The sequence below is a fragment of the Methanoregula sp. genome (assembly GCA_041645435.1).
GTDB lineage: Archaea > Halobacteriota > Methanomicrobia > Methanomicrobiales > Methanospirillaceae > Methanoregula.
Genome location: JBAZQB010000002.1, coordinates 461,372 through 648,055 on the forward strand (window position 1 = coordinate 461,372; position 186,684 = coordinate 648,055).

Consider the following 186,684-nt stretch of genomic DNA (forward strand, 5'->3'; position numbering starts at 1 on the left):
GACTTCTCAGGATATTACCGAACGTAAAATCACGGAAAATGCACTGCGGCTTGCAAACAATAAACTGACTATGCTCTCATCCATCACCCGGCACGATATCTTAAACAAACTCACCGGGCTGAGAATGTACCTTGAACTCTCGAAAGAGAGCGTGAAAGACCCGGTCTTCCTTGAATATATCACAAAGGAGATTGATGCTGCAGGAGCGATTGAGCGGCAGATCGAATTCACGCGATTTTACGAGAGTATTGGGGTGAATGCCCCGCAATGGCAGGATGTAGCCGAGCGGATACGTTCCGCTGCATCGCAACTCCCTCTGGAGGAGATCACATTTGATATCCTGCTGCCTCCTGTCCAGGTATATGCCGATGCGCTCATCGAAAAAGTGTTCTATAACCTGATTGAAAATTCACTTCGCCATGGAGGCGGTGTTACTTGTATATCGTTCTCTTTTGAAGAGATGCAAAATGGTGCAGTGATCACGTACCGGGATGACGGTGCTGGCATCTCACGTACGGATAAGGACAAACTGTTCCGGCGCGGTTTTGGCAAACATACCGGTCTTGGTCTTTTCCTGTCACGGGAAATTCTCTCCATCACCGGAATCACGATAACAGAAAACGGTGAGCAAGGAAAAGGCGTTTGTTTTGAGATACATGTACCAAAAGTAAGTTACCGGGTTACTTTAACCTGATCGGTACTGCGATACGGTCAGTCCTTAATATCAATATATGAGCGGTGATTCTGGCACGAACCCCGGCCCTTTTTTAGGCATGTGCCCGTTTCCCGGATAACAAATACTATTGCCAATAACCCGCAATCATCTGATAACGATCGTAATGCAGTAATTTTATAAAAGATCGGGAAAATAGAACCCGTTTAAGATCTGCCCCTCCATTGACAAAGAAGCAGCAGCCTGATAGTTATGGTGCCCGGAATATCTCCTTTCAAAAGTATGAGTGTCCGTGAGAAAATTCTCATCATTTTTTTATCCCTCTCGCTTATCTCTCTGATCATTACCGGTCTGGTGGCATTTGTCACCATCAGCGATATCGGGCATTATGCGGAACAGAGCAGTTCGGCACTCGGTATGGAAGCGATAAAAGACAGCACGGTCGCTCTCCAGCAGGAGGCAGAGAGTAACCTGATGAGGATCGCAGAGGATCAGGCCGGGATCACCCAACTATCATTCGATGACACTGCCGCCGAAATAGAGATCCTTGCGGCGCAGGCAGTATCCCTGCAGAATAATCCCCCGTTCCAACCGGTCATTCCCTCATTTACAAGTAACTCTCCGCCAAACGATCCGATGAACGCCACCATTGTCATCCTTGCACCCGGATCCTCGGCAACTCCTCAGTCTGATGAATACCGCACTCTCGCGGGAATGGACGATCAGCTCAAAGCGATGTATGTCGCTGATGCGGAGCTCAGCAGTACCTATGTTGCCACCGATTCCGGCATCATGCGCATCTATCCCTGGAATAATCAAAACCCCGTGGATTATGATCCCCGGGTCCGGGACTGGTTTATCAATGCAAAAAAATCGCCAGGGAACGTCTGGTCCGGGCCGTATGTGGATTCATCCGGTGGTGGCCTGGTCGTTACCTGCTCGCATGCCGTTCCCACAAAGTATGGTACATGGGTGATCGCGTCAGATGTTACCACCAATACCATCAACCAGAATATCCTCAACCTGACATTAGATGGCAGTGGTTATGCAATACTGGTGGACAGTAACGGAAAAATGATCAGCCGCCCGGGTCTTTCTGCGGGGGACACGACCTGGAACGAGGCATTTACCACAGAGAATGTGTTTGACAACCCAAATCCTGCATTGGTCAAAATCGGGCAGAAAATGGTGGCCGGGGAGTCCGGAGTCGACCATGTATGGTTTGACAACAATGAGATCTATGTCGCGTATGCCCCGGTAAAATCCTTAAACTGGAGTTTTGCCATCTCGATGCCGGCCTCTCGTATCGTTGCACCGGTTAAAATCACAGAAGGCAAAATCATAAATTCTACCCGGATTTCAAGTGAACATATCGACGCCCAGACTACCCGGGTCCTGCAAATATTCGCCGGGCTGTTTTTCATTCTTCTCATCATCGTTATCCTGCTCTCATTCCTGCTCGCGAGGATCATCACCCGGCCCGTGGAGTTGCTCAGGCAGGGTACGGTAGCGCTCGGTAAAGGGGATCTCGACTATCATCTCACTATTGAAACCGGAGATGAATTCGAAGAACTTGCCCATTCATTTAACTCGATGGCAAAAGATCTTAAAAAGAATATTGAAGATCTCCGTCGCACCACCGCAGAGAAAGAACGCTATGCCAAAGAGATGGAGATTGCAAAAGAGATCCAGGATAACTTCCTGCCGGAATTTACTCCTGCAATTCCCGGCATCGAAGTTGCTGCCACCACGCTTCCGGCCATGGAGATCGGTGGCGATCTCTATGACTTCCTGCCAGTACCGAAAGAACGCTGGGGGCTTGCGATTGCAGATGTTTCGGGTAAAGGAGTCAGTGCTGCCCTGTTCATGGCTCTCTGCAGTACGTTGATTCGTGTGAGTGGCAGTACTGAAACAGATCCGTCTGTTGTCCTGGAGCATGCGAACCAGATGATATACGCAGATGGGCGATCGAGCATGTTTATCACCATCTTTTACGGTGTGCTGGATCCTGCAAACCGGAAATTTACGTATGTAAATGCCGGGCATAATCCCCCCGTACTTGTACGGGGCGATCCTCCAAATGTCCGGACACTTGAAGAAGGCAGGTGTATTGCTCTCGGTGTGGTTCCTGAAGTGAATCTGACTTGTGCTGAACTGGTGCTGGAACCCGGCGATCTTATAGTCATGTATACTGATGGTGTAACCGAGGCGTTCAATCCGCAGGATGAAGAATTCGGTGAAGAGCGGCTGATGGAGTATCTGCAAAAACATCGGAATTATCCGGTTCAGGAGATCATTGACGGGCTTATCGATGAGGTCAGAAGGTTCTGTGGCATCAGACCCCAGTCCGATGACATCACGCTGGTTGTAGTGAGAGTTCTGTGAAGAGTAAATGGGTCTTTTAAAAACCTTTTATTCTGCCCGTTTTCTCGTGCATGAAATTAAAACCCGTATCCTGATGATATTAAAAATCGGGCGGGAAAAAATCCCGCGGCATATCAGACCTGTCGTGTCTGTCCGCTTTCCCCGCAGATAAAAAAATGTTCATTCCCGTCAGTGAGATGTGTATACCCACTACTTTTTGATACCTGCGGCTTTTTTGAGCATGATTCATCAGTGCATTTTCTCAAATGCAAAAATAATTCGTCAAGCCATGTTACCAGGTTTTCAATTTCTTCGGTATCATAGTCCTTGTGTAACTCAGCAAGTAACGCCCGGATTGCTTCCCTGTTGAAAAGATCATGATCGGATTCGATTGAGATCATGTTCAGGTCAGCGTAACAGAGGGCCGAGTGATATGCAGCAACATAATTATTAAGATCTTGATGGAGTAACCCCCGGTAGACTGGATCTTTAAACGTATCGGATGTATGGAGTTTTCCCGTGATCCGATCGTATTCCTTCCAGAATATTTCGCAAATATCCCCGTCAGATTTTAGCGCATCAATAAGATGTGGAATATTGAATTTTTCTAAATAGGGAGCACAGGCAGGACAATTCCCAAAACTCTCCAGTTCACTGAAATGTGCCTCTGTCTTAAAAATACTCTCTTCATATCTCTGCAAACGATGCCTGATGTAGTTGATCTGGTCGCTGTCCATGGGTATGCCTTGTTTGTTAATTCGGTTGAGAAGTCTGCATCCGGTACCCGTAAAAAAAATGCTCATTTTTATTGCCGTGATATCTTTAAATTTTTTTCTTAATTTGTCATCTTAAAAAACCTTGTACCAGGTTGAGACCCGCGAGGTTTCCTCCCTATCCTTTTTTCTATCGTTTTCTGACAAATTCGCCTGTTTTTGTAACAGTGACTTCAAAGAAAAAACCGGTATCTCCTTTTAAGGAACAAAAATACTTTTTCCGGGGGACTAAAATCCTACGATTTTTTTAGCCGGAACACCCAACATTACAGAGTAACCTATGTCGCATGCAGTATCATTAGAGGATGGGGATGGACCGGGTTTCTATGCCAAGAAACAGCGGACTGTCCTGATCAGCCTGATTATTGATTTTATACTTTGGATCCCGGACATTATCGCTGCCATCCTCTCCGGATCGATTGTTCTTTTTGCCGATGCGGTGAAATGCGGTAACGAGATCATTGCCACATTTTTGGCCTATCTCACGATACGCAAGATGGCAAAAGGTGGTGCCGGGGTATACGATTACGGTATGGGTAAGATGGAGACGATAACCTCTATCATCACGGGCGGCGTGATGCTGATCTCGCTCCTGATCGTTTTTATGGTTGCCCTGTACCGCATTGCTGTCCCGGGAGAGCTGGTCCATGAGGGAGTAATGCTGGGTATCGTTCTCATGGTAATCGGGGTGAGCATGAACTCCTATCTCTGGCTGAAGAATTACCGGTTCAACCAGAGGGAGCCTTCACCTATCATGGATTCGCAGTGGAAGTTGTTCCGCACAAAGGCATTTTCTGATTTCACGGTTCTGGTTTCCCTGATTGCAACCCTTGAGCTCTCCGCTTACAGCTGGTCTTTGTATATCGATCCTCTCGCCTCCTTTGTGATCGCCGGTTTCCTCCTGTTCTCGGGATACCGGGTGATCACCACATCCCTGCCGGACCTGCTCGACAAGACCCTTGATGAAGAACTCCAGATGGTGATTGTCCGGCACCTTGCAGTCTTCTTTAATGATTATACTGCCCTGCATGGTGTACGTTCACGCCGTTCCGGAAACAATGTGTATATCGAGATCTTCTTAGAGTTTGACGGGGAGATGAAGATGTGTGAGGTGCAGAACATTATCAACCGGATCAAGGTGTCGCTTGAAGCCCATATCGCAAAAAGTTCGGTGAGTGTGGTACCGACTAGTTTGGCGGTATGTGAAGAAATTATACCCCCGCCTCCTGAATGATTGCATCGTTTTAGATATTTTTGCATTTCTCTTTTTTTTTACGGATCCAACCCACCTACATTAAATCTCGTGAAAAAACCTTGTTCCTGTACCAAAAACCGAACTTTATTGCCCTCAACCGCCAATTACCGGATAGATTTATTAAAAAAACAGAGGAAACCAGCAATGAAATCCATTATCTATTATTTTACCGGAACCGGAAACTCGCTCGTTGCAGCAAAGGCCATTTGTGCCCGTCTTGGTGATTGTGAGCTTATACCGATAGCTACTCTCGGGGGGTCACTTTCAGAGATTGTGCCGGTTGCTGACCGGGTTGGTATAGTCTGCCCGGTCTACGATTTTGGCCTCCCGTCCATTGTTGCAGCGTTTGCAGAACGACTTAACCTTTCCGGCACCGGCTATTGCTTTGCGGTACTCACCATGGGTGGCATGGGGGGTTCTGCCCTCCACCAGATGGATGGGATAATCCAGAAACATGGTGACAGGCAGCTTGACGCAGCTTTTACAGTCAGGATGCCGGGAAACTTTGTCCCGATGTATGCACCTCCGCAGGGAAAAAAGCGGGAGGAGATACTTGTAAAAGCCGATAAACGCATTGGCGAAATCTCTGAAATGATTGACAGAGGGCTGATTGTCAGGCCGGCAATATCGCCATTGACATCACTGCTCAAACGGCTTATGTATGCCGGCTTTATTGAACAAATACATGGCGCAGACAAGAATTTTACAGCCGATGAAAAATGCACATCCTGCGGAACCTGTGCCCGGGTCTGCCCTGTGCAGAATATTGTGATGGAGAACGAAAAACCGTCATGGATGCACCACTGCGAACTCTGCCTTGCCTGCCTGCACTTCTGCCCGGTTGCCGCGATCCAGTGGGGACCAAAGACCGCAAAGCGTGGACGATTTAAAAATCCATCTGTGACCCTCGCGGATATGAAAAAACAGCGCGGTGAATAACCGGATAATTACCTTTTTTTTATCAGCTCTGTTGAAACGGGCATGAACCGGCGTTCATAGCAGGAGCATGAAAATGCATGGTATTGCGAGGGTTCCCCGTATCAGGGCCTCTTTTCAGGCACGGCGGGGCAAGGAGGTTTTGATATTTTCAGTTACAAAATCGCCGCGGGGGCATCCCTTTTTGGTGTGGCGACGTTCATCGCATTTGGGGTATGGGGGCATCAGCCCCCATCTTTGTAATCCTCTCACTACATGCGTCATTCACATAAAACAGCGAAGGGCCCTTTTCTCCCAGCGTATCTGCCTGTAGTTCACAACCGTGGCTGCTGCTGGGTTCCGCAGTGGAAGGTACCAAATCCTTCGATCATAGCTTCGGCATTGATCCCGATCACTTTCCGATCGGGAAAGAGCTCCTGGATGGTCTGGAGTGCTTCGGTATCATGCGGATCTTTAAACACCGGGACAATTACCACTGAATTCCCGATATAGAAATTGGTATAACTTGCCGGGTAACGTTCATCTCCCTCAATCACAGGAGCGGGCATAGGCAGTTTCACTACCGTGAGGGGTTTACCGCTCTGGTCACTGGACTGACGGAGAATTTCGTAATTGTCATGCAGGGCCGGGTAATTTGCATCGGTAATATCCGTTTCATAAGCGCATACGACCGTTGACGGGCCGACAAACCGGGCAATATCATCGATATGCCCATCGGTATCGTCGCCAACAACCCCCTCATTGAGCCATATCACTTTCTCGATACCAAGGTATCCTTTAAGCCGCTCTTCGATCTCATCTGCTGACAAGCTTGGGTTACGGTTGGGATTAAGGAGACATGCCCGGGTTGTCAGCACCGTTCCCTTGCCATTTACGTCGATAGATCCACCCTCCAGCACCATTCCCGGAGTAAAGAGCGGGAGGCAGAGCCTGCGATTGATAGCGAGCGGAATCCTGCCATCCCGGATCTGGTCTTCGTATTTTCCGCCCCATGCATTAAAGTCCCAGTGAACTATAGCGATCTTCTGCAGGGTTCGGTTTACCAAGAATGTCGGGCCGTAATCCCGGATCCAGACATCGGAATATTCGCTGGTATGGATAGTGATTCGGGAGAGATCCGTTCCTGATTCCCTGAGCCGTGCCCTGACTTTCCGATGGATGACAGCAGTGGGGACAAAGAGTTCAACCCGCTCAGACATATGGACTGCCTGGATGAACTCATAGTATGCCTCCTCAACTGCACTGAGGTGGGGAAAGGAATTCGTGTTGTGCGGCCATGAGAGCCAGACTGCATCATGGGGTTCCCATTCTGCCGGCATGTGGAATCCCCGGTTACGGGGAGTATCTCCTTCCCTGAGTGCGGGAAAAGCACCACTCTCTCCCGCGAAAGCAACGCCTATCCGTCCGTAGGTATCCGGACGACGGTTCCGGAAAAATCCCCATGAGTCCTGGACTGTTTGATTCATTGAGAGATCGAGAGATACGATCACGGTCTCTTCACCATCACCCGCCTTTGCCAGTATCTTACCGAACGCATCGCAGACAAATGATCCGCCGAAGAAACGGCACTTCTCCTCCTGTCCAGACCTGTTCACTGCGGCGATATGGATACTGTTTGCCACGGCATGACTCCGCTGGATCAGTTCCCATGCTTCCTGCCAGTTTCCTTCAACCGGCTCATCGCCACCGGGATGCCCAATCGCAGTCGGGTAGAAGATGATCTCCGCTCCGTCCAGTGCAACAGATCGTGCTGCCTCCGGGAACCACTGGTCAAAACATATAAGAACCGCGATACGCCCGTACCGTGTATCAAACACCCGGTAACCGTCGCCCGGATAGAAATATCCTTTCTCAAAGAATCCGGGATCCTGGGGAATGTGTACCTTGTGATAAGGGGCATGGAGCGTGCCATCGGCATCGATTACTACAGCAGTGTTATAGAACCGGCCATCGGGCGTTTTCTCGTAGAGCGGGACGATGATAACGACATTGTGTGCCCGGGCAATCTCTGAAAACATGTTGGTTGATGCACCGGGAACAGTCTCTGCAAGTGCTGACGCATCGACACCGATATGCTGCGGGAAATAACGGGATTTGAACAGTTCGGGAAGGCAGATGATGTTTGCACCTGCTTGTGCTGCCAGCTCTACCTTCTGCTGCGCCTTTTTCAGCATCAATTCCGGGTCGTTTCCTACGGCCATCTGGATGAGCCCGATAATTACTGTTCCCTGCTGCATACTCTTCGTGCTATACGGGTTTTTTTTACTGGGATATCATGCTATCCAAAGATCGCGTGCTGACTCTGGTCTCCCATGGGGCTTTTGATATCCGGACCAAGGAGCGTTCTAATTGCAATCCTATCTTGAATTAGTAAAATATATATTCCAAAAAGTTAAAGATACTTTTTAAAATGTAAAGGATAGTTTACATTCACTATCCTTACGTGGAGTTGCACATGTATGATTAAACGAACCTGTTCATCATCAGTTTCCACGTTCTCCCCGGAACGTGAAAATGAAGAACCGGGTATCGGTCATAGTCTTGGAGACGGGAGAATCCGTTTTGCCCTCACGGCAGGGGCCTGTCTTGTAGCACTGGTGATCGTGTTAAAAAATATTATCCATATTCCTGAAAGCAGGCTTTTACCGGATATTGTCGTCTACATAGGAATCTACACGGGTTTTTCTCTGGTGTATCCTGTCGCAATCCATGAGCGACATTCACGGAAGATAAATAATCCGGCCTTGTGGAGTGCATTGATTGTGGTCATGACCCTTGCGATTATTATCTTCTATACCCTCTGAAGGAACGGGAATATGGTCGACGTGGACCCTGCCAAGATCGTTTCGAGGCAGTGCTTGTAAAAAAACGCAACTCCATGATGATTCTAGCCTCAATAATAAAAAACAACGCGAGGTATCGGGCAGGATGAAGAACCGGATCAAGGTCTACCGGGCACTCCACGATCTTACCCAGGAAGCCCTGGCTGACAAACTGGCAGTGACCCGGCAGACTATCCTTGCTATAGAGAAAGGAAAATACGATCCCTCCTTGGATCTTGCCTTCCGTATCTCGGAGTTGTTTGGTGTACCTGTTGAGAAAATATTTATCCGCAATTATGAGGGAGAGGATAAGCCGCAGTTCGAGGATTAACTGTAAGAATCCGGAAATCATACCCGCTTGTTTTACCCGGTTAACTGGGCCTTTCTGGTATGTTTTTCAGACAATAAATTCCCTTTTCCGGACCTTTTTGTGGTGAATAAAATAGGGTCTAAATATCAATGTGGTGCGCAAACTCTCAATATTGTGTCAAATGTGGTGCGAATTGTTTAAATGTGTTCACCCCAACCGTACATAGTAGTACACGTTTCACCGGATGTGTGCACCACATTGGCTGCTGTATCACCTCTTTTCGATGGTGCACAGGGATCCATTGTTGCCGGATATTGCATTGCTGGCGACCAGATCCGGTGTGCAATCAGAAATGGGATATGCACCAGAGAATTCAAAGAGATGATAAAATGGAACATATCGAAGAAAAAAACAGGAACAACCTGTTCCTGATGGATAATTCAGCTAACCCGGCACCGCTGGGACTGTGTGCATTTGGTCTGACCACGATCTTACTCAGTCTCCACAATGCCGGATTCACCCCCCTTGGTAGCCCCATTCTTGCAATGGCGATCTTCTATGGCGGACTTGCACAGGTGATTGTCGGACTGATGGAGTGGAAGAAGAACAACTCGTTTGGCATGCTCACGTTTGGCAGTTTCGGATTTTTCTGGATCTCGTTTGCCGCGATGATGATGCTTCCCGCACTGGGTCTTGCAAAAGCGCCCGGCCCGGTTGACCTCGCCGCATTCCTTGGCGTCTGGACGCTTCTCATCTTCGGTCTGTTTATCTGCACCTTGAAGATGCACAGGTTACTGGCATTCACCCTCTTTATGGTCCTGCTCCTTGCGGTGTTGCTTGTTGCAGCGCAACTCACGGGAAGCCCCCTTATCCTCAACCTCGGTGGATTCGCCGGGCTTGCTGCCGGTCTGCTCGCGCTTTACATGGGACTTGGGCAGGTTATCAACGAGATTTATGGCAGCCGGGTTCTACCGGTATAATCTTTTTTTAACTCACGAAACTGCAATCGTATCTGTTCCGGGTATTTCCTCTGACGGATAACAGGTGTTAAATTATCCCCCGGCAAAAGATCCGTACTATGAGTCTTATGGAAATTCTCTGGGCGCTTGTATTTCCGTTGCTGGGGGCAATAGTTGCCCTGGTACACATAAACAAAGAGAAAAAAACCGCGGACACCCACCGGAAACTGGAGATCATACTGATGTGGCAGCTCGTCTGCGGACTCGGATTATCCCTGCTCTGGGGGGGAATTGCCCACCTGCTCTTTGCTGATCAGGTAGCTCAATCCATCGGCTGGGCAACCGGCAGCCCCTTCCAGCGGGAAGTAGGCATATGGGATGCATCGATCGGTATTGTTGGTATCCTCTGCCTGAAATACCGGGATCATTTCTGGCTTGCAACGATCATCGGGGGAGGATTGTTCCTTTTCGGTGCCGGTCTCGGCCACGTGTACGAGTTTATTGCACACGGGGATGTGTCTCCCAATAATATCGGCGGGGTGTTATGGGTTGATCTCCTGTTCCCAATCCTCCTTGCGGCACTTTACCTGCTCTACCATAAAGAGAAGGCTGACATTCACACATTACGATAAAAAGCCCGTTATTTCTGATGATGAACCTTCAAAATCCCTTTTAAAAAGATGTGAAAGATGATATGGTGTATAATGGAGGACACTGGTTCCGGCAAAGGTGATGTTTGTCGTATGGTGGAGCCATGATGGTCCAACCGCGACCTTTTTTTTACCGCGTCATAACCAGTTCTATCTTTGTTGAACCATTGTTGCCGATTATAACCCATAACAATCATTATTTTTGTCAGTTACGATAAACAAACAGACAAACGAATCGGAAAAGTGGTAGTGATCCATGCTCTTTCTTTCACTTCAGGAAAAAACAAAGTGGGCTCAGTATGCCAAAGAGATCGTACAGAATGGCGCAAAACCTGAGATATATGAATTGAAAATTCGTAAAAACCTGTTCTCTGCATTCTGTTTTTACATAGGCACCCTGCTCGCGGCACAGGGACATGATCGTCGCTGTGTCGAATGGCTCGAAGCGGGTACGATGTGCGAGGAGGATGGTCTGTTCTCTTCTACGTTCCTTATGGGTTTTTTACAGCGGCATAAGGGAAAAATGATCAAACCCGCGGTTGCGTTTGAAGATCCACGGCCGTTTGTACATTTCTCGAATGTGCCGATCATGAAGGCCGCACGAAAACAGCTGGTGCGCCAGTGCGCCCATACCCTGCCCAGTATTGATAAACCCGTGCGTTTTATGGACATCGGGTGCGGGGACGGGGCTCTGACCGTGATGCTCCTTACTCAGCTGATGGAGTCCGGAAAAGTAAGCGACCTTTCAGAAATCCATCTCGTGGACTCATCTCCAGCCATGATTGGGCTTGCAAAAAAGACTGTCGGAGATGCATTTCCGGGCACCACCATCACTACGGAAAATGCACGCATTCAGGATTGCTCAGCAGGAATACAGCACCATTATGACATCGCGTTTTCTTCGCTTGCCTACCACCACATGCCTGTTGAAGACAAACGTGTTCATCTCGCCCGGCTCAAACCATGGATCGATCACTTCGTGCTCTTCGAGATGGATGCAAATAATGACACGCCAGAAGTGTTCTCCCCGGATCTGGCATTCTCAGTGTACCAGTCCTACGGGCGGATCATCGACTTTGTCTTTGCCCACGACGCACCGCTTGACGTGGTAACGGATTGCGTGGATTCCTTTCTCATGACCGAACTGGTATCCATCCTGACGCAGCCGAGAGGCGAGAGGACTGATTATCATATGCTCCGCTCCCAGTGGAATGACCTTTTCAGGACCGTGCTGGGACCGGAATTTTTGCTTCAGTGCGACTCTGCCTGTTATGCGGATGAGTATATAGCCCTGTTTACCATGCACTACGGGCGGGGCGAATAAACCAGGTCGAACACCCAGCGGCTCACGCCGGGTGCAACATTACCGCAGGTGTTGTAATAGGTGATATCAAACCCTTTCTGTACATACTCTTCGATCAGGACAGGAATCTCGTTCCGGGTTTTGAATGTGTAGAAATGAATCATCCCCCCATGCACGGCGAGCGGTGAGAGGATGTCAAGGATCCTGTCCATACCATAGGGTGCCGGGATGATAATCCGGTCGAACTGCCGGTGCGGGAGCATACCGATATCGAAAGCATCCCCGTGGATGGTGGTGATATTTTTTCGTACCTTGTTAAGACTGACATTTTCCTCAAGCCAGAGATATGCATCAGGATTCTGCTCAACCGCTACGACCTGTGCCCCTTTTGCTGCTGCAGGAATGGCAAACGGTCCTACCCCGCAGAACGGTACAAAAACCCGTTCACCACTCTCCACCTGATCGATGACCCGCATCCGCTCGTACGCAAGACGGGTATTAAAAAAAACCGTTCTCACATCAAGCCGGTAAGCAAAGCCAAACTCACCGTGAAGGGTAACGGTTGTATCCCCCGCAAGGATCTCATAACCCGCCGCCCTCGTATCTCCCGCTACTTTTGCAATCTTGTTGAGTACGGTATAGATGTTTTTACGGTGGGAGATGATCTCCCGGGCAATGAGCGGTTTATAGTCCGAAAGCTCATCGGGGATTGAAATGATGGCGACATCACCTACGACATCGAAATGATTGGTGATGTGACAAAGGTCTTTATCAGGAATGATCCCGGCCAACTGTTCTTTCAACCCCATGCTTACCGTTATGTAAGCGTGCAGTTCCCATAAACGCGATCCATGTTGATCCTTTGTTTCTCTGACCCATACCTTAATTAGTCATTACTTCCAGTTCCTCTCTTATGACACGGGTGCGGATGGTTGAAAGAATCCTTTCAGCGTATGCAACGGTGGAAGGAGCCGGTGTCCGGCTGCATCGGGCGTTCGGGTATTACGAGGTTCCCCAGTTTGATCCGTTCCTGATGCTGGATGATTTCCGTTCAACCCGCCCGAAAGATTACCTTGCCGGGTTCCCCACCCACCCGCACCGGGGTATCGAAACGGTCACGTACATGCTCAACGGAAGCATTGAACATGCTGACAGTATGGGAAATGCCGGCAGTGTCAATGCCGGGGATGTCCAGTGGATGACTGCGGGATCGGGCATTATCCATTCAGAGATGCCAAAACCGGTAAACGGCCGTATGGGCGGGTTCCAGCTCTGGGTTAACCTGCCCCGGGCGCATAAGATGATGACTCCCCGGTACCAGGAAATAAAGAGTGCGGATATCCCCATGACAACACCCCATCCGGATGTCAATATAAAAGTGATCTGCGGACAGGTCAACGGTGCAAAAGGGCCGGTGAAAGATATCGTGGCCGATCCCTTGTATCTCGATATAACCCTGGGCCCGGACACCTTTTTTACTCATCCGGTTAAGGAGGGTTACACGGCCCTTGCCTACGTGATCAGCGGTGAAGGTACCTTTGATGCCGAAGAAGGATACCGGATCGGCATCCGTGACCTGATCCTGTTTACTGACGGGAGTTCAATCTGGGCGCGATCGTATGGCAAAGGCTTCCGTTTCCTCCTCATTGCAGGAAAACCGATCCGCGAGCCGGTTGCATGGCGCGGACCGATCGTGATGAATACGCACGAGGAGCTCCGTCAGGCTTTCAGGGAATTTGATGAGGGGACCTTTATCAAAAAGAATGCGTAATATACGGGATACAAAGGCGCAGCTGTTATGTATCCCTCCCCTTTTCTGCCTGAAGATGAACCGGTAACATTTCTGTCACGGGATGCACCCTTTCGCCAGATCACCGAAGTCAACGAGTACCGGTTCAATGATATCAGCCCCGAAGATATCGTTGTGGATATCGGAGCAAATGTCGGTGCGTTCTGTATCAGGGCTGCCCGCAGATCCCGTACGGTGACTGCCATTGAGCCGGTGACTGCCGCATTGCTCAACAATAATATCCGGGCAAACAGCGTTTCCGTTCAGGTGATAAATGGTGCGTTGGGAGACGGGAAACCCGCTGAAGTTTGTTGGGATGAACGCCGGGTTATTACCCCCACATACACACTCAGTATGATCCTTGAACTGGCTGGTGGCTGTGATTTTTTAAAATGTGATTGTGAGGGCGCAGAGTGGCTGATCAATCCCAAGGAACTCGCAGGTGTAAGAAGGATTGAGATGGAACTGCACCAGCCACCGATCGGAGGACGCCCGAACCCGGCGCTCCTCGACTATATCAGCCGGTATTATGATTTTGAGATCGAGAGAAAACCCGTTCATGCGGCACTCGGTGTGATGGGTGTTCTGCATGCCGTGCGGAACTAAAAACGCTATGATCGGGCTGTTTTACTGGTCGTATACCTGATCCACTTGGATATCATTTCCGGTAACAGGGCGTTAACCGGTGCCATTGCACCATAACTGCTGCACCCGCTAATGCCAGGATGCCGGCCATACCTGTTGTCACTGCAGAGTAGGTTGGAGCAAAAAAGGTATTGTGTGCACCAAAAATGCCTGCGCCAGTCATCAGAATGCCCATACCGGCGAGCAGGACGATAGTCCCCATCCAGAGGGGATGCGTGTTATCCGGTATATCTTGTCCGGTTGAGAAAAGCCTGTACATTATCACTACGGTGACGAGTAAAAAGATCCATTCTGATGGTGTTGTTAGTTCAATCCAGAGATAAACGCCTGCATAATCCGGCGGAGTGACCAGAGGGAACGGGCCGAACAACGGATACGCCCATGTGGAGGGAAGCAGCCACATGGTATCGAGTAACTGGTGGACAAAAATGCAGCATGCGACCGCTATGCCATATACCCGGTACCGGTTTCGTACCATAACGAGCGCGATAATTGCAAGGATGAGAATTATAAACAGGGCATGAAAGATCGTTCTCCCACTACTTAGTGCAGGGCTGATGAGCGTTAACGGTTTATCAATAAGATCCGGGATTAGGGACGCTACGATACAGAGGGAAATTATCCGCCGATCATGGGTCAGGCAGCAGAAACCTAATCCAAGCAGGAGACCGCTGACCAGATGGGCGAACAAAAACATATACGAAAAATGCGACGCACCGGCATATAAACTGGTGGAGTAATATGCTTCACGTAAGATTTCTCTATGAGGGTATCCGGCACAGGTTGATGCAGGTACCCGGTACAATTCCCGATCGGCAACATTCAAGAGCCTGCCCTGCAAACACCCTTGACAGGAAATTTGTATGTGCGACGATATTTTCGAACAGAAAAATATGCACCTCGACCAGATTCTCGCAGACCGCCGCTCCTACCGGATGTTCAGGCCTGAGTATCCCGAAGAGGACGCGATACGCCGTATCATCCATGCCGGGCTGCTTGCCCCGTATGCTGCGGCAGCCGTAGGAGGATCGAAGGATTATTTCCGGCGTTTCTTTGTCATGAAGAAGGGAGCGCAGAGCCTGAACGCGGCAATCCCCCTGGTTATGAATCAGGTAAATGTCATGTCGGACCAACTGGAGAAGGATATGGAAACGAACCCGGTGCTCCGCCAGAGGGCAGTCACTTTTGTCCAGCGTCTTGGCATGATACGGAAGATGGAACGGGTCCCCGGTGTGGGCAATGCCCCGTATTACATCGTGGTTGCCGAGCGCAAAGGGTTTCCACCGGTGGAACAACAGTCGCTTGCGCACTGCCTGGAGAATATGTGGCTGAAAGCAACAGCCCTTGAACTGGGATTCCAGCTGGTTTCCATTACGTCACAGATGTCGGAAAATTCAGAGTTCTGTAAAATACTGGGAATTCCTGTGGGTGAATGGGAACTGATGGGTTGTGCTGTCGGATACCCGGCAGATGAGCTCTCCCCCTCGATCCGTCCCCCCGTTGAAGATGTAACCCGGTGGCTGGAATAATCCATTGGCCTTTAAAAAAAATTCTTGTTTTTTTGTCCGATGAGTGGGGCTCATCGTCATTTGGTGGGGGTATAGGGGCATCAGCCCCCATCAACAAATTATTGATGCATTCTGACAACCCGCTCATTTATTGATAACTTCCCTGAAAGAAGCGATAGGACTTATTTTAACCATTGGCCGGGTTCACGCGAACATATACCACGCCAGTCCCGCAATGCACACCGCAGAAAAAAAGAGAACGAGTGCGATATTGATGCTTTTTTCTTTTCGGGTCATGGCAGACCACTCACTTCCCTGTTGTTTTCCCACAAACCCGATAAACAGGCCAATTCCCGTCCCGGCAATGGCGCCAAGTGCAACTGCCATCAGGATCTCAAACATACTCGCACTCATACAGATTCTCCCTTTCCGGTTGCCCATTCTTTGATATAAACTACCATGCGTTCAACAGACTCCGGTTTCACGCCATTCTATCCGGTTAAGATAAGCACTTTCCTTATTTTCTGCGAATATACTGGATGAGAAGCAATATAGCCACAAATCCTGCGATCTGGGGTGCTGCGGCAGTACCTGCTGCATGTGTTGTCTCGGTTTTTTGCAGGGGAACGGGGAATAGCCCGATAGTGACCGGCTGGATCTGTCCCGGGATGACTTCCACGGTCTGTTGTACTGATGTGTAGCCATCCAGGGATACTGCGACCGTGTGATTCCCCAAAGTGAGATTCCCGGCGGTGACTGGTGCCACACCGGTATTCTTTCCATCCACCAGTACCGTTGCACCCACAGGGACAGAGGTGATCGCAATCGCACCTGTATCTGGCACCAGTGTTGCGGTCACTTCAGTGATCCTGCCCGCTTCTACCGGCACCCGCGTCGAAAACTTCTGGTACCCGAACTGCGAGAAGACGACATCATAGGTCCCGGGCGCGAGATCCGAAATGGTTAGGGGTGTCTTTCCCTGGTATTTTTCACCCATCATTACGGATGCCCCATCAGGGACTGAGCGAAGATCCATGGAACCGGATTGCCGGGGTGTATCGATAGAGATCGAGGGTTTTCCCAGGGTGACCGCGATCGTGCTGTAATCGGCTTGGCTTAAATGAGACCGGTCATTGGGGCCATTTACTACCCAGATCGTGTAGGTACCTTCATCGAGCCGCCCCCCGATGTTAGCCGTTCCCCATTTGTAGCTCCAGTGGTCATTGCCATCAACCTGCACGACGGTAAATCCTCCCTGGTCAGCACGTTTCGAGATATCATTCAGCGCAACCCCGTTGACCGGGAGATTAGGCCCGGTCAGGAAAAGATACACGTTCTGGCTCCCGTAGGAATAGCCTGAGAGCGGGATGATATCCCCAACGGATGCCTGTATTACCGGTGCAGCCGATGCCCCGGAGATAAGCAGGATACATGTAAGTGTTAGTATACAGGACATGAAAGCCGGGTGATGACTCTGCATATGTACTGCCGTTTATGTTCCAGAACCTCCTTTAGTCTTTGGGTTGTGAGGAATTACCGATCCCCACAGTTTATACCCTGCGGGGTTCAAGCGCTGATAAGGAACCGGGAACATGAACGAACAAGAGCCAGAAGATTTCCACTTCTTAGGAAAGAACCGGATCGAAGCCCTCACCGATGGGGTCTTTGCGTTTGCAATGACCCTGCTTGTCACCAGCATGATCCTGCCCCATACCGCTGATGCACCTGCTCTTACCGCGGCAGGAGCCCTGACCCTGCTGATACCGGATTTCATCCATTATGTGATCGCGTTCTTTATTCTCGCTGCGTTCTGGACCGCTCACCATATCCAGTTCAACCAGATCCGGTTCATTACCCGTCCTTTCCTTACGTTAAATATTATCGGCCTGTTTTTTGTTACGCTCGTTCCGTTCACTACAAGTTTTGTGGGGGATTATCCGGATACCCTTGCATCCATTGTCTTTGAACTCAATCTCATGGTGCTTGGCCTGATGATGTTTGTGCAATGGTATTATGTAGCCCATAACCGCAAGCTCATCTCCCCAAAGTATCCCGAATCAAAGGTACAGGAAGGACTTTTACAGAACCTCAAAATCCCGTTTTTATCATTGGTTGGCGTGATCCTGGCACTTTCAGGATGGCAGGAAAGCACGATGATCTACCTCCTGTCCCCGTTCGTTTCTATCGCGGTATCCCGGTATATTGCCAGAAACCGCAGGATACGGGAAGGAGTGGTATGAAAATACCCGTTGAATAGAGGATCTTTGTCACCAGTAGTACTAGAGCGCCTGCTCCCACGTGTGCTTACAGTCATTGCAGACACAGACAACTATCGTCTTGTTGTTGACTGTCTTACAGTCGGTCCATTCGGTATTTTTTGATCCACACTTCGGGCAGTTAGACATAAAAAATCGAGTCTGTGTTAAAAGACTGGTGAGATACTGTTCTATGTAAGGTTAAAAAATTATCAGCGTTTTTCTTACTTGTCGTGCAGGAACAAAAATCAGGCAGTGACATTAAGATTATCTCCGGGTTTTAACACCAGTACTTTAATATCGGTTGTCCGCTCGATCGCCTTCTTGAAGGGTAGAGGGTCAGCAGCGATCCTGTCCCAGGTATTGTAATGGATCGGGATGACCGTTTTAGCGCCGATGAAATTCGCTGCGATCATCGCTTCTGCCGTGCCCATGGTGAAGCGTCCGCCAATCGGGAGGAGTGCGATGTCCGGGTGATACAAATCCCCGATGAGTTTCATATCTGAAAAGAGCGCGGTGTCCCCCGCATGGTAGATCTTTATGCCATCCATGCCGATAACAAATCCTGCGGCAGCCCCGGCAGAAAAACCCGGTCCTGCCTCTTCGATTGCGGTCGAGTGCACCGCGGCAGTCATGGTAAAAGACACCCCGTCAACGATAATAGTGCCCCCGATATTCATACTCTCAACCGGAATTCCCTTTGTTTTGAGGTATTTTCCTATCTCGGTTATTGCAACGGTCTTGCGGTTGAGGGCAACGGTCTCTCCCAGGTGATCTGCATGGCCATGCGTGACTGCGACAATATCCGGATTCGTGCTAAGGACGCTGCTGCCTTCAGTAAAGGGATCGATGAGCACTTTTTTTGAACCGGTAAGCAGCACGCACGAATGCCCGAGCCAGGTGAGTTGCATATATGCAGATCTGCTGCTCATCGGATGAAATTTGCCATTTGTAAAAGGCAGGAACAAAGAGAGCGCACCATGGCTAAAAAAAGGATTGATGATGGTAAAGGATGTGTCCTTTACGTCACATCTATCAGTTCAGCTTCGGTGATATCGATAGAGTCTCCAAGACTGTCCGCAGTTGCGCTCCGGGTCATCTGTTCGGAAAGATCGCGGTCTTCCATAACATCCCGGATGCGATCGATATACGGATCAATCGTCGGGTCTTCCTGCTCTTCGATCACATGGCGGTATTCGCGGAGCGTTGAAGGGCTTACTCCAAGGTCCTCTGATACCTCCTTCATGGTCTTGCCGGACGTGATCAGTTCTTCCATCTTCACTTTGTCAAAGGGCATCTTGAAGTCAAGCTCGCGGAAGAGCTTGAGCCGAACCCTTGCTCGTGCAACTGTCTTTGACAGCTTCTCGTCACCCAGTTCTCTGGCGATTTCTGTATCATTTTTGCCAGCATAGAATAACGTGACGAGTTTTGCAAGTTGGATCGGTTTTAATGAGGTCTTGAAGATTCCCTGTTCCGTGATCTCTCTCATCACGAGAGCGACCTCGCGTTCGATCGCGTCGCTGTCTCTCAAGGTACCATGGATATTTTTCATCGGCTCGACGATCTTGGTCTTGCCCGACATGGAGCTGAAGAGTTTTAAGAGCTGTGCCTTGCGTTTGTCTTCGGTCATTGCATACCCCGTATTGGGATTAGGATATACAATACTTCGTGAACTATTTAATGCTATCTTTATGCGTTGTTTGACCAAAAGACCTTTAAATTGGTGTTTGAATGTGCACTATCAGTGGCGCTGGTTCGCGTGCAAATCGCTTAATATGACGTGCAATTTTTATTGATATTTTCATATAAATCCAGAATACCCGGTTCCCGGATGATGCATGGAACATTCATCGGTTAACCTACCCGCAGCACGTGGGCATGTTTCTGAAAATGATGAAAACGGGAAGAGGGATGGAAGAGAGTCTTTTTGTCGTCATTCGTTCAATGTTAGTAGGAATTTGATCAGGGAATACCATGAGCGATGTATTTGAAAATGTGATGGAGCTTGCCAAACGCCGCGGGTTCATCTGGCCCACGTCCGAATGTTACGGCGCAGTGGCGGGTTTCATCGATTATGGCCCGCTGGGCGCAATGATGAAGCGGCGGGTCGAGGATATCTGGCGGGATTTTTACGTCATCCAGGAAGGCTATTACGAGATCGAGTGCCCGACGATTGCCCAGGAATCAGTTTTTATCGCTTCCGGGCACGTGAAGGGATTTTCCGACAAGATGTGCCAGTGCCCGCACTGCAAGGAGTTCCTCCGTGCCGACCACGTGGCGGAAGGCGGCGGCGTCAAAAACCCGTCCATTATGAAGAACGAGGAACTCGCAGCAGCGATTGCGACCTGCAAATGCATGGCCTGCGAAGAAGTGCTCGGCACTGTTGAGGTCTTCAATTTCAACCTCATGTTCCAGACCACGATCGGGCCGGGGTCACAGCGGATCGGGTACCTCCGTCCCGAGACGGCTCAGGGAATGTTTGTGGATTTCTCCCGGCTGTTAAGGTTCTACCGGGACAAGCTGCCCTTCGGTGCCATCCAGATCGGCAAGTCCTACCGGAACGAGATCTCCCCCCGGCAGGGCATGATCCGGCTCCGCGAGTTCACGCAGGCGGAAGCCGAGATCTTTGTCCACCCGGACCAGAAGAATCACCACCCGTCGTTCAAGCGCTATGCGGACTATACCATGCCGCTGCTCACCTACGTCCAGCAGGAGAAATGCGACGCTGCGGTCTCGATGTCCATGCGGGAGGCCGTGGACAAGGGCGTGATCGCCAACGAATACCTCGCCTACTACGTAGCCCTTACGCACAAACTCCTTGTTACGATAGGTATCAAGCCCGACCGGCTCCGCTTCCGGCAGCACCTGCCCGATGAGCGTGCGCATTATGCCACCGACTGCTGGGATGCCGAGATCCGGTCCGACCGGTTCGGCTGGGTGGAGACGGTTGGTCTTGCCGACCGCACGGATTATGACCTGAACGCCCATGCCAAGGAAAGCGGCACGCCGATGACGGTCTTCATCCAGTACGATGAGCCAAAGAAAGTGGCACGCCGGAGGATCATCCCGAACATGAGCGTGCTGGGCAAGCAGTACCGCACGAAGGCAAAGGCGGTCTTCGAAGCGCTGGCGATTGCCACACCAACCGCTGATGGCGCCGATGTGGAAGTCGATGGCGAGAAGATCCACATTCCCGCCAACCTGTTCGAAGTCCGCGATGAGATTATTGATGTCCGGGGCGAGGATGTCGTGCCGCACGTGATCGAACCCTCGTACGGTATCGACCGCATGTGTTACGCGGTGCTCGAAGGGGCCTATGATGAGGATGTCGCGGATGGTGAAGCCCGCACGGTGATGCGCTTCTCCCCCAACGTGGCCCCTATCCAGGTCGCCGTCTTTCCGCTCATGACCCGGGACGGTCTTGATACGATTGCTCATGAGATCGCCCGCACGCTTCAAAAGTCCGGTATACTTGCCGAATATGATGACAGCGGGGCGATTGGCAGGCGCTACCGGCGGCAGGACGAGATCGGGACGCCGTTTGCGATTACGGTTGATTACGATACGAAAGAGGATCGTACCGTCACTCTCCGGGACCGGGACAGCATGAAGCAGGTGCGGGTGGCGATTGATAAGTTACCTTCAACGGTTGCAGCGCTGGTTAAGGGGACGACCAAGTTTGGGGATATAGGGCGTCAATCCCCGTTTTTTATAGCTCACCCCGTACAGCAATCTCTTCCTAAATGAGTTGATGGGGGTTGCCACCCCCATCGCAAATGAGTGTATGCCGCCGCCCCGAAGGGCGCCCCGCGGCGGCCTCAACGACTTTTCATTAAAACTTCCTTGCCCCTCCGTGCCTCGGAGAGTATTCATGACCATCGGGCCACAGGGACCTATGGATATAAGATATCCATAGCAGGCCCTGATGCGGGGAGCCCTCATAATCATCATCTCTCACAAATTAAATTTAAACTGCAACTTTCTCCGATCACAATTTCCTATATTACCTAAGCAACCAAACCTCTCTCCAATCACATGAGTTGCATCAGCCACCCCTTGATCAAACCGGACAGCATCGAATCGCGTGAGTACCAGCTCTCGATTGCGATGAAGGCGCTGGATGCCAACACCATGGTCATCCTCCCCACGGGACTGGGGAAGACAGCTGTTGCCCTGCTCGTTGCCGCATCCCGGCTCTATAATGAGGGGGGCAGGATCCTGATGCTTGCCCCAACCAAACCGCTCGTGGAGCAGCACCTTCGCTATTTTGAAAAATACCTGCTGGCAAAGCCGCCGGAAGGCAGTTTGGCATCCCCGTTTGTGATGTTCACCGGAGAAGCCCCGCCCGCCGAACGGACAGCGGACTGGAACCGGGCTACCGTGATCCTTGCCACCCCGCAGGTTGTCAAGAACGATCTCCTTGCCGGCCGCTATACCCTTGCGGATGTCACGCTGCTGATCGTGGATGAGTGCCACCGGGCAGTCGGCAACTACGCGTATGTCTTCTTGGCCCAGCGGTACATGGGTACCGCTGCCAAACCGCTCCTCCTTGCGATGACCGCTTCACCCGGCGGGGTGCAGGAGAAGGTGCAGGATGTCTGCTCGAATCTGGGCATTTCCCACATCGAGAACCGGACCGAGAACGATCCGGATGTCCGCCCGTATGTGTTTGAGCGGGAGTTGGAGTACCTCTCCGTTGATCTCCCTCCCGACATCAAAGCGGCGATCAACTCGCTCAATGGGCTCATCGAAGACCGGCTCGCCCTGCTCTCCTCGCTGCACTTCACCGTGCCCAAGCGCGAGAAGCTCTCGATGAAGGAGCTCAACGCGATCAATGCCCAGATCCAGCAGCGGATCCAGAACCAGGACCCGACCGCATACTCTGCGGCATCGGTGTATGCCGAACTGATGAAACTGCGGCATGCGATTACCCTTGCAGAATCGCAGGGCAGCGAAGTGCTCAAGGGGTATATCGCAAAGCTGGTGGCCGAAGGTACGGGTTCCGGGGGCAGCAAGGCCAGCCAGCGGCTGGTAAAAGACCCGGTCTTCCAGGAACTCTTTGAACGAACGCTCGGGTGGACCCGGGAACTGCACCCGAAACCCGAAATTGCGCTCAGGCTCGTGCAGGACCAGCTGGTGTCCCATCCCGACAGCCGGATCATCCTCTTTGCCACGTACCGCGACACGGTGCAGCTCCTCGTGGATCACTTCACGAAGCATGGCATTTCCTGCGAGCGGTTCGTGGGGCAGGCAACCAAGGACGCCGAGAAAGGGCTCTCGCAGAAGAAGCAGATCGCCGCCCTGACCCGGTTCCGCGAAGGCGAGTTCAAGGTCCTCATCGCAACTTCGGTGGGCGAAGAAGGCCTCGATGTACCGGCGACCGACATGGTGATCTTCTACGAGGCCGTGCCCTCCGAGATCCGTTCCATCCAGCGCCGGGGGCGGACCGGGAGGTCCGGGGCAGGCAAAATCGTGGTCATGGTGACCAAGGGGACCTCCGATGAGGTCTTCCGCCATGTCAGTGCATCGAAAGAGAAACAGATGCACAAGAGCATGCGCACAATGGGCGGCTTTACTTCAGCCGCCGCACCGCAGCAGCCGCTTGTCGTGGAACAGGAGACCATCGATGCGTTCACCCCGCAGGGACCGAAGATCATCATCGACGACCGCGAGACCTCGTCAAAAGTGGTAGAAGTTCTCTCCAACATGGGAGCCGTAATCCGGATCGAGCGCCTCCCCCACGGGGATTACGCGATAGGCGATCGTATTCTTGTCGAGCGCAAGACCGCGAGGGACTTTGTCGATACACTGATCAACCGCGACCTGCTCGGGCAGGTGAAGGCGATGGCGGAATCGATCACCCGCCCGGTGATGATCATCGAAGGCGGGGACCTCTATGCCCAGCGCGACATCCACCCGAACGCGATCAAAGGCGTGCTCGCGGCTCTCACGGTGGATATGGGCGTCTCGATCCTGTTCACCCGCGACGAACAGGACACCGCCCAGATGCTCTTTGTCCTCTCGAAGCGCGAGGACGGGGAACGGGGCGAGCGCAAGGTGCACCCGCACAAGTCCCATCACTCACTGAAAGAGGAGCAGGAGTATATTATATCGGCGTTTCCGGAGATTGGTCTTAAAAATGCCCGGTTGTTGTTGGCTCACTTCGGCTCGATTCAGGGGGTTGTGAATGCTTCTTCCGAAGAGCTGGCTGCGGTGAAGGGGATTGGGGAGAAAACGGCTCAGAAGGTGTTTGATTTGTGCCGGAGGGTGTACGGGTAGGGATTATCTTCACTTATTATGCGACAATGAGCAAAAAAAATACAAATAGGAACTATTTTGGTATTAGGAATTTTAAGATGTCTGTTAATGAAAATTTGTTATCGCTGCGATCATGAAAATTTTGTTAGAGATGATTTTTGCGAACGTTGTAATAATTCGATAAGTGATGTTAGACCGGAATCTTTCGATATTGCCGGGTTTATACGAAGGAACTATCAACTTTATGGAACTTTTGGAATATTGATAGCCATTTTTGAATATATGTTAAAAGAATTGCCCGACGATAGAAAATACATCAGTATTTTTCCTCTTATTATTGCTTTATATTTAATTTTACATTTGATTGCTAAAGGGTCGCAAATAATAAGATCAAGAAATTGGCAACACGATGATGAACTTTTACGAAGACAAAGTGGATTCAATTTTTTCGTTTTTTGTATAATTCATTCGTTGTTATTTTTTGCTTTGATACTAAGTTTGATTAGTTTATCAGAAAGTGCCAAAAATTTTGTGGGGTTTGTACTTGGTGTCTTTATTTTCTTAGTTTTTTTCTCTTCAAATTTTTCAAACGAACAAAATCGAAAATCATTTGGCATATTGATTTTCAGTGTTTTTTGTATAGAGGTTTTTTTGACATTGATTTTACTGCTACCATTTGTTGCAGTGGCAGTCGATAACCAAAATATGACAAAAGATGTTGTTGAAAAAATCGCTTTTTACTATACTTGGTTCACGCAATTATTCATTTATCTAGGAATTGGGGGTATTATCGCGTATTTTATCACGATATTTGGTTTTAGCGAAGATACAATCCCATTTTTTTCAGTATTTAAGCAGGGGAATGAACCTGATTATCTAAAACTTTTCTTAGGAATTGTCGTGCTATATGGGATTATCCTCGGTACCTTCTTATTATCGTTAAAATCTCTTTATGCTGGATTTTATTAACATAATCTCTCTTTCTTATTTCTGGCAATGCTTATGCCAAAAGATTAGAACGCACAAAAAAGCGCATCACTACTCAAACAACTTTTTAGAACAGTATAATATCATCTTTGAGGGGTTCAAAATTTACAAGATTCCAATTACCCAATATAAACGTGCGACCATAGGGATTCAAACCTCGCTCACGAGCATATTGATTGGCTAAAAGATAGATGTAGTATGCCATAAAATGTGCGAAAAAATAGAGCTTTCTATTTTTTTACAAAGATTGCGATGAACGCCGCCGCCCCCGTGGGACGCCCCCGCGGCGGTTTCAACGACTAAAAATAAAACCTCCCTGCCCCGCCGTGCCCCGGAGGGGCCCTGAGGCGGGGAACCCTCCTTAGTATTCCAGCATGTCAACGATCCTCTTTGATCAGACCATTGATCATATGCGGTTCATTGCAAGGCTACCCCCCATCTATCTAAGGGTGGCACCCCCCTCTCCAAACCAAGAGAGGGGGACCCCCACCCCCCTGTCTCGTCCAAGACTGGCTCCCACCCCCCATGCCGGCATCCGCCCGACCCTTGCTTCCCGTGAAGTCCCCGTCTGAAAACCCGGTTACCGGTCCGTCCCGGGAAAGGGGGGTACCCCCCTGTCCAAAATATGAGGGGGGGTATACCCACCCCCTCTCCAAAAAGCGAGGGGGGGACCCCCTCCCCCCCTGTCTTGCGCAAGACAGGGTACCACCCCCCCATACCGGCATCAACGGGACCAGCGGTTCGCATAGAGTCTCCGTCTGAAGACCCGGTTATCCGTCCGTGCCGGGAAGGGGAGGGGGGTGCCTCTCTTTCCCATGACAGGGGGGTACCCCCTCCCCCCCTCCAAAAAATGAGAGGGGGATACCCACCCCACCTACCCCCCCTCTTGTCCAAGACAGGGTACCACCCCCCATAATGCACTATCGACACGGATGCGGGTCATGTTTGTCTGCGATCACGTAAAGAGAAAAACCGTCGTTTACCGGAATAAAAATCCCGAAACTAAAAAAAAAATGTGATAAAAAGAGATTATAGGAAGGTTACAGCCTGCACAGGATCTCAAGCGATTCCGTGCCGGCTTTCACGGCATTCATCAGGAGAAGCACGTTCTCCGGGTCCTTCTCGTTCTGGATGCGCTCGCAGAGGGAAAAGACGGTCATTGCGAGTTCATCGGCAAGACCCCCGTCGCAGGGTTCATCGTGGTCTTCGCCGCAGGTGCAGGAGTGGCCATGTTCGTGATGGGCCGGGGTAACCGGGGCAGCCTGTTCCGCGCTCGCAGGAGCAGCAGCCGGCTTCTCCGCACAGACGACACAGAAGGTCTTTCCCTTGACCTCGAAGAGCGGGCATCCGCATGTTTTACAGGTCTTTTCGAGCATTTTACCCCCTTTGAGGAGGTATTCAGCCATTATTTCATCATCTTTGCGCACTGGCATGTGTTCACCGTCGGTTTGATATTTAATCTATATATGCCAGTTACGCATATTAACTACAGGTACACAGGTAGGTGTTCCCATGCCAAACCCTGAAAAATCAATGGAAAACTGTATCCTGATGTTGCAGCACATCCAGGAGGACAGCTCGATCCCCAGAAATATCCGGCGCGTAGCAGACGAGACCCGGACGCTGCTTATGAACAATTCCAAGGCGATGGGCCTGCGCGCAGCCGAAGCCATATCAAAAGTTGATGAAATCTCCAATGATCCCAACATGCCGATCCATGCAAGGACCCGTATCTGGGAGCTGGTGTCGCAGCTCGAACAAATCCCGCTGGATTAAAAACCCCTTCTATCGTCCTCTCATTTTTACCGTCATCTGAATTCCTGCCCGCTCGTTTCAGCTCATCATAGTAAAACCGATATACGGGACGGACCGTACATCGATAGGGGTGTTGATGATGGCGATTGAATGGGATCCGATTCTCTTTGTGAACCTGGTATTGTGCATCATCATTGTCCTTCTCGGCCTGCTCTGCTACCGGAGAAATCCCGAACCCCTTCCCTTGTTTATCGCTGCCGCGTTCGGCCTTTTTGGCATTTCGCATGCCGTAACCCTGCTCGGGTTCAAGGTACCGCTTACCCTCCCGCTCATCGTGATCAGGACCCTTGCGTATATCCTGGTGATCTACGCACTCTGGACGCACCTCCAGACCAGTCTCATTATCAAAGAGGGACAGCAGGCATGGATCGATTACTTCAAAGACGAGCTCCGCCAGCCTTCCGATGACGGGAACGTTCCGGAACAGAAGAAGTAATTTTCAGGATCTGGCTACCAGCTTTTCTTAAACATCCCTTCGCAGGTCCAGGTCCGCCGCCACGACCGGGTGCAGCCGGCATGGATCTCCCGGAGCCCGGCATCCTGCATCAGTGCACGGATCTCAGAAAGGGGCATGCCGTGCTCAGGCTTTGCCGGTTCGCGGATAAAGACCGTACCTTCCGGCCGAAGGCATTTTGCGAGAGCACTCACTACATCGATCCTGGCAGCCGGCTCGACATCATGAAGCACGAAGTGGATGATGACGGCGTCGAAATGGTTTTCGGGAATGGGCATCCGCGTGATATCGCCCTGCAGGTACTCGATATTAGTACAATCCTTCAGCCTGCGTTTTGCTTTTTCCACCCAGTACGGGGAGATTTCCACGCAGGATAACGCTCCCTCCGGATTGAGCGTGCGGGCGAGGGCACGGGAGAGGCATCCCCCGCCGCTCCCGAATTCGAGCACCCGTTCAGAGCCGTAAAGTCCCAGCCTTTTTACATAGTCCGGATGGTAAAACCGGGAGCGGATCCGGTAATCGATCAGTTCTTCTTCAATAATCCGTGCAAGGGGAGGAGGGGGATTTTCCATAACAGTGCCTTCGTATGCGTGATAATGCTTGGATTCCACCGGTTAAAAACCTGATTAACGGGTATAGTGATAAAAAAAGAGGCGTTATTATGCCGGGTGGGGGTACTGCACCGGTGTCACGAGCGACGCGGGAGTCTGGTATATCAGGACATCGCCGGTTGTCGCAGTGATCGAGAGCTGGTTGCCATCCACATTATACGCCATTGCTTTACCCAGGATATTCAGGTACATGGTCTCCTGATCTGCGAGTGTGGCACAATACTTTTTGGAGGATGCAATGTTGCTGATGGTCATCCCGTTCCCTTTCGGGGTTGTCATTCCGGTCAGGGTGCATGTTCCATAGTAGTTGTTGCAACCATCATACCCTGTGAGAGATCCATCCGGGTTGATAGTTAAGGAGATCTCAGTTGTGGGATAGGTGACGCCGGTTCCTCCCTGTATTCCCATCGTTGTAAGAACCCAGTTCCCTGCCAGTTGAACAGGAACGGCGGGAGTTGCCGGGGTAGTTACAACGACGGTCGGGGGCAGCGTGGCAACGGTCGTAGGTTGTTGTACTGCGGGCGGGGGGGTACTTGTGCAACCGGTGATCATGACTGCGGCAATCACAAAGATGAGGAAAAGAATCGTGGTCTTTTTCATAGCGGGATTTTTTCTTTAATCCTATATAAATAAACCGGATATGAAAATTGGACTGTCTCCAGAAACGGGAGTGTTATCTCCCCCCATAGGATCTCACATGGTTCCATGCCGCATGATAGATATCGAACTCCTTTTTATCCTCATCGTATATGCCCATGTCCACCCGGTGGAACCGTGTACGATCCTCTCCCACGGGGCAGACTCTGATGCAGAGTCCGCAGGGTGAAATAAACCGTTTGAGCAGCGCTTCGGATCGCGTGGCACACGCAAGCTTGTCGGTAATCCCGGCAGGATAATCCGTATCCGGGATTGCTCTGACCGGGCAGACCTCAACACACCGCATGCATTGTATGCACAGGTCTTCTTCCATGACGCGATCTGGATCGATCTCTGCGGTGGTGAAGATGGAGGTGAACCGGACCCGTGGCCCGTACTGCGGGGTCAGCAGCATATTGTTTATGCCAAACGTTCCCAGCCCGGCGAGACAGGCTGCATGGCGATGGGAAAAAAAGGCAACCGGTTTTTCCTTGAGCACACCAATCGACCCGTAACCATCCCGGGGGAGACTGATCGCAGGAAATCCCTGTGCATTCAGGAATGTGGCAATCCGGAACGCACTGGTGTCTAACAGGGTATTGACGGTCCGGTACAGTTCGTGGTACCAGATGGAAGGAGCAGTCTCGATAACCGGGAGGCTGACGGGTATGCCGATGACGATGACTGTTTTTACTTCCGGCCAGATTGCCTGCGGCCGGAACCGGGGAGGAACCCATGGTTCGAACAGGGGTTCATCCCAGCTTTTCGCAGATGCAAATCCTGCAAGGGGGATATCCAGTTCAGCGCATTTGCCGGTGACCTGCTCCCGGATTGTGTCACTCATTGTTTTACTCTGGCATGCGAGGGGGATAAAAACTTGTGTTTTTCAGTAAATCCGTATTCATTCTCCCGTTACCGTACACACAATGGTCCTTTCCCGCCCGGCATTCACATCCAGCTCCAGCAGCACGATCTGCTGCCATGTGCCGCACAGCAGGGTGCTGTCCTCTACCGGGATGGTGAGTGAAGGTCCCACGAGTGCCGCCTTCACATGCGAGCGCCCGTTGCCATCCCCCCACCGGGAATTATGGGCATAGTCCGCATTGTCCGGTGCGAGTACGGACAGGGCACGTTTGAGATCCTGGAGTACGCCCGGTTCGAACTCGATCGTGGTCAGCGCTGCCGTCGAGTGCTGCACAAAGAGATGGACAAGCCCGGCACCGATCCCGCTCTCCCTCACAATCTGTTTCACTTTTTCCGAAAGATCGATAACATCGCCTTCGTGTTGCGTTCTTACCCGGATGGTTTTTGTGAACATGGATACATCCCACCAGATCCTCTTCCCTCATCTGCCAAAATTATTCCCCCTGTCCGGAAAGATCCTGTTCTTTATTTGGCAGGTGCCAACCGTTAAACCGCCGGCACTCAAATATGAATCCAGAGCGTGCAATGAACCCCAACAATCCGTCGGACGGAGAAAAAGTCCGTGCCGCATCACCCTTTCGTCACCGGTATGCGGTCCTGTTCATTGTTCTGGCATCCGTCCTGATGGCCGTCATTGATGGCACGGTTGTCAACATCGCGCTGCCTTCCATGACCCGGTTTTTTTCCGTTGACCTTTCCGACTCCCAGTGGACGATCACCGCGTATCTCATCACGATGACAAGCCTGCTCCTTGTCTTTGGTAAGGTGTCGGAATATGTGGGGCGTGCCCGGCTCTTCTTTGTCGGCATTATTGTGTTTACTGCCAGTTCTCTTGCCTGCGGGCTCTCAGCCGGTTTGCCTGAACTCATCCTGTTCCGGGTCATTCAGGGTGCCGGTGCCGCGATGCTCTTTTCCATATCATCAGCGCTCATTTTTGCCACAACGCCCCCGGCGGAACGCGGGCGGGCGATGGGGTACCTTGGTGCAACGGTTGCCATCGGCAGTATCGCGGGACCTATTGTCGGGGGCTTTGTCGTGGACTCGCTGGGCTGGCAGTACATCTTCTTTATCAATATCCCCATCGGCATCCTCCTCATTGCCTCGGCGGCAGCGTACTTCCGGATCGATGAGAAGCGGACAACATCACTCTCCCTTGATTGGCAAGGATCCGCTGCAATGGTTGCGATGTTTGTTGCCCTGATCATGGCGCTGGGGAGCCTCGCCGATACGGGAATTATTACCCCTGCTGCCATCATATCCGGTGCCATATTCCTCGGTGCACTCGCCCTGTTCATCTGGCATGAGCGCCGTTGCCCGGCACCCCTGCTTGACCTTTCGGTATTTTCCCACCGTGCGTTTTTATTCCCGGTCATTGCGGTTGTCCTGGTCTTTGTTGCGAATTTCATGATGGCCGTGGTCGGCCCGTTCTATTTTGAAGGTGTACTGGGTTATCGCCCGTCGCAGGTGGGACTGGTGTTCTTAGTCACCCCAGCCGTTATGGTGATCGTAGCACCTGTCGCCGGATCGCTCTATGACCGCCACCCGACACGGAATTATGCTGCGCTTGGGATGAGTATCACTGCTATCTCGTTTCTTATCCTTTCGTATTGCGCCATCACCCGGAATGTGCCTGGCATCATCGTCGCATTTGTGCTCTTTGGTACCGGTGTCGGGCTCTTCCAGTCCCCCAACAACACCGCGATTTTAAGTGCACTTCCCAAAGAGCAGCTCTCAACGGCATCGAGTGTTATTGCCACGAGCAGGAACTTAGGCATGGCCCTCGGTGTTTCGCTGGGCAGTATCCTGCTCTCGTTCCAGCTCATGGCCGCAGGATATGGCGGGGATGTAATTACTGCGGACCCGGCACTCCTGGCAGTCTCAATCAGCCGGATTATGGCAGTATGTGCCTGCCTGTGCGGGATCGTGGTGCTGTTATCCTTGCTGGACCGGTAAGCCGTTGTCAGCGGCAGGGAAAATACCTCATCGTTTTTCCATGGGTTCCGTAAGAATTGATTGCATTACCAGGACGAGAGCGGATGCCCTCATTCCCGGAAAAATGATGAACGCCGTCGCACCCGATGGAACGATTGATAACAAATTTTGCCCTCAATGAAACAGCAGTAAACAAAAAAAAATTAAAATTATTCAGACTTTTCCGATCCGTTTGTTTCCGGGCCGGTCGGTTCTGCAGCTGCATCCGTGCCATTCCCATTATCCAGGTCCGCAGGAACGACCGCGATACCTACGATCTTGTCGTTCTCGTCGAGACGCATGATCTTGACCCCCTTGGTACCGCGTCCGATGATACGGATCTCGCTGACCGGAGTCCGGATGACGACGCCCGACGCGGTCATGACGAAGATCTCGTCAGTCTCGGAGACCGCCCGGGACTCGATGATCACGGCATTGCGTTCGAGCACCATGGTGCGGACTCCCTTCGTCCCCCGGCCATGCCCGCGGAAGTCATCGAACTCGGTCCGCTTGCCGAACCCGACATCGGAGATGGTGAGGAGGGTATGCTCGTTATCGACGAGTGTGATGGCACAGACCGTGTCCTCCTTGATATGGAACCGCATGCCAATCACACCTGAGGCATTCCTTCCCACTATACGGACGGTCTCTTCATGGAACCGCAGGCCGTACCCGAACCGGGTCGAGAGGACGACTTCACGCGTGTTGTCGGTCGTGATGACGTCTACGAGCTGGTCGCCTTCTTTGAGCCGGATGGCGTTCGTCCCGTTCGAGCGGGGGTTCGAGAACTGGTCCTGCGGGATCTTGATGACCTGCCCGAGTTTAGTCGCGAACATGAGGTACTTGTCCGGGCGGAACTCACGGATGGGGATAACAGTCGTGATGACCTCGTCTTTTAAGTTGAGGAGGTTGATGATCGGCTTGCCCTTCGCAACCCTCGAGCTCTCGGGGATCTGGTAGACCTTGAGCCAGTACACCCGGCCGATGCTCGTGAAGCAGAGGAGGTAGTCCTTCATATCGGCAGAGAAAACCGAGCTGACGACATCATCCTCCTTCGTAGTCATGCCTGTGATACCGTGGCCTCCACGGCGCTGCTTGCGGTAGGTGTCGAGGTCCATCCGTTTGATATAGTTCGTCTTCGTGATCGAAACAAGCACCGTCTTGTCCTCGATCAGATCCTCGTTCGAGAGATCGCTCGTGTCGAGGGCAATCTCCGTCCTGCGGGTGTCACCGAATTTCAGTGCGACCTCGGAGGTCTCGCGTCGGATCTCGTCCTTGATGTTCGCCTCGGACGACAGGATAGTTTCGAGCCTGCGGATCTCTGTTTCGAGCTCGTTCTTCTCATCCATGATCTTCCGCTGCTCAAGGGCCGCGAGCCTGCGGAGCTGCATCTGGAGGATTGCGTTTGCCTGAGGTTCATCGAGGTTGAACCCGGTGATAAGCGCAATACGTGCGTTGTCCACGGTATCCGATCCCCTAATGGCCGCGATGATCCGGTCGATTGCGGCAAGTGCAGTGAGCAGGCCGTTGAGGATATGGACCCGCTCCTGACACTTGTTGAGATCGAACTCCGACCTGCGCCTGATGACTTCTATCCGGTGGTGGACGAAGTTCCCGAGGAGGGCCGGGAGGTTGAGGATCTTTGGGGCCCCGTCCACGATCGCGAGGTTCGAGGCCGAGAAACTGGACTCGAGCGCCGTGTGTTTGTACAGGTTGTTGAGAATGACCGCAGAGATCATGCCCTTCTTCAGCTCGAAGACTACCCGGATCCCATCCTTGTCCGACTCATCGCGGATGTCGCTGATGCCGTCTAGTTTCTTGTCTTTGACCATCTCGGCAATGTTGGTGATCCATTGCGCCTTGTTGACCTGGTACGGAAGTTCGGTGACGATGATCCGGTCGCCCCGGTTTCCGCCATCAGACTCTTCTATCTCGGCGACCCCGCGGACCACGACCCGGCCCTGGCCGGTAGCATAGTAATTCCTGACACCTTCGACGCCCATAAGGATACCGCCGGTCGGGAAGTCCGGACCCTTCATGATCTGGATGAGTTCGTCAACAGAAACATTCGGTTCGTCAAGGAACCGGTTGACAGCCGCACAGACCTCGCGGAGGTTGTGCGGGGGCATCTTTGTGGCCATCCCGACCGCAATACCGTCGGTTCCGTTGACGAGGAGGTTCGGGATCTTCGAGGGAAGGACAGTCGGTTCTTTCAGTGACTCATCGTAGTTGGGGACGAACGCTACCGTCTCCTTGTCGAGGTCCTGCAGGATTGCCTCGGCATACGGGAAGAGCCGGACTTCCGTGTACCTGCTCGCTGCAGCAGAATCGCCGTCTACGGAACCGAAGTTACCCTGCCCCTGTACAAGCATGTGGCGGTACGAGAAGGGCTGGGCCATCTTGACGATCGTATCGTAGATGGAAGCATCGCCGTGCGGGTGGTACTTACCCATCACGTCACCGACCACCCTCGCGCTCTTCTTCGTGGGCTTTTCGCTTGTATTGCCCATGTCCCACATGGCATAGAGCGAGCGGCGATGAACCGGCTTGAGACCGTCGCGGACATCGGGGATGGCACGGCCGATGATAACCGACATCGCATAGTTGATGTAGGAGGTTTTCATCTCCTGTTCGATGCTGATAGGCTCGGTCCTGTGAGTTTCAGCTACTTCGACAGGGATATTCTCCTCAGATGTCAAGGTTCGTCACCTCCTTCGCGTGACGGTAGATAAAATTCTTCCTCTCCTCCACATCCTTGCCCATAAGTGTCTTGAATGTGAATTCTGCGTCTGTCGCATCTTCAACATTGACCTGTCGGAAGATTCGCTGCTCCGGGTCCATGGTCGTATCCCAGAGCTGCTGGGCGTTCATCTCGCCGAGACCCTTGTATCGCTGGATATTCACTCCCTTCTCGCCCATGGCGGCCGAGACCTTCTGCATCTCCTCTTCCTTGTACACGTATTTCTCTTCCTTCCCCTTCGAGATCTTGAAGAGAGGCGGCTGGGCAATGTAGACGTACCCGAGCTCGATAAGTTTTGGCATGTACCGGTAGAAGAACGTCAGGAGGAGCGTCCGGATATGCGCCCCGTCCACATCGGCATCGGTCATGATCACGATATGGTGGTAGCGTGCCCGCTCGGCGTCGAATTTTTCGAGAATGCCGGTACCGATGGCATTGATCAGCGTCTGGATCTCGGCGTTCTTGAGGATCTGGTGTTCGCCGGCTTTTTCCACGTTGAGGATCTTTCCCCTGAGGGGGAGGATTGCCTGGAATTTCCGGTCCCGGCCCTGCTTGGCGCTGCCGCCGGCAGAGTCACCTTCCACGATATATATCTCACTCTTTTTGGGATCGCGTTCCGAACAGTCCGAAAGCTTCCCGGGCAGACCGCCCGATTCGAGCGAGCTCTTGCGCCGGGCCAGCTCCCGGGCATTCCGGGCGGCCTCGCGGGCCTTTGCGGCCATGAGCGCCTTTTCAACTATGGTCTTGAGAATGCCCGGGTTCTCGTCAAAGTACTCGGTGAGCGCCGCGTACACGAGGGAGTCAACGATGCCCTTGACACTGCTGTTCCCGAGGCGCATCTTGGTCTGGCCCTCGAACTGGGGGTTTGCCATCTTGACCGAGACTACCGAGGTCAGGCCCTCCCTGACATCTTCGCCCCGGAGGGTGATGGTGGAGTTCTCCTTGATCAGCCCGTTTCGCTTCGCAACAACGTTGATGCCCCGGGTGATGGCGCTCCGGTAGCCTTCGAGATGGGTGCCGCCTTCACGGGTGTTGACCGAGTTGACGTACGTATAGAGTTTCTCATCGTACTGGGTCGTGTACTGCAGGCCGACTTCGAGTTCGAGCTTGTTCTCCACGTCTTTTTTCGTGATATAGATAGGGTTCGGGTGGATGACCTCAATACCCTCGTTTAAGTATTTCACGAACTCGGCAAGCCCGCCCGCGTAACAGTATGTGGCGATCGTGGGCGCGAGCGTGACCGAATCGACCGTGCGTTCATCGGTGATGATAATAGCGAGACCTGCGTTCAGGAACGCGAGTTCACGGAGCCGGTGGGAGAGGGTATCGTAATCGAACGTCGTTGTCTCGAATATCGTTGCATCCGGGACAAAATGGATCCGGGTGCCGGTCAGCTTGTTCCCAAGAGCCGCGAGGAGCGAGGCCCGGTCCTGCTGCTCGTTCCCTGTGGGGTACTGGGCAGCAGCCGTGAGATCGATTTGGCCGGAACCGGCCGTGAGCGCCGGCGATGCCCGACCGAAAGGGGCCGGCTCACCATACCACTGCTGGTAACGGGCGAGGAGTTCAGCGAGGCTCTCCTCCCGGGTCGTGAGCGCTGAGGTGGGCTTGCCTTTCGAGAACCGCATCTCATAGATGTTCCCGTCCCGGTAGACCCGGGCCGAGAGCCAGTTCGAGAGAGCGTTCACCACCGAGACACCGACCCCATGGAGACCGCCCGAGACCTGGTAGGTCTCCTTGTCGAACTTGCCGCCAGCATGGAGGACGGTCAGTACGACTTCGAGCGCACTCTTGTGGTTCTTCTCCATTGTATCGACGGGGATCCCCCGGCCGTTATCCTCGACCATGAGTGACCCGTCCTTGTTGATGACGACTGCGATCCGGGTGCAGAACCCGGCGAGCGCTTCGTCGATGGAGTTGTCGACGACCTCATAGACAAGGTGGTGCAGGCCACGGGTATCGGTGCTGCCGATGTACATCGCCGGCCGCTCCCTGACCGGGGCTAGGCCTTCGAGCACCGTAATATGGGATGCATCGTACGTCTCGGTCACGCGGAATCACCCCGCGAAAAAGCGAAAAAAACCTGTACGGAAATCACACTAATTATTGGTTGGTTAGCGTATAAACGGTTGCGGTTGTTTAGATTGAGGGGATATTATAATTGTAACGCTCCGACGGGGGGTTTTGTCGCAATTCCTATGGTTTTCCGGGTTTATGATTTGGATAACCGGGGTAGACGAGCGGGGAAAGGTTCCTCTCCCGAACGTTGTTGTGAGATTCAAAATTTTTGTTAATATACAGTTCCGCTTTAATCATTATCATAGAAAATGTTGATATGAGGAATTATTATTGTCTCCTTGTCGTAACAGCAATCCTTGAAGGAAATTCCACTGCCACAAGGACATGGCCAACTTTCAGGTTCATGGGCAAAATCTGAACGTAAAACTTCCCTTGTTGTATTTTCAATTTTTAAACTTGTTAACGGTCTTCCCGAATGTTTGATAAACGCATGTACATTTCTGAAAGGGCTATCTTCGGGATGGTTTTTATCGTATTCAAATTTATGCAAGACGAGTCTTTTATCTGCGGGATTCGGAACTAACGCGATATGATTAAAACCTCCAATTTTTTCGACTATGTTAGACGCCACTTTCCCCCAATACAGATTTCCAGGAATGTGGTTGCACTCAGGATCAAACGGTGATTTATTACATAGTGAACATTTCACTTCCAGTTGATCCATTGCACTACTAACAAAAACATGAAAAGGGAATAATTTTTCAATTAATGAAAGGTATTCATAGCTTTTTACCATAGATTCGTGTTTTTCAAGATCTAAATGCTTTAGTAAAATTCGATTTTGATCCAAAGCATCCTGCAAATATACCCAGGAATCATGATATTCATATATCTCGCATAATTCCCAGAATTTCGCGATACTCTGTATTAATGCAAAATTGATTTTTAATAGAAATGATATATTTGCACAATCTTCATCGTTTTTGCGGATAGCAACACGTTTGAGATTTTCACATTTTCCTTTGCAACGATCATAATTTGAGAAAATTTTATCGAATTTTTTCTGAATTAAGTATGAATCAAAACTGATCAAATCATTTTTTATGTTCAAGAAAAGAGGATATTTCTTCGGATCAATTTCTAATATTGAGTAAGAACGAGTCATTATTGTTTTTTCTTTTCCTCTGCGGAATTTCTTAGTTTTTCTATTTTATTAATTCCTGAAATTGGTCCTTCATATCGAATGAGTTTGATTTTAAATGATCCGATACTTCCTTGAAGGAGTTCTAATTTTACATCTTTTTTACCTAAATCCGGTGCTCCTTTGAATTTGTCGTAAAGATATGCACTAATTATTCCAATAATGATCTCAACCGAATAGTCTTGAATTAAAAAGAAGATTGGTGGTAAAATTATATCTGCGTGGTGTAACGCTTGAATTCTTTCTTCGCCACTATTTTCAAAGATATTGACATCGACTTCGGGATGCTTTATTCGTATGTATTTCAGAAAATTAGGGGTTTCTGAAGGGAAATCCCCTCGAATTTGATATGTCGAAAATGAGGCAGGAAGTAAAATAATTTTAGATTTTGACAGTTTATTCTTAGTATCCGACGATAAATCATTATGGTCGATTATGGTTTGAAAATTGATTTCAAGGTCTCCGGTTTCGATAATCATAATTTAAAAACACCTCCAATGATAAAATATCGGTTATTTCATCAAATCGCTCAATTTTTTTCTCTCTCCAGTGCTTTGCCCTTTCATGATCAGGATATTGTCGGGATAATTAGCGAACCAGATAAAAGAACCCCAGGCAATTTTCTCCAGATTCTTTTTACTGTATGCCCGGCTCGCCCTGTCGAGAAATGCAGTGATGAAGGCAACTTTCGATATATCATACCCTCTTTCTCCGAGTAAGGCGAGGATCGTATCTTTTCTCTGCTGAGTCATCGAACCACTCGTAGCGACAACCTCGATAAAAATGAGGAGTGTCGTATCCTCTTCATTCCTTTTGTAAATATCGAGCAAAACAAGGTCGGGGAATATTTTTGATATTTCCTCCTTCGAAAAATTGAGACCGTGGATTACTCTTGGATTTGGATTGACATATTTTTCTTCCGATGTACTATAAGATACGACATGGGGATCTGTCAGGAAATTTTTTGAGAATGATTCGATGAGATTCTTCAGGATAATAGAACTTTCATCATTTGGTAATGTTCTCCGTGTTCCATCCGAAAATTCTACCGTTATCCTGTCCGTTGCATTCAACGTTTTCCGGATACCTACGGCAAGTTGCGTCTCCTTGTTAAGATTTCGTTTTTGCCATTCTGAGATTAGTTCTGATAACTCATCGCCGGTTATCCCTTCATGGAACAGAGCTGCAAAAGAATCCGAAAGGTAATACCGAGGTTTGTTCGCTTGACCTGAAACCCCTGGTTTAATTTTCACCGCTGTTCTGTCCCTTAACCCATCCTTTATCACATCATCACGGATTGATTCTCGACTCCCTTCTCCTGGATACCAAGGGTTTGCAATGTGATCTCTCGCCCATTTGGATTTTCCTGCCCATGAAATTCTCGAGTTATCATCATGAGACGCCAGCTGACGATCCGACATGTAATAGATGTGTCCTGGCTGCAACAGAAGGTCGAACCCTTCAACCGCACCAATATAAAAGAAAACAGATACCGTATTGACCGCCATGTCGCCGATTAGATACACCCTGCCCTCAATTCCCTCGGGAAATATTTGTTGCAGTCTGTGGCGAATTGTTTCACGTGATGGTATCGGAGGTAAAAGTTGGGCAGTCATTCGTTATCTCTCGTACATTTTCTTGATCGATCTTTCAATTTCATCCCTTGATGCTTTGTTGGAAATAAGTTTTTCAAGAATCTTTACATCGTTTACTTTCGGTAATGGCAACGCATTCAACTCATATGCCGATACAGCGACACTCCCGCTAATCAGACGGAAAATTTTATCTATCATATTCGAATTTAACAGAACTGTCAAGGCTTCGAGGGAAATAAGCGGAGAGGTATTCGTTTTTCTGATAATGTTGACGTGATTTTCAATTACCACACCTCCATGTTCCGAGATGAATTCCTTGGGTAACACCGCCGAAAAAATCCGTTTCTTTTGTTCCTTCGCGGTTGTCCTTTGGACTAAAATACACGGCTTTTTAGTAATCAGAAAATCCTGTTTTTTTCCGAGTAAGAAAAACGGTGAGTGGTTTGCCCGCTTCGAATTGAATTGGAATTGGCCGTCGTTTAAAATCGATTCTGCCCAGATTAATGGGTAACTTCCGGTCTTATTTTCATTGATTAATTGTTTTTTGTGCCGGTTCCAGACTAATTGTCCGGTATTCACTTCATATCCCAAATGGCTAATTCGGTTTCTCATCTTCAGGAGATTCTCGATTAATTTCACCTGTTCGGGTTCTTTGGGAATGAACCAAGGATCTTCAGCACCTTCGGGGAGCAAAAAGGATCCGATGCTCTCACTGACAACCGGTTTTTCGGGACCATTCGATTTGAGGCAATGAACTTTGACTCTAGGATCATCAGCTTCTGCCCTCTCTGAACCGGAGCGTTTATAGACGACGAGCATTGTCTCCTGAAGTACTTCTTCAAACACTCCTTTTCTTTCTGAAATAAAATCCATCGTAACCGGGGGGGCATGCTGAGATAACATAGATCGAAGGGACTTGAAATATTGGCCTCCCAAAAATGAAGTCGGGGTTACGTAGGCGATGTATCCTTCTGGTTTCGTCCACCGAATTCCGATATCGGTAAAAATGCCATAGAGATTTGCATGACCAAACAGGGATCGGGAATATAAGGCTCTCTGATGTTCAGGGAGTGTAATTTTTCTGTAGGGTGGATTTCCGATAACGAGATCAACTTCCTCACCTTTGTCAGGAAGTGTATCGAGAGTATCGCAAATTTTGACGATAGTTGGAAGTCTTGTTTTCGCGTCGATACACGTCTCTATGAGTGCGATCTCTACAAGAACCTGTGACATCCAGGCCGCGAACGGATCGATCTCAAAGCCTTTCAATCTCCGTGAGATCCGTTCGATTGTTTTTTTCGGGTTTTTCACATCTTTTTTTGGCACTGAATCTGCCATTCGGATAGCCACGGGGGAAAGGAACGCTCCCCCACCACAGGACAAATCCATAACATTGCTGTTTCGCCAGTCAAAGCCTTCATCGGTAACCATCTCAATAAGACGATCGACCAAGGCAGGGGGTGTATAATATGCGCCAAAGTCGGACCGGGTGTCATGGGGCAACAGCGCCGTGTAGATTGTACCGATGAGATAACTGCTCTCAGGGAAGGGAAGTTTTGAGAGAATTGATCCGAGAATCGATGCATCCGAGTTTAAGTCCGGTTCTAATGGGTCAAATTTTAAGAACGGATCAGTTATCTTCCAGGAACATTTGTTTATCTTGCATGTTTCTGACCAGAATGCATCTAATGTAATTCCACAGAAGGACCTTGCGAATCCAACCCTTAATTCTGGCTTGTCAATTTCTTCAGCGTACGCTTTCGCTTCTAGTTTTTTTGATTCAAATTCTGAAACTAATCGATCCGTTTCCATTGATCGTTCCACACAGTTGGATCACTCAAATTACGATAATTGATAATCAATATGTTTCGATATTAATCTGTAGTGGATTTGTTCGCATTATAAAGACCGATGGGGGCGGGGGGTGAAAATGCTTCTGGCGTTATAAGATTAAAATGTCCTGCACATTTTCATATGGAGCTCCCCACCCGCTACTACAAAGCGTATATAATTTTACGAAAAACAATTCCGGAATCATTCAGACCGGCCCCCATAAAAAATTCGTGCTGCCGGTGCCCAAAAAAAATCCATTAGGAGATGACACCATACAAACGATAAAAAATCCCCCACGAAAATTTTCCGGAGCCGCCTCATGAGCCGCCATCCGGTCAAGGCACTCGAAAAGGCAGACCCGATCGCCCGGCAGCGCGGCGACGTACAGTACTACGAGCGCGGTGCCGGGATGAATGCCGACTTCACCATCACCACCCCGGAAATTTTTGCACCGGTAAAGATCAAACGGATGCGGTACCTTCGCTGCACGATCCCGTGGCTGGAGCGCGAGGCAGTGGAAGAGATCGCCGGCCTCCGGCTGTTCCCATCTTCTCGCGAGATCTCCCGGGAGCTCTGGTTCTGCTCGTCAGAGTATGCGTTCCGGTTCTTTCGTGTCTGCGATACCGGCCTCGTGGAGCTCGGGCGGGACGGGCAGCCGCTGCCGGAGAAATTACCGGTGCCGAAGCCCGGAGCGGGAGCAGCACCTGTTGCCCTGAAGAGGATTGTACCTCCAAGTCCTGGCGATTCCCCGTAAAATCCCCTCCCCCCGGATACCCCGTAACCGGTCCTCCGACGGAGAACATGATTTAGGGGAATGCCTCCCCCTGCCGGGGTACTCATCTTTAAATTGGGCTCCGTTTGGCAAACGGGGGTGTTTACGGTCGTTTTAAGAAACCCTGCCGGTTTCTATAACCCGAAAAATTGCCGAATTCACAGGATTACCCTGCTTTCCACTCCAGAAAACGCCCGTTCCTGCCCCCAATCGGCAGGTTCACGACGAAAGCCAAAAATGCGTTAACCGGACCTAATACGCTTGGAAAACAGGATTGTTATCGGGTATCAGGGAATGTATACGGGGGCGTTTCTTAGTGTTCGATTCTCATTTTTATGAGTATCCGGAGAGATCTGAGAGCCACCCAGGTTTCGACAAATCAGTGATGAAGGAGAAATAACCCGCGATTCTTCATCTGAACTCCCCGATCGTGGCATCCGCAATTCCCAGTTCACGGTCGATTGCAACCACGAGCCGGTTGAGCGTGCGGATCACTTCTTTGGCATCTTCCTTGTCCATGCTGCCCGGCTGGTGCCAGATCACTTTCTTCCTGAGCAGGGTGGTGAGTTCTTCAATCTCGGTTCCCCGGAACTTCTCCGGAAGCGTGAGCCCCTCGACATGATCGCCAGCCCCGAACCATGCCTGTTCAGGGGGCAGGGCGAAATGCCCTGCGATCAGCATGATGCTGGTGACGAACCCGTGCCCGAACTGGTTTATCATGCAATGATGATGGCAGGGGGAATTAAAAAAGGTGACTTAGAAAAAGCGGATTGCAGTCAGCCAGATGGTGAGCGGGACTGCGATGATGAAGAGGAGCGAGAAGGTCAAAAAGGCCCATTCAAATCTCCGAAGGGGTTTTTTTGCGATGAACAGGTGGCTCTCCCTGCCATACCCCCGGCAGAGCATGCTCGTATATACCCGCTCCCCCTGCTCGTAAGAACGGATGAACATTGTTCCGATAGTATAGCCCAGCTGCCGGAGCCGGTAACGGTACGGCAGGTGGCGATCAAAGGCATCGAAACATTTGGTCTTTAAGGTCTCGTTGACTTTACGGAAGATATAACCAAAGACGAACAGGTACCGGATCATCATACCGAGCGCAAGGGCAATCTCTGCGGGGAGCCCGAGCCGGCTTGCTCCCTGTAAGAGATCCTGCATCTTTGTTGTGGATGAGAGCAGGATGATGAACGAGATGCTGATGAGGAATTTTACTGCGAGGATGGATGCAAATTCAACGGATTCTGCATAGATGCTGATGCCCAGTGGCAGTGACCAGAGGACATGGTAGTCCGTGTAATATTTGTTCTTGAAAAAGATCTGGAAGAGGATGATGATGCCCCAGATAGGAACGATCGCAAGCAGGCGCTTGCCATACACGCTCAGCGGGAGCTTTGAAACTGCCCAGAGGATTATGAAGAACAAAAAGAAGATGGCCCCGACCGTGTAGACCATGATGGAATAGGGGACTGCGACAATCGCGATGATCACCGCAAATGCGAGGATGATCTTTACCCGGGCATCGAGCCGGTGCATAAAACTGTCCCGGTACGCCTGCTTTTCAATGAAGAAAAGATCTTCGATCATGACTTGCCCTTGTACGCCTGCACGAGTGCATTCTCCGCATCTTCGTACGTATAGGCCATCGAGACCGGTACGCCATTTTTCTGGAGGGACCTGAGCAGTTTTGGGAGTACCGGCACATCGAGCCGCATGGACCTGAGCATGTCAGGCTGCATGAAGATCTGCTCCACGTTGCCTTCTGCCACAAACTTTCCCTTGTTCATCACATAGATGTAATCCGCAACTTCAGCAACAAGGGAGACATCATGGGTGGAGAAGACAACTGTCATGCCGTATTGTTTTGAGAGGGAATTGATGAAACCGATCAGGTCATGGACCCCCTGGGGATCGAGTCCCGCGGTTGGTTCATCGAGCACCAGCACCTCAGGCTCCATTGCGATCACACCGGCAATTGCGACGCGTTTCTTTTCTCCGCCGCTCAGGTGGTGGGGAACCCTTTCTGCAAGGTCTTCGATGCCGACAATTTTTAAGGCTTCATGCACCCGGTGATGGATCGTCTCTTCGTCCAGCCCGAGATTCGTAGGGCCGAATGCCACGTCCTGTTCAACGGTCGGGGAAAAGATCTGGTCGTCAGCATTCTGGAAGACGATCCCCACAAATTTCCGCACCTCCCGGATATTTGCCTTGGTGATCGGTTCACCCCGGATCAGGATCGATCCCGATGTGGGCTTGAAGATGCCGTTGAAATGTTTAAAAAGTGTACTCTTTCCTGCACCGTTCGAGCCGATAACCGCAATCCTCGCATTGCGCGGGGCGATGAAATTGATGCCTTCCAGTGCCCTGACACTGTGGGGGTAAGAATAACAGAGATCCCTTGTTTCAATGAGGTGCATGTGTCTGGTACAATAGGTGGAAAAAATTAAAGGTCTATTGGTTTGGGTTTGGCTGTTGTGACTTTTTCCGGTTCGCGAGCAGTTTTGAAATTCCCATAATAAGGCCGAATGCTAGAAGTGTGCCGGCAACTATGGCGATGACACTCCCCAATGGTCCGAATTTTTCGCCCAGCGAGTAATCCGGCATCGGTGATTCGTACGAGAATTTGCCGGTCGTGTCTTCATGGATTTCTGCATCTGCGGGAGTGTCTCCCGTGAGTGTTTTCTGGCCCTGCACCATCAGGGCCGTGCTCTCCAGTCCGTCCGGATCACCGGATGCAAAGAAGACTGCGACAACACCGATGAGGAGGGCAACAATAATTCCGGCAATAAGGAATGTTTTGTTGTCCATTACACATTCACTCCTTTCACTGCGGGAACTTCAATCTTAAAGTCCACAATATCCGGCCGGGCTGCCACAATGAGGCGGATGGCAACCACCGTAACAAATCCTTCTATGATTCCGATAAGGGCATGGTACAGTCCCATGGCGACCAATCCCTCGTTAAGCGGGAACGTGCCGGCAAAGAACATCTCGACTGCACAGGCAAGTGCGGGAATCACACACGCAAGCCAGGCAGCAATGAACGCAGCGATGTTGACGTTTTTGGTCGCAGCCATCAGTCCCTTGAATGTATAGAATCCGACAAATCCCCCGATAACGCCCATGTTGAGGATATTGGCACCCATTGTAGTAATGCCGCCATCACCGAACAAGACACCCTGCACGATCAGGACAAGGGTGAGTATGAAGACTGCGGCAAACGGTGAACCGAGGATGATCGCTGCGAGTGCTCCTCCAACAAGGTGTCCGCTCGTTCCCATGGAGACCGGGAGGTTGAAGGACTGGAGCGCAAAGATACCGGCAGCCAGTACCGCGATCAACGGAATCTTCTCTTCGCTCATCTCGTTTCGTGCCCATCGGAGGGCGAGTGCAATGAACACAAGGGCGATGATCCAGTAGATTGCGCCCTGCCAGATTGGTATGAATGCGTCGGGAATATGCATGGGGTCACCAGGTTTGGTATTACGTTTACAAATTATTGTAACACCCAGTAGTTAAAAAGTATTGTTATTTGATATTTTTTCGAACCCATTGCATCCTTTATCTGAATTTCCAGGTTGGAATTTTTTTCAACCCCTTCAATGAAAAGGGAACGTATTTCCCTTTAACTGTCAGGATTCGTGGCAGGCGATCAGGTACCCGATAATTTTGGATACGGGAAGTATGAATGCTTCATACTTTCCTGAATCATTTATAAAAACCTTAAAAAACAATCCGCAATCATATACACATAACGAGGCTTTTTATGACCATGGACTCCGATCTCTCCCGCATAGGCATCTCGCTTCCCAGCAACCTGCTCGACAAGTTTGATGATATTATCAACCAGCGCGGGTACTCGTCCCGTTCAGAAGGCATCCGGGATGCGATCCGCACGTACATAACGTATTACAAGTGGATGTCCGATGTCAAGGGTGAACGTGAAGGGGTCATCACTATGGTCTATGATCATGACCAGCGGGGACTTCTGGTCACGCTTACCGATATCCAGCACGAGTACCATAAACTGATCAAGGCATCGCTGCACTCGCATGTGACCCACAACCGGTGTCTTGAAGTGATCCTTGTGCACGGTGACGGGGCCGAGCTCAAGTTGTTTGCCGAGCGGCTCATGTCCCAGAAGGGTGTCGAGTCGGTGAAGCTTACCACGATAACGGTGGATGAGTAAGAATCACCCATCAATACCGGGAAAATCCGTTACATCCACCTGTGTTTTTTTTTGATTTTTCAGTTGTGTTTTTGCGATCCTTTCATATCAGCGTTCTGGCAGCAGTTACCCGCGTGCATGACTTGTAACAGGGGGCAAAATTATCCGCAGAAAGAAATGGCATTAACAGCGGTTATCTGGCATCGTTTCCGCACCCGTTTTTGAAAACCGGCCCCGATTCTGGCAGTTTTAGGATCTCAATCCAATCCGGTCGATTTCCTGGCAGATTTGGACATACACATTACTGAACGGAACCCGATTTGGGCGTATTTTACCTCAGGTCTTGTCCGGTTCTTCACCATCGACGTTATTTCTGGTTTGGTATAGGTATTAAGATAAACCCGTCTTTCAGGCAGATCAAAACCGGATTGGCGTTTCTTCATTGGGGGGATCAAAAAGGAACTGGCGAACAATGAAAACAGGATTTGTTGTAAAAACGCAACTATTGAACCCGGATAGGCATTTTTGCCGGTAGAAGGAGAGTTGGTCCAAAAAGAGGATCGTGTCCCCATTCCATTTTTTTAAAAACTGACCGCGAATTTCCTATCCAAATGCTCGACTTCAATCCAGACAAAATAAGGATGGCAGATTCATAACCCATTATAAAATTTTTACACTTTCGTAACTCTTGATGTTAAATCAAAATTATTTTATAAGATTTAGTGCTACTTAGATTGAAATTCGTATGAAAAACATTATTGTAAGCACCCTGATTATTGCGACGATTCTCATCGCTCTTCTCGTGTCTGCGGGATGCACTGCCCAGACTAATCCGCAGAGTTCTGCACAAATGAATACGCAAACCATTCAGCAAGCCGATACCGGAAAAATTTCAATCACTGATATGGCCAACCGGACCGTGGACGTGAAAAAAGATCCCCAGCGGATCATCGGTGTAGGAGCCGGTGCCCTGCGGATGATTTCGTATCTCCAGGCCGCTGATCGGGTGGTCGGTGTCGATGATCGCGAACAGAAAAAGTACAACCCCTCCGGGTTCGGCATGCCGTCTGGTATCGACAAGCCCTACAACCTGGCAAATCCGACCCTCTCAACACTGCCCTTCATTGGCGGAAAGACCGGTGACCCGGAACTGATCGCAGCGCAGAACCCGGATGTGGTTTTCTTTACGTTCACTACCGGTAAAGATGCACAGACGTTACAGGAAAAAAGTGGCCGTACTGTGGTGGCCCTTACAACCGGTGATCTCGGCAAAAACAAGGATGTTTTCTACCAGTCATTGAGGCTGATGGCAAAGATCCTTGGAAAAGAGCAGCGGGCAGAATCGATCACCACGTACATTGACGGGACAATAAAAGATCTCAACGATCGGACAAAATACATCCCGGCAGACAAACGTCCGCGAGTATATGTCGGGGGTATCGCATACAACGGGGCACATGGCTTCCTCTCCACCGATCCCGCATATTCACCGCTTCTCATGGTGAACGGCAACAATGTTGCAGCCTCCGCAAGTGTCGGGGGCCAGATGATGATCGACAAGGAAAAACTGCTGGACTGGAAACCCGATGTGATCTTTGTGGACGAAGCGAGTTACGCACTCGTCAAAGAGGATCTCAAGGACCCGGTCTACCAGTCGCTCCCGGCCGTGAAGAACGGCCGTGTTTACGCAGTCATGCCCTACAACTGGTACGCCAACAATTACGACACTGTTCTCGCTGACGCATACTATATCGGAAAGACCCTCTACCCCGAACAGTTTGCCGATGTGGACCCCGCACGAAAAGCGGATGAGATCTACACGATGCTTGACGGAAAACCGGTGTACAGCGATATGAAGACACTCTTCGGTGGCTTCGTGCCGTTCTCAACGCTGGAGAAATGAGGATGCGGCGATGTGCGACAATACGTCCCCGGTTCCTGATCTTTCTACGGTTCCGGAAATTTCCGGGACTAATCCCCTCACATTTCTCGATACGGCGCTGACGGGAGTACGCCAGTACCATGCGGTGATGACGGCTCTCAATCTCGGGTTATTTGACAATCTCCGTGAGCCAAAAACCGGGCCGGAATGTGCCCTGGCACTGGGATGCAGGCCGGAGATCGTCACCCTCCTGTGCGAGGGACTGGTCACGCTTGGCCTGCTGGAAAAAACAGGGGAACACTATCGCGACAGCGGGATCACGCTGACCTGTCTGGTCAGGGATGCCCCGTTCCCGCAGCACCGGGCAATCGCATTCCAGCGGAAACTTGCGGGGTTCTGGGCGGACCTTCCCCGGATTGCAAAAGACGGTCCGGTCACCTGTGACCGTGCGCAGATGTTCAGGGATGTGATCATCCCCACCATGGCAGAGAACTGCCGGTGCGGGCTCCTCCAGCAGGTGACCGCAAGCGTGGCAACTATTCCGGAATTCTCTGCTGCCCGCCGGTTGCTTGATCTGGGTGGGGGGCACGGTCTGTACTCGATTGCATTCTGCCAGAAAAATCCCGGGCTGAATGCAGTAGTATTTGATCTGCCCCCGGTAATGGGTGCCACGCGGGACTTCATCAGCAGGTATCGTGCCGACAGGGTGAGTGTTATGCCCGGGGATTTCTTCAAAGACCCCATAGGCAGCGGGTACGATATCGTCTTCTCATCGTCGAATCCCGGGGGAAAAGTGCCGGAACTGATCCCAAAGATCGCCAACGCGCTCAATCCGGGCGGCCTGTTCATCAACAAACAGGCCATCGACGATGCACCGTACGATCCGTGGCTCAACCTCGAATGGAATCTCTGGACCTTCGAAGGAGTACAGAAACAGGCAGCCCGGTATGTCTTTGCCAACAGTGTACCGTTTGCGGAATACAACCGGCTGCTGGTGGACCATGGTTTTGTTGTACGGGATGTTGTGCCGATCGATGCACAATCGGCCATGACCATCGCCGAGAAGGTAACGTCATGACCCTTCAGCTTCACGGGCGGACCTGAAACATGCATCTTGACATCAGTGCAGTCAAAGAACCCGGGGCCTACACCGGCTACATCCGGAAAAAAGTTCTCTTTCTCTGTGCATGTACGGTAGCCCTGGTTCTTCTGGCATTCGTATCTGTGGGTGTGGGAAGTGTCATGATTCCCTTTGCCGATGTGATCCAGACGCTGGTATATCACTCGTCAGGAAATGCTGAGATGATCATCTGGAACATCCGGCTTCCCCGGGTACTTGCTGCGGTAGTCTGCGGGATTGGTCTCGCGGCAGCTGGTGTCGTGATGCAGTCCGTTTTGCGCAACCCGCTCAGTTCCCCCTACACGCTGGGTGTCTCGCAGGCAGCGGCCTTTGGTGCAGCAGTTGCTATCACCATGTTTGGTGCAGGCACACTCGGCCGTCTTATCTCGGATGCAATTGTGGTGAACAACCCGTACCTTGTCACCATCTGTGCATTCCTGTCATCGCTGGTTGCTACCTCCGTTATCCTTCTCGTGGCAAAATACCGGAGCACGTCACCGGAGGTGATGATCCTTGTGGGTGTTGCGCTTGCAGCCCTGTTCACCGCAGGGACAACGTTCCTCCAGTACTTCTCCAGCGCCGAACAGATCGCCGCGATTGTTTTCTGGACGTTCGGGGATGTGGGACGGGCAACATGGAGTGATCTCGCGATCATCGTTGCCGTAATCACTCCCTGCCTCGTGTATTTCATGGTCAAACGCTGGGACTACAATGCACTCGACAGCGGCGATGAGACAGCAAAGAGTCTCGGGGTCAATGCGGAACGCGTGCGGACCGTGGCGATGTTCCTCTCATCATTAATCGCGGCCGTCGTAGTTTCGTTCCTCGGTATTATCGGGTTCATCGGTCTGGTCAGCCCGCACATGGTGCGGCGAATCATTGGTGACGACCAGCGGTATCTCCTTCCCGGCTCCTGCATTGTGGGGGGTATCATTCTTCTCGGCGCTGATACCGTGGCTCGGATTATCATTGCACCTGCGGTCCTCCCGGCAGGAGTGCTCACCGCATTTCTCGGAGCCCCGCTCTTCCTCTACCTGCTGATCCGGGGGAACCCCTCATGATTCTGAACGTAGAGAACCTTTCGTTCCGGTACAACAGCCATCCTGTTCTTCAGGATATTTGTTGCGATGCCCGGCCTGACGAGATCGTTGCGATTCTCGGGCCGAACGGAGCCGGTAAAACCACCCTGCTGCGCTGTATGAATGCCATGCTCCGGCCAAAAACCGGCACGGTTATGCTCGGAGAGCAGGACATTCTCTTATCTTCCCGCAGGGAGATTGCGCAGTCGATTGCCCATGTTCCCCAGCATATTGAACCGCCACGGGTGACCGCGTTCGATGCGATCCTGCTCGGGCGGCGCCCGTGGATCGGCATGAACGTTCGACAGGACGATATCTTAAAAGTCCAGGCAATCATCGAACAACTCAACCTGTCGGGTCTTGCGCTCCGACACGTGGACGCGATGAGCGGCGGTGAACTCCAGAAGATCGTCATCGCCCGTGCGCTGGTCCAGGAGCCCCGGGTCCTGCTGCTCGATGAACCGACCAGCAGCCTTGACTTAAAAAACCAGCACGAGATCATGCGGTTCATCCGCTCCGTTGTCCATACTCACCATCTGACCGCCCTGATGACCCTGCATGATCTCAATCTCGCGCTTCATTATGCCGATCGCTTTGTCCTGCTCAAAGAGGGCATGGTCTTTGCAGCGGGGGGGGAAGAGGTGATCACGCCGGAACTGATCGAAGAGGTCTATGGGGTACCGGTTGCGATCCAGCGCTGGGGCGGGAGGAGTGTGGTTGTACCACATGCCGATGCGGATGATTCCCTGCGATTACCAGGGGATTTCCCCGGGACGGTGATGAGTATGTGACACCAGGGAATTATCCTACGAAGTTTCGACAAAAATCGCCTCAAATATCCATTAATTTTTTTTGCACGTCTTTTCCTGATGGTAAAAGAAAAACAAAGTAATTCGCTCTGAAAACAAAGAACAAACTACACACGTGATCCTATGACCCAATCCATAAAAACCTACAACGAAGCGGTAGCCTTCCACGGCCATGCCTGCCCTGGACTTGCACTCGGCTACCGGGCGGCAGCGTACGCAATGGACGCCCTCAGGGCCGGCCGCCCGGATGATGAAGACCTTGTCTGTATTGTAGAGAACGACGCCTGCGGGGTTGACGCGATCCAGCTGGTTGCCGGCTGCTCGGTGGGAAAAGGCAACCTGATCCTCCACGACATCGGGAAGCATGCCTATACCTTCATCGATCGGAAATACAATCGTGCGATCCGCCTTGTCCAGAGGCCGGAACCAGTCGTACAGCGCATTGACCCGGTGGCATCAGCACTCCGGGAAAAAGTGATGGGCGGGACAGCAACGCCCGCTGAGCATAAAGAGTTCCACGAGCGGCAGGCTGGAGTCATTGAGAATATTCTCAAAATGCCAATCGATGAACTTTTTATTACGAAAGAAGTCAAGCCGGAAATCCCGGTGAGGGCAAAGATCTTCGCATCTGTTCAGTGCACCCGCTGTGGCGAGATGGTTGCCGAGCACCGGGCACGTGTCCGTGACGGGAAGTTCGTCTGCATGCCCTGTGCCGGCGAGTACGGCAGAGGGTGGTGAAAGAAAACGGAACGGGCCGGGGACTTACTCACCGGCCGGGATGTCGAAAACGGAATTGTGGCGGATCATAAAAGAACTGCCACGTCCCATTTTGTATGAATGAGTCATGAGGCTGGCTTCCTGCGTGCCTGCCCGGCCCAGAACCCAAATACGCCCCCGACAAGGATACCACCCACGGCTGCCTGCAACGCAAAGAGGCATGCTTCAATTTCCCCGCTGGGGGGTTCCCACTGGGCGATCAGGGGCTGAAAATTTTCAACCGGGGTACCGGAAAGTTGTGCGATAAGTCCTGAACCTACATTATCCGAACCGGCAAATTCCGCCCCGCTCATGGTCGCGCTCGTGTACAGGAACAGTGCGCAGAATGCCACAATGGCAATCCCGGCAAGGAGTTCGAGCGTATACCGGTAAGCCATCAGCACTCACTCCGGGCCGCATTGATCTTTTCTTCTGAGAATACTTTCAGCCGGATCAGGATATCCGGTTTGAGTGCCACGATATACTTGAATACCAGTGCAAGGACAATGCCTTCGACAATCGCAAGGGGAACCTGCGTAACGGCAAATATGCCCAGGAACAGGATGAATGAACTCGCAAAACCGCCGGTCTCTGCCGGGTATGCGAGTGCCAGTTCAAGCGAGGTCGTTACATACGTGAACATATCCGCAAGAGCGGTTACCAGGAATACTGTTATGTAAATATTTACGGAAGTGTCCCGGAGTAACCGGTATACTCCATACCCCACCAAGGGTCCGACGATTCCCATGGAGACGATGTTGGCTCCAAGAACCGAAAGTCCCCCGTGGGCAAGGAACAGGCTCTGGAACAGGAGAACAATCGCACAGACTACTGCGGTGATCCACGGTCCGAATGCGATTGTTGAGAGCCCGGTTCCGGTAGGATGGGAACAACTGCCCGTGACTGAAGGGAGTTTTAAGGAAGACAGGATAAATACAAATCCTCCCGTCACTCCCAGCAGGGGAAGTGCTTCCCGATCAAGGGCCAGTACTTTTTTCAGCTGGTATATTCCGAGCATGAGGCAGGGCAGTGCAACGATCCACCAGATCAGGCACCATTGCCATGGTAAGAATCCTTCCATTATGTGCATGATAATACAACACAATTGTACTTGTTTTAACTAAATAAAATTTGCTTATAGTTTTTATAGAGTTTTTATGACAGAGCCAGATAAAAACAGGGGCATGAGCAGAGGCAATACCGGAAAAATAGTTACTACCTTTTTCCGATACGCCTGTTTTTCCCATCCCCGGAAAAAAGACCCTCATATTCGCATTCCTGCAGGGTTTCCCGGGTCCGGATGGGCTAAACTAAGCGATGAAAAATGATGCTGCCAGAAGGCCATTATCACCCGAAAACTGATGCCGTTTCCGCTGCCGGTTAGGAAAACCGGGTGAAATTTGGGCTGTTTTTTGATAGTGATCCAATCCGGGCGTTTTATGGGCTTTTCCGGATCGGGAAACATGAATCGGAGCCCGTATCGGGCGTTTTTGAGTAGCTGTATCTGGGCATCAAGGAAGATACTGGTGTAGGGTGTACTCCTTGATATTTTTCAAACCGTATATCACCCTGCCCTAGAAGGAGGTATTGCCCTGGAGTCCTCCACATTTTCATTTCCTACCCCCATCTCTTACGATTCTGGCTTTTTTCTTATCCCCTTCTCGTCTCCGGATCCTTGCCCGCACCCATAAGGTTATTCCCCTCCAAAAAGACAACTCCGGTAAGAATCCTGCCTGGAGATATCGGAGAATCCGAAGTTAATGCCATCAAACTCTCCGGAGAATGAACATGACCGCGATCGAGACGCATGACCTTACCAAATATTACGGGGATCTCTGTGCCGTGGATCACCTTTCCCTGTCCGTGGACAACGAGATCTTCGCTCTCCTTGGTCCCAATGGTTCGGGCAAGACAACAACGGTGCTCATGCTCACCACGCTGCTCCGTCCGACCGAAGGCACTGCAACGGTCTGCGGCTTCGATTGTGCCACCGAAGGGGACAAGGTCCGGAAAAAACTGAGCTATGTTCCGCAGGATATGGCTGTCGACATCCGGCTGACCGGGCGGGAAAATGTTGTGTTCTTTGCAAAACTTTACGGTGTGCCAGACCCCCGGGGGCAGGCAGACGAGGCCCTTGCAATTATGGAACTTTCTGATAGGGCTGACGATCTGGTGAAGACGTACTCGGGTGGTATGCGGCGCAGGCTCGAACTTGCCCAGGCGCTTGTGCATGAACCGGCCGTGCTCTTTCTGGATGAACCGACGCTTGGGCTCGATGTTGCTGCCCGGAAAAAGATCTGGGAGCATATCAGGGAACTCCGGAGCCGGGGCATGACGGTTTTTGTCACCACGCATTACATGGATGAGGCTGACAAGTTCTGTGACCGGGTGGCGATCATCAGCCGGGGGAGCATCAAAGCCATTGGTGAGCCCAAAGACCTTAAGGCCCGTCTGATGAAAGACGTGATCACGGCAAAGATTTCCGGGGAGTATATCCCCTTTGAACTGAGCGGCATCCGCTATGTGGGGAGGAAAGAAGACGAAGTCTCGTTCACCGCAGAGAACGGCCGTGAGGCACTGCCGCTCATAGCAGAATCCCTTGCCGCCCGGGGTATGAAAGTCCACTCGCTCTCCCTGCACGAGCCCACGCTGGACGATGTATTTCTCAATGTCGTGGGGAGCAGTGATGAGCCCCGCTCGTTCAACGACCAGCAGTTCAGGGTCATGCTCCGGAGGCGGAAATGAAGGGCATCTGGCATTACATGGAACGCGACCTGGTGAAGTGGGCCCGGGGCCGGGTGGCCGTCATCACCCTGCTGGTGATGCCTGCCGCATGGCTCATTTTCGTGGGTCTCGCCCTTCCGGTACAGTTCACCGGCAATTACCTGGACTTCATCACGCCCGGTATACTTGTCATGACCATGCTCGCCTCGTCCCTGCAGGGCGGGTCGCTTCTGATGTTTGACAAGATCCTGGGTTTTTTAAACAAGTTCCTCGCCCTTCCCTCCCCCAGAGAGGATATCCTGTTCGGAAAGATCCTGTTCATCACCATCCGGGGTATGATACAGGCGACTGTCATCCTGCTCATCGCGATCCTTATCGGGGCAACCATCCTTTCTCCCGTCCAGTACGGGATGATTTTTATTATCCTGATTCTCTTTGGTATCCTCTTCTCGGGACTCGCCACAACGATTGCACTCTATATCGATGACCACGACTCCTATGCAGCGGTCAATACCCTGATCTCGATGCCGCTCTTCTTCATGTCCAGCGCCCTCATGCCCTACAGTGTCATGCCGTCATGGATGCGGTCCATCGCAATGGTCAACCCGCTCAGTTTTGCCATCGATGCGATCCGATCGGTGGGTCTTGGTGAGATACCCCTGATGCAGATGGGGCTGCTGTTTGTTGCGGGAGGAGGGGTCCTTGTCATCTGTGTGCGGGTGTTCCGGAACATGACGGTGTGACCTGAATTTTGGATAACGGTTATGGATTATAAAAAAAGTGATTTAAGCCATGGATATAACCGATTTATTCATAATTTCGTTCATACTCTGTGAAGAGAATGAGTGTGACCCCCTCTCTCCCCCAGAGGGGGCGGCAGCCCAAGGGGAGCACCCCTTGACCCCTCCCCTTTTTTCCAGTGGTTTTTCCCTGCTTGCAACGACGCTTTAACGGGTGGTCGCTTGGCTGGGGGATATATTGTGCTTTGTAGAAATCATTTAAAAACTCTGACGCTCCTGGGGGCTTCGCCCCCGCCACTGGGGCACCCCCCATTGCGATGACAACGTATTACCTGTAACCTTACTCTGGCAATCGCACTGCGCCCGTCCCCCAACGGGGGACTGGTGGCGCAAGAGGGGGGCAATATATTACGTGAAAAAAAGTTTTCTACAATGCAAATAATTGAGACTGAGAAAACGGAATTGCAAAATTGTTTATACACTAACCCGATTGAACCGCCGCGGGGGCGCCCCTTCGGGGGCGGCGGGGTTCATCGTATCTGGGGTAGATGGGTATAAGCCCCCGTATAAAGCAGAGAAAAAAATTAACCAGATTTCCGGCCAGCCACTATTCCAGCACCCACCGCAATGATACACACCCAAATTTCCACCGGCACGCGTTGAGTGGGGATCGCTGTTGGTGATGGTATTGGAACCGTAGTAGTCGGAAGTTGTGTGGGTGTTTCTGTTATGGTCACGATAACTGGTGTCCGTTCCGGCGTGCGAACCGGTAGCGTGGCAATCGTATCGAATCCCACCGTTCCACGTTTCACTCCCACATCTCCCCGCTGTACAAGGATGTTGTCCTTTGCTGCGGACTGGGTATTTTCTACTTTGACCGAGAATGTCCGCGTCGCGGTATTCGATGAAGTCTGGAACGCGACAATGGCTTGCCCGTCCTTATCGGTTGTCACCAGTCCGTAATACTGCGTGTTGGACATTGACGCAGTTGAGGGAGCTACATCATCGAGAATCGTGCGGCCGCCCCCGTTATTGTACTGGTACGAACCGATCACATACGGGCCACCGGTTGGATCTTTTTCAATATTTGCCTGGTTGGCGAGAAGAACGGGGGGCTGGTCGCCGGGCTCCCCGCTCATGGTATACGTCCGGGTCAGCCAGACATAGTAGGCTGTGTTGGGCGTGCCTGTCACCGTGATGGTAAACCGTGAACCGCGGGTAAGGCCGGCCTCATCCGCAGAAACAAGCGGAAAGAGCAGAATGGATACAAAGATTATGGAAACAAGGAAGAAAGCGATGCGGTGCCTTCTGTTCTCTGGATGCTCTTCACGGTACATGGTAGCTCGTGAGAGTGATTGGCCGATTCTCCCAAATATGTTTGGGTTTAATCAAAACGCAGTAATTTTTCCGGATGCCGGTGAACAATGGGGCACAGCACGTTACACTCATGGAGACAAATGCAACCATGAAGGCCGAATACTAACAGAATCGTATTAAAAAAAAGAGAAATAATTAACCGCACAACACTTAGAAGCGGGGCTTCCGGTGTTTCGGGAGGCAGTCCCTGCAATAGACGGGCCTTCCCTCAGTTGGCTTGAACGGTACTTCGCATTCCTTTCCACAGTCTGAACAGACTACTTTTGTCATTTCACGGGGACCGAAGTCACGGGGACCGCGGTTGCCACCAAAATTTGATGATCCATACATAATGATTACTCAAACAGTCTTTTTTATAAACTGTACCATAATATTGGCATCCGGAGTATAAGAGTTTCTGCATTGCCGGATTACAGAAAGTATTGTTTTGTCAGATTACTGTAACTCTTCTCTTCGCCGGAACATATCCCTTGGGACTAGTATCTCGAACCGCGCACCTTTCCCCGGTTCCCCGGTCTCCCGTATCGTAATACCGGTAATTGAGAGGATCTCACGGATTAAAAAGAGTCCGAGACCGGAATCTATGCCAAAACCCTTCCTGAATATATGTTCCTTATTCTGCTGCGCAATGCCAATCCCGTTGTCCTCGCAGGAAATAATCAGGTCATCGCCTTTCCTGGAACAGGAAATGGTTATCCGTGTTACATGCTCTCCGTGCCGGAGTGCATTGTTGATCAGGTTATAGAACACTTTGCCTATCATGGCATCGGTAAAGATCTCCACAGCGTTACAATCCACCTGAACAGTAACGTCAGGCGAATCAAGCTGGTCTGCAGCGCTCCGGGCAATCGCCCCGACCTCATACCATGCCGGTGCCTGGGAACCAATCTCCTGGTAATCCCTGGTAAACTCGATCTGGTCCTGAATTGCCATGGATGTCCGTTCCAGGTGCTCAAGGGATTCCCTGAGTCGTGGTTCATTCGAGAGATCCTTTGCAAGATCGATCTCTGCCAGCAGGGCAAAGATCCGGTTTGAGATATCATGTCTTGTGATCTGCGAGAGGAGGGACAGTTTATTATTCGCACTGCCAAGCGCCAGTTCCACCCTGCGGCGTTTCTCTATGTCTTCAGTCATGTGCAGGTTGGCTTCAGAGAGCTCGCGGGTTCTTTTTGCGATCCGCTCCTCCAGGCCGATAGTGAGTTCTTCAAGGTTCTTCTGAGCTTTACGCCGCTCGATCACTTCGGCTTCCAGAAGTACGTAATTGCAGCGGATCTCCCAGACAAGAAGCGAGACAATTGCGATCATCAGGATAAAGATCGCACGGTTCGAAGGGTCAGAAGGATCCTGTCGATACATGCCTGAGATCAGGCTGCTTCCCAGGATGGCTCCCGTGATCAGAAACGCAACGACAAACGGGGCATAGCGCCAGGAGAGCCACACCGACATCAGAAGTGGCACGAAATAGAGAATCCAGATGACAAAACCAAGGGGAAGGAAAATATCGGTAGTGAGGATTACGATCCCGAGACAGATCATCGCGATCTGTATGAATTGTTCCCCCACCTCCGGTATTTTTCCCAGATCTTTCATAAACAATCCCGGTGTTTTTTAATTACGATATGTCATGATGGTACTCCATACAATAAGTTCTTTCGCCGTGATATCAGGTATTGAATCAGTTATTCGCCCGGCACCTGATTAAAAAATGCCCCCTCCATTTGTCAGGGTTTACGTCAGTCTGCCTGTATGAGGTTTGGGGTAATACCAAACTTTATTTTGTGATGCATCCTTACAATCCCCTATGAAACCCGAGAGTGGTCTTGTTCTCTCTGCCCGGAAAGTGGAGTATCTGAAATACCTATTTTCCCGTGGCGGAACTGTCAGGACCAGCGAGATCGCGTCAGCATTCCATGTTGATCCTTCGACCATCACAAAGACCCTCGCTGAACTCACCGCGGGGGGTTATATCTCACATGTCCCCTATCACGGGGTCTGCCTGACGAACTCAGGAAGGCAACATGCGGAATTTCTTATAAAACGGCACAGGATTCTCAGCCTGGTCTTTGTCCGCAACGGGCTTTCCCATGAACTGGCCTGCCGGGAAGTCTCGCGATTCGAGAGTCTCGTGACTAAAGAAGCGATCGACACCATCTGCTGCGCAATGGGACATCCCCGGCTGGGTGTTTGCGGCGAGATCACGCATGATGACGGGTGTATGGGTGCCACGGGATCAGGAAACCGGGGCGTGAACTGATGAACAGCGGGAGAAAAAAACCATGAGTTCAACAATGATCTCGTCACATATCCCGGATCTTGACCTGATCACGGTTTATGCCCAGCGACAGGACACCTTCTTCTCCCGGGTGAGCCCGTGGACCTCGTTTGCCGGGCTCCTGCTCGTGATCCTGCTTATCACCCTCACCCGCAACCTGGTGATCTGTGGTGCATTGTATCTTGTAATCCTCGGGATGTATGCTGCTGCCGGCCTTCCGGTAAGAAAACTGTTCGCGTGGTATACCCTGCCGGTACTTTTTGTTCTCTCACTGGTCGGGATAATGGCGTGGACCGAACCGGGCACTCCCCTGTTCTCCTTGAATACCGGCCTCTGTACCCTCACTCTTACGGACAATGGTCTCATACTGGTAGTCACGCTGCTTCTCAAGGCGCTCATATCGGTCACGTACTCGCTCTTCTTTCTCATGACAACCCGGTACCAGCACTTCTCTGCCATGATCTACCGCCTTTTCCCTACGCCCCTTGACCAGATCTTTCTCATGGCCTACCGGTTCTTATTCCTCACGCTCTCGATGACCGGTTCGATCTTCAAGGCAGTGCGTTCGCGGGGGGGAGGGATCATCCACAGCATCAGGGTCCAGGGCCGGATATTTGCCGAAGTATTTGCCTTAGTCTTCATCCGGTCATTCGACCGTGCGGAGCGGGTGCACCAGGCCATGATCGCACGGGGCTATAACGGTAAGTACGAGGCGGGAACGGAGATTCCCCGGCCCGGCCTTTCCGGGTATTGTGTTATCGGAGCATTCACCGGTGTGATTGCCCTTGTTGTCCTTTTCGTGCCGAATACCGGGGGACTGCTGTAATGACCCTCGTTTATCGTGATCCCCATGCGCCTCACTGTCCTCCCATAGACAAGCAGCGTGAACTCATCCATGTCGACTGCGCAAGCCACACGTATCCTGACGGGAGTGTCGGTATCCACGACATGTGCTTTTACGTGCTCAGAGATGAGATTGTGGCACTTTGCGGTCCGAATGGTTCGGGAAAGTCCACCCTCCTTGAGCATCTGAACGGGCTTCTCACTCCCTCGGAAGGTGATGTCTGGGTAAATGGCAGGTCGATAACGCATGGAGAACGTTCCGATCTCTGGAAGGATGTCGGGGTCGTCTTCCAGCGTTCCGATGACCAGCTCTTTGCACCAACGGTACTTGACGACGTGATGTTTGGCCCGCTGAACCTTGGCATGTCTCATGCTGATGCGGAGGCGGCAGCGATGAGTGCCCTTGAAGGGGTGGGAGCTGCAGACCTTGTCCAGAAACTCCCCAATTACTTAAGCGGCGGGCAGAAGCGGCTGGTCTCCATTGCCGGTGTTCTTGCCATGAAACCGAAGATCATGGTCCTTGATGAACCTACCTCGGATCTGGATCCATTACACAGCGAACAGGTTGAGGCGCTGATTCTCCGGTTCAAACGGGATTACGGTATCAGTGTTGTCATTGCCACCCACGATCTCGACCTGGCTGCACGGATCGCCGACCGGGTCTGCCTGGTGAAAAACGGTTCGGTCTTTGCCGAGGGCACTCCTGATGAGGTGTTCTATAACCCTTCACTCATAAAAGAGGCCGGTCTCACCCTGCCGCACACGGTCAGGATATACCTCGAGTACTGTAAAGCCCGGGGAATAAAACCGGAACAACGACCCATACACCGGCACGAACTCATCCTTGCGTTGCAATCTTTACAGTCATGACATCGCATTACAAAATTTGGAGAGCACCCAAAATTTCCCTAATCTTTTTAAGGGCTTCCATCAATTATTTTCTCAACAGCCGGCGGGTATTCTCGACAGACCGGAAGGAGCTGACTAACCTTTAATGGCACACATTCATCTCGAAGACGGATCGTTTTCCCTGCTTTGGGTTGCAGTCTGGTGGACTGCTGCAATCATCCTGGCAGGTATGGCGATCTACCTGATGCGGTCCGAAAAGAAACCCGACCGGAGAAAGATCACCCTTGCGGCATTCTGCACGGCAGCGGCTTTTGCCATATTCCAGGTGAGCTTACCGATATTCGGTGGAGTCCATCTTAACCTGACACCCCTCATAGGCATTCTCGCCGGCCCGGCAGCGGGATCCCTCGTGGTGCTCATCATCAACATTCTTTCATCCGCGATCGGTCATGGCGGCTGGGGGCTTATAGGTGCAAATACCCTGGTCAACATTGTTGAAGTTTTTGTGGGGTACGCCTGTTTCCGCCTGCTGAAATCCACGATTCCCGATCTCTTCTCGCGGGCAGGTATTGCCACGATAGCCGGGTTGTTCTGCGGTAATATCGTGATGATCCTTATCGTTATCATTTCCGGTGTTCAGGGCGTGAACCAGGGCACCGGTCAGATCCTGACCGGGCTCTCACTGATTGCTGCGGTAAATATGGGCGTTGCGGTAATCGAAGCATTCATCACCGGTCTCATTGTCGCCTATATAGGTAAAATCCGGCCGGATCTGCTGATCGGTGAGCATCCATGATCGCATCGGGAGATACAAAAGGACGGCTTGTCTTTCTTATACTTCTCGTGCTTGTTGCAATAGTAGCGTTTGCCGCATACCAGCTCTCCGGGAATATGGGCATCGAAGAACGGTTCAACCATGCGGTAGGTCTGGAAAATCCCGGCAACGCAGATAGTGATGGGTGGTTCGGATTTGTACTTGAAGGCAGTCCCTTGCTCTATGCTATCGTGCTGGGTATCCTCGCTCTCGGGATTCTTTTCACCTATCGTTATTTTTGGTGTAAACCGTGATAGGGAACGTATCAGCGAAAATCTGTTGATCGGAGTTCTCTTTCCTTTTGGATAGAAAAAGAAAACTATTTCATTGATTAAAAAAAAACACCCAATATTAATGTTCTCCCTCCTGTATGTTGATGATGAAGAAGAACTGCTGGATCTTGGCAGGATCTACCTTGAACGGGGGGGAGAGTTTTCTGTTATTACCGCTGGTTCAGCGGTTAAGGGACTGGCTCATCTGACCTCACATCCAGTCGATCTTATCATTTCTGATTACCAGATGCCGGATGTTGATGGTCTTGCATTTCTCAAGATCGTGCGGGAAAAATATCCCGAGATCCCGTTCATTCTCTTTACCGGCAGGGGTCGTGAGGAAGTTGTCATTGAGGCAATCAATAACGGGGCGGATTTCTATCTCCAGAAAGGTGGCGATCCCAAATCCCAGTTTGCCGAGCTCAAACACAAGATACTCACCGCAATTGAACGCAGGAGCGCCATCAATGCGCTCAGGGAATCCCAGCAGCGTCTTTCCGATATCATCGACTTCCTCCCTGATGCCACGTTTGCGATTGACACAAGGGGCCATGTCATTGCCTGGAACAAGGCTATTGAAGAGATGACCGGTGTGCTGGCACCGGAGATTCTTGGCAAAGGTGACTATGCATATGCTCTGCCTTTTTATGAGACCCGGAGACCCCTGTTAATCGATCTGATCGTAAAACCTCCCGAAGAGATCGATCAGTTCAAGTACACTCTCATAAGCCAGGAAGGGGGTGTCCTGATCGCGGAGACCTCAGCAACACGGCCGAGGGGAAAATTCTGTACTGTTCTTGCGAAAGCTTCCCTTCTCTATGATAAAAACGGCAAAATTGCCGGCGCTATTGAGTCCATCCGGGATATCACTGAGAGTAAACATCTTGAACAAGCCCTGCGCAAGCGTGAAGCCGAACTCAACGGGATATTCTGGGCCACGCCTGCGGGGATTAGTACAATGGACGGCCGTATCTTCCGCAATGTCAATTCGTATCTTTGTACGATAATTGGCTATTCCCACAAAGAACTGATCGGTCAGAGTGCCCGGATACTGTACCCTTCGGATGCGGATTATGAGTACGTTTTTACTGAAATTGACCGGCAGCTCTCTCTCAATGGCGTCGGCACGATCGAAACCCGGTGGATACACAAAAACGGATCAATAAAAAATATCCTGCTGAGTTCAGCACCACTTGTTGCCGGGGATCTTTCAAATGGCGTGATCTTTTCTGCCATTGATATTACCGAACGTAAAATGGCCGAGTCTGAGCTTCTGGCAGCGTATGAAAAGAACAAGGGCCTGATGGATTCTGCAAACGATGCAATTTTTATTGCTGATATCGAGACGGGGATGCTCATTGATGCAAACAACAAGGCACAACAGCTGATTGGGCGGACACGACTGGAAATCCAGATGATGCATATAACTGCGCTCTATGCTGAAAAAGATAGGGAAATGTATCGTAATTTCTTCGATCAGCACGCCCACGAAGGATCCGGAGTTCACGAAGAGGTCGTTGTTGACCGGGATAGTCGCGAGATACCGGTCATTGTGAGCGCCACACGACTGGATATTGGTGGTCGGTCATGCCTGATGGGGATCTATCACGATGTTTCGGAAATGAAAAATGCACAGGATGCCCTCAGGTTAGCCAATAAAAAACTCAACATGCTGGCCGAGATTACAAGGCACGATATCAGGGATAAACTCTCTGTTATGGCAGGGTACCTTGATCTCCTGAGGGACCCCCCGCAAAAGATGCAGTATGCGATGTATATCTCCAAACTCAAACAGACCGTCAATACGATCAGTGAAAACATCGACTTTACCCAGTTATATGAAAATCTTGGCATCGCACCCCCGGTATGGCAGAATGTCCACGATCTTTTCTTTTCTACCTGTGCGCAGATCGATATAAAAAGAATCAGGGTCCAGTCCGATCTGGGCGGTCTTGAGATCTATGCAGATCCCCTGCTGGAACAGGTCTTTTTTGCCATGGTGGAAAACAGCCTGTTATACGGGGCCGGTGTATCCGTTATCCGCTTGTCTTTTAAAGAAACGCCGGAAGGCATCGTGCTCAGTATTGAGGATAACGGGATTGGGATTCCACCCCAGGATAAAGAGAGAATCTTTACCAAAGGGTTTGGTAAAAACTCCGGACTTGGCCTTTTTCTGGCACAGGAGATCCTCTCTATTACTTCAATTACCTTAAAAGAGACCGGGGAATACCACCACGGTGCACGGTTTGAATTTAAGGTCCCGCGGGGCAAGTTCCGGTACTCCCCCCATGCAAAGACCGATCGGTGCCATATCTTTACCAATGATCAGGCACCCCCCACCTCACTCCGGGATAAGATTTACAGTGGCCTGAATATTAAGAAACCCTGAGTGTATTTTTTCTGTCAGAAAAACGATCGAATACCCGACATGATCAGGGGTTTGAGCACGTTGATCATCGAGGGATTGAAGAGGAGTCTATTTACCAGCATTCCTGGCCGGTCCATATCCCCGTGCTCAATAATTGCAGAGAGAATGGATGGATCTTTGAGTGCCTGGACAAGCTGATCCATTTCATTATTGCTTATCTTCTGGCGCAGACCAAAGAGCCGGAACCCAAGCTCAAGTTCACGCCCGAAATCCGCCTGCCACCGCCGCTCGTATTCTGCAAGTGCGTTATCATCAAATATCCCCCGCTCACAACACCCGATGGCCACTGCCGCTGCGTGCCGGGCTGAACGGATGCCGGTATAGACTCCCCCCCCGCTCGTGGGCTTTGCAAATCCGGCTGCATCTCCTGTAAACAGGGTTTTTTGCCCGTAGGTTCTGGGCATCAGACCAAGCGGCAGGGTGCCGGTGACCAGATGGGTCGTGGCTGTGCCAAACTTTTTCATGAGGGCAGCAAACCGTTCCCTGACCTGCGTCTGCCCGCAGAGGCCCACCCGGATGCGCCCGGGGGCGGTGGGAATTGACCATGCGAAAAATTCCGGGGATGCATCCGGATAGATCTCCACAAACCGGGGATCGCAGTCATGCAGCACATCAGCCTGGATGCCGGAAAGGTACACCTTTGCCCTCTCCATACCATAATGCCGGGCTATCGTGCTTCTCGGGCCGTCGGCTGCGATAAGAATTTTAAATGAATGTTCCTCGTGCCCGTAAGCTCCCCGGGTGAGCACCGAATTTGCCCTTACGCCACAGACCCCGGTTTTTAACCGGAACTCTGCCCCTGCATCAGCCGCAGCTTCGGCCATCTCCCGGTCAACAGCAGCCCGGTCCACGACAACTGCCTTCTGGACTTTTGCATCGATAAGGAGCTCGCTGCCCTTACCGGAAATTATCCGGGCACCCGAGACACGGTTCATAACCGACCTGTCTGTGATCCTGCATTCGGCAAAGGCTGCATTCGAAAGAAGCCCCGCACACTGAACCGGGTGACCTATGGTGCCATGTTCTTCAATACAGAGGGTTGAGAGCCCTTGTGCTGCGCAGGTCTGGGCCGCAGCACTTCCTGCCGGACCGGCTCCGACAACGATAACATCGTAAGGCATAGGGGATCTTTCCTGGGTACAAAAAAAGAAGAAATACCTGTGGGGTGGTTATCTGTCCCCTGGTTTTTTAAGGGAGCATTCTTTCAGGTCCTGTCCGGGGGAATTATAGACTTCATCCTGGTAATACAATCCCAGCAGGATTGAAAAAAGACCAAAGACCAGTGCAAATGTACCAAGCACAGTCAGGAAGAGGTTTTTCATCACATCCGGGAAATACCAGATTAACACTCCCAGAAGCACCCCGCCGGCAATAAACATTCCCGGAATAAGGATATATTTTGTTTTTGGGTGGGTGAGTGCAAGGGTGATGTCAAAGAAACCCGAGTAAGCAGCGACACCAGCAATGAGCAGGAGGAAGATGATGGCAACAATGGCTGGTGCGAAAAAAGAGACCGCACCAACGACAAGAAGCACTGCAGAGAGGGTGAACCAGAACATCGAATCATCACTTTTCGATGTGATTGCAAGAAGCAGGAAACCTGCAATTCCTACAGCGAGCAATACCCAGAACAGGGCATAAAACGATGCGAGCGTGATATCCGGTACGATAATAGCCAAAATCCCAAAGATCATACCGATTATACCCTGGATAAGGCATGACAATTTCGTATCCATAATTTATCACCAGGTCAAAGGGACAGATGTCCCGAAGTCATTACCCTATATTAGGGTTCTGACTACAAAATCTATTCCACTCCAGCGCCGTTTTTTTTAAAAGGGTTTTACTCTCTCCCTATTCTGGTATTCCCATGCGAGAAATTATTCTCCGTTATTCGAAATCCTCTATTAATAAAGTGAAAAAAAATCATTCCTGACTCTGACCGAAATCAAAAAACCTGATGCCAAAGGCTTTTTCAATTACATACAGGATCCCAAAGAACAGGACTGCATACAGGACAAAACTGGCAATGAGTTTTACCCATCCGCTCAACCCGCTCGCTGTGATAATGATATTTGACAGGGAATCTGCAATGAGGATTGCACAGAGAATCCCGATAAAAAAAACCGCCCATTTCCTGACCGATGACATATTCATAATCAATATAGGATTCCGGAGTATTAAATATAAAATCCCCGTTTGTTTTTTTACGGGAATAAAATGAAATGGTTCCCCGGCTTGGCGCAGGGCATCCGTTCCGGTTTATCCCCTCGGTTTAACCCTGTCAAAAACACCATCCGATATCCTTGAAAGTCAGGTTATTCCGGTTTACGGGTTCGTATAATTTCGCCTGCTTTATCAGCATAACCGTATAATCCAAAAGACATGCCCGTGCATACACGTACCCTGATTTGCACCCTGCTCATTGCTGCATTCCTGTTCGCTGCGGGATGTACGCAGGAGGCATCGGACAGCCATGCGATATCCACCCCCTCACTTGCCGCACCCGTTCCCCCACTATCCGGCATCCCGGTTACTCCGGAAGAGGTCAAAGCGTTTGTTGACAGCGCCGCAACGTATGCCCGTCAAAGTGGAAAAACAGCGGCACTCGCGACATTCAATGATCCCAAAGGACCGTTTGTAAAAGGAAGTGTGTATGTCTATGCGCTGGATTATAACGGCATCACTCTCGCGCTTCCGTTCCAGCGGGATCTGGTGGGGCAGGATTTTTCCGCGTTGAGCGATGCGACCGGGCAGAAATTTGTACAAACCGAGATTAATCTTGCCAAAAATAACGGGGGCTTCCTGCTCTTCCAGTACCCAAACCCGGCGCACAACAATACGATTGAATCCAAGCTGAGCTATGTGAGGCCGGTGGATGATACCTACTGGATAGGAGCAGGAACCTACCTTGCCGGCAGCAGTGTGGAAGATGCCCGGGTAAAAACCTTTGTTGAAGGAGCAAAGGTATATGCACAGAAGCAGGGAAAAGAGCAGGCCCTTGCAGCATTCAACTGGCAGGATGGTGATTTCATCGATGATGATCTCTATATCTTTGCCTATGATTACTCGGGAACTGTCCTTGCCTGGCCGTACCGTCCCGACCAGATCGGAATAAACCGGATCAATGAGACGGATCTGCTGGGTAAAGAGCATATCAGAGAGATGGTGTCGACGGCAAAACGGGGCAACGGTACCGTGCTGTACTTCAGCGAAAACCCGTTTCACCACAATGCAACCGAGTTAAAAACCAGTTATGTGTTAGACATTGACGGGACCTGGTTTATCGGTGCGGGAACGTATCATGCACCGGGGGCTGTTACGCCGACACCTGCTCCCTCCCCCTCTCAATCATCCATCCGCACCCGTGACGATCTTGTTAAGTTTGTGCAGGACGCAAAGACGTACGCCCTGCTCCATGGCAGGGATCCGGCGCTGGTAGAGTTCAACAACAAAACCGGGCAATTCATTCACGGCGAATCGTATATCTTTGCCTATACTTACAATGGCACAACCCTTGCACTGCCGTTCCAGCCGGAACTGATCGGGACCAGCCGCTGGAGCAATACCGATCCTGATGGTGTCCGGTACATCCAGGAAATTGCCCGGACTGCACAGGGGGGGAGCGGTTTTGTCCAGTATAAGTATCCTGATCCCGCTGAAAATTTTTCAATGAAATCAAAGACCAGCTATGTCGTTGATGTCGATGGCAGCTGGTTTGTGGGTTCCGGGATGTATACCTGAGACGCATCTTTTTTTGAATAATCTGTCACTTTTCTTTTATTAGAATGACCGGATATTCATCAAAGGGCAGGAAACCTGAATTTTTTTCCACAAGATGTAATGTCTCAAAATGCTGAATATTCCGGTATGAAACGGATGATTTTTATCAGCATCCTCCTGGTTTTTTCCATCTGTATCAGCGGGTGTATCTCCCAAACCGCAATCCCGGTGCCCATGACTGGCCCGCCACCTCTTTCTCCCGGCGAATTGTCGGTTAATTCCGGTGGATCGGCACTGGCAATCGCATTTACAAGCGATGAGATCTCAACTGCCTCTCCCGAAGCAAAGGAACGGTTCATCAAAGGACTGACTTCCATGACACAATATGGCCGGTACAACGAGTCACTCCGGTATTTTGATGATGCACTCGCACTCGATCAGAATTTTACCGAAGCCTGGCTGGCGAAGGGAGTCGCCTTTCACAACATGAAACGCTATGATGATGCAATCCGGTGTTATGACAATGCACTGGCGATCAATCCCCTGGATGCAGGTATCTGGCACATGAAAGGAGTGACCCTCAATGATATGGGGAAACGTGTGGAATCTGCGGAATGCAACCGGAGAGCTGCTGAACTTGATCCCCGGTACGGTAACCGGTAGTATTTGTTAAGAGGCTGTTTTTCCCTCAGTTATCGAGAAGACCTGATCCTGCTGCTATTATCAGGACCCCGGTATCTGGACTGACAGGTGGGGGGGTACACCTGCCCTCACCATTATCCTATCCGAACATGCATCCCCTCATATTTTTTTTAGGTGAGTCTTCGTTTATTTCTCTGCACAAAAAATGAGCGGGATGTGATACCGGGTATCCAGGTTGCTTGCATCCGGCTTGTTGTCCGGTCTCACGAATTCATCTTTAGAATATGTTGCGCCGGGGTTGGGGGATCTCCGTAAAAACCATATTCGAGGTCATGAAGTAGGCTGCAAGGAATATGAGGAGAATGAGCGGGATTATGATGGCAATCGCAACAGCAAGAATCGCTTTTGAGGTACTGATCTCCTGGAGCTCGCGGATTCCCAGTATGCCAAGGACCAGTGACCAGAGGGTAAAGATGAACCCGATGAACGGAATCCACCCGAGAAGGAGTCGGGGTGTGTGACCATAGATCATCGCTTTAAAAGTCTGCATGATTCCCTTGCGCCCGCCTAAAAGATACACCCACAGGTGAACCCATGCGGCAAAGAGGAGTGTAACGATAAACCCGCCCGCCAGCACCATGAAAAAGACCATGACCGGAACTGCAATCCCAAATGGCATTCCGGCATACATCGGCATTTTCTCGATGCCAACTGCGGCGATAAATGCGGAGAAAATGGCATTGAGCAGGAGAAGTGCGGCAAAGTACGTGAACACAACCCCCGGTTCATCGTTGCGGGACTGCTGGAATGTTTCCACAGGACTTAAGAGAAATCCTTTCACCTTGTCAACAATCGTGTTAATCATACACCACAATGTTGTCATACGTGGCATATAAATAGACGAGCCCGTCCAACAAACCTTGAGAATACCCGGGCTGCCCGACAGCAAAATACGGTGGGATAATTGCGTTCCATCCCCGGCAGGATTGACGAAAGAGTGTTCTGATCGAAGAGGGGAAGTTTTCCCTCCTTTTTTGGCTCTGTTGAAATCCTTTTTTTCTCATTGCTTGTCTATTCTCTGCGGCTGATATGAGGATGACCCCCTCTCTCCCTCAGAGGGGGATGCAGCCCAAGGGGAGCATCCCCGCACCCTTGCACGGTTGAAGAACAGTCCTATGACTTCTTCTCCAAAGTCCGGGTTTGACCCGGACCCGCCAGAGACCTGAAAAGTTCTGTCAGGGAAACCTCCCCGCCCTCTGAAAAAACGTGAACCGTTCCGTAATAGTCCCTTCTTGAGCGGAAACGTTCATCCCATATCAATTCACATACCCATAAGAGTGTGATCCAAATTCCCCTCGCTGTCCCATGCTCCAGGCTCATTGTCTTTATCCGACCGACCCGGCCGGAAAACAGGATTCCCCTCACCGGAAGGATGCCCCTTGACCGGTGAAATGGATCTCAAACTGGAGGCGCTCTCGCAGTATATCGTCACGAGCCCGTCATGGGCCCGGTCGCTTACCCTAATCCTTATCCTATCAGGCTGCGTCGAGATCATGGCGATGCTGGGGAGCGGAAATTCTTTCACCCACCTCACTCTCTTCCCGATTACCTCCTATCTCATCCCGGCACTCGTTGCCCTTGCACTGACGCCCCGGCTGGCCCGGTGGTTCGGTGGAAAACTTACGTACGGCTGGTCAGGGCTCACTGCGGCCATCGGCCTTGTCATCTCGCTCTTCATCTCCCTCTCACCAATCCTGCTGGTCAGCTCCTCATTTCCTGTCTTCTTTGCGATATCGCTCGCTCTCGTCTTCACGTTCCGGATGCTTCTGTTAGCAGCAGTTGTCGATTTCCACCTGAGGCGGGTCGTGGTCCCGGCGCTCCTTCACTCCGGTATCGCTGTTGCGGGGGCGGCGCCGTTTCTCGGCCTGGAGTTCGTACAGCTCTCCATTCTCCTCCACATCAGCTTCGCACTCGGCGTCTTTGTCTTCATCAATGTGATTGAACGTCCGATGAAGGCCAATTTCCGGGTCGGCCCTCTCGAACTGGCCAATGCGTTCCTCGCCCACCTCTCCGAGGGCAGCCACAAGCTTGATGACTTCTTCCGGAGCATCGGCGAGAGCGTGGTCGTGCCCCAGGTCTCGCTTGTTATGCAGCGGGATGGAAAGGAAGAGATCTTCGTAACGGTCCCCAACGTACATCCCGGACCGCTTGGCGAGATAGGCGGGAGCAACCTGCCGAAGATCCTCCACGGTATGCTCGGCAGGGGATCCATGGTCTTCCACGGCTCGGCCTCACACGACTTTAACCCGGTTGATGAGGACGAGGTAAGAAAAGTGGGTGATGCGGTCCTGCAGGCCCGGCCGCTCTCGTGCACCAACGCCGGCTGCACAAAGTCGGGGAGGTACCGGTGCGGGTCGGTGGATGTGTTCGCCCAGGCATTCGGGGATACCGTCATCGCTGCTGCGACCCGTTCGCCGCTTGTCACCGAAGATCTCGACTTCGCTCTCGGGTTTGCGATCATGAAATCGGGAGAAAAATTTTTCCGCCACGTTGCCTTTGTCGATGCCCACAACTGCATGGATGCATTGGAGGACGGGGTTTATCCGGCAACGAAACTCGGAATGGAGTATATCGGTGCCGCAGAATCTGCGTTTGCTGCAACAGCACAGCAGGAACAGTTCCGGTTCTCTGCCGGCTACGCTGCACGGGCACTCCCGTTCTCACGGCAGGAAGGATTCGGCGACCTAGGCGTTCAGGTCCTTGTCGTGGACGCGGGCGGGCAGAAGACTGCGTACGTCCTTTTTGACGGCAATAACATGCAGACCGGTGCCCGGGACGAGATCCGGAGGAGGCTGCTTGCCCGCGTTGACGAATGCGAGGTTATGACAACCGATACCCACGTCGTCAACACGGTCTCCGGCAGGAACCAGGTGGGGCTCAGGATCAACGTGGATGCCTTTTACCCGGTTGTCGACGAGGCGGTCATGGAAGCCCTTGCCGATGCCGCTCCCGCCCGCACTGCAGGTGCAACCGCATGGTGCCATGGGATCGTGGTCTTTGGATCGCAGCGTATCTCCCAGATTGCGTCCACGGTCAACGGCATGATGGGGTTCATGCTTCCTGTTGCCGTCATCATCCTTCTGGGAGCATTCCTGACAACCGCGATGGCTTATTACCTGCTGGTGTATTAGGTTGGGATCTCCTAAAAAAACCTAAACGGCAGCAGGGCCGGGTGGCTGCTGTATTTCGGGGCAGGGGGATTGTGAAAAAATGACAGGAGTTTCAGGATCTGGTTATTTTGTGGATTGGCAATAAAAAATACTCTACACGGAAGTCTGTTTGACCATGACAGAACAAGAAAATCCTTACCCGGTATCTGATACTGCAGCACTCGTCATGCTCTGGGCCAGTGGTTACTACGAGACAATACCCCTGATCAGTACCTATCTGCGGAGGCTTGACCTGTCTCACGGCCGGCAGTTGCTGGAGCACTATAACAGCATATGCCCGTGGTACTCGGAAGTGATCATCAACCGGAAGCATTTCATCAAAAACATGGTCGAAGAACTGATCACAAACGATGAGAAACGGACGGTCATCGTCAACCTGGGTGCCGGGTTCTCCCCTCTCGCCCTTGAACTCGCGCCGCGACTTTGCGACCATGTCCGTTTTATTGAGATCGACCGGAGTAATATGAGTCACAAACGCCGGTTGTATTCCCGGCTGGTCCCGGACCGGTGCAGGTTTATTTCCTCCATTGAATCCGACATTGCCGATACTGCCTTCCTGACTGAAACCCTCAGGAAAGAGATAGGTGAGCCGTCACGCACGAGGCTCATCGTCGTGATGGAAGGGCTCACCTACTATATCGAACAATCCGTGATGGAGCGTGTGCTTGCCTCCCTGTCTGGTCTTGCTCCGGACCTGGCTATCGTTTTTGAGCATCTCAAACCGTGCAGGCTGATCAGCGATGAAAGGCGTTTCATCCCCTACAGGATCTTCTCCCATGTCCGGGACTACACGGCACTTGACAGGATGACAACCTATTCCAAAGATGAGATCCCTGCACTCCTTGATCCGGATTTTTCCTGCATTTATTATGATATGGACACGATGGAAAAAAGGAGAATGGGATCCTGTAAGTACTTCCCTGCTCCCGATACCGGCTGGCTCTCGTGTGCTGTCGCGGTACGCAGGCCGGTTAGGGAATAACCGGATCCTTTTTTTGTTTCGGATAATAACGGGAGGGGATCTCTCATATCGAACATCTATGGTCAATGATTAGACGGAAGTAAAGGGAGTCTTTGCCTCATCCCTCTTTCTCCCCAACAATAAAAAACTAGCAGCATGATAGTATTCATCAGGAGAAGCGTATGGAAGCACGGAGCGAGAGGAAGGACGGGGTAGTGATCTTTTTTGTATCGGGACGGCTCGATGCATTCGGGGCACAGCAGCTGGAAACCTGGACCCGCGAGGCACTCCACGATGATGACAGGGAACTGGTACTTGACCTGGCAGGAACCGGTTACCTCAGCAGCGGGGGATTACGGGTTTTTAACAGCCTCAAAAAGGAGATGAAGCGGAGGAACGGGCGGTTTGCGCTTGCCGCGGTCGGGGAGTACCCGAAAAAAGTGCTGGACATGGCCGGGTTCTCGTCAGTCTTTGATATCTTTCCCACAACGGATCTCGCGGTTGCCGATATTGTCCCTAAGCGCAGGAACCCGAACCTCTTCAATGAAATTTTTTACAAAAAGATCATGGGCGATGGTGTACAGCTGACTGTTGAACCGGGCTGGATGACTACACCGCCGGTCCTGCGGGTGCTCGGGGATCTGCACAAGGTGTTGTATTCGCAGATCATGGAATCTGATGTCAGGGCAAAAAAGTTCTCGGAGATCACTTACTCTCTGGGCCTTGGCGCGCTCGGCGCGAATGTCAGGGAAGCGATGCCCCTGATGGGCGAGATGATCACTCTCTACGGTTCTATGGTCTGGCTCCCGACCGATGGCAACAACACGCCGGATTTCTTAACCCCTCTGGATCATGACAGTGATGTTGTGGTCTATACCGGGTTCAATGTCACCCTCGACGGCCCGTTCAACGAGTACTTCACGCTCGAAACAAGCCGGCCTGACGGCATCAGCATCTCGGATATCTACAAAACCATATTCTCGTCTTCGCAGGAGCGGGTGAAGAGTTATCACGGGGTTGTTGCGGTCACCATCTGGGGCGTGCTGGCCGGGCTCTCCAGTTCCGGCCTGAAAAAATCCCCGGTAGCCACTGCAGCACCTCCCGGCGGAGCATCGATCATGGATCCCTCGCAGATCCACGAATGGGTTGCTTCCGACAGCGGTAATTCGCACAAGGGAGAGACGCTTGTCAGCTTTGGCATCGGTGTTGATCTCAACGCTGATCTCTCCCATTTCCCCGCAGATAAACTCTCCTCGCTCTATTATGCCAATCCCTTAAACAAAGGTGCGGCAAAAACAATGTACCTGCATAACCATGGCGTAGTCTTCAAAAATATCCCCTATGATGCCTCGCTTGACTTGAACTCGCAGGTAAAAAAGATAGTCACTGAAGGAGAGTTTTCCGATATGCGCCACCTGCTGGACACCACCCGGCTGACCAAGGCCAAGATCGGTATTGCCTATATTCAGGACATTGTCAGGGAAGTCTGACGTGGATTAACCCGTCTTCTTTTTAGCTTCACGGAAATTATCCGGTATTGTTTTCACTTTTTTCAGATAGTTACCCTTGTTTTGAACAGATTACACGATGGGGGCTGATGCCCCCATGCCCCCGGATGGGATGAACCCCGCTGCCCCCGACGGGGCGCCCCCGCAGCGGTCCAGTCGGTTTGAGTGAGCAATTCTCCCGATCAATATGATCTTCCTTAGTCTATGTTGAATTAACCAGTAAATCAAGAACCTAAAAAATGAGTGGTTAACCTCCCTGCCCAGCGAGGCCCCGCCAAGGCGGCCGAGCAACCCCCGAAGGGGGTGGGGAGAATCCCAAGTTCTGTAAAAATGAAATTATTGTCGGGAAATCCGTAAAAAAACCGAATAATCGCTGGTGTTCTCCCCCTTGTTACAGCGATTTTCTCAAAAAACGCAATAACCCCCACACAATCAATACGGGCTTATCGTATTGACAGGACCGTGGGACAAGCCCTGTCCCCTCCATGCCGATTATGTAAAATCACTCAACCCATCTTCTTCTTTCTCAGCACAAGGATATTTTTCCCGTCTTCATACCGGTAGATGATATCATCCATCACCTGACGGATCAGGAACACACCCAGTCCACCGATCTTCCGGTCTTCAATATCTTCGGTAATATCCGGTTCCGGAATGGATAAGGGATTGAACGGTGGGGCGGTATCTTCGATCTGTATCTCGGCAAGCCCCCCGGTTGTGCTGCAAATGATGAGAATTTTCCCGGTAGTCCCTTCATACCCGTGCACGATCACGTTGGTGATTGCCTCTTCAACCGCAAGCTGGGTATCGAGGATCTCTTCATCTGAAAATCCGTGGGCACCCATGGCCTGGTCAAGTGCAAGGGATACCTTGGGGATTTCCTGGATATCGGCTTTAATTGTGCAGGAAAGAGATTCTTCCATCATGTCACCTTTATAACCATCAGGGTAATATCATCCGACTGCGGGTAGCCCCCGCTGAATGTGTGGACCGAATCAAGAATCGCGGTCAGGATCCCTGTCGCAGGGTGTTTCCGGGATGCACGGATCACCGTATGCAGGTGCTCTTCTCCAAACATTTCCTGCTGTGCATTTTCCGCTTCCGTGATACCATCCGTGTACAACACAACGATATCGCCATCATTCAGTGCGATTGTCCGGGCGGTATACCCGGCATCCGGCATTGCCCCGATCGCAATGCCCGTTGCCGGAAGTTCAGTGAGATGACCGTCCTCCGCATGGCAGATGATCGGCGGGTTGTGGCCGGCGTTCACATACGTGAGCGTATGGTTGTCCGCATCAAGGATCCCGTAAAAGAGGGTGACAAACATACCGCTCCCTTTGGAATCATTTGCGATGATGTTGTTTGCACTGCGGATGGCCAATGCGGGGCGGTCCATGTACCACGTGGCATTCACCCGCACAACGATCCGCGAGAGTGCCATGAAGAGTGCGGCGGGGATGCCCTTTCCCGAGACATCGGCGATCATGACTCCCATGGTCCCTTTTTTGAGCGGGATCACTTCAAACGGGATCACATCAAAAAAGTCGCCCCCCACTGCCTTTGCCATCACGCTCTTTGCAGCAACTTCGAATCCCTCGATCTGTGTGATCGTATCGGGCAGGAAACTCTGTTGGATCTCGGCTGCGATCGCAAGTTCTGTATCTTTTCGTTCCATCTCCCGCAGCAGGGTATCGCGCTCTGCTGTCATCCTGCGTTCATTCTGGAGATTTTCGATGATGAACGCAAAGATAAACATCCCCGCAGCATTGGCAAGGATCATCGGCAGGGCCACCATGGATACAACCGCCAGTGCCTGGTCGAACGGGCGGCAGAGGGCCAGCGTGAGCAGCATGTGCAGCCCTTCCATGAGGATGGCAAAGAGCACGGCAATTTTTATGCCGCAGAATTTCCGTTTGCATGCCAGCCAGATAAGGCCGCCAAACAGCCCGGCAAGGATGGTTGCCGTAGAGCAGGGGACGACGGTGAACCCTCCCAGGCTCCAGCGGTATGCAGCGCCGATCAGGCCGGCCCCCAGTCCGACAAGTGGCCCCCCAATCAGGCCGGCAACCATCGGGCCGAGGTCCCGCACATTGATAATCGCGCCCAGCACCTCTACACCGCTGATAGTACCGAAGACCGAGAGGGCCCCGAAAACAAGGATGAGGATAATCTGTGTTTTTATTGTGGGATGTCCGTCAAGCACTTCGATGAAAAGTTTCCTCCGTGTCAGGAGGTAGGCAACAACAACAATTACACAACTCAGCTGGAACAGGACCAGCAGTGACGTAAATATTGTTGCAGCCATGAAGTCTCAAATATGTTATTGCACACCGGCTCTTTTAATGGTCGCGTCCTGACAGGAATTATAAAATCTACCGGTGGTTTTGGCGTATATCCCCCGGCTTCTGGCATTCTGCGGGCTTATTACTCGTAGTGTGTCTGAAGTGACGGGAGAATTGCAGGGATAGCATTATCTTTGAAAAACACCAAAAACTCCATTACAATTCTCTGGAACCATATCACCAGAAGCGAGGGAATAACGTGGAGATTACAACTGCAACCCGAGACGGGGCAACCATCCTTTCGATCGCCGGAAGAATCGATACCGCTACAGCACCGGCACTCGAACAGGCTATCAACAAGGAGATCGAGAACGGCAACCGGATGATCCTGCTCAACTTCTCCGCAGTCACCTATATCAGCAGCGGTGGCCTGCGTGTGCTGCTTGCAACCGCAAAGAAACTCAAGAATCCCGGTGACAAATACGCCCTGTGCAGTCTTGCTGCCGAAGTGCACAAGATCCTCAAGCTAGCCGGGTTCACCTCCATATTCTCCATCTATCCTTCTGAGGGCGAAGCGCTTGCCGGGTGGTAACAACTCTCCCGTTTCCCAGGTCTGGCAGCCGGTACCGGGTGCTCCCGGGGCACAGCACTACCCCCTTATCCGGAAGATCGACACTATCTCTTCTAACTCCTACCTGATCCAGACCGGCGATGTAATCCTGCTCATCGATCCGGGCGGACTTTCGGAGCAGTCAGCACAGCTTGCACAGGTGATCGAAGAGTGCCGCGAGGCACAGGATCGCCCGGTCTTTGTCTTTTTAACCCATGCGCATCTCGATCATTTCCAGGGTGCGCAGAACACACCCGCATTCGCCCACGCTGAAGCAGCAGTCTTTGCCGTGCAGGAGGCGGGAGCGGCCGCGCTTGAACGCGGCGATGCAAAGATGACGCAGGCAGCACTGCTGGGCCAGACGATCTCGCCCGTCCGGGTAGGACTACCTCTCTTAACGGACGACCGGGCCGGTTCCTGTGGTGTCCCGGTATCCATGGCCTTTTCCAACGGGGCCACGGTTACCATCACCCGGCAGCAGACCGGTGGCGGCCTTGCAGGGGAAAAAATAGGTTTTGGTAATGGTCCTGCCCTTGACGTGTATCATACACCTGGTCACAGCCCGGACAGCATCTGCCTCCTCGTGGGTGGGCTGTTATTCATTGGCGATGTACTCTTTGCAGCAAATCCGGGTATTGCCGGCATTTGTGGATGGGACCAGGCAGCGCTCATCCGTTCACTCGATGGTATTAAGTCACTCCTCGATAGGGGTGGCATTGATTTTGTCCTGCCGGGTCACGGGCGGGCGATTGCCGCTGCCGATGCAGGTCGGATGATTGCTGCCATCCGCTCCGATGCACTGGCGCTTGAAAATATTGCCGAGCTGAACCAGGAGCGTGCAATCGAGACTGCCGCATTTGCCGAGGAGTGCATGGAGCAGGTCAACGAGCTTTTTACCATCATGGCTGGACGGCTTTACTATGTCTCGTATGTGATGGAGGAACTCGGGGAGGAAGATGTGGCTGAAGAAGTCAGCCGCCTTATCAAGGGGGATGTGATCGATGAACTGCTCGAAGCGTTCCGTTCCTTTGCCGAAGAGCACCATAAGGGAGGTAGAGTTTCTATCCACCTGGCCCTCAAGGCCGGTCAGGTAATCGCCAAGCTCGAACGATCGTTTGACGGGGCCGAGCTTGCACACATCATCGATCCGGCCCTTGCCCGGCGGGCTGCACGGCTGCTCTCGGACTATACCACCATGCTCCGCGGGTTCTGTCCTCCCAGAGAACTCGTCGAATGTGATCTGGTACGGCACCTTGAAGCACTGGTGACCGGGCTCTCGGTTCCCGCCTGCTCGGATGACGATCTTCTCTCATCGGATGATGATGATTCGACCTTCACCCGCCTGCTGCTCACCCGTATCGGCATGCAGCCGCTCCTTGCGGATATTGCATTTACGTTCTCGGCGGCTGAGAAACAACTTAAGGTTGCTGTCGATCACGATGATCTGACGGATCTGGTTACTTATATTCTCGAAGACCTTGTCGGTACCGGCGCTGATGCGATCACGCTCCAGGTACAGCGTGACGACAAGGATGCCATCATCACTCTTACCGGAACCGGGTGCACTGCTTCTGATGCCATGAAAACCAGCAGGGGCTTCCTCGCACGACTCTGTGACCGGGCGGGCGGAGCACTCTCCTGTTCTACTGATGAGAGAAAGCGGGAATATACGATCAGGATCGACAGGATCATCTGAAATTTTTAGTAATGCCGTGTCTTTGTCCTTGTCCCCTCCTTCCACAAACCCTCCCGCCTCATCACAACGCAACAGGAACGATCTCCCATGACTGAAAAGCACTCCTTAAAAAAAACCAGCCGTCCGCCGCTTCTTGAATTTGAAAATGTCACCGTTATAAAAGGCGACAAGAATGTTCTGAAATCCCTTTCGGTTACCATCCAGGAAGGCGAACACATTGCGATTCTCGGCCCCAACGGCGCCGGGAAATCCTCGTTCATCAAAGCGGTGAACCGGGAATACTACCCCCAGCCCCACGATGACGTGGTTTTCCGGATACGCGGTGAGGAATTCTGGGATGTCTTTGCCATGCGATCGTTTATCGGGATTGTCTCCAACGACTTACAATACGCGTATACCCGGGAGGTATCCGGGAGGGAGGTGATCCTGTCCGGGTTCTTTTCCAGCATCGGGCTTTTCAACCACACGGTGACACCGGCTATGGAAGAGAGGACGGATGAGATCCTGAAATTTCTGGAGATCGAACACCTGCAGGACCGCCCGATGACGATGATGTCGTCCGGAGAAGCCCGCCGGTTCCTGATCGGCAGGGCGCTCGTGCACCGCCCGGCAGCCCTCGTTCTCGATGAGCCCACCACCAGCCTTGACCTGCACGCCCTTCACACGTTCCGGAACCTGATGCGAAAGATCGCACAATCCGGCACCGGTATCATCCTCGTGACACACAACCTGCACGATATCATTCCGGAGATCACCCGCATCATTCTTATGGACGACGGGAGGTTTGTCGGCGATGGAGAAAAAGAGAAAATGCTGACCGATACAAAGATCGGCGGCCTCTTCAATATCCCCGTCAAGGTCCGGGAAGAGAGCGGGTGGTATTATGCAACGGGATACTGACGGTACCTGCTAAAAAGCATATTGCCCCGGACAGCACATAGTAAACGTACCTATTTGAGGAATCATGGGCGACCCGTACCTATCCAGCGACGAATCCCTTATCCTGTCCACGCACAATATCCGCATCGATGGCGTGTCTCTGGACCTGATGCTTACCAGCCGGCGTCTCATCCTTATCGATAATTCAGTCATCCCCTTCCAGCTCCGGACAATCCCGCTCGAAATGATCATCACCGTTGTATCCGGTATGGATGTGAATGGGGATCCTATCATCACCCTGTCTCGCATGGATCCCTCCGGAATTGGCGCTCCGCACCCGATGGATTTCATCTTCACCCGGCAAAACGGTGAAAAGAGAGTAACGGAATGCAATGAGTGGGCAGCCACACTCAATAACCATGCCGCAGAAGCCCGAAATGATGCATCTTCTGCAGGCACCCTCCCGTATGATCCGTTAAAAGTTATCCAGCCGCGGATGTCCGCCACGTACCGGATCGAGACGTTCAGCCCCCGCAAATCTGTCACGGAAGCATATCCGGTGAAGGCAGAACCGGTCACTTCTCCTGTGCTTCCCGAATCCCTCGCAGATGATGGAACACCCCCAGCGATCGATGAACCCCCTCTTGGGGTCAATGCTGAAATGGTAAAACCCTCTGGCGAGCCCCCGCTTCCACCCCGGGATACGGATAAAATGGAGACGCCCGGTGATAAAGAAACGGTCAACTCCCCTCAGGAAATCGCAATCGAGACAGATGAAACGCTGGTAATTTCCGATACCAAAGAACCGGTCACTCCCCCTCAGGAAATAACAATCGAGGCAGATGAAACCCCGGAAATTCCCGCAACCGAAGAACCGGTTCCTCCGCTTCCGGAGAAAGCACTCGGGACAAATGAAACTCCGGTGATTTCCGATAACGAAGAACCGGTCACTCCTCCCCAGGCAATCGCAATCGGGACAGATGAAATCCCGATAATTCCCGATAAAGAAGAATCGATATCATATCCCCCAATCCCGGCAATCGCCCCAGATGAAACGCCGGTAATTTCCGATGCAGCACGGATATGGGCAGATGCTGCCCGCACGGTAACAATAACACCCATCCCCCTATCGATTGCGATTTCCGAGGCAACGCCTGCCCGTGAAACGATCGATGACGAACCAAAGGCAGACACAGATCCTATCAGGGTGGTGCCAGAAGAACCGGTGGCAGAAATACCTGATGACATCCACTCCATCGACACAATAATCCCGGAATGTTTAGTGGATGACAAACCCATTGAACACCCTGCACATAAAGCAGCACCGGTTCCTGCGGCTCTCTCTCCACCTGCCCCAAAAACACCGAAGAGCACATCCCCTTCTTTCATGGTCGCTGCGATTATCGGCATCATCCTTGTGGTGCTTGCAGGAGCGGTTATTATCTCATACTACCCATGGGACACCGGTGAGACAACCCTGCCCGCCGTTGTTACGGTTATCACGGTTCAGCCGACTCCCACTCTGCTCCCGGCACCTGTACCTGCTGACGGGGTGTGGGTGCGCATCGAATATCCCGGAACCTTTATTGGTGAGGTGGGCAATCCCGAACTCATGCATCCGGTTTCCGGCACCGGTGTTGGGATCTACAAAGTTCTCTGGAGTGATCGCATCGTCCAGGTGTCAGCCCAGAAGCAGGAAAATTCGGGAGATACGCTCCTGGTTGAAGTCTACAACAACGGGACCCTGATCAAACGCGGTTCAACCCGTGTCCCGATGGGGAATGTAAAAATTCTTATTGATCCCATCACGGGCAGACCTCCGGGCATCGGGTACGGGGATATCCCTTAACGATCATGGTCCATTCCGCGAAATTATCAACCGGTAACCTGGTCTTTCGGTTTCCGGTGCCTGAAACAATCCCGTTAAGCGGAGCCCTCTGGGTGATGGTGAGCAGCAGCGGTGTTGCCGTTACTTCAGCAAAACCTCTATCAGTTCTTTTAAAAACAGCTCCGGCACTGATGCCGTTCCCTGTGGGTCGGGTGCAGTACCTTGGACACCTTGATGCAACTCCCTGTTATGCGGCTGAGATCCCCCCTGGCACCGAACTTCCTGAAGGCTGGGAATATTCCGGTGTCCGGGAACTGTTCGGGCGGGTGCCGGATGATGAACTGGCTCTCGCAGCTCTCGCGGTCCAGATCATTGACTTTGACCTCACCACGCAGTTCTGCGGGCGGTGCGGTGCAAAAACCCGGCAGTTACGGACAGAACGGGCGAAATTCTGTTCGGACTGTAACCTGATCACCTATCCCCGGCTTTCCCCGGCTGTCATTGTCCTGGTGCAAAAAGAAGACCAGGTCCTTCTCGCCCGCTCACCCCGGTTCCCGCCCGGCCTTCACAGCACGATTGCCGGATTTGTAGAACCCGGCGAGGACCTTGAACATGCGGTCTGCCGGGAAGTTTTTGAAGAAGTGGGAATTGCCGTAAAAAATATCCGCTATTTTGGCAGTGAACCCTGGCCGTTTCCCCACTCGTTCATGATCGGGTTTGTGGCAGACTATGCTGGAGGAGAGATCACGATTGACAACAAAGAGATCGTATCTGTGGGATGGTTTGACCGCAATAACCTCCCCCCCATCCCGTCTTCCTTAAGTATCTCCCGGGCACTCATTGACTGGTGGGTAAAAAAAGAGTAAAAACACCCGTCTCTTATTCAACCAATTTTTTACCCGAACCGGAAACACTGCCGATCCGGATTGCACCATTTCCCGATTCCTTCTTATTTCTCAAACCCTGCCCTGCGGCAGACTGCGGCATCCTATATCGTTTTAAAGAACAGAGATCTGTGTAACAATGGCAATCGACCAGATCCCGATCGGCAGGTTCTCGCTCATCACCCGGCTCAGCCAGAAAGCGCTCCGGCTCTATGATGAACGAGGCCTGCTTGTACCGCAGGAAAAAGATGCGTTCACCCGGTACCGGTATTACACCGGTTCCCAGATCGCACGCGGTGTGTCGATCAAGACGTTATGCGAACTCGGGTTTCCCCTTACCGAGATCGAAACGCTCCTTTCTGCAAAGGAGAAAAACGATACCACAACGATCCGGGCACTTTTTTTAAAGCGCAGAACGGATATCCGGTCGGAAGTCAACCGGTTACAGGAGATCGAGGCAATTCTGGAAAACCGGGATGCCTCGTTAGAGTTGATCTACATGTCACTGAATGAACCTGTTGTAAAGGATATAGCGCCCGTGCGTATTGTGGGAAAGCGGGGATCGGGTGCGTACAAGGAGACGATTACCCGGCTCATGACCGGGCTCTGCACCCAGCTCTTTTCAGAGGAAAACGTAAGAAACGGGCTGAAGATTGCCGGACCATTTATGACGCTGTATCATGATGGTGAGTATAAGGAAAAGGATGCGGATATGGAGTGTGCAGTGCCTATCACCGGCAGGATCACTCTCAGTGACCCGTCCATGGAGTGCCGGACCCTGCCCGGGGGAAAATGCTTAACGCTCATCTACAAAGGGCCGTACACCGGCCTCCACGAGGCCTGGACCCGGATCGGTGCCTATGCAGAGGAACGGGAGTTTTTAATTAACGGCCCCCATCGCGAGTTGTATCTGAATGATCCCTGCACGGTTGCAGAAAACGAACTGCTGACTGAACTCCAGATACCCATTGATCCGGCCCTGCACAATCCGGGTACCTGAAACCCCCCATTTTTGAGGATTTCTTCTTATTTTTGCCACAGTAAGGCCCCGGCCAGCTCTTTTCGACCAGAAGTGCTATAATACAGTATATAAAATCATATATTCAGGCATAGAGTACCGTGAGAGTTTAACCGTGCGAGAGATGGCGATGAATAATCCTCAATCAGATGGAAACGAAAGTGTCATAGATATTTTCGTTCTGGGTCAGAGTGAAACAGGGACACAGGAGCTCATAGAGCAGCTTGAAAACCAGGATTACCAGGTAACCCTCTTTTCCGATGGGCCACAGCTCATCGATACCCTTCGCTCTGGAAAACCCAATCTTATTATCTGTGACTCAACCTCCTTTGGTCAGGAGGCCTATGAGTACTGCCGGCAGATCAAGTCCGATGACAACCTCTGGATGATTCCGGTCATGATCCTGACACGCGCATCAACCCTGGGAGATCTGCTGCATGTCCTTGATTGCAATGCAGACAATTTCATTGCCGAGCCCTATGATTCTCCTTACCTTCTCTCGCTGATCGAAGGAATACTCCTGACACCTGTTCAGCAGCAGACCCTGGACCAGATTAAGACGCAGTTCAAGATCCAGCACGAAGACCAGGTCTTTGTTGTCACTGCTGATCGCAGGAAACTGCTAGAATTCCTCATGTCCGCATTTGAGATCGCTGTTAAAAACTCTGAAGACCTCGCCTCTGCCAACGCCGAACTGCAGAAACTCTCCTCCCGGTTAACAACACTCGAAGATGCAGGTATCGAGAATTCACGGATAATCGAAACGCTCAGTGCAATGGTTAAGAAAAAAGAGCAGGATGAGCGCACGCTCAAAGGAGATCTCGAGGAAACCGAACAGGCACTCGATGAAAAAACCGTAAAAGCCGGACAACTCTCGCGGGATCTGGGTGATGCCCGGACACTCCTTGCCACTGCTGAAGAACATATCCGCATACACTTAGCAGAAAAAGAAAAATCCGATCTCTCTTCCCAGTCAGAAATTTCCCGTTTGACCGGACAGGTATCATCCCTTTCGCAGGATATCCGCGCAAAAACAACGGAGCTGGATGCAGCACAGCAGGCACTCGCAGATGAAGCCGCCCGTTCTGCCCGGCTCGTTCTCGCAGTAAAAGAGTCAGAGGCGCAGTCTGGGCAACTTAAAACATCGCTTCAGACCCTTACGCTCGAGCACGAACAACAGGCAGCCGCATTCGCTTCAGAGAAGGACCGGGCAGGTGCTGCAGAACAGGAGGTCAAATCCGTTTTGCAGGCAAAAGCACAGTCCGAGCAGGATCTGACACACCAAATTGATGAGCTGAAGAATTCTGTCCGCCAGTTGAACGATGAGATCCTCCGGTTAAAATCCGTGCTTGAAGCCGAGACCGGCCGGTGCACTGCAGCAGACATGCGATTAGAAACCCTCCGGCACGAAATGGAGCAATCAGAAGCAACCCACGAGTTGCATGAGGAATCCCAAAAACGGCAACTCGATGAACTGCAGGGCAGGGTTGATACCGCGGTTGCTACGATTTTTTCCCAGGAACGGGAATTAAAGATCCTCAAAGATGAGCTTGTTATCGCTCACGCAGAAGAAAGAAAAACTGCGGCAGCAGTAGCAGCGGTTACTGCATCGTTCAATGAGACCCGGGTTGAGGTCGAAGAGCGTGAATGGAAGATCCAGTCCCTTGAAAAGCAGATCGCTGATGCCGGGATCCTCAGGGAAGCCAGCGATGAAAAAGTCCGTGCCCTTACAGCCTCGTTAGAAAGTGTACAGTCCGCACTGAACGCGGAAAAAGAACAGCATGCTGCACTACAAACCCGGTTGAATGCAGCGATCCGCGAGCGGGATGAAACCCTGCAATCGGTTCGCGGTGCGCACGACCAGGTAAAAACCGATCTCGATGTGCACAAAAATGATCTCTTGCGCCTGAACCGCGATCTCGAGGCTGCAGCACTGCTCCGGCAAACGCTCCAGGGCGATATTGCCTCTGCCTCGTCCCGGATCAAAGATCTGGAGCATGAGCTGAAATCCGCAGTGCAGGCAAAGGACCAGACCGGTCAGCAGGCCCGTTCGCTCTCTGAAGAACTGGAAGGGATAAAAGCCGCGCTGAAAGAAGCGCGTGTGGCACTTGCCGATGAGAAAAAACAGCGTGATGTTGTTGAAGCCCGGTTGAATGCAGCGATTCGCGAGCGGGATGAAACCCTGCAATCGGTTCGCGGTGCGCACAGCCAGACCAGGACCGATCTCGAAGTTCACCGGAATGATCTCCTCCGGTTGAACCGGGACCTTGAAGCAGCCACCCAGCTCAATTCGACCCTTCTTGCAGATTTTAACGCTGCATCAGCCCGGATCGACGGACTGGAACACGAGCTGCATTCAGTAGTCCAGGGAAAGGAACAGACCGGCCAGCAGGCCCGTTCGCTCTCTGAAGATCTGGAAGGGACTAAAGCGGAACTTGAGACCGAACGGAGGATTCGCCGCACTGCTGAAGTGAACCTGCAAAAATCTGCACAGGTCGCCAGCAGACTCGAAGGAGACATAGCCCGGGCAATCGCCGAGCGGGAACAGTTAAAATCTTCCCTTGAACAGGAAAGAAATCTGCACGCGGCGGCTGAAGAAAAGGTCCGTGCAGTTACTCTTGCAAAAGAGCAGGTGGAGCACGAGCTGGATTCAGTTAAAGTGGATCATGAACAGATCGAGGACCAGCGTGCAGCAAAGATCCAGGAACTCAAAATGGATTTTGAGCAGGTGCTGGCCCGGCAGCGGGATCTCGAACAGAAGGTAAGGACACTGGAGTCCCAGAAAGCAGAAGCAGATGCACGAGTTGAAGCCCTGTCCGATGAGATCCAACAGGCACGAACTGCTCTTGCCGATGAGTGGGAAAACCACATGAATGACGAGGAGCGACTTGCAGTTTCTCAAAAGAAGAGCGTTCAGGTAGAGCAGTCCCTGTCACGCACCAGTATGGCCGCACCGGAGCCGGAACGCAAATGGGCCGTTGTTGTCAGCCAGACCCGTCTTCCCACCGAGATCAGACCGGTCCCAAAGGCAGTGGCTGTCACCGCTCCGCCCGCAACGCATGAAGGGCAGGTACCCACAAGAACCCTGAATACCCCCCCGGAAGTATCCCCATCGTTTGGCATCGAGGACCTGTTTGAAGACGAAGCTCCCGGTCCGGCAGTGGCAGATCGAATATCAGGGGTTTCCGGGCAGACTGTTCCAGCGCCGGAAGCAGATACTCATGACATCATTATGGATGATACACCTGCACAAGAGCCTGAAGCGGCTGACGTGCAGGAAACCGATGAGGATGAGGATGCCGGGGAAGAAACGGACGGGGAATTAAAAACATCTGACGATTTTGGAACTTCCCCGTCAGGTTACGGCATCTCATTCAACCGCCAGCAGTGGCTCGACCTTCTCAAATGGTCGCACCACTCGGGAGCCCTCTCCCAGGAGCAGCGCATGCAGATCATCCGGATGGGACGATTGGTGCAGCGGGGTCGCAAGCTGACCCGGAAACAGGATGAGCAGGTCAGGGAAATGATCGTGCTCGTCCAGACACTCGGGTACAAGTTCCACTAATCTCTTTTTTCGTAGATACGGTATACTTATTCGCTGGCAAATCCTATTCCCTTTTAAAAATCAATGTCGGAGAGATAGTGTTTTTGTGGTGAGAGGATCAGATCCATCCTCTCGAAAAAAGATAGTAACCTGCACCGGTATAAGCACATCCTGCGATCATAATTGCAAGAAGACTCATAAGGATGCTGCTGTAATTCCCTGCACTGGCAGCGCTCCAGAGCCAGGACAGAAAAAAGAGCACTGCAAGAAGACCGGCAATGATGATGGCAAAGAATGCGACGAGTGCCAGGGTCCCGGTCAGCACCAGATCATCCATGGATCAAAGATGTGCTGTCGATCTATTTGAACCGTGCCGGAATTATTCAAGATAGCCGGCCAGAAGGTCGTTATAGAGCCTGCTGACATTTTCTTTCGTTGACGGCATATCAGGAAACCCGGAATATGCCTGTGCAGCCGGAAGATCAACGGCAAGATCGAGACGGTACTGGCTCTGGGAATGGAACCAGCCCTGTTTCTGGTAATACCACGACAGGTATTCCTGTTCGGTCTGCCCGGGGGTAGGGATAAACAGGCCGTGTTTCTTTTTGAGTTCTGCAAGTTCCATCATCGTGGTATACCCGGAACGGCAGATGACGAACTTTGCCCGGTTCATGAGATCCACTTTCTCTTCATTGGAGACGTATCCTTTCACTGTGCAGGTATCCGTGCCCGTAATCTCGGTCTTCCTCTTCGGGCTCCCGAGAAGCACGACGTTTTTCCCGTCAAGTTCATGGATTGACGGGAGCAGTATCTCTTCGAGTTTGGTCCGCTGGGGTTCAGGTCCCGATATCAGGACAAGGTAATCAAGATCCTCGGCACAGTCCCGTTTTTGTATGCTGGTGAGGATGCCGGAGAAAAATGCCTTCGATCTCGTCTCATCAGATCCTGGAAGGGAGAGTTTTCCCGCAAGGGACAGGGGGCCCGGAGGGTTATCCGGCACAATGATCCGGTCATATTTCTGGTGGAGGTACGTGTTGACGCGGAGTGCGAAGAGTTCCACCGGCCAGAGGGCCAGGGGCATGTGGTAGTGCAGCTGGTGGGAGATGAAGACCGAGGGCACATTGGATGAATAAGCTCCCAGCCGGTTGTCGCTGATGATGAGGTCATAGCGATCCCGGGATAGGATTTTTGCAAGGTTTTGTCGTTCGTTTGAGACTGCCCTGAGCAGGATGGGAAGATACAGGAAAAATTTCGGGAGAAAAAGGCTGCCCGAACTGTACGGCGAGGGGTAATCCTCAAATTCGATGAACCGGCACTGGGGAAATTCCTGTTTAAGCGCTGAAAGGGCATTGCCGCACGCGGCGATTGTGACGTCGTGGTCGTGTGCAATGAGGGTTCGTATGATGGGGATATCCCTCATCGCATGACCGAGTCCCCAGCTCAGTGGTGAGAGCAGTACCTGTGCCATTTTTATTTGTCCCTTATATCCGTGTATAGGAGTTCTTTTTCGAGATGTATTGAATTGTTCGGAGATGTTGTATGCAACTTCTTTAAACCGGACATTTTCTTCATGGAAAATATAAAAAAAGGATCTGGAGATCCGGATATGAACAATTCAGATTCACGCCGTGTCCATGAAACCTTAATTGTCACATCCGTGAGGATTTCCCCGCACCAGGGTCTCACCGGGGAATGACACGGCTGGGATGTTTCAACATTTCCGTCACAAAACCGCTCTTCGTCCAGAGGGATATGTCATAACCGGGGGATGCAGGTATCCGTAATTATTTGCAGAGTTGTTGTTCCGGTATTATTTCCGTTATCACCTGGCCGTAGGGTTTTTTTATAGATCGCTGGTATATTCCTGCTTTCATCTTCACATAATCAATAAATTCTTTTACGGCTATGTGTGTATGCATCTGACAGATTTCAGGAGAGATTCACATTTATCACCCTTTGAAACGGCTCATACGGTTTGAGGCTTATGGTATCCTCTTTGTAATCGCGGGGATCTTCGGGGCGCTTCTTGCAGCGGGCCGGTTCGATCTTTCCCTCCCGCTCCTTCTGATCTTTGTTGCAGCATCGTCTGCATTCGGGTTTGTCATTAACGATATCTCGGATATGGCACTGGATGCCCGCTCCGCAAAACCCCGGAATCCGCTTGCCGATGGTTCATTGACATGCCGGACCGCAAAACTGGTCAGTGCCGTTTTGCTTGCAGTCTCGCTTATCTGCATGGCACTCCTGCCCTCATCCCTTCTCATGGTGGAACTGACAGTCCTTTTCGTATTTATCACCTATTCATTCTGGATCGAAGTAAAAAATATTGCCGGCCTTGATCTTGTCTATCATGCCCTGTTTCCGGCGCTCTATGGTCTGCTCGGGTACGTGCTGTACCATCCGCTGGATCTTACCGGTATAGTCTATGTAGTCCTGCTCGGGATATTCGGGGCAGTCGGGGAGCTGGGCAATGAGATACGGGATCTCGAAAAAGACCGGACCGAGCGAAAAAATACCGTTGTTATTATCGGGGAGCGGGCTGCATTTTTCTTAACCATTGCGTTTATGGTCTGCGCCTTTGGCATCATTGCGGTCTTTGCAGTTCTTGAACCGGGCTTTTTCTGGCTTCTGCCGTTCGTCCCGTTCGGGGTGTTCCTCGTCCACCCGATCATAAAGGCCATGAAGGATTCGGCATACAAGATGCAGTTTGTGGATGCGATCAACAACCGGGCAATCCTGCTTGCCGCAGCGATGCTTGTCGTGTATGGCATTATACGGCTTTCAGCCGTTATCTGATGGGAACCCCCCGTAAAATCAATATTATTATAAAAAATAATTCGCTTATAGTTTTATGATCCATCCTCCCCCAGAGGAGGTAGTTCTGTCTCAGTGCCGGGGCCACACGGGGCAGGGATACAAATTGTTAGATCTTCCCGCAATTCCTGCTCCGGAAAAAGGATCAGTTATTCATGATGAAATTATGAATAATTCTTAAGGTATTGCTTTGACGAACGATAATAATCCGGAAACACATGTCCATAATACGGGCAGTCCGAATGCAGGAAATGCACAAGAGCACACTCTCTTCAGTAAAAGCACCCTTGTCGCCATTATCGGCATTGCCGTGGTGATTGTGATCCTGGTTGCTGCCGGGGTTATGCAAAATATACCGGGTCAGGGTACTGTTGTCCCCGCACAGGCATGCGCTGAAAAAACCCTTATCTATGTCAATAATAACCTTGTATCTCCCGGTACATCTGCATCGCTCATATCAGTTGCAGAAAACCATGGTATCTATGAGATGAAAATCGTCTACCTGGGTCAGGAGATGCCGCTTTATACAACGCTGGACTGTTCTTCCCTGTTTACCCATAGCATTACTATGAACGCGGCAGTGGGAGGAACCGGTACCGCACAAGCTGCTGCGCCTCCCACAAAAACCGAGCGCCCGGTAGTAGATCTCTATGTTATGGCCTTCTGTCCGGGTGGCACCTATGCCGAAAATGTGATGAAGCCGGTAGCTGCACTGCTCGGTTCAAAAGCAGATATCCGTGTGAGGTATCTTACAACCATAACCGGCACAACGGTTGCGTCCGTTCAGTCATTGCATGGAACATCTGAAGTAAAAGAAGACCTGCGCCAGATCTGCATTCTCGAAAAGAACCCGGATCACTACTGGGAATACCTGGGCCGGTTCAATGAAGCGTGTTATCCCCAATACCTGAATGCGAGCCGGCTTGATGCCTGCTGGAGAAATGTTACTGCTGCCATCGGTATTGATGCAAAGAGTATCGAAACCTGTGCCAGCGGGGAGGAAGGTCTTGCCCTGCTCAAAGCAGATGAGTCACTTGCAAACCAGAACCGGGCAAGTTCATCTCCCACGCTCCTCATCAACGGGCAGGAGTACCGTGGCACGCGGACACCGGATGCCTATAAGCAGGCTATCTGCGATCGTTTTGTAACTGCACCCGGTGAGTGCTCCACCACACTTCCCCCATATGCGGGAACTACTGTGAGTGGCGGGTGCGGATAATTTTTTTGGTTAAATTTGCATTGTAGAAACAGGCATGAACGGGAGTTCACACCCGAACCATGAAAATCATGTTTGTGATATTCCCCCGCCTCAGGGCCTATCTTCAGGCACGGCGGGGCAAGGAGGTTTTAGAATATTTAGTCCTCAAACGCCGCGGGGGCGCCCCGTCGGGGGCGGCGACGTTCATCATTACCGGGGATATGGGGGTCTCAACCCCCATTATCATATCTTGAGAACACGATTTTCATAGGAAAACCTTTTTTTTCACGTAATATATTGCCCCCCTCTTGCGCCACCAGTCCCCCGTTGGGGGACGGGCGCAGTGCGATAGTCCGAGTAAGATTACAGGTAATACGTCGTCATCGCAATGGGGGGATGCCCCAGTGGCGGGGGCGAAGCCCCCGGGAGCGTCAGAGTTTTCTCAATGATTTCTACTGAGCAAAATTTATTAATCAATTACTTTTTTGATTTTATTGTTGTGATTAGTGGATTATTCGGTTTCCATCCTTAGTAGCATTGATGGGGGCTCATGCCCCCATCCCCCCGAATACGATGAACCCGCCGCTCCCGACGGGGCGCCCCCGCGGCGGATCTATAAGTTCAGACAAATCTTCGAAATTAAATAAAAATTTCTTTCATGCCCGACGGTTACCTGATGAAGCGTTGTTGCAAACTCTCCTCAGTTTTTTTAGATCCTGCTATACCTATTTGACGTTCCGCAACCCATTGTAGATTAATGGCAGTTGAGCCCGAGTTCCGGTATAAGCAGTGTCTCATCATCAGGAATGATGTCAAGATGAGTTGTGGCAAGCGGTGCGCCCAAGCGGCGCATGCATCTATTGGCGCATACAACAATGCTGACAAGACACTGGCAAAAGCGTGGATCTCCGAAGGGCAGAAGAAAGTGGTGCTCAAGGCCAATGACGAGAGGACCCTGCATGAGCTCCGGGTTATCGCGGAACGGTCCGGTATCTCCCACTCCCTCATCCAGGACGCCGGCATGACCGAGATCCCGCCCGGCACGATCACGGCGCTCGGGCTTGGGCCGGCCAAAAGCGAAGACCTCGATAAGATCACCGGCGCGCTCACCCTGTTATGAAACCGAGCACATATCCTCTTGAACGCGAGCTCGGCATGCGCTATTACGCGAGCGATGCTGCAGGGATCGGTGGCAGGCTGAGAGCCTCTCCGGAAGATTTCCTTGTCGAAGAGATCCCGCTTCCGGAAAAAGGCGGCGCTGCCGGTCCGTATCTCATCTGCCTGCTCACAAAAAAGAACTGGGAACTCCAGCATGCCGTCAAGGAGATCGCAAAACGGCTCGGTATCAGCCACCGCCGTATCGGCTGGTCGGGTACAAAAGACCGCAATGCGATAACCCGCCAGTGGATCTCGATCTATAATGTCACTGCCGAGCAGGTAGCAGCAATCCATCTCAAGGATATCACCTTAGAGCCGGTCCGGCAATCGAATGAGGCTTTGTCGCTGGGCCAGCTGCTGGGCAACCGGTTTGACCTGGTCATCCGGGATACCCAATCCACCGATCTCGCAGAGCAGGTGCAGGCTCTCACGGTCACCGCATCCGAAGGCGTTCCCAACTATTTCGGGCTCCAGCGGTTCGGAGCGATCCGTCCGGTTACTCACCGCGTCGGAGAATGGATCCTCCGGGGAGATTTTGAACAGGCAGTTGTTACCTATATCGGACTGGAATTCCCCGGTGAAGTGGATCCGGTCAAGACCATACGATCGGACTTTTTTACCTCCCGCGACCCTGAACCCGCCCTGCGTAACCTTCCGGTTCATATGGCATTTGAACGGGCGATGCTTCACCACCTCTATACTCATCCGGGCGACTACCCGGGTGCCCTTAAGGAGCTGCCGCCAAAACTGCTCTCCCTGTTTGTATCAGCCTTCCAGTCATACCTGTTCAATTGTGCACTCAGCCAGCGGTTCGATGACGGGGGGACCCTTAACGGCCCGGTACCCGGTGACCGGCTGATCTTTGCAAACGGGCGCACGGATACGGTGACGGCAGCGAACGTCAATGCAGTCTCGATCCACATAAAGCGCGGTCGCTGCACGATAGCCCTGTTCATGCCCGGTAAGGTAAAAACAGAGGCAGCAACGCTTGGGGAGCGGATCATGGAATCGCTTCTTTCTGATCATCATATCACCGCGGAAGATTTTGAACGGGCAGCCGCGTTTGTCAGCACAAAATTCGAGGGTGCCTGGAGACCTATCACCTTAAAAACAGAGATTGAATCCACGATAGAAAATACCGATGTGCGGCTGAAGTTCACCCTGCCGCCCGGCCATTACGCAACAACCGTTTGCCGTGAATTTATGAAAGCGGATCCATTACAGATGATATAATTGACACGGGTTTGGATTTTTGAGTAGATTATAAAGATGGGGGCTGATGCCCCATACCCCCAACAACGATAAACCCTGCCGCCCCCGACGGGGCACCCCCGCGGCGGTTCAGGTGCCGGTCATTTTAATAAACCGATCTGCCCAGCGAGGCCCCGACGAGGCGCCTTATCGGAGCGGCGGGATAATCCTCTCTTCAGAAACGCCTCTTCGATTTGCGATCGTGTCGTAAAACCTGTTCTGGTGTTATCGCATTTGGGGGGAGCCCCAGTGGCAGGGGGGTAAAACCTCCCATGAGCGATAGAAATTTTTGAATATATTGACAGAGCTCAATCAATTCACATAAAAAGCAAGAAAAAAGTATCAATCCCTTGACTGTGCCATCTTTTTTGCACCGTCAATCGCGTCGTTTAAATTGCCCAGTTCATCGATAACATTTATTTTTACTGCATCGGCGCCCCGGATTACCCTGCCATCTTCGATGTCAGACCGCGAGATCATGCGCTGGGATATCACATCGGAAATAAAAGTGTCAAAACTATCATCCACGATCTTCTGGGCATACGTCTCTTCATCGAAGCTGAGAGGACGGGCAGTAGAACCCATATCCTTCTTGCTGCCGGATTTGACAACGCTCAGATTGTAGCCTTCCCTTTCCATCCAGCGGCTGATATCGGAGAATTTCCATATCACGCCAACCCCCCCGGTGAACGTATCCGGGTTTGCATAGATCCTGTCTGCATGGGCGCTCACGTAATAGGCAGCCGAAGTTCCCATGTCTCCCATGGATACGACGACCGGCTTTTTCGATTTTGCATATTCGAGGTCGCCGATAATTTCCTGTGCGGCGGCAGGTGTACCGCCGGGACTGTTCACCCGCAGGACAATTGCTTCTACCATCGGGTCATCAGCAGCCTGCCGTAACTCTTCACCCACAATTTCACTGCCGATATTTTCTCCATCAGAGATCTCCCCGGTCACCATGGTGCCTTCCATACGGATCACCGTAACGCCAATCTGATCCGCATGGGTGAAGTAGAAAGCGGCGATCATGCTTCCGATCACCACAATGAGCCCGAAGATAATGAGTAGAAACCATTTCAGTCCCGCATGGGACGGGGGTTTTGCAGAACCGGAAGGAACGAGGGTGTAGGTACCATCCATATATTACTCCTTTGTGTAGAGGACATCGAACTCGGAAACGAGGTTGCTGCCGCACATATAATATTTCTTCAGATTGAGCCGGATCATCTCGTCTTCAGTATTGATATGCATACCCCCTACCAGTGACGGGGTATCAGCACCCCCGACAATGAACGGCAGGTGTATCAGGCGGATCTCGTCAACGAGCCGATCATGGAGCATATGCCAGTTGAGTGTAGGTCCGCCTTCGATCATCAGCTTGTTTATGCCAAATTTTTCTTTGAGGATCTTTAAGAGCAGCGGGAGTTCGACATGGGTTTTGCCGGCAACAATCACGTGCGCTCCTTTCTTTTTTATCGCATCAATGCGGTCTTTAGGTGCCGCTTCACAGACGGCAATCGCGGTAGGGGCGTCTGTTCCCAGCACGTTTGCATCGAGCGGGATATCTCCCATGCTGCACGGGATCACCCGGAGCGGGCTCTTGCCCTGCACATAGCGGACCGTAAGAAATGAGTTATCGATACGGATGGTGTTGGCACCCACCATGATCGCATCATATTCCGCCCGGGTGGTATGGAGCAGCAGCTCGGTTTCATGGGCCATATATTTCATCAGTATCTTTGAAGATGCGCCCTTTTTTAGTGTGAGCTTACCGTCAGCGGTGATCTCCGACATCATCAATACATGCGGTCGATCGGCAGGTGAGATCATTTTTTACTCAGCTCTCCGGTTACATTGGACGCGTGATATAAATAAAGTGATGATAGGGCTATACAGGGTCTCCGACGATATAGAGTAATTATTAAACGTTTACGTTCCTATGATTTGAGCTATGAATATTACTGCACTCCGTCCAAGGTTTACCCGGTACCTTGAGCCGGTCGCAGAGGTCTTTGTCAGGATTGGTATTACACCTAACCAGATCTCTCTGCTTGCCTTACTTGCCGGCATAGCGTGTGCGGTTTTGTTTTTTCAGCGGCAGTTCTTCTTAGGAGCTCTTTTCCTTTTACTCTCCGCGATCTTTGACCTCGTGGATGGAAGTGTAGCGAGAAAGACCAATGCCCACACGAATTTCGGGGCTGTCTTTGACTGGATCGTAGACAAGTACGTCGATGCCCTTGTGCTCCTTGGGGTGGGACTGAGCGGGATTACCATTGTCAGCCAGTTCTTTGCCGTTCCCCCGCTTGCGGATTTTGCCGTTGTCGCGTTTGCCATCATAGGTTCCCTGATGAATACGTTCATCAAACCCGTGGTGTACGCGGAGATCGGTTACCAGGAAAAAGTGGAAGGAAAGATCGATGATCCTCTGGAAGGGGTGGGATTTTTTGGCCGGCCTGAGACCATTCTTGTATTGATTCTTGGCGGTGTATCCGGTTTTATCTGGGCAGCGGTGATCATCATTGCAGTCTGTACAAACCTTTCTGCAATCCAGCGGATCATCTATCTTTACAAAACGCTTTCCTGATTTTGCGGTGGCAGATTTGACCGAGTCATAACAAAAAGTAGGTAATTCATCATTTGGTGCCACCAACCTTTAATGTCAGATATCAAATCAACAAATAGTTAACATTTTGTTGTCTGTAGTAAGCCTATTTTGATAATCCCATACCCCCTCTTGCGCCACCAGTCCCCCGAGGGGGACGGGGCGCATTGTGATTGGACGAGGTGGGTTACAGGTAATACGTCGTTATCGCAATCCGGGGGATGCCACAGTGGCGGGGGCGGAGGTGGAACCAAAGCCCCCAAGAACGTCTGATAAGTTTTCTCTTGGAGATGGCTTCTTAAAAAAACCGAAACAAAATCTTAATTGGTGGCTCTAATTAACGAATCACCAAAAGTAAAGTTGCCGGGTTCTGGAATGATTATCTGGCGTTGAATGCGATCATGACCCGGCAGATAGAAGAGTTCTTTTTTTACGGCAGGAAATTTCGTACCTGTTATTATTTGTGATGAATCCCCCCATATTGGGTTGCTCCGCCGCCCCGGCGGGGCTTTGCCGGGCAGGGCAGTTGATCCTGCTCGCTTTGATACGAAGCACGGGACTGATTCACCCGTACGGTAAACCGGTTGAACCGCTGCGGGGGTGCCCCTTAGGGGGCGGCGGGTTTTATCGCATCCGGGTGTATTGGGATCTCAACCCTCATCAAAGAAAATGTAAAAAAATTCTGATTACCCTGGGGTGTTTTATACAATTCCGTTCATGAGAAAAATGCATCCCCCACGGCAGACAAAGCCAGTTCCCGCACAGCATATGCCGGGAGTGCGTCTGCAACTGGCCCCAGTTCCTGATTCAGATCAATTCCTCCCAGTTCCCCGGCAAACACTGGAGCCCCGATACCGGCAACAATAATCTGCCGGGCTCCGGTGTTCACAGCGACTTTTTTTACCTGGGCACAGATGAGGTTTCGCTGCGTCTCCCAGAATTGTTCTGCAACCTGCATGGCTCCTGGCTCTCCAATCTCTTCGAGATCAGCGCAAACAACCCGGGCTAATCTTCTTAAGGATGCAGCTTTTGTTTTTTCATTTTTATCGGGAGCATCACAGGTATACTGGTCAGCGCTGATATGGCCCAGGACAAGATGTGCATCGGCACTTGCAGCGAAAAATTCTGAGCTGACCGGAGTTGGTATACCCTCAAGAAGAACCGAGGAGAGTAGTGTGGCAATATTTCCCCTTAACATCCCGGTATAGAGGAGATACCCGTTCTGAAGACGCTTGAGATCGGTCAGATCCAGCAGGGATGCAAAACGGTTGAGCGGGATGATGTCAGCAGTGGTGCTTCCGATATCCAGAAGAACAGCGTCGGGATATTTCTCCCGCAGGTATGCTGCTGAAGCAAGCCAGTTGGCAGCAGCCAGCTGGGGCACCGCATGAGTATGGAATGTTCCGTCCATGCCATAAAAACAGGCGCGGGGAAATGCAGCCTTTACTGCATCCACAATGAACGAGATTCCCTGCATCTTATTCGAAAAACTGTCCGCCAGCTCGCCGCTCATGACAACAGCCGCCGGATTATCTGGATTACCGACATACGGGATGAGCAACGATGTGATAGGCGCATGTTCCCAGAGCGGGCAGTAATGGATGTGGGCACCGGTCTCATTGACAATTTTGAGATTTGCCCCTCCCACATCGATGCCGATCATAACGGAGTGACCTTCCCGTGGGTGTCAAAGCGAACGCTTCTTTTCAGGTGAACCTCTTTTGGGCCACCTCCTTTTGATGCGTCAACAAGGATCTCTGCAATCTCTTCGTTCATGCATGCCGCAATCCCGACAAGGCTTGTGGTGATCCGTGGATTTACGTCCACGATATACACCTTATCGGCAACAACCACATCCACGCCACAATATCCCTGGCCCCCAAGAACAATGATCGCCTTTTTGGCAACTTCAATGATCTCAGCTTCCCGTGCCGGATGAACCGGCGTCTCTCCCCCGAGATAGTGAATTGCACCATCCACCGTCTCACTGATATGCTGACGGTTTACGGCCAGGACAAGCGGGGGATTGCCGGTAAAATACAGGCACGCATCGCCAATGACCCGGCTTGCGACGATACTTACCGAGAAATGTTCGCCATCAATATACTGCTGGGAAAATTCCCCGTCATCCGGGGTTTTGTTCGAAACGCGAACCCCCTGTGCACCGCAGCCTTTGACGGGTTTTATCACCCGCTTGCCAGCAGACGTTTCAGCAGGTACCGGTATACCATGCGCACGCAGGATTTTTTCGGTCTGCACCTTGTTGGCACAGAGTGCTGCGGTCATGAAACCGCACCCGAGATTATGAGTGTGCTGCTCCAGGATCTGTGTATAGCGTGCCAGCAGGTGATCCGGTGCGATCACCAGCCCCATATCACAGGTTGGTGCGAGGCGGGCTATCTCGGTACCAAAATCGCCGGAGCCCGGCAGTACAATGTCATACCCGCAGTGCTCAAAGCTCTTTTTTAAGGTCTCTAACATTGCTGCGCCCTCGTGGGCGAGGGAGGGGTCATGACTGGTGGCATACTCAGCGAGCAGGACTTTCATCCTTTTCCTGTACGCGCTGAAAGAAAATTACCCTATCCGATCGGTGAACTATTTGTGGAGCGGCATCAATAGAAGATGAACATGAGACCTTCGATCCTGCTCACGAATGATGATGGCGTAAGTTCAGTCGGGCTCTGGGCTGCGTATGAAGCGCTCATCCCCATTGCCGATGTCACGGTTGTTGCACCGGCAACCCAGCAGAGTGCAGTTGGCAGATCGATCTCGATCTTTGAACCGCTGCGGGTAAACCAGATTACTATGAACGGGATTCCGGCGTGGTCGGTTGCCGGTAAACCCACGGATGCGGTGATCATCGGCCTGTATGCGCTCAAACTCGCCCCGACCATGATTGTCAGCGGGATTAATATCGGGGAAAATCTCTCAACAGAGTCGATCATGACTTCTGGCACGGTGGGCGCGGCACTGGAAGGTTCCAACCAGGGCACGAAGGGGATCGCGTTCTCCCTCCAGGTAGAGGATCAGGGGGATAAGTTCGATGACCCCCGCAACTTAGGACACAGCTTCGATGCAGCAAAAACAGTGGTGCGCGACGTGGTCTCCCGGGTGCTCGAGCACGGGTTCTCGCCGCATACCGATGTGATCAATGTGAATATTCCGTCGGTGGTAAAAGGCGGGTATGAAGTGACGCGGCTTGGCCCCAAACTGTTTCACACCGGCGTGGAAAAACGGCTGGATCCCCGCGGTCGCCCGTATTTCTGGATTAATGGCCCGCTCTTTGATGATGCCGAAGAGGGTACGGATGTGCATGCTGTCCGGAAGGGAAATGTGTCAATTACACCTATTACCCTTGACTGCACTTCCTATGCAGCTGGGGAAGATACGAGAAAAGTGTTTAAGAATTGATTTTTTTAGGATGGCTTGAAAGTTCGATACAAAATTTTCTTTAAAAATTATCCTGCATCCTTAAAATAATCTAATCGTCATTTTCTCTGATGTAAATAATCATTCAGTTTTGTTTGCGATGCTTCCCACCCCTTCGGGGTCGCTCGGCTGCCTCGTTTTGGTCCTCGCTGGGCAGGGAGGTTAATCCATCTCTCAATGCGAAGGCAAGGGCGCTAATTTTCCGTACGTTAAACCAATCGAACCGCCGCGGAGGCGCCCCTTCGGGGGCGGCGGGGTTCATCGTAACCGGGGGTATGGGGGCATCAGCCCCCATCAATGAAAAGCAAAAGTACCTGAACAATTTTTGTTCTGAAGACATCTCATTCAACCAATGTCAATTTCCCACCACCACATCACCAGTTTTAATAATTCCTGTACCGATATGTATCACTTTAATGGACTCAACGACACGTGATCCCGCAATCGCCAAACGTGCAGCAGGCTACAAGGCAGCAGACATGGTAAAAGACGGTATGATCATCGGCCTTGGCACGGGTTCCACGGTCATGTATACCATGGAACGGCTCTCCCGGCGCATGCAGGAAGGGCTCACGATTTCTGGTATCCCGACATCCTTCCAGACGGCAATCAGGGCCCGTGAATATCGCATACCGTTAACAACCCTCGATGATCATCCGGTAATCGACCTGGCTGTTGACGGGGCGGATGAAGTTGACCCGCAGCTGCGACTGATCAAAGGCCGGGGAGCAGCCCATACACGGGAGAAATGCGTAGCTGCTGCTGCACGCCGGTTTATTGTCGTTGTCGATGAGCAGAAGATGGTCCCCCGTCTGGATGGTCTGGTACCGGTAGAAGTTGTCCCGTTTGCCATCCGGCCCGTGATGGATCAGCTCAGGGCAATGGGATGTACGCCGGTGCTGCGGGAAGGTGTGAAAAAAGACGGCCCGGTGATCACCGACAACATGAATTTCATTCTCGATGCGAAATTCAAAACCATTACCGAACCCGAAAAACTTGAGGCATCCATTGGCCTTATCCCCGGCGTCGTGGAGAGCGGGCTATTCTGTAATTTTACAGCAAAAACCACCGTTATTGTCGGTGGTGAAAAAAAATGCAGGATTATCCCTTAGTTGAGATAATCGCGTAATTTGTGGACCAGGGCGAGCTGGTTGTTCGCTTCTTTCTTCTTCTCTTTCTCGATGCTGTCCATAATCTGGTGGATTGGCTTTGCCAGCTCGTAGATCTTAACCGGGCGACCCTTGCTCTCTGCCTTGCTCTCGCGGCTGGAGATCCAGTCCTGTTCGAGCAGGTAGCGCATCGCAATGCTGACTTCCGGCTGGCGGAGATCGGTGCCCCGCTCAATAGCCCGGGATGTGGCTTCCGGGGTGTTTGCAAGAAATACGAGCACCTTTGCTACATTTCTTTTGGTTCCAATCTCAATGAGGAGGTTTGCAAACTCCTCTTCCTTTTCGGTGAAATACATTACATTTTCCGTTCTCATACAACACATCCACACTATTTTTCTTTAGATTTCTACAATAATTTATCTAATTCCTGATATATAGGTGCTCGTATTGCAGCACAATGACAGCAGACTTTATTTATTATAAAAAATTCCAAGGCCAGAATCCGGGAAAAGAGCGGTTGGAATTCAATCTTTGCGAAAAATTCGTAAACACCGGTATAAAAAAAATGTTTACATCAGACCAAGGCTGCGCAGGTCTGAAAGGATCTTGATCACTGCTTTCTTTGCATCTTCCGGTTCCTTGCCACCGGTTATGATCAACTTACCGGATCCGAACAAAAGGACAACAACTTTGGGAACTTCAAGACGGTAGACCAGTCCGGGGAACTGTTCAGGTTCATACTCAATCCGGTCGAGGTTGAAACCAACTGCGATCTTGTTTAAGTTAATTGGCGTGGCAAGATCTGCGGACGTGACAATGTTCTGGATCTTGTAATCCAGTTTCTTGGGGATAGCAATACCCAGGTCGCGCAGGAGGCCGCCAAGGATATTGAGTCCTTTGCTCAGGCTGTCAACACTCTTTGCACCGGTTAACACTACTTTTCCCGAACCAAAGACGAGCGCTGCGATCTTGGGATCCTGCATCCGGAGAACAACGCCGGGGAAACGCTTCTTGTTATATTCTGCGCCCGGAATCTTGGATGCAATATCGGGTAGATCCAGATAATCGGTCACCTTTGCTGAGGCAACAATGTTTTCAATCTTGAGGGAATCTTCTGGTCTGACCTTCATATTTATAAATGATATAAAACAGTATTTAAAAAGTTGGGTCTGTTTTTTGTAAATCAGTCTTCAAGCGTTGAAATATCGCCCGGGTCCATTCCCATCTCTTTTGCTTTTAAGACCCGTCGCATGATCTTCCCGCTCCGGGTTTTTGGCAGTGACGTTACGAACTCAATCTCTGATGGCATGGCAATCGGTCCCAGCGTGATACGGACATGGTAGAGGAGCTCGTTTTTCAACCGGTCGGAGGGTTCATGCCCCATGCGCAGGATCACAAAAGCCTTGATCACGTTGCCCTTCACTTCGTCGGGTTTCCCGATGACTGCAGCCTCTGCAACGGCCTTGTGCGAAACCAGCGCGCTCTCGACTTCCGCAGTCCCGATATTATGCCCGGCCACTACGATCAGATCATCGGATCTGCCGAGCACCATGATGTAACCCTGTTCGTTTTTCACGGCAAGGTCCCCGACCGTGTAACAGCCGGGAATCGTTTCCCAGTATTTCCGGTACCGGTCAGGATCGTTAAATACTGCGCGGAACATAGAAGGCCAGGGTTCTTTTAAGACCAGAAAACCACCGGTACCGGGAGGTACGGGTTTGCCATCCTTATCAACCACATCTGCTACAACACCGGGGATGGACTTGCCGGCAAAACCCGGGTACATGGGCTCACCGAGTACCGTGGTGATCATATGCATGCCGGTCTCGGTCTGCCACCAGGTATCAACGACCGGGCAGCGGTTTTTCCCGATAACGCGGTAATACCATTCAAAGGCTTCGGGATTGAGCGGTTCTCCGACAGAACCTAAAATGCGCAGGGAGTTTAAGTTACTCTTATTGGGCCACTCCTCGCCCATCTTCATGAACATCCGGATAGCTGTCGGGGCGGTGTACAGGATTGTTATACCGAAATCCTCGATCATCCGCCAGTAAGCCCCGGCATCGGGATAATCCGGAGTATTTTCGGTGATAAAAATGGTCGTGCCATTAGAAAGAGGCCCATAGACCACGTAGGAGTGACCGGTGATCCAACCGGGATCGGCGGTACACCAGTATACGTCATTATCTTTTATGTCAAAGATATGTTTCGTCGTATAATAGGCACCAACCATATACCCGCCACAGGTGTGGACTATCCCTTTGGGGGACCCCGTTGATCCGCTGGTATACAGGATGAAGAGTGGATCTTCGGTGTCCATCACTTCAGCCTCGCAGTCAGGACTGACATCCTTGATTAAATCGTAAAAGTCTACTTCCATTTCGTGGTGAATCTCAACCGGCTGATGGAGTTCGCGCCGGAGTACGATCACATGTTCCACGCTGGGCGCATCGATAATCGCCTCTTCAATGACATGCTTGAGCGGTATGGACTTTCCGCGCCGGAAAGTGACATCGGCAGTGATGACAACCTTGGCTTCTGCGCCGGCGATACGGCTGTGTAGTGCGGCAGCCCCGAAACCGCCAAAAACCACGCTGTGGACTGCCCCAATCCGTGCACAGGCAAGCATCGAGATGATCTGCTCAGGTACCATCGGCATGTAGATGCAGACGCGGTCACCTTTCACCACGCCGAGTTTTTTTAAACCGTTCGAAAGCCGCATCACTTCGCGATAGAGCTGGCGGTACGTGTAGATTCTCTCACAGTCATCCTCACCTTTCCAGATGAGTGCTACCTTGTTCCGCCGGGCATTGATGACATGGCGATCAAGGCAGTTATAGGTAATATTTGTCTTACCGTCAAGAAACCACCGGGCGTGAGGATAGTTCCACTCTTTTACCTTGGTATAGGGTGAGAACCAGTGGAGTTCTGATGCGATCTTGTCCCAGAAGCCATCGGGATCTTGTAAGAATGCATTGTACGCTTTCTGGTAATCCCCAATCCAGCTGTTCTTTTTTACTGAAGGATCAGGCAGATACTGTTTGTCGGTGAATTTGACGTTAAAATCTTCAGCCATAAAAAAACCCCGATTCTATAGTATTAATGATGGGTATATTCAATAAAAGGTTGTTATTTGCGGGGGCAAAGCACGAATAAAGGGGGCATAATAATTTAAAAGAAACGAAAAAACAAAGGTAATCCGCTGAAAGATTTGTGAGGCGGGATGAGGGAAAAACAGATTGGAAGGTTAGGTAATGTGTTAATCGTACTGTCGCCACGTGTGGCCGCATTCCGTGCACCGGAAGAACCGCACCTCGCTTTCATCTGCTGCCCGTAACTGCCGGAGCCACCAGAAAGCAAGATTGTGCTCGCATTTCGGGCATTTTATCGCAATGGTGGGCATGGTTTTGATTTTATCTTCTTCATCATCCACAATCGTGATCTCATTTTCCGTGCGATTCTTCTTGGACTTCATCTGGTCAGCGGCTTCTATCATCCGTATATACCCGCATTTCCGGCACTTAAGCTGACCACCGCTTGAGATCATCATCGTCTTACATTCAGGACAGAACATCGGTATTCTATGCGTGAGCAAAGAAGATTAACCCTCTTGTCAGGGACCCTGGTTTTCACCGGGTTTTAACACAGGGTAATTCCCATGGCAGGCAAAGACACGATTTTTACGGTTTACGGTTTAAGAAAACGATGTACCTTCAGAATCCTTTTTTTGGTAAGGAGTGAATAATTGTATAATGATCGAGTATCTGGTGCTGATCTCCTGTATTGGATTTCTTGCGTTCCTCCTGCCCGGTCGGCACCGGAAATATACAGCCATCATAGGCTGGACATTTATTGTTCTTGCACTATTTACCCAGTTACCGGTGTATTTTTCTGAAAATAATTTCCTGTACCCGATTATTGCTGCCCTCTCCGTGCCTTTCCTGGTGATCACAGCCAAATACCTGCTTGCAGAGGATGAGCGGGTGATGCACCTTTCGCGGGCGGCAGCCGTTGCTTTTATCATCTACGCCCCGTTTGAGTACATACCTGCTTTCGGTGACTGGCTGATTGACATTGTGGTGGGGCAGATAATCTGGATACTCGACCTGCTCCAGTTCAATGTCACCAATACTGACTGGAATATCATCGCCCGGAACGGTTTCCGGGTAGAGATCATTCTCGGTTGCACCGGCATCCAGAGCATTGCGATCATGCTGGGTGTGGCTGCTGCTGTTCCGACAACGATCAGGCAGAAATGTTATGCCTTTCTTATCATTGCCCCGACGATCTACTTCTTAAATCTTTTAAGAAATGTATTTGTCATCATCGCGTATACCGACCAGTTGTTTCCCTATTACCCGGAGATCGCCAGTAATGGAGAACAGGGATACGAGAGTTTCTTCTGGGCGCATAATGTGATCGCAGAACTGCTGGCTCTTGTCTGCCTGGTCCTGATCGCATATGGGCTTTTTACGATCATTCCAAAACTCGGCAGCTTTGCCGATGACCTCTATCAGCTCTACTATGGCGAAGTTAAGAAAGCTTTTTTTAAGGACAGATGAATCCTGCCGGACATAACTGTGGCAATCGCCACATACTTGTTATCATCACGCAGATCGGTCAGATGATTAATGATCACAAAAATATCAGATTTTATCAAGGATATTTTTCTAAGTTCGATAGATCAGTCATGCATTGATCAGATTACAAAGAGGGAGGCTGATCCCCCCTATGCCATTTAATAATGAATTCTGCCGCTCCCGAAAGGACACCCCCGCGGCTGTTCAACCGGTTTACCGTACGGGTGAATCAGTCCCCGTGCTTCATATCGAAGCGGGCAGGATCAACCGCCCTGCCCGGCGAAGCCTCGCCAGGGTGGCCAAGTGACCCTATGAGGTGTGGGATGGCTTTTTAAAGCCTATGAAAAACGTGTGATGATCTTCATTATCGGGATGTAAAAATATAGATTCTTCCCCGGTTCTATGGATTTCTTTTACTGTGCAAATCTCCCGGCATTCCTTAATCATGGAATATTCACTATTGTTGTATTCCAAAAACCGGGGTAAAGTGACAGTCAGATACTATGAATACTGAACCCGAATTATTTCATCCATCCATTATTAATCACCGCAGTGTCACGGGTCCCCGTTCTCCGTCTCCTTTTTTTCGTCTTCCTGCCGCCGCTTTATTCCTTCTTCTGTCCGGGTATGGTGAAAAACCTCCCGGCGTGCGGATGGGAAACCACATGCGGCGAGTGCTTCAGTCACATCGATGTTACTGCCCTCACCAAGGGTGGCTGCGAGCGAAGAGAGCGATATGATGGAAAAGGGAAGTCGCATATTGAAGATATCAGCAATTGGTATTTCCCCGAAATCTTTCCTGGCATAATTGCGGACGCTGCCCCGATCGATTACGATCCCGAGCTGGGCGAGGTGGGTGGCTGTGCGGCAGAAGGGTATCGTAGCTGCAAACGTTTTGCAGAGATCAATTACCGGTGATCCCATGCGGGTATCCGGGTAAAACGGTTCATCTGCGTAACAGAGTATCTTGCAGGATTTGCAGTAAAACCGCTTGACCCTGACCTGGATAACGCGCTCTTTTTCGTTTTCGAGAATCACGGCAAACTGTTTTTTCCGGGTATCATATCCCTGGACTGCCCCGCCGCATGACGGGCAGGCTGACCGATTGGAAAATTCCATCCCCTCAAAGGATACGAGTGCGGTCTGGATTAGATCTACAACCATGGGGGGGAAACGGGGTTTTCTCATACGGGATACATTCCTGTGCGTACTACCTGTGCTATGCAGTGACGCTGCACCTTGCTACAATGCTTTTACTGAGATGTTTTCTATCATCCTATTAATGCCCACTGTTAATCATCGAATTGCTGGCAATCTTTTTTGTGAGGCATGATTATTCATGGCAAATGTTTATGTCGGGTTTTCCATATTTGTTCATGCTATGAAAAGGGGTTGAGCATCCTCGCGTTCTAACGTTGAACCAGGTATCCGAAGAAAAAATCCCTGTATTTTGCTGTTATCCGCTGCTGTCAGCGTATTTTTGTCTCACATCAACATCACCGGTCAACAAAAAAGCGGAAAAATCGTTATCGCCCATAAAATTTTTTTTAAAAATTACTTAAAAAGGAAATTGGATTGCAGTATCATTCATTTCCATTTGAACATCGGAATCATTGGTTTGAAGGGTTCATACTCATTTCCTAAAGCTGATAATTTGAAGGATTTGGAAAAGACAACCTTTTCTTCATTTTCAAATGTTACTATGACCTTGACATCCTGGACCATCGAACCGAGCGGGTGGGTATGGGTTTGATCAACGACAAGTGAGGGGACATCGTACTCGGTGTTCATGGGGACCAGCGCCACATGGATATGCAGTGCGGGGGCATTCCCGGAATTTTTCAGGAAAATGGATTTGGCATCTTCTGTCAGGCTGGCATCCACATCGGGATGTGACACGCTGTCCTGCATAATTATCAGTGACATAAATAGCGTGATGACCAGAATAAAGACAATTCCTGCCAGGTAGATATTGATAAAAAAGAGAATCATGGTGATGGCAAGACCCAGCACCAGAACGATCTGAGATTTTTTATCCATACTGATGGTTGTGCATTCCCCCTTTTTTGTTTAACGGTTTATGTTTTAAGAAAAAACCTGTTCCTTACGGTCACTGCCAATCAGTCATTGGTAGTAAGAAAAACGTTCTTCAAAGTAAAATGGTTCACTTCACGGAAAAACTGCGGGAAAAACCGCCCCGTCTTTTTGTTCCGGCTTTACCCATTTTCCTATGACTACTACCCGGATTGTCCAGATGACACCTCCCCGGAATGATCCAGCACCTTTTTTTCTCTGACTGCGCGTAGTAAAAAAAAAACTGTTTTTTTTTTTGCAGTTCCGTTTTTTGTTACGTTCCCTTTCCATGACATTCAAAAAGTTTATTAATAATACTACTGGGTATAGCATATTCCATTAACTCCCCAGGGACTATTTTTTTCTAATCATTGCTGTACACGTGTCTGATTGACAAACAATTCGAAAATTATTAATATCCACACAAAAGACTGTAAATTGACCTATACGGAAAAGTGATTTAATACGTTGCTGGTATAGGTGGACATTTAGAGGTGTGTTAAAAAATGGTGTTTCATCCTCCGGTAGCAATTACTGCAAAGGCAGGAGATGCCGGTAAGTACAAAGTCGGCTTGCCGGCCTGGAACATGGTCCTCCGTGGATTCATGTCGGGCGCATACATCGCTATGGGTGCCGCTCTTGCAACGGTTTGTTCAACGGGAATAATGGCAACCGATGCCGCAATGCGCTACGGTACAGCCAGTGCAGGTTTTTCACAGCTGATTCTGGGATGCGTATTCCCGGTCGGGCTTATCATCACCGTTCTTACGGGTGCTGAGCTCTTCACCGGTGATGCAATGCTCGCCCCCATGGCTGCATTCATCCACAAGATCAGCTGGGCACAGGTCCTGAACCTGTGGGTCTTTGTCTATATCGGGAACTTCATCGGGTCCGTCGTATTTGCATATATCTGTGCAAACGGTCCGTTTGTCTCATTCGACGCTGCAGGTGTAGGAACCGTGACTGCGTTCGGTTCGCGGGCGATTGCCATTGCCGGGGCCAAGTGTGGTTACGTGGGAATCATGGGATTCTATTCTGCATTCCTCAAAGCCATTGCCTGCAACTGGCTTGTCAACCTCGCCATCCTGCTCGGTATCTGTGCAGATGATGCAGTAGGCAAGTTCTTTGGTATCTGGTTCCCGATCATGGCCTTCGTTTCCAGCGGATTCGAACACTCGATCGCAAACATGTACTTTATCCCCGCCGGTATCTTTACCCAGGGATTCGTTACGGACCCAACCAAGATCGTTGCCAGTGTCAACTGGGTTACCATGTGGACGGCAAACATTATACCGGTAACACTCGGTAATATCGTCGGAGGTATTTTCTTCGTCGGTGTCATCTACTGGGTTGCGTTCCGCAAAGAGATCGCAGCACTGAAGTAGATTAACATCCAATAATTTTTCCGATGAAGATCGGAAATGTCGAAGTGAAGGTTTCAAACATCTCAATCGCGGTGTTTGTGTTCTTCACAATTTCTCTTATTCTTGCTTCCCAGTTCAGTCCTGAGGTTCGATCCAATCTTATCTGGATGATCCCGGCCCTGTTCATGCTTCTTGTCATTCCCGTTGCACTCAACTACATGAGCCGCAGCCAGTATGCGGATCTTGAACCTGAGTATGAGCGCGAAGCCAGGACCGTGCGGGTCAAGCTGATCAATGAAAATATGATGGGAAAAGTCGTGCGGATCGAGGGCGTAGTTGAACGCGTCCATTTTCAGTTCTTAAACCGCCCCCAGTTTATTGTTGCAGACCGTTCCGGTGCGATTTCGGTCAAGATGTTTACCAGCCCGGATGATAACATCAAAGTGAACGATGTGGTTGTGGTGCTCGGCCAGGTAATCCGCCGGTTTATTGTTACGGGTGAACCGGTCATCAACTGCGTTTCGATCCGGAAAAAAAATGCACCGGCTGCGAGTGAAAAATAATACTCTCATCATCCTTTGCAGATATACGAAAACAAATACCATGATACACAGGATCGGGCAGGTATGAGCAGTTCAGAAGTAACGATTCCATCAGACCGCAACAGGCAGCGATTATTAGAGTTTGCCATTCCCCTTTTCTCTTTTGGCGCAACGCTTGCCGGGGTTCTCTTATGGCAGATGGGCTTTGAGATCAATTTCCAGTTTTTTGCAATCGGGTGCGTGATTGGGTCCTGTCTTCTGGCCTACCTCGCCTGGATCCGGCCCAAAAAGGATATTGTGGCATTATCAACGCCAATCTATGCCTTCATTTTCTTTGTTGTGCCGACTGACTATATATCCGGTCTGACCCTTCAGCTGTTGTATGCGGCAAGTCTCACCCTGCTGCTCGTACGCCTGAAATACCGGTTCGGGTTGTCCCACACGGCGGTTTCGTTGGGAAAAGAACTGGCCGCTCCCATCAAATCCTACGTTGAACAAACCCGTGATGCCGTGACCGGGATTTCCCCTGAAACTGCACACAGGGTAGCTGTCGTGATCAGCCAGTTTTCCACCGGTGAATACGGCGAGGCCGCCCGGGCTGCGAGTACTGTTCCCGGACGATCCGAAGAACTCACGGGAGATCCTATGCTGGTCCGTGCACTTGAGATCGTGCACGAGCATGCAATCCTCCTCGAACAATCCCTGTCCCGGCCGGAAACATACCGGACTTTTTTACCGGAAGATGAAAGCCTTCTGGCAAAGCCCCTGCTCCCGACATACAGCGAAGACCGGAAATTTGATGCCATGCTTGACAATGCCCTGCTCTATCTCTTCAGTGCTGCCTGGCATGGGGCAGAAACCGATCGCCCCCACCTGCTGGCATGCCAGGGATTCCTGCTAAAATTGCTGGGCGAGTGAGATTTCTCTCACGAAAAAAAAAAGATTTTTACCCAATATCAGGTATAATAACTCAAATCGTATTTTGTATTGAGTGCCTGCCATGTCTGGTATTCCGAAGGTGACAGGTTTTTTACCTTTGCTTCAAGCACCGCCCACTCCCGGGCATCGTTGTAATCGTTCACTATGCTCTGGAGTGCCTGCCCGGTCCCGACCGGAGTTAATTCCAGGGTGCCGGTAAATTTCCATTGGGCGAGGTTGTCGGTTGTTGAATCCGTGATGATGTAGGGTTCCGTTGCCTCGATGAATGCATACCCGGAATTCCTGAAGTCATACGGTGAAGATGCTTTGATCCCCGCGGTCATGTGATCTTCGGGAAGGAGGTAAAAGACACTGGAACCAAACCCGAGATCTTTTAACAGCAGGGCAAGCAGCATTGATTTCTCTCCGCAGACACCCTGGTTCTTGTACAGTACCTCATACGGGTAACGGTATTGCTTGCCTCCGACCTTGTAGGGGATGTGCTGGACGAGCGAAACGGCGATCCGCGCCTGATCATCCTTATTTGGGGTTTTTTCCTGGATTGCCTGTGCGAGTTTTTCGATGTAGGGTTGTTGATCGGAATCTGTTATGTAGCCCCGGTAATAGGAAGAATTACTGTTGGCATCATACGGGGATTTGTACGCTGGATCCGGCTTTTTTGCATAGTCCGCATAGACTGAATCTGAAAGCGGGACGGACACGGTGCCCTTCACCCCGTTAAGAACATACTCAAACGTGTGTTCCTTTGTACCTGCGGGCAGCACTGCGGGTGCAATTTCCGTGGGCCGGATTGTCGGGTGTGTTGTGCGGATCTCAGTGGCTGAATGGACTGTTGCCGGGGTTTTTTCACTGGCCGGTATTACAGGTTTTTCCTGTGCGGGACCGGATGTACATCCGGAGAACAGAGTGAGCAGGATAAGGGTGGTGATCACCATGCAGGAAACTATTCTTATGTGCATACAGTACATTTGAGATCCTGATACCATATATTGCGAATGGCACCATGCTTCTCCCTTATATGAACCAGATGGCAGAGTCGGCATTTTCCCGGCAACAGCATTCATCCATACGATGACCGTATCCCGGCCGATCGTTCTTAATACAATTTTGTTCCTTTCCAGTCTCCGGACCAACTCCCGGAAGATCCGTACCGCCATTCCCCGGTGAGTGACTGTTTGTCATCGGAAAGTTTTAAGATCACGTCGCCTGCCTGTTGCGGGGCCTGATAGGTGGGGCTTTCACTCCATGTGCCGGTGAGGGTGTTTCCTGACACGACGCCGCTGATAAGACCATTGCGGTAGACATAGGTGCCGGTCACCTGATTGCCGGACTGTGACAGGGTCATCACCCCCCAGTTCGAATCCCAGGTTCCCGACCATGGTCCTCCAGATGTCGGTATTATCAGCGTATCCGTCGGCAGGGTCCCGATGAGATAAAAAATTCCCAATAAAATGACCCCAAAAACGAAGAGGCCAACGCCAATACCGATCCCGCTTTTCTTTGTTCTTTCAGCTATCGGGGCGGGCGGTGTAACGGGAGGCTGGTACAGGGGTAATACTCCCCCGCAGTGTTCACAGAATTTTCCGTCCGGCGTGCTTTTTCCACAATTTGGACAGATGGACATATTCTCTAAACACCCCACGTTCAATGATAGAGCGATGGGGCATAAAAATATATTGAACGCAGAATTTCTTGTTTTTGTCAATAAAAAAGATACCGGCTGTCGTGGCTGAGAACAATCTGGTTTTAATTTCAGGAACAGCCGGTATCGAGTCCTGTATGGATACAGCTCTTTTTTAAGCCTGGGGATATTGTGTCGCGATAGTGGATGCAGGTGCTGACAGGAAACGGGATGCCGGGGATAACGATGATCATCTTCCTGCCTCCTTCTTACGTGACCGGTACCCGCTTCATCGGGCAGACATTTGCGCCCTTCATGTTGCCCATCGCCCACGAATACCGCTCCCGGACTGTCAGGGGCAGCTCCTTTTCCGGGATAGGTACAAACCCGAGGGATGCGTAGAAATCCACGAGCGGCAGCACCGCGTACATGTACAGGACATTACTGCCACATCCGCTGATCAATGCATCGAGTACTTTTCTGCCATACCCGGTTCCCCGGAACTTCTTCCACGTGAAGATCCCGTCCACCTCGTATCCATCCGGGTGCTGCTTGCACCGTGCAATGCTGACCGGCGTGTCCTCGACAAAAACGGCGAAGATCCGGTCGTGCTCCGGGTCGGATTTTGTCTGGTGGTAGTCAAACCAGATCTTCTCGGCAAGATAAAACTCGCTTCTGTCGAGCTCCCGTGACTGCACCACCAGCTGTATCCCGGTGAACATGACCAGCACGGGTTTTTTTATCTGTGCCGCAACCTTCGATGTTGTAGTACCGAGGGGAACTTTTCTCAGGCAGTCCATCTTCCCGTACCGGGACATCATGACCAGCGAGACCTGTTCTTCGGTTGCAACCGCACAGATCTGGCCGGTCGGATCACCGAACCGCACCATCATTTTCACCCTGATGCCGGGACGGTCACGTTTGATCTTTTCCCTTGCGTCCGAGAGGCGTTTTTCCACCTCCCGTACGACAAGGTTCATCCGGTCCTTCTTCTCGATCTTCCTTATGACATGGAGGAGGATGATCTCGGCAACTTCTTCGATCGTTTCGATGCATGCCAGCGCGTCGTTTGCAGGCCGGGAAAAATCAAGCGGGAAGAGGATCTTTGCAAACAGTGCACACTCCGTCTCGTCGGGAACCGGCGCTGCAAAGAGGCCCTGCCCGGGGAACTGCATGATGAGGACATGGGTCCTGCTCCGGGTAAGGATCTCGTTGCCTCCCCGGCCGAGAAGACTTTTGCTGAGGAGCCCTTTTCTGGCTCCCATGATGATGAGCGAAGGTTTCTCGGTCTCTGCAGTTTTTAAGATTGCCGCGGGAATGTTGCCACCGGTATCTTTTACGATGATACATCTCACCGCAATATCTGTATTCGTGATGAGCGCCTGCTGCCGCCACACCACTGCCTGCTCCCGCTCCATGGAATCGCCGGTGCAGCTGATATGGAGCAGGACGATCTCTTTGACGTTCCGGATCCTGGCCGTGCATGCTACGAGTTTATCCGATGTTTCCGACAGATCGGTGGGGATGAGAATCTTGTTAAACATCTTAAGGGTCTTTCCATATTTTTTTACAGGATAGTGTTGTCCAGTTCGTTCTTATGTGTGTGGTGGTTGGGATAATGGCGGGATATCGTTGATTACGATAGTGACGAAAAAGAAACGATTGGTTTAAAACCGGTGTCGAGCTCTTCCCGGATATTCCGCTTAGGTTCCTTGTTGAGGCCTGCGATATAGTCCTCGAACTTGTGGATCCGGGTGCTGACGGGGAACGGGATGCCGATGGTGGAGATGATCGCCTCGCCCTGGTTCAGGGTCTGGATCTCGATATCCATCCTGGACAAATCCTGCTTGGCGCTGCCCATGATGACGTCGCGGTCGCCCCGGTCGCCAAGACCCATGACAACGAACGTGTTGATCCGGGCGAGCACTTTCTGGTTGATGCTCCTGGGCTGCCGGGTGAAAACGCAGAGACCAACGCCAAACTTCCGGCCTTCCATCGCACAGTCGCAGAAGATCCGGGTTGAGGAGCAGGCGGTTGTGGTAGATGAGATAGAGGAAACGCTGATGCCTGGAGTACCAGAATATTGCCGGGATGATGAATGTGATGAAGTAGTGCGGGAGGTCAGTCATGAACGGATCAGGATCTCTTAAAAACCGTCCGGGCGAGGGTGTTTACCTTATTTATTTCCGCCTTCCGGTCATTCTATCAGAAACCGTTATTATATATGAATAAATACAAAGGCACGCGATTTTATCTCATGCACAAACGAACTGTATTCTGTCTCTTCACGCTATTGCTCGTCATGGCTATAGCGTTTTGTGGCTGCACATCCCCGCAGGCTTCACCGTCGACCCTTCCTGCAACACCCGTCACGGTCCTTTCGACAATCCCCACAACTGCCACTCCCGCTGCTGTACTCCCTGAAAAAACGGCAGAGGTAACCAAACATGAGACCCGTGCGGATGTTGAAAAGGTCATCCTCACTACCAGGGGTTTGATCTCGCCGACAGAGTTCAAGACGTTTGACTTCAAGTCAATGGGTGACGAGTTCTCGCAGATAGGTGTGAAATACCGGATCATGCTCAAGGCAGACAAACCCGTAATCGGCTATGCGGTTACCAACACCCAGGCTGCCGAACTCCAGGGTAATACACTGACACCCCAGTACGAATCCTATTCTGACAGGATCCAGTGGGGACTCATCACGCCCTACATGAATCTCGGAAGGGTCACTGATTCCACAAAGACTTTCACGGTCACCACTATTGCCCCGTATGTGTTCGTGGTTGATGCCCGGTGGATGGCGTCCGATAACGATTACAAGACAACCAAGCCCTTCAATTACGAACTTACTATCACGAAGATAACCTCTCCTTCCTGACCCGATTGGGCTCACGGCCCACACATAATTTTTCAGGAAATTCGTCATCCGATGCCTCATGAACTTTTTTTACGTGGGTAAATGAGGAAAATCCAAGGCATCCCCCCGGGACAACGGTAAAAAAAAGTGCTGTTTTATTTTCAGGAGAACCCGGTGTCGAGCCCTTCCCGTATGTCTTTTTTCTTCTCCTTGTTGAGCCCGGCGATGTAGTCCTCGTAGTAGTGGATACGGGTGCTGACGGGAAACGGGATGCCGATGGTGGAGATGATCGCCTCGCCCTGGTCAAGAGTCTGGATCTCGATCTCCATCTTGGATAAATCCTGTTTTGCACTGCCCATGATGATGTCCCGGTCGCCCCGGTCGCCAAGGCCCATGACAACAAACGTGTTGATCTGGGCGAGCACTTTCTGGTCGATGTTCCTGGGCTGCTGGGTCACGACGCAGAGACCTACGCCGAACTTCCGGCCTTCCATGGCACACTCGCGGAAGATCTGGGTGCTCGAACCTCCGGCCCCGAGCACCCGTTGGGCTTCCTCAATCGTGATGAGCACTTTTTTCTGCTCGGTTGGTTCGGTTTCGCACCCGAACTCCTCTGCTGATTTGCGGTGGGCCTGCATGATCCTTCTTGTGATCATCGAGAGAACGAAGAGTTCGCTGCGTTCGCCCATGCGGGGAATGTCGATGAGGACGACCTTGTTCTTGTGGAGGTGGCTGAGGATCTCCGGAACACAGGAGCCGGATTCGCGGAAGAATTTCCGGTTGCCCTGCACGATATTTTTGAGCCGGCGCTGGATCACCTGCAGGGTGCCCGGGTGGAATGACCCGAGCTTGTCGGCAATATGCGGGTACGGGCCGGTATACCGGTCCTGTTTCACTTCATCCTGGAGGGTATCGACATTGACCTGCAGGAAAAACGGGATGATCTCGTTTCCCGAAAAATCATCGAGCGACTCGACCACATCCCGCTGGGCCTGCGAGAGATCGTAGAGCAGGGAAAGGTCAGTCATCTTAAAATCGTCGTAATCGAGCCAGAGGCTGTTGAGCGAATACTTTTTCCGGTCGGTCTCGCTGATCGTAAAGACCACCAGCCCGTCCATGCCGGCGCTGTAATGGACAAGGCCGAGCGTCCGCTCCCCGGTGCTGGACTGGCCGCCCCGCACGTACTCGCCGTGGGGGTCAACGACCAGGAGGCCGAACTTCTGCATCTTCATGCATGACGCACAGAAGGTCTTCATGAAGTTGCTCTTGCCCATGCCGGTGGTGGCAAAGACGCCCATGTGCTGCGGGAGCACCTTGCTCGGGATTTTTACCTGGATATCCTTAAGCACACCCTGGCCGGTCCGCATGACGCCGACTTCGATATCCCCCATCACTTTCGTGAGAAACGCAAAGTCCTCCGTCTCGGGGATCTTTACTTCCGAGAACTTGGTGGGAAGCGTGCGGGGTTTTTTAAACGTTCCGTGCTCATCGACAAAGCCGAGCGGGACAGCCTCGACCCCGATAAACACATCCTCGCCCAGCCCGTAGAAGTGCTCGGCAAACGGGCGGGTGTCCCAGCGTTCATCGGCAAAGTTGCTCTCGTGGACCAGGTCGTTTACCTTTGCATAGAACGAATATCCCTTGGCGGTATCGGTGATCTTGAGGATATCGCCTACGAACAGTTTTGCCGCATGGGGGATAATAAACCGGTACGAGAGCACGCTCCTGCCGATCAGCCGGAATTTTGTTGCATCCACATTTTCAATATCGTTCAAAGTCACCATGTAAATCACCAAAGAGATCTTCAAAGGTCCTGTTCCGGAATCCCTGTTTTGAGAGACCGGCTTTTATGTCCTGCTGTACCTGCAGCACGAGCGCTTCATCGATCGTGACCGTGCGGTGAGCATCGAGGAGCGGGTAGGGATACCCGGGGATTCTCCCGTCATCAGCACACGCGGCGAGCGCCTGCATGGTTTTTTCCGCAGTATCGATACTCGTCCCTTTCGGCAGCTCCATCTTTAACGGCCGGCTGAACTGATGGTGGAGCGAGGCGACGTAGATCTCCCCGTGCCGTCCCTGCCGGTACTCAGCGTGGTCGAGAAGATGGGTATCGATCTTTGCCCACCAAGGGCCGGTGATGCCAAGCTGTGTGACAAAGCCGCTGAGCGCGGGAAGGAGCGGGTGCCCGCCGCCCCACGTGGCCCGGGTCCGCTTTGTCACCGCTGCAACAAGCAGGTTTCGTTCTCCTGCCGTTTTTACAATGTCGGCCAGCACCGGTTCGTGGTTCTGGTTAGAGACCCTGAGCGCCCCATCGATAAGCAGGAGGGCTCCTGCCGGCAGGGTTTTTGCGGTCTGGAGGGTCACCCAGTACTCCAGTGTGTCGCGGAGGATGGCCGACGCCCGCTCGGCATCGGCATTGTCGAGGCCCTTGTGCGGCGGCATGCCGAAGCACTCCTCGTAAAGTTCGTCAAAATCCGTGTTCCGGTGGCCGGGCCCGATGGTGACGAGTGTCAAGGGGGTCGTGGAGCGGTTATGGCGGACGTTCCCGGCAAACGTTGTCCGGGCAGCCCGGATTGCGGCCAGAGTGATACTCCCCCCTTCTGCGATCATCGCGTTGCTCCCGTCAACTGCACTCACAATACCGGAAGGGCCCGGGGTGATGGGGTGAATGTCATCTTTTGTGATCCCGCTCTTGTCAGTGAACTGCTGAACAAGGTCTTCCGGAATATGGTCGGCGATGCGTCTGAGTGCTGCGCTGACGGATTTTTCGTAGGAAGTGCGGATGTCCATTACGTTATCTCCCATATCCTGCCTGCGGTTTCCCTGATCGCACCGTGATACATGTGGTCGAACATTTCCGTTGATTTTTATTTGGCATGTAATGGGATATAAGGGGGTGGGGGCGTGGGATGAAAATGAGGGGGGCATATGGTTCTCATCATGATGGAAATTCATCGGTAACAATCGTACCGGGGTTACGGTGTGTCAGAAATCACCAGGCATGCCGGAAAATCATTTGCCCGAATCTGATCTCTCTCGCAATGCAAGCAGGTGGTGGTACTGCCAATCCCGTTCTCTGGCTATGGCAACATCAGCATCAGAAGAGTCTGTGGTTCTATTGATAGCCTGTAAGGCGTACTTTGCAGCACCAAGGGAATGCGTAGGAACATGTGCCGTTGCAACTGCCTGGCCTGCGGCACGGGCTGCCGAGCGGGCGGCAGTATCTTCACCCACTTCACGGGCAGCGGCATGGGCTGCGAGTGAAGCCCCGCGAATGTCAGCCATTCGAAATTCCCCGGTATGTATCCATGCCCGGCATGCAACGAGCGCGTTCCGGGGGCGGGGGTCATCCGGATATTTTCCCTCAAAGCAGGGCAGGACGCGCTCCACACAGTCAACTGCCCAGACGGCTAATGTTTTCTTGTCGGTCCTTCTCACCAGCTCTTCCATTGACTCGTCCTTACGGGCAAGGGAGAATTTTGGTTTTTTCTTTTGTGGTTTTGGTTTCATGGCAGATCCGGTCTTTTTCCTTAAAAGAAATGCGCGGCCCCCGGTCAGATTGTCCGAACGATTCCCCAGAGCGGGAGTGAGACTGGCAGCAGAGGTACGAAGCTGTATACGTTATTCTCTCCCGATAAACCTCCACGCCCCTTCCGGCACGGCAATCTCAAACCGGGCTCCCTTCCCGGGTTCACCGGTTTCCGTGATCGCGATACCGGTGATCGCCAGGATTTCACGGGAGAGGTACATGCCAAGCCCTGTATGCTGGAAATATTTTCGCTGGAAAATGTTCTCCTTCTCTCCGGCAGGAATCCCAACCCCGTCATCTTCGCAGACAATGATCCCGCCCTTGTCTGAACGGATGGTTGAGAACCGTATCCATGTTAAGGTCCTTCCGTACTTGAGAGCGTTCTCCATCAGGTTGTAAAAGACCCGTTCCAGCAGGGGATCTGCATAGATCCTGACGTGTTCCACCTCCACATGCAGCCGGACCGCGCCCGGGTTTATGTTCCGGGTTGCCCGGACGATCGTCATCTCAAGATCCTGCCAGGCCGGGGAGTTGATACCGATCTCCTGGTAATCCCTGGCGAAGCTGATCAGGTCCGTGATATTATCCGTCACTTCAGACTCCTTCCGGATATACTCAAGAAGCCGGGGCTCGTCTGTCTGTGCTTTTGAAAGTTCAAGGTAGCCGCTCAGCACGGTCAGCTGGTTGAGGATATCGTGGCGGGAAAGGTTGGCGAGGATGCCCAGCTTGGTATGGGCGAGCCGTAGCGCATCCTCGGCATGTTTCCGTTCCGTGATATCAATTATCGATACGATGCTCTGGAGTGTACCGGGAAAGATCTGGACGTAGATATCAATATCGAGCATCCTGCCATCCTTCCTGACAACCTGTGTCTCGTAATGGTGGGGAACGGTCTCGTTGCCATGCCTGCGTGCCTGATGATACGAGATGATCCTCTCCCGTTCCGCAGGAGCAATGAATGAGAAGATCGATCGGATATGTTCTATCTCTCCCCGGGAACAGCCTGATATCTGCTCGAAGACGGAATTGACCAGGGAGATGGTGCCATCATCCTCGATGACGGCCAACCCGGTACCGGAGTTCTCAAAGATGGTCTGGTAGCGGTGGATAAGATCTTCGGAAGTCTTCTTGAGCAGGGCATGGATGGATGAGCGTTCGCGGAGCAGGAGGGTGTTACCCGATTCGAGCCGGCGGATACTGCCGGCGGTCCTGCGGATCTGTGCTTCATACCGCGCCCGCTCTTCCGGCGGAAGTGTCTCGAGGAGGGCAGACAGGGCTTTTTCAAGATCGTCAAACTGCTTCATAAAAGGATCATTTCCGCAGGCTGATGAGGACGAGCGAGAGCGTCTCGTTGTAGAAATCGCAGGTACCGAGCCGGTTGTGCCCGATCTCCCCGTAGGTGAAGAACCCGGCAAGCGGGGCGTTCCAGAGCCGGGATGCCGTGAGAACCTCATCCGCTGTCATCGATCCGGCAACCCGGTACCGGGCTATGCAGGAGAAGAGGAGGAGCAGGGAAGCATGGGGATGATCTGCATGATACCCTTCCAGTTCCCGGACCGCCTGCTCGATAGTCTGGTATCCAAACGAGCTGGAGAACCGGACAAGCGACCCCTGGGGAACCGAGCCGGCGAAGGTGAGGGAACCTGATGAAAAATCAACAGAGAGAAATGCACGCAAAACCTCGGTCCCGTCCGGGCGACGGATCAGGAGCGGGAAGTTGATCCCGATCTGCTGGAGCTCGGAATCTTCTACGTCCAGGTACTCCTTGAACACTTCTGTTGCCGGCCTGCCGTTGATGGTGTTGACCGTATTTCCGTCCGATGAGGTTATCATCATCTCTGCCCCGATCCCGACCCAGCCGCTCGATGCGATGCCATGGACATCAACCTTATCCGCATCGAAAACCAGGACAACGGCCCCGTCATGGGAGATCTGGTTACCGCAAAACACAAGAGTATCTTCAAGGAGGCCGTCATCGCCGGCCATCCCGCCAAAGAGCGGGACCGATCTGCCTGCTGCCTGCTGGATGCCCCGGACAATCGCCTCGCCATCGTTTTTCAGGCCGGCAATGGCAATGATAAAGGCCGGTCGGGAGAACTGCCCGCACCCCCATGCGCCGATCTGCTGTCCCAGAAAAAACGATGTGGCCTCGCCCCGTTCAAAGAGGGATATGCGGAACAGGGCAGGGTCAAAGTCCAGAAAACAGCAGACTGCGGACTGGTCATGGAACGGATCTGCTTTTCCTTCGACCAGAATTTCCCCTGCCGTAGAACTGCCAAAGAGCGGGATACTTTCAGTGCGGAGAGCTGCAACAAGATCCGGAATTCCCAGGGCAATAGAGGAGAAGATGATCCCGATGGTTGGCCGGAACGATTGGATCTGCCGGTATTTCTCCATCAGTTCGTCGCCGGAGTATGCAGAGAAGCAGGAGGAATGCGGCATAGAAGATTTCTGATTGAATGATACTTCTGTGGAATAATAAAGTATCGGGTAGGGCTGTCAGACACCCGCGATCAATCGTTCAGCATACCCCTGGCGGAATTGATGGCCTTCCTGGCGGAAAAAAATGTCAGAGAATCGATGCAAACGACCACGGGGGAATCCATTTCCCCTTGTTTTTCACTCCTCTTCCTGGATCCGGCTCGCGTTGTACAGAGCCCACCCCGGCCACGAGCGTGTTGGTATACTATGCCTGTATCTCTGCGATGCGGGAGATAGTACGGGACATTACTCTGACCTGCTATCGTGCGATTTAAATACAAGGTAGCTATCGTTATTGCTAAGGTTATTTTGCCTGGATTGCGCTCAGGCATCCGACAGATCGGAAGAGATGGACAGATGGCCGGACCGGATGAAAAACAAAGCCATGGCCTGATACAGCCCCGTGTTCCTACGTCTGGAGAAGCCGGCAGGATTCCGGAATGGATATCTTCTGAGCGTGGCTGGCTGGCTCTTATTGTTACGAGCACCGCCGCAGTCCTGCTCTTCTCCGTCTACTGCCTCTCGCACGGCATCACGATCATCTTCATGCACCTGTATTATTTCCCGATCGTGCTCCTTACTTATCGCTACCGTTATCGCGGGTTCCTTGCTGCAATGCTCCTCTCGCTTACGTATGTCGGGCTTGTCTATTTCTTTGATTCCGTACAGCCCGATATAATTACCGGTGCATGGTATCGTTTCGCCGTGTTTGTCGGGATTGCTGCAGTTGTTGCTTACCTGTCCGAGCAGCTGATGACCCGCCAGAAAGCCCTGGAGGAGAGTGAACGGAAGCTGAAGCTGCATGCAGATTTCACCACAGATTGTGAATTCTGGACCGACCCCGATGGAAATTACATGTATATCACCCCGTCCTGCAAGCCTGTTACCGGCTATAACCCGGACGAATTTTATGCAGACTCCGGCACCATGATCCGGATTATCCATCACGATGATCGCGCAGCGTTTCAGGAACACCTGGAAACCTACCGGACGAGAACCGATCCATCTCTCCTCCAGTTCCGCATGATCCGCAGGGACGGGCAGACCCGCTGGATCGAACATGTCTGCCAGGCAATGTATGACCCGCAGGGTATCCTGATCGGGCGGCGGGGGAGCAACAGGGATATCACCGAACGCATGGGACTTGAGGAGAGACTCCGTATCCAGAACAAGATCTTCGAAACCATTGCAGAAGGGATTAACTTTGTCCGGACCAGCGATGGGGTGATCGTGTACACCAATTCCAAATTCGACCGGATGTTCGGGTATGAAAAAGGCGAGCTTGTCGGCAAACCCGTTTCCGTTCTGAATGCACCCGACGAGGAGATGAGCCCCGGGGAGACTGCCCGGGAGATCATAAGAGTACTCCGTGATCGGGGAGAGTGGAAGGGAGAACTCAAGAACATCAGAAAGGACGGGACAACCTTCTGGTGCCTTGCGGTGATATCCACGTTTGAACATCCTGAATTCGGGAACGTCTGGATATCCGCTCATACCGATATCACTGCCCGCAAGCTTGCGGAAGAATCTGTCAGGAAATCGTTTGCCATCCTCAAGGGTGTTGTGGAGAGCCCGAAAGAGGTCGTGATCTTTGCTCTTGACCGGCAATACCGGTACACAGCCTTCAATGAGAACCACCGCAGGACGATGAAACAGATCTGGGGGGCAGACATCGTTTTAGGGAACAGCATGCCCGATTATATCCGGAGTCCTGAAGATCGAAAAAAAGCGGTCATCAATTTCGACCGTGCCTTTGCCGGGGAATCGTTCAGCGTGATCGAGGCCTATGGCGATACGGCGTTAGAACGCCGGTGGTATGAGGATATCTACAACCCTGTTACGGATGAAAACGGGAATGTCATCGGGCTCACGCTCTTCCTGACCGATATCACCGAACGGAAGATTGTCGAAGAGGGACTCAAAGAGAGTGAGGAGAAGTTCCGGGAGATCTTCAATAATATCAATGATGCGATTGAACTTCACGAAGTGAGGGATGACGGCCTCCCCGGGAAGTTCCTGGAAGTCAACGAGGTTACCTGCCGGATGCTGGGATACACCCGGGAGGAACTGCTCCAGCACAGCCCGCTCGATTTTGCCACGGATTACCACAATCGCCCGATTGAGGATATTGGTAAGGAGATCATCACCAGGGGGCATTCACGGTTTGAGACCGGACACCGGAACAGGGATGGGATAGTCATTCCGGTTGAGATCAACGCCCATGTTCTCAGACACGATGATAAAACACTGGTGCTCTCTGTTGTCCGGGATATCACCGAGCGCAAGCGGGTCGAGGAGGCGCTCCGGGCCAGCGAAGGCCACCTGCGCACGCTGGTGCAGACCCTCCCCGACCTGATCTGGCTGAAGGATTCAGAGGGTATCTACCTCTCCTGCAACACCATGTTCGAGCGGTTCTTTGGTGCAAAAGAAGCCGATATTGTCGGCAAGACGGATCATGATTTTGTTAAAAAGGACCTGGCCGACTTCTTCCGAGAGCGGGATCGTATCGCCATGGAAGCGAAAAGGCCGGTGATCAACGAGGAATGGATCACTTTTGCCGATGATGGCCACCGTGCCCTTTTAGAAACCATCAAGACGCCGATGTATGATACCTATGGAAAACTCATCGGGGTCCTGGGCATCGGGCGCGATATCACCGGGCGCAAGAAGGCCGAAGAAGCAATACTGAAAAGCGAGCGGGAGTGGCAGACAACGTTCAATGCCATTACTGATGCGGTCTTCCTGCTCGATGACAAAGGACGGATTATCCGGCACAACCGTGCCTTTGAAACATTTACCGGAAAACCTGCCGATGAGATTGATGGCAGGTATTGTTTCGAGATCATGCATAGTACCGCCAACCCAATCGAAGGCTGCCCGATGGAGAAAGCAAAAAAGAGCCGGCAGCGCGAGAGCCTTGAACTGAAGATCGGTAACCGGTGGTTTGTTGCCGCAGTTGACCCGGTTTTTTCCGGAAATGGTGAAATTTCCGGAGGTGTTCACCTCCTGATTGATATTACAGAACGGAGACTGGCAGAAGACGCCCTGCGCCAGAGCGAAGAGCGGTTCCGTACCTTAAGCGAAGCATCCCTGACGGGGATTTATATTTTCCTGGATGGTGTCATCCGGTATGCCAACCCCACGTTTGCGGGAATGTACGGGTATGCTCCTGAGGAAATGATCGGAATGGACCCCATGACCCTGGTCCATCCCGACGATCGGGCACTAGTCAGGGAAAAGATGCAGGGCCGTCTTGACCACAAGGAGAAGATCAGCGTGTATGAATGCAGGATGGTGACCCGGGACAGACGGACCATCCATGTCAGTATCATGGGGGCACTGATCCCGTACCAGGGCCGGCCTGCGATCTCCGGTAACCTGCTGGATATCACGGAACGGAAAGTGGCAGAAGAAGCGCTCCGCGAGAGTGAGGAACGGTACCGCATCCTGTTTGACGAGTCCCCGGTCTCTCTCTGGGAAGAGGACTTATCCGATATCAGGTTCTGGATGGACACAAAAAGAGAAGAAGGGGTCAGGGATTTCAAAACCTACTTTGAGACGCACCCGGAAGATGTCCGGTCCTGTGTCAGGATGGTGAATGTAACACGGATCAACCGCACAAGCATGACCCTCTTCGGTGCGCATTCCCTGCAGGAATTTTCCGACAGCCTGTCATCAGTTTTTACCCCCGAATCATACGATTCATTCCGGGAAGAACTCGTAGCAATAAGCATGGGAAAGACCTGGTTTGAGTGCGAGGTCCCCCTCCAGACCGTGTCGGCTGAAAGGAAGATCGCGTTACTGAAAATGATCGTGGTCCCCGGCTTTGAACAGACGCTTAATAAAGTGGTCATTTCGCTTCTCGATATCACGGAACGCAAAAAGATGGAGGATGCGCTCCGGCAGGCGAACAGGAAGATCACCATGCTCTCCTCCATCACGCGCCATGATATCAAAAACCAGCTCCTGACATTACGTGGCTTCCTTGGACTCTCCCAGATGAACACAAACGATCCTGAACTTCTCAATTTTATGAATAAAGAAGAGCGTGCTGCAGAAGCGATCAGCAACCAGATCGAGTTCACGAAATTTTATGAGGACCTCGGGGTCAAAGCCCCGGAATGGCTGGATATCCTGGAGATTATCCAGACGACGCGATCCCACTTGCCGATTCCTGATACCATTGAGGTCACTATTGATCTGCCTCCCGTGAAGGTGTTTGCTGACAGCCTTATTGAGAAAGTATTCTACAATCTCATGGAGAACACGCTCCGCCACGGTGAGACAGTCAGCCGGATCCGGTTCTCGTTTTATGAAACAGCCCGCGGGGCGGAGGTCGTGTACGAGGACAACGGGGTCGGTATATCCCAGGAAGACAAGCAGCATCTCTTCCAGAAAGGTTTTGGCAAAAATACCGGTCTTGGCCTCTTCCTCTCGCAGGAAATCCTTGCCATTACCGGCCTGACGATCCAGGAGACCGGTGAGCCAGGGAAGGGAGTGCGGTTCGTGATCGCTGTGCCAAAAGATGGATACCGGCTCTCCGGAACTACCTGACACGCGGTCCAGGATCTTTCTTTTGGGGAATTTTGTTTTCCCACGTTTTTCACTCCACCTCCTTGACCCGGCTTGACTGGTCGGTGCCCATTTCTATCACGAATGTGTTCGCAAACTCGCCCTGCATCTCGGCGATATGGGAGATGAGGAGGATCTGGGGGAAGCGGGACTCCTGCGTGCGCAGGGTGGTTAAGAGGTTGTTCCCTCCACGCTGTCCCTCCGAAGGTTCTGTTGGTTATTCCATCTTAGGGGAAAACCGATACACTCCTTTCGGCACAAAAATCTCGAACCGTGCACCCCTTCCGGCTTCACCGGTTTCCCTGATGGAGATGCCGGTAATGGAAAGGATCTCCCGAACGAGGAACAGGCCCAGACCTTTCTTCTCTTCATAGTGCCTGTCAAAAATATTTTCTTTCATGCCGGACGGAATCCCCACACCGTTATCCTCAAAAATAATGGTGAGTCCTTCCGGGGATTCCTGATACCTGAACGTAATCTCTGTTGCAGTTTTCCCATGCAGGGCAACATTTTCAGCGAGCGTGAAAAAAACATTCTCAAGGAGTGGATCGGCGTAGATCTCCAATCCTCTGATATTGAGTTGACGGCAGAATTGAGAAATATCCAGGTGTGATATACCATGGAGGAAGGATTGTTCAACGTTTTGCCATGCAGGAGATTTTATCCCAAGACTCTGGAATAAATTTGCAAACTTCAGTGATTCTGTGATCTTCTGGACAATTCCGATCTGTTTACCAAGATATTGTTGCGTTTTTTCGTCCCGAGTGACCCGTTTTTCCAGCTCGAAATATCCTGATAGGGAAAATATTGCGTTCTGGATATCGGTAAAGGTGATAGAATTCAACAGGTTTAGTTTCTTTGTTGCCTGGTTCAGCGCTTCATCGGCCCTTTTACGCTCGGTAATGTCCCTGCCTTCCGGGATGAGCAGGATTACTCTCCCCGATTCATCCTTCACCGGTTTTATCGAGAAATCGATGTAATGGAGGCTTCCGTCAACACCGGGGTGTGTTGCTTCAAAGCGGACAAATTCTCCCCGGGCTGCATCCTGAACAGCGACACGGAGTTTTGCCTGCAGTTCTTCAGAATGGACCCACCACGGGGTATCCCAGAACAGTTTACCTGCAACATCTGATTCCTGCAGCCCGATGAATTCCAGGGAGGAACGGTTTGCTTCGAGAATCCTCCCTTCCGGAGTCAGCAGTCCGGTGAACTGGTACGTCTGGTCGAAGATTGCCCGGTATTTACGTTCGCTCTCCCGCAATGCATCCTCTGCCCTCTTGCGGGCAGAGATGTCACGGAGGATGCCCTCCACACCGGCAGGTGTTCCGCCGGGCCCGTAATTGATATGGCTGGATGTCGAGACTGTGATCGGGGTCCCGTCTTTTTGTTTCAGGGTCACTTCATAGTCCCGGACAATACCTTCCCTGCCAAGCGCAGCAAGGAACGTCTTCCGGTCATCAGGGTTCAGGTAGATCTGTCCGGCAATGTCCCTGCCGATCAGTTCATCTGTGGTATTGTAACCGAACAGTTCTGCACCGAAAGGAGACATCATGACAAGCTTGCCATCCTGGTCGGTCCGGTAGAAAACGTCCTGGATGCTGTCAAGGATGGTACGGTATTTCCTTTCGCTTTCGACGAGAGCCTCTTCAGCTTTTTTCCGTTTCCGTATGTTGAACATGAGAACGAGAACACAGATTATGAGGATGAGGATGGCAAGGACCGCGACCACAACCTCAAAAAGGTACAGGTCGAGGATGCCCGGCACTCGGTTGATGACCATGGAGCCTGCCGGGAGCCGGTCAACAGGAATCGAGAACCGATCGAGCTGGTCCTGGTCAAACATATAGATGGTTGTGTCACCTGTATTGACGGGAACTGCCGTTACAGGTTCGCCCTTGAGAACCCGGACTGCCATTGTACCTGCAACCTCGCCTTCGTGCCGGCCGGAGAGGATGCTCCCCCCGATTGCCCCGTGTCCCATGGCCATATCATACATGGAAAAGACCGGCACGGGAGCGTTGGCTTTCAGGAGCGCCATTACCCGGTCATGGTCCATGACCATCCCTGCCCGATCACGGGTAAACGCACTGATGATCACCGAACCTGCGGGAAACGAGCGGACAGTCGTGGCCATCTCATCGAAGGTGATGTTGGTGATATAGATGAATTCCGCACGATCCCTGTACGGGGATTCTGCGTTCCTGATCCGATCTGCTATCCCTCTGCCAGTTTCGGTATCCTCATACAGGATATAGATCCTGCTGGTTGACGGGAAGAGGATGAAAACCGAGGAAAGGGTTTTTTCCGGGGAAATCTCTTCGATCTTACCGGTGATATTGGCGCGCTGGGCAGGGGTCAGGAGCGCGTAATTGTTCACCCCGGAAAAGACCACGGGTGCATCACCGAAGATATCACCGCGGTGTCCGATTACATAATTGAGAGCTGCATCGTCCGTGGTAAGGATCACATCGAACGGGCGGGAGCCATATTTATTGAGGTACACCCCGGTTACGTTGTCAATAGTCTTTTTGTCAGGGTAGTTCTTCCAGTCAAGGTATTCAACCGATACCGAGAGGTTCAGGCCGGATTTTCCGAGTGCATCGATGATCCCGTCCGACTGGCTGGCAGTCCAGACAAACGTGGGGTGGTACGAGTTCAGGACAAGGACGTTACGGACATGGCCGGGCTGATCCGGAAGGGCAAAAACAGGCGATGTAATGAGGCAGAGGAGAAAAAGCACGAGAAGGAATAATCTTTGAAACCTGCCCGAGGATCGCATACCTGGCATCTCACGGCTCACATTCATAATATCCTCATGGAATCACCAAGGAATATTGCCGACAATGTTCACGGAATTTCCCTGCCGTTGGATGTCTTTATATTCTCATTTGATTTAAACGCTGTGACTGCTTCCGCGTGCGGGAAAAAAAATTTATTTGCGGATCCGTTCCGCCATTGCCTTGCCGGCTGCGAATGCTTTGTCCAGCTCGGGAGCGTCCGGGACATAGAGGACTTCTTGCGATCCGACAACCGTGAACCCGGCTGTCTTCAGCTCATCAGCTACGATCCTGACGGCGCCGCCCTTGCCGCCCATAGACCCGAAGGTGAGGGCAAACCGCTCACCGGTCCGGTTGAAGTGTAAGCCCTTGAGATAGTACAGCAGGTCCCCGATGCTCGGGTAGGGCATGTCGTTGAGGGTCGGGACGCCAACCATGATCGCCTTTGAGTCCAGGATGTGCTTGACGATCTCGGAACGCTCGTCATCGTGGAGGTTGAAGACCTTCACGTCGCATCCTCCCGCGATGACCCCTTCTGCTAGCCCGTGGGCGAGCATCTTCGTCGACCCGTGCATGGTGTCGTAGATGATCGTCACCTTGTTCTTCATGGATGAGCCTGATGCCCAGCCCACGTACGCCCCGATGACTTTACCGGGGTCTGTCCAGATCTGTCCGTGCGAGGGGGCGATCATCTTTACCTTCTCGATCAGGCCAAGGCCGGTCAGTTCCTCGGCTTTCTTCAAAAAGAGCGGTGTCAAGGGAACGATCAGGTTGGCGTAAAACTTCTGCGTGGCATCCATCAGGACGTGCTCGGGAATCTCAGTGTCCAGCCGTTTCGCGCAGCAGATGTGCTGGCCGAATGCATCGTTCGGGAAGAGAATCCCCTTCTCCGCGTACAGCGTGAACATCGAGTCCGGCCAGTGGAGGAGCGGTGCCTGGACAAAGGCAAGCGTCTTGTCGCCAAGGTCAAGCGTCTCACCGGTCTTCACATGGTGGAAGTCAGCTCCGGCAAGGGCCGGGAAGTGCTTGAGTAGTCCTTTCTCTGCAATTTCAGTACAGTAGATCGGTGCTTTCGGGAACTTCTTGTGGATCTCGACAAGAGCACCGGAATGGTCCTTCTCCACATGGTTCTGGACGATGATATCGATCTGTTCCTTCTTCCCCTCCTTTACAAATGCGTCGGCAATGCGGGCCCACATCTGGGCAGAGTGGCCCGGGTACACGTTGTCGATCAGCGCGGTCTTTTTACCAAAGACCAGGTAGCAGTTATAGGACGTTCCGTCAAGGGTGTAACCGTGGTAGGTCCGCAGGTCCCAGTCCAGCGACCCGACCCAGTACACGCCATCAGCGATCTTGTAGGATTCGGCTTTCATGGTTCTCACTTTGTTCGTAATAATACGAATGTTCTATTGTATGCGAACAAATTATATATGAATGTTGCGAAACTTAATAGCAGGATATGAAAACGCAACCGCTTACAAAGAAACGATCGCCCTTATCCCGACCGGATGACCCGTCGGCTATCGGGCTCTTTTCCACTCCTGCCGGCATACGGACGGTCCAGTCCCCGGTTCGCGTGAAGATCCTCTCGGTGATCAGCACCCGCGATCTTACGTTCGAGGAGATCGTCTTACTCTCCGGCCGGGCCAAGTCCACCGTCTCGGTCCACCTCAAGGGACTGGAGCATGACGGGATTATCGGTTCAAGGATCGATCCAAAGGATGAACGGAAAAAGATCTTCTTTTTCCGGTCACACTCCCTGGGAAACCTCACGGGTGGTATTATGGTTGATGATGGAGCGGACCGGGCAGGCCAGCTGATTGCCGGTGATGATCCGTTTGGTTTTTACCGGTACATGTTCCGCACGATCCGGGTCTCGCTCCTTTCTGAAGGGATCAATATTGACCCGGTGCTGCGCGAATCCGGGAACCGGGTAGGCCGCACGATAGCGGCAAACCTCGCGGACAAGGAACTTTCCGTGCTGCTGGAAAAACTCGGGAACTTCTGGCGGAAACATAACCTCGGGACGCTGGAAGTCGAGTCGCTTGCACCACTGACCCTGCGGGCGTTTGACTGTTTTGAGTGCGGGAATCTCCCGCAGCTCGGCCGGCCGGCCTGTGCCTTTGACTCCGGGATCCTCGAGGAGGTATTTTCAGAACATTTCAGAAAACGTCAGCAGGTCGATGAAACGGCCTGTTTTGCCATGGGCGATGATCACTGCCGGTTCGTCATCACACCCCGGTAAGGCTCTTCATATTTTTTTTTAAAGCGGTTCCCTGTTTTCGCCGCTCCCGGTACCTGCTATTTTCTCACTCCACTTCCTTGACCCGGCTCGCCCCGTCTGCGCTCATTTCTATCACGAGCGTGTTTGCAAACTCGCCCTGCATCAATAGCGCGACACCGGAACCTAAGGGATTGCATAGTGCTTGAGAATCCATCAGGTAATGGGGAAAGCCTCATTTTCACCCATCGCCCAGTATGTTAATAAGGAGTGTACTCCAAGAACTCCTCAATTGCTCCAGAGAATAATTCCATATAGGTGTAATCCATGGACGCTCCCCCTTTCGAACATCTCCGCAGGTTTTTTGAACGAATAAAGAATGTCGGCTTTTTCGAACGTCTTTTTTCATGGAATGGCATTGTATCTTCCGGGTACGATGCGTTCGGGGAATACCAGCGTCTCCAGAATCTTGTGCAGGAAAAGGATGCTGAAATAGCCGGACTTGTTTCAAAAAACCGGGATCTCTCCCAGAGTCTGGAGTACCAGCAGCAGCAGGCAACGCGTCTCCAGCAGGATCTTTCATCAGAACAACTTCGCACCCGGTCCCTGAACGAAAAGATCATTGAAAAAGAACGAGAGCGGGCAACATTTGCAGAAGCACAGGCTAACAGCGAGGATCACATTCTCCGGTTGAAGAGCGATATGGTCACGCTTGCAGCAAAGAACGAGGATCTGCAAGGAAAGATCAATGAACGGGAAAATGAAGCCGGCGGACTGGTGGCAGCGGATAAGAAAAACCGCGAAACGATCCAAAAACTCAATGAGGATATCACCACTCTCACCGTAAAAAGTGAAAACCTGAATGCCCAGCTTACAGCCGTCAAGCAGGAATTATCCCAGTATCACCAGATCGAAGAGGACCGCCTGCGGGAGCATGACCAGCGTGTCACCGCACTCAATTCACTCCGTCAGCAGCTCGAAGATGACCGCCTCCGGTTGCAGGCCGAGCGGAATGAAGAGATCCGTTCAGAGTATGCCAAGATGGAGCAGACCTGGAAGAAGCACGAGGAAGTTGTCGAGCAATCTCTGCGATCGATCTGCCAGCGGCACACCATTGAGTACTGCGATAAGGAAAAATTCCCTGTATCCGGGAAAAAGCCTGATAATTCACTCATCATAGCAGACCAGTACGTCATCTTCGATGCCAAGAGCCCGAAGAATTCCGATGAACTCGGGAATTTCCCGCTGTATATCAAGACCCAGGCAGAGGCAGCGAAAAAGTATGCCAAAGAAGAGAATGTCAAGAAGGATATTTTCCTTGTTGTCCCGGCCAACACGGTCGGGTTTCTGGATGATTTCCATCTCGACATGGCTGATTACCAGGTGTATATTGTCACTCACGAATGCCTTGAACCGGTTGTCCTTGCTCTCCGGAAGATCGAGGATTACCAGTTTGTCGATCAGCTGAGCCCGGAAGACCGGGAGAAGATCTGCCATGTCATCGGCAAGTTTGCGCATGCAACAAAGCGCCGGATGCAGGTTGACACGTACTTCTTCAATGAATTCCTGGGTCTTCTCAAGAGCTGCGAATCCCTCCCGGATGAGATCCTCAAGAAGGTCGTGGATTACGAGAAAGCGGAGAAGATGAATCCCCCGATGGAGAAGCGCAAGAAACTTATCCCAATTAAGGAACTTGAGCACGGTGTCAAAGCGATAACCAAAGAAGCGGAAGCCCGTGAGATCGATGTCACGGCAGTGACGAAAGAAAAGATCGAAACGATCCCGCTCGACAAGTTCTTAGAATAAATCCCGCCATTTTTTCTCCCGGCAGGTAGACCACATATCATGCCAGCGCAATCTTCCCTGGATTCCTTTGATAGGAATGTCTCTATTGATTACGGACTTCCCGGGGAACAGCTGGATTCCGTCATCAGTCGTTTTGTGACAGCGGCAAAAGAAGATCCTTTCATGAGCTGGTTGCTTCTTCCCACAAAAAGACTCGTCCTGTATGTCGCCGGGCAACTGACGGAGAGAAATATTCCCTTCATCTCTTCCCGCATCTGCACTCCTGAAGGATTTTGCAGGATACTGTTTGAAGAGAACCGGACGACCGAGCAGGTCCTGTCAAGGAGTGAATCGAAACTCCTGCTCAGCGATCTTCTTGAGGAAAATGCAGAAGAGGTCCCACTTTTCATCACCCACGATCATCCGAATCCGGGAACGCTCAATGATCTCATGCAGTTCATGCATGTCACGCTGATGAGGAAGGTTGCGTTTCCTGAATGCCTTCTGAATCTCCAGAGTGAAAAAAGTGATCAGCTAGACACGATTATCATTCAATACCGGAACCGGTTGAGGGAACTGGATCTTTTCGATGATGATACGATCTTTGAATGGACGATCGATTACCTGGACCGCTGCGAATCATCCCCTCTCGGCACCGTATTTTTCTATGGCTTTCACGAGCCTGATCCGCTTGAACAGGATTTATTGGACACCATAGAGGAGCATGCAGGGAACGTTTCCATTTTTATTCCTGAGGGTATTGATCAAAATATTTTCAGGAACCATGCTGCGATGGGAAACCCGGCCGGCACTCAACCGGTACCTGATCTATCTTCACTCCCGGCTAAGATCTCCGGTATCTTCTCGGAAACCGGTGAGCTCAAAGCCGGGGATCTTTTCCGGGTGCAGACATTTCCCTCGCGGTATGCCGAAGTATATGGTATCGCAGCGGAGATCGGCCGGCTCAATGCTGCCGGTACACCCCTTTCCGATATTGCCGTAGTTTTTCCGGATCTCCATGGAGGAGATTACGGTCTCATCGATGAGGTATTCAAGGAGTTTGCTATTCCCTGGAACTCTGCCGTCAGCCCGAAATTATCCCGGGCCCCGGTCATCCAGTTTCTGTCCGGTATTGCCGGTCTCGTTGCACGCGGGTACGCCCGCGAGGATCTTGTCCGGCTGATCGGCAGCTCGTTTTTTACCAAAGAAACTGTTCCGGGCGGAACGTTCCCGTTGCGGTCTGCTGAGGTTGACCTGGTATCCCGGTATGCCCGGATAGATGGCCCTCACCCTGACTGGATACGACAACTGGCATGGCTCCATACAGAATTACAGGACCTGGAACGGGCAAAGAACTACCCGGGTATTTCGGTTCATACCGTAGAACGCGTGCTGGATGGGATCCGGCACCTCATCAGCGATCTGGATGCTCTTTCGGGAAAGAAACTGCTCCGGGATCATATCAGCGGGTTTAAAAATTTCATAAAATCCCGTAACCTCCCCCATCTCTATGCCGCACCGGAAGAACGCATCAAAGACCGGGAAATACAGGCATGTAAAAAGTTCTCTTCCCTTCTTGAGGCTCTCGCTCATGCTGCGTGGATTCCAGCCGATGAATCCATCGATGCACAGGAATTCTCCCGGTTAATTTCCTCCCTTGGTGAAGAGGGGGATGAGAGTGGGTTGCAGGATTCCAATGGTGTTGCTGTTCTCGGTCCCCACGAATGCCAGCACCTCCGGTTCCCGGTTGTCTTTATCGGTGGGCTGGTTGAGGGCACGTTCCCCCGGCTGACGACCCGTCTCCCGTTCACCAACTCTTTAGAAAATACCCGGATGGGGACCCGTTCGCTTGCCGAAATTCTCCGGGAAGAACAATATTATTTCATTGCAGCCCTGCTCTCGGCCCAGAAGACAGTGTACCTGAGTGCCCCGCTGGCCGATGGGGAGAAGCCGCTGCTCACCTCCGCATTCTTCGAACGGGTCCGGATGAGAACCGGTGATCGGCCGTGGCCGGATGCTGCCGGAGTTATACCCGCATCCCGTCGCACTGCTGCGGTCCGGGCCGGTGAAAGAATATGTGATGATGAGACTTGCGCGGCTCTCGGTCTGATTCCGGGTTCACTGGGTATCAGCGATCTTGTCTCACGGATCAATATGGAGCGGTACTATCGCCGGGGCACCTGCGATTCTCCCTTTGATGGCATTCTTTCCGATGCATCGATCCGTGAAATTCTTGCCACACGGTACGGTCCGGACCATGTGTATTCCCCGACGAGTCTTGAGACCTATGCCAGCTGCCCGTTTGAATATTTCTTAAACCGGGTGATCAATCTCAAGGCCCTGCCGGAAGTGGAACCGAACCTCTCGGCCAGCGATCGCGGTACGGCTATCCACGACATCCTGAGTAATTTTTACCGGCAATGGCGTTCTGCCGGCCAGACCCGGGTTAATCCAGCCTCCCTGGTTGATGCCACCGAAATGATCCTCAGGATTGCCACGGAAGAACTGGACACGTACTCCTTCCAGAGCCCGCTCTGGGATGCAACCCGGATCCTGATGCTCGGGGACCGGCATACCGGCCCCGGGTATTTCGAACGATTCCTGGTTCATGAAACGGATGAATCTGCATCACCGCTCGTCCCGTCCCTGTTTGAATATTCCTTTGGCATGGGAACAACGGCATCGGACGATCCTGCATCATCTCCTGAGCCGGTTGAACTTGCTTCACCGGATGGTGAACGGAAGGTATTCATCCGGGGCAGGATCGACCGGATCGATCTCACACCGGACGGATACTTTTTGATCTATGATTACAAGTCCGGCTCGCAACATCCTAAAACCAAAGATATCGAGGCGGGAACTGCCCTGCAGCTGCCCCTTTACCTTCTTGCGTTTGAGAAGATCACCGGCAACCACGGAATCGGCGGGGGCTATTACACGATCCGGCGCGAGGTGGACCGGAGCATTGTGCTCGCGGATTCGGCTGCAAAGGACCTGATGATCTCCCGGCCCCGTGTTTCCAAAGATTTTGCCGGCATGATGCAGCACTCGCGGGACTGTGCGTTTGCGTATATCGACGGGATCCGGAACGGCAGTTTCCCGCTCCCCCGCGAAGAGAAATGCCCGAACACCTATTGCGAATTCAAACGGATCTGTCGCTTCGATCCCTACCGGGTCTTTGAAGTACTGGAGGAGACCTGATATGGCAGCTACTGAGCGACAGGGCGAAGCGATCACCAAACATGACCGGAGCATGGTGGTCACGGCCGGGGCCGGCACCGGCAAGACCTACGTGCTGGTCCAGAAATATATCGACCTCCTCCGGACCCGGGGCGTGACGGTGCCGCAGATTCTTGCCCTGACGTTTACTGACAAGGCCGCAGCCGAGATGAAGGAGCGGATACGGACCGAGATCCTCAGGCAGGAAGGCCCGCAATGGGAGAAGGCGGCCGAGGATTTCATGATCGCACCGGTCCAGACCTTCCATTCGTTCTGTGCACAAGTGCTCCGGGAGTTCCCGATCGAAGCCGGGCTGGAACCCGGCTTTGCCGTGCTGGATGAGCAGCAGGTCTCCCGCATCCACAGCACCGCGTACGAAGAACTGATCCATACCCGGCAGGAAGGCCCGGCCAACGAGGCGCTGGTCCATGTCCTTTCCATCACGGACCAGTACAGCTTAAAGACAATCCTCTCCGCACTCTACGGCAAGCGGGAGCAGTATGCCCGGTTCTTTGCTGCGCTTGCCGCTGATGAAAAAAAAGTGCTCGATGTGTGGAAGCGGGAAGTGGATGCATTCCGCGATGCGGAGATCGCTGCCCTGCGGAGCGATCCCTCGTTCTCATCCTGTCTCCGTACGCTGCTCGGGTTTGCATCTGCGTACGAGGGAGTAGATGACAAGGCGGCAGTGTTTCTGCAGGAGATCCGCCCGCTCCTGTGCCGGCTTGCTGAGCCTGCGGATTCTGTAGAGTACTGTTCTGCCGCGCTCGAACTGGCGTGCAGGAAACCCGGCAATATCGGGAGCAAAAAAGCCTGGAAGGATGCAGATCTCGATGACTTCAAGAAAGCCCGGAAGAACCTGGCAGAAATCCTGGAGCGGAAGAACTCCCTGTTCCGGATGACGGTCGATACTGCTGATCCGGTGATCACCGGGTCGGTCCGGTTCCTGCGGGATCTCTCTGTGGTATTCTCCCGGTATGCGGAGCTGGCCGGTAACGGGAAAGGTTCGGTCGGGGGTCTCGACTTCTCGGACCTGATCCTCCATGCCCGGCAGCTCTTCGTGGAGCAGCGGGAACTGGTGGCAACGCATTTCATGCCCCGGTTCCGGTACATCCTTGTCGACGAGTTCCAGGACACGGACCTTTCCCAGTTTGATATCATCCTCTCGATCATCGGGACGCCTTCGCCCACAACGGACTGCCTCTTCATTGTCGGCGATCCCAAGCAGTCGATCTATCTCTTCCGCGATGCGGATGTGACCCGGTTCAAGGAGGCGCAGGAGATCATCTCTGCGGCCTGCAAGGGCCGGGTGGTGAACCTTGACACCAGCTTCCGGAGCACGAAGGAAGTGATCGGTCTTTCGAACCTCATCTTCTCCCGGCTGCTTGCCTCTGCGGAGAAGCCGTGGGAGTTCGGGTACGAGCCGGTAAAAATTTCCGAAAGCCGCGCCGGTCATGACGGTTCGGTGGAACTGCTGCTTCCGCCGAAAGGAAGCGATGCGGCCGGGACCAAGCGGAACGAGGCCGGGATGCTGGCCCGGCGGATCCACAGCATCGTAAATGCACAGCCGCTTTTAGTGTACTCCGAGGAGCAGGATCATTCGTTCGTCCAGCGCCCGGCCCGGTACGGCGATATCGCGATCCTGCTTGAGGCAAGGACCAACCTCTCGTATTATCTTTCAGCGCTGGGCGAGTACGGGATCCCCTTCTATGTCCACGGGGGGACCGGGTTCTATCACCGGCAGGAAGTGTACGATCTCTGCAATATCCTCGCGTTCCTCGAACACCGGCACGACAACATCAGCCTTGCGGGCATCCTGCGGTCCCCATACTTTGGTGTAGCGGATACGGAACTCTTCAGCATTGCGCAGGAGAATGGCCGGACCCTCTGGGAGAAACTGGTTACGTACGCAGACCGGACCGGTCCCGGGCCGGCAACCCGGGCCCGCGAGCTGCTCACGTCATGGCAGCAGTACGCCGGCCGGTCCGGCCTGGTCTCGCTGCTGCGCCAGATTTTATCGGAGTCCGGGGTCTACACGGTGTATGCCGCTCTCCCGGCCGGGGAACAGATCCTTGCCAATATCGAGAAGCTCGTTAGCATGGCCCGGAACCGCGAGGAGGCGGGGAACTATGCGCTTTCTGACTTCACCGCCGATCTCCGCCAGGCGATGGACGAGGACGAGCGGGAGGGCGAGGCGCCTCTCGATGCCCTTGCAGAGAATGCCGTCAACATCATGACGGTCCATGCGGCCAAGGGCCTGGAGTTCCCCATTGTGTTTGTCCCGGACATGGGCTCTGGGTTCCGGGACCGCCCCGGCCCCATCATGATTGGGGACAACCCGCTGATGGTGGGAGTCAGGGTCCCCAACCCCGCTGACAATTACGAGATGACGGAAAGTGCCGTCATGGTGATGCTGCGGGAGTTGCAGCGCCAGAAGGAGCGGGCCGAGAGGAAGCGTTTGTTGTATGTGGCACTGACCCGGGCCCGGGATCATCTGTTCATGAGCGGGACTGCGCCGGAGGATTCGGGTTTGTCTTTTGATCTGGGCCGGTCCCGGATTGAGTGGGTATTTACTGCTTTATCGGTGACCGGGGATGCGATTGCTGCGGGGGGACTGGTGTTGCCTTCTGACGGTCTCCGTCTTTCGATTGTTTCGGATCCATTGGCGATTCCTGCTGAGACGGGGCGGGTCTCACCTGCGCTGCTTGTTGTTCCTGAGGAATGTGCGGGGAAGGTTGGGACGTGGATTGCGCCTGTGTATTCTGCCGGACCGGAGCGGGTGAATGTTGTTTCGGTTTCGGAGCTGGAGAAGGGACCGGTTCACGCCCGGGAGCCGGGGGTTTCGAAATATTTACCGGGCGTTCCCGGGGCTGTCAAGGGCACGATCATTCATGAGGTGTTGCGGGGCCGGGATGCTGCGACGGTGCTGAAGGAATATGGGGAATATTCGGAGGAGCATGTCCGGCAGTGTGAGGAAATTGTTTCTGCTTTTTTCTCTTCGGACCTGATGAAGCGAGTGAAACGATCGTTTTGTGAAGTGCCGTTTGTTATTACTCTTGAGGGGAAGCCGGTGACGGGAAAGATCGACCGGTTGTGTGAACTTGATGATGGGACTTGGGTTGTGATCGATTACAAGAGTGAGGCGTCAGTAGATTACACTATACTTGCTGAGGAGTATGCTCTCTCGTTATCGATTTATGTTGAGGTGGCCCAGCAGATCGTGAAGAATGTTGTTGCAGCGTGGGTGTATTTTACAGAGATTGGGGAGTATCGCAAAATAGAGATCAATACCGAGCAACTTCTCGAAAAAATCAGAGGTATCCCCACAAAAAGCAAAAATCTTCCCTCATAATGAATTTATTTATTAAAAATTTGAAAAAATAATAACGGTATATTGATACTTCAAAACAATCAGGTACCTTTACAGTTATCCGGTCCTTTTGGAATTATTTCAAAATTTGAGGAATTTATGAACACAAAGGTCGAATACCCAAAGTTCGAATACTTAAAACTCGATAAACGAACGCGGGACTTAATGTGTGAAGAAATTTTACGTGCGAAAGAATCTGACAATATTTACTTCAGCACACGGTTTAATGAAATTGGCCAAAAGAATTGGATTCGATTATTGCGAACTGCAGCAGAACAATTTGATGAACATTGGCTTGCGTTTCAATTAGAAATGGCAGGTGCGATGAAACATCTCAAACCTCAAAAAAAACCGTGGGATTACACACTCGAATATGAGCCTGATTCTAGTATTGGGATCTTAGCTACCGGCCAATTCAATCGGTTCTATATGATAGCGATTTGTCGTCGTGCTTTGGAGGATAATGAACAATTCGTTATAGTTTATCGAGCCAAACAAAGACGAGAACCTCGTGAGGAATCTCAAATATTGGAAGGTACATCTAGGGATGCAAATGATCTCCTTCAGGAACTTAGAAATAAAGAACTTTGTCTCAAATGTGAAATTTCGCGAATAAATTCCGGACTTTCACTAGACTATGAATCGTTATCGTGAATTGACTGAATATTATTGACTGCTAAATTAAAATCTTCAACGGAGAAAAATGGACGTTCTTCAAGAAATCTTGGCTTGGAGTAAAGATTTACCCCATTGGCAAAATGATGCTATTGTGCGTTTGTTCGAGAATCACACTCCTTCAGCTGATGATATTGAAGATCTCTATGCCCTTCTCAAATCTGAACATGGAATTCCTGATCCAAAAAAACGCAAACCTCAAAAATTAAAATCAGATCAAATAGCCATTCCAGTAAACCCTAGAGTCCACATCGAATTATTGGGTATTAAAAACCTTGTGAATGTTAATGCAATCGCTGATAAGCAAAAACTATTACTTGGCCCAACCGGATTAACCGTGATTTATGGAGATAATGGTTCGGGGAAATCTGGTTATTCCCGGGTTCTGAAACGGGCTTGTCGTGCCAGAGATCAAACTGAGCAGATCCTTCCAAATGCATATCTTCATCCGTCTAAAACTGGAAAAGCGGAAGCCATCTTTGAACTAAGAGTTAATGATGTTGATCAAGAAGTAGTGTGGATTGATGGAAAGCCCGCCCCAGAATTACTTTCAACAATTGCTATATTTGATCATTATTGTGCCCGTGCATATCTTGACAAAGAAGGAGATTTCTCGTATATCCCTTATGGGTTTGATATTTTTGATGGTTTAGTGAAAATTTGTGATACACTTAAATTAAAAATTTCGAATGAAATTGACCAAAATGTTCCTGATGTGGAATCTCTATCTGAGTTATCCGGATCAACATCTGTTGGTTGTCTCGTTGAGAATTTGTCGAGCGCAACCGAAAATAAACAGGTAGAAAAATTAGCGACCCTCGCACCCGAAGAAATTGCTCAACACGGTCGGTTATTTAAAAATATTCACGAAATTGACCCCAAAGGCAAAGCAAATCAATTGCGAATTAAATGCCGCCGGATAAATCGCCTCCTTGAGATTATTAATGAGAAAACCATTGCAGTTAATGATACAAACTTGGCCCATCTCGAAAAATTCGATAAGGATTATCTGGCCGCTCATTTAGCAGCGGAAATTGCTGCCAACAACTTCAAAATAACCGGGGATTACCTTCCAGGAACTGGTGGAGAAGCGTGGAGAGAGTTATTCGATGCTGCCCGAAAGTTTTCGAAAGAAGCATACCCCGATAAACTATTTCCACATATCGAAGACGGAGCCAAATGTCCTTTATGCCAACAGCTTCTCGAAAGGGGGGCTAAACACTTTCAACTGTTTGAGGATTATATCCATCAGGAAACAGAGAAAAATTCTCGGGAACATTTCAATTCCCTTTCTGAAGCGAAACGAAATTTTAGTCTCCTTGATGTATCGGTTGGTCTTGATGATGAAATTCTTGAAGAGATCTCTCAATCTGATAAAAATCTTGCAAAAAAATGCCAAAGATACCAAAAATCTTTAATTGACCGCTATTCAGAAATTCTGTCGGCGTTTACATCTCATATTTGGACAAATATTGCACCACTCTCAAATTGCCCCGTTGAAGAGCTCTCCGTATTAATGGTTAATCTCGATAACGAGGCTGATATATTAGAACGGATGGTGGATAACTCTGCACGAAAATCTTTGGAGACTCAATTCTATGAATATGACTCCAGAATGAAGTTATCAAAAAGTAAAGGTGCCGTTCTCGCAGTAATTGAAAAAATGCGTCGGCAGTCCCAACTTAAAGAATGTTTATCAGAACTGGATACTACAGGAATCACAAAAAAAAGACATGATCTATCGCAAAATGTGATCACACCAAGTTTGTTGGGGGCGCTCAAACAAGAACTCAAAAAACTTGATGTTCTCGATCTTAATCTGAATTGGAAAAGTATAGGCAACAAGGGTAAAACAAATTATAAATTGATATTAGATCTCCCGGGTGTGAAAAATCCGAGAAATATACTTAGTGAAGGCGAACAACGGGCAATTGCCATCGCCTCATTCCTCGCAGAAGTTGATCTGAAGGGTGGATCTGCTGGTATTATTTTTGACGATCCAATCTCGTCTTTGGATCATAGGCGAAGGGAGCTTGTAGCTCAACGTTTAGTTCAAGAATCAAATAAACGTCAGGTAATTATCTTCACGCACGACCTCTATTTTTTGTTCGTATTAATTGATGAAGCAGAAAAAACAGGAATTCCTTTTGAGACTCAAAGCCTTATTAAGAAGGGACGTAACTATGGCATTCCTGAATCTGGGAATCCATTTGAAGGAATGAATACTTCAGCACGTGTCAAATTCTTAAGAGCAAAACACCAGGTAATCGCCAAAATTCACCGAGATGGTGATGAGGTAGAATTTCGAAAACAAACGAAAGAAGCTTATAGTCTCTTACGTAGTGCGTGGGAAAGGGGCGTTGAAGAAGTACTTTTGCGACAAGTTGTGTTGCGCTTCCGACAATCAATAGAAACGCAGAGACTTCGAGATGTATTTGTTGATGATTCTGACCATATACAAATAAAACAAGCCATCAATAAATGTTCAAAAATTACCGAAGCTCATGATACAGCAATGGCGATTGGAATTAGAGTTCCCCCTCCGGACGAATTATTGGAAGATATTAATACATTAGAAAAATGGCGTTTATCTGTTGAGAAGAGAAGTAATGATGTGAGGGAACGACGAAAATAACTCCATAAATTTTGATGGTGTTACTTTCACTTTCGTTTTTTAGAACTCCACAAACCTTTGATTTCTCCCGCATTTCCATAATCCGTTGTTCGTTGCCGCAACTCATAGTATTTACCTGTCACAGGATTATGAATGCGTTTTACCTTAACCGGGGGCATACTCCTCACCTTCTTGATTTAATGATAATTGTTTGATTATGTAATTAACAATTCTGGTCTTTCTCTAAGTTCAATGCTTATTTATATTTGAGTCCAAATGTTATAATGCAGATGTAAACGAGGAAGATGAAAAAAGATATGTTGTTTTTCAAAAATCTTGGTTGATGAAATGATTGTCACTAAAAATTTTCGTCATGATCTTCTTTATCGTGTCATTGATGAGTCCATTGAAATGCAAGTAATAGAAAATATTGTAAAACCGTCATTCGAACGATTAAAGAAAATTAATAGTTTGGGGTTATTACCAGAAATTATTGAGATGGCAAAATATTCAAAATATGAACATGCCATTGGAGCAATTTATCAAATAAATTGTTTAATTGATATTAACGAAAAAGAGGGAATAAAAAAGATCGAACCCAAATATTATCGTCCATTAAAAATTTCTGCTGAATTTCTTCATCTAGGTCATTTCCCTTTCACTTATTCGACCGAACGAGCCTTATTGATCTCTTTCATTGTAAGTGATCTCGAAAAAAGTCAAAAAGACAAAGAAAAAGTAAGGAAAAAAATTGAAAATTCGTTACAATATTTAGATCTCGAAGACATCAAAAAGAGTGAATTTATCGAACGAATTTTTTCATTGGAAGATTTTAAGTATCTCTACAGATTTTTTTCAGTAAATTTATTGTTAGAAAATTGGAATAAATTTTCTTCAAAATTTAGAGATGGAAAATTAACTGACGAAGACAAAAAAATAATAATCGGTAATTTAATCGATTTTGAATCTCATGGATATCAATATTTGTCTTTAGCAGATAGGGCTGATTACGTTCAAAGGGATTCTTTATATTTTGGTACGATAAAAATTGACATCTCACCTCGACAACTTTATCCAAAAGCATTGGAAGATATTAGAATTGTTACTGTAGAAGAACAATTTTTAATACATAATTTAGAATACCTAAATGAAGTCTTTTACACAACACCTCAAGTTATTTCATTTACCCGTTTATACGAGAAAATTGTCGCTGCATTAATTTTATCGGAAAATTTTGATTTCCGCTGGTTATCAGATTATGATGATGATTCATTTAGATGGTTGATCTGTGAAAGTAAAAATAAGAATAATAAAAAAATCGATCTCCCTGAACAATGGATAGACAGAGCAGATAAATTATTTAAAAAACATCTTTCATTCGATCGTGTTTTTAGCATTATTGGGGTCCAATTCTCTAAACCTAATACGATTGTTGAAATTGAACATGTTCTAATTGGAGATGATAAACCTAAGATTGATCTATTATCGTATCCTTTTGATAGAGGAATTCTTGTATCAATTGATTATTCACAAGTTGAATTATTTGATGACACAGAGTATTTACCTTCGCCAGATGATGGTGAATCTCCATCTCCCGAAAACAACACACAATATTTCGATATCCTTGTTTTTCAGAATAAAAAACAAAAAGATCTGAGTGAGCTATTAAAAATAATAGCAAATTTAAGTAGATTTCTTTCTCCAAATGATTACACAAAAGTCAGAGAGGGAATTGGTAACTTATTATCGAAAACTCGACTTCATACAGTCAAAAATTCTGCGGTCCTTAGATCAATAGCGGAATCAATAATAAAAATTGATGAGATTGACCCTCAAAATGATCTATTTCTTATTCGATATATCGATGTGTTATCCAAGGATCCAGAATTTGATGATTTATGGAAGAAATCTGATCTGACAATATGGAAAGAAATGATTTTATCTAAACTTAAATCATATGTCGAAAATTCTCATTTTGATAAAAACGAAGCATACATAAGAATATTCAGAGATATTTTGAATCTTCCCATTAAGTTACTTCAAAGTGAGACCTCAAACGTTTTCCAAAATAAAATATGCGAAGTGTTAATCCAGAAACTTAACGATCAAAGTGAAAAAGAAAAATGGGGCGACATTTTTGAAGCTCTTTGTTTAATTGAAAAAATCAAACAACCTGAAGGAATTTTTCAAATGTTTATCAGCGGCCACACAGTCGTTGATCCGGCTAATAAATCTAAAACAGATAAAAACGAATATGATATCCTTGAATTGAGATTAACTGAAACTGATAACGCCGAACTATGGATTTATTGTTGCTCAATATCTAAGGGAATTGAAGGAAATAATAAGAAGCAATTGACTACTCTATATGATGCAATTCGAAAGGATTATCCAGAATTAACTATTCGAACGAAATTTTTTATTCCAGAAAACCGATCGAAGAAGAAATGGACCCCTAAGATGATTGAATCTGGTATGAACTCAAACTAATCAATATCTCACTATCTTCGATCACATCTAATCATCTTGATAATCGTCGTCAAAATCCCTAAAATGCTCGGCTCTGTCATCAAGTATTTGTTTTCTTTCTTCGTCAATCCCAACACTGATACTTTCTAAATTATCGGATAACCATGTCATCATTTCATTAAGTTTATGAACATTCAAAGTTTGGACACCTGTGTCATTTAATAAAATACGTCCGTCGCTAGCGACAGGATATCTGAATGCCTCAGAATTTCCATCGTATTTCGATAACTCATTTATGCAATATTCAATTGTACGATAAATTTTACTTCCATCAGGACCTAAATCATCATAATTTTCCCAGTGTTCGCTTTTTTTAAATCGAATTAAACATTTTTTCCATAGTTCAAGAATATTATGGCTTTTCATTTCTTCATCCCAAATTGTACAAGTGAATATTCCATCAATTTTTCTGTGACTTGGGATCTCATCTGACAAAATCATAGAACTTAACAAAATTTCTTTTAACCTAAGTTCGACATAATGCCTAAAAAGAAAAAATATAGGGTAGCCAAACGTGGAGTATAACGCTCCATCATCTTTTATTTTTCGGGCGTAAGATAATCCGGCTTCTTTATACGCTAATGCATAGCCATTCCATGGATTACTTACAATATCTGAGTTGCATACATTTGACCAGAGGTTGGGGTTTCCTCCAATATCAAAAATCTTAATATTCATTTTAGGGCGTTTTGCGAAATTATCGGGACCGATCATTTTTGTCACCTTATATCCAATGATTTTTACAATAAAGTCAGATTGAGACCTATTTTGTTTGCTAAACTTCACAAGAACGATTCTTGTTTATTTGTAATTGGATGTTCAGAAAAATATCTCATTTTTTTAGTAGCGAAACCCCCGTATCAATATACCTCCTCGCATACTCCGCGATCTGCAAATTCTCCGGTACGAACTGATCGTACTTCTCGCTCGTCCGGGCCTTGAACTTCTCCGCAATCTCCTCCGGAGACGGACATGATGCAAGCATCTCTTTGTACTTTTCCATAATCTGTGATGGCGAGACACCCTTGAATTTTAAAGCGATCTCCTCATCTTCTACATGAAGTCCGGCGAACTCTTTGCCTAATGTAAAAAGTGTCCGGTGTTTTGCCGAGCCGGTCCAGGTAAACCAGTACGTGTGAGCACCGTCGATCACGAACGGATTCTCCGCAAGCCCGGCTTCCCGGGCAGCATGCTGTGCTTCCCTGAGCATGGCCTGTGCCTTAAGATCGAGATATGCGGGAACGTAATCAGAGGTTACGATCTCGCGCATCTTCCCCCGGATGCGGGTGTGGATATCTGCCCCGCCACCTCCGAAATATTTCGGCACCTTTCCCCCTTTCGAGGGCTCGACAAAAATCTCGTTTCGTTTGAAATCAATCTCAAGGATCTCCCAGCGACGCCCTGCAAGGATCAGGAACCTGCGTGTCTCAAGATCGGGAGCCGACTGGATGCTGCCGATCTTTCCTCCCTTGTGGATGACACTGAATTCCTTTGGCGTGGTGAAGGCAGAGTAGAATTCAAAATTGTTGACAATTCTTTCTCCCTCAAGGCCAAGGATCAGTACGTCCCTCTCATCCTGTTCGATAAGATCTGCGACTCCCATGCTCCGTAAGATCTGGATGAAATCCTCCTGCCGGACATTCTGGAAAGCCCCATCTTTTACAAGGGTATCGAAAAGATCCTTTGCTGTCGATCCACCGTGTTCTTTGATGACACTGAGGATCTGCTGTATCAATGTTGAAAAATGGTAAAAGTCGATCTGCGGGGGCTCATTCCATTTTTCGATCATCAGCTCCGACATCGCAACCGCCCGGAGAAGTTCGGGGTGAAGACGTTCCACAATGGAATCCTCTTCAGATCCCTTCTCGATGATGAACATGATCAGGATAGACGGTTCACCCTCTTTGCGCCCGCTCCTGCCAAGACGCTGTGCGAGTGAATTCACCGACCAAGGGGCTCCGATTTGCCCGATTCGCGAAACGTTTCCGACATCGATTCCCATCTCCAGTGTGCTCGAACAGAATGTGGCCGTGGGCCGGTTCGACTTCAGGGCATCTTCCGTATCTTCGCGTTCGCTTTTCGAGAGTGAGCCATGATGAATCCGGAAACAATCCGGTAAGCCCTTTCTTTCAAGGTAGTTTCTCGTACTGTCTGTATAGTATTCCAGGAGTCCGCGGCTGTTCACGAAAATCAGAGCAGTTTTCCCATAGAAATACCGGACAATATCATCGACGACCTGAGATGCCGTCAGGTTCTTCTGGTCCTCTTTCGTTTGTTTGTCTTTGGATGTTTGCTCAAGGACATAACCACGGACAAGATATTTGATCTCTTTTTCCTCGCTTGGATCGGAAATGATTGTTATCGAATCCGGGTTCCGGGGGATGAGCCACTTTTTTGCCAGCTCTGGATCACCAAAGGTTGCAGAGAGGCCGACAAGCCGGACACCTTTCGGGCTCTTGTGCAGTACCCGGGACAGCAGGCTCTTTAGGTGTGCTCCCCGCTCGGATCCGATGAACGAGTGCATCTCGTCAATGACGATAAACGAGAGCGAGCCGAAAAGCCGGGAGAGATCGTCTGAATGATTGATGAAAAGAGACTCGATTGATTCGGGCGTGATGAGGAGAACGCCGGATGGATTTTTAAGAAATTTTGCCTTCCCGCTGCTTCCGACATCCCCGTGCCATTTGAAGACCGGGATTTCTGCGAGCTCGCACAGTTTTTCGAGACGCTGGAATTGATCGTTGATAAGCGCTTTCAGGGGACCAACATAGATCGCCGAAACTCCGACTCCTTTCTTCTCGATAATTTGGGAAAGGATCGGGAGGAATGCAGCCTCGGTTTTACCGGACGCAGTTTTTGCAGAAATGATCAGGTTATGATCGGTAGTGTATAATTCCAGGATTGCATCCTTCTGGATCGGCCTGAGCTCTTCCCATTGCATCTTGTAGAGTTTTTCCTGAATTTTCGGATGCAGGTATGAAAAAGCGGTTTTTTCCATTCGGGTGTTCCTGAAAAATTACAATTTGAATGATACGAGATCATCAACGGGTTTGGGTTGGACGGGTTTTTCCGGAATTTTCTCTTCTGGTTTTTCACAGATTTCAGGATCTTGAGATTTTTCGACCGGCGTGTTGTTCAGCAGAATTTCCCAGGATGTTCCGGGATTTTGTTCAAGGATGGAAAGCATTCGGACAAAACTCCGGATAATATCCCTGGGTGTAAGGAAGAATTCTGCCCCCAGTGTCTTCTGGCAGTGTTGAAGGAACCCTTCAATACCACTGTCGGGAAGAAGATATTTTGCGGGATCATCATACGCAAAAACATTCCTGATATTGTAGAGAAGAACGTAGGTATCTTCTTTTGACAGGTTCTCCAGTTCGATGACCGGGCTACTGAAATCTTTCAGCCCTGCGACATTGAAATTATCTTTAAGAGCGAGACGACTGGCAAGAGCTCCATAACTGACGAGACCTCTCCGCTGGTCCTTGAGGCATTCGTCAGTACCGGCAAAAATAAAACCGATTCCCGATACGTTTCCCTGGAGACAATCGTTCACGATATGCAGAATAGTTTCATAATTCGAATTACGGGCCTGGGTATTATTTAGCCGATGAGACAGTACTCCGAGTTCGTCAAGGTTGACAAGAAGCCCGGAATAACCGGCCATCTTCACAAAACGACCCCATAATTTCAGATAGTCGTAAATGGTTTTGTCTTCGATGATTGTCCGGACGCCAAGATCCTGCCGTGCCTCAGTCTTGGTGGAATACTCCCCCGAGAGCCAGCGGATCGCTGAAGCCATGAGTACATCGTCGCCCTTCTGGTATCCTTCAAAATACTTGCAGAGGACGGTGGCAAAATCATATCCGCTGACAAATTCCTGGAGGCATTTCAGTTCCTGGGGAATCTGTTCAAGGATCTCTTCAGTGCTCTTGCCCTCTTTCCGGAGACGCTGATCAAGATCGGAAATCCATCGTTCGATAAGTCCTGACAGAGCACCGCCCTCTGGTTTTGCCCTAACTGCAAAATTGTGGACTAATTCAGTATAGAGTGCCCGGGCATCATTATCTGACGAATACAAGCGTCTCTCAAGACTGATGTCTGCTTGGGCTACGACAAATTTCTTTTCAAGGGCAACAATCCGGCAGAGGTTTAAGAAAAAACTTTTGCCCGAACCATAGCGTCCTATGATGAAGCGGATCGTGGCCCCATCATTCTGAATCCGGTTCAGATCAGATAATATTGCGCTGACTTCATTTTTTCTGCCGACCTGGATATGTTCAAGGCCGATCCTTGGAACAACCCCCGCACTCAGCGACTGGATAATCGCATCCCGTTCTCTTTGTTTCAGTTTCCCCATAATCCGCTCCACTCGCCGTCAATTGATCATTTCTGGTAATTGATTACGATACGGCTTTCGCTTTCTTCCAGAAGAAAATCTCCCAGTTCCTCATCGGCCCAAGTATTAATGTCATCGAACGCGGCCCTCGGCATCAGGTTATGTTTTCTGGCAAGACCGGTGAAGTCATCCTGGCTCATCTCATCTGTTTTCATTATATCATGTAACATCGAGAGATATTTTGTGTCAAGTGAAGGAATGGTTTCAGGGGCAAATGGGAGATCGAATTCACCGGGTCGTGTATAAGTTTTAACCGGTGTTTCCGGAATTTTTACTTCCGGCTCAATGTCGATTTCCATCTCTTTTTCTTCCTGTTCGAAAACAGAAGCGAGGATATCCTGAACCGCCCGGGTATCCTCCATTGTCTGTTTCAGTTTCTCTCTGTTGATACTGAATTCCGGTTTAATTACCGGTGGGGGGATTGCCTCTCCTTTCCGGGTTTTTCCGGATTTTAATACGGTTATCGGTTCATCAGGAACGTGCCCGACAAGGAATTTCTTAATGAGTTCGTCAGAAACAGTGGGATCAATCTCCAATGCTTTGAAAACTGTTTTTATTGCCTTCTGTTCTTCTTTCACGAATTTATTATCAAGTAAGACGATCTCTCCGAGAAAATTTGCAAGGGCAATTTTTTGTTCGGGATTCAGGTGCTTACTCAATCGTTTGCCGATCCTTGACAAAGATGGTGGCTGAATTGCAAGGACCTGTTGAAGCCCTTTGAGGCAGTTGATTTCTGAAGGCTTTAGGGTAAATCTTTCGGTAAAAAACTGATAGAGTAAGTCTTCTTCCTCCGGAGATACGTTTTCATCTGATGCAGCAATACCATGTGCCATCTCAAAGATTAATGCCGCTCTCTGGAAATTTTCTGTAATTATGTTTTCTTTATCGTCAATAGGAATGATCGCAACAGCATCGTTCCACTTATACGAAGTGCCGGCTATCGCAGGATCCGGGACAATGACATATCCCATCTCTTCAGCAGTTGTTGAGATCGTCCTACTTTGCGTGGCAGTTAATGAAGCCCTTTCTTCAATGCCTAAAAAACCAGCAAACTCAGATATCTTAGCAATAGTCAGACCATTAACCGGGGTTTTAGAGGAGAGATATTGCTGCCATAATTCCAAGTCCGGGTGAATCATTCCCTCTTTCAATTCATCCGGGATCAGACTGTACACTTCTCTGGTCACTTTTCCCCCGGTCTTTTCGAGCTTATTTGTCAGGGGTTTGAGTTCCTCTAAACATTCAGACCAGATTTTGGAAAGTCTCTGGAAATGCTCCGTGCCTTGTGATGGAATGCATAAGCTCACAGATTCAATGCGTTTTGTTGCTGGTGAATAACCAACGTATCCAAGCAATGATGGGCTTGCTGGTCGATAATCCATTTGAAAAAGGTTGTAATCTGGATCAATGGGAATTCCTTGTGGGAAATGAATCTGAAATTTTTCTTTAAAGAGTCGTTTCAGAAGTTCTGGATTTTTTTTCACAATATTACTTTTAGGTGAACTTCGGGAATTTTTTGACAGCGAATATCCTAACTCCCATGAAACGGATTTGTTATTTCTCCAACACCAGGACAAAATTACATTTGCAGAGATTTCATCAAGGTTATCAAATGCGGGAAAAAATCTGAAAATTGCAGATTCATCCATCTCATTAAGCCGGGAGCCCACAAGGTAAGCGATAAAATGATTCACGTAAGAATTGAAAGAATTGGAATTTGGATAGCGGGTAAGGAGCCGACGTGCTTCCACCAATAATTTTTCCGTGTCCTCTTTTTCGATTATTCCCCGGCGTTCGAGTCCGTAAAAATATATGAATGCATACCCAATTTCATCCAGGTCATCATTTCGCCCTCGGGAAAGCCACGATAAATATTTTCCCCGTTGTCCCGGAGTCAGGTTTGAATATTGGGGATAATAGGAGAGTGTTTGTGAATCAGTTACGGTCTTTCCTATCGACAGTTTCCGATCAATGCATGATGCCTCTTGCGGCAAGCTGGCTCCATCCGACCAGTATGTTAGAGGATTTACTATCGTATATCCATGGACCGTTATTGAATTGCCAAAACCAACCCAGTTCAAATTATGTCCGGATCTTGTTTGAGAAAATTCATCGTTTGAGTTTGATCGTGCAATTTTAATTTCAATAGTTCCGGATTGCGTATTGGCTTTTCTTATTGCCTCTACTCGAATGGGTTGTTTTGACGGAAGTTTGGATGAAGGTGTTTTACTATTAGGTGTGCTAACCAATTTCAAAAAAACAATTAAGCCGCCGATTATTAAACACAGGATAAAAAGAATACCGACGAAAGAATCGATTAAGCCCATTTTATACCCTTAATAGTCCATTTATTCTTGACAAGAATATAGTATATTCTATTTAATCCCGCCTCCGGATAATCCGCCACAAACTTAAACTCAAACACTCCCGCTGCGAAAGCCGGGCCGGAAAATCCCCGTACTCATACGAAGCATTCATCATCGCAAACTCCCGGGGGATCATTTCCTGCACATCGCGTAACTGCTCCTCGTAGAACGCATAGGGCTTCGTTGCGCCGGTTTTCAGGAACACGAGTTCGGTGCTGATCTCATCGGCACTTTTCCGGTAATACTCCTTTGCCCAGAGTACATACGCCGCCATCTGGAGTTCCGTCTCATACTCGTCATCGTCCCTGTGGTAGTTATAAATCGCCGTATATCTGTCTCCCGTTCTGCCGGTCAAGTCAGAAGTATCGAATAAAGAATGAAAAAACAATTTTATAAAATCATTTTCACACCGCCCGGCACAAGGTTAATACTCCTGGTTCCGAAGGTGAACTAAGAAGAAATATGACTCTCTCGTTCACAAGGTCAGATGGTGTTAACGTCGATCTCATCCGGGAGTCCCATTGTAAAGTATGCAGCAAACCCATCCCTTTGAACTACAGGGACTACGGGTATTGTATGGACTGCAAGGATCAGAAAGACCGTGAGCAGGAACTCATCATGTACGGGGTCACGGAATATATCCTGAAAGATCCTGTGGAAAGATTATCGGCAATCAACCGGGAGATCCGGGAATTCAAACACGACCGGACTCTTGCCGGAAAGCTGGGCGAATGCATGGTGCATGTCATCACGCACCGGTATCCGCATCTCCGTGATGTGGACCTGATCGTTCCTGTCCCTTCCTCAAACAGTACCCGTAGATATAACCCGGCAACACTCCTGGCGGAATATGTTTCCCTTGCAATTGGTATTCCCTGCGAAAATATTCTGGCCAAGGATCCCGGCAGCCCCTTACAGCATGAACAACCGGCCGACAGGAAATGCGTGGATATCGTGGGAAAGATCCGACCAAAGAGATTAATTGATGGGGAGTCCGTACTACTGATTGACGATACGGTAATCAGTGGTTGTACTATGCGCGAATGTGCCCGGGTCCTGAAGGAAAATGGCGCTGGCAGGATATACGGGCTTGTTGTGGGACGCGGTATCGATCGCAAACGACTTGAATTTCTGGAGCGGGAGGATGCACATCATGTATGACCGGATATCCCTGCTTGCCTGTGTCAACGATAAGGAAACTTCCCGGAATACCGGCTTTGCCAATGAATATTTCAGGAATGCAAAAGTACAGGATTTTCTTGCAGGACTGATCCCCGGTTCCCCGGATTCGCTCTATGCCGAACAGAATCCGCAATTATTCAAAGCATACCAGAAGATCAGGGAATCCCTCTCAACTTCGGATCTTTCATTGTATGCCGGGGAGATCGCACGGATCCGGGCGTCCGGGACGCAGCTCATCCCCTATGACTCCGATAGGTATCCCGGTCAACTCAGGGATCTGTCGGACCCCCCGTTATTGCTGTATCATAAGGGAAACCTGGTGGATTTCAGTAATTGTATTGCAATTATCGGTACACGCACCCCTTCAGAATACGGGAAACAAATTACCCGGCAGTTGAGCAGTTCCTTTGTTAAAGTAGGGTACACCATAGTCAGCGGGCTTGCATCGGGAATCGATACCGAGGCGCATCGCGGAGCTCTTGATGCCGGAGGAAAAACCATTGCCATTCTTGCCGGTCACATCGACGATATTTATCCAAGATCGAATTATTCCCTTGCCCGGGAAATCATGCAATCGGGTGCAATAATCTCTGAAGTATCAGCGTTCGTCAAAACGCATAAAGGCAGGTTCATCTCCCGGAACCGGCTTACGAGCGGAATATCCCAATGCGTTATTGCGGTTGAATCTCATGGCGGTGGCGGGACATTACGTCAGGTGACAACAGCCCAGTCCCAGGGGAAGCCCGTGTTTGTGTGCAGGCCTGACGATCGTGATCAGGAATCAGCGAAAGGCTTTGCCGAATTATGTAACCGGGGTGCAATTCCCATCGATTCTGCGGATGAGGCGATCCACTATCTCAAACAGGTACCATCTTCCCCGGCATCTGCCCGAGGTGGCGGGAAAAAACAATCGACTCTGGTAAGTCTGAATCAATTTTAACCTTGCCCGGAATTTTTTCTTCGCGATACGGATCCCGATTGAAAATCATTTCCGGATCAATCAGACTTTACCTGAAAATTTTCAACCACACGTTGATTGAAAACTTTTGAGCAGACCCTGACTGAAAAAAAATAGTCAGACCTTGATTGAAACATGAATCCGCATCTGCCTCTCCGACGAGCGGGCGTGCGGGAAAAATGCATCAGACCCTGCTTGAAAATTTGTAATCGGATCTTGATTGAAAAATTCCGGGCAGACCTTGATTGAAAAAAATCTGCCGGACCTTGCCCGGAAAATTTCAATCGACCCTCCGGGCCCTGCCTGAAAGTCGCGTACCGATCAACCAGACTTGCCGGAAAATTTTCAGCCACACATCGATTGAAAACTTTTGAGCAGAATGTGTGTGAAAAAATTTCAAGTGAACCCTGAAATAAAAATCTCACCCTCGCTCGCTCCTTACTCACACCCCCAGAATCCCCTTTTTCTAGGCACTTAACAACGTCACCAATCCGGGCACGCCACGCCCTCCGTTTCCTTAAAATTCCTAAACAAAGCCCAAAATGAGCCCCGTTTCAGGTCAGATCACCCCCTGTTCGATCGAAAACTCCTGGATATTTTGCATAACTGGGGGTCCGTTACCAAGCGGGTAAAATTCACGTCGGTACACGCCGGAAGATTTTCGGATCGAAGCCCCAAAACAGCCCTTCTTTTCATTTTCCACCCACTACCCCCCATCCGGAAGGAGATCGGCCATCCAAAGCGCAATAAAGAGGAAACTTTTAAAACTCGAATAGGTCGTTTTTTGACATTTACGGCCCAAAATAGGAGCCAAAAAAATGCAGTGAACAAAAATCGGGCAATCTGCTCAAATAATGCAGGAAAATGTTACCCTGTTCATCCCCCTGCACACCCTGTCTCCGTCGGAGAAGCGGGTCTGCGAAAAGAGCATCTCTTACATAGTCCCGGGCCGGAATAATCGATCTTGAAAAAGGGGGTTCTTTTCCCTTTGACCCTCCTACCCCCCAGCGAAAAAAAGGGGCTGCTGGAAGCCCGCTAAATTGCACGGCCAAAATCCCTGCAAATCGGCCCGAAGGAGAAAATACCCCGTTTAATCGGTATTCTTTATGAGCGTGGACACCATTTCCCTCCCTCAAAAAACAGCCTTCGTCCGATTGGCAAAAGGAGCATTTTACGGGCTTATTTGGGATGAGGTGGTGCCCCATCCCTGTACATGGGTCCAAGTGTGGGGTCTTACCTGAATTTTCCCGGCCTCCTCTCACTACTTCGCTCCCTGGGCCGCCAGTCGTTCCCGTGCAGCCTGCATCGCAGACTTTTAGTTTCTGCTCCAGCACTTCGCGGGGCGGAAGATCGCAAAGATATTCAGAGACATGAATCCCGGATTTATCGAGTTGCAGGAGGCGGATCTGTTCCTGGTCTCCGAGGGGACACCGGGAACGTGAAAATGTGATGCAACAGGGTTTTATTAAAAATGTTAAGCTGAAATTTGCCACAAAAAAATAATCGGGCTGCCTCTCCACCTCATGATCTCCGTTGAGTGCCAAACCCCCCTCGCTTACCGGTTCACGGCTGCATCACTCTACTTGTGAAGGCCAGCCCCCGGACTTCAGCGGGACAGGTGAAATACGGTTGGGAATTATCACTCCTCTCAATGAAAAAAGTGGCAATCTAAAAGAAATTATTTCTGCAATCCCATTTCGTCGAATGCACGTTCAATCCTTTCAAGAAAATTCCGTGCATCCGCGATGATGATCCCCGCTTCATCCGGTGTCATTGTTGCATCGATATTGTAATCAACAGTTTCCCGGCGCTCTTTGGCATAGGAGAGAGCCCTGCCATAGGTTTCTTCGATGAATCCCTTCTTGACAAACTCCAGCCCGAACTGGATGATGAGACCTTTGTGTCCCTTCGGGTGAAGATCGCGGCTCGCAAGCAATGCCCGGGCTGCATAAAACATTGCATAATATGCACGGCTTACCGCATCGTTATAGTATCCGCCTTTCAGAAGATATTCAGCGGCCCCGAGTGTTTCTGCCGCAAGCGTGAGATCCCGTTCAGGCAACCGTGATCCCCTCTCTCAAGACATTCTGCCCGAACGGGGATGTACCGCTGAATGTTTTTGCGTTCATGACCTTGACCGACAAATAATCGCCGGTATCAACCATGATATCGAAAGCAAGGCCGGTCATTGCCCGCCAGCCTTCGTGTTCATCCCCATTCCAGAGCACCAGGAGATCGATATCCGAATCTGCGTTCGCATCACCCCTTGCTACTGACCCGTAGAGAATAATCTTGTCGATATGGGTAGTGTACCGCTCCTGTGCCTGCCGGACAAATTGCCGGATAACGGTTTCATACCGCTTCTGGATGGACATGTAGTTACGTATATGATCCTTCCCCAATTCACAATAAATACTTGCCGGTAACTTTTGTTCCGGTTTATCCTGATTATGGGGGATGAATTGGATTGTTATTCCGTGTTGTCTTTTTTCATGGTGCCGGCACAAACACTTGTAACCTCCTCAACCGGACTAAACGGGGCGCTCCCGCGAGCGCACCGCCATGCGGGAACCGGCCAGTAACCTACTGTGCACAAACCCTATAATAATCCCCGACCTATATCCCAGTACACAAAAGAGGTGAACTGATGGGCAAGGCAATTGAATGCATCTATGAGGATAATGTTCTCAAACCGGTTGGCAAGATCCAGCTTCGGGAGGGAGAGCGAATCCGGGTGACCATCGAGAAGAAGCTCAGCTTCGAGCCCATACAGTTAAAGAAGAAACTTACCTCGGAACGCATCAGCGCTCTTCGAGATGATTCATAGACCTCTTCTTAGATACCTCTTTTATTATCCCGCTGATCATTGAAACTGATACAACCCGGAGAGCACGGGATTTTTTCTCGTCATTCTCCGGTACCTGTGCAGTGAGCATGTCGGTCTATGAAGAGTCCTTTTTTGTAGGGCTCCGGATCATTGCGGAAGATGAATTCGGGATTACCGGTACAGCGAAACTAAAAGAGCACATTCTCAATAAAGGCTATGGGTTTGCTGACGAATTCACCCGCAATCTGAATGATGTATTCTCCGAACTCGCGATCGTTTCCGACTCATCGAATCTTTCCGCTATCACAGAAATTGCCCGCACCCACGCACTTTCTCAACGATGCGCTGATTGTCGCCACATGCAGGGAACATTCAATTCCGAAGATTGCAACATTCGATCGGGATTTTTCAAAGATTAAAGATCCGGTTCGCGTGAAAATCTAAACGCCTTCAGGTTTGAATTGATTAAAATCCTGAAAAAATCAGTTTTTTTTACATTTTTCTTTCCGGACAAACCTCCGCAAACTTACAACTCAGACACTCCCGTTGCGAAGGCCGGGCCGGAAAATCCCCATATTCATAGGAAGCATTCATCGCCGCGAATTCCCGGGGGATCATCTCCTGCACCTCGCTCAACTGATCTTCGAAGAAGGCATAGGGTTTCGTTGCACCGGTTTTCAAGAACACGAGTTCGGTGCCGATGTGATCGACATTCATCGTGTAATACTCCTTTGCCCAGAGCACATACGCCGCCATCTGGAGTTCTGACTCGTAATCGTCATCGTCCCGGCCGGTCTTCCAGTCCGTGATGATGAGCGTGCGATCCGGCATCCTCCCGGCAAAATCCACCTTGACCGTTACTCCCACATCCCCGATGTTGAAATGATCGAACGTCTCGTGCCGCAGGCATTCACGGTTCAAATAGTCTGGCCACTTCCCAAAGAATGTATGCAGGCAGGTCTTCCCGTTCTCATCGATGAACGTATAGAATGAACCCGGGATCTTCTCGCCATTGTGATATTCGGTGAATGTTTCGCCGCCAATATTTTTGTAGCGTAAAACTTTTTTTGTAAACTCATTCATTGCCCCGGCCTGATCCATCGGCTTGTTCTCGCAATGGCGTTGGATCTGCTGATCGATGATATCGTGAATGAGCTGGCCCTGGACAACGAATTTGGAGGTGAAGTTCTTGAGCCACCGGATCTTTTCGGGATCAACGACCGGGGCGGATTTGACGTAGGGAGCGATGTATTCAAAATAGTACTGGCGCTGGCACCGGTTCCAGACCCGGTGTTTGGTGAAGGACCAGGAATTTATTTTGAAGAAGAAGGGGTCCAGGTCGGCCATATATTTCTGTTGAGGACTGGTGCGAAATATCTTCCTCTTTTTACTCTGCTAAAAAAATTATGGAAATTCACCGTTCGCCCGCTGAAGAATTCCTCATGGGTTTTGAGCCCGTCGTATACCGGTGATTACCAAACGCCCCCTTTCCCCGCCCAACGACTGCACATCCCGGCTTCAGGATCCCTGCTTCATTACCTAACCGGAGCGATCACGATCCAACCTCCGCATAATCTCTTTTTCCCGCTCGATTTCTGCAACAAGTTCCTGCTCGCTGGGAAGATACAGTTTATACCAGGATGCAAAGAGCTGGTGACTATCCTTGAGAACCGAGTACCTGACGATAGTCTCGTCTTTTTCTGTACAGAGGATGATACCAATCGTTGGATTGTCCCCTTCGGTTTTAATCCGGTCCTCAAACAGCCGCACATACATGTCCATCTGTCCGATATCCTGGTGTGTCAGCTTTCCGGTCTTCAAGTCAATGAGGATGAAACATTTCAGGATATAATGATAGAAGACGAGGTCGATGTAAAACTCGGAAGTTTCCGTACAGATCCGGTACTGGCGCCCGACAAAGGAGAACCCCTTTCCCAGTTCCAGGAGGAAGTGCCGGAGTTTATCGATAAGGGCCTGCTCAAGCTCGTGTTCAAGGAAAGAATCTGAAGAAGGGATATGCAGGAATTCAAGGACATACGGATCCCTGATGAATTCCTCGGGGCTTTGACTATCCGGTATTTTCTTTTTCTGAACTGCGGGTTTTACGATCTTCCCGTCCCGGGTTTTCAACAACCGTTCATAAGAGAGTGAATCAATCTGCCGCTCAAGAGTCCGTACACTCCAGTTCTGGCTGATTCCTTCCCGGATATAATGTCGGCGGGCATCGGAATTTTCCACCCGCATCAGGAGCCGGTAATGAGACCAGCTCAATCCGCTACACACAGTGTAGCCAATCTCATCATCAGGGATGTTTCCTTGAGAATACCCTTTGGAAAATACAAGGTAGAACTGGCGGAAGTTCTTGAGGTTTACTATGGAAAAACCACGACCGAATTCACCGGTCAACCGCAGCGCAAGATCTTAAAAGGAGATGTGTCCCGGGCAGGAATCTCCGGTTGAGATCCTCTCTGGGGGTAGTTTCTTATCTCCCGGGAATTTTTGCTATAACCATACCGACAGGGAAATACGGGGGCGCAATCCGGAAAAAAGATCGACTTTTAGCAAAAAAAAGTTCAGCAGATCAGGTCACATTCTTGGAGACAATACCAGATATCCGTCTTACCAACGCAGTTGGCTTTACAGATATCGCATTTATAGCCCCACGTTGCGCCATTGTCGGGAGGTGTCACCTTTTGCTGCGGCAGGTCAACGGTATAATAGTGGGCTCCGGCTATACAACTCCCGGCAATTGCCAGGCAGACCATGAAGAGTACGAGCCGGGCAAGCGGTGACTGTGTGGATTGTGACAATGACATGGGGGATACCATCCTCTTTTTAACACGTTGTTATATCCTGTTTGGATGAAGGAGATATAAATATCACGAACCTGAAATTTTCCCATTGGTTTTTCCTAAAGGTAATCCTCCGGCGGCTTCACCCGCCCGGCAATCCGTATTATGAAGAGCAAATTAAAATACAGCAAACTTTAGGGGGTGCATCTCTCCCGTCCAGGACTGTTCAAAGGAGTTTTGCTTAAATAATATCACGCACATTTTCACATCATAAACAAATGCTGGAAGGATCTCTCATGCATTCGCCATCCTCGCGTACGATCTGGTTTTACACCGCAGTACTGGCAATGATTGCTTTTGCCCTGTTTGCGGTTGCTCCGGTATCGGCAGATGTCATACAACCGATCACCCCGACGAAAGTATACTTTGAGAATAACGGGACTCCGGTCAATGAACCGGTCACGTTCACCGTAAACTGTTACGGAAATCACCCTTCCGGGAGTTATCCCTCCCCGTCAAAGCCATCGGAACGGGAAAACGTCTTCTGGTTCTCTGCAACATGCCCGACATACGGGTGCACAATTTATCAGTATTACTCTGGCATTGAGGATCTGCATATCAATTCCTGCGATCTCGACGGGGAACTGAACGGTGAGCACTTCATCATCAGGAATTTTGCCAATACTCCCGGACCAGACTGCACCAGCCTGCACCAGGGTGACGCCTGCACCCTGCGGTTCGCCATTCCTCCCGAACGCTACGAGCCGGTCCCGACACCCCCCCGCACGCCAATGATAACTCCCCACAGCTACAGCTACCTTCCCCTGCCTGCGTATGTTGTTCTCGTTTCCCTTGTCCTTGCCGGAGGGCTGGCGGTGATGATCAGAAAGAAGAGAAACAGCTGATGCGATATTGCAGAGTATTTTTTCATTCCATTTATGGAAAAGGACACAACTACACAGAGTATTTTTCCTTATACGGTTTTTACCCCGGAATAAAAAATAGGGAAAAGTATATGCCGTGATTTCCTCTATTCAGATACGTGGACAATACAGTCCCGTCATACCAATCCATAGCCTGTGTTGTTCCCATGGTATCATGAACCTGTGTGAGGAGGACAAGAATGGAAAAACAGTTTAAGGTTATATGCCTGGTTGCGCTGGTGCTGCTTGTAGTTATCTTGCCCGTGGCTGCAATCCCGAGCGTCATTAAATCAGGTACCAGTACTTACGTGACTGGTGGTAACATGTTACAACCGAAGACAACATGGACAACATCAGATACGGGAAGTGATGGGAATATTGATGCATGGATACAAATCTCTCCCGGTACTTCCATGGCAGATGGTTCCCGGCCCCAGTTTACCTACCGGGTTTTCACGCCCGATGGGAAGGATTGGTTTAAAGATATCAATCCGACGCTGTGGAACGTTAATGTCGACGGCCAGATGGCCTATGTAGATCAGCCCGTTGATTTTTCGGATGTAAATTTTGGTTCGGGCAACAATCTCGAGTACGGACAGGCCAGGATGACGGTATACCGGTTTCAACCGGAGCACAATGCCGGCAAACCCTCTTACCAGTTTAACGGCCCATGGAAGGTTGATATGATTATCACCACTCCCATTCCCAATTCCGGTGGCGAGCGGGCGTATACCAAAGTTGCAACCCTGACATTCAATCTCAATGACGGGGGTGGAACGACCCTGCTGCCAACCACGACAACCCCGACACCCGTCCCGTCAAATCAGAAAATAATCATTGACGGTGAGAAATATGTTGACGCAAATGTCCAGAAGACCGGCGCACAATGGGACAGCACCGAGGAGAAGTGCCCGACCTGGCGGGGCAGTGACTGGTCGGGAACCGGTGACTACTATCTCTCCCATGGCGGGGACACGCTCACCTACCTGATAAATGCGCCTGCTACAGGAACGTACGTCATGTGGATGAGGGACTGGTCTGACACCAACCATGCGGCCGGAGACCGCCAGGTCACGGTTACTATTGACGGGGCAACGATCGGTACATTCGATGCAGCCTCCTCCTTCACTAAGGGGACCACGGGCTATGGCTGGGATAAATTCACCACGGTCAACCTCGGGGCCGGTTCGCACACCCTGAAAATAACCAAGAAAGATACCACCAGTTCGGCAGCAATTATTGATGACCTCTGGTTCTCATCCAATGTAAACGAGATCCCTGCGAGCTATACAACCCACAGCGTAGCGCTCTGTGCCGGTACAACACCCATAACCCCCACGCCCACCCAGAAAATAATCGTGGAGGGAGAGGACTATGTCGACGCAAATGTCCAGAAGACCGGTGCACAATGGGACAGCTCCGAAGAAAAATGCCCGACCTGGCGGGGCAGCGACTGGTCGGGAACCGGTGACTACTATCTCTCCCACGGCGGGGATACGCTCACCTATACAATCAATGCCCCTTCAGCGGGAACCTACGTCATGTGGATGAGGGACTGGTCTGACACCAACCATGCGACAGGAGACCGCCAGGTCACGGTCACGATTGACGGGGCAACGATCGGTACGTTCGATGCAGCGAACGCATTCAACCGGGGTACCACGGGCTATGGCTGGGACAAACTCTCTACGGTTAATCTCGGTGCGGGATCCCACACGATGAAAATAACCAAGAAAGATACCACCAGTTCAGCAGCAATCATTGACGAACTCTGGTTCTCATCCAATGTCAACGAGATCCCGGCAAGTTATACAACCCACAGTGAAGCGCTCTGTACTGTTACACGACCCATCGTCTATTGTACAGCTCCCCCATGTCCATCCGGAAAATTGGCCTGCCTGCTGAAAGACGGCTGCCCCGGAGGGTGTGGCTATTCGTGCGAGACCCCGGTAACTTCGGTTCCCCCGACGACATCCGGTATCGAAACCGCAGTTATCCTCCTTGCCCTCGGTATCGCTGTGGCTGTCATTGCAAAGAGAAAGGACTGATCCATTTTTTTCTTTTTTCATATACGGTAAATCGTGATGGATAGCCGGATAGGGGCTCTTGGTTGCGAGCATCATAGCGTCGCCTGAACCACACGAACAGCAGGCACTTGCCGGTCTCGTGCAGGCAGCCGGGGCGGATGCGATCGAGCTGAATGTCTCCAGTCTCCACGGGATGCCGGCACCGGGGGTACCATGCGATCTCGCTTCTGGACCGGCAGGTCATGATGGATGCGGGCCGGTGCGATGGGTGCAGCCTGTGCTCCTCTGTTTGTCCGGAAGGCGTGATTGTGATGCAGTGCTGTTCGTTAACCGGTATACTCCCCGCGATACTGCGATCCCGGAGCGGGTACAGGTACTACCGTTTAAAGTTGAGCGGGAAAACCCGGTGAGGAACAGGGCAATTCTGTGTCTTTTAAAAGACTAGGGATTTGAGGATATCCCTGGTTCCAGGATTCCGGTTCACCAGAACCCGCGACGAATTAAAAATCCTAATCGTGATTAGTACTAATCATGATTAGGAATTCATCGACCGCGAGGAAGAGTGTTGCTCGGGACGATGGTTATCTTGTTTTTGACAGCGCTGACCTGCAAGAGTCCTGACGGGCTCTTCCCCTCACTCTTCGCATTTCTTCCGGCACTCGTTAAGTTTCTGCGCAACGATACCCGTTGCGATGCCGGGCGTGACCCCGTATCCCGGCCCGATGCTGCCCGGCTCGTGGACCGGGTCGCAGATCATCGGGGTCGTGGCAGTGGGCTGGACGGTGGCAATCACGGTCGGTGCCGGGGTGGTATCCGGGATGTGGACCGGATCGCAGATGATGCCGCCGGGATCATGGACCGGGTCGCAGATCACCGTCATGCTCCGGACAATGAGATACCCGAGCCCGAGGGTGATTAAGGCGGCAATGGACGCAATGGCGATCTTGACGTTCCGGTTGTCGACCAGCGAGTCGATGAGGCAGGCCGCAAGGTAACTGACCACGAGTGTGATGACGACAAGGATGAGGATGTCGATGTCGGTAAGCATGAAGAGGAGCACGACAACAACGAAGAGCGGGAGGAGGAGCGTTACCGCTAAGATCAGTTTCAGCCCGTTGGGTTGCAGGAGACTGTCTGAAGCGGTCATTAGTTCATACTCGGTGTTGGGGATAATGAATTTTATCGTGGGGTCTAGACCCGGAAGATGCCCCGGAGCAGGGGCGAGTGCTGGAGAGCGCCGGGCACACCGGCGTGCCGGAACTTCTTTTCTGCGACCTGCAACCGGTTCATCCGCTGCGTGAGCGATGCGGCTTTGGCATTGAGCTCACTGCACCCGTTGCGGATGGAGCCTGCCAGCAGATCGATTTCTTCCCCGGGGTCCGGTTGTGCGGCGAGCGCGTACATCCGGAAGATGTGGTCGAGAACAAACGCGTTGCTCTCTGCGATCAGGGCATGGGTATCGGTGAGCACGCTCTCTGCTGCCGGGCCGGGCCAGAGGCGGTGCACGGTGTAGGCCCCGTACGCGAGTGCGATCATGCTGTGGGCAAGCATTGAATATCCGGCATCCGGGCGGCGGAATGTGGCAAGACTGATGCGGAAGAGCCGGTCAACGTCCGGGTCCCGTATCCGGTAGTCCCAGTTCGGCCAGCTCCCCTGCAGGAGACCCCCCTCCAGAACCTGCCGTTCCAGGGGCGAGCCTGCCACCACCTCGGCCCGCCCGAAATCGAACGGGTACTCCGGGTGCTTCTTCATGAAGAGGATGTTTGCGTTGATCTCGTCGAACGTTGCGTCCGGGTGGAAGATCAAGAGGTTGTAGGTCACGACCATGTTGTAGCGGCGGAGCAGCGTAAACGACCGGTCAATGTGGTCAACCTTTGAGCCCCGGATGAGGGCACGAAGGCCGGTCGCGCTTGCGTTCTCGACGCCTAAAAAAACCCCCGCAACGCCGAGCCGGTCGAGCCGGGCCGCGACTGCTTCGGTGATCGAGTCCGGCCGGGCCTTGATGAGAAAGGCAGTCTTTTCCAGATCGACCCCCTCTTTTCCGAGCACTGCCACCAGCTCGTCGAGCCTCGCGATGTTGTCTTCTTCCCGTGCCTGCAGGAAGTTGTCGTCATGGAACTGGAAGAGCCGCACGCCCTGCTTATGGTAGAGCCACGCGATCTCCTGTGCGATATTTCCTGTGCTCCGCAGGGCATGCCGCTTCCCGGTCTTTCCCGCATGGAACGCCCCGATGCAGCAGTAGGCGCACGACGCGTGCCAGCACCCCCGGCTCGCGACCAGCGTGGCGAAGTTCTCCCCGAGGCGCACCTGCGGGCGGTCGTTCCGGACCGGAAACGGCAGGGCATCGAGGTCCGGGAAGCGATCGATGCACGGGTTCTCGCGGAGTGCATCCCCGTCCCGGTACACGAGGTTTGCAACCGCCGCGATCTCCCGCATCCCCCCGAGGTGCTCCACAAGTTCGACCAGTGCCTGCTCCCCCTCGAACCGCACCACGCTGTCGATGCCGGGCTGGGTTTCCAGGATCTTCGCAAACTCAAACGTGGGGAAGTGCCCGCCGGTGGAGAGATGGCCGGTGTAGCCGCTCTCCCGGATTGTCCGGATGAGCTCGAAGAAGGCCGGCGCCCGGCTCTGGAATGCCATCGAGACGGCGATCAGGTCCGGCCTGAACTTTTGTATCCGTGCGAGGACCCCCGGTGTGTCTGCCGGGGCGGAGAAGGAGGCGATCCCGATCGCATGGCCGGCCTGCACGAGCGAGGCTGCCGGGTAGCGCACCGAGAGGTTCTCCTCGTCTTCGGAGGCGATGAAGAGGATTTTTTGGTGGGCTTCCGGCATGATGATCCGGGTTTTGGAAGGGGGGAGGGATTAATGTAGCGGTGGGGGGTGCATCTGTTTTTCTCTTAGATCCCATTTGGTCTCTCTATTGAGACGGCTGGGGTGGCGAGGTCCGGATGTCGAGGCACTCAGGGGCCGTGCCGTTCCGCGTATCGGCACGCATACCTCTCTCTCCCGGAGCGAGTCCCGTTTCGCCACCACAGGTTTTCCCGAACGGTGCACATCCTGCGGCCGCTGTGTGGTGGCGTGCCGGGACGGGGGATACCATGCGATCTCGTTGCGGGAACAGGAAGTGGTGATTGATCGCAACCGGTGCGATGGGTGCAGTTTGTGCTCGCATCTTTGTCCGGAAGGCGTGATCGTTATGCAGGTCCGGGGGTGAGGGGGTTGTACCGGGGGTAGCCGGGTTTTTCCCGGTATTTCTATTTTCTATCGTTTTGACGAAATTATTGGTTGGCTGCTTTTCTCGTTTCTGCTTTTTTGTGCTCGGTTGGATCGTGGCCCGGTGGTGGCGAGGCTTTGATGCCGGAGAGGGGGATGAGGGGTTTTGCAACCCCCGTTTTACCATTGACTGGGTTCAGTCTTCCGGCCACGTATAAAAAAATGAAACTGCCGTTGTGAATTCAAGGACTTTCATTTTCAAGCAGCCACTTCCAGAGCGGGATGCAGGAAATATTTCCCTCCTCCGCCTCGTAATCTTTGGTAAGTATCAGGAGCTCGTTTACCTTCCCGTCAAATTCCCCGGCAAATTCCCGCAGGCCTTCATATTCACGTTCTGGAATCTCATCACTGTAGCAGACATTGATTGCAGTCAGGGTGTTGTCGCTGGACCTGATGACAAAATCCACTTCACGGACTCCCTTCCAGTAATACGGGGTCTGGCCGGACCGCATGAGTTCTACAAAGACAAGATTCTCGGCAAGTTTTCCCTCGTCTTGTGAGAACCGGAACGAGACTGCATTCCTGAGTCCGTTATCGATGCAGTAGATCTTTTTATTCTGCCGTGCCTGTGCCGGCAGCGAGTACGAAAAAGCCTGTACCTCAAAGAGGATCTTTGCCATGCCGGCAAAGTGGATATAATCCCGGACCGTGTCAATATCGATCCCAAGCATCTCTTTTATGCGGCGGTATGAATACGGGGAGGAGATGTTGGTGAAGAGATAATGGAGGAGAGCTGCCAGGGCTTTCTGGTTCCGGACCACGTTTGTACGGATGATGTCCCGGTACACGATGCTGTCGTAGTAGGCCCTGAGGTAATCCTGTTTCGTTCGTTCATCCTGCTGGAGCACGACAATGGGAAAACCGCCTTCATGGAGGTACTGCCGGAGGCGGGTGGTGACTTCGTACTTTTGCGCTGCCCGTGTTGTGGCATCTTTGGGCACGACAATGCCATGAAACCGGAGGTATTCTGAAAAATCCAGTGGAAAGACGGGAATAGAAAAGTACCTGCCCGAGAGCAGAGTGGAGACCTGCGAGTCCAGCAGGTACGAAGACGAGCCCGAGAGAATGATCCTGCACTGTTTGCGGTCGTAGAGGGTTTTTATCTCCCGCTCCCAGTTTTCTACGGCCTGGATCTCATCAAAGACAAGCCAGATGGTGCCTTTTGCCGCGACTTCCCTGCGGTACGTGTCGACGGCTTCGAGCAGTGCGTTTTTCCGGTCCGCCATTTCCGGCTCATCGCAGTTGACAAAGAGAATATTTTTTGCCGGTACCTTGTTGGTCGTGATGAGCAGCCGGATGGTCTGGTACAGCAGGGTGGTCTTTCCCGAGCGCCGGACTCCGCTGAGGACAATGATCTCGCCCGTCCTGAGATAGCGTCGGATCGTTGCGAGATACTTCTGCCGTTCCCTGCCGGTATCGAACGGCAGGCCGCTCCACCACGGGTTCTGGCTTGCGAGCAGTTCGAAGAGTGTTGTCACACTAGTGTGTAGGGTTATACCCCTCCATAAAGGTTTGGTTGTGATGGGTTATAACCCGACATGTTCTGGCTATTGTGATGGGTTGTACCCTGACCTGGTTGAGAGGCGGGGGTGCCAATGCCACCGGAGAACCAGGAAATGGTTCTCGTATGAATACAAAATGTATCCGGTTGAGTAAAAATTGTATTCATTTTCTTGTCGCGACCCGGTGCTTATGAGGAATTTAGTGGGAACCTGGCGTACCCGATACATCCGGCCGGGTACTAACTACCATAAGGAATCCCGGCGCAATTTTGAGATAAGGAAAAAATCCCATGCCCGCACCCGTTGTAGGAGTGGACGAACGTCCGCCGCTTGCCATCTTCGCGCCGCTCTCGCTGCAGCACCTGCTCGCGATGTTCGGTGCAACGGTTCTCGTGCCGGTGCTGCTGGGCGTTGACCCGTCCACGGTTCTCCTCTTCAACGGGATCGGCACGCTGATCTTTCTGGTCGTGTGCCAGTGGAAGGTCCCGGCGTACCTTGGTTCGAGTTTTGCGTTCCTTCCCCCGGCGCTTATCATCATCCCGCTGTACGGGTATGGCGCAGCTCTCGGGGGTTTTATCGCATCGGGAATCCTGTTCATCCTGCTGGCGGGCGTGATCAAGAAGACCGGGATCGGCTGGGTTAACACCGTGTTTCCCGATGCAGCCATGGGAGCGATCGTTGCGGTCATCGGCCTTGAACTCGCACCGACGGCGGCGGCGATGGCCGGGCTCACGACCGGACCGGTGGACCTGACAAACCTCGGCATTGTCCTGGTGACGCTTGGCGTCATGATCACCGGCATGACGGCATGCCGGGGATTCCTGCGGCTCATTCCGATTCTTCTCGGGCTTGTCACGGGATATGTTGTTTCGCTCCTGCTGGGCCGTGCGGTCTTTGACCCGATTCTTTTGGCCCCCTGGTTCTCCTTTCCCACCATCTATACGCCGGTCCTGTCGGCGCCGGCGATCATCCTCATCATCCCGGCATCGCTGGTGGTCTTTGTCGAACTGATCAGCCATCTCAAAGTCACGGGGACCATTGTCGGCCGCGACCTGATGGCGGACCCGGGGATCGAACGGACGCTGCTCGGCAAGGGGATCTCCACGGTCCTCTCGGGAATGTTCGGCTCCACGCCCAACACCACGTACGCGGAGAATATCGGCGTGCTGGCGATAACGCGGGTCTACAGTACGGCGGTCCTTGCGGGGGCTGCCGTGATCGCGATTGCGATCTCGTTCTGCGGCAAGATCCCCGTCGCCATCCAGTCGGTCCCGGGCCCCGTCATGGGGACGGTCTCGCTGCTGCTGTTTGGGGTCATTACGGCATCGGGTATCCGGATGCTCATTGATGCGAAGACCGACCTGTCGCTGCCCCGGAATCTTCTTTTGGTTTCGCTTATTCTGGTTATCGGGGTTTCGGGGGCGTCGGTTGATATGGGGCTTGTGCAGTTGAAGGGGATGGCGCTGTCGACCGTAATAGCGGTGGTGCTGGGGGTATTTTTTTATGGGATTGACTGGTGGGGCGGGAGGAGATGCTGATGGGGATTATCGAGTTTTTCTTTTTTTGCTTTTTTTGCTATGAGGGAATTATCGGGCGGGTCAGGGCCCGGTGGTGGCGAGGCCGGGATGATGGGGAGGGGGATGAGGGTTGTGCCGGATTTTATTTATGGTGTGGGAGATGGAAATGGTGGGAGGTGGACGGTGAAATTGCTCAAGACTAAATTAAAACCAATCTTCCAATTTGAGTTGCCCTTGATTAGTTGAGCCTTCGTTTATGCCCAAAGAACCAGCAGGGACGAATCCATAATTCTTAAGTTGGTCAATTTTGGATGGATCTTCATAATCTTTTTCAGAAATTGCCCATGCTAATAAGAATTTTGGACGTGAACTTGCGACATAAGCAAAACGTGCTGATTCGCCATTAGCATTATCAATGTCTAACCAATGTTGCCAATATCCACTACCAGTATCTCTTTCGCCAGATGATTGATATGAGGACACGAGTAAAATTGAATCAAATGTTTTTCCTTTAGCTGAATGAATCGTTGATAATTCAATTGTTTTATCAATTTGGTGTTTAATGTCATTTATTGTCTCAATAACCGGAGAATTTTTATTTCCTGGTGGTGAGGTTTTTATCATATTATTTTCAGTAATTGTTTCTGATGCAAGCCATTCATATTGAGATCGAATATCCTCAAATATTACAGGGAAACTCTCGTTAAATTTTACCCTCCAGTCTGTCCAAATTTGAGTAAAATCGGCTAATGATCCTTGTTGGCTGCAACGGTTAAGCAGATTCGCAAGAAATAATCTCCATTGATGATTTGGAACATCAATTGGGCCATAAAAATTTCTGTAGTTTCGCTTTTCATTAGGAAATAAAAATTTTGATAAGAAAAATCCAAAATAAGTTAGCGATTCTTTTTTGAATTCTATGTCTTCGAATGACCACAGATATATCGCAGTCGGTGCTAGTTTGGAAAAAATAATTTTTTGTGTTATTGTCCTTCCCATCAATGAATTCTTGTTAGACTTATTTCTTATCAGGATGGCTGATTTTTCTACATCATATTCGTTTACAACTAGGTAATCAGAAAATTTTTTAGGTATCTCATGTATCTTTTCTTTTTGATAACTAAAAATGAGACAGTGATTCTTATTTGGAATATTATCAGATCCAAGTATTGTTTCCTCGTTTTTCACAAGTTTACAACAGGTATTCACAATCGATTGAACGCTTCTAAAGTTTTTTGTTAATGGGATAATAGTAAATTTTTCCTCTTCAGAAAATTGAATAATTTTTGTGAAATCCGCATTGTTATAGGAAAAAATAGATTGATGAAGGTCGCCGACTAAGTGAAATGTTGAACCCCTATTTTTTAATAAACGAAAGATATCAAGTTTAATAGAGGATAAATCTTGACACTCATCAATAATGATGATGGTAAATCGATTTGATATTAATTTACATATTTCGGGATTATCATTCAGAATTTTATAGCAAATAATATCCACATCTTGGTGTGTAACAAAACCCGATTTCCAAAATTCTGTCTTGATCTGTTGTAATTCGGTTTTCAGAGATCTATTAACAATACTTTTTTTTCTTTTAGCATCGACTTGAAAATTTCCTGAAGAAAAAACTATTTCATCACATTTTTTGTCTAAAAAATAAAATTCATTTGCTTGGATGCATCCTGTATCAAAACAGGAGCATTGTGTTGAAAATTTTTTATTTTTCAAGAATCCTGCAGCACTGGATTTGTCAATCAAATGAATGCTTTGATCATCCTCATTTCCAGAATAATTGGTCACTATATGGGCAAATGGATTAAGAATGAATCTGTGCATCCAACTATCTATTGTACCAATGAAATGTGGGTGTGAAATTCCCGATGACCCTGCGAATTGTTGAACTCTGTCAGTAATTACATCAGTGGCTTTGTTTGTGTATGTTAGAACAGCAATCCCGTTTGTTTTTTTGGTCCACTTTTTAAATTCATAGGCTGATTTTAGACCTACGACTTCGGTTTTACCGCTCCCAGGACACGCTTTTAAAAAACTATTTTTTTCCAAATCATATTCGACATATTGTAATTGTTCAAGAGTTTTGTCCCATATCCGACATTTTCCATAATCATTACACGGAGAATTTGTCGAAAGATGCAATGAATAGCATTCTTCGGATGATTTTTTCTGATTATTGTCGCATAAGACATCAGAAATTTTAAAAAATAGGTCCTGCTTCGTATCAGACATTTTCCATCTCACATACCCAATAAATTGCGTTTTGGATGTATTCTGGAACTTCAAATTTTACATTCTCATCTGACGATAGATATTCCGCAAGTACTTGAGCAAATATCCCTTTGTTATCCTTAACTCTATTAAGTAAATCAAATGCGGCATCAGTTCTTATTGCCTCGCTCGCAATAGTCCAATCAGTACGGACATATGTCTCAAAGGTTTTTCGAACAGAACCATCGGTATCTAAAATTTTTAAAAAACATTCACACATGGGTTCCAAATTTTTTCCCTCAATCGCTAAATCATATTCAAATGTTTTTAAATTGCGATAAAGACGACAATTCGCCGAACGATCAATAGGTTCAATCAATTTCAACGCAGAATTTTCTCCTTTGGCGGGAGAAGTCTTTGTGGGTTTTAATGCAGAATCTGGATCATTGTCAGTAATACCTGCACACTTTAGAGGGATTGATACCGGTGGCGGAGTTTGATTGTTTAGATCACAAAATAATTGCATAAAATGATTGAAAAAAATCCCATTCATATTGATGACAGATATCCCTTGTTCTTCGAGTGTTTTTGGAAAATTTTGGTGTTTCCTTTGATTGTAATCTCTAATTACAATTTTTGCAATTTCTGGTATGACCATCGCTTCAGCAATCCCTTCAACTAAAATCACTCCCTTTGAAAAAAGTAATGTTGATTTAGTTACATCCAGCCACCGTGTAAGAAATGCCTTATTGGAAATTGATAATCCACAATCTTTCAGATGTGTTGGAATTGTAATTCGGTTTTCTCCTAAAGCAAGATGAATAACGGAATCAATTGATGCCGCAGACGCAAGAACTGCTGAATGAGTTGTAACAATTATTTGGATGGTTGAATTTTGGGTTTCGTTCTGAAGATATTTTAGAAGTTTTATCTGAAGTTGTGGGTGTAGATGAGCTTCCGGTTCTTCGATAAGTAATATTTTCAAAAAATCTTGTTGATCAGCACCGATTTCTTTTATATATTTTAATTCTGCAAGTACTGTCGCGAGATAAATTAGGTTATTGTATCCTAAACTATTTTCTTCAAGACTTCGATAAGTCTCTTCTTGGCCTTCTGGAATAATTTTGGGAAAGAAAAACAATCTTAAATTTTCAACAATTCTGTTAAAGTTTGTTTCTGAAAATTGTATTCGTGTATCCTGCCCAAATACCGATCCGATTGCCTCTTCAAGACTCTTTTTAATTAATTCATTTGCTTTGTATATCGTCTCGTTTTTATCGCCAGCAATATCACTATAAAATGCATTCACTTTTTTTTCTAATCCTACTTTGCTAGTTTCATCTTTATTTAGGTTTAAAATTAAACGTGCTAACCGTGAACCTCGACCTTCACGTAGTTTTGCCTCAGCATCTCGTAATGGTGGTAGGTAAATGCAATTAATCAAATCAACTAATTCTTTTTCATAAGGAGTACTCTGGGAAACTCCGCCCCACATCTTTCGATTATATCGTCCACGGTTGTTTTGAGTGTCTTCAATTATCAGAGAAAGCCGAGCTTTCTTTTCATCATCTCTCCATGGTAAAAATGCAATTTGCTCATGTTCTGATAAATCTTCAAAATGGGCCACAATTTTTATTTTTTTTGAGGCTATTGCATCTTTGGCAAATGGTCTATGAAAATCTCTTTCAGAAATTCCATAGCGACCATATTCATCTTCAGTTAATAATAATCGAATGGAATCGATAATCGAACTTTTTCCAACTCCGTTCTCTCCAACAAGAACGTTTAGACCGGAAGAAAAAGAGATCTCAAAATTTTCATTAAAATTTTTATAACCAGAGATTGAGATTTTTTTTAGAAACATAAAATTCCCATATTGATAATTACAAATATAATTTATTGAACTTACGATTTGATTGTTCAAAAACGATGCAATTCATTCACCTTTCTTCAAATTACTTGCTTTTGTGAAACCTTCTGAAGCAAACTCCTGTTTATGTGGAATATATGTTCGAATGAGCGACTTATTATCAGATTTTCTCCGCTCTATGGCCTTTTCAACCAACGGAGATTTTTCAATACAACTCATTATTTTTTCGACATGAATGTCGATATATTGATTGTAATCGTTAAATGCGGAATCTAACTTTTGAAGATCTTTTAAGAGATTTTTATTGGGTTCTGCACTTAATGCAGCATTTTGAATGAGGTCAGAGATTCCTTGCTGGATTTTTTGCCTGCGATAACAATTCTCTGATATCGCTTCCAAGTGACTAGCAATATCCGCATCAACTTTCTGACCCCCCATGTATGAAAATATCGCGTGAACTATGATAAAGTCTGTCCAATGAATTTCTTTCCGTAAGCCGGTTTTTGGTCTGTGAATTAGATCTTTCTTCAATTCATGAGGCAATTCGTTTGAAATTACTCTTGCATCATTCATGAAATTCAATCTTCATCACGACGTAAGTGATCGGCTACCCCTTCACCATTCAGCTCATCAACCTCAGGATCAAGAGAAATCACTTTTTGAAATAACTCAGAAATATTGCTTTTTTGAATATCACAATATCCGCTTTCAGCATCAACCTTTAGAAGCATTTTAAAAAATTCTTCATAAAAATAATTTGGCCTCCGTAAAATCTCTTGTTGATACCTAGCATTTAGTTCATGGAGTTCAATAATGGCATCTGAATGGAAGTTTACTACGCTTTTTTCACCATCCCATTTTCTTTTTCGATTTAATGACGTAGCAAAGTTCTTGAAATTGCCATGGTCAACAGAATTAGAAATTATCAGATAATGATCAACTTTTTTATTAAAATTCTTTAACTCTTCGGATTCGAGTGCTGCACGGATATACCCCCAAGCTTTGTTAATTTCAGCTCGATCTAGATCATAGGTCGCTTGTATCGCCAGTTTGCAGTCCCATGCAAAAACTCGCTTATGGCTCTGACGGGTTTTGAACTCCAGACCGACGAATCCTTCGGGGACAAAGGGTCCACCCGCTTTGTAGGCACTAGGAAAAATCTGTTTAAATATATTGAATACATCCGTTTCGAATTCTTTCGGAGAATAATCTGTGAGTAAGGAAATTTTAGCCTTGATATTAATATATGAGCTACGAGCCGCGTTGGAAATTCTATCTGAAGAGTATAACAGCAGTTTTTCGATTTTCTCCTCAATTTTTTGTAAACCCTTTTCTTCATCGACAAGGATTTCGCTGAGTTCAATTTGTTCGAACAATTTTTCTTGCATTTCTGTCGAATTCGCAACACGTGCGATATTGATAAACAGGATTGGTAAACCGGATCGAACTAGATAATCTAAAGATGTTTTTGATAGTCGTTTAAAATTCAAATAAACAAAAATCGGTTTGTTGTTTATCTGAATCTCAAATAGGGTAAATTTTGTATTTTTAATCTGAATTTTCCGTTGTCTCTGAAATAAAAATTTGTTGCTTCGACGAATAAGATCCAAAAAGTAATTCTGGATTCCTCTCTCGGATAATTCAAGTTTATATGAATCATGAACCTTGTGGGTCTCAGCTTCACAATCACGGCATCGTTGTAACTCATTGGGGGAATATGCTGTGTGACCACAATTTCCGTTTAAACAACGCAATCTAAATTCCTTTATTGCGGTTATTATATTTGATTGTTTTAATTTATCGATTGAGACGATCTGGAAAGATTTCGGATTAATGACGCGTTTTTCTGAAAGTAAATAGTTGTAAATTGCTTGCTGATTTGGTGCTAAGTTGGTTGGATCTAATGGAATGTTCAATCGGATGCCAAACCTTTCCAAAAAAATCCTTGAAAACTCTTGACGATCTACGTCTTTGAGTTCTTTATTATTCACTTCAAGTTCCAAAGCTCCATTCTCTAGTTCTTTAACTAAGACGTACTTTCTTTTTCCATTCTTTCGGGTTTTTGAATAACTAATTGCGAATTTGTCAATGTCGGAAAGATTCTCAATAGATATTACATCTTTATCAACTAATTCGGAAATTGCAATTGAAATATCATTACTTACGCTAAAATTGCCGATTTCAATTGGGGTACCTTGATCAAGTTTTGATCTTTTTGTTTTCAGCAATATTATCTCAAACTCGTCGTGACTGTCAGGATTTCGTAGCCGTCCTAAAAATGTTTCGAGATTTCCATTCGAAGTTGTTTCTGCTTCATCAATTAGTTCCGTAGAAAATTGATTTTCAAGAATTTTTTTAATGCTTTCTGCGATGTATTTGCTTCGACCCCCCCGTATCTCCCGAATTTCCACCCCGTTCGGCTGAACTTTGATAAGCACGTATTTTGATGGTTTTAAACGTTTGTGTCCGGATGTTGTCTGAACTAATTTATCACCAATCTGCTTATCAAAAATGAAAATCGAATCTGAAGCTCCAATATATCGGACTTTTTTTGGCCCATCATACCAATTTTTTGTTGTAAGTTTTTTTGCAAAATTATTTGCCCCGTTAAGGAATTGGGAAGATATGTTGATTGGAAAAGGATTTGCAGTTATTAATGGATTGAAAATTGTTCCCGTAGATGCAGCATTCCAATTATGATAAACAAAGATATTCAATAAATGATCTTGAGAATCATCGATTAATAACTTGAACAAAAGAAAGAATTCTCTGTCTTCGATGTTTATAGTCGAATAATTTTTTTTCAGATAATCGATTACGCTTTTTCTAAATCTTCTCAAAAAATCTTCTAGAAATAATAGTTGTACCGCTTGCGGAGAAGTAAGAATAGAATCAATGTAATTTGTTTGATCATCAAAAGGTGGTGTTGATAATTGTAAATATTGATGAATTTGCTTAAGATCGTTTAACGAGGTAGCTTCAAGATAATATTTTAGTTGTGATTTACCCCTAGATTTCCACCGATCAGTGAAGTATCCAAAATTTACTTCTTTCGCATTCCAAAATTTTTCATTATTTTTTTCGAACATTTTTCACTCATTCTTGGCGAGAAATATCAATACAGACTCTTTAGAGAAATAAATCTTTATGAAATCGTATGAAAGAATATCATCAAAATTTAATTATATGTCTTGTGGTTTTATTTTTCACAGCCCATCGTCACAATTGAATATTGCACTATAGCATTGTCTCCACAAGTTTAGAAACGATTTTCGCTTTCACTTCCCCAAAACGACCTGTGGCTTTTTGTTCACATGCAGCTCCTCTAACACAAATAACATCAACCCCAGTAGCCCAGAGCTCTGGAAGTTCCTTAAGAGTAATAGAACCTGCAATCCAAACCTCTTTTTTCGAATTGTGAAAAGTAGAGACTAAATCTGCGATTTCCTGGAGAGTACAGGAGTCCAATAATCCCCTGCCCATCGATTTATTATAAGTATCTAAAAGAATCCCATCCGCTTTTATTTCGGTAACAAGTTCATGGCTTTCTTTAAAAGGCTCAAAGAATCGTTTCAAATCTTTGTCTACAAAAACCGCAGGGATCACTTTCTTCTTAGGATAAAAAAATTTCACCGTGCGAACCAACGATTGTCCCTGATATATTGCAGCTTGTAATGGCAACTCTGCCAAGCCGCATTTGATAATATCTGCTCCTGCTGTCGCTACCCCAAGTGCTGCCTGGCAGGTTGAAGCACGATCATGTTGTTTCTCGCCGATATTCGTTGAAATAAGAACTTTATTGTAACCGTCCTTGTTTAGCCTATTGCGAACGGCAACAATATTTAGTGGGTATGGTGTTCCAAGAGCGGATATTGGATATTCGACATCAGCAATATGAGCACCACCCTTTGCAGCTTCGATGGCTTCTTTTGGACCTCGAACACTAATCAGCAATTTTTGCATATTTTCTCTCTCAACTTGATTACTTTTAAATTCTCGGGAATATATTTTCAAGAACATCAGATAGAAAAATAAAATATTCTACGAATACTACACAATGATAAATAAAAATTTTAGATCCATCGGGGCTCAGGGATTTATGTCAAAGATGAGCTAAAACAAGGATTGTAATTACGTCAAAGAATGGAGAGAATATGTCTGAAAAAAAATGCAATTTGAATGATGAGTCACTCCAAATGAAATTAGCCAACCGTTCTGATTTTTTAAATAAGAAAGAGCACATCTTGGCTGGTGCAACGGTATACTTATCGGGACCGATGGATTTTGTTGCATCCCGAGCTGAAGAGAAGAAAACCGGATGGCGTACACGGGTCGCTCAGTTTGTGAAGTCACTTGGTACCAAGGTTTACGATCCCTGGAATAAACCCGAAGTAATTGGTATGCATCATTATGGCAAAGAGGATGAATTCTCAGCAGAAAAGCGGAATACCTGGTCTTTTGAAGATTCTGTTGATGGAGATTGCCTCCGTGCTTCACTGAATGTGGAGTTCTGGCCCACCATGCACATAGATCTGCGAATGGTGGATACTAGTGATTTTCTCATCGCATTTGCTCCCACAAACATTTACAGTGTCGGTACTGTGCATGAGATTGTGATGGCTAGCCTGCAAAAAAAGCCGGTTCTCTTTGTCAGCCCGCCAGTCATTTTTCCTTCTTTGGAGAAATTACAGAATCACTTTGAGAAAAAAAATGATTGTGACGGGAAAAAAATTCTTGATAAACTTTGTGAGGAAATTCCTCTTCGACCCAATACTGGAGGAATCCCCAGCATGTGGTATATGACATTACTGGATGGTCATTACTTCTTCGATGGTTTTGGCTTTAAGCCCTATATGAAAAAATTTGGCTGGGAACATAGTGCCTTAGATGAACGGGAAGATAAATATCCTCCAAAACGGCCGCTTTTACCCTATTTGGAGGGATTAAATTGTAAAATTCCTCTTAAGTATAATTTGGAACAAAAAAAATATATTGAAAATGAGGACTGGCTGATTTTTAATATGCCGCGGGAATGAAAAATTATTCTCCCCCTTGTATATTAGTGGATATAATTCGAAATGATCAGTTCAAGTCAGGAATTCTCAAATTATAAAGGACTTCATGCAACTTCACCATCGCCAGTGTATCCATCTTGCAATATTCCAGTGAGGCACCACGGTTTCTTTCCATTCCGGATACCCCATCTAATGCATGCAAAATATCGTTTTGATGAAAATATTCTTGTTAATGAATGGTTGCATTCCCTTCTCGTTATCGGTAAGATAATTTATTACGATGTCTCTTAGATTCATCGCCCAGTTCGTTTTTATTTTCCAAATTCACTGTTGGATATAGGGATTCTTCACATATTTCAGCAAGTCGTGTTACGCTACCCTCTCTCACTCCCGATTACAGTTCCCTGATATATGAGTTTATTTTTTATCTAAAGCTAAGGCAACAATGGGTATCTGTATATCGGGCCAATAAGGTCAAGTTTACCTCGAATGAGATCCTGAAAAAGAATTACAGATATTTTCTTCTTGTCTATTTTACACATAGGAAGCATAAAAAATTAAGGCACTTAAACAAGATTTCAATTTTTGAGAAACCTATGCTAGACAGCTCAGAAATATATTTGTCAGGTGGCAAAGTCCACATCACATCAATAAGACTTTCTTTTTTTCGAATGATTTCTTCATCAGTAAATCCATTTTTTGTTTTTATGTCGTAATGTAATTTAATAAAATTCGACTCAATGTCTTTATACGGACTGCATACTTTTTCACTAAGGAAAAAAAGGCCTCCTGGGGGGAGTGCAGAATATATCTTTTCTAAGCAATGTTTTCTCAAAGGTATTGGAATAAATTGTAGTGTAAATACCGCTAAGACGATGTCAGAATGTGGTAACTCTATATCAATAAGATCGCCAAAAATGTAGTGGATGTTATCTATCCCACAACATTCACGCTTAGCTTGTATAAGCATATCTTCGGAACTATCAATATAATAATATGTGGGATGGTAAAACCCTATTTTCGCATTAATTTCACGAATACAATATCCAGTTGCTCCACCGATATCAGTAATAATAATCTTTTCTTTAGGATGAAGTTTGATATAATCGCTAATTATATCATGCATATCAATATAATATGGTACTGAACGTGAAATATGATCATTGAATATTGGTGCGATAGTTAAATCAAATTTCCACTTGGAGTTCATTTTTTGACTCGTAATACTAAGGAAAGACCATTCACTTGTTTTTTTTGATTGAATGACCAGAATTTTTTATGTTCGGATCGAAGTATAACAAAATCAGAGAACAATGAAAATATATCTTCATCATTATAATGATGGAACATTATTCCACTATTTCCAAGAATTATCCCATTTTCACCGTAAATCTCTTCACTTAAATTATATTTCTCTAATGATAACGTGTCGCTGTTTTTAGAATACATATTTACAAAAAGATATCCGTCTGATTTTAAACTCAACCTAATATTATGAATCACATTTTTTATATCTTCCATAAAGAGAATACAGTCTAAAACTCCTAATGCGATGATTACATTATATTCATTTTGGGGATAATCTAATAATCTAATATCACAATTGATTAATTCTGTTTTGGAGAGTATTTTTTTTGCTCTATTTAATTGAACTATTGAAGAGTCAATACCTGTCAGATTAAAATATCCTTCGTTTTCAAGAAGAGATAGTATACGACCATAGCCACACCCTAATTCAAGTATCTTAAAACTCTTAGGTATTAGTTGTTTAAAATATAATATATCAAATGGTGTTGTTGCCTTGAATTCCGGATAATCATCCCAAGTATTTAGCATCCAACATAACCTTTTTATTATATTTTTTCAATAGATCATTAAATCTGTTTAATTTTAAAGAACCACAACCATCACACATCATTAATTGAGAAACGTTTTTCGACGTAACAAATTCTACAAACTGATTTGGTGTTAGGTGTCTGATTGTATCTTCATATTTTTCATGCCTTTTTTTAAGAGCAGGAAAGTAAAAATAATTCATTTCAGACCCTACATTGTTGTCTATCTCAGTGTTATTGTAGTTAAAACCAGTGGGAAAAATAAAATTAGACTTAAATTGATTCAAGTAACATTTAAGGATTAGATCTAATGCACCACATCTATTATTATCATTTACATTTCTTTTCTTTAATTCAGATTCTACATTCTCCCATACAAATCTTATACCTCTTCCCAGTATGGCATCAATAAATTCGTCATTGATGAGGTCTGGCACTTTATACGATTCATTCACCATTTTAACCCAAGAGTTTGCGAAGTCTCGTTCATTTTTTTTATCTTTTCCAATTATTGCTATAGTTTTTTTATTCAACAATTCGTTAACAGTGCTCTGGACTTCGCGATCAAAATATCTATTGTATGGGAAATTTTTTTTTAATTCATTTAATTCAATTCCAGACATTTTATTCTGGAAATACCTGGAAAGATTCATTTTACATGAAATAATCCCCAAAAAATTTGAGTCAGCATACCGTTTAAATAAAGTTAATGTCTCGGGTGATTGGACAAATGACGTTATTGAGACACAGATTTTATCTGTAGGGCGTTTATAAATACATAATAACCGAAAACAATACTCTATCTCATCGAGAAAATCGATATTAAGCATTGCAGAATTTAAACCAAAGTATCGATATTGAACTTCAGAATCACAAAAAGGCATGTAAAAACCTTTACAATTTTCGGGATACGTTATTTTGTCTATTTCATCAATTTTGTTAGATATAAGTTCATTATTAACAACCGGAGTTTTACTATTTATTGATCTCTGTTGAGCGATCAAGTTATGCCAGTTATCACGATATAACTTAATTTGATCTGAATCTAATTTTCTAGCAAAACCGCCATGAATTTGAGTTTTATTATGACATTCAAGACAAAGAACTGCAAGATTTTTTATTTCATGATTATCTGGATTTTCATCTATATGATGAATTTGAACTGGTTTGCTTTTATCCCTACAAACACAACATGTTCTATCTGATTTAAACAAGATTTCTGCAGAACTATTTTGAGGAATTTGAGTTCTCGATTTTTTTATCATTCAAATAAATATTCAAGAGTTATTAATAGAATATATTTTTGGTTTTCATTTTTTTTAATGTTTGATTTTTTTAGGTAACCAACCATCCGAATTTTCTATTGTTTGAGTTGTATCGGGTATTACCGTTTATTCACTTATCAGTCCTGGCCATATATTGTTTCAATATTTTTGCGAACATGTTCGGTCATTAGATAAACAAATTAATTATTTGCCTTTTAAAAATACAAAATCTAAAATAGACAATTATAATAAATGTTATATCAAAAATAAATATATGGCGGATAAGGATCTCGAAAACATCGATTATTGGGATGACGATAACATTAAAAAAACAGAGACTTTTTTTAAAAAAGCTCAGGATTATTCCACAGTTCTTCTAATCATTTTGGCGGCAATTTTTGGAATAATCAGTATTTTCACTTTAGGATTCAAAATAATCGGTGTTTTAATTTTTTCAAAAGCGATTTCCACTATTTACAGTGATGTTGTCTTGGGAATTTTAGCCATTTATTATGCTGCTTGGTTTTGGGGTGTGAAACGAGATATCGAATCACAAAAAAATACATTCGTTATGCCCCCAAATTCAGGAAAAATTCCAATTCTTGGTTTTTCAATCTGTTTGGTTCTGATAATTATTTTCGGGTTTGCTTTGTTTTATCATAGGGATTATCAAATATTATTATCTGCCTTAACGGTTTTCTTGATTTTAAATTATGTTGGATGGAGATATTTAAAAAAACTATACCATAATTCGATTTGCGAGAGTTTTCAAAAATATAAAAATGATAATGATTTCATAAATTATGAAAAATTAAAAATTTCTTCGAGCTGGTTATATGGTAAGTGGCAAAATAAAAGATTTCAAACTGCTGCTGGGAGTATTCTTTTCATTTTCTTCTATTCAATTTTTTTTAATAACAATATTTCCCAAATTGCTCAGATAGATTCACCAAATGTTATGCCGGTAGTTTTGCTCGGCGGTTACGTTGTAGGAATCGAATTTTGGATCTGGTGGCATAGAGGCGTACGAGACAATCTATTGAATCAATTGTCTCAGTTTGAAAAAAAGTATAATTTTTCAAAAAAGTTTTAACCAGAGTCCTCTTAATTTACGAATCTGATAGAAATTTATACTAAAAGATTTGAGATTACATTTTGATTTTTCGATTTTCGGATCAATGAATCCCGCTTTCATAATCCCTCACAACCAACCTCGTTCTCAATTCATCTCATCCCGCCCTTCCCTCAGCTACACTCCGGGGTCTGCAACGCTCCGCTGTGCACCATTACCCAAGTTCTGGAAAGGGCGGAAGCCTAATGATTCCCAAATCTCCGGAGAAAATCATTCCCCTTTCCCCTCAATAATCGCAAGAACTTTCTTCCCAGTCTCTGTGATTCGGTAATAACGTCCCATCCGCTCATTCGGGGTCAGGCACTCAACGAGTCCCTTTTCGGTAAGTTCAATCATGACTCTGCTGATAGTTGAACGGTCGTTATCTAGCTGTTTGGCAAGATCCGTTGGTGAGCTGGGTTTGGTAAGGGCTTTGAGTACCTGTCTTCTGGTCCGTCCTCTCCCGACAAAACTCACCAAGTCAAACATCTGAAGAAAAATGGGGAAATTAATGTGATGAATTTACGTAGTAAATGCACATTTCATACGTAGCAAATTTTATCCCCTCCCCCGCCCAATACTCACTCCGGTGCCTGGTGAAAAAAATCGAATAAAAGTGGATGTGAAAAATCCCGGAGTGGCCACCCCCGGCTTTAAACTCTTGTTCCGATGTGGAACAACGTCGCTCAAAAAGGGACTTCACCAGACACCGCATCGGGGAGATTCATTCGTCGGGATCTCCCCCATTTTTAATGGCAGGAATCAAGAATGGATTTACAAAAAATTAATTCCCCGCACATCCGAATATCACCTGTGAGGTTGTTACCGGTTCTCTCAATATTCTTATTCGTCCTCGTCACGTCCGGGTGTGTCACAAATAATCCCGCGACAGCAGGACTAGACCGTGTGCAAGCCGCAGACCGCACGAATGCCAGCCAGGAATATTTCGATCGGATGGTTGTGGCAGATCCCGGAAATGCAACGGCCTGGTGTATCCGCGGCATGTATTACAACAATGCGTTCAGCCAGTACGAAACAGCACTTGAAAGTTATAACCGTGGCCTGGAACTGGACTCCCGGAATGGGATCTGCTGGTATGGAAAAGGAACTACGCTCCGGAATATGAAACAGTTCAATGAATCAGCGATCAGCTTTGAGAATGCAAAGAAGATCGATCCAACACTGGTATAGCACAGCAGGGCCTGGATGGGGAGTCCCTGCTATCCTGAAAAATTGATTGCCCGTTATTTTACCATAACATTCAGGTAGAATACTTCGGTAACTCCCGAGAGAATGGCGGGGTGTCTGGTTGCGGAGTTTCTTAAAAAAATTTCGAACGCGAGCTGGAGAGTTAATCAAATTTTTTTTGTCCAGCAGACCCTGAACACAATCATTGAGGAGTGCAGTTATAATTCCCCCGCTCGCAGCCGGGAAGACTATGGGATCCGATTTCGTTGAAAGATATCGTATAATATTGCCCGTGGTATTCGTAGATGGGCGTACAGGGATAACACTCTGCAATTGTCTGATTCTTCCACGCGGTATTATGAAATCTGATAAAGTCACTCTGATTTCCATCGAACCATGCCGCAACACGATGATCGTTCTGCCAGGCATTCGGATCTGGATTTACACCATGCATGGCTTTCTCAAGATCCGGAAAATCTTTTAATTCATTATTTGTCAGGTGAACGAGTACCATCCAGCGTGGATAATTAAAGTTCCACTCCTGTATCTCGAAATTTGCATCAATCACTTTTTGATCCTGCACGAGGCTGGTTTCTTTCGAAGAAGAATTTCCTGATGTTTGATTGGAACTTTGAAAGAAGATCCCGTAAGCAATGAAACAACCAGTAATTCCCAAGATAATGAGGATACACAGAACGGCAATTTCTTTTTGATTTAATACCGGAATTTTCATTTTTATCAAAACAATTCTCCTAATCCAGTGAATCAGGACATTTTCTCAATCAAGTTCTCTGGTTTTTTCCTTTAACTCCTGTTTTACCATTTCCCTTTCCATGACAATTAATAATCCTTTCATGAAAAAATGTTTGATTATTTTCACGGATACGCCGCGTGGGACGTGGTTGTGTACCGTCCGTAATTCGTATCAGCGATTACACTTACAAATTGATCTATTTCCGGGGAAACCTGCGTCCATACATTTACTGCATACTGGAAATATGGATCACCTGTTATGCGTGCCCATTCATCAGTTGCTACGGTTGTCGCTTCAAATGTATTTGTCGTGGGGACTGATACCCGCTTGTACTCACTGGATCCCCATAAATCGGTAAATGAAGATGTGCCCGGGGCAGATGTCACGCTGTACGGCCCAATCCAGGTGAATGTGTCCATATTTTCAAAATTAATCGTGTAATACCCGGAAGCAAATCCTACATGGTATCCATAGGAAAAGGGCAGATTGTTTTCTTCAATAGAAATGGATCCTGGATACGAGGCGTAATCATATGTTGGGATTTGGAATTGTGCACCGCTCCTCCATGTTGTCGGGAATAATTCCAACTTTCCACTGCCGGCTCTGTCCCAATGTTTTACAACAATTTCAATAGATTCACCGGAGTTGAATTTATACTCCCGCTCCTGGAAAATTGTAAAAAGATCATTTCCCGCACCGAGGAGTGTCCAGCTGACGGGCTTGATCTGACCAATACAATAGTCGTAATTATAATCAGTATGGATCCGTTCGGCATGTTCCCTTGCAATGTAAAAGTGGGGCAATATTTCATCCAATGCAGAATTTCTTCCGGTTATGGATTGTGTTTCGGTAGTTCCTGTCAGGGCACTGAATGAAGATTTTTTCATTGGTTCATTCGATTTCGCAAGTGAATTTTCTACTGGATATGTATCACTGGGTAGAATTTCCAGGATATCATCCTCAAGTTTCATGCGAGATTTCAGATCATCGAGATTTTCATAATACCGGTAAAAATAGTTCGCCGGCAATGCGATCTTCCCATCTTGTGCGTTTTTTGTAAACTGCTGGTACATTTCCTGAGGCATTCGGACGAGGATAATATTCTCATCCGACGCAAGGTTGTTCTCTATAAAAAAGCTCGGAGCTTCTTTGGTGCTTGAAAATGTAGATTTGGAATCCAGATATTCTATGGGAAGATTGATGATATTTGGTTTAGGCTTTTGATCGACTTTTGCAACTGTTTTTGTAGAGAGAACAAAAGTAATCATCTTCGATTCTGGCAACCATTGAGCAGGTTTCATATCCTTAAGATAATCGTCTGAAATTTCATGATGTGGTGTTATAACTGTACCCAATTCACCAGAATTGGTTGTGTTTTCTCCCGCACTCACCATCGGTACAAGCGCCATCGCCGCCAGCAATAATGCCAGCATGACGATGCTTAGTTTTCGTAGTTGCATTTTTTCAATCCTCCTTTTTGTCGATAGCCTGCGTTCGAAGGTATGGTGAAAACCTTCAAAATGATCGGAAGATAACACTCACATGCCTGCGGGCAGGACCGGGTTCAACAGAGTTTCGTCGCCCGGTGAACCCGTCCTTTTCGGGACAACCCCCGGCTGTCCACGGTTAGCGATTTAAAAAGGGTGCATTTATTCCTTCTAACGCGTTTTTCTACCGATCAGGGAACCGGTAACAGGGGAGTTTTTCTATCCGGCAGCCTACCTGACGGTCAGTAAGGGTACCCCCAAATAACGCCTGTACGGGCTCCGATTCCCTGTTTTTCCGGAATCAGAGGGAATAATTCGGGAAAATGCGGTAATAATTCAGTTTTTTCAGGTCATTTTCACGTCTGAAAACATGAGGCAGTAATTAGCAGTATTTGGATGGCGAAAAAGAGGAGTAACGGGTTTTACCTTGTCTTGGTAATTTTAATGAACCGGAGGGCCTCTGTGACGGTTCCCATTTTTCTGATCCGAATAAATGTTACACATCAGGGACCTCAATGGATACCGGCCTTTTGTCAGTGATCCCTTATTTCAGAGTACTTCCAAAATACGTCCTGTACTGGCTCCGATTCCCTGTTTTTCCGGAAACAGAAGGAATAATTCGGGAAAATTAGGGAATAATTCAGGGTTTTCGGGTCATTTTCACGTCTGAAAACATGAGGCAGTAATTAGCAGTATTTAGATAGCGAAAAAGAGGGGTAACGGGTTTTACCTTAGGTATGCGTTTTTTCTGAAAGGAAATGGGCTTCCTGACGGTTTTGAAGAAAATATTGTTTTTACATCCGAGAAAATGATATTACCGATAACGCCTGGGTATTCCAATCAATGAGCTGTGATAAAAAAGTGAGAATTAGTCCTCATCGTCCCCCTCATACTTGTCGTTGTTGGGGTTCAACTGGTCCGCATGATTATCCATCGTCGAATCATATGCGTCGTTGTTCAGGTTCATCGAATTGGACCGGTCATCGTTTGAGCTGTGACCGTGGCCTCAACCTTTTCCCATTGTGTGATCACCTCCTTTGTGGTTTGTGAATGAAGATGGGAGTGATGGAGAATATCTTACTGATTCGAAATAGTTTCCCCATTTGTCAGGTATTCATTTTTCCGGCTGTATCCTTTTTTGCATCTGAAAGAATTTCAGGGCAAATTTTCCATCTTCGGTAATAAAATAGGTTTTTTCCTGTCGCGGGATAAAGGATTGGAATTGGTCTCCCCGCGCCGGCCCCCGGCACACCGGGCTGCATCCCCTGACAGGCCATGAGGTCACATTCACTGTTGCATGCGAATTTATCAGGTACGAACAGGCAGTTGGCCTTCTCAGATATCGCACTGCGACCCGTATTTTATCCCGCTATTCCGGGGTGGGCTGGCTTTTATGTTCCGGCCCAAAGAGGGGTTTTTGGGATATGAAATTCCCCGGTGTTTTTTTGAACAGTTCAACAATCGGGCCGGTTCAAAAAAAATAGTCTGATCTCCGGGATCATCCGGAGCCGGTGGTATGGATCGTGATAATAAATTCAGGATTTGAGTTTTGATTGCGCTCTGTCTCGTTCCTTTTTGGCATCGTCATTCGTTGGATCGATTTTCAATGCCTGGTCACAGGCTGCAATAGCATCGGAATACTTTCCCTGATTGTTGAGGACACTTCCCTTCGTGGCCCATGCATCGGCATAGTCCGGGTCAATTTTCAATGCCTGGTCACAGGCTGCGATGGCCTCGAAATACTTTCCCTGATTGTTGAGGACACTTCCCTTCGTGGCCCATGCATTGGCATTGTCCGGGTCAATTTTCAATGCCTGGTCACAGGCTGCGATGGCCTCGGAATACTTTCCCTGATCGTTGAGGAT

Annotated in this window: 165 protein-coding genes (1 of these 165 running past the window's edge); 78 read left to right on the top strand and 87 right to left on the bottom strand. The window is 49.6% G+C overall.

Annotated features, from left to right (window positions below):
• Positions 1-694 carry the end of a PAS domain S-box protein gene (locus WC593_05865; protein ID MFA4824667.1) on the top strand. It extends 1,430 nt beyond the left edge of the window, so the window shows 694 of its 2,124 coding nt (coding positions 1,431-2,124); its start codon lies off the left edge, out of view; the stop codon is at positions 692-694.
• Between the two features lie 261 nt (positions 695-955).
• The gene (locus WC593_05870) at positions 956-3,058 is read left to right on the top strand and encodes a SpoIIE family protein phosphatase (GenBank protein ID MFA4824668.1); all 2,103 of its coding nucleotides are present in this window, start codon (positions 956-958) and stop codon (positions 3,056-3,058) included.
• A gap of 113 nt (positions 3,059-3,171) precedes the next feature.
• Here the strand turns inward: WC593_05870 and WC593_05875 are convergent, their stop codons facing one another.
• Positions 3,172-3,774 carry a hypothetical protein gene (locus WC593_05875; protein MFA4824669.1) on the bottom strand — a complete coding sequence of 201 codons (603 nt, stop codon included), beginning with the start codon at positions 3,772-3,774 and terminating at the stop codon, positions 3,172-3,174.
• A 316-nt stretch (positions 3,775-4,090) separates the two neighbouring features.
• On the opposite strand from WC593_05875, the gene WC593_05880 reads away from it, so the two are divergent.
• On the top strand, positions 4,091-5,044 hold the full coding sequence (locus WC593_05880; protein ID MFA4824670.1) for a cation diffusion facilitator family transporter: 954 nt from the start codon (positions 4,091-4,093) through the stop codon (positions 5,042-5,044).
• A 165-nt stretch (positions 5,045-5,209) separates the two neighbouring features.
• Positions 5,210-6,004: an EFR1 family ferrodoxin gene (locus WC593_05885; GenBank protein MFA4824671.1), complete on the top strand. Its 795-nt coding sequence runs from the start codon at positions 5,210-5,212 to the stop codon at positions 6,002-6,004.
• Between the two features lie 311 nt (positions 6,005-6,315).
• On the opposite strand, the gene WC593_05890 is transcribed toward WC593_05885, so the two are convergent.
• Positions 6,316-8,238: an agmatine deiminase family protein gene (locus WC593_05890; GenBank protein ID MFA4824672.1), complete on the bottom strand. Its 1,923-nt coding sequence runs from the start codon at positions 8,236-8,238 to the stop codon at positions 6,316-6,318.
• 222 nt (positions 8,239-8,460) lie between these two features.
• On the opposite strand from WC593_05890, the gene WC593_05895 reads away from it, so the two are divergent.
• From WC593_05895 to WC593_05915, 5 genes are all read left to right on the top strand, one after another.
• Positions 8,461-8,805: a hypothetical protein gene (locus WC593_05895; GenBank protein ID MFA4824673.1), complete on the top strand. Its 345-nt coding sequence runs from the start codon at positions 8,461-8,463 to the stop codon at positions 8,803-8,805.
• Between the two features lie 124 nt (positions 8,806-8,929).
• The gene (locus WC593_05900) at positions 8,930-9,154 is read left to right on the top strand and encodes a helix-turn-helix transcriptional regulator (protein MFA4824674.1); all 225 of its coding nucleotides are present in this window, start codon (positions 8,930-8,932) and stop codon (positions 9,152-9,154) included.
• A 368-nt stretch (positions 9,155-9,522) separates the two neighbouring features.
• Complete coding sequence (locus WC593_05905) at positions 9,523-10,113, top strand: acetate uptake transporter (protein ID MFA4824675.1); 591 nt, start codon at positions 9,523-9,525, stop codon at positions 10,111-10,113.
• A gap of 98 nt (positions 10,114-10,211) precedes the next feature.
• Entirely contained in the window at positions 10,212-10,724 is a 513-nt protein-coding gene (locus tag WC593_05910) for a DUF6790 family protein (GenBank protein ID MFA4824676.1), read from the top strand.
• 274 nt (positions 10,725-10,998) lie between these two features.
• Positions 10,999-12,066, top strand: coding sequence for a class I SAM-dependent methyltransferase (locus WC593_05915; GenBank protein ID MFA4824677.1), 1,068 nt, complete (start codon positions 10,999-11,001; stop codon positions 12,064-12,066).
• On the opposite strand, the gene WC593_05920 is transcribed toward WC593_05915, so the two are convergent.
• Positions 12,048-12,854, bottom strand: coding sequence for an RsmD family RNA methyltransferase (locus tag WC593_05920; GenBank protein ID MFA4824678.1), 807 nt, complete (start codon positions 12,852-12,854; stop codon positions 12,048-12,050). The two genes, WC593_05915 and WC593_05920, sit on opposite strands and share 19 nt — an antisense overlap.
• 119 nt (positions 12,855-12,973) lie before the next feature.
• Here WC593_05920 and WC593_05925 point away from each other — a divergent pair, with 119 nt between their 5' ends.
• A complete protein-coding gene (locus tag WC593_05925) occupies positions 12,974-13,816 on the top strand; it encodes a pirin family protein (GenBank protein MFA4824679.1) in 843 nt (280 codons plus the stop codon).
• A 27-nt stretch (positions 13,817-13,843) separates the two neighbouring features.
• Complete coding sequence (locus tag WC593_05930) at positions 13,844-14,440, top strand: FkbM family methyltransferase (protein ID MFA4824680.1); 597 nt, start codon at positions 13,844-13,846, stop codon at positions 14,438-14,440.
• 52 nt (positions 14,441-14,492) lie between these two features.
• On the opposite strand, the gene WC593_05935 is transcribed toward WC593_05930, so the two are convergent.
• Entirely contained in the window at positions 14,493-15,176 is a 684-nt protein-coding gene (locus WC593_05935; GenBank protein MFA4824681.1) for a metal-dependent hydrolase, read from the bottom strand.
• A gap of 166 nt (positions 15,177-15,342) precedes the next feature.
• Between WC593_05935 and WC593_05940 the strand changes: the two genes are divergently transcribed.
• A complete protein-coding gene (locus tag WC593_05940; GenBank protein ID MFA4824682.1) occupies positions 15,343-16,008 on the top strand; it encodes a nitroreductase family protein in 666 nt (221 codons plus the stop codon).
• A gap of 183 nt (positions 16,009-16,191) precedes the next feature.
• On the opposite strand, the gene WC593_05945 is transcribed toward WC593_05940, so the two are convergent.
• Positions 16,192-16,401, bottom strand: coding sequence for a hypothetical protein (locus WC593_05945; GenBank protein ID MFA4824683.1), 210 nt, complete (start codon positions 16,399-16,401; stop codon positions 16,192-16,194).
• Positions 16,402-16,504: 103 nt separating this feature from the next.
• Positions 16,505-17,467 (bottom strand): PEGA domain-containing protein, encoded by a 963-nt coding sequence (locus tag WC593_05950; GenBank protein MFA4824684.1) that lies wholly within the window; start codon positions 17,465-17,467, stop codon positions 16,505-16,507.
• A 112-nt stretch (positions 17,468-17,579) separates the two neighbouring features.
• On the opposite strand from WC593_05950, the gene WC593_05955 reads away from it, so the two are divergent.
• Positions 17,580-18,227, top strand: a complete 648-nt coding sequence (locus WC593_05955) for a TMEM175 family protein (GenBank protein ID MFA4824685.1) — start codon at positions 17,580-17,582, stop codon at positions 18,225-18,227.
• Between the two features lie 39 nt (positions 18,228-18,266).
• On the opposite strand, the gene WC593_05960 is transcribed toward WC593_05955, so the two are convergent.
• The 3 genes from WC593_05960 to WC593_05970 form a co-directional block, all read right to left on the bottom strand.
• The gene (locus WC593_05960) at positions 18,267-18,392 is read right to left on the bottom strand and encodes a hypothetical protein (protein MFA4824686.1); all 126 of its coding nucleotides are present in this window, start codon (positions 18,390-18,392) and stop codon (positions 18,267-18,269) included.
• A 98-nt stretch (positions 18,393-18,490) separates the two neighbouring features.
• The gene (locus WC593_05965; GenBank protein ID MFA4824687.1) at positions 18,491-19,153 is read right to left on the bottom strand and encodes a metal-dependent hydrolase; all 663 of its coding nucleotides are present in this window, start codon (positions 19,151-19,153) and stop codon (positions 18,491-18,493) included.
• Between the two features lie 110 nt (positions 19,154-19,263).
• Positions 19,264-19,872 (bottom strand): response regulator receiver protein, encoded by a 609-nt coding sequence (locus tag WC593_05970; protein MFA4824688.1) that lies wholly within the window; start codon positions 19,870-19,872, stop codon positions 19,264-19,266.
• 344 nt (positions 19,873-20,216) lie between these two features.
• Between WC593_05970 and glyS the strand changes: the two genes are divergently transcribed.
• From glyS to WC593_05985, 3 genes are all read left to right on the top strand, one after another.
• Positions 20,217-21,989 carry a glycine--tRNA ligase gene (glyS, locus tag WC593_05975; GenBank protein MFA4824689.1) on the top strand — a complete coding sequence of 591 codons (1,773 nt, stop codon included), beginning with the start codon at positions 20,217-20,219 and terminating at the stop codon, positions 21,987-21,989.
• A 288-nt stretch (positions 21,990-22,277) separates the two neighbouring features.
• Positions 22,278-24,521 (top strand): DEAD/DEAH box helicase, encoded by a 2,244-nt coding sequence (locus WC593_05980; protein MFA4824690.1) that lies wholly within the window; start codon positions 22,278-22,280, stop codon positions 24,519-24,521.
• An 87-nt stretch (positions 24,522-24,608) separates the two neighbouring features.
• Complete coding sequence (locus WC593_05985) at positions 24,609-25,469, top strand: hypothetical protein (protein MFA4824691.1); 861 nt, start codon at positions 24,609-24,611, stop codon at positions 25,467-25,469.
• 1,058 nt (positions 25,470-26,527) lie between these two features.
• On the opposite strand, the gene WC593_05990 is transcribed toward WC593_05985, so the two are convergent.
• A complete protein-coding gene (locus tag WC593_05990) occupies positions 26,528-26,920 on the bottom strand; it encodes an Sjogren's syndrome/scleroderma autoantigen 1 family protein (GenBank protein MFA4824692.1) in 393 nt (130 codons plus the stop codon).
• A gap of 79 nt (positions 26,921-26,999) precedes the next feature.
• On the opposite strand from WC593_05990, the gene WC593_05995 reads away from it, so the two are divergent.
• Positions 27,000-27,263, top strand: coding sequence for a UPF0147 family protein (locus tag WC593_05995; GenBank protein ID MFA4824693.1), 264 nt, complete (start codon positions 27,000-27,002; stop codon positions 27,261-27,263).
• Between the two features lie 118 nt (positions 27,264-27,381).
• A complete protein-coding gene (locus WC593_06000; protein MFA4824694.1) occupies positions 27,382-27,738 on the top strand; it encodes a hypothetical protein in 357 nt (118 codons plus the stop codon).
• A gap of 14 nt (positions 27,739-27,752) precedes the next feature.
• On the opposite strand, the gene WC593_06005 is transcribed toward WC593_06000, so the two are convergent.
• From WC593_06005 to WC593_06020, 4 genes are all read right to left on the bottom strand, one after another.
• Positions 27,753-28,328: a class I SAM-dependent methyltransferase gene (locus WC593_06005; GenBank protein ID MFA4824695.1), complete on the bottom strand. Its 576-nt coding sequence runs from the start codon at positions 28,326-28,328 to the stop codon at positions 27,753-27,755.
• Positions 28,329-28,415: 87 nt separating this feature from the next.
• On the bottom strand, positions 28,416-28,967 hold the full coding sequence (locus tag WC593_06010; GenBank protein MFA4824696.1) for an META domain-containing protein: 552 nt from the start codon (positions 28,965-28,967) through the stop codon (positions 28,416-28,418).
• 73 nt (positions 28,968-29,040) lie between these two features.
• Entirely contained in the window at positions 29,041-29,847 is an 807-nt protein-coding gene (locus WC593_06015) for a 4Fe-4S binding protein (GenBank protein MFA4824697.1), read from the bottom strand.
• Positions 29,848-29,904: 57 nt separating this feature from the next.
• Positions 29,905-30,321, bottom strand: coding sequence for a secondary thiamine-phosphate synthase enzyme YjbQ (locus tag WC593_06020; protein MFA4824698.1), 417 nt, complete (start codon positions 30,319-30,321; stop codon positions 29,905-29,907).
• A 113-nt stretch (positions 30,322-30,434) separates the two neighbouring features.
• Between WC593_06020 and WC593_06025 the strand changes: the two genes are divergently transcribed.
• Positions 30,435-31,880 carry an MFS transporter gene (locus WC593_06025; protein ID MFA4824699.1) on the top strand — a complete coding sequence of 482 codons (1,446 nt, stop codon included), beginning with the start codon at positions 30,435-30,437 and terminating at the stop codon, positions 31,878-31,880.
• Between the two features lie 188 nt (positions 31,881-32,068).
• On the opposite strand, the gene gyrA is transcribed toward WC593_06025, so the two are convergent.
• The 6 genes from gyrA to WC593_06055 form a co-directional block, all read right to left on the bottom strand.
• Positions 32,069-34,597, bottom strand: a complete 2,529-nt coding sequence (gene gyrA, locus WC593_06030; protein ID MFA4824700.1) for a DNA gyrase subunit A — start codon at positions 34,595-34,597, stop codon at positions 32,069-32,071.
• On the bottom strand, positions 34,587-36,686 hold the full coding sequence (locus WC593_06035) for a DNA topoisomerase subunit B (GenBank protein ID MFA4824701.1): 2,100 nt from the start codon (positions 36,684-36,686) through the stop codon (positions 34,587-34,589). Before WC593_06035 ends, gyrA begins: the two co-directional genes overlap by 11 nt.
• Positions 36,687-36,943: 257 nt before the next feature.
• Positions 36,944-37,819, bottom strand: a complete 876-nt coding sequence (locus WC593_06040; protein ID MFA4824702.1) for an SEC-C metal-binding domain-containing protein — start codon at positions 37,817-37,819, stop codon at positions 36,944-36,946.
• On the bottom strand, positions 37,819-38,334 hold the full coding sequence (locus tag WC593_06045; protein MFA4824703.1) for a hypothetical protein: 516 nt from the start codon (positions 38,332-38,334) through the stop codon (positions 37,819-37,821). The genes WC593_06040 and WC593_06045 overlap by 1 nt, the downstream gene beginning before the upstream one ends.
• A 33-nt stretch (positions 38,335-38,367) precedes the next feature.
• Positions 38,368-39,471, bottom strand: coding sequence for a BsuBI/PstI family type II restriction endonuclease (locus WC593_06050; protein ID MFA4824704.1), 1,104 nt, complete (start codon positions 39,469-39,471; stop codon positions 38,368-38,370).
• Between the two features lie 3 nt (positions 39,472-39,474).
• Complete coding sequence (locus WC593_06055; protein ID MFA4824705.1) at positions 39,475-41,262, bottom strand: Eco57I restriction-modification methylase domain-containing protein; 1,788 nt, start codon at positions 41,260-41,262, stop codon at positions 39,475-39,477.
• 340 nt (positions 41,263-41,602) lie between these two features.
• Here WC593_06055 and WC593_06060 point away from each other — a divergent pair, with 340 nt between their 5' ends.
• On the top strand, positions 41,603-42,037 hold the full coding sequence (locus WC593_06060) for a hypothetical protein (protein MFA4824706.1): 435 nt from the start codon (positions 41,603-41,605) through the stop codon (positions 42,035-42,037).
• Between the two features lie 429 nt (positions 42,038-42,466).
• Here the strand turns inward: WC593_06060 and WC593_06065 are convergent, their stop codons facing one another.
• The 5 genes from WC593_06065 to cbiM are packed head-to-tail and all read right to left on the bottom strand — an operon-like array spanning position 42,467 to position 45,516.
• Positions 42,467-42,775: a hypothetical protein gene (locus WC593_06065; protein ID MFA4824707.1), complete on the bottom strand. Its 309-nt coding sequence runs from the start codon at positions 42,773-42,775 to the stop codon at positions 42,467-42,469.
• 36 nt (positions 42,776-42,811) lie between these two features.
• Positions 42,812-43,639 (bottom strand): cobalt ECF transporter T component CbiQ, encoded by an 828-nt coding sequence (gene cbiQ / locus WC593_06070; protein MFA4824708.1) that lies wholly within the window; start codon positions 43,637-43,639, stop codon positions 42,812-42,814.
• The gene (locus WC593_06075; GenBank protein MFA4824709.1) at positions 43,636-44,469 is read right to left on the bottom strand and encodes an ATP-binding cassette domain-containing protein; all 834 of its coding nucleotides are present in this window, start codon (positions 44,467-44,469) and stop codon (positions 43,636-43,638) included. The genes cbiQ and WC593_06075 overlap by 4 nt, the downstream gene beginning before the upstream one ends.
• A 34-nt stretch (positions 44,470-44,503) precedes the next feature.
• Positions 44,504-44,860 carry a PDGLE domain-containing protein gene (locus WC593_06080; protein ID MFA4824710.1) on the bottom strand — a complete coding sequence of 119 codons (357 nt, stop codon included), beginning with the start codon at positions 44,858-44,860 and terminating at the stop codon, positions 44,504-44,506.
• Positions 44,860-45,516: a cobalt transporter CbiM gene (gene cbiM / locus WC593_06085; GenBank protein MFA4824711.1), complete on the bottom strand. Its 657-nt coding sequence runs from the start codon at positions 45,514-45,516 to the stop codon at positions 44,860-44,862. Before cbiM ends, WC593_06080 begins: the two co-directional genes overlap by 1 nt.
• Before the next feature lie 302 nt (positions 45,517-45,818).
• Between cbiM and nikR the strand changes: the two genes are divergently transcribed.
• From nikR to WC593_06115, 6 genes are all read left to right on the top strand, one after another.
• The gene (nikR, locus tag WC593_06090; protein MFA4824712.1) at positions 45,819-46,241 is read left to right on the top strand and encodes a nickel-responsive transcriptional regulator NikR; all 423 of its coding nucleotides are present in this window, start codon (positions 45,819-45,821) and stop codon (positions 46,239-46,241) included.
• A 724-nt stretch (positions 46,242-46,965) separates the two neighbouring features.
• Positions 46,966-48,123, top strand: a complete 1,158-nt coding sequence (locus WC593_06095; protein ID MFA4824713.1) for an iron ABC transporter substrate-binding protein — start codon at positions 46,966-46,968, stop codon at positions 48,121-48,123.
• Between the two features lie 10 nt (positions 48,124-48,133).
• On the top strand, positions 48,134-49,180 hold the full coding sequence (locus WC593_06100) for a methyltransferase (protein ID MFA4824714.1): 1,047 nt from the start codon (positions 48,134-48,136) through the stop codon (positions 49,178-49,180).
• Positions 49,181-49,209: 29 nt separating this feature from the next.
• Positions 49,210-50,283, top strand: coding sequence for an iron ABC transporter permease (locus tag WC593_06105; protein MFA4824715.1), 1,074 nt, complete (start codon positions 49,210-49,212; stop codon positions 50,281-50,283).
• A complete protein-coding gene (locus WC593_06110; GenBank protein MFA4824716.1) occupies positions 50,280-51,092 on the top strand; it encodes an ABC transporter ATP-binding protein in 813 nt (270 codons plus the stop codon). The genes WC593_06105 and WC593_06110 overlap by 4 nt, the downstream gene beginning before the upstream one ends.
• A gap of 141 nt (positions 51,093-51,233) precedes the next feature.
• Complete coding sequence (locus tag WC593_06115) at positions 51,234-51,848, top strand: FmdE family protein (GenBank protein ID MFA4824717.1); 615 nt, start codon at positions 51,234-51,236, stop codon at positions 51,846-51,848.
• Between the two features lie 104 nt (positions 51,849-51,952).
• On the opposite strand, the gene WC593_06120 is transcribed toward WC593_06115, so the two are convergent.
• Both WC593_06120 and WC593_06125 read right to left on the bottom strand, forming a co-directional pair.
• A complete protein-coding gene (locus WC593_06120; GenBank protein MFA4824718.1) occupies positions 51,953-52,264 on the bottom strand; it encodes a cobalt transport protein CbiN in 312 nt (103 codons plus the stop codon).
• Positions 52,264-52,956, bottom strand: a complete 693-nt coding sequence (locus WC593_06125; protein MFA4824719.1) for an energy-coupling factor ABC transporter permease — start codon at positions 52,954-52,956, stop codon at positions 52,264-52,266. The genes WC593_06120 and WC593_06125 overlap by 1 nt, the downstream gene beginning before the upstream one ends.
• Before the next feature lie 698 nt (positions 52,957-53,654).
• On the opposite strand from WC593_06125, the gene WC593_06130 reads away from it, so the two are divergent.
• Together WC593_06130 and WC593_06135 are read left to right on the top strand one after the other, a co-directional pair.
• On the top strand, positions 53,655-54,611 hold the full coding sequence (locus tag WC593_06130) for an ATP-binding cassette domain-containing protein (GenBank protein ID MFA4824720.1): 957 nt from the start codon (positions 53,655-53,657) through the stop codon (positions 54,609-54,611).
• Positions 54,608-55,333: an ABC transporter permease gene (locus tag WC593_06135; GenBank protein ID MFA4824721.1), complete on the top strand. Its 726-nt coding sequence runs from the start codon at positions 54,608-54,610 to the stop codon at positions 55,331-55,333. Before WC593_06130 ends, WC593_06135 begins: the two co-directional genes overlap by 4 nt.
• Positions 55,334-55,914: 581 nt before the next feature.
• Here WC593_06135 and WC593_06140 read toward each other — a convergent pair.
• The 3 genes from WC593_06140 to WC593_06150 all read right to left on the bottom strand — a co-directional run bounded on the left by WC593_06140 (position 55,915) and on the right by WC593_06150 (position 58,297).
• Positions 55,915-56,667 (bottom strand): hypothetical protein, encoded by a 753-nt coding sequence (locus tag WC593_06140; protein MFA4824722.1) that lies wholly within the window; start codon positions 56,665-56,667, stop codon positions 55,915-55,917.
• Between the two features lie 190 nt (positions 56,668-56,857).
• Complete coding sequence (locus tag WC593_06145; GenBank protein ID MFA4824723.1) at positions 56,858-57,037, bottom strand: CxxC-x17-CxxC domain-containing protein; 180 nt, start codon at positions 57,035-57,037, stop codon at positions 56,858-56,860.
• Between the two features lie 105 nt (positions 57,038-57,142).
• Positions 57,143-58,297, bottom strand: coding sequence for a sensor histidine kinase (locus WC593_06150; GenBank protein MFA4824724.1), 1,155 nt, complete (start codon positions 58,295-58,297; stop codon positions 57,143-57,145).
• Positions 58,298-58,508: 211 nt separating this feature from the next.
• Here WC593_06150 and WC593_06155 point away from each other — a divergent pair, with 211 nt between their 5' ends.
• From WC593_06155 to WC593_06180, 6 genes are all read left to right on the top strand, one after another.
• The gene (locus WC593_06155) at positions 58,509-58,961 is read left to right on the top strand and encodes a metal-dependent transcriptional regulator (protein MFA4824725.1); all 453 of its coding nucleotides are present in this window, start codon (positions 58,509-58,511) and stop codon (positions 58,959-58,961) included.
• A gap of 22 nt (positions 58,962-58,983) precedes the next feature.
• Positions 58,984-59,805: an energy-coupling factor transporter transmembrane component T gene (locus WC593_06160; GenBank protein MFA4824726.1), complete on the top strand. Its 822-nt coding sequence runs from the start codon at positions 58,984-58,986 to the stop codon at positions 59,803-59,805.
• The gene (locus WC593_06165) at positions 59,805-60,692 is read left to right on the top strand and encodes an ATP-binding cassette domain-containing protein (GenBank protein MFA4824727.1); all 888 of its coding nucleotides are present in this window, start codon (positions 59,805-59,807) and stop codon (positions 60,690-60,692) included. The genes WC593_06160 and WC593_06165 overlap by 1 nt, the downstream gene beginning before the upstream one ends.
• A gap of 124 nt (positions 60,693-60,816) precedes the next feature.
• A complete protein-coding gene (locus WC593_06170; protein ID MFA4824728.1) occupies positions 60,817-61,467 on the top strand; it encodes an energy-coupling factor ABC transporter permease in 651 nt (216 codons plus the stop codon).
• Positions 61,464-61,739 (top strand): hypothetical protein, encoded by a 276-nt coding sequence (locus WC593_06175; GenBank protein ID MFA4824729.1) that lies wholly within the window; start codon positions 61,464-61,466, stop codon positions 61,737-61,739. Before WC593_06170 ends, WC593_06175 begins: the two co-directional genes overlap by 4 nt.
• Positions 61,740-61,839: 100 nt before the next feature.
• Positions 61,840-64,146, top strand: coding sequence for a PAS domain S-box protein (locus WC593_06180; protein ID MFA4824730.1), 2,307 nt, complete (start codon positions 61,840-61,842; stop codon positions 64,144-64,146).
• 14 nt (positions 64,147-64,160) lie between these two features.
• Here WC593_06180 and WC593_06185 read toward each other — a convergent pair whose 3' ends face one another.
• The 3 genes from WC593_06185 to WC593_06195 form a co-directional block, all read right to left on the bottom strand.
• Complete coding sequence (locus WC593_06185) at positions 64,161-65,306, bottom strand: NAD(P)/FAD-dependent oxidoreductase (GenBank protein MFA4824731.1); 1,146 nt, start codon at positions 65,304-65,306, stop codon at positions 64,161-64,163.
• Between the two features lie 48 nt (positions 65,307-65,354).
• A complete protein-coding gene (locus tag WC593_06190) occupies positions 65,355-65,921 on the bottom strand; it encodes a DUF308 domain-containing protein (GenBank protein MFA4824732.1) in 567 nt (188 codons plus the stop codon).
• Between the two features lie 190 nt (positions 65,922-66,111).
• Positions 66,112-66,342 carry a hypothetical protein gene (locus WC593_06195; protein MFA4824733.1) on the bottom strand — a complete coding sequence of 77 codons (231 nt, stop codon included), beginning with the start codon at positions 66,340-66,342 and terminating at the stop codon, positions 66,112-66,114.
• Between the two features lie 228 nt (positions 66,343-66,570).
• On the opposite strand from WC593_06195, the gene WC593_06200 reads away from it, so the two are divergent.
• Positions 66,571-67,929, top strand: a complete 1,359-nt coding sequence (locus WC593_06200; protein MFA4824734.1) for a cache domain-containing protein — start codon at positions 66,571-66,573, stop codon at positions 67,927-67,929.
• A gap of 126 nt (positions 67,930-68,055) precedes the next feature.
• On the top strand, positions 68,056-68,571 hold the full coding sequence (locus tag WC593_06205) for a tetratricopeptide repeat protein (protein MFA4824735.1): 516 nt from the start codon (positions 68,056-68,058) through the stop codon (positions 68,569-68,571).
• Positions 68,572-68,827: 256 nt separating this feature from the next.
• Here the strand turns inward: WC593_06205 and WC593_06210 are convergent, their stop codons facing one another.
• Positions 68,828-69,415 carry a Yip1 family protein gene (locus tag WC593_06210; protein ID MFA4824736.1) on the bottom strand — a complete coding sequence of 196 codons (588 nt, stop codon included), beginning with the start codon at positions 69,413-69,415 and terminating at the stop codon, positions 68,828-68,830.
• Between the two features lie 574 nt (positions 69,416-69,989).
• Between WC593_06210 and WC593_06215 the strand changes: the two genes are divergently transcribed.
• The 3 genes from WC593_06215 (at position 69,990) to WC593_06225 (ending at position 74,231) form a co-directional block, all read left to right on the top strand.
• A complete protein-coding gene (locus tag WC593_06215) occupies positions 69,990-71,741 on the top strand; it encodes a DUF2070 family protein (GenBank protein ID MFA4824737.1) in 1,752 nt (583 codons plus the stop codon).
• A gap of 154 nt (positions 71,742-71,895) precedes the next feature.
• Positions 71,896-72,762, top strand: a complete 867-nt coding sequence (locus tag WC593_06220; protein MFA4824738.1) for a class I SAM-dependent methyltransferase — start codon at positions 71,896-71,898, stop codon at positions 72,760-72,762.
• 161 nt (positions 72,763-72,923) lie between these two features.
• A complete protein-coding gene (locus tag WC593_06225) occupies positions 72,924-74,231 on the top strand; it encodes an STAS domain-containing protein (GenBank protein ID MFA4824739.1) in 1,308 nt (435 codons plus the stop codon).
• A 524-nt stretch (positions 74,232-74,755) separates the two neighbouring features.
• On the opposite strand, the gene WC593_06230 is transcribed toward WC593_06225, so the two are convergent.
• Positions 74,756-75,175, bottom strand: coding sequence for an ATP-binding protein (locus WC593_06230; GenBank protein MFA4824740.1), 420 nt, complete (start codon positions 75,173-75,175; stop codon positions 74,756-74,758).
• On the bottom strand, positions 75,172-76,557 hold the full coding sequence (locus WC593_06235) for a SpoIIE family protein phosphatase (protein MFA4824741.1): 1,386 nt from the start codon (positions 76,555-76,557) through the stop codon (positions 75,172-75,174). The genes WC593_06230 and WC593_06235 overlap by 4 nt, the downstream gene beginning before the upstream one ends.
• A gap of 236 nt (positions 76,558-76,793) precedes the next feature.
• Here WC593_06235 and WC593_06240 point away from each other — a divergent pair, with 236 nt between their 5' ends.
• The 7 genes from WC593_06240 to WC593_06270 all read left to right on the top strand — a co-directional run bounded on the left by WC593_06240 (position 76,794) and on the right by WC593_06270 (position 87,014).
• Positions 76,794-77,126 carry an STAS domain-containing protein gene (locus tag WC593_06240; GenBank protein MFA4824742.1) on the top strand — a complete coding sequence of 111 codons (333 nt, stop codon included), beginning with the start codon at positions 76,794-76,796 and terminating at the stop codon, positions 77,124-77,126.
• The gene (locus WC593_06245; protein ID MFA4824743.1) at positions 77,113-78,840 is read left to right on the top strand and encodes an MBL fold metallo-hydrolase; all 1,728 of its coding nucleotides are present in this window, start codon (positions 77,113-77,115) and stop codon (positions 78,838-78,840) included. Before WC593_06240 ends, WC593_06245 begins: the two co-directional genes overlap by 14 nt.
• A gap of 87 nt (positions 78,841-78,927) precedes the next feature.
• Positions 78,928-79,740: an ATP-binding cassette domain-containing protein gene (locus WC593_06250; protein ID MFA4824744.1), complete on the top strand. Its 813-nt coding sequence runs from the start codon at positions 78,928-78,930 to the stop codon at positions 79,738-79,740.
• Between the two features lie 64 nt (positions 79,741-79,804).
• Complete coding sequence (locus tag WC593_06255) at positions 79,805-81,568, top strand: hypothetical protein (GenBank protein MFA4824745.1); 1,764 nt, start codon at positions 79,805-79,807, stop codon at positions 81,566-81,568.
• Positions 81,569-81,624: 56 nt separating this feature from the next.
• Positions 81,625-82,413 carry an NAD(+) diphosphatase gene (gene nudC, locus WC593_06260; protein MFA4824746.1) on the top strand — a complete coding sequence of 263 codons (789 nt, stop codon included), beginning with the start codon at positions 81,625-81,627 and terminating at the stop codon, positions 82,411-82,413.
• Positions 82,414-82,570: 157 nt separating this feature from the next.
• Positions 82,571-83,431 carry a MerR family transcriptional regulator gene (locus tag WC593_06265; protein MFA4824747.1) on the top strand — a complete coding sequence of 287 codons (861 nt, stop codon included), beginning with the start codon at positions 82,571-82,573 and terminating at the stop codon, positions 83,429-83,431.
• A 148-nt stretch (positions 83,432-83,579) separates the two neighbouring features.
• Complete coding sequence (locus WC593_06270) at positions 83,580-87,014, top strand: response regulator (protein MFA4824748.1); 3,435 nt, start codon at positions 83,580-83,582, stop codon at positions 87,012-87,014.
• Between the two features lie 97 nt (positions 87,015-87,111).
• Here WC593_06270 and WC593_06275 read toward each other — a convergent pair whose 3' ends face one another.
• A complete protein-coding gene (locus WC593_06275; protein ID MFA4824749.1) occupies positions 87,112-87,330 on the bottom strand; it encodes a hypothetical protein in 219 nt (72 codons plus the stop codon).
• Positions 87,331-87,372: 42 nt separating this feature from the next.
• Positions 87,373-88,461: a glycosyltransferase family 4 protein gene (locus WC593_06280; protein ID MFA4824750.1), complete on the bottom strand. Its 1,089-nt coding sequence runs from the start codon at positions 88,459-88,461 to the stop codon at positions 87,373-87,375.
• Positions 88,462-88,949: 488 nt separating this feature from the next.
• On the opposite strand from WC593_06280, the gene WC593_06285 reads away from it, so the two are divergent.
• From WC593_06285 to truD, 4 genes are all read left to right on the top strand, one after another.
• Positions 88,950-89,789, top strand: coding sequence for a UbiA family prenyltransferase (locus WC593_06285; protein ID MFA4824751.1), 840 nt, complete (start codon positions 88,950-88,952; stop codon positions 89,787-89,789).
• Positions 89,790-89,997: 208 nt separating this feature from the next.
• Positions 89,998-91,026 carry a hypothetical protein gene (locus tag WC593_06290; GenBank protein MFA4824752.1) on the top strand — a complete coding sequence of 343 codons (1,029 nt, stop codon included), beginning with the start codon at positions 89,998-90,000 and terminating at the stop codon, positions 91,024-91,026.
• Between the two features lie 736 nt (positions 91,027-91,762).
• Positions 91,763-92,125 (top strand): peptidyl-tRNA hydrolase Pth2, encoded by a 363-nt coding sequence (gene pth2, locus WC593_06295; protein MFA4824753.1) that lies wholly within the window; start codon positions 91,763-91,765, stop codon positions 92,123-92,125.
• A complete protein-coding gene (gene truD, locus WC593_06300) occupies positions 92,122-93,396 on the top strand; it encodes a tRNA pseudouridine(13) synthase TruD (GenBank protein MFA4824754.1) in 1,275 nt (424 codons plus the stop codon). Before pth2 ends, truD begins: the two co-directional genes overlap by 4 nt.
• A gap of 360 nt (positions 93,397-93,756) precedes the next feature.
• Here the strand turns inward: truD and sppA are convergent, their stop codons facing one another.
• Together sppA and WC593_06310 are read right to left on the bottom strand one after the other, a co-directional pair.
• Positions 93,757-94,557, bottom strand: a complete 801-nt coding sequence (sppA, locus tag WC593_06305) for a signal peptide peptidase SppA (protein ID MFA4824755.1) — start codon at positions 94,555-94,557, stop codon at positions 93,757-93,759.
• A gap of 3 nt (positions 94,558-94,560) precedes the next feature.
• Positions 94,561-95,247 carry a dihydrofolate reductase family protein gene (locus tag WC593_06310; protein ID MFA4824756.1) on the bottom strand — a complete coding sequence of 229 codons (687 nt, stop codon included), beginning with the start codon at positions 95,245-95,247 and terminating at the stop codon, positions 94,561-94,563.
• Positions 95,248-95,368: 121 nt separating this feature from the next.
• On the opposite strand from WC593_06310, the gene WC593_06315 reads away from it, so the two are divergent.
• Complete coding sequence (locus tag WC593_06315) at positions 95,369-96,001, top strand: CDP-alcohol phosphatidyltransferase family protein (GenBank protein MFA4824757.1); 633 nt, start codon at positions 95,369-95,371, stop codon at positions 95,999-96,001.
• Positions 96,002-96,734: 733 nt separating this feature from the next.
• Here WC593_06315 and WC593_06320 read toward each other — a convergent pair.
• Both WC593_06320 and WC593_06325 read right to left on the bottom strand, forming a co-directional pair.
• Positions 96,735-97,682 (bottom strand): hydantoinase/oxoprolinase family protein, encoded by a 948-nt coding sequence (locus tag WC593_06320; protein ID MFA4824758.1) that lies wholly within the window; start codon positions 97,680-97,682, stop codon positions 96,735-96,737.
• A complete protein-coding gene (locus WC593_06325) occupies positions 97,679-98,566 on the bottom strand; it encodes an ATP-grasp domain-containing protein (protein ID MFA4824759.1) in 888 nt (295 codons plus the stop codon). Before WC593_06325 ends, WC593_06320 begins: the two co-directional genes overlap by 4 nt.
• Positions 98,567-98,647: 81 nt before the next feature.
• On the opposite strand from WC593_06325, the gene surE reads away from it, so the two are divergent.
• Positions 98,648-99,430 (top strand): 5'/3'-nucleotidase SurE, encoded by a 783-nt coding sequence (gene surE / locus WC593_06330; GenBank protein MFA4824760.1) that lies wholly within the window; start codon positions 98,648-98,650, stop codon positions 99,428-99,430.
• 434 nt (positions 99,431-99,864) lie between these two features.
• Positions 99,865-100,560, top strand: coding sequence for a ribose-5-phosphate isomerase RpiA (rpiA, locus tag WC593_06335; protein MFA4824761.1), 696 nt, complete (start codon positions 99,865-99,867; stop codon positions 100,558-100,560).
• On the opposite strand, the gene WC593_06340 is transcribed toward rpiA, so the two are convergent.
• The 4 genes from WC593_06340 to WC593_06355 all read right to left on the bottom strand — a co-directional run bounded on the left by WC593_06340 (position 100,557) and on the right by WC593_06355 (position 104,131).
• Positions 100,557-100,931, bottom strand: coding sequence for an ArsR family transcriptional regulator (locus tag WC593_06340; GenBank protein MFA4824762.1), 375 nt, complete (start codon positions 100,929-100,931; stop codon positions 100,557-100,559). The two genes, rpiA and WC593_06340, sit on opposite strands and share 4 nt — an antisense overlap.
• A gap of 195 nt (positions 100,932-101,126) precedes the next feature.
• Positions 101,127-101,687 carry a TATA-box-binding protein gene (locus WC593_06345; protein MFA4824763.1) on the bottom strand — a complete coding sequence of 187 codons (561 nt, stop codon included), beginning with the start codon at positions 101,685-101,687 and terminating at the stop codon, positions 101,127-101,129.
• 53 nt (positions 101,688-101,740) lie between these two features.
• Positions 101,741-103,633 carry an acetate--CoA ligase gene (gene acs, locus WC593_06350; protein MFA4824764.1) on the bottom strand — a complete coding sequence of 631 codons (1,893 nt, stop codon included), beginning with the start codon at positions 103,631-103,633 and terminating at the stop codon, positions 101,741-101,743.
• A 183-nt stretch (positions 103,634-103,816) separates the two neighbouring features.
• Positions 103,817-104,131: a transcription factor S gene (locus WC593_06355; protein ID MFA4824765.1), complete on the bottom strand. Its 315-nt coding sequence runs from the start codon at positions 104,129-104,131 to the stop codon at positions 103,817-103,819.
• A 178-nt stretch (positions 104,132-104,309) separates the two neighbouring features.
• On the opposite strand from WC593_06355, the gene artA reads away from it, so the two are divergent.
• A complete protein-coding gene (gene artA / locus WC593_06360; protein MFA4824766.1) occupies positions 104,310-105,119 on the top strand; it encodes an archaeosortase A in 810 nt (269 codons plus the stop codon).
• Positions 105,120-105,692: 573 nt separating this feature from the next.
• Here the strand turns inward: artA and WC593_06365 are convergent.
• Positions 105,693-106,325 (bottom strand): hypothetical protein, encoded by a 633-nt coding sequence (locus WC593_06365; protein MFA4824767.1) that lies wholly within the window; start codon positions 106,323-106,325, stop codon positions 105,693-105,695.
• 399 nt (positions 106,326-106,724) lie between these two features.
• Positions 106,725-107,177, bottom strand: coding sequence for a hypothetical protein (locus WC593_06370; protein MFA4824768.1), 453 nt, complete (start codon positions 107,175-107,177; stop codon positions 106,725-106,727).
• A gap of 539 nt (positions 107,178-107,716) precedes the next feature.
• On the opposite strand from WC593_06370, the gene WC593_06375 reads away from it, so the two are divergent.
• The 3 genes from WC593_06375 (at position 107,717) to WC593_06385 (ending at position 110,034) form a co-directional block, all read left to right on the top strand.
• Positions 107,717-108,595, top strand: a complete 879-nt coding sequence (locus WC593_06375; protein ID MFA4824769.1) for a formate/nitrite transporter family protein — start codon at positions 107,717-107,719, stop codon at positions 108,593-108,595.
• Positions 108,596-108,618: 23 nt separating this feature from the next.
• Positions 108,619-109,137 carry a nucleotide-binding protein gene (locus WC593_06380; GenBank protein MFA4824770.1) on the top strand — a complete coding sequence of 173 codons (519 nt, stop codon included), beginning with the start codon at positions 108,619-108,621 and terminating at the stop codon, positions 109,135-109,137.
• A 63-nt stretch (positions 109,138-109,200) separates the two neighbouring features.
• On the top strand, positions 109,201-110,034 hold the full coding sequence (locus WC593_06385; GenBank protein ID MFA4824771.1) for a hypothetical protein: 834 nt from the start codon (positions 109,201-109,203) through the stop codon (positions 110,032-110,034).
• A 38-nt stretch (positions 110,035-110,072) separates the two neighbouring features.
• Here the strand turns inward: WC593_06385 and WC593_06390 are convergent, their stop codons facing one another.
• From WC593_06390 to WC593_06410, 5 genes are all read right to left on the bottom strand, one after another.
• The gene (locus WC593_06390) at positions 110,073-111,014 is read right to left on the bottom strand and encodes a hypothetical protein (protein MFA4824772.1); all 942 of its coding nucleotides are present in this window, start codon (positions 111,012-111,014) and stop codon (positions 110,073-110,075) included.
• A 137-nt stretch (positions 111,015-111,151) separates the two neighbouring features.
• The gene (locus tag WC593_06395) at positions 111,152-111,679 is read right to left on the bottom strand and encodes a zinc ribbon domain-containing protein (protein MFA4824773.1); all 528 of its coding nucleotides are present in this window, start codon (positions 111,677-111,679) and stop codon (positions 111,152-111,154) included.
• A gap of 128 nt (positions 111,680-111,807) precedes the next feature.
• A complete protein-coding gene (locus WC593_06400; GenBank protein MFA4824774.1) occupies positions 111,808-111,930 on the bottom strand; it encodes a hypothetical protein in 123 nt (40 codons plus the stop codon).
• A 15-nt stretch (positions 111,931-111,945) separates the two neighbouring features.
• Positions 111,946-113,220 (bottom strand): GNAT family N-acetyltransferase, encoded by a 1,275-nt coding sequence (locus WC593_06405; GenBank protein MFA4824775.1) that lies wholly within the window; start codon positions 113,218-113,220, stop codon positions 111,946-111,948.
• Between the two features lie 92 nt (positions 113,221-113,312).
• Positions 113,313-113,672 (bottom strand): hypothetical protein, encoded by a 360-nt coding sequence (locus WC593_06410; GenBank protein MFA4824776.1) that lies wholly within the window; start codon positions 113,670-113,672, stop codon positions 113,313-113,315.
• A 261-nt stretch (positions 113,673-113,933) separates the two neighbouring features.
• Here WC593_06410 and WC593_06415 point away from each other — a divergent pair, with 261 nt between their 5' ends.
• Entirely contained in the window at positions 113,934-114,557 is a 624-nt protein-coding gene (locus WC593_06415) for a hypothetical protein (protein ID MFA4824777.1), read from the top strand.
• Positions 114,558-114,697: 140 nt separating this feature from the next.
• On the opposite strand, the gene WC593_06420 is transcribed toward WC593_06415, so the two are convergent.
• From WC593_06420 to WC593_06440, 5 genes are all read right to left on the bottom strand, one after another.
• Positions 114,698-116,320: an ATP-binding protein gene (locus WC593_06420; GenBank protein ID MFA4824778.1), complete on the bottom strand. Its 1,623-nt coding sequence runs from the start codon at positions 116,318-116,320 to the stop codon at positions 114,698-114,700.
• Positions 116,298-117,326: a DNA double-strand break repair nuclease NurA gene (locus tag WC593_06425; GenBank protein ID MFA4824779.1), complete on the bottom strand. Its 1,029-nt coding sequence runs from the start codon at positions 117,324-117,326 to the stop codon at positions 116,298-116,300. Before WC593_06425 ends, WC593_06420 begins: the two co-directional genes overlap by 23 nt.
• 222 nt (positions 117,327-117,548) lie before the next feature.
• A complete protein-coding gene (locus WC593_06430; protein MFA4824780.1) occupies positions 117,549-118,046 on the bottom strand; it encodes a putative immunity protein in 498 nt (165 codons plus the stop codon).
• A 111-nt stretch (positions 118,047-118,157) separates the two neighbouring features.
• The gene (locus tag WC593_06435) at positions 118,158-119,369 is read right to left on the bottom strand and encodes a PAS domain-containing sensor histidine kinase (GenBank protein MFA4824781.1); all 1,212 of its coding nucleotides are present in this window, start codon (positions 119,367-119,369) and stop codon (positions 118,158-118,160) included.
• A gap of 7 nt (positions 119,370-119,376) precedes the next feature.
• Positions 119,377-120,507 (bottom strand): FIST N-terminal domain-containing protein, encoded by a 1,131-nt coding sequence (locus WC593_06440; protein MFA4824782.1) that lies wholly within the window; start codon positions 120,505-120,507, stop codon positions 119,377-119,379.
• Between the two features lie 396 nt (positions 120,508-120,903).
• Between WC593_06440 and WC593_06445 the strand changes: the two genes are divergently transcribed.
• Complete coding sequence (locus WC593_06445; GenBank protein MFA4824783.1) at positions 120,904-125,100, top strand: PAS domain S-box protein; 4,197 nt, start codon at positions 120,904-120,906, stop codon at positions 125,098-125,100.
• Positions 125,101-125,335: 235 nt separating this feature from the next.
• Here the strand turns inward: WC593_06445 and WC593_06450 are convergent, their stop codons facing one another.
• Positions 125,336-127,924, bottom strand: a complete 2,589-nt coding sequence (locus tag WC593_06450) for a PAS domain S-box protein (protein ID MFA4824784.1) — start codon at positions 127,922-127,924, stop codon at positions 125,336-125,338.
• A gap of 126 nt (positions 127,925-128,050) precedes the next feature.
• Positions 128,051-129,268 carry an FprA family A-type flavoprotein gene (locus WC593_06455; protein MFA4824785.1) on the bottom strand — a complete coding sequence of 406 codons (1,218 nt, stop codon included), beginning with the start codon at positions 129,266-129,268 and terminating at the stop codon, positions 128,051-128,053.
• A gap of 86 nt (positions 129,269-129,354) precedes the next feature.
• Between WC593_06455 and WC593_06460 the strand changes: the two genes are divergently transcribed.
• The gene (locus WC593_06460; GenBank protein ID MFA4824786.1) at positions 129,355-130,140 is read left to right on the top strand and encodes a V4R domain-containing protein; all 786 of its coding nucleotides are present in this window, start codon (positions 129,355-129,357) and stop codon (positions 130,138-130,140) included.
• Between the two features lie 64 nt (positions 130,141-130,204).
• Here the strand turns inward: WC593_06460 and WC593_06465 are convergent, their stop codons facing one another.
• Entirely contained in the window at positions 130,205-130,333 is a 129-nt protein-coding gene (locus WC593_06465; GenBank protein MFA4824787.1) for a hypothetical protein, read from the bottom strand.
• 110 nt (positions 130,334-130,443) lie between these two features.
• On the opposite strand from WC593_06465, the gene WC593_06470 reads away from it, so the two are divergent.
• The 6 genes from WC593_06470 (at position 130,444) to WC593_06495 (ending at position 144,266) form a co-directional block, all read left to right on the top strand.
• The gene (locus WC593_06470; GenBank protein MFA4824788.1) at positions 130,444-131,922 is read left to right on the top strand and encodes a hypothetical protein; all 1,479 of its coding nucleotides are present in this window, start codon (positions 130,444-130,446) and stop codon (positions 131,920-131,922) included.
• A 39-nt stretch (positions 131,923-131,961) separates the two neighbouring features.
• A complete protein-coding gene (locus tag WC593_06475) occupies positions 131,962-135,102 on the top strand; it encodes a PD-(D/E)XK nuclease family protein (GenBank protein ID MFA4824789.1) in 3,141 nt (1,046 codons plus the stop codon).
• Position 135,103: 1 nt separating this feature from the next.
• On the top strand, positions 135,104-138,469 hold the full coding sequence (locus tag WC593_06480; protein MFA4824790.1) for a UvrD-helicase domain-containing protein: 3,366 nt from the start codon (positions 135,104-135,106) through the stop codon (positions 138,467-138,469).
• Between the two features lie 183 nt (positions 138,470-138,652).
• Complete coding sequence (locus WC593_06485) at positions 138,653-139,141, top strand: hypothetical protein (GenBank protein ID MFA4824791.1); 489 nt, start codon at positions 138,653-138,655, stop codon at positions 139,139-139,141.
• A 49-nt stretch (positions 139,142-139,190) separates the two neighbouring features.
• Complete coding sequence (locus WC593_06490; protein ID MFA4824792.1) at positions 139,191-141,797, top strand: AAA family ATPase; 2,607 nt, start codon at positions 139,191-139,193, stop codon at positions 141,795-141,797.
• Positions 141,798-142,112: 315 nt separating this feature from the next.
• Positions 142,113-144,266: a hypothetical protein gene (locus WC593_06495; protein ID MFA4824793.1), complete on the top strand. Its 2,154-nt coding sequence runs from the start codon at positions 142,113-142,115 to the stop codon at positions 144,264-144,266.
• A gap of 27 nt (positions 144,267-144,293) precedes the next feature.
• Here the strand turns inward: WC593_06495 and WC593_06500 are convergent, their stop codons facing one another.
• From WC593_06500 to WC593_06520, 5 genes are all read right to left on the bottom strand, one after another.
• Positions 144,294-145,019: a hypothetical protein gene (locus WC593_06500; GenBank protein MFA4824794.1), complete on the bottom strand. Its 726-nt coding sequence runs from the start codon at positions 145,017-145,019 to the stop codon at positions 144,294-144,296.
• 118 nt (positions 145,020-145,137) lie between these two features.
• Positions 145,138-147,303 carry a DEAD/DEAH box helicase gene (locus tag WC593_06505; protein ID MFA4824795.1) on the bottom strand — a complete coding sequence of 722 codons (2,166 nt, stop codon included), beginning with the start codon at positions 147,301-147,303 and terminating at the stop codon, positions 145,138-145,140.
• 18 nt (positions 147,304-147,321) lie between these two features.
• Positions 147,322-148,665, bottom strand: coding sequence for an ATP-binding protein (locus WC593_06510; protein ID MFA4824796.1), 1,344 nt, complete (start codon positions 148,663-148,665; stop codon positions 147,322-147,324).
• 26 nt (positions 148,666-148,691) lie between these two features.
• Positions 148,692-151,031 (bottom strand): TerB N-terminal domain-containing protein, encoded by a 2,340-nt coding sequence (locus WC593_06515; protein ID MFA4824797.1) that lies wholly within the window; start codon positions 151,029-151,031, stop codon positions 148,692-148,694.
• Positions 151,032-151,083: 52 nt separating this feature from the next.
• Positions 151,084-151,425, bottom strand: a complete 342-nt coding sequence (locus tag WC593_06520; protein MFA4824798.1) for a hypothetical protein — start codon at positions 151,423-151,425, stop codon at positions 151,084-151,086.
• A gap of 221 nt (positions 151,426-151,646) precedes the next feature.
• Here WC593_06520 and WC593_06525 point away from each other — a divergent pair, with 221 nt between their 5' ends.
• Positions 151,647-152,231 carry a hypothetical protein gene (locus tag WC593_06525; protein ID MFA4824799.1) on the top strand — a complete coding sequence of 195 codons (585 nt, stop codon included), beginning with the start codon at positions 151,647-151,649 and terminating at the stop codon, positions 152,229-152,231.
• The gene (dprA, locus tag WC593_06530) at positions 152,224-153,192 is read left to right on the top strand and encodes a DNA-processing protein DprA (protein MFA4824800.1); all 969 of its coding nucleotides are present in this window, start codon (positions 152,224-152,226) and stop codon (positions 153,190-153,192) included. The genes WC593_06525 and dprA overlap by 8 nt, the downstream gene beginning before the upstream one ends.
• A gap of 1,696 nt (positions 153,193-154,888) precedes the next feature.
• Here the strand turns inward: dprA and WC593_06535 are convergent.
• On the bottom strand, positions 154,889-155,272 hold the full coding sequence (locus WC593_06535; GenBank protein MFA4824801.1) for a HEPN domain-containing protein: 384 nt from the start codon (positions 155,270-155,272) through the stop codon (positions 154,889-154,891).
• Positions 155,265-155,585, bottom strand: coding sequence for a nucleotidyltransferase domain-containing protein (locus tag WC593_06540; protein MFA4824802.1), 321 nt, complete (start codon positions 155,583-155,585; stop codon positions 155,265-155,267). Before WC593_06540 ends, WC593_06535 begins: the two co-directional genes overlap by 8 nt.
• Positions 155,586-155,857: 272 nt before the next feature.
• Between WC593_06540 and WC593_06545 the strand changes: the two genes are divergently transcribed.
• Together WC593_06545 and WC593_06550 are read left to right on the top strand one after the other, a co-directional pair.
• Positions 155,858-156,037: an antitoxin family protein gene (locus WC593_06545; protein MFA4824803.1), complete on the top strand. Its 180-nt coding sequence runs from the start codon at positions 155,858-155,860 to the stop codon at positions 156,035-156,037.
• 107 nt (positions 156,038-156,144) lie between these two features.
• Entirely contained in the window at positions 156,145-156,456 is a 312-nt protein-coding gene (locus WC593_06550; protein MFA4824804.1) for a hypothetical protein, read from the top strand.
• Between the two features lie 73 nt (positions 156,457-156,529).
• Here WC593_06550 and WC593_06555 read toward each other — a convergent pair whose 3' ends face one another.
• The 3 genes from WC593_06555 to WC593_06565 form a co-directional block, all read right to left on the bottom strand.
• The gene (locus WC593_06555; protein ID MFA4824805.1) at positions 156,530-157,384 is read right to left on the bottom strand and encodes a PD-(D/E)XK nuclease family protein; all 855 of its coding nucleotides are present in this window, start codon (positions 157,382-157,384) and stop codon (positions 156,530-156,532) included.
• 192 nt (positions 157,385-157,576) lie between these two features.
• Entirely contained in the window at positions 157,577-158,443 is an 867-nt protein-coding gene (locus WC593_06560) for a PDDEXK nuclease domain-containing protein (GenBank protein ID MFA4824806.1), read from the bottom strand.
• A 167-nt stretch (positions 158,444-158,610) separates the two neighbouring features.
• Positions 158,611-158,853: a hypothetical protein gene (locus tag WC593_06565; protein ID MFA4824807.1), complete on the bottom strand. Its 243-nt coding sequence runs from the start codon at positions 158,851-158,853 to the stop codon at positions 158,611-158,613.
• A 272-nt stretch (positions 158,854-159,125) separates the two neighbouring features.
• Here WC593_06565 and WC593_06570 point away from each other — a divergent pair, with 272 nt between their 5' ends.
• From WC593_06570 to WC593_06580, 3 genes are all read left to right on the top strand, one after another.
• Positions 159,126-159,734: a hypothetical protein gene (locus WC593_06570; GenBank protein ID MFA4824808.1), complete on the top strand. Its 609-nt coding sequence runs from the start codon at positions 159,126-159,128 to the stop codon at positions 159,732-159,734.
• A gap of 218 nt (positions 159,735-159,952) precedes the next feature.
• A complete protein-coding gene (locus WC593_06575) occupies positions 159,953-161,800 on the top strand; it encodes a carbohydrate-binding protein (GenBank protein ID MFA4824809.1) in 1,848 nt (615 codons plus the stop codon).
• A gap of 224 nt (positions 161,801-162,024) precedes the next feature.
• Positions 162,025-162,189, top strand: coding sequence for a 4Fe-4S binding protein (locus WC593_06580; GenBank protein MFA4824810.1), 165 nt, complete (start codon positions 162,025-162,027; stop codon positions 162,187-162,189).
• 224 nt (positions 162,190-162,413) lie between these two features.
• Here WC593_06580 and WC593_06585 read toward each other — a convergent pair whose 3' ends face one another.
• Together WC593_06585 and WC593_06590 are read right to left on the bottom strand one after the other, a co-directional pair.
• Positions 162,414-162,926 carry a hypothetical protein gene (locus WC593_06585; GenBank protein ID MFA4824811.1) on the bottom strand — a complete coding sequence of 171 codons (513 nt, stop codon included), beginning with the start codon at positions 162,924-162,926 and terminating at the stop codon, positions 162,414-162,416.
• A gap of 44 nt (positions 162,927-162,970) precedes the next feature.
• A complete protein-coding gene (locus tag WC593_06590; protein ID MFA4824812.1) occupies positions 162,971-164,611 on the bottom strand; it encodes a cobalamin-dependent protein in 1,641 nt (546 codons plus the stop codon).
• Positions 164,612-164,699: 88 nt separating this feature from the next.
• Here WC593_06590 and WC593_06595 point away from each other — a divergent pair, with 88 nt between their 5' ends.
• A complete protein-coding gene (locus WC593_06595; protein MFA4824813.1) occupies positions 164,700-164,993 on the top strand; it encodes a 4Fe-4S dicluster-binding protein in 294 nt (97 codons plus the stop codon).
• 64 nt (positions 164,994-165,057) lie between these two features.
• On the opposite strand, the gene WC593_06600 is transcribed toward WC593_06595, so the two are convergent.
• Together WC593_06600 and WC593_06605 are read right to left on the bottom strand one after the other, a co-directional pair.
• The gene (locus WC593_06600; protein MFA4824814.1) at positions 165,058-165,204 is read right to left on the bottom strand and encodes a hypothetical protein; all 147 of its coding nucleotides are present in this window, start codon (positions 165,202-165,204) and stop codon (positions 165,058-165,060) included.
• Positions 165,205-165,234: 30 nt separating this feature from the next.
• Positions 165,235-166,530: an ATP-binding protein gene (locus tag WC593_06605; protein ID MFA4824815.1), complete on the bottom strand. Its 1,296-nt coding sequence runs from the start codon at positions 166,528-166,530 to the stop codon at positions 165,235-165,237.
• Between the two features lie 314 nt (positions 166,531-166,844).
• On the opposite strand from WC593_06605, the gene uraA reads away from it, so the two are divergent.
• Positions 166,845-168,092: a uracil permease gene (uraA, locus tag WC593_06610; protein ID MFA4824816.1), complete on the top strand. Its 1,248-nt coding sequence runs from the start codon at positions 166,845-166,847 to the stop codon at positions 168,090-168,092.
• Between the two features lie 183 nt (positions 168,093-168,275).
• Here the strand turns inward: uraA and WC593_06615 are convergent, their stop codons facing one another.
• The 5 genes from WC593_06615 to WC593_06635 all read right to left on the bottom strand — a co-directional run bounded on the left by WC593_06615 (position 168,276) and on the right by WC593_06635 (position 176,184).
• Complete coding sequence (locus tag WC593_06615) at positions 168,276-170,315, bottom strand: ATP-dependent helicase (GenBank protein MFA4824817.1); 2,040 nt, start codon at positions 170,313-170,315, stop codon at positions 168,276-168,278.
• A complete protein-coding gene (locus WC593_06620) occupies positions 170,308-172,158 on the bottom strand; it encodes an AAA family ATPase (GenBank protein MFA4824818.1) in 1,851 nt (616 codons plus the stop codon). Before WC593_06620 ends, WC593_06615 begins: the two co-directional genes overlap by 8 nt.
• Before the next feature lie 72 nt (positions 172,159-172,230).
• Positions 172,231-172,737 (bottom strand): hypothetical protein, encoded by a 507-nt coding sequence (locus tag WC593_06625; protein MFA4824819.1) that lies wholly within the window; start codon positions 172,735-172,737, stop codon positions 172,231-172,233.
• Between the two features lie 5 nt (positions 172,738-172,742).
• Positions 172,743-175,253: a hypothetical protein gene (locus WC593_06630; protein MFA4824820.1), complete on the bottom strand. Its 2,511-nt coding sequence runs from the start codon at positions 175,251-175,253 to the stop codon at positions 172,743-172,745.
• A gap of 148 nt (positions 175,254-175,401) precedes the next feature.
• Entirely contained in the window at positions 175,402-176,184 is a 783-nt protein-coding gene (locus tag WC593_06635; GenBank protein MFA4824821.1) for a (5-formylfuran-3-yl)methyl phosphate synthase, read from the bottom strand.
• 134 nt (positions 176,185-176,318) lie between these two features.
• On the opposite strand from WC593_06635, the gene WC593_06640 reads away from it, so the two are divergent.
• Positions 176,319-177,200 (top strand): hypothetical protein, encoded by an 882-nt coding sequence (locus WC593_06640; protein MFA4824822.1) that lies wholly within the window; start codon positions 176,319-176,321, stop codon positions 177,198-177,200.
• Positions 177,201-177,708: 508 nt separating this feature from the next.
• On the opposite strand, the gene WC593_06645 is transcribed toward WC593_06640, so the two are convergent.
• Genes WC593_06645 through WC593_06655 form a run of 3 tightly spaced genes read right to left on the bottom strand, consistent with a single transcriptional unit; the run spans position 177,709 to position 180,279 of the window.
• The gene (locus WC593_06645) at positions 177,709-178,389 is read right to left on the bottom strand and encodes a methyltransferase domain-containing protein (GenBank protein MFA4824823.1); all 681 of its coding nucleotides are present in this window, start codon (positions 178,387-178,389) and stop codon (positions 177,709-177,711) included.
• Positions 178,386-179,015, bottom strand: a complete 630-nt coding sequence (locus WC593_06650; GenBank protein ID MFA4824824.1) for a class I SAM-dependent methyltransferase — start codon at positions 179,013-179,015, stop codon at positions 178,386-178,388. Before WC593_06650 ends, WC593_06645 begins: the two co-directional genes overlap by 4 nt.
• Positions 178,996-180,279, bottom strand: coding sequence for an HNH endonuclease signature motif containing protein (locus WC593_06655; GenBank protein ID MFA4824825.1), 1,284 nt, complete (start codon positions 180,277-180,279; stop codon positions 178,996-178,998). The genes WC593_06650 and WC593_06655 overlap by 20 nt, the downstream gene beginning before the upstream one ends.
• Before the next feature lie 274 nt (positions 180,280-180,553).
• On the opposite strand from WC593_06655, the gene WC593_06660 reads away from it, so the two are divergent.
• Positions 180,554-181,372 carry a hypothetical protein gene (locus tag WC593_06660; protein ID MFA4824826.1) on the top strand — a complete coding sequence of 273 codons (819 nt, stop codon included), beginning with the start codon at positions 180,554-180,556 and terminating at the stop codon, positions 181,370-181,372.
• A gap of 249 nt (positions 181,373-181,621) precedes the next feature.
• Here the strand turns inward: WC593_06660 and WC593_06665 are convergent, their stop codons facing one another.
• Complete coding sequence (locus WC593_06665) at positions 181,622-181,879, bottom strand: winged helix-turn-helix domain-containing protein (protein ID MFA4824827.1); 258 nt, start codon at positions 181,877-181,879, stop codon at positions 181,622-181,624.
• Positions 181,880-182,203: 324 nt separating this feature from the next.
• Between WC593_06665 and WC593_06670 the strand changes: the two genes are divergently transcribed.
• Positions 182,204-182,581, top strand: coding sequence for a hypothetical protein (locus tag WC593_06670; GenBank protein ID MFA4824828.1), 378 nt, complete (start codon positions 182,204-182,206; stop codon positions 182,579-182,581).
• Positions 182,582-182,780: 199 nt separating this feature from the next.
• On the opposite strand, the gene WC593_06675 is transcribed toward WC593_06670, so the two are convergent.
• From WC593_06675 to WC593_06685, 3 genes are all read right to left on the bottom strand, one after another.
• Complete coding sequence (locus WC593_06675) at positions 182,781-183,320, bottom strand: hypothetical protein (protein ID MFA4824829.1); 540 nt, start codon at positions 183,318-183,320, stop codon at positions 182,781-182,783.
• A gap of 134 nt (positions 183,321-183,454) precedes the next feature.
• Complete coding sequence (locus tag WC593_06680) at positions 183,455-184,792, bottom strand: hypothetical protein (protein ID MFA4824830.1); 1,338 nt, start codon at positions 184,790-184,792, stop codon at positions 183,455-183,457.
• Between the two features lie 1,562 nt (positions 184,793-186,354).
• The coding region (locus WC593_06685) for a tetratricopeptide repeat protein (GenBank protein ID MFA4824831.1) at positions 186,355-186,684 on the bottom strand (330 nt) is incomplete at its 5' end.

Excerpts from the sequence above, each read along its gene's own strand:
- WC593_06540 (MFA4824802.1), bottom strand. The coding sequence starts at position 155,585 with ATGTCCATCCAGAAGCGGTATGAAACCGTTATCCGGCAATTTGTCCGG.
- WC593_06255 (MFA4824745.1), top strand. The coding sequence starts at position 79,805 with ATGGGCGACCCGTACCTATCCAGCGACGAATCCCTTATCCTGTCCACG.
- WC593_06100 (MFA4824714.1), top strand. The coding sequence starts at position 48,134 with ATGTGCGACAATACGTCCCCGGTTCCTGATCTTTCTACGGTTCCGGAA.
- WC593_05920 (MFA4824678.1), bottom strand. The coding sequence starts at position 12,854 with ATGGGGTTGAAAGAACAGTTGGCCGGGATCATTCCTGATAAAGACCTT.
- WC593_06385 (MFA4824771.1), top strand. The coding sequence starts at position 109,201 with ATGAGCAGTTCAGAAGTAACGATTCCATCAGACCGCAACAGGCAGCGA.
- WC593_06005 (MFA4824695.1), bottom strand. The coding sequence starts at position 28,328 with ATGGAAAATCCCCCTCCTCCCCTTGCACGGATTATTGAAGAAGAACTG.
- WC593_06430 (MFA4824780.1), bottom strand. The coding sequence starts at position 118,046 with ATGAAACCAAAACCACAAAAGAAAAAACCAAAATTCTCCCTTGCCCGT.
- WC593_06420 (MFA4824778.1), bottom strand. The coding sequence starts at position 116,320 with ATGGTGACTTTGAACGATATTGAAAATGTGGATGCAACAAAATTCCGG.
- pth2 (MFA4824753.1), top strand. The coding sequence starts at position 91,763 with ATGGCAGTTGAGCCCGAGTTCCGGTATAAGCAGTGTCTCATCATCAGG.
- WC593_06185 (MFA4824731.1), bottom strand. The coding sequence starts at position 65,306 with ATGCCTTACGATGTTATCGTTGTCGGAGCCGGTCCGGCAGGAAGTGCT.
- WC593_06410 (MFA4824776.1), bottom strand. The coding sequence starts at position 113,672 with ATGGAAGGCCGGAAGTTTGGCGTTGGTCTCTGCGTTTTCACCCGGCAG.
- WC593_06080 (MFA4824710.1), bottom strand. The coding sequence starts at position 44,860 with ATGGACAACAAAACATTCCTTATTGCCGGAATTATTGTTGCCCTCCTC.
- nikR (MFA4824712.1), top strand. The coding sequence starts at position 45,819 with ATGACCATGGACTCCGATCTCTCCCGCATAGGCATCTCGCTTCCCAGC.
- acs (MFA4824764.1), bottom strand. The coding sequence starts at position 103,633 with ATGGCTGAAGATTTTAACGTCAAATTCACCGACAAACAGTATCTGCCT.
- WC593_06275 (MFA4824749.1), bottom strand. The coding sequence starts at position 87,330 with ATGGATGATCTGGTGCTGACCGGGACCCTGGCACTCGTCGCATTCTTT.
- WC593_06320 (MFA4824758.1), bottom strand. The coding sequence starts at position 97,682 with ATGATCGGCATCGATGTGGGAGGGGCAAATCTCAAAATTGTCAATGAG.
- WC593_06150 (MFA4824724.1), bottom strand. The coding sequence starts at position 58,297 with ATGAAAGATCTGGGAAAAATACCGGAGGTGGGGGAACAATTCATACAG.
- WC593_06505 (MFA4824795.1), bottom strand. The coding sequence starts at position 147,303 with ATGGAAAAAACCGCTTTTTCATACCTGCATCCGAAAATTCAGGAAAAA.
- WC593_05885 (MFA4824671.1), top strand. The coding sequence starts at position 5,210 with ATGAAATCCATTATCTATTATTTTACCGGAACCGGAAACTCGCTCGTT.
- WC593_06525 (MFA4824799.1), top strand. The coding sequence starts at position 151,647 with ATGGACTGCAAGGATCAGAAAGACCGTGAGCAGGAACTCATCATGTAC.
- WC593_06160 (MFA4824726.1), top strand. The coding sequence starts at position 58,984 with ATGAGTTCAACAATGATCTCGTCACATATCCCGGATCTTGACCTGATC.
- WC593_05980 (MFA4824690.1), top strand. The coding sequence starts at position 22,278 with ATGAGTTGCATCAGCCACCCCTTGATCAAACCGGACAGCATCGAATCG.
- WC593_05900 (MFA4824674.1), top strand. The coding sequence starts at position 8,930 with ATGAAGAACCGGATCAAGGTCTACCGGGCACTCCACGATCTTACCCAG.
- WC593_06550 (MFA4824804.1), top strand. The coding sequence starts at position 156,145 with ATGTCGGTCTATGAAGAGTCCTTTTTTGTAGGGCTCCGGATCATTGCG.
- WC593_05895 (MFA4824673.1), top strand. The coding sequence starts at position 8,461 with ATGATTAAACGAACCTGTTCATCATCAGTTTCCACGTTCTCCCCGGAA.
- surE (MFA4824760.1), top strand. The coding sequence starts at position 98,648 with ATGAGACCTTCGATCCTGCTCACGAATGATGATGGCGTAAGTTCAGTC.
- WC593_06615 (MFA4824817.1), bottom strand. The coding sequence starts at position 170,315 with ATGTCTGATACGAAGCAGGACCTATTTTTTAAAATTTCTGATGTCTTA.
- WC593_06485 (MFA4824791.1), top strand. The coding sequence starts at position 138,653 with ATGTGTGAAGAAATTTTACGTGCGAAAGAATCTGACAATATTTACTTC.
- WC593_06205 (MFA4824735.1), top strand. The coding sequence starts at position 68,056 with ATGAAACGGATGATTTTTATCAGCATCCTCCTGGTTTTTTCCATCTGT.
- WC593_06555 (MFA4824805.1), bottom strand. The coding sequence starts at position 157,384 with ATGGCCGACCTGGACCCCTTCTTCTTCAAAATAAATTCCTGGTCCTTC.
- WC593_06050 (MFA4824704.1), bottom strand. The coding sequence starts at position 39,471 with ATGACTGCCCAACTTTTACCTCCGATACCATCACGTGAAACAATTCGC.
- WC593_06015 (MFA4824697.1), bottom strand. The coding sequence starts at position 29,847 with ATGAGTGACACAATCCGGGAGCAGGTCACCGGCAAATGCGCTGAACTG.
- WC593_05875 (MFA4824669.1), bottom strand. The coding sequence starts at position 3,774 with ATGGACAGCGACCAGATCAACTACATCAGGCATCGTTTGCAGAGATAT.
- WC593_05930 (MFA4824680.1), top strand. The coding sequence starts at position 13,844 with ATGTATCCCTCCCCTTTTCTGCCTGAAGATGAACCGGTAACATTTCTG.
- WC593_06025 (MFA4824699.1), top strand. The coding sequence starts at position 30,435 with ATGAATCCAGAGCGTGCAATGAACCCCAACAATCCGTCGGACGGAGAA.
- WC593_06460 (MFA4824786.1), top strand. The coding sequence starts at position 129,355 with ATGAAAACGCAACCGCTTACAAAGAAACGATCGCCCTTATCCCGACCG.
- WC593_05970 (MFA4824688.1), bottom strand. The coding sequence starts at position 19,872 with ATGACCGAAGACAAACGCAAGGCACAGCTCTTAAAACTCTTCAGCTCC.
- WC593_06165 (MFA4824727.1), top strand. The coding sequence starts at position 59,805 with ATGACCCTCGTTTATCGTGATCCCCATGCGCCTCACTGTCCTCCCATA.
- WC593_06680 (MFA4824830.1), bottom strand. The coding sequence starts at position 184,792 with ATGCAACTACGAAAACTAAGCATCGTCATGCTGGCATTATTGCTGGCG.
- uraA (MFA4824816.1), top strand. The coding sequence starts at position 166,845 with ATGCCCGCACCCGTTGTAGGAGTGGACGAACGTCCGCCGCTTGCCATC.
- WC593_06220 (MFA4824738.1), top strand. The coding sequence starts at position 71,896 with ATGACAGAACAAGAAAATCCTTACCCGGTATCTGATACTGCAGCACTC.
- WC593_06355 (MFA4824765.1), bottom strand. The coding sequence starts at position 104,131 with ATGTTCTGTCCTGAATGTAAGACGATGATGATCTCAAGCGGTGGTCAG.
- WC593_06075 (MFA4824709.1), bottom strand. The coding sequence starts at position 44,469 with ATGCACCTCATTGAAACAAGGGATCTCTGTTATTCTTACCCCCACAGT.
- WC593_06095 (MFA4824713.1), top strand. The coding sequence starts at position 46,966 with ATGAAAAACATTATTGTAAGCACCCTGATTATTGCGACGATTCTCATC.
- WC593_06575 (MFA4824809.1), top strand. The coding sequence starts at position 159,953 with ATGGAAAAACAGTTTAAGGTTATATGCCTGGTTGCGCTGGTGCTGCTT.
- WC593_06280 (MFA4824750.1), bottom strand. The coding sequence starts at position 88,461 with ATGGCACAGGTACTGCTCTCACCACTGAGCTGGGGACTCGGTCATGCG.
- WC593_06135 (MFA4824721.1), top strand. The coding sequence starts at position 54,608 with ATGAAGGGCATCTGGCATTACATGGAACGCGACCTGGTGAAGTGGGCC.
- WC593_06105 (MFA4824715.1), top strand. The coding sequence starts at position 49,210 with ATGCATCTTGACATCAGTGCAGTCAAAGAACCCGGGGCCTACACCGGC.
- WC593_06390 (MFA4824772.1), bottom strand. The coding sequence starts at position 111,014 with ATGCACATAAGAATAGTTTCCTGCATGGTGATCACCACCCTTATCCTG.
- WC593_06395 (MFA4824773.1), bottom strand. The coding sequence starts at position 111,679 with ATGTCCATCTGTCCAAATTGTGGAAAAAGCACGCCGGACGGAAAATTC.
- cbiM (MFA4824711.1), bottom strand. The coding sequence starts at position 45,516 with ATGCATATTCCCGACGCATTCATACCAATCTGGCAGGGCGCAATCTAC.
- WC593_06465 (MFA4824787.1), bottom strand. The coding sequence starts at position 130,333 with ATGGATTCTCAAGCACTATGCAATCCCTTAGGTTCCGGTGTCGCGCTA.
- WC593_06565 (MFA4824807.1), bottom strand. The coding sequence starts at position 158,853 with ATGTCATTGTCACAATCCACACAGTCACCGCTTGCCCGGCTCGTACTC.
- WC593_06045 (MFA4824703.1), bottom strand. The coding sequence starts at position 38,334 with ATGATTATCGAAACCGGAGACCTTGAAATCAATTTTCAAACCATAATC.
- WC593_05925 (MFA4824679.1), top strand. The coding sequence starts at position 12,974 with ATGGTTGAAAGAATCCTTTCAGCGTATGCAACGGTGGAAGGAGCCGGT.
- WC593_05990 (MFA4824692.1), bottom strand. The coding sequence starts at position 26,920 with ATGCCAGTGCGCAAAGATGATGAAATAATGGCTGAATACCTCCTCAAA.
- WC593_05940 (MFA4824682.1), top strand. The coding sequence starts at position 15,343 with ATGTGCGACGATATTTTCGAACAGAAAAATATGCACCTCGACCAGATT.
- WC593_06010 (MFA4824696.1), bottom strand. The coding sequence starts at position 28,967 with ATGAAAAAGACCACGATTCTTTTCCTCATCTTTGTGATTGCCGCAGTC.
- WC593_06655 (MFA4824825.1), bottom strand. The coding sequence starts at position 180,279 with ATGATAAAAAAATCGAGAACTCAAATTCCTCAAAATAGTTCTGCAGAA.
- WC593_06265 (MFA4824747.1), top strand. The coding sequence starts at position 82,571 with ATGGCAATCGACCAGATCCCGATCGGCAGGTTCTCGCTCATCACCCGG.
- WC593_06145 (MFA4824723.1), bottom strand. The coding sequence starts at position 57,037 with ATGTATGGATCATCAAATTTTGGTGGCAACCGCGGTCCCCGTGACTTC.
- cbiQ (MFA4824708.1), bottom strand. The coding sequence starts at position 43,639 with ATGATCGAAGATCTTTTCTTCATTGAAAAGCAGGCGTACCGGGACAGT.
- WC593_06115 (MFA4824717.1), top strand. The coding sequence starts at position 51,234 with ATGACCCAATCCATAAAAACCTACAACGAAGCGGTAGCCTTCCACGGC.
- WC593_06650 (MFA4824824.1), bottom strand. The coding sequence starts at position 179,015 with ATGCTAAATACTTGGGATGATTATCCGGAATTCAAGGCAACAACACCA.
- WC593_05880 (MFA4824670.1), top strand. The coding sequence starts at position 4,091 with ATGTCGCATGCAGTATCATTAGAGGATGGGGATGGACCGGGTTTCTAT.
- WC593_06450 (MFA4824784.1), bottom strand. The coding sequence starts at position 127,924 with ATGAATGTGAGCCGTGAGATGCCAGGTATGCGATCCTCGGGCAGGTTT.
- WC593_06170 (MFA4824728.1), top strand. The coding sequence starts at position 60,817 with ATGGCACACATTCATCTCGAAGACGGATCGTTTTCCCTGCTTTGGGTT.
- WC593_06445 (MFA4824783.1), top strand. The coding sequence starts at position 120,904 with ATGGCCGGACCGGATGAAAAACAAAGCCATGGCCTGATACAGCCCCGT.
- glyS (MFA4824689.1), top strand. The coding sequence starts at position 20,217 with ATGAGCGATGTATTTGAAAATGTGATGGAGCTTGCCAAACGCCGCGGG.
- WC593_06515 (MFA4824797.1), bottom strand. The coding sequence starts at position 151,031 with ATGGGCTTAATCGATTCTTTCGTCGGTATTCTTTTTATCCTGTGTTTA.
- WC593_06375 (MFA4824769.1), top strand. The coding sequence starts at position 107,717 with ATGGTGTTTCATCCTCCGGTAGCAATTACTGCAAAGGCAGGAGATGCC.
- WC593_06340 (MFA4824762.1), bottom strand. The coding sequence starts at position 100,931 with ATGAGAACGGAAAATGTAATGTATTTCACCGAAAAGGAAGAGGAGTTT.
- WC593_06645 (MFA4824823.1), bottom strand. The coding sequence starts at position 178,389 with ATGAACTCCAAGTGGAAATTTGATTTAACTATCGCACCAATATTCAAT.
- truD (MFA4824754.1), top strand. The coding sequence starts at position 92,122 with ATGAAACCGAGCACATATCCTCTTGAACGCGAGCTCGGCATGCGCTAT.
- WC593_06040 (MFA4824702.1), bottom strand. The coding sequence starts at position 37,819 with ATGACTCGTTCTTACTCAATATTAGAAATTGATCCGAAGAAATATCCT.
- WC593_06315 (MFA4824757.1), top strand. The coding sequence starts at position 95,369 with ATGAATATTACTGCACTCCGTCCAAGGTTTACCCGGTACCTTGAGCCG.
- WC593_06225 (MFA4824739.1), top strand. The coding sequence starts at position 72,924 with ATGGAAGCACGGAGCGAGAGGAAGGACGGGGTAGTGATCTTTTTTGTA.
- WC593_06640 (MFA4824822.1), top strand. The coding sequence starts at position 176,319 with ATGTCTGAAAAAAAATGCAATTTGAATGATGAGTCACTCCAAATGAAA.
- WC593_06475 (MFA4824789.1), top strand. The coding sequence starts at position 131,962 with ATGCCAGCGCAATCTTCCCTGGATTCCTTTGATAGGAATGTCTCTATT.
- WC593_06545 (MFA4824803.1), top strand. The coding sequence starts at position 155,858 with ATGGGCAAGGCAATTGAATGCATCTATGAGGATAATGTTCTCAAACCG.
- WC593_06590 (MFA4824812.1), bottom strand. The coding sequence starts at position 164,611 with ATGCCGGAAGCCCACCAAAAAATCCTCTTCATCGCCTCCGAAGACGAG.
- WC593_06110 (MFA4824716.1), top strand. The coding sequence starts at position 50,280 with ATGATTCTGAACGTAGAGAACCTTTCGTTCCGGTACAACAGCCATCCT.
- WC593_06345 (MFA4824763.1), bottom strand. The coding sequence starts at position 101,687 with ATGAAGGTCAGACCAGAAGATTCCCTCAAGATTGAAAACATTGTTGCC.
- WC593_06235 (MFA4824741.1), bottom strand. The coding sequence starts at position 76,557 with ATGGCTGCAACAATATTTACGTCACTGCTGGTCCTGTTCCAGCTGAGT.
- WC593_06175 (MFA4824729.1), top strand. The coding sequence starts at position 61,464 with ATGATCGCATCGGGAGATACAAAAGGACGGCTTGTCTTTCTTATACTT.
- WC593_06200 (MFA4824734.1), top strand. The coding sequence starts at position 66,571 with ATGCCCGTGCATACACGTACCCTGATTTGCACCCTGCTCATTGCTGCA.
- WC593_05985 (MFA4824691.1), top strand. The coding sequence starts at position 24,609 with ATGAAAATTTGTTATCGCTGCGATCATGAAAATTTTGTTAGAGATGAT.
- WC593_06180 (MFA4824730.1), top strand. The coding sequence starts at position 61,840 with ATGTTCTCCCTCCTGTATGTTGATGATGAAGAAGAACTGCTGGATCTT.
- WC593_06405 (MFA4824775.1), bottom strand. The coding sequence starts at position 113,220 with ATGTTTAACAAGATTCTCATCCCCACCGATCTGTCGGAAACATCGGAT.
- WC593_06370 (MFA4824768.1), bottom strand. The coding sequence starts at position 107,177 with ATGGATAAAAAATCTCAGATCGTTCTGGTGCTGGGTCTTGCCATCACC.
- WC593_05890 (MFA4824672.1), bottom strand. The coding sequence starts at position 8,238 with ATGCAGCAGGGAACAGTAATTATCGGGCTCATCCAGATGGCCGTAGGA.
- WC593_06060 (MFA4824706.1), top strand. The coding sequence starts at position 41,603 with ATGAGCCGCCATCCGGTCAAGGCACTCGAAAAGGCAGACCCGATCGCC.
- WC593_06455 (MFA4824785.1), bottom strand. The coding sequence starts at position 129,268 with ATGAAAGCCGAATCCTACAAGATCGCTGATGGCGTGTACTGGGTCGGG.
- WC593_06635 (MFA4824821.1), bottom strand. The coding sequence starts at position 176,184 with ATGTTCTTGAAAATATATTCCCGAGAATTTAAAAGTAATCAAGTTGAG.
- WC593_05965 (MFA4824687.1), bottom strand. The coding sequence starts at position 19,153 with ATGCAACTCACCTGGCTCGGGCATTCGTGCGTGCTGCTTACCGGTTCA.
- WC593_06065 (MFA4824707.1), bottom strand. The coding sequence starts at position 42,775 with ATGATAAACCAGTTCGGGCACGGGTTCGTCACCAGCATCATGCTGATC.
- WC593_06400 (MFA4824774.1), bottom strand. The coding sequence starts at position 111,930 with ATGATCATCGTTATCCCCGGCATCCCGTTTCCTGTCAGCACCTGCATC.
- WC593_06365 (MFA4824767.1), bottom strand. The coding sequence starts at position 106,325 with ATGAGAAAACCCCGTTTCCCCCCCATGGTTGTAGATCTAATCCAGACC.
- WC593_06620 (MFA4824818.1), bottom strand. The coding sequence starts at position 172,158 with ATGTTTCTAAAAAAAATCTCAATCTCTGGTTATAAAAATTTTAATGAA.
- WC593_06155 (MFA4824725.1), top strand. The coding sequence starts at position 58,509 with ATGAAACCCGAGAGTGGTCTTGTTCTCTCTGCCCGGAAAGTGGAGTAT.
- WC593_06230 (MFA4824740.1), bottom strand. The coding sequence starts at position 75,175 with ATGATGGAAGAATCTCTTTCCTGCACAATTAAAGCCGATATCCAGGAA.
- rpiA (MFA4824761.1), top strand. The coding sequence starts at position 99,865 with ATGGACTCAACGACACGTGATCCCGCAATCGCCAAACGTGCAGCAGGC.
- WC593_06425 (MFA4824779.1), bottom strand. The coding sequence starts at position 117,326 with ATGGACATCCGCACTTCCTACGAAAAATCCGTCAGCGCAGCACTCAGA.
- WC593_06665 (MFA4824827.1), bottom strand. The coding sequence starts at position 181,879 with ATGTTTGACTTGGTGAGTTTTGTCGGGAGAGGACGGACCAGAAGACAG.
- WC593_06625 (MFA4824819.1), bottom strand. The coding sequence starts at position 172,737 with ATGAATGATGCAAGAGTAATTTCAAACGAATTGCCTCATGAATTGAAG.
- WC593_06250 (MFA4824744.1), top strand. The coding sequence starts at position 78,928 with ATGACTGAAAAGCACTCCTTAAAAAAAACCAGCCGTCCGCCGCTTCTT.
- WC593_06480 (MFA4824790.1), top strand. The coding sequence starts at position 135,104 with ATGGCAGCTACTGAGCGACAGGGCGAAGCGATCACCAAACATGACCGG.
- WC593_06020 (MFA4824698.1), bottom strand. The coding sequence starts at position 30,321 with ATGTTCACAAAAACCATCCGGGTAAGAACGCAACACGAAGGCGATGTT.
- WC593_05910 (MFA4824676.1), top strand. The coding sequence starts at position 10,212 with ATGAGTCTTATGGAAATTCTCTGGGCGCTTGTATTTCCGTTGCTGGGG.
- WC593_06660 (MFA4824826.1), top strand. The coding sequence starts at position 180,554 with ATGGCGGATAAGGATCTCGAAAACATCGATTATTGGGATGACGATAAC.
- WC593_06140 (MFA4824722.1), bottom strand. The coding sequence starts at position 56,667 with ATGTACCGTGAAGAGCATCCAGAGAACAGAAGGCACCGCATCGCTTTC.
- WC593_05870 (MFA4824668.1), top strand. The coding sequence starts at position 956 with ATGAGTGTCCGTGAGAAAATTCTCATCATTTTTTTATCCCTCTCGCTT.
- WC593_06380 (MFA4824770.1), top strand. The coding sequence starts at position 108,619 with ATGAAGATCGGAAATGTCGAAGTGAAGGTTTCAAACATCTCAATCGCG.
- WC593_06130 (MFA4824720.1), top strand. The coding sequence starts at position 53,655 with ATGACCGCGATCGAGACGCATGACCTTACCAAATATTACGGGGATCTC.
- WC593_05955 (MFA4824685.1), top strand. The coding sequence starts at position 17,580 with ATGAACGAACAAGAGCCAGAAGATTTCCACTTCTTAGGAAAGAACCGG.
- WC593_05960 (MFA4824686.1), bottom strand. The coding sequence starts at position 18,392 with ATGTCTAACTGCCCGAAGTGTGGATCAAAAAATACCGAATGGACCGAC.
- WC593_05950 (MFA4824684.1), bottom strand. The coding sequence starts at position 17,467 with ATGCAGAGTCATCACCCGGCTTTCATGTCCTGTATACTAACACTTACA.
- WC593_06440 (MFA4824782.1), bottom strand. The coding sequence starts at position 120,507 with ATGCCGCATTCCTCCTGCTTCTCTGCATACTCCGGCGACGAACTGATG.
- WC593_06470 (MFA4824788.1), top strand. The coding sequence starts at position 130,444 with ATGGACGCTCCCCCTTTCGAACATCTCCGCAGGTTTTTTGAACGAATA.
- WC593_06580 (MFA4824810.1), top strand. The coding sequence starts at position 162,025 with ATGGATGCGGGCCGGTGCGATGGGTGCAGCCTGTGCTCCTCTGTTTGT.
- artA (MFA4824766.1), top strand. The coding sequence starts at position 104,310 with ATGATCGAGTATCTGGTGCTGATCTCCTGTATTGGATTTCTTGCGTTC.
- WC593_06415 (MFA4824777.1), top strand. The coding sequence starts at position 113,934 with ATGCACAAACGAACTGTATTCTGTCTCTTCACGCTATTGCTCGTCATG.
- WC593_05935 (MFA4824681.1), bottom strand. The coding sequence starts at position 15,176 with ATGTTTTTGTTCGCCCATCTGGTCAGCGGTCTCCTGCTTGGATTAGGT.
- WC593_05905 (MFA4824675.1), top strand. The coding sequence starts at position 9,523 with ATGGAACATATCGAAGAAAAAAACAGGAACAACCTGTTCCTGATGGAT.
- WC593_06585 (MFA4824811.1), bottom strand. The coding sequence starts at position 162,926 with ATGACCGCTTCAGACAGTCTCCTGCAACCCAACGGGCTGAAACTGATC.
- dprA (MFA4824800.1), top strand. The coding sequence starts at position 152,224 with ATGTATGACCGGATATCCCTGCTTGCCTGTGTCAACGATAAGGAAACT.
- WC593_06195 (MFA4824733.1), bottom strand. The coding sequence starts at position 66,342 with ATGAATATGTCATCGGTCAGGAAATGGGCGGTTTTTTTTATCGGGATT.
- WC593_06325 (MFA4824759.1), bottom strand. The coding sequence starts at position 98,566 with ATGAAAGTCCTGCTCGCTGAGTATGCCACCAGTCATGACCCCTCCCTC.
- WC593_06120 (MFA4824718.1), bottom strand. The coding sequence starts at position 52,264 with ATGGCTTACCGGTATACGCTCGAACTCCTTGCCGGGATTGCCATTGTG.
- WC593_06000 (MFA4824694.1), top strand. The coding sequence starts at position 27,382 with ATGGCGATTGAATGGGATCCGATTCTCTTTGTGAACCTGGTATTGTGC.
- WC593_06270 (MFA4824748.1), top strand. The coding sequence starts at position 83,580 with ATGAATAATCCTCAATCAGATGGAAACGAAAGTGTCATAGATATTTTC.
- WC593_06510 (MFA4824796.1), bottom strand. The coding sequence starts at position 148,665 with ATGGGGAAACTGAAACAAAGAGAACGGGATGCGATTATCCAGTCGCTG.
- WC593_06190 (MFA4824732.1), bottom strand. The coding sequence starts at position 65,921 with ATGGATACGAAATTGTCATGCCTTATCCAGGGTATAATCGGTATGATC.
- WC593_06310 (MFA4824756.1), bottom strand. The coding sequence starts at position 95,247 with ATGATCTCACCTGCCGATCGACCGCATGTATTGATGATGTCGGAGATC.
- WC593_05915 (MFA4824677.1), top strand. The coding sequence starts at position 10,999 with ATGCTCTTTCTTTCACTTCAGGAAAAAACAAAGTGGGCTCAGTATGCC.
- WC593_06490 (MFA4824792.1), top strand. The coding sequence starts at position 139,191 with ATGGACGTTCTTCAAGAAATCTTGGCTTGGAGTAAAGATTTACCCCAT.
- WC593_06055 (MFA4824705.1), bottom strand. The coding sequence starts at position 41,262 with ATGGAAACGGATCGATTAGTTTCAGAATTTGAATCAAAAAAACTAGAA.
- WC593_05995 (MFA4824693.1), top strand. The coding sequence starts at position 27,000 with ATGCCAAACCCTGAAAAATCAATGGAAAACTGTATCCTGATGTTGCAG.
- WC593_06435 (MFA4824781.1), bottom strand. The coding sequence starts at position 119,369 with ATGAAGCAGTTTGACGATCTTGAAAAAGCCCTGTCTGCCCTCCTCGAG.
- WC593_06210 (MFA4824736.1), bottom strand. The coding sequence starts at position 69,415 with ATGATTAACACGATTGTTGACAAGGTGAAAGGATTTCTCTTAAGTCCT.
- WC593_06125 (MFA4824719.1), bottom strand. The coding sequence starts at position 52,956 with ATGCACATAATGGAAGGATTCTTACCATGGCAATGGTGCCTGATCTGG.
- sppA (MFA4824755.1), bottom strand. The coding sequence starts at position 94,557 with ATGGATGGTACCTACACCCTCGTTCCTTCCGGTTCTGCAAAACCCCCG.
- WC593_06570 (MFA4824808.1), top strand. The coding sequence starts at position 159,126 with ATGCATTCGCCATCCTCGCGTACGATCTGGTTTTACACCGCAGTACTG.
- WC593_05945 (MFA4824683.1), bottom strand. The coding sequence starts at position 16,401 with ATGAGTGCGAGTATGTTTGAGATCCTGATGGCAGTTGCACTTGGCGCC.
- WC593_06500 (MFA4824794.1), bottom strand. The coding sequence starts at position 145,019 with ATGATCGGTCCCGATAATTTCGCAAAACGCCCTAAAATGAATATTAAG.
- WC593_06630 (MFA4824820.1), bottom strand. The coding sequence starts at position 175,253 with ATGTTCGAAAAAAATAATGAAAAATTTTGGAATGCGAAAGAAGTAAAT.